We start from the raw sequence: 230,686 nt of genomic DNA, 5'->3' as shown, positions 1-230,686 counted from the left end.
CTATACATCGTTTAAATTCCATATTACCTTATCATCGAAAGTAGTAGTTGTTTATATATTCCCCTACCGTAGTCGGTGGTGTTTGCTACCGCACTTCATTTCGTTCGCTGAACCCTTTCCGTAAGGTAAAGCCTGTTCATCTCTTCGTACTGGTTTAGATGCCAAGGTCTCGAATTGAGATTGGTTGCATCGATGACAAACGATTATAGCTTGTAAAAACTATACCATCTGTATATAGCTTATCGACTTCGTATTCAGCTGTACGGTGCAATCCTCATACCCAACACCGTTCCCTTTCGGGTGATTCATTATATAAAACCGCATATCGCTGCTTACGAGTAACTGATTAACCCCAGTCGTACAACCATGTCTTACTTCGCCCCCACTCTTTGCCATTAATTTCTTGGTTATCATCGTTATTAGATTTTACGTACCATAGGCTTTCTTTAATGCAAGGTTTATTAATTTATTCATTTTAGAAGATACTAAATGCTAATAGTTAATATTGCGTAAGATTTCATAATATATTGTTGCGTAGTATTAACTTCTTTCCCGTCTTATACAGTAATAAATACAATATTTTTCGTTAGTTTGTCACATTAATTGATAACAAATTAAAAATTATCTCCCTTGAATAATTACAACTAAACTGCCGTAGCCCATTTACCAACGATAAAAAAACAATGGAAAACCGCTTTTTATTTAAATGTTTTACGCCTCGTATTTCTCAGCTACTTCGTAAACCTTTTTAATATTGTCGTTTAGTAGTTTCATAACCGTATCTTTTGAAACACCCGTATCAATAGAGTTAACCAGTAACTCCGAACTAGAAAGTACATAGAAAATGGAGTCTTCGTATTCTCTAGGTAGTTTTAAGGTTTTTACACGGTAAAATTCTTCCTTCACTTTTGATAAAGATGCTTCCATTATCTGTTGCAATGTCCATTTTATTTATTTATTTAATTGTTCGAAGCGGCTTAACACTAATTCTTTTTGCTTATTTAACCTTTCTACTCGGTCCAAATACGCTTCTTTTAATACTTCTCCTACATTCATACAAACATATATAAAACGTTCTAAATCCTTACCGTCAACGCTTTGCAATATCGCATGAAATAACTCCTCATTTAATGTATCTATTAAAAACCCCCTAACTTCAACACCTTCTCCTTCTCCCAAAACACTCATGTATCCATATGTATAAACTGGAAATAATAAATAATCTTCCTCATTCATAAAAATGAAATCAACATACTTTTCAACTTGTTCCTTCGCCTTTATTAATTCTTGTGCCGTTGAAATAGCGTCAGTAGTTCTATTACATCCCGACGTAAAATATTGTATTGCAACTTCCCCTAGTAATCGAATTTGTCTCTCTATCTGAGATAGCGTTTTCAATTCCTCAATAGCGTCTTTAGTTGTTTGACTCATTTCTACTAAATCTCCTTAAAAGTCTATTTAAAAAACCTCTGTATAGCTATTTTAAGCATTTAAAATGGTAACGGATTATATTGAACATCTACCGCCATAATATAAGCTATTTTGACCGCTTTTCCCTTTTCTAAGTTGACAAACTTCTCCTTATTTTCCTCTTTCTCAAAATAAGTAATTAATTTTTCAAGTAACACACTCTCATCTATTTTGTTCTTAAACTCAATTGTATAAGTATATTCTTCTGTACCATTGGTTCTCATAGTAATTGGATATCTATACTCATGTTCTCCTTGTGGAATCTCTAAGATTTCGTTAAGTGTAACCATTTGTCTCCTACTCTCTTTTATATAAATTGGATAAATTTTCTTTATTCTACTCTCATTTTACCATATTCCTTTATGACTTCGTCCCCCTATTGATTTTTTCTTTATCATCAATCACCTTTATTCGAAGTCGCAACAAAAACGTATTGACATCGCTGGTCTGTTTTTCATCATGGGATGAGGGTAACAGGACAACGGCTAGGGTAAAGAATAACTACCTTATATCGCAAAAACGAAAAGGTTAATGCGACATAAAGCAGACATTCTGTTTCCATGGTCTATCGGGTTAAGGAATCCGTATAGTAACACCTCGTTTGAACACTAGATTTTCACCTACAACGAACTTTTAACATGTCATGCTTGTCCAACATGCTGAAAAATTTAGGAAAGGAATTGTACTGCTGACATATCCTTAATTACTCGTAACCTAATGTTACCTTTCTTATTCGTCGCTACCTGTACCGCAGTACACCAAGCAACCACCAAACTGATTATGTGCGTTCTCCACATAGACTAGACACAAGCAAACGAGGAAAGCTTCTAACGTGCCTACGAACCCCATTTTCTGACGTTGGCTGGTTCTCACCTGTTCAAGTGTTTATCGTGGTGTTAGGTCATTCCCACGTTCGGAAATCCCTGTACTTTCCCTTGTAAAAAGGCAATAACTAACTAAGCCCCTTGCTATCCATTTTTCAAAAATGGTATAATACAAGTGCTAAATGTACGGAATATCCGGTATTTAATTTTAAAACACGACTTTTAACTTTGGGTCACCTATTGCAGTAGGTGGCTTTTTTCTTTGACTTAAAATTTCATACTTGCTAATGGCGAATGACGTTGATATTTATTTTTAATCTCATCATCAGTAAAGTCTAAATACGCCCTTTGAGTTACTTCTACCGATGAATGACCTAATACCCTAGACAAGCTAAACCAATCACCACCATTAAGAACATAATACTTTGCAAAGTTATTTCTTAACTGGTGAGGTGTGAAATGTACACCTACCTTTTTACCAATACTTCTAATACTCGCCTCAAAATTATTGACGTTCAACATTGTCCCTCTTATCGTAGGAAACAAATACTCTGCATCACTAAATCTATCCCTATATTTCAACCAACGCTTTAAATCGTTAGCCATGATATTAGAAAAATACACATATCGTTGTTTTCTATTTTTCGGATTCGTAATTAGGATACTTTTATTTTTTATATCCAGGTCTTCGGCTTGCATACTACAACATTCTCCTGCACGTATACCTGTATCTAAAATAAGTTTAATCATGACGTAACTTCTAAACCCATGGAATGTACTTATATCAATTGAGTACAAAACTTTCTTTATTTCATCTACCGATAACAATACCTTTTGTTTCCGTTGCGGCTTAATGGATTCAATATTGGATATTGGATTCTTAGCAATATCCTCTTCAGCTTCTAAAAAGTTGAAAAACACCTTAATATTGCGAAGATAATTAGCAATTGTTGTTTCACTAATGGTCTTTCCATAATCAGTTCTACGTGTTGGATAATTAATTTGTTCACTAGCTGTATTAGATGTAAATGTGTATTTACCACGTTCCCTTAAATATTTAATATACGTCCGAATATGAAGAGGTTTTACCTTATCAACATCTGTAATTTTTAATTCTCTTTCTAAATATGAAGCAAATAACTTCAACGTTTGGTCATATGACCGAATTGTTTTCCTACTTAAATGCTTTGCATCGCAATGAAGCAAAAAGTTTTCGACATTCATCTGAAAGTTATTCATACAACAAAAAAACCCCCTAACTATTGGAATTAAAATTTCAATCCAATAAATAGAAGGTTTTTAAATTAACCGCCAATTACGTATGTACTTTATTGCCTACATACGTAATTCGTTGGTTATTAAATTTTGTTATGAAATACGCTTAACACCTTGATAATACAGCGTTTATGAAGCCTTATGTTCAAGTCTCAGCTTATCCGCAACCATTGCGATGAATTCGGAATTCGTCGGCTTTGCTTTTGACATGGATACAGTATAACCAAATAAGGACGAGATTGAATCAATATTTCCGCGGCTCCACGCAACTTCAATTGCATGGCGGATTGCACGTTCTACACGACTTGCTGTCGTATTATATTTTTTCGCAATATCTGGATATAAAACTTTTGTAATAGATCCAAGAAGCTCGATATCGTTATATACCATAGAAATTGCCTCTCGTAAATACATGTATCCTTTAATATGAGCTGGTACACCAATTTCGTGAATGATGCTTGTAATACTTGCATCTAAATTCTTCGGTTTCCCATCTACTGTTGTTGCCGATCGGAAAGATGGTAGTGGACGTTTAATGGTCGCATTCGTCTTACCGCTTACTTGACGAATATGGCTCGTTAAATTTTCCATATCAAATGGTTTTAAAATGAAATAAGAAGCACCTAAGTCGACTGCTTTTTTCGTTACATCTTCTTGCCCAAACGCTGTTAACATAATAACATTCGGCTGCTTCAGTCGTTCAATATGTCGCATTTTTTCTAATACCGCTAGACCATCTAAATGCGGCATAATAATATCTAAAACGAGTACATCTGGTTGTTTCTCTTTCAATAAATTTAAACATTCCTGACCATTATATGCAATCCCAATTACTTCCATATCATCTTGGGCAGCAACATAACTTTCTAACATGGATACAAGCTCTTTATTATCATCCACAAGACATACTTTAATTTTCTCCACAGCTTTTCCTCCCTTACCGAATCGATTCTCCCGACATGTGTAAGCTTCTAGGCTACATAAATTGTTCGACAATTGTGTGAAATTTCCCTTTTAAAGTTTCTTAATTTCCGATAAAATCACAAAAAAACATGTTTATCGTTCATTTATTGTCTTTCTTTACACATTCCATCATAGGTTTACAATGAAACATTCACTCTTTGCTTTTATTTTACAACAAAAAGCAGCTCTTGCGGAGATTTTACAAAATTTCAATGAATTTCACAAAAAAACAAGCTGATGTTAGTCAGCTTGCTTTTTTCTCTTGCTCATAAATATTAATTCCCGCTTCATGTAGCATCCACTCAATGTGAACACCATACCCTGAAGTTGGATCGTTAACAAATACGTGTGTAACAGCACCAATCATTCTTCCATTTTGAACAATTGGACTACCGCTCATCCCTTGAACAATACCTCCTGTTTTCGCTAGCAAACGCTTGTCTGTAACTTTTACAACCATCCCTTTCGTAGCTGGGAATTTTTGCGGTACTGTACTTACAATTTCGATATCAAATGCTTCAACTTTATCTTGATCGATAACGGTTAATATTTTCGCTGGTCCTTCTTTTACTTGATGAGATAAAGCGATCGGCAGTGCCTCATCCATTACGCCATTTTTCACACCTGTATTTAATTTACCAAAAATACCAAATGGACTATTTGTCGTAATGTTACCAATTATTTCACGGTCTGGTGAAAATCTTGCTAATTTTTCTCCTGGATTTCCATGACTACCTCGCTCGATAGAAGTAACTGTTGAGCGAACAATTTGCCCATCCTCTACTTGAATTGGTTTTTTTGTATCATTATCAGATATAACATGACCAAGCGCCCCGTATTTCATGGAATTCGGATGAACAAACGTCATTGTTCCAATACCAGCCGCTGAATCGCGAATGTATAAACCAATTCGATACGATGACTCGCTATTATCTTTCTCTGGTATTAGTTTTGTACGGATATGCTTACCATCTCGTAATAAGACAAGATTCAGCGCTTCCCCCGTTCGTCCACTATCATGGATAAACGGGGCCACATCACTCATTCTCTCAATTACTTTTCCATTAATTTCAGTAATCATATCTCCAACTTGTACACCAGCCGCTTCTCCAGGTGATACCTTACCTTTCTCTGTTTGAATTAAATGATAGCCAACAACAAGCACACCTTTTGTATTCAGTTTCACGCCAATCGATTGCCCACCTGGAATCACTTTAAAATCTTTTAGTACTTTAACATTTACTTTTTTCACTGGAAAACCAGCGAGTTGAAAAACCATATCTGCTTCACCAATTTGGTGCGAATTTACTACAAGTCCCGATTTTTGTTCTGTATTTGAACTTACTGTAAAGACACTGTGATTTGTCGATGAAGCCTGGAAAACTGGAAATGATGCTATTTCTGATTGTTGTCCCTCAAAAATAACGAGTTGCTTTGGGGATGAAATAAACGTACGCAGCGGTTTAAAACATCCGATAAAAATTAATGAAACAAGGAGACAAAGACCTATTATTTTTCGGAATTGCTCTAATTTCAATTCGTTCACTCTCCTCGCTCCTACCCCACATTCAGCCTCACGACTTCATCTTTTAATTTCTCCTTGCAACGCTTTGTTTATAACCGGAAGAATTAAGAAATCATCATTTGAGCAAAAAAGCTATCCATTATTGGATAGCCTCTGCTGTCTGTTTAAAACGATGTGCTTGTGTAAGTAACTCTTTAGCATGTTCCGTCGTTAAATCAGTAATTTCCACACCAGAAATCATTCGAGCGATTTCCGTTACCTTATCTTCTATACTTAATACCGTCACTGATGTAATCGTCCGATCATTTGCAACTTGTTTACGGATAAATAAATGCGAGTCCGCCATCGATGCTACTTGAGGTAAGTGCGTAATACAAAGTACTTGCGAGTTTACAGATACACGATAAATTTTTTCCGCAATCGCTTGTGCTACCCGACCACTCACTCCCGTATCTACTTCATCAAAAATGACAGATGCAACACCTTGATGCTTAGAAAAAATACTTTTCAGAGCTAAAATAATACGGGATAATTCCCCACCAGAAGCTACTTTCGAAAGTGCTTTTAATGGTTCACCTGGATTCGTTGAAATATAAAATTCCACATGATCATATCCATCAGCCGTTAGTTTCACTGGAGTCCCTTCTATAAGCGGGTCATCAATGATTCCTTCTCTTTTTACAATCCTCACTTCAAATTTTGTTTTTTCCATATACAGTTCTTTTAATTCTTGGTGGATTGCATTTGTAAGATGGTTTGCAAGCTCATGACGCATATTACTCAATATCATTGCTTCCTTCAAAATTACACTTTCTAATTCTTTTAGTTTCTTTTTCGTCGTTTCAATATGTACATCTTTATTTTCAATTGTAAAAATTTCTTGCTCTATTTTATCAGCATACGCTAAAATCTCTTCTACAGTATTTCCATACTTTCTCTTTAGCATACGAATTTCGTTTAAACGTGTTTCAATTTCATCTAAACGATTTGGATCATATTCCATCATATCTAATTTTTCCCGAAGCTGATAGGCAACTTCTTCTAATAAATAGTAACTATTAGCAATCGAATCATGATTCTCTTGATATGCTTCGTCTAAGTGTGTGATACTCTCCATTTGTCCCATCGCATTTCGTACATGATCAAGCCCACTGCCATCTGCACTTAACAAACGGTATGCATCACCAAGCGCCTTGTAAATTTTTTCGAAGTTAGAAATTTTTAATCTCTCTTCCGTCAATTCATTTTCTTCATCGGCCTTCAAATCCGCTTTACGAATTTCCTCATGCTGAAATTGAATTAAATCTAACCGATGCGCCATCTGTTGTTCATTCTCTGTTAAAGATTTAAGTTGCTTTTTTAATTGTTCATACTCACCGTATACACCTTGATATATATCCAATTGGTTTACGATACGATTTCCATCAAAATGATCGAGCATAAACAAATGACGCTCCTCATTCATCAAATCTTGCGTCTCATGCTGACCGTGAATATCGACAAGTGTTTTCCCAATTTCTTTTAATATACTGAGTGTGACAAGTTTACCATTTACCCGACATACACTTTTCCCGTTTGCAGCGATGTCACGTTTTAAGATAATCATCCCATCTTCAATTTCAATATCCAACTCTCCAGCTTTCGCAATACATGGATGCTTATCATCCTCTATATAAAATAAGCCTTCGATTTCAGCTTTCTCTGTTCCATATCTAACAAACTCTGCTGAACCGCGCCCACCAACAAGTAAGCTAATTGCATCAATAATAATGGATTTTCCAGCACCTGTTTCACCACTCAAAACAGTTAAACCTTTTTGAAAAGAAATATTTAATGACTCAATAATAGCAAAGTTTCTAATCGATAATTCCGATAACAATGCCCCATTCACCTCGTTATAAACTAATCCTCTATTAAGAGCTCCCGCCGAATGCGTTTTACTCAAGTAGTTATTACTTATATCATTTCTTCTAGCCCGCTCCATTGTACCAAACATTTGTTTTACGGGTCAATCCATCGATTTTTTAACTTTACTCTAAAAAACACTATTTTGCCTATAATAAAAATATCTTGTTTACTTTCTGCTTTAAGCAAAAAAGTAAACAAGATTTTTTTACAGCATATTTAAGAAACGATCTGATACAACACCTGTATCATCAGGTGTACGACAAATAATTAAGCAAGTATCATCACCACAAATGGTTCCAATAATCTCATCCCATTCTAAATGATCAATAAGTGCTCCGAGTGCATGTGCATTACCCGGTAATGTCTTTAGCACAAGCATATGTCCTGCTGTGTCTAACTTTACAAACGAATCAACAAGATTTCGTTTTAATTTTTGTAACGGATTAAACCTTTGATCTGCCGGTAAGCTATATTTATAGCGACCATCATGTAATGGCACTTTTACTAAGTGCAACTCTTTAATGTCACGTGATACAGTTGCTTGCGTTACATTAAAACCTTCATTACGTAAAATATCAACTAGTTCATCTTGTGTTTCGATTTCTTTATTCGCAATAATTTCTCTGATTTTAATATGGCGCTGACCTTTATTCATACATTTGCACCTCACACTATCTCTTACCATAGTTTAAACATTGGTATATTTCACTTATTTATGTTAACTTATAATCGTTTACTTGTACATAATTGTTTTTACAATCATTATACAATTCCAACAAAAAGAGGAACAACAACTGTTATTCCCCTTTCCCTTTTTGTTTTAAGGCCTCATGGGCTTCTGTTACAACTTGTTCTACAGCCGGAGAATGATTTTCACCAATTTCACGCTCACCATGCCACTTTAAATGAATTAAAAACTCAATATTTCCATCTCCACCTGTTATAGGAGAGAATGTTAAGTTTTCAACATCATATCCTTCTTTTATAGCAAAATCAACAATCATTTCTACGACAGCTTCATGAACTTTACGATCCCGAACAATACCTTTCTTGCCGACCTGCTCTCTTCCAGCTTCAAATTGCGGCTTAATCAAAGCTGCTACATCACCATTTGGAGTAAGGATTGTTTTTAATACCGGCAAAATAAGCTTTAACGATATAAATGAAACATCAATACTCGCAAACTGCGGTAAACCGCGCTCTAAATCAGCCGGTGTTACATAACGGAAATTCGTTCGTTCCATAACGACAACACGCTCATCTTGACGAAGCTTCCAAGCGAGTTGATTGTATCCTACATCCAAAGCGTAAGATAATTTCGCACCATTTTGCAGCGCACAATCGGTAAAGCCACCAGTTGATGAACCAATATCCAACATGATTTTATCTTGTAAATCAAGATTGAAGGCTTGTAATGCCTTTTCCAATTTGTAACCGCCACGGCTTACATATGGCATAACTTGTCCTTTTACCGTAATCGGTGTATCTTGCGGTATTTTTTCTCCTGGCTTATCGAGTCTCATTTCATTTGCATAGACAAGTCCCGCCATAACAGCACGTTTTGCCTTTTCACGCGTTTCTATAAGCCCTCGTTCTACTAATAGTACATCTACTCTTTCTTTTTTTACACTCATTTGTTACGCCCTTTTTTGTTTTGATGGAATCATTGTATGAATACGGTCCACAACAGCATCTGTCGTTAAACCAATTTCTTCTAATAGCTTTGTAACACTACCGTGTTCAATGAAATGATCCGGGATGCCCATACGTTCAATTAAAGCACTATGATATCCGTGCTCAGTCGCGAATTCTACTACACCCGTACCAAATCCACCGATCAAACAAGCTTCTTCAATTGTTAAAATAGGCATGTTCTTTCCTAGTAGTTCATGTAAATATGTTTCATCCATCGGCTTAATAAAGCGAGCATTTACGACTTTTACTGAAACGCCAGCTTTTTCAAGACGCTCCGCCGCTTCCATCGCCATCGGAATTGTTGTACCAAATGTTAAAATCGCTACTTGCGTACCTTCTTTTAATGTTTCCCATGTACCAATTGGAATCGCTTTGAATTCCTCATCCATTTGAACACCAAGTCCATTTCCACGAGGATAACGCAGCGCAATTGGCCCATCTTCATATTGCATCGCCGTATACACTAAGTGCTGACCTTCATTTTCATCTTTCGGCATCATAAGTACTATATTCGGTAAATGGCGTAAAAACGCAATATCAAACACACCTTGATGCGTTTCGCCATCTGCTCCAACTAAGCCTGCACGATCAATTCCAATGAAAACATTTAAGTTTTGACGGCATATATCATGAACAACTTGATCATATGAACGCTGCAAGAAAGTTGAATAAATTGCTAAAAATGGCTTCATTCCTTGCGTTGCCATTCCAGCGGCCATAGTCGTTGCATGTTGCTCAGCAATTCCTACATCAATCATACGATTCGGAAACTCTTTATGAAAATTCTCAAGTTTAGAACCCACTGGCATCGCCGGTGTAATCGCAACGATACGCTCATCCGTTCTGGCAAGCTTACGAACTGTTTCACTCACAACAGAACTCCATGCTGGTGCAACTTCTTTCGGTTTCACAAAGTCTCCCGATTCAATTTTATATTGTCCTGTTCCATGCCAAGTTCCAATAACATCACTTTCAGCAGGTTTATAACCTTTTCCTTTTTTCGTAATGACATGAACAAGTACTGGTCCTTTTGTTTTCTTTGCATATTGAAGCGTTTCAAATAAGTTTTCATAACTATGCCCGTCAACAGGACCTAAATATGTAAACCCTAGCTCTTCGAAAAAGACGCCTGATACGAGTAAATATTTCAAACTATCTTTTACTTTTTCTGCCGTTGCTGCAACCTTCCCACCAACTGCCGGAATTTTCTTAAGCAAATACTCTAATTCATCTTTCACCCACTGGTATTTCCCAGCTGTACGTAAACGGCCCAGTACATTATGAAGAGCACCAACATTCGGGGCAATCGACATTTCATTATCGTTAAGAATAACAATCATATCTGTTTTTTCATGTCCAATATGATTTAATGCTTCTAAAGCCATTCCGCCTGTTAAAGCACCATCGCCTATAATCGGTATAACATATTCTTTCTTTTTCTTTAAATCACGTGCCAGAGCCATTCCCATCGCAGCAGATAATGAAGTCGAACTATGACCTGTTTCCCATACATCATGCTCACTCTCGCAACGTTTTGGGAACCCACATAGACCTTTATATTGTCTTAATGTGCCAAACTCTTTTGCACGCCCTGTTAAAATTTTATGCACATAGGATTGATGTCCTACATCCCATAAAAATTTATCTTTTGGACTATCAAATAGTTTATGCAGAGCAATTGTGAGTTCTACTACACCTAGGTTAGGAGCAATATGTCCACCTGTTTGAGAAAGCTCTTCAATTAAAAACTTCCGAATATCCTCACTCAGTGCCTCTAGTTCGCTGATAGACATATCTTTCAAAAAACTAGGGTTTTGAATTTGCGTTAGATCCACATGGATCACTCACTTTCATTTCATAATCTGTCAACATGTCAAATATTATAAAAAATATTTGCACAACACAAGAAATTCTTTATTATTTTTCCTATTACTCTATTCTACCCTATTTTGGCAAACAATTTTCTATTCTTCTCTATGTTCTAAGAAAGTAAATCATCTCTTTTTATTAAGAAGCCACTCGGTTCCAAGATGTATTCATACTACCTAATGAAAAAAAGAGCCGCTAACACAATGTGATAACGGCAACGTAATCTAGATATATTTTTGCCAATAACAAAAAAGAAAAACCTTTTTCTACATTTATACCACAAAATGATGAATGACTCAACAAATGAAAACGCTTCTATATTAGTTATTACGCTTTGCTATTAAATCACAAATAGATAGTAAATATTCATCTTGCAATTGTAAAGGTGCGATCGCATCTTTCGCTTTAGCAATCGTTTCATCTAAGATACACTTCGCTTCATCTATAGTAAATAATGTAGTATATGTACTTTTTTCATTGGAAGCATCACTACCAATTGGCTTTCCAATCTCTTCTTCTGTTCCTTCTACATCTAAAATATCATCTCGAATTTGGAAAGCTAGCCCAATATATTTTGCAAATGCAAGTAGTCTTTCTTCTTGCTCTATTGTTGCTCCTGCAAGTAGCGATCCTGCTAGTACGGCATACTCTAACAACCGACCTGTTTTATGCTTATGAATATATTCTAACTCATTAAGTGTGAGTTGCTTTCCTTCTGCCTCCATATCCGCTACCTGTCCGGCAACCATTCCCTCTGGTCCAGCTGCTTTTGCAAGTTCCAGTGCAAGCCTTAATTTTGTTTCAGCAGAAACATCTTGATGATTATGTTCTGTCACCACTTGGAAAGCATATGTTAATAAGCCATCGCCCGCTAAAACAGCCATCGCTTCACCAAATACTTTATGATTTGTCGGTTTTCCTCGTCTTAGATCATCGTCATCCATACTTGGTAAATCATCATGAATTAACGAATACGTATGAATCATTTCAAGAGCACAAGCTGCTCCTATGCCCAGTTCTCTTCCTTTTCCAAATGCTTGCAACGTTGCAAATAAAAGTAACGGGCGGAGACGTTTCCCCCCCGCTTCCAATGAGTATATCATCGCTTCACGAAGTACATTTGGACACTGTAATTGATTTGCATAGTATACAAGCTGCTCTTCTACGAAAGTTTTACTGTCTTTCACAAAAGCATCAAAGGCTACATATGTCACTATGCTTCATCTCCTACAGCAGTAAATGGACTGAGTTCTCCATCTTCTCCAAGGATAACTGCCATTTGTTCTTGTACATCTTTCAACTTCTCATCACATAGCTTAGACAACTCCATACCTTCTTTAAAGTATGAGATTGCTTCTTCTAAAGGAACATCGCCTTGTTCGAGCTTAGAAACGAGATGTTCAAGCTGAGAAATCGCTTCTTCAAAGCTTAATTTATTTTCCATTGTTCAATTCACGCTCCTCTATGCCCGATACGTTACAATCTAAAACTCCATCTTGTAATTGGACTGAAACAACATCACCAAGAACCACATCGTTCACGCTTTTTAACACTTGCTTTTTCTCACTATATACAAGCCCATAGCCTCTCATCATTACTTTAAGCGGACTTAATGCTTCTAGTTTTTGAGCCGCTGTCATAAACGCAAATTCTTTCGTTTGTAGTAATGTTTGCATTTCACGCTGTAATTGTTTCTGCAGTGTTTGCATCCTTGTCTTTGTTTGTAAAATCTGCTGAGAAGGATGATGCTTTTCCAAATAAAATGAGAGCTGTTTTAACTGATTTACCTTTTTTTCTATATAGCGTTCTTTTGCTAAAATAAGCTGCTCAAGAGTGCGATCTAACTGCTCTTCTTTTTGTTCATATACTTGTCTTGGATAACGAAACGCATACGATTTTTGAAGTGTTTGCAGTTGTTCTTGCTTTTTATGTATTATCTCTCGCATGGCTCTTTGCAGACGAAGCGTTCGTTGCAACACTTTCTCTTGTACTTCAAGTATATTGGGTGCTGCAAGTTCTGCTGCCGCTGTTGGCGTTGGCGCACGTAAATCTGCTACAAAATCTGCAATTGTAAAGTCAGTTTCATGTCCAACCGCTGAAATGATTGGAATTTCGCTTGTAAAAATCGCCCTTGCAACCATTTCTTCATTAAAGGCCCATAACTCTTCAATAGAGCCGCCCCCGCGACCAACAATTAATACATCTATGTCTTTCATCTCATTTGCTGTTTGAATCGCTTGTACAATTGAGGGAGCCGCAGACTCCCCTTGTACAAGTACCGGAAACACAATTACATTTCCAATTGGATAACGGCGTTTAATCGTTGTTATAATATCACGAATCGCTGCCCCAGTTGGTGAGGTAATAACTCCAATCGTTTTTGCATATGCCGGAATTGTTTGTTTGTATACTTGAGAAAACAACCCTTCTTCCTCTAGCCTCACCTTTAATTGTTCATAGGCTAAGTGAAGATTACCAATCCCATCAGGCTGCATGTCATGAACATAAATTTGATAGGAACCACTCGCTTCATAGACAGAGATTTTCCCTTTCACAAGTACCTTCATTCCATCTTCTGGCCTAAATTTTATATTACGATTATGCCCTGCAAACATAACCGCTGCTATCCTTGCATTTTCATCCTTTAATGTAAAATACATATGGCCACGGCTATGATATTTAAAGTTTGAAATTTCTCCTTTTAACCAAACAGACTGCAAATGCGGGTCATACTCTATTTTTGTTTTTATATAGCGTGTTAATGCTGTAACGGTTAAATATTGCTTTTCCATCTCTCTCTCCTCATAGCCGCTTTAAATTATTTACAAACAACCAAAGCGCGTTTTGCAGATTCAACTGTATTATGAAGGAGCATTGTAATTGTCATTGGACCGACTCCTTTTGGTACTGGTGTAATATAGCCTGCGATATCCAGTACATTATCAAAGTCAACATCACCGCATAGTTTCCCTGTTTCTAAACGATTAACACCAACATCAATCACAACTGCGCCTTCTTTAATGTAGTCAGCGGTTACCATTTTTGGTCTTCCAACAGCTACAATTAAGATATCGGCTAGCTTGGATAATTCTTTTATATTATTCGTTTTAGAGTGACAGTATGTTACAGTTGCATTTTCATTTAAAAATAATTGTCCCACTGGCTTTCCAACAATATTACTTCTTCCAATTACAACAACATGTTTTCCGGAAATATCCAGATTTGTTTCTTTTACTAATTCAACAATACCATGTGGCGTACATGGAAGGAACGTATCTTGCCCTGTCATCATACGACCAACGCTGATTGGGTGGAATCCATCCACGTCCTTTTCAGGCGAAATTCTTTCAATGATAGCTTTCTCTTCAATATGTTTTGGTAAAGGTAATTGTACTAATATACCATTAATACGGTCATCTTCATTTAAGCGATCGATTTCAGCTAACAAACGCTCTTCTGTAAGAGTATCTGGAAATTCAATTAGCTCTGAATAAATTCCAACTTGTTCACAGCCTTTTTCTTTTCCTTTTACATAGGAACGAGAAGCTGGATCTTCCCCAACTAAAATAACAGCTAATCCTGGTACAATCCCTTGTTCTTTCAACTTCACAACTTCTTCTTTTAATTGTGTTCGTTTTTTCTCCGCAACTTCATTTCCTTTGATGATTACTGCTACCATTTTAAGATTCCCCCTTAAAGAAATTACAGTGTATCTTTTATATTAGATAAAACGCCGTTTATAAAACGACGAGATTCCTCATCCCCAAATGTTTTAGCAATTTCAATCGCTTCGTTAATCGTTACATTGTGTGGAATTTCTTCCATGTACTTCATTTCATACACAGCTAAACGTAAAATACTGCGATCCACAATACTAATACGTTCTAATTTCCACTTCTTTAAATTTTGACGAATTACTTCATCAATTTCTTCTTTATGTTCTACAAAACCAACAACAAGTGATTCTAAAAATTCGTTTGTTTCTTCGCCTTCTTCTAGCGTATTTTCCACCGCTACTTTCGGCTCTAACTCACCAGTAATGTCCATTTGATATAATGCTTGCATGGCTCTTTCTCTAGCCGTCCTACGTTTCATTGTAACTCTCCTTTATACTTCAAGTCTTTCCTTATGTTTTGTTATATTATTATAATTTATAAGCCGTCAATTTACTTACTCTTACAGTTTTCATTGATTTTTCAACTTTATAATACAATGATAATACCACAATTTATCGTTTCATACACGAGTTATAAGGCTGAAAAATAATAAAAAGATTAACTTCAAGTTCCATATCATATCACAATGTACGTTTTTTGAAAAAAAGCGTATTTCCCTTTCTATATTTCTTATTTTTTTAAATAGTATAATAATTACAGGAGGGGATTTATGAAGAAATGAAACGTGAAAAAAGGTGCCATTTTGCGAGGCACCTTTCCATTTTTACACTGGTTCGATTTCTGTTTTTTGTGTTTCAAAAGTTACGCCAACGATGTGAACATTCACTTCTTTTGGCTCAAGACCTGTCATTGTAAAGAGCGCTTGACGAACATTATCTTGAATTTTTTGTGCAACAACTGGAATTGCTACACCAAAATACATAACAACATAAACGTCAACAATAATATCTTCGTTTACTAGTTCAACCTTTACACCTTTACCATGATTTTTCTTGCCTAACTTCTCAACAACATCTGTAGCAAAGTTGCCACGCATTGTAGCTACACCATCTACTTCAGCAGTTGCAATACCTGCAATTACCTCAATTACTTCCGGTGCAATTTCTACTTTTCCAAGGGTTGTATCTTGACCCATATCTAGCATATGTTCAGCCATGAAAAAAACCTCCTTTAAATGTATCACTGCGTCACAAGTTCATGCTCTTCCAAAAATTTCGTATTAAATTCCCCTTTTATAAAATCAGGATGATCTAGCAACTGTAAATGGAACGGAATTGTCGTATGTACGCCTTCGATGACAAATTCACTAAGCGCTCGTTTCATTTTTGCAATTGCTTCTTCACGTGTTTTCCCATGAACAATTAATTTTGCAATCATCGAATCATAAAAAGGTGGAATGGAATACCCAGGATAAACAGCTGAATCGACGCGAATGCCAAATCCTCCTGGTGGTAAGTACATGTCTACTTTCCCTGGAGATGGCATAAAGTTTTTGGCAGGGTTTTCCGCATTAATTCGACATTCAATTGCCCAGCCACTAAATTGTACTTCTTCTTGCTGTAACGATAACTTTTCTCCTGAAGCAACACGAATTTGCTCTTTAATTAAGTCTATCCCTGTCACCATCTCTGTAACCGGATGTTCCACTTGAATTCGCGTATTCATTTCCATGAAATAAAAGCTTTTCGTTTTATATTCATAAATAAACTCAACAGTACCAGCACCTGTGTAATTAACTGCTACTGCAGCTTTTACAGCAGCTTCTCCCATTTGCTCACGAATATTTGCATCTAGAGCAGGAGAAGGACTTTCTTCTAATAGTTTTTGCAAACGGCGCTGAATTGTACAATCACGCTCTCCTAAATGAATCGCATTGCCATGTGCATCTGCCATTATTTGAATCTCAACATGACGGAAATCTTCAACGTACTTTTCTAAGTATACACCAGGGTTCCCAAAAGCGGTACTAGCTTCTTGCTGTGTAATTTGAATCCCCTTTATAAGCTCCTCTTCATGACGTGCAACACGAATACCTTTTCCACCGCCACCTGCAGTTGCCTTAATAATAACGGGATATCCAATTTTACTTGCAAGCTCAAGCGCTTCTTCTGTATTCTTTATAATCCCTTGTGAACCCGGTACAATCGGAACCCCTGCTTCTTTCATTGTATCACGCGCAACATCTTTTGTACCCATTTTTGAAATCGCTTCTGGACTAGGTCCAATAAAAATCAAGTTACATTCACGGCATAATTCTGCAAAATCAGCATTTTCGGCTAAAAACCCATAACCTGGGTGAATTGCGTCACAACCTGTTAATTTTGCTACGCTTATAATATTTGTTAAATTTAAATAGCTTTCTTTTGACATCGTCGGCCCAACACAATACGCTTCATCTGCAATTTGTACATGAAGTGATTCTTTATCCGCCTCTGAATAAATAGCTACTGTTTCAATATTCATCTCTTTACAAGCACGAATAATTCGTACAGCAATTTCCCCACGATTCGCTATCAATACTTTTTTTATCATCACAAAGACTCCCTTATTACGCTTTTACAAGAAATAGCGGTTGTCCATACTCAACAAGTTGTCCGTTGTTCACAAGAATTTCAACAATTTCTCCTTCTACATCCGCATCAATCTCATTAAACAACTTCATCGCTTCAACGATACATACAATAGAATCTTTCGACACTCGATCTCCAACACTTACATATGGAGGTGTATCAGGAGAAGAAGAAGAATAGAATGTTCCTACCATCGGCGATACGATTTTATGTAGCTGCTCATCTTGAACGACTTTCTTCTCTTCCTGCTTCGGTACTTCTACTTGGGCCGCTGCTACCGCAGTTTCAATTTCCACAGCTTGCTTCGTTACTGGGGCCGCTTGTACAGAAACCACTTCATTACCGCGCTTTTTCATTTTAATTGTCGCGCCATCTTTTTTGTATTCAAATTCATCAATGTTAGAGCTATCAATTAATTTAATTAGTTCACGAACTTCTTGAATTTTAAACATGTAAAATCCACTCCCATACACTTGTTTGTCCCGTTTTTACAAATACCAACATGTATACAACTGTTTTGATTGTAAAAATACGCTGATTCTACTAGCCAGATTATTTCTATTTTACGATAAATATTTTTAACATTCCAATTTTATATTTCTTTACAATAAATTGAAACTCCTGTAAAAATATTATTCCACCAAAAAATTATTACCTAGTAATAATACCAAGTTTCACTCAAAATTGGCAAGACCACTTCAGAAAAAACATGTTTTTCTTTGATTAAAACTATGAAAAATAACAGAAATTTTCTCTCTTCATTTTAAACTTGTCATGGAGCCAAAAAAGGCTCTGACCGCTTCTATGCATGGACGGATCCCCGCTCCCACTTAACAAAGGTTTCTTTTTATGTACCCCTGCATTTATTAATTTAGCAAAACATATTTTTTACCAAATATTATTTTTTTATTTACAAGCCGTTCATCCTTCCTTCACATACGAATAGTATGTTCAAGGTAAAGTAAAAAATCTTGTAGTGAGGTGCAGAAATATGATCTGGCTCATCTTATTCCTTCCAGCTGTATTAGTCTGGTTTATTGTCGTCTTCACTCATGTAAAATGCGGAAAAAGTAACCACCATTACCACGAACCTTTAATTTTTTATTCGCAGCGTATTTCTCCTTTCCCTCTAGAAAATACGGAAACAACACGAAAAGATGAACTAGAAAAAAGCTATCGAAAACGATAGCCTTTTTCTAGTATTCTTAGTATTACTACATACTATATTTTATTTAACAGGGTCAAACTTGACACCTATATCTTTTGATCCAGCCTCACTTCGAACAAGTTGGATAATCTTATTTGCTTCTTTTTGAGAATGCTTTGCAGCTTTTACTGTTACTTTAATATCGTTTCCATCTGCTCTTACAAGCGCATCATTATAGCCACCTTGTGATTTGATAACAGTTTCCAGCAATCCTTCTTTTACTTGCATCTTATCAATGGCATTTAATTCATCTTTTGCTTTACTTATTTCTTCAGCAGAAGATTTTGTTGATTTCATAACATCTTGCAATTTTTCTTTCTCTACACTACGCTGATCCTCCAATTGCATACGTAAAGCTGTAAAGTTCTCATCACTTGATTGTACTGTTACATTGCTTTCTTTTTTACTTGTCTCTTTTTTACTACCATCTTTTTTCTCTGTTTCTTTATTGGATGTTTCTTTTGTTCCCTCGCTTTGACTCGTTTCTTTATTCGTTGTTTCTTTCGTAACTTCTTTTTCAACACTTTGCTTTTCTTGTCCAATCTTTTCACCTGCTGTTGGTGTTGCAGTGTTCATCTTATCCGGCGTTGTTACATAATAAACAGATAACACAACAACTAAACTGAGCATTGTTAACAACCAAACCGTTTGTTTTTTTAACACTTTATTTCCTCCCTAACCCTTTTTTGGTAGTACTGCAACGCGATGTGATGGCACATCAAGCATACGTGTCACTGCTTCCTTTACCATCGCTTTTATTTGTATATTATCCACTCCCTTTGCTACGACAAGGACACCTCGTACTTTCGGTTTCTCTGTTCGCAGTACAATCGGAGTTTCTTTATCACCTTCGCGGATAATTACGGTTTTTTCATCCGTTGATTCATCTTCAACTTGCCTTTTGCCTCCTGTTTTATCTGTTTCATCTGTTGTTTGCGATCGCTTTACAATATTTTTTTCAAGTATTTTTTGTTCAGATGAATCTAGATTGACCTCAATAGAGACATCCTTTACACCCGTTATATCTTCTAACGCCGTTTTTAATTCTTGTTCATACGCTTTTTCATATTTTTCTACAGCTGACATATTCTCGTTATTTTTTTGACCAAAGGTCGGCACATCTTTTTCTGCACCTTGACTTGTCTTTTCTTTAAACACAGGTACTTCTTCTTTTTTCGGCCCAAAGAAACTACTAGAAAACATAAGCAACATTCCAAGTATGAGTAGGACAAGCAAAAACTTCGGTGTTACCTTTTTCCCCTTCTCCTTGTCATCTTTTGCGTCCCCTTTCAATAAGTTGCGAAAAAATGAGAATTTCGAATTTTTATCTTTATTGTCCATTTATGCTACCTGTCCCCCCTTCCATTTGAACTTGGATTTGTTTCCCCTCTAGCTGCCACTGGTTTGAAAAGAACTCTTTCATTTCTACAGTTGTTTCTTCCGAAGTTTTTCGTGGTTCTGTCGTATCAATTTCAATTGGATTTACCGTTTCAATTGCATCATTTTTTTTCGATTCCGTTTCTTTTAATGTCACAATAACCGATTGAATATCCTTCGCTGTTTTTACTTCTTCCTTAGCTTCGGCTGCGACTACTTTTATTTCAGACACTGTCAATCCATACTTTTTTTCAAATTCTTTTCCGACTTCTTTTTTCATTTTGACAGCCATCTCTTCTAAACTATATGCACGTGTTAGAGCTTGTATTTCTTTTTTCTTTTCATCAATTGAATTTTTTATTGATCCGTTCGCTACATATTTTTCTTGGTTAAAATTCGCTATCACTTCATTTACATCTGTTTGTAACAACTTAAATAGCGGCGTCAAGATTAAAACGACTAACAATAAGCTCACGACAAATTTGACATACTTTTGCAAATTAGAACTAGGAAGGATAAGGTGAAGCATTGTTGCTAGAAGCAAAAAAACAATAATATTTCGAATCCATTCTGTAATATATTGCATAGCTCTCGCCCCCTATCGCATCATAAGCGTAATATTCCCCGCTGCAATAATGATCGTAATGCTTAAAAAGAACATAAAAGATACGATAGCTAAACAAGCAAAGACATAAATAATGCTCCGTCCGATAATATCTAAACACTGAATAATCGCTCCTCCGCCAACTGGCTGCAATACTGCCGCTGCAAATTTATAAATAAAAGCAATGCAGAAAATTTGAATGGCTGGAAAAGCCGCTATTAAACATAAAATAATAAGCCCGATAATCCCTACCGTATTTTTTAACAATCCAGAAGCACTAATGACAGTATCTGCTGCCTCTGTAAACATCCGTCCTACCACAGGAATAAAGTTCCCCGTTACAAACTTTGCGGTTTTAACAGCAATTCCATCAGCAACTGCTGTTGCTGTGCCTTGTACAGATAATACACCTAGAAAAACAGTTAAAAAGATCCCGATGATCCCAACACTTACATTTTGCAAGAGCTTGGACAATTTCGTAACTTTATATTGATCGCTCATTGTACTTACAATGCTTAAAATTGTCGCAAGTAATAAGAGTGGAAGTACAATATAGTTCATCAGCAGCCCGCTTGTATTCATTAAAAAAATAATGATTGGATGGAAGAATGATACCGATACAACTCCGCCCCCTGTCGCTATGAGCGCTAAAAGAATAGGTAGTAGAGCTAATATGAAATCTACCATCGTTTGAATCGTCTCTCGCGCATATGTCATTACCACATAAAAACTATTTAAAGCAAAAATAATGAGCACCATGTATACAACTGCATCTGCAATTTTACTCACACTACTCTTTGAAAAAGCGGATTGTAAAGACTGTAATAACGCACTAAAAATAGTGAGCATAATGAGCGTTCCAAGCAGCTTTCCATTTGCAATAAGTTCATGAAATAAATATTTTAATAACCCGATCATCCATTCTTTTATTGAAAATTCCTTTTCTCCCTTTACAAATTCCATAAAGCTTCCCTTTTGACTTTCTGGTAAATAGCCTCCATATTTCGTAACAAGTCCATCCCAATACTGCTTCACATCTTCGATTCCGAGTTTATCCAACTGCTGATCTACAACGTTTTTATCTACAGGAGAAGCTTGTACAACAATTGGTAAAGAAAAGAAAAGGAAGCAAGCAAACAGCAGCTTCATTCCAACCCTCCGCAACATTCACTCCTCCTTATCCTGTAGGTAAAAAACCAAGAATCGTTTCAATGACAACCGTTAATATAGGAATTGCCATAACAAGAATCAAAATTTTCCCCGCTAACTCAATTTTCGAAGCAATCGCCCCTTGACCAGCATCCTTTGTAATTTGCGCTCCAAACTCAGCAATATAGGCAATCCCAATGATTTTCAGCAAAGTTTCTACGTATACATTACTAACTTTCGCTTCACTTGCAACTCGCTCAATCATTCTTAAAATAGAATGGATTTGATCAATTAATAGTAAAAACATTACACTTGCAATAAACACAATAAACAAAGTAGTAATACTCGATTTATGTTGATTTAGTACAGCTGCTAAAAACGTTGCGACGAGGCCCAATCCGACAATTTGTAAAATCTCGATTCGAATCGCCTCCTTTACTGGAAAAGAAATACACTTTTAATCTTGTCAAATAAAGTATTAATCAAAAATGCAACATGAAATAAAATAACGACAAAACCGACAAGAATCACCCAGTTTGCAATATCCTCCCGCTTTAACTCTTTTAATACTGTATGAATGAAAGCTAGCACAATGCCGATTCCGGCGATTTGAAATATTAATCCAACATCGATGGACATCGCCTTTCTCCCCCCTATAGCAATAAAATTACGATAAGTAGCCCCGCTAATACTCCTAAACTTTTTATCATCTTTTCATATTGAAGTTGTAGCGCTTTCGCTTCCCCCTCTTCTCTTTCTAAATGTGTAATACATAAACGAATGTGCTTTTGCTGCGATTCACGATCATGCTGTCCTAACGTTTCACCAAATTGCTGTAAAATTTCATATTCGGTTTGCTTAAATGCAGTTAGCTTCCAATTTTCTTGTAAACTTTCAAACCAAGCATCCCTAACGGTTTTCTCGCCACTTTCTAGTTGCTTTGAAAAACTTTGGAATATCCAATTTAATGGCTTTGGCATTTGTTTTACTAAACGTTCCGCCGCTTCTGATAAAGGTGTATGCCCATACATGATTTCAGCTTCTAGCGATTGCAGCGCTGCCTTTAAAAGCCTAAGTTGACGCGGGCGTTCACTATATCTTTTCGCGTACGAAAAACCAAAGAAAGTAGTAACTGCTACAATTAACACCGCACCAAAAATTTTTATCATACACTTTGAACCTTCCCTCGTTTTTGAACCGGTTTCCCCTCTCTATCCTTTACTTGAACCACCGTGCCCGGCCCCCTTGCTTTCGATAATTCAATAAAGCGATCAAATACCCCAAGCTCCATCACAGCCTTTAAAGACGGTCTCCTCATTACATCATCGAAAGAAAATCCATGAGCACTTATAAAAAGCTGAACACCTGCATGAACTGCCTCCATAATCGCTTCACTATCTTCCATACGCCCAATTTCATCCACTATTAATACATCCGGGCTCATGGAACGAATCATCATCATCATTCCTTCTGTCTTCGGGCATGCATCAAGTACATCAACACGTGGACCAAATTCATATTGCGGAATCCCTTTTACACATCCCGCAATTTCTGAACGCTCATCAACAATCCCCACTTTACAAGAAGGAATTTCATAAGAACGAACCCCTTGGCTCATGCAACGTGCAACATCCCTTAGAAGTGTCGTTTTCCCTGTTTGCGGTGGTCCAATGACCATCGTATTCAGCCAATGTGTATCATACAAATAAGGCAAGAGCGGCTCAGCAATTCCAATTTTTTGACGGGCAATCCGAATATTAAATGATGACACATCCCGAATCATTTTTACTGCACTTTTCTCTGTAATCACTTTTCCAGCTAAGCCAATTCGATGACCACCGCGTAAAGTAACATATCCGCGCTTCAACTCTTCTTCTATCGTATAGATGGAATATTGACTCAGCTTATTCAATAAATAGATAGCATCCTCTCCTGTGACGATATAGTCATAAAAATACACTTCTCCATGTGCAATACATTCAAGTGGTCTTCCGATCCGAACTCGAATTTCTTCTAACGCGCTATATCGCTCACAGCCTTCAATGAACTGTTTCATCGTTTTTGGTAAAACCTCTAATACTTCTTTCATCGGCTTCTCCCCACCATACTTGACTTACTATTTCAACACAGCAATAAAAATACAGCCAATTCCAAGAGTTAGAAAAAAAAGCTTTAAAAAAGAAATTTCACTCGCAACGCTCGCAATTCCAATTGACATCGTTACAATTAATACAGTCGGTCCAACAAATGCCAACATACCATTTATAAACAATGCTTTTTTTGCATCATTCACATAGAGCATCAGCAAAGCGGCGAAGATTTCCGCACTACCTGAAAACAACCGAAGCAACCCCATGACAAGCACGGATGTTTCCATTGCCGCTAGCCACTGTTTCATTCTCCCACCTTCTCTCCTAACAATCCCTTTTCAAACGGCTTCTCAAACTTATTGAAAAGGCTGTATCCTAAAAAAGAATATATTTGTACAACCATATGCTGTGGTTGTCTATTTCAGAAGTAAAAACAAATTTTTTCACATTACCAACCGTCAAAATTCTGAATATTTACATTATTTTATGTTATATTTATTGAAAAGGGGGTTTTTTATGAAGCGTGTCACCTTATTACCACTCCATTTACAATATGCAGAGATCATTTTTACTTTATCAAGTAACTCACACGTGCAAGACGCCCTAGGAATACAAGTAGAAACAGTAGAAGATACAAAATCATTTATTCGTTTTGCAATGGAAGAAGAACAACATAATCGCGCTCTATCAAAAATGATTATGAATGAGAAAAAAGAGGCGATCGGCATCACAACACTCAAACGTATAAATCACGAAAAAAAGCATGCTCATATCGGGAGTTGGCTCGGTTATCCTTATTGGGGACAGGGGTACAATGAAGCCGCTAAAAAAGCGATTTTTAAAATTGCATTTGAAGAATTAGATCTTACATACGTATTTGCTGGTGCAAAAACTACCAATATTCGCTCTCAAAAAGCGCAGGAAAAATTGCCTTATATTTCATTGCATGTAGAAAAGCAATTTCCAGATGAGCATGCTGCTTTAGAAAAAGAAACTAAATCCTCTTGTGTATTGCACGTTATAACTCGCGAAGATTTTTTTTATTGGTGGAAATTACAAAATGAGGGGGTATCGGAATGAAGGCAATAAAATTTTTTATTACACTTACATTAGAGGTAATCGCAATTTACTTTTTTTCAAAAACAGTTGGTTGGCCATTTATGGAGACGTTTTTTCTAGGAAGTCTAGCTATACTTGCGATTACATGGTTAACGATAATGAATATATCTCGCAATGCTAATATGGATCATGCTGTATATAAAGGCTTGACAGGTGTGGAAACAGGTGAAATCAAACCATTCGCAATCACTTTAAATCCATACATAATGAGCACGTTATCTCTTGTCGGTATTAGCCTTATTGTAACCATCATTTATTATCTACCTTATTTCACATAAAAAAGCACTCGTGATCATCACGAGTGCTTTTTCTACTACGCACGAGAAACGTATTTACCTTCACCTGTGTTAATGATAAGCATTTCACCTTCATTAATGAAGATTGGTACTTGGACAACAAGGCCCGTTTCTAATGTAGCTGGTTTTGTTACGTTAGAAGCTGTATCACCTTTAATACCTGGTTCTGTTTCTACAACTTTTAACTCAACAGTATTTGGAAGCTCAACACCAAGTACTTCGCCTTGGTATGTCATAATAGATACTTCCATGTTTTCTTTTAAGAATTTTAGCTCGCGCTCGATTTGAACTTCACCAAGTTCAATTTGCTCATAAGTTCCGTTATCCATAAATACGTGAGACTCACCGCTCGCGTATAAGTATTGCATACGACGGTTTTCGATATGTGCTTTTTCTACTTTTTCACCAGCACGGAATGTTTTTTCTTGAACAGAACCTGTGCGAAGGTTACGTAATTTAGAACGAACGAACGCTGCGCCTTTACCTGGCTTTACGTGTTGGAAATCAAGAACTTGCCAAAGGCCGTTATCCACCGCAATTGTTAAACCTGTACGAAAATCATTTACTGAAATCATGCAAAAAATCCTCCTGTGTATTACAAAATAATAAGTTCTTTTGGAGATTTCGTGATTACTTCATTACCTTCACTTGTTACAATAATATCGTCTTCAATACGTACACCGCCAACACCTGGAATATAAATGCCCGGTTCTACTGTTACAACCATTCCTGGCTCAAGTACCGTTTCAGAACGAGACGCTAAGCCCGGCGCTTCATGAATCTCAAGACCCACTCCATGCCCAGTAGAATGTCCGAAATATTCACCGTATCCTTTTTCCGTTATGTAGTCACGTGTTAATGCATCAGCTTCACGACCAGTTAAACCAGCTTTAATGCCGTTTACACCACGAAGTTGTGCTTCTAAAACGACATTATAAATTTCTTTTAATTGATCAGATGGTTCGCCAACTGCAATCGTACGCGTAATATCAGAGCAATATCCTTTATAATAAGCACCGAAGTCTAATGTTACGAAATCTCCCTTTTCTATCACTTTTTCAGATGCCACACCATGCGGCAACGCTGAACGAAGTCCTGAAGCAACGATAATATCAAACGAAGAAGACGTTGCCCCTTGTTTTCTCATGAAAAATTCAAGTTCATTTGACACTTCAATTTCAGATACGCCTGGGCGAATGAATGATAGAATATGTTCAAAGGCAGCATCTGCAATCTGTGCAGCTTCCTTTAATATCTTAATCTCTGAATCCGTCTTAATCAAGCGTAACTTTTCTACAAGCCCAGAAGTCGGAACAAATTCTGCTTCAATCGCTTCCTTATGTGCCACATAAGAGCTATATGTAAGTGTATCTTGCTCAAAGCCAAGCTTTTGAATCCCCAAGTTTTTCACTTGTTTCGCAACTTCATCAAGAATTGGTCCAGTATGCTGTACGATTTCATAACTGGCAGCCTGCTTACCAGCTTGCTCTACATAGCGGAAATCTGTAATAAATAGAGCACGTTCATTCGAAATAAGTACAACACCAGCTGTCCCTGTAAAGTTCGTCATATATCGGCGGCTATATTCATTCGTTAATAAAATACCATCAATACCATTTTCACCAAATGCACTTCTTAACTTCGTGACCTTCTCCATCATCTTACGCCTCCCTAAGTTTCTCCAACAATGCAAATAGCGCTAACTTATAGCCATAAAAACCAAATCCAACAATCTGCCCTGCTACTACTGCTGCCGTCACAGATTCATGACGAAATGATTCCCGCTGATGTATGTTAGAAATATGTACTTCAATAACTGGAATCGAAATGCTTGCAATCGCATCTCGAATCGCATAGCTATAATGCGTAAATGCTCCTGGATTTAGAATGATCCCTTCATATGTGTCATCTGCCTCATGAATGATATCAATAAGAGCACCTTCATGATTCGATTGAAAGCATTCTAACTCCACTCCCAATGTCTCTGCTTCTTGCTTCATCTCTGTTTCAAGTGTCGCTAATGTTCCTTTTCCATATACATTCACCTCTCGAACACCAAGGCGATTTAGATTAGGACCGTTAACGAGGAGTAATCTTTTCATATTTATGAACTCCTTAATATAAAAATGTCTATACAACATTTTAACACAGGATTCACTTATTTGAATAGTTCGTCTACTCCATGCCTTCCCCTTGATTCACATTGTTCGCTTCAAACGAAACAGAATATGTAATAAATACACCATATAAAATAAAAATACATATGGTTGTAACAATTGTTTCTTTCGGTAACTGAAGTGCATTTTTAATAACAGGCGCAATAGAACCGATCCCCAAAAATAAAATCCCCCACCAAAACAGACCATACAATATTCCAGGTAGTACCCCTTCAAATTTTTTAAAAAGAACCCTATAAAGAAATGCCACTAAAATAGAAAGAAGCCCCATACAAACGATACCTAATACATTTCCCCAAACTCCTTCTTTCCACGCTCCAAATGAAAATGGTAAAAGTAAATAGTTTGGACCAGCTTCTGTAAACGAAAAAATATGAAGAAAATACCATATACTTCCCCAAAAAACGCCACCAAATAAACCAATCTGTACAAATTTATTTATTCCTGATTGTTCCTGCTTCACATCGACACCTCCGCCTACTAGTATGCCCGAATTTATTTTCAAGCATGTTTAAATCATGCGAAATTTGTCTATAAAAAGAATAAGAAATGTCCTACTCTCGTAACAATTTTTCTTGTCATGAGCTTGTATTTATCGATAAAATAAAGGGGACTCGGTGATTGTCAAATCTCACAATGACAGAACCAAGAGTGACAATTACCTCTTTTCTACATAAGAGAGAAACAAATACAGGTTGGTGTTAACATGGCAGAGGAGACAAAACAAATATACGGCGGGCAAGCGGTCATAGAAGGAGTTATGTTTGGCGGTAGAGAATATACTGTTACAGCAGTTCGTCGTAAAGATAAATCGATTGAATTTTATCGATTACCACGTGTACGCAATAAAATATTATCTACAATAAAGAAGGTTCCATTTCTACGTGGTATTGCCGCTATCATTGATGCAAGTGCTAACGGAGCGAAACATTTAAACTTCGCTTCGGAACGATTTGACGTTCACCCTGAAGACGATGAACAACTTGCACACAAAAAAGAAGAGCAATCAAAATTAACGATGCTATTAGGAGTAGCAGCAGTCGGAGTCTTATCGTTCATATTTGGCAAAGTTATTTTCACAGCAGTTCCTGCACTGTTAGCAGAATTAACAAGGCCACTTTTCCCATCTCACACTGGGCAAATCGTTGTCGAAAGCATCATTAAGCTCATCCTTTTACTGAGCTATATATATATTGTGTCATTAACTCCGCTCATTAAGCGTGTGTTTCAATATCACGGTGCAGAACATAAGGTTATCAATGCTTACGAAAACAACCTTCCACTAACAGTAGAGAATGTACAAAAACAAACTCGTCTTCATTATCGTTGTGGTAGTAGTTTTATTATATTTACAGTCATTATCGGAATGTTTGTCTACTTTCTTGTTCCAACTGATCCCCTTTGGGTCAGAGTCGTAAATCGAATTTTATTAATTCCAGTTGTTCTAGGTATTTCTTTTGAAGTCTTGCAATTTACAAACCGATTACGAGATATTCCGGTCTTGCGCATATTAGGATATCCAGGATTATGGCTTCAACTATTAACTACAAAAGAACCAGAAGATGATCAAGTTGAAGTTGCAATTGCATCTTTTGAAGAATTATTACGTTTAGAAGGAAAGCAACAATAAATTTTCAAAAATAGTACTCAACTCCTTCCCTTGTCACTAATATACTAATTTTAATATATGTTATTTAGGAGGTGTTCCCTATGAACGGTCGTTCGTTTACGTTCGCTTTGGTCATACTTATTATTGGCTTGGCAATATTTGGTCTCGTATCATCTGCAATTACAAATCCATACGGAATGATTAAAAACATTGTGATCATGTTACTTGTTGTTAGTGTGTTTTATGTATTATATAAAATGTTTACAAGCTCCAGCGGTTCCGCCAATTCGCAAAACTCTTATAAGCGTGCTGCGAAACAATCGAACCGAAAATACGGAAAGCAAAACGTAGCACCCCTAAGCAATTCTTTATTAAAACGAAATGCTTCTGATGAAAAAGGTAAGAAAAGCACTTCAACAGTGTTAAAAAAGAAGCGAAAACAATCTCATTTAACCGTGATTGAAGGTAAAAAAACTAAAAAGAAAGACCGCGCTTCCTTTTAGGAAATGCGGTCTTTTTTGCAAACAAAAAAGGAAACGCATTTCGTTCCCTTTACTTTCCCTGTTCTTCATTTGCTTTTTGAACACCGCGAAGCGTTTCAATTCGAAGTTCATCTTGCTCAAAATACTGTACTAAATCCCCAATGCGATCGATAGCTTCCCAACTTAAATGATGTTCAATTCCTTCTACATCATTATAAATCTTACTTTCGTCTACACCAATGATACGCAGAAATTGTTCTAGTAGCTCATGACGATATACAAGACGCTCCCCGATTTTTTTCCCTTTTGATGTTAATACAAGCCCTCTATATTTTTCATAAATTAGATACTCATCTTTATCTAATTTTTGTACCATTTTCGTTACAGAGGATGGATGTACACTAAGCGCTTCAGCAATATCAGATACGCGGGCATATCCCTTTTCGTCAATCAACAAATAGATTTGTTCAATATAATCTTCCATACTAGGGGTAGGCATCGGTTTCCTCCATCCAATTTCATTTTATTTATTCCGCACTAAGCAATCAATAAAATGATACACCAGAAAGGATATCGTGACAAGGGCGGAAACAAGCCTAAAAACACGAAATAAAAAAGAATCTGCAAATTACTTACAGATTCCTCTATGTGAAATATTGAATTTCGGCATCTGGAAAATATTCGTGAATATACCCTCGTATTGTTTCCTCTAACCTTGCTGCATCATCTTTTTGATATACATACTTTCCAATTCCATATCGTCCCCATTTATATTTTCGTTTCTCCTCATTCATTTCGAGTTTTGTATTAGGATAACGTTGTTGTATTACCTTTTTCGCTGGCTTCGTAAAACGATGTTGAATCAATTCAAACGATAAATCCGGCAATGTTAAATCTTTTAATGCACAAGAAAGTCGTTCAAATAATTCACGATATCCTTCCTCCCAACCCTCATGTATATAGATCGGGGCAACAATAAAGCCAAGTGGATAGTTCGCTCTCGCTACTTTACGAGCTGCCTCAATTCGATCCTCAAATGGCGAGGTACCCGGTTCAAAGTTTTTTATAACATAACGAGAATTCACACTGAAGCGAAAACGCGTTTTCCCATTATGCTTTGCATCTAACAAATGGTCAACATGAGAATATTTTGTCACGAAACGCAGACGACCATATTCACTCATTCCAATGAATTCAATCGTTTCCTTTAAAGCATGTGTTAAGTAATCGATTCCAACGATATCCGACGTACAAGCCGCTTCAAATCGTGTTATTTCAGGCGCTCGTTCATCCATATATCGCTGCGCTCTCTCAAAAATTTCATCTAAATTCACATATACACGAACATATGGCTTGCTACCTAGTGTTGTTTGCAAATAGCAATAATGGCAATGTCCCATACAACCTGTTGCAAGTGGAATTGCATATTCAGCCGATGGTTTAGATGTATCAAACTTAAGCGTCCTTCTTACCCCAATAACAAGTGTTGTTTTTGCATTACGATATTTCTGCAAATCATTTTCTCCAGGTAAATCACGAATTTGATTATGTGATGTTGTTTCTCTAATTTCTAAACCCATCTTGGTAAACTTCTCATACAACTCTTTTCCAAGTGGATACTCGAGTGCCTCTGGTTCAAAATAAACGAGCTTTGGCATAAATGGTTTCATACGATTACCTCCCTCGTTTTAGTATGAGCATTCATCCACTAACAACGCTGTTAAAAGTTTTCCACCTCAGCTACCTTGCACAACAAGTTACCTAAAACTGAAGGTGGTGAAATCATGCACAGTCAAATGTTAAAAGGTGTGCTCGAGGGATGCATTTTATATATCATTTCCCAGGAGGAAGTGTACGGATATGAGCTGGGTACGAAATTAAATAAACACGGCTTTACATTTGTAAGTGAAGGAAGTATCTACCCTCTTTTACTGCGAATGCAAAAAGAAAAACTCATTGCCGGTACATTAAAAGCCTCTAGCCTTGGACCAAAGCGAAAATATTATCACGTAACGGATAAAGGATTCGAACAACTAGAAGAGTTTAAGAAGAGCTGGGGAATGGTTTCGACGACGGTAAATAATTTGTTGCAGGGAGAGTGATTGGGGATGAAGGCGAAAGACATGGTGGAACTTAACAATAAAAAAAAGAAAACTTTTAACACCTGAAAACGAAGCTGCTTATGGGGATATGTTAGTATACCTTCGATTATCTAACGTGCCGGAATATCAATTAGAAGAACTATTACTAGAAATATTAGATCATCTTATTGAAGCACAGGGAGAAGATAAAAACGCTTATGATATTTTCGGACATAATTTACAATCTTATTGTGATGAACTCATATTAGCTTTGCCGAGCCAAACAAATCTAGAAAAAACTTCTATGATTGGATTTGTTATTAGCTTACTTCTTGCTATACAGTTTGGAATGGATGCAATGTCTTCACTTTTCATTCTACTTTTTGAAAAGAATACGGAATTAAAAAAGCCACCTTTTAGTATTCTCGGAACTACTTTTTCCATCTTATTTATTATACTGGGCATGCTCTTCATTTTATATTTATTAAAGCGTTATTCCTTTAATCAAACAATGAATTGGAAAAAAAGAATTTCATTTGGGCTCGCATTTTCTATTCCATTTTGCTCAGCAGTATTTATAAATATTTACTTTAAAAAACAACCTTATTTTTCTTATCATTTAACAATTTGGCAAAATGCCCTAATCGCTATTTTCTTTTATATTTTATATAAACTGCTATATAAAAAAGCAAACTTTTAACAGCCTTGCAAAAGGCTGTTTTTCATCTGTCTAATTTTACAAATCGAAAAATTTCATAAAGAAAAAAAGAAAAATACAAAATAATTAACGTAAATTGTTGACGTGATGCTTTTATTATCGGTATCATAAATCTTCGTGAGCAATTATTTTTCGTTATACGATTTTTTTATTATTACTGAATTTTTGAGAGGAGAAATTTGATGTCACTTAAGAAGAAAACGCAAGTACGCACCGGCAAAATGGTTCGTGAACTAATGTTAGCAGATGAAGATGTAAGTGCTTCGCTAATTATGGTATATAGTGAAAACGGTGTAAACGCAGAAATTAAAATCGAGGGCTTAACGCCGAAATGTAACGAAGAATTATTTTTGAGCGGAAACGTGGATTGGAACAAGAGTGTTATTTATAAAATTGTTGATTTCACTGGGAACGCTGAAGTTGGAAAAGTTACATTAACAGCAATGAACAAAAACAATGTTTCTCTAGAAATTGAACGCGTTATGTGGAGTAAAGAAAATAAAGAAGCTGCTGAGCAAGATGCACCGGTAGAAGCTACTCCGAAAAAAGAAGTAGTGGTAGAAGCGCCAAAAGTAGTTACACCTGCTCCAAAGCCTGTTACACATATGGAAACACCTAAACCTACTCCAGCGCCGAAGCCAGTACGGGTAGAAACTGTTGTAGAACCACTTACTCCAGCGCCTGTAAGAAAAGAAGTACCTACTCAAATGACAAAGCAAGAAACAGTACAGGTTACTCCTGCAAAACCGAAGCAACCTGCTTTGACTGAAACAAATTCAAAACTACAAGAAAATTACGTTAAACTTGTAAAAAAGACAATTGAAGTTTGTCAAGATTACGAGCTTGGCATCGACATAGATGATTCTATTGAAAAATTAAAAGAAGAATTACAAAGTCAAGGTATTAGCGTTACATTCGACAAAGAAATTATGGACGTTGTAAATCGCCTTCGTTCTTTACAAGAAAAAGGAATCAAAGTAGAAAAAGTACTTAATTTATTATAGATTGAAATTTGAATCCGCACTCATATTCTGAACTTTAGTAAATAAAAAAATAAGGGGTGGCAATCGCCACCTCCTTATTTTTTATAATTCCACTCATCACTTTCATACTTTTCTTTTGCTACTGTTTTTACTTCTCTAAGCTGCTCTTCTGTTAGTTCATACGGAACTAGCTCCACGTCTAACCCTTTTTCAAATCCTACTCGGAACGCTTCAATCAACTGTTCAATTGTAAACGTACGATCCGTTAATTCATTGATTGCAACAGCTTTAGAAGAAAACATGCTCTTCATACGCTCTTTCACTCGCTCATTTGGAAATAGGAATAAATCATATAGCTCATCTAAGTCAATTTCTAACGGAATTGATCCATGTTGTAAAATAACACCTTTTTGACGTGTTTGTGCACTTCCAGCAATCTTCCGACCTTCTACAACAATTTCATACCAAGATGGCGCATCAAAGCATACACCTGAACGTGGATTTTTTAAATTCTCACGATCAGTTTCTGTTTTTGGAACCGCATAGTACGCTTCTAAGCCTAGCGCTTTAAAACCTTCAAGTAACCCTTGCGAAATTACGCGATATGCTTCTGTAACTGTTTTCGGCATATTCGGATGATCTTCAGAGACAATCACACTGTACGTTAATTCCTTATCATGTAGTACGCCTCGCCCACCTGTTTGACGGCGAACAAATCCATATTGCTTCTCATTTACTACATCCATATCGATATCTTTTTGTATACGCTGAAAATACCCCACTGTTAATGTCGGCACTTCCCATTCATAAAAACGGATTGTTGGCGGCATTTTTTTTTCACTTTGCCAATTTAACAAACATTCATCTAACGCCATATTAAATGCTGGTGAACATTGACCAGAGTTAATATAACACCATTTTTCTTTTCCCATCCTGCACCTCATATAACAATTATTTTTTCACAATGTCTAGTCTAACAAATTCGACAAAATTTGTGAAAGAATACGAAATTTCTCCTTATCATCACATGAACCTGTTGCATAAATACATATGAGCATTATAATATTGAAAGTAGGATAAGAAAAAAGGGAGCGATAGAATCGTGTCAACAAATGTAATTATTATACTAGCCGTAGTTCTAGCATTCATTGGCTATTCTGTATGGATGTTTTTCTATCAGAAGAGATTAATTAAAACACTTTCAGAAGAGGAATTTCGTGCTGGCTACCGTAAAGCACAGCTTATCGATATTCGTGAAGCAGATGAATTTAACGCTGGTCATATTTTAGGTGCTCGTAATATCCCATTATCACAAATCCGCATGCGTTACAAAGAGCTACGTAAAGACCAACCTGTTTATTTATACTGCCAAAGCGGATTCCGTACAGGACGTGCAGCTCAATATTTAAAAAAGCAAGGTTACAAAGAGTTTTACCAACTACAAGGCGGCTTTAAAACTTGGACAGGTAAAATTAAAAAGAAATAATATTTAAAAGAACTAGCATGAATGATCAGCTAGTTCTTTTCTTCCATATTGTTCGCAATATACAATAAGTTTTGTTTTATTGCTTCTTCATTTCTTACTTCTACATTGCGGTATAACAGTTGATATTCTAATCCTCTCTCTTTCCATATAAGCGTCGCAAATTCCTCCCCTTGTTCACCTTCATCTCTATTTTTAAAATAAGCAGGTGAACCGTTATCCAATCTCATTTGTTCATGAAATCGATTTTGTTCTACAATATAAGGAAAACTGTAGGAAAAATTAGCAACTGTTAATTCTATATACTCTTTCCTTCCTTCTTCTTTTGGTTTATATTTAATCATCAAGACCGCGTTCTTTTTCCCAATTGTTCTTATTTCTCCCGTTACATCACTCATAACATCATACGGCAGGTACGTCGGAACTTTAATTGTTTCCGGAAAATATTTTTTTACACCCTTTAATGAAACAGAACCAGCTATATGGTCTACAACTCCATCCGCATTTCCAACGAATTGTTTTTCTTCTTTCATTGTCTGTTGGAATGAACATGAGCTAAGCAACATGCTAGAAAACACGAAACAAATGATCTTTTTTTTCAATTTGTTTCCGCCCTTTCATACCGCTCCTTTTATGAACAAAGCGTTACTATGTTGTTCATATTCGCCTTACTTGTCCATTGCCCCTTTGAAAACTTTCCTCGTTTATCTCACACATTTTGACAGGCGTTATCTTTTTAGACAAAAAAAGACTTTTCGTTATCCTTACGCCCTAACAGGTCACGCGAATAACGGAAAGCCTTATTTATAAAATAGATTGTGAAAAGCTTTTCAGGTCAAGCATTTTTCAGTATTTTTCCATTCGTACTCATTTGCCTTTATAATGAATGAAGAGGTGATACATATGGCGAATATAAAACAAATTGCGAAAACCGCTAACGTATCTATAACGACGGTTTCGCGCGTGCTAAATGACCATCCCTACGTAAGCGATGAAAAGCGACAGCGTGTTTTAGATGCGGTTGAAGAACTAAATTATGCAAAAAATATAAATGCAGTTCATTTAATAAAAGGAAAAACATTTACAATTGGCGTCATGCTTCCTTTTTTTAATTTGCCATACTTCAGTAACATTATTGAAGGAATCGGAAATGAAGCATTAGCCGCCGGTTATCACATTAATCTTTGCCAAACAAACTATGATAGCAAAGAAGAACTTCGCGTTCTAGAGATGATGAAAATGAAACAATTTGATGGCATGATTATTTGCTCAAGAGCAAGCTCATGGGAGCAAATTGAACCTTTTGCCAAATTTGCTCCTATCATTTCATGTGAAAAAATGACGCACCCCCTTATTTCATCGGTCTATGTTGATCATTATGAAGGGTTTCGCATCGGTACAGAATATTTATTGCAAAAAGGGCATGATTCCATCGGTGTTTGCCTAGCTCGTGAACACAGTGCCAATACAAAACAACGAAAACAAGCATTCTTTCATACACTCCATTCATCTGGAAAAACAGTTCATCAAGACTGGATGTTTTATCAATGCTACACGATGAAAGACGGTTGCAAAGTCATGCAAAACATCTTAAAAATGAACAAACGCCCCACTGCTATCTTTGCTGCAAATGATCAAGTTGCAGCTGGTTTATTAACAGAAGCAAAAAAACAAGGTCTATGCGTTCCAGGCGATATAGCCATTCTAGGATTCGATAACCACGAAATTTCCGAAGCGCTAGAGATTACAACAATTGAGCATCCAGGCTTAAGCATGGGATCTCATGCATTCTCCATGTTTTATAAACATATGCAAAATGAACAAATACAAAATAATTCAAAAGAGCTCTCTTTCCAATTAATTGAGCGTCAAACTGTGTAAAGAGTATCGAATAAGATACTCTTTTTTAGAAATTCTTCTTATTGACTTTATTTTTTCTTTCTTTTATACTTAAACTAACGAACGGTAGGTAGGGGATGAAAATGACAGCAAATCGTATTAAAGCTGTAGCACTTTCTCATTTCGCACGCTATGGCTATGAAGGAACTTCATTAGCAAATATTGCACAAGAAGTCGGGATTAAAAAACCATCGATTTACGCACACTTTAAGGGAAAAGAAGAACTATACTTCATCTGCTTAGAAGCAGCCTTACAAAAAGACTTACAAAGCTTTACAGATGATATCGATAATTTCCCGAAATCATCCACCGAAGCTTTACTCATAAATCTTTTAAAAGGTTATGCGAAACGGTTTAGTGAAAGTGAAGAGTCAATGTTCTGGTTACGTACTTCGTATTTTCCACCTGATGCATTTCGCGAACAAATTATTGAAAAGGCAAATGCTCACATTGAAAACATCCGAACAATTTTGTTTCCTGTATTCAAACAAGCAAATGAACAAGGGGAACTGCATAGCATTGAAATACAAGACGCTTTAGAGGCTTATTTATGCTTACTTGACGGTCTTATGGTTGAACTATTATACGCTGGTTTAAATCGCTTTGAAACCCGTTTAAATGCCTCTTGGAAAGTATTTTGGCGTGGACTTTCACAATGACGGATTGCATATAGCAATGCGTCGTTTTTCAGCCCTTTACCTAACGACTGGTAGGAAGGAGAGATAATATATGGCATGGATTTATGTAATTGTAGCTGGGATTATTGAAATTTTTTGGGTAATTGGACTAAAACATGCAACAACCCCAATTGAATGGATCGGCGTTGCTCTTATAATCGCAATTAGTTTCGTCCTATTATTTAAAGCTTATAAAGATCTACCTGTTGGAACTGTATATGCTGTGTTTACAGGAATTGGAGCTGGTGGAATCGTTCTTACAGAAATCTTCATTTTCGGAGAACCATTTTCAATTGTAAAAATCTTATTTATCGGTTTAATCTTCTTTGGAGTAATCGGATTAAAACGCGTAACAAGTGAACAAGAAGAGAAGGAGGCTGCATAAAATGGCGTGGGTATTTTTAATTATCGCTGGTATTTGTGAGATTGTTGGTGTACTGTTTATGAAAGTAGCTACTGAAAAGAAAGGCTGGACACCAAAACTTATTTTGATCGCCAACTTTGGCGTCAGTTTCTTCTTCTTATCTCTTGCAATGAACTCATTACCGATGGGAACAGCTTACGCAATTTGGACTGGAATAGGAACTGCTGGAAGTGCACTTTTAGGTATTCTAATCTTCCGTGAATCAGCTGATTGGCGTCGCCTTGCTTTCTTAAGCTGCATTCTATGCGGTGCAGTTGGCTTAAAATTATTGAGTTAACCTTGAGGTGAATGTCATGTGGAAAGAAAAAGGAAAACAAATTATAACTGGTATTATAATTGGAATTGCGCTCCTACTACAAATGAGCTTTCATTTTATCGACTGGTTATTCCATAAAGGAATTTCTATTCTTACATTCCTTCCTAACATGGCACTTGAAGCTGTATCCATCATTTGGTCGATTGTTGCCTCCATTCTAATCATTATTATTTGGAATATCGCTAAACTTTGGAATAAAATAACTAGAAAAGACAGTCCTTCTGAAAAGAAGTAACTGTCTTTTTTTACTTAATCATTCTTATTTCTTGGTAATTTAAAGAAATTGGATGCAATAAGACATAGTACACCAAGAATAAAGACATCTGTTCCAACCTCTTTATTATTAAATTCAAATAAATTAATATCTTGATAAAATCCAAGTAGCATAAGACCTAAATTAAACAAAACGAGTCCAGTTCCAATTAGTATCCTTCCCACTAATGTCCGTTGTCTCATCATTCCATCCCCTCTCCTCATCTCTTTAAAATCCGGACATATTTCCAATCAAATCGGACATACTACACAAAAAAGGAGCTGGTTGTATGCAAAATTCCATACATAAACATATTCTATTGTTGTTCTTCCTTTTTCTTTTCTTTGTTATATGTTTCAGCCTTATATTACATGCACCAAAAGATATGCCGAGCACTGTTTCTATTTATAAGTTACTTCTGTGTTATTTCTCTTATTGAAAAAGGTGTCTTGTGATGAGACACCTTTTATAATTTGTATTTCTTTTTCTAAAAAACTGTTCCGAACAGCAATTTTCATCATCGTCTCTTGCTGTCTATATTTCTCTTCGCTCATATAATTTCATACAAACTAACATTGATAAACCCAACATACAAGTTGCACCAATGTATAAAAAAACGCTATGTAAGTTCACCTGCTCTATATTTATTTTAAAGAAAACCTCTAAAATCAATATTGGTGCAATTAACATAAAGCAGGCTGTGATCAGCGCTTTTTGATATCCTAACATAAAATATATTGGAAAAATTAAGCTAAGAGAAAGAACACTAAGGCTTATACTTGGCATAACTATTATTTTGATAAATTCTGTTATCTCGGCCTTTAGCTGGGTTCCTACTGTAAAGTAAGCAATGATGACGCTCACCATTAAAATAGCGATTGCAAATATATACTTTGCCAGTACAATTTGTTTTCTAGAGAGCGGTAGACTATTAAATATCTTGTCACTTTTATTTTTTTCATCACTATAAAATGTTCTCAGTATCACTAGAATCGGAATAACAACTACCATAAGTGTGAATGTACTCTGCTGATCTCGAGTTGCCATGTAGAATAAAAAAGGATATATAATATACCAAATTAATATCTTCCATTGCACGATAAAATCTTTTATAATCAGTTGCTTCATACAAATCCTCCCTTCTTCTTTTATAAATCACGCTCTTTATATAAACCAATCGATAAAAGCATAGATGCCATATAAATAAGACAAATTCCAGTTAAAAGAATTACATTTACGAATAGACTTGAACTCCACCCATTTTCTACATTTCCCCATAAATTTTTCACAATCATGCCGCTCGAAAAAGCAAATATTGTTCCTCCAAAAGGAGCAATATACTTTGAACTCATGTGCCCCATTCCAAAGCCGATAGGTAAAGCAATACTTGCATAAAGAGTTGCCCCAACAATCCCTCCAAGCATCGCTCCCCACATCATAGCGCCATTCATATCCAATGTTCCAAGTTGATGCTGAATCAATCCAATCATATATGATAGAATAATTCCTATTGCAATCAATATACTCGAAAATATGTACTTTGCTATCACAACTTCTTTGCGCCGAATCGGTAAACTACTTAATATAATTTCACTATTATTTTTCTCTTCAGAGCCTTCAGATACAATTATTCCAATAATTAGTATAGACAGGCAACATATTGTTAAGAGACTGTCATTATTCAAATTGATTACTAAAAGTAAGAACGGGTATCCCAGATAAAAAATCCCGATTCTCCGTTGCAATATTAAATCTTTCATGATTAGTTGCTGCATAATCCCCCCCTCCTAGCGCACAAACAACCGCTCTTATAACTCTTTTTCTCGAAACATTTGGATTGAAAAAACTATAGATACCATATATATCACTAACACCCCGATACCAATTGTCCCCATAACTACTATACAATTCTCAGAATGAAACACTTTTAGCATAATCGCTTTATCACCGAGAACATTACACATAAAACCAATCATTCCGACAAGCGGAAATATGATAACAATATTCAATATACTAACAGCCGAATAACCACCCATATATGTGATAGGAAGTGCCACTAGACTATAAATAATCGCCGCTATCCCAGCTGAAAACATTACATATCCTGGGATATTCACATTCTCATTCAAAAGACTATTTACTAATATCGCTACCATATATGTTATAGATAGCCCTAGTATAATAAAGAATACGCTTGATATGTATTTGGCTATAACGATGTCCTTTCTCGTTACCGGTAAACTCGCTAACATTTTTTCTACTTTGCTTTTATCTTCAAAATATAAAGAAGTGAATATAATTATACCGCATGTAAAAAAACAACCTATTGCGATTCCAAGTGGTTCAGCAGAATTCCTCAACAAAGAAAAAATAGGAATCAAACTATAGAATGGCCATATCTTTCTCTGTAAGAAAAATTCTTTCCAAATTAACTGCTTCATATAGATTCTCCTTTTTACAGATCCCGTTTTTCATAAAGTTTAATGGTAATACACATTTTGTAAAAAACAGTAAATCTTTATATACGAGCTGATACATAAGCACCCCTGCCCTTCGCGGTATAAACAACAATATCATCCAAAGTTGGTTTTTCCAGTACAACTTCGTTCCCAAACCAATCTTCAATTGCTTGCTTATCTTTCGCCAACCCTTCAAAGCCAAATTTATTTTTACGTAATCCGATAAAGAGTTCTTTTCCTTCAGAATCTAATAAGTCATTACTTCCTTTTACAACCACATATTTTTCTAATATTTCGTCTTTTTCTCCCGTAAAGACAATTTCGCCTTCGTGAATAAATGTAATATAATCAGCAATGCGCTCTAAGTCTGTTGTAATATGTGTCGAAAATAATACTGACACTTCTTCTTCCATCACCAGTTCTCGCAATATATCAAGTAGCTCACTACGGACAACCGGGTCTAAGCCTGATGTTGGTTCATCCATAATAATGAGCTCTGCATGATGTGATAAAGCCATCGCAATCGCAAATTTCATTTTCATCCCTTTTGATAACTGCTTAATCTTTTTATTTTTTGGTACTTGTAATCGATCCATATACCATTGATATTTTTCTTCATCCCATTTTTTATATAACGGTGCGATAATTCGTTTCATTTGTTCACACGTTAACTCTTCATAGTAATGATTTTCATCATATACAAATCCAATATTTTGTTTAATTTCTTTTTCAGCTTTTTTATTATCCTTGCCAAAAATGGTAATATCACCGCTATTTTGTCTTACTAAGTTCATAATCATTTTTATGGTTGTACTTTTCCCAGCGCCATTTGGTCCGACAAATCCCATAATATATCCACGTGGCAGTGTAAAACTTACATTTTTCACAGAAAAATCTTTATAGTTTTTACAAACATCTTTTAGCTCCAGCATAATACTTATTCCCCCTTATATAGCAACGCAATCATCTGTTGTAGTTCTTCAAGCGAAAGCTGTAAAAGTTTACTTTCATTCACAACCTCTTCCGCTTTATTTTCTAACAACCGCAATCGTTGTTCTCGCAAGAGCTCATTATTTTGCATGGAAACATATGTCCCTTTCCCAGCCACTGTTTCAATATATCCTTCTTTTTCAAGCTCTTCATAGGCGCGTTTCGTTGTAATGACACTAATTTGCAGTTCTTTCGCTAGACTGCGGATAGACGGCAATTGATCTCCCCCCTTTAGACCACCATTTAAGATAAGTTGCCGTAATTGCTTACTAATTTGCTCATAAATAGGATCTGGGGAAGAATTTGAAATAATAATATCCATGTTTTCCTCCATCGTGTATATACTGTACATACCTCTTATATACAGTATATACACGACATCCTATTTTTGGCAAGAAAAAAAGACCAACAATTTCCTGTTGGTCTTCCATATATGTATCACTTTTCAAAGCGATCTAACATTTCATCTCTCATCCCAAAGCTAACAACCGCAATTCCTACGTACATAAAAATAAGAAATGCCGGATGCACTGCGTTGTACCAGCTACTATCAACAATTAAATAAATCGTTAATGCTACAACAAGTACAAATGCTAAAAGAAACATATAAAAGTGTCTTGTACTACCCATAATAAACTCCTCTCTTCTCACTTCACCATTCAACAGTATATTTTATCGAATAATTCGATATGACTCAAGGCTAACTTTCTTTTATATAATCAAGTTCTACCTTTACAATGTCATGACAAGCTATTGAAATAATGGTTCCCTGCTTATCAATCGCCGTCACTTCTTCGTTATCCATGACACGATGTGCTACACGCTCTAACATTTTCCCATGATCTCGATAACAAAATTCTTTTATATCTTTAATTGTTTTACCGTTTTCTAAATGATATACCATCCTGTAACACTTATAGCCCATTCTCTCACCCCAATTTGTTCGTTTTTTCACATATACGAAAAAATGAGTTAGTTTTCCTCATTACCCCTTCTTAATTTCAATAAAATTCTAACAAAAATACACAATTTTATCAAACCGACTTTTTCAACAAAAAAGCTTAAAAACCAACTTTCTTCCACATTGTTTCATAAAAGATAAAATCTTTTACATTATTTTCATAAATTCTGCACAAATTCTCCACAAAAAAAGAACCCGCATATAGCGAGTTCTTTTTCACCTGTACTTAAACTTGTACAGGAGCTGGCTTTTGATAACGTAGCACTGGTTTACGAGCAGCCATTGTTTCATCAAGACGCTTAATTACTGTTGTATGCGGTGCTTCTTGAACAACTTCTGGATTTTCTTCTGCTTCTTTAGCAATTTGAATCATCTTATCAATGAAACCATCTAATGTTTCTTTTGATTCTGTTTCTGTCGGTTCAATCATAATACATTCTTCCACATTTAATGGGAAGTAAATTGTTGGTGGATGGTAACCGAAATCAAGCAAACGTTTTGCGATATCTAGCGTACGCACACCAAGTTTCTTTTGACGACGACCAGATAATACAAACTCATGCTTACAATGTCTATCAAATGGAAGATCATAAAATGGTGCTAATCTTCTCATCATATAGTTTGCATTTAATACAGCATATTCAGTTACTGCACGAAGGCCATCTGGACCCATAGAACGAATATACGTATACGCACGAACGTTAATTCCGAAATTACCATAGAATGGTTTCACGCGTCCAATTGCTTGTGGACGATCGTAGTTAAAGTGATAGCCATTTTCCGTTTTCTCTAAAATCGGTTTTGGTAAGAATGGAATTAAATCAGCTTTCACACCTACTGGACCAGAACCTGGACCACCGCCGCCATGCGGACCTGTAAATGTTTTATGAAGGTTTAAATGTACAACGTCAAATCCCATATCTCCTGGGCGTGCTTGACTTAATACCGCATTTAAGTTTGCACCATCATAGTATAATTTACCGCCTGCATTATGGACGATTTCTGCCATTTCTAAAATATTTTCTTCAAATAGACCAAGTGTATTTGGGTTTGTTAACATAAGTGCTGCTGTTTCTTCATTCACAACACGCTTTAAATCTTCTAAGTCAACAAGACCATTTTCATTTGATTTTACTGTAATTGTTTCAAAACCTGCTACTGTTGCAGATGCCGGGTTTGTTCCATGTGCAGAGTCAGGAACAATGACTTTCGTACGGTTAAAGTCACCTTTCGCTTCATGATATGCACGGATTAACATTAATCCTGTCCATTCTCCGTGTGCACCAGCTGCTGGTTGTAATGTAACAGTATCCATACCTGTAATTTCAATTAAATGCTCTTGTAAGTCGTACATTAATTCCATCGCACCTTGCACGGTTCTTTCATCTTGAAGTGGATGAATATTTGCAAAGCCTGGGAAACGAGCTACATTTTCATTAATTTTCGGATTGTATTTCATCGTACAAGATCCCAAAGGATAGAATCCAGAATCAACGCCATGATTACGATTTGAAAGTGCTGTATAATGGCGCATAATATCAAGCTCAGATACTTCTGGAAGCTCTGCATCTTCTACGCGAATATAATCGCTCTCAAACACATCTTCTAATTTCACTTCTTCTACATCTAATTGGGGTAAGCTATATCCTACGCGTCCTTCTCTACTCACTTCAAAAATAAGTGCTTGGTCTTGGTTCTTCATTGGATAGCCCCCATTTCGTTTACAAGTGTGTCAATTTCTTCTTTTGTACGAAGTTCTGTTACCGCTAAAAGCATATGATTTGTTAACTCTTTATAATCACGGCCTAGGTCGTAACCACCGATAATATTCTTTTGTACTAATACATCATTTACTTCTTGCACTGGACGTTTACAATCTACAACAAACTCATTGAAGAATGGTCTAGCAAATGTTACAGTAAATCCTTTTGCTTCAAATTGACGTTTTGCATATTGTGCTTTAGAAATATTTTGACGTGCCATTTCTTTCACACCTTGTTTTCCTAGGGCCGTCATTGCGACAGATGCTGCTAATGCATTTAGTGCTTGGTTTGAACAAATGTTAGATGTCGCTTTATCACGACGGATATGTTGTTCACGAGCTTGCAGTGTTAATACGAAGCCACGTTTGCCATCTGAATCCACAGTTTGTCCGACAAGACGTCCTGGAATTTTACGCATAAATGCTTTCGTTGTTGCAAAATAACCGCAGTGTGGTCCACCAAATTGCGTTGGAATACCAAATGGTTGCGCATCACCAATTACAATATCAGCTCCAAACTTACCTGGTGGTGTTAAAGCACCTAATGATAACGGGTTTGAAGAAACAATAAATAATGATTTTTGCTGATGAACGATTTTTTCAATATCAGCTAATTTTTCCACTTGTCCAAAGAAGTTTGGATATTGAACGATTACGCAAGCGACTGTATCATCTACTTCACTTTGTAATACATCTAAATCGGTTACACCGTCTTTATAATCAATTTCAACAACTTCAAGATGTTGACCTTTTGCATATGTTTCAAGTACCGCTCTTGATTCTGGATGAACTGCTTTAGAAACAAGAATTTTCTTTTTACGAGTATGACCTGCCGCTAGCATTGCCGCCTCCGCTAACGCTGTACCTCCATCATACATAGAGGAGTTTGCTACATCCATCCCTGTTAATTCACAAATCATTGTTTGGAATTCAAAAATCGCTTGTAATTCCCCTTGTGAAATTTCCGGTTGGTATGGCGTATAAGCTGTATAAAATTCCGAACGAGAAATAACATGATCAACAATGACTGGAGCATAATGATCGTATACACCTGCTCCTAAGAAAGAAGCATATTCTTTTAAGTTAGCGTTTTTACTAGCCATTTGAGATAACTCTTTTAAAAGTTCTGGCTCTGATTTTGCTTCTTTAATTTTTAAATCCCCTTTAAAACGAACACTCTCTGGAATATCAGAGAATAACTCATCAATCGTTTGAACACCGATCGTTTGTAACATTTCTTTTTTGTCTTCTTCTGTCATTGGAAGATAACGATGCAACATGAAATCTACCCCTCTCCCCGTTACTTTGAACGTTTGTAAAATGGTGTTGGAACAACTACTGCTTTAACACGTTTATTACGAATCTCAATTTCTACTTCTGTATCAACTGCTGCGTATTTTACATCAACTAATGCTAAACCAATACTTTTCTTTAACGTTGGAGATTGTGTACCACTTGTAACTTCCCCGATTTTTTCTTCGCCTACATATACAGGATAATGTGTGCGAGGAATACCGCGGTCGATTACTTCAATGCCGACTAATTTACGAGGTGCACCGTTTTCTTTGTATTCCTTTAATGTTTCTTTTCCAAAGAAATCTACCTCTTTGTTTGTTTTTACTGCAAAGCCAATTCCAGCTTCAATTGGTGTAATATCTTTTGACAGTTCTTGCCCATAAAGTGGAAGTGTTGCTTCAAAGCGAAGTGTATCACGCGCTCCTAAACCACATGGCTTTAAGCCGTCTGCTACTCCAACTTCAAGAAGTTTCTCCCAAATTTTCGCAGCATCTTCGCTCTTGCAGTAAATTTCAAATCCATCTTCACCTGTATACCCAGTGCGAGATACAAGTGCTGGAGTTCCATCTACAAGCACTTCATTTTTAAATTTAAAGAACTTAATTTCTTTCAAATCTTCTGACACAACTTTTTGTAAAATGCCCTCTGCTTTTGGTCCTTGAATTGCAAGCTGTGCAATTTCACTAGAAACATTGACTACTTTCGTATCGCCAATAACATGACTTGCTAACCATTCGTAATCTTTCTCGATATTCGATGCATTGATTACTAATAAATAGTCTTCTTCATCACGCTTGTAGATTAATAAATCATCTACAGTACCACCATTTTCATAACACATTGCTGTATATTGTGCCCCTCCTACTTTTAAAGTAGAAACGTCATTTGTCACAACACGTTGTAAAAATGCTAAACTATCTGCACCTGTGACCTCAACTTCTCCCATGTGAGACACATCAAACAGGCCCGCTGCTGTACGAACAGCCTCGTGCTCTTCTTTAATACTTGAAAATTGAACTGGTAATTCCCAACCACCAAAGTCGATTGTTTTCCCACCATACTTTGCGTAAATATCAAATAGCGGTGTACGTTGTAATGTAATCATGTTCTTTCCCCCTTATGCTGTCTATGACAAATCGATAAAGTGAAACTTTAATCAGTGGAGGGGCTTCAGCCACCCACTGATTATTAGCCCTCACCAATCGGGCTTTTACGGGCAGTTGAGCCTCCGCCACAGTCTTGGCTTTCACTGAGTTTTAAGGTAAAGGTCTTACTGCCCGTTAAAGCGGGATAAAAGTTGGCTTCCCGTATCTAAACATTTTTTATTCAGAAAAGATGGGATATACGGAATCTCGAGGCATTTTTTTATGAAAGCGTAAATAAAAAAGTACTTTCTTGGATAAAATACGAAAGATTCCATACATTTCACACCATTATCCTAACATTTTTCGATCTATTTCATCAATATTCTAGCATAAAAAATAATTTGGAATTTTTCATTCTTATACTTGCAAAAAACGACTTCACCTAAAATGCTAGAAATGAAAGTTTTGGTGAAGGGCATACTAATAACTGTTTTAGTTTACAAAAGGTGGGAGAGTTTCAATGAATGTCGATATTTCCGTAGATCGGACATGGCAAAATAATTTTTTAAAACGAATTGATGAAGACGGTCCTTGGACAAATTGGGAACTATATGATTTAGCTTATAAAACAGAAAAATCATTACTTATCCCTACATTTGATGGTTTGCAAGCACCGAAACATTTATCTCATTTCACACCACTTCCTCATCAATTAGAAGTGGCACAAACTGTTATTGAACAAATGAATGGAAAAGCAATTCTAGCCGATGAAGTTGGACTCGGGAAAACCATTGAAGCAGGTCTTATTTTAAAAGAATATATGGTGCGGGGTCTTGTAAAAAAAGTACTGATACTTGTTCCAGCCTCCCTTGTTTCACAGTGGGCATATGAACTGAACACAAAATTTTTTATTCCAGCTGTTGCTCAAAGGAAAAGCTACTCATGGGAACAAGCAGACGTCATCGTTTCATCCATCGATACAGCGAAGCGTTCACCACATCGTGATATCGTTTTAAACCTAGAATATGATCTCATCATTATTGATGAGGCACATAAACTCAAAAATAATAAAACAAAAAACTATGAATTTGCCCAGCACCTAAAAAAGAAATTTTGTTTATTATTAACTGCAACACCTGTCCAAAACAAAATCGATGAAATCTTTAATCTTGTTTCTTTATTAAAACCAGGACATTTGGGCAACCAATCTAACTTCGAAGAATATTATGCTTCTAAAAATCGCTCAGCAGAGTCTGATGAAGATTTGAAAGCACTCATCAATAAAGTGATGGTAAGAAATCGACGGAATGGTACCGGGATTGAATGGCCAAAAAGGCACGTTCGAACAATATTTGTTGATTTTAATGAGGAAGAACAAGCTTTATACAAAGCAATTGAACATTGGAAAGGACAAGATGCCTTTACCTCTGCGTTTTCATCATTAACTTTAAAACGAGAAGTATGTAGCAGCCGTGAAGCTGTTTATTATTCACTCAAAAAACATGTAGAAAAAAGGAAAAAAGAAAACGAAAATTATATTCCAGACCCCTATATCAATGTTTTAATGGAAAAAATCAATCATATTCCTTTCAATTCAAAAGCCAATCAAGCACTAGAGCTTATAAAAGAAATCGATGATAAAGTCGTTATTTTTACAGAATATAGAGCTTCGCAAATGTATTTACAATGGTTTTTAAAACAACACGGCATTTCATCTGTACCATTTCGCGGTGGATTTAAGCGCGGAAAAAAAGATTGGATGAAAGAGCTGTTTCAAAATCACGCACAAGTACTCATTGCAACGGAAGCTGGTGGTGAAGGGATTAACTTACAATTTTGTAGTCATATGATTAACTACGACTTACCATGGAATCCGATGCGACTTGAACAGCGAATTGGACGTATTCACAGGCTTGGACAAAAAAACGATGTCCATATTTATAACTTAGCAACAAAACATACAGTGGAAGAACACATTTTGAAACTTCTATATGAGAAAATCAATTTATTTGAAAGAGTCATCGGTGAATTAGATGAAATTTTAACACGGATTAATATGAAAAATATTGATGCACACATTCAAGAAATTTTCACGCAATCAAAAAGCGAAGGAGAAATTCGAATTAAAATGGAAAATTTAACATCCATTATCGACTTTGCAAAAAGAAATGAAGCTGAGGTGCAAGGCTATGCAGCAACATGAAATTCATAATTATTTATGGAACTTTTTTGAAGCAAACAACTGTGAAATTTCAAAGCGTTTCCCCCATCTATTAGATGTACAATTAACAATTGAAATGGATAAACTATTGATGAACCGCCCTTTTTATTGGCATTATCTTGAGAAAACAGGCGGTATACCGAATCCAATGCGACTCACTCTCATTACCGATCCAAAGAATGATGAAGACGAAGGTGAGCTTATTCACTACGGCTCTCCTCGCCTACATCAAATTTTCCAAACAACAAAAGAGCTCGGCTCCTACATACGTTTATTTGAAGCAGTGAATTCTAGTGGTGTAACTCATACACCACTTCATCCATGGCTTGGGGTTAATGTCAAAGTATGCTATCAATGCGATCGAAAGAAAGACATGCTTCATTCCATCGGGATTCATCTTATTTCTGGAACAATGATTACCAATTTCCATGAAACATTGACGAACATTCAGCTCACGCCCAAAATACCAGATTTCAGTTTTACACTCACTCCCATTATTAAACCGCAAAGCGGCTTGCAGCGAATAGAAGATGCATTAAAAAATATCATTACGGCAGATGATCATACATGGGCTGATGAAGCCAATGTACGCTGGAATCATGATTTAGCACTTCTGAATCGCTTTTACGAAGAAAGTGAAGAACTACCAGAAAGCTATGAAATTGAAAAACAAGCATTACAGGAACAATACGAACCACGTATTACAATGCAAATCATAAATGGTGGGCTCTTTTATGTAACCACTAATCATTTTTTTTCATAAGAAAAGCCCCTTCATATGTGAAGGAGCTTTTCTTATATTTTCCCATTATACTTTCGGCCATCATTATGTTCCTGTTGCTGTTTTTCTGTCATTCGCTTTTGATATGCTCTATCTTTTGCACTCACATGGTTTGCATCTGTTGGAAGATTCTTCTTGGAACGCCCTATGCCATTACTCATCACTTTCACCCCTTATCCTTTTCAACTGCACTCTTATTGTCAGCTAAAGGAGCAATCCTTATACAAAAATAAGAGGAGCTTTTCACTCCTCTTATTCCTTCACATATTTCTGAAACATATCATGTAAGCCTTGATTTACGAGATGAGAGATCTGTTCGTCAGATTTATGCGGATAACGATCGCGCAACCTGATAGATGCTTTCACCATTAAATTTTCTAATACAGAACGGCCACCTTCACCATAAATAATTTCAGCATATTCTACAAGTCTTCCATCTTCGATTGTTGCTGGATTATGATTAAAGAAAAATTTACTCATTGTCTCCACCTCTCTTTTTTGATAACGTTTACATTTATATAAATTATTTATGTTATTTATTTCACAATATTGTATGCACGTATAGATGATTAGTTTCATTATAAAACAACATGAAGATAGGAATAACGTAAGTTTTCGTCAATTTTGTGAACAAACCGCCAGAAATGAAAGCGTTTTAATTATTATATACTAAAAAAGATTACCACGCTAGGGGCAATCTTTTTATTTCTATTAAACTATTATAACTTACGCTTCGTTTGCTTCGTTTAATACACGTTCAAGACGTTTGCGAAGCATCGGCATTCCGCTGCCACCTGCTTGGAAATGACGAAGCTTTCCTTCTTTATCAAATACATAGTAAGCAGGAACATATTTATTTTCAAATGCATCTGTAATCGCATGTTTGCTATCAACTAAAATTGTTTGAATGATGTCGTGGCTTTCTGCCATTTTTTCAATTACCGCTAAGTCTAAATCTTCTTCTGAACGAGGCATATGCACAGCTACAACATTTAAGCGATCATCGTACTCATCGCGTAATTCATTTACTTCTGGCATAGCTTCTTTACATAAGTAACAGCTTACAGACCAAAAGTGAATTAATGTTGGCTTATCTCCAATTAAATCTTCACGCGTTACTGCGTCATTTAAAATTTCTGTTGCACCTTCTAATGATGGCATTTGTTCACGTAATTTCATTTTATATTCCTCCTATAACTTATAAAGTTTCTTGACCTGGTTTCCAGTTCGCTGGGCAAAGTCCACCTGTTTGCAGAGCTTGCAGAACGCGTAATACTTCATCTACTTCACGTCCGATATTATTATGGTGTACAACTTGATACATTAATTCACCTTCTGGGCTAATGATAAATAATCCGCGTAATGCGATTCCTTCATCTTCTAATAACACGCCGTATTCGCTTGAGACAACATGGTTTGTATCAGCTGCCAATGGGTAACGTAAGTCGCCTAAACCATTTTTCGTACGCTCTGTATTAATCCACGCTAAGTGTGTGTGTACTGTATCTGTAGAAACACCGATTACTTCCGCATCTAAATCTTCAAACTCATCGTAGCGATCAGATAGTGCAATAATTTCTGTTGGACAAACAAAAGTGAAGTCCATTGGATAGAAATATAATACTGTCCATTTATCATTTTTCATATTTTCTTCTAAACTAACATTTTTAAATTCCTTATTTGGCATTACTGCATTCATCTCGAAACGTGGTGCTTGTTTCCCTACTAAACGTTTTGTCATATTTATATTCATCCTCCTGAAGCTAATTGAGATTAATTTCTAATTTATAATGATTACAATTTGTATTATATACAAGTTATTAAATTAAAGTCAACACTAAATTAAAATTACTTTAATTTAATTCCTATTATCAATTAGTCTTATACAATATTCAGAAACTATGTTGTAAAATATAGAATAAGGAGGATTACAATGAATCAAAATAAAAAAGCTATATTTGATATTATCTTTTACCTCGTCTTTCCTTTTCTCATCTGGAAATTCGCAAAACCACATATTGATCCTTATTATGCAATGCTTATTTCTTCGGTACCAGGAATTCTTTATACACTGTACTGCTTTAAGAAAGAAAAGCAGTTCAACGTCACAGGGTTCTTTATTTTGATTACCCTCATTGCTAACACGACAGTAGATCTATTATCCGGTTCTGCTGAGAGAATGCTTTGGAATGATGCATATTACCATATCGTACTCGGATGCATTGTCATCTTTACAATCTTTATTAAAAAGCCGCTCATGTTATATTTCGCAGCTGATATTGCAGCTTTGCAAGGACATGACCGAGATAAAAGTCGCGCTCTTTACCGTGACAAACGCATATATCCGGCCTTACAATACTTAACATTATTTTTCGGTCTCCAATTCATTTTAAAAAGCTTTTTAAAAATCTATTTCATTTCTGTTTTTGGTGTAGAAGGATATGGGGAAATGAGAGCAATCATGACCGCTGTTGGTTGGGGAATTTCTATATGTATCGGAATCGGATTTGTATGGGTTAATAATAAAATACACGCAGTAACGGAACAAAAAGAATCCACACAATAAAGTGAAACTTTAATCAGCCCTCACGAATCGGGCTTTTACGGACAATCAATCTCCCACCTAACTTCCTTGCATTCACTGAATTTCGAGGTGGGAGTCTTACTGCCCGCAAATTAAAAACTATCCTAAAAGACCGTAAAAAAATCCCCAGCTATTACGCTAGGGATTTTTTATAAGTTTCTCTGCCAAAAGTATATACTAACCTTTAGAATGTTACTATACCGCCTAATCTCATTACTATTTGACAAATCATCCTGACTTTTATTAACTTGATTTTTCTCTTTTCTTCTTTACATTTTGATACAACAAAGCAGCACTAAGGGGCATCATACCAAACCATCTGTTTAAAAATGGCGCTTTTTCAGCCCGGCGCTTTTCTTTCTTCTGCTTTCTATCCTCTTTTGGAGCATCCATATACGATACAAATTGTTGTGTCACAAACCGCACATAATCATTTGTAGACATATAATTATCACCTCTACTTGATTAGTATGCCCACTTTTTTATTCACTAATCTTTTTCTCTAGTTCTGTCATAATCTCTTCCACACTTTTATTCGTTGTATCGATATATATATCTGCTTCCTCATAATATGCCCGGCGTTTTTCAAATTTCTCTACAAACGCCTCTATGTTCTCTTTTTGAAACAATGGACGCGCCGTGTCTTCACGAAGACGTTCCGCGATAACATACGGATCGCAATATAAATACACAACCGTGCCATTCTCTTTCATCCACTGGCGATTTTCCGCTCGCTCAACAATTCCTCCACCAGTTGTAATAATTACATGACTCGTTGGCAAAGAACGTAGCATTTCGCTTTCATATTCCCGAAATGCATTTTCCCCTTCTTCTGAAAAAATATCCCGAATTATCTTTTCTTGCTTCTCTTCAATTTTTTGATCGGTATCTATAACTGAAAGATGCAGTTGCTCACTTAATCTTCTCCCAATTGTTGTTTTTCCGGCTCCCATATAGCCTATTATATATATGCTCTTCATTTCGTTACCTCTTTTCTATCAAGTCGGGCATTGCTTCACTATTTGTATTATAGCGAAAGATGAGCTGATATGGTTTATTATATATATGATTTGCACAAATGAAGAAAACTCCTACTTCATCAATCTTCCGTCCAATTCATCATTCTTTTATTTATTTTATCGTATTGAAAATTCACATGATAAGAATGGTTCTGTTTCGTCATACACCGTAATGTAACAAAGACAATTTCGTTTTCAAATACGTAGTTTCCATTTGCTTCACCATTTTCATATTGGAATAAAAAGACGTCATTTTGTTCTTTTTGTTCTAAATCTTCTTTTATAGAAAAAACTGCTTGATCTGTAATCTCCTCTAATAAAAACTTTTGCTGCGTTCCCTTATAAAACCTTTGATCAGATTGCAACATATTTATTTCATACATAAAAAATGCAAATAGTACGAAGAGGAGAATTAATGTACTCGGCAACGCAAAGCCAGCTTGATTTCTCATATCTCCATCTCCGGAGCTGTATATCGCGTTACTACCCCGTGATGCACTTTACCGCTTATATCTTGCACGTGGATAGATAACATATACGGTGTTACATTATAAGAAACTGAACTTACCTTTTGTAATATAATTTCCCTTCCTAGTGTGTTTACTTTTCTTACAACATTACTTCCTAACATTTCATATGTCACATGATCACCATTATTCATTTGAAAAAGTATAATACTCCCTTTCTCTCCTAACCGGACGGCTTCCCTCATTTGAAGTTCTCGAAACTCTAATTGTACTTGTTCCACGAACACATCCCATTCCCAACTGTTTATTTGTCCGGAATATGGTTTCTCAATAAATAAACTGTGAAAACGCGGTACAAGCAAAAAGAAAACAGATACAAATAATAAACATAACATCATTTCTAATAACGTAAAACCAGCTTCTATTTTTTGACATGGCGACATTGTTCCATTCTTCTTTGTTTCGTATCTTTCCAACTTGTACAAACCTCTTCTCCTTGCCAATAAGTCAGGTACATAAAACCATCTATCGTCTCCTCTTTTTGCTGCTTCAACTGATTTTGATACATATATAGTCCTACTTCTCTCTTCAATAGTACATATGCTTTATATCGAAGTTGAATATTTTTTCTTTCTTGCATAATAAGAAGTGTTTGCGGAAGTAATAGCGACACAGTCATCATTAATAAACTTAACGATACGAGCATCTCGATCATAACTGACCCTTTTTGGCACTTCACGATACGTAAATCTCCCTCTCCCAAGTTGAAATACAATTTCATATGTGCGTGCACGATACGAAAGTAAAATTGTACCACCTTGGTTTATATTCCCCTTGGCATTATAGGTCATTGGATTCGGAAAAGTATTTAAATGAATATGAATATCACGTTCATATTCACGAATCATAAGAGAACGTGCGTCCCCCGATTCCCAAATACTGTACATATGTTTCGCGGGAACCCACCGTAACATATGTACATTTCGTCGGGTGATAGATAACTGCTGCATATACAAAATATCTTGTGAAAATTGTTTCAAAAAATGTTCGACCTTTTGCTTCTCATATAGTGGAGCTACATTAAAATAAGTAACAATGCTTACTATAGAAATGATAGATAAGACGAGAAGCATTTCTATAAATGTAAAGCCATCTTGTTTCACGCTTTACCAACCGATACCGTACCGTCCTCACTTGAAATACTGATTGGTTCCCCTTTTGGACATGTTGTAGAAGTAATATACTTGTCTTTCACTAATTCGTCGATTGTTGGTATCTTATTATGTTGTAATTGATAAGCCTGTACTTGTGCTTCGACAGATTTCACGTACGCATCACAACCTTTTCCTTGTACAGAAGAACGTTGCGAGATGACGTTTGGAATGATTAATAACAGCAATACAGATATTACAAGCATGACTAATAGCATCTCTAAAAGAGTGAATCCTTTTTCATTCTTCACACAAACGACCCCCTAAATGGAATTCATCATTTGAAACATCGGCATAATCATTGCTAAATACATAAGGACAACTATTATGCCAATACATGTAAATAAAAGCGGTTGAATAATGACTAAAATACGCTGAATCTTCCCTTCCATTTTTTCAATTGTTAATTCACTATAATCACCTAGTTCTGCTGCCAAGTTTCCGTTTGCTTGTCCATGCGCAATCACGTAAGACAGTTCATGCTCATAATAACTACTCTTCATAATAATAGAATCCAGTTGTTCTCCTGCACTTAACAACTCTTCAATCCGAGTGGCTTCACATTGAAAAAATGGGTGATGTTTTTGTTCAATCATTAACATTAGCGCCTCAAGTACCGATAACCCTCCTTGTAATAAACCGCTTAATTGAGCAGAAATATAATGAGAATTTGCTAGTATAAGAAATGTTTTTATAAAAGGAATACGAATCATAATATTCATTCTTTGAACGGGATGAAGTTTTTGTATATAAAATACATAAATACACATTCCTAACATGACGCAGAGAAAAAATCCCCCAACCATGTATGGAAGTATTTGAATAAACAGCATAATATGATCGGTAAATGAAGCTGAGGAAGCACGTAAAGAACTATATAACGTTTCAAATTGTGGAAGTAAAACGAAGTTGAATACAGCAAGTATCCCTAATAGAAAAAGAGATAGAAACACCGGATAGCGAAGCACTTTCATCATATCCTTTTGATGTTTATCTTTTCTATACAGTAATATACTTCCTTGTTGCAACGCGAAAGAAATATCACCATGTCGTTGTGCATAAAATAAATAACTTAGTATATCTGGATGGAACATAAGTTGTTGAAAAGCATCATGAATACTTTTACCATTTTTCAACTCTTCTGTGATATGTTGCAATTGAATTTTCTTTTGAGCAGATAATTGAAACTGTAAGAACTCTAATGCTTGCAAAAGCGAATAACCCTTTTCTAACAAGTCCCCAAGCCTTTTTAATAATAAGACTTGTTCATGTAATCGCCATCCTTTTCTTTCAAACATAGACATCCTCTTCTAAAAATCCTAAAGCATATCCTTTTCTTACACATGATTGTAATGTTTCATACTGATACGTTACACGCTCTCCATTCGCTTCGCGAATCGCCTGTTTCAATTCATGACCATATAACAACTCATAAATACTTGCTTGCCGCACTTTTCTCATTGCTTTACAGAGCGGCGAGCATTTCCCTTTGCAAAATGGACATTTCAATTCAACAAGGCGCTGTGCTGCCACAGCAAGTAACGATTGTTCAATTTCTTGGCGCGTAATCCCATAATCCATCAAACGTAATACCGTTCCTTTTGCGTCGTTTGTATGCAGCGTTGTCATTACTAAATGGCCTGTTAAACTCGCACGTACAGCTACTTTTGCTGTTTCTTCATCACGAATTTCACCGACTAAAATAATATCAGGATCATGGCGCAAAATCGCTTTTAAACCCGATGTATACGTGATGCCTGCTTTTTCATTAATTTGGATTTGTAATAAACCATCCTTTCGCTTTTCGATTGGATCCTCAAGTGTAACAATACGACGTGTTTGCCCCTTTTTCGCTACCTCTAACAAAGCATACATTGTTGTTGTTTTTCCTGATCCAGTCGGTCCAGTAAATACGAGTAATCCATGAGAATGATGTAAAAAAGAGAGAAGTGTTTTTGCCGAACTCGGGAATAAAGAAAGATGAGAAAGTGGTTGAACCGATGCTTGTAAATGCAAACGAATGACTAGACTTTCTAAATACACCGTTGGCAGTGTAGAAAGACGCAAATGTACTTCTTGCCCATCGATTTGTAAATACAATGATCCATTTTGTGGCTTACGCCGTTCCCCTATATCCATAGATGCTAAAAATTTAAAATGCGAAACAAGTCTTTCTCCAAATTCTTTTCCGATACAATGTTTCGTTACTAAGTCTTTCCCAATACGTAGTTGTATGGCTGCATCTTCTTGCCGCGGCACGATATGTAAATCCGATGCCTGTAGTGCACATGCTTCTTTCATAATTGTATTGGCGAAATATTCAACACCATTCATAATCCATCCCCTCCTCACTATGTATATATCACGAAAAAATAGATAAGAAAAATCAGAACTTTACTGTTTTCCACACTATAAAAAGGAAAAATATGTTTGTGAATTTATGAACAATTTCTGAATTATTAACTCAAATTACCTATAGGTAACTTTATCTGTATTATAATGTTAATATCTTGGATAAAGTGATAAAGGTGGAGATCCTCATGGAACAAGCTTTAAAAATTACAGGTGTACTATCTGATCCAACTCGTTATTATATTTATAAATATATTTCTCAAAAACATAGTTACGTAACTGTACAAGAAATTGCAGATGAATTTAATATCCATCCAAACGTAGCACGTCTACATTTATCAAAATTAGAAGATGTTAATATGTTGAAATCTGAAACGAAGAAAACGGGAAAAGGTGGAAGACCAAGCCGATTGTATGTATTGTCTGAGGACTTAATTCAATTGCAATTTCCATTTCGCGATTATCAATTATTAGCGAAAATCGCTTTCAATTCATTACTAAACCTCGGCGCGGCCGCTGAACAAGCACTATATGAAACAGGCAAACAGTTTGGTAAAGAATTAATGGAACAACATATGCAACGTTTAAACGTTGATGAAGATTCATTAACATTAGAACATAAAGTTCAAATTGCAAAAGAAGCGTTATCAACTGCTGGTCTATCCCCTACTTTTGAGTTAAGCACAGACGGTACACAAATTTTCTATGATGTTTACAATTGTCCATTTAAGGAAGTTGCTGTTCATCATCCAGAACAAATTTGTAACATGCACAGCGATATGATGGAAGGAATTTTCGAAATCATATTCCCTAACACGGAATTAACACGAAACGACAATTTATTAGATGGATGTAAATCTTGTAACTATACCGTTCAACTATAACTACTTTCATATGTAAAATGTGGCAAAAAGAAGTCAATTTACTTTGGCTTCTTTTCTTTTTTCGCAAATATTTACAATAGTAAGAAAAATGAACTATAATGAAGAGAGGTTTACTTTTTTTAGAAAAGGAGGGAGATTGCATGGAGCGCATGTTTCGCGTTCTCGGCTTTTGGACTGGAATTTTCTCGGTTATGTTTTACTTAGGGGATATGCACGCAACTGCACTATTATTTTTAGGACAAACGGGATTCTTCGTACTTTTAAGTTATTTAAAATTAACAGAGCGTATGTATATATACGTATTCGGGGCATATTTAACGGTTTTCTTCATTGGATTTACATACTATACAACATTCTTACTTGTTCCTGGTACTGGGCATTAAAAAGGTGGCAAATTGCCATCTTTTTTTTATTTTTCTAAATAACCTAGTTGACTTATAGGTTTTATTGAAATATATTTTATATAACAGATTGGAATTAGGGGGAATCATCATGAATACACTGCTAGTCGGAATTAACATAGCGGTCATGCTCATTTTAGTTAGCGTATTGTATTATATGCAGCGTAAGCATGTATCTTTTAATAAACGCGTATTTACTGCTTTAGGAGTCGGAATTACATTCGGTATTATTTTACAATTCATCTATGAACCTACTTCTAAAGTCATTATTGAATCTAATAACTGGTTTAACTTAATTGGTAGCGGCTACGTGAAATTGCTACAAATGATTGTTATGCCACTTATTTTAGTTTCCATTATTTCAGCATTTACAAAGTTAAAATTAACTAAAAATCTCGGTAAAATTAGCGGACTTATTATTGGAATTTTAATCCTGACAACTGGGATCGCTGCCGCTGTTGGTATCGCTGCAAGTGCTGGGTTTGACGTTCAAGCAACTGGCTTACAACAAGGTGATGCAGAAACAGCTCGCTTAAAATTAGTGGAAGAAAAATTTAGTTCAATTGAACAAACACCAATTCCACAAAAATTATTGGAACTATTACCTACAAATCCGTTTCTTGATTTAACTGGTGCACGTCCAACGTCAACAATTTCTGTTGTAATTTTTGCTGCTTTCATTGGAATCGCCTTTATCGGTGTAAAAAGAAAATATCCAGAACAAGCAGAATTATTTACGAAAATGCTTGATGCTGCCTATGCAATTGTAATGCGTATGGTAACGTTAATTTTACGCCTTACTCCATACGGCGTATTAGCTCTTATGACAAAAACAGTCGCTGGTAGTGATATAAGTGCCATTTTAAAACTTGGTAACTTTGTTCTAGCATCTTATGTAGCACTTATCGTTATGTTTGTCATTCACTTATTGTTAATTGCTCTATCTGGTTTAAATCCAATTCAATATGTAAAGAAAGTGTTCCCAGTATTAACATTTGCCTTCACTTCTCGCTCTAGCGCGGGTGCAATGCCATTAAATATTGAAGCACAAAAAGAAAAACTTGGTGTTTCTGAAGGAATTGCGAACTTTGCTGCTTCCTTCGGAGTATCTATTGGTCAAAACGGTTGCGCAGGTATTTATCCAGCTATGCTTGCGATGATGGTCGCTCCAACAGTAGGAATTGATCCATTACAACCACAATTCATTTTAACTTTAATCGCTGTTGTTGCAATTAGCTCCTTTGGCGTTGCTGGCGTAGGCGGTGGAGCAACATTCGCTGCATTAATCGTCCTTTCAACAATGAACTTACCAATCGGTATTGTCGCTCTTGTTATCTCTGTTGAGCCATTAATCGATATGGGGCGTACAGCGCTAAACGTAAGTGGTTCAATGACAGCAGGTCTTATTTCTAGTAAATGGCTTGGTGAGTTAGACCATGAGACGTATAATCAAGAAGATATAACAAGCAAAGAAGTTGCTTCGTAAAAAAGAGGAATTCTCAAAAAAGGAATGCTATATCTAAAATGTACCCTATAGAATAGACACTTTGAAAAAAGTCTGTTCTATAGGGTATTTCTTGTATAATAAGAGAAAAATCGGGATCGGAGAAAGTTCAAAATGACAAAAAAGATATTTACAGAAAAAGAAATTCAAATTCTATCAAGTAACCCATACGTAAAATCTGTAAGCGTGAAAGGTATCACTTATACAGATGAATTTAAGCTTATTTTTATTGAGGAAAATAAAAAAGGAAAGCTGCCTCGAAATATTTTTGAAGAATGTGGATTTGATATAGATGTGATTGGGATGAAACGTGTTACGTCGTCAAGAGATAGATGATGTGCCTCTTATAAGGAAAATGGCGTATTAGGATTACGTGATACACGTAAAGAAAAACCAGGGAAGTCTTTAGAGAGAGAACTTACTTTAGAGGAAAAGTATGCACGTTTAGAAGCTGAACGAAACTTACTCAAAGCTGAAAATGAACTGTTAAAAAAGATAAAACTTATGGAAAGGAGGATGAACAGGAATTAACGTTACGACCTAGTAAAAAATATATCTTGATTCGTTCTGTCATCGTAAAATATAGCCTAAGAAATATGGTGAGTTACTTATGTAAGATAGCTGGCGTTTCACGTTCTAGATATTATAACTATTTCTCTTTGAAAACTAGCGAACAACGAAAACAAAAGAATGATCGAGATGAAGTGGTAAAAGAAATCATTTTAAAGGCATTACGATTTAGAAAGCGGAATAAAGGGGCTCGTCAAATTAAAATGACATTGGCGGGTCAATTTCAAGTTGTCTACAATTTAAAGCGTATACGTAGAATTATGAAAAAATACGGGATTGTCTGTCCAATTCGCAAAGCAAATCCTTATAAAAGAATGATGAAAGCGACGAAAGAACATCGAGTTGTACCAAATCTATTAAATCGAGAATTCAAACAAAATATTCCCGGAAAGGCGCTTCTAACAGATATTACTTATTTAGTTTACGATAAGAATAAGAGGGCTTATTTGTCTACAATTCAGGACGGATCCACGAATGAAATCTCTGGTTCTTCAAAAGCAATTAATAATGGCCTTACATATTCTTTCTTTTTACGTTTAAGATTATTTTCTCTCATACTTCGATATCTTAACATAGCAAAAATTGAAGATCTGATAACACCAGCACCTTGATTATCTACACTAGTATTAACGTTACTTCCTAATTGAATATCAAATTTAGGTGTTATAACTTCATCTGGATTCGAAAGATTTGCTTGAGCAAGAAAAATTGTTTCAGGAAATACATCTCCAACCACTTTATTTAAACCAGATAACAATTGAGCACATTCACTTTCTTCATCCTTAGGATCTAACTCTTTAGCTAACTGTTCTAAATAATATTACGATTTTTCGAAGTTTTCAGAATAATACCTTACATCTTCAAATAAACTATTTAAAGTTGTTATTAAAGCACCTTTATTTCCTGAAAGTTCCTCAGTCTTAGCTTGATCTGGTATTAATAAGAATTTAGGTAATTTAGTTATTACATTTGCAGAAATTCCACCAGGATTTTCAAACCATATCTTTTCACTTTTATTACTATCAAATAACTCATCAGGAGCAAGATCTTCCAATTCTTTCAACATTTTATCTGTAACTTTTTGATTTCCACTTTTTCCATTAAAAAACTTCGTAGCATCTTCTTCACTCAAACCAGCATCTATGTAATCTTGAACTTTAACACAATCCATAAATTGAGATTTTAATTTAAGCTCAAACTGTTGCATCTCTATAACAGGAGACTGAGCATCTAACTTATACGTTTTACGGTATAATATACTTAATCCTGTTTCATTAAAATTTTCAAGAATATCATATTTAAATAAACGCTGTTTATTAAAACCTTTCCACTCTACAGATTCAAAAGGTACATTTCTAAATTCAGCAGTAAGAACAATTTTATCTGTTAACCGTTGATTTTCTTTATTTTCATTCAAAATACAAAAATAATTATGTTCTGAAATTTTCTTTTTATCTGTTAACAAATATTCTAAAGCTTTTAAGATAGAACTTTTTCCAACATTATTAGAACCTATCAAAAAAGTAGTATCTGAAAATAAAATTTCAGTCTTAGTATGCCTACGAAAACCTTCAATACAAATAGAATGTAACTTCATTATATTTCAAATCCCCTTTATCATTAGATAATTACACTTTATAAATTATACAGGAAAAATAAGGATTTCAAATATTGATAATCAATATTTTCAAAACATAAACTAATATTTAACAAATAACCAATGTAAACTTTTGAATATTAGTTTACTTTCAAATCCCCTTAATCATTTACTTCACACCGAATCCTCTGATATCCTCAAAATATATAACGAAAGTATACATTCAAAACACTATACATAAAGAGGTCGGAAATCTATATTTCGTATTCATGTAATCAAAAGGATGAAACTAGAACGATTTCAATGTCATTTATATGGTCAACTCTTGCGTTTATGTCTAGTCGCAAGCACAATCTATCAGATGCGAAGGCTTTTATGGAAGCAGCAAAGGAAAGAAATGAGCGAGTTTAAATGCGCTTATATGGTGCAAATCTATCTAAAAAAATACACACCACACTTTTTTGTACTTTCCAACATCCTGTTTCAGTGCTTTGCAGGCTCTTTCAAGATATCAGTAAGAATGGGAAAAAAGCGCGGCGGTACCGAAAAACAACGCCGTTTGAGATCCTAGGCTTAATAGAGATATCAACGGACCAGCTTCCAGCGGCTTCATAAAAATATGCACCAAGGGAAGTTCTATTTGAGTATGCCCAAAATACAGGATTTTATTCAAAGATTGTAAAAGTAATCTCTCTAATATCTTCAGAGGTTTGTTTAAAAATCTTAAATAATAACTTATTTGAAGAAAATTCCTCAATTAACTCTTTCATTTTTTTATTTCTTCTTTATCCCGACGATTAGCAATCATTATTGGGGACTTACTTTTAATACTAGATTTAATTTCAGTTAGCGGTAAATTTTTATATTTTTTTATTTTCATCAACAAACTACCTTTAACATCAGATTCAAGTACTACAGAATATGTAGCCAAACTTCATCCCTCCAAAATATTATTAAATTATCTTAAAACTCTTCAGGGTATGATGGTTTCTAAGGTTTGCCTGGTAAACTTCTTCTATAGGAACCTCCATGCCAACGCTTAAAATGTTCATTAGGGGTTGCTGGATATATAATTTCTCCTTTATTCGCCAAATGTGGGAACTTAAAGACAGAATAAGAATGATGCCCTGCAATAATCTTATCATTAAGTTTAGGGACTTTATCATTTAATATATCTTCTATTTGCTCCTTTGACCAATCACGTGTTGTAGGTTCACCATTCTCAATTCTAGATCTTTCCCGATCCCCCAAAATGATGTTTTCCACTTGAAAAAATATGTAATTTTACATATTTTTTATCTAATTGGTAAAATATTTTAATTGTGATATAATAATGTATAAATATAAAAATTAAAAAGAGGATGAAAGAAAATGAAAAAACTAGGAAAAACAATCTTATCAGGAATTATTTTATCAAGTGGACTTCTATTTGGCACATCTGATGCTTTTGCTATGGGGTCCAAAGGTCAGATTAACTTTAGAACAGATGCTAATGTCTACTCTAAAAGTGCTACAAGTATCGATGTAACTGGTTATGTACCTTATCCAAATAGTGTTGTTGAATTATATGGTAAAGATAATGGTGAATATGAACGTATTGAACTTTACCGTGCTGGTAATTTTAGCGTACATTTCAATACAAGAGGGCTTAAATCAGGTTTATATGATGTAAAGGTTGCATCAGATACTGGTGGTGTTCACCTAACAGGTGAATTAACAAATTACCTAAGAGTGAATATGAAGTAACAACTTACCTAAGTATGATAAATACTTGTATAATATAGTTTAATATATTGTGTAAGTACAAAAAAAGCAGAATTACTTGTAATGATTCTGCTTTTTTTGTGATCTAAAACATCGAGAAAATTATACGATTAGATTTATCGAAAATCAATTTGCAACATAATATATACAACGTTTTTATTGGATCTATTTTACTCTTAGCATACAGAGTATCGACTTAAATGTGTCTAAATTGTGTCATAACGTACAATTTTCTTTTTTTAACAAGGTGACTCCTATATATACTCTATACATATTAAGTCAGCATAACGTAACATTTTCATTATTAAATTCTAATTTATTTACCAAATAGACGACTCCAAATTGTTTTTTTCTGTTCTGAATCTGCTACTAGGCGCTTGCTATCTTGTATTTCTCTTAAGACTTGCATTAATTGAATATCCCTTTGGTCTTCTCTTACTATTCTTTGAGCATCAGTTTCCTGTAAAAGCTTACTTTGTTGATCCAATCTTTGAATTAACTCTAAATTAAGTTGTTCTAATCGTTCTATACGTTCTATTAATGCTTGTATGTGTTCTTTACCTGCTACGCTATCTGTAGCAACAGTTGCTATCTTATTTTCTGTAACACTTATCATTGCTAGATTTATATCCTGTTCTAGTGTTATGTTCTTCTTGTTCACAGCCGTTACTAGCCGTTCTATAGTTGCTACATCTTTATGATAAAAAATTCTAGAATTATTATTGCCGCGCTCGAAAGGATACCCGGCTTCCTCCAGGGCAAGGCAATATTTACGCAAAGTACTTGAGCCAATTTCTAAGTTCTTGGCTACCTCAGATCCCCAATAAGTTTGAGCCATATTTTTGTCCTCCCTCTGTTCTAAGCTGTTCTTCAGTTGCTATAAGGTGTTTTCCTTCTTTAAAAAGGTAACACCTTCTTTTTCAAATTTAAAGAAAATTTTTCAAAGTAAAACACTATAGCTCAACTACTTTTTATACGAAATTTTATACATTTTTTTGTACTAATACAGAACATTCATAAACCTGAAAAGCCCTAATATCCCCGGAATGTATAAAATACTGTATATCAATTTTGCATAGATAAAAACAAGAAAGCTAGAAAAGACAAAGATTACCGTAAAAATTTGCTGCCGATAATGTTGTTTTATGTGAACTAACATGTACAGAATACATATTACCTATATATGGTGAAGTTGTTTTATAAGGAGGATGTATATGGAAAAAGATACAGAATTAATTAAAGAGTTACGGGAATTAAATCAAAAAGTTTCTCATCTTGAAAAAATACTTGAAGAAACAAAATATTGAGACAATAAGAACAGCAAAAAGGATAGGACCTGTTCGTACCTTTACAGAGGCTGTAATATCTTTGCTATTTGGTCTGCTTATCGTTGGACCAGTTATAGTATTAGTTATAACAGCTGTTATGTATGCCTTTGCATGGATAGGACAAAAAATATAAAGCCTTCTTAAAAGATAAATTTTTTCTAGATTATTCAACTTTCGAGAACAAATTTTACGTCAACTAGCCCCTCTTCTGAGGGGCTAGTTTTTTTACAGTAGAAAAGATTTCACTTTTGGAAACTGTCTTAGCGTACAGCAAACACCTTAAAATATGTCCAAATTGCGTCTAAACGTACAATTTTCTTTTTTGATATGGTGACCCCATACCCATCAAGCTAATATTTTGAGCCCCCCATAACGAAAAGTTTACCTTTTCACAGTTATTTATGAAATTTCGGCTCATTTTTTTCGTTTTGGAGAACAATTAATTTCTTAAGTTGATGGATGTATAGCGATACCCCTATATGTAATTCAATATAACGAAGACTTTCTCAAAACGCTTACTTACACCAAATCTATTTTTTTACATATTATTTATTGAGGGAATCTATTTAACTAGAAAGGAAGTGATTCTATGCCCTTAAAAGAGCATTGTAACCATTGCAACGTTATACTTGTAACATTTAATCAAACAACTGGTGAAGTAATAGCGATTAGCCCTTCAATAGGTACCACTCCACCACCATGTGCGACAATTGGTATTTTCATTGAAAACATTATAGCGTGCTTACTAAGAAATGGTTATAAAATTGACGCTTTCTATCAGTCCAATTTCACCACAACTGGTGTTCCTACTGAAGAAACCTTTGTCTCTTCCAAATGTTAATGATGGAGAAAAACAAAAGAAAGAACTGTAACATATGAAGATGTTACAGTTCTTTCTTTTTACGGGTTCAATGCTTATCAAATATCCTTCTCATCATTATCTTATAGTACAACCGTTTTAACACCTAATAAGAATAAAAATTCCGTTCCATAGCCCGTCCCTTTTACAAATAGCCATTTTTCTCGCACCACTCATGAAATTGCCGCACATCCACCCCTACTAAAACAATATCTTTTAGTTCCACAACAACAATGTGATCATCAATAACAATGATGAAATTTGTTCCTTCCTGCTTTTCCTTTTGCTGTACAATTCCAATACGATTCCGATACGGTCCGTCTTTTATATATGCTTTCTGCCCTGTAATATCAAAATTCAATATCCTCACCTCTTTTACTGCGCTCAACTTTGAAATACTACCTTCTTTTCGGAAAGTTTCCTTTCATTGCACTATTTCTGTATATATATGATAAAAAAGTAAAAGAGTCCTTCCTTCATTACAATTATTTTTTCTTTGTTTCATTTTAATAAATTATATGTAAAAATTATGCAAATAAGGGGTTGGAAGCGCTTTCTAATTCTGTTTTCATGTTATAATATAAAAGTAAAACTTCGTAAAGAGGGAGAAAAATGGATATAACAATTATTACAAAAGTAATCAAAACATTAACATCATATGGATTCCAAAATGTAACATATTGCGAAAAAACAAAACAATTCTTATTTCATAACCAAACTGATATCATGAACGGCTATGCAGAAATAACATATAGCAACCAATTTGAAAAGTTTAATGTACAAATTCATCCGATTGAAACACACCATCAAGCAGAATTACAAGAAATTGAAAAACACATTCAATCTTGTATACGAAAAGTTAAGTATTTGAATGCATTTCTTGCAGGACAAAAGAAATTAACTGACAAAGCTATTATAACGTAAAAAAGAACGTGAGCATCTACACGTTCTTTTTTACATTATTGTATATTCATCTTCTCTTTTAATGACAAACTCGTCACAGACTCTAATGCATCCATTGCTTCTCCAATGGTCATATCAAAAACTGTCTTATCTTCTACATATGGGAACTGTCTAAAACGTTTTTCAAGCATTTTTACTGCATCCGATGTGAATACTGCACTCTCTATATCAAACTCTGTTTCCAGAAGAACAATCCAATCTAAAATGTGAAATCCTAACCCATTTACAAATGAAATGAGCTTTTCTTCAGGCTGTGAAGATAGAAATACATAGTGCTCCATTTCACTAAAAAGTTCTTCTCCTAAAATTCCTGCTAATTCCTCATCGTGTTCACGCTCTACAATTTCTTCATAACCGTAATCATCAACAAGTTCTTCTACTTCTTCCCCGTCCAAACAAAGTAACTGACTACGCAGTGCACCTTTTTTAAATTCACTTTTCTGTACAACTTCTAAAAAACTCGTTTCCCATCCTTGTTCTAATTTCATATTTATAACTCCTTTATGCCTTATTTATTTTCAAATATATATTTTGATTAAATGCCTTCCTCGCTTTTTGATTACACAACTTAACATGTTCAGATAAACTAGACGCCTTATATATTTTACCATTCCTATAGACAGGCGGATCAATTAAACGTTCTTTCCCACCTGAGTATGAAATATCGTACTCTTGATCATTTTCTTCTACTAATACATTTGGATGCAAAGTAGCCAATCGCCTCGTTATTTCTTCATCTTGGCTACTTTTTAATTTTCGTAGCAGTGTCTCATCATCGGTCAAAAAATCTGAAACATCTATCAATTTTCTTTCTAATGCTACTTGCAACACATTCGTTAATACATGATAACTATACGAGCCTAACGGATGTAAAAAGAAATCCAATGTTTCTTTATAATATACTTCTGTAAACCATTCTGCTGCCTCTATCGTACGAAGACAGATTTGTTTTTTATGAACAATTAATTGCTTTAAAAATATAAGAACTTCTTGTTTTGAAATCATTCCATAAGTATATAAATCACGAAGTGTATAATCTATACGATCCGCACACAAGGCCGGTAATGGTTGTTCCAACAACATCCATTGTTCCCAGTTTTGCAGTATTTTAGAATCATGTCCATACTTTTGTAAAATAAGAGGAATATCCGAGTTTTCAATAACTGTATCAAAAATATATTCATGATAGTCTTCATCTTTTTTATGTAATACACGATCTACAACGTGCGAAAAAGCAGTATGTGATACATCGTGAAGTAATGCTGCAATTTGCTCCGCTTCACTCCCGCCAAGCATTTTTACCAGCAGCATAACTCCAATTGAATGTTCATAACGTGTTACATTCCACTCTGGTTTTACAAGAAAGCTCGCTCCAACTTGGTGAACCTTCTTCAACCTTTGCATAGCTTCTGTTTGTAATAACTCTTCTAATACACCATCTATTTCAAAATCCCCGTATATCGAATCATAAATCTGCATGTTCTACGCCTCTCCTTTATTCGTGACGTATGAAATAAACCGATCCACATCTCCTTGAAAAATACCCACTTCTGGTAAATGATAAAACGTTGTTTGCAGCGGATTATTTTCATGATACAGATGGATTTCCTTTTCTAAAGCAATTGCCATACCAAGCTCTATATGACTACCATTTCCGCCATCTAGTAAAAGTAAGAAAACATCCGCTAATTGAATTGCCTGTCTTTCTGCTTGACCAATCTTCTGCAGCTGTTCTCTATTTGTCGCTCTTTCATTTTGAGTCCAATCATATGTATGATGCCATCCCATTTCTTTCAGTTTACTCGCTACAAATTGAACAAGATTTTTATTTTGAAAACTTGATGCGATATAAAAATTCATCTTAATTAACTCCTTATTTATATACATCTAAAGAGAAACTCCTTTTTAGCGTTACTACTAATGATAGAGAAGCATTTCGCCAAAAGAAATCCCCACCTTCAAAACTTATTTTGCGTTTACGTGGTGGGGGATCTCATGATTTTCTCTTATTTTTTGTTTTTTATCACTTTCATCGACTAACATTTCTAATTCAGCTGTTATTTCCGATTTTTCTAAGTTTCGTTCTTGTGCAAATTTTCTTGAAATGTAAACAATAACACTACCAACATACAAGACAAAACATATAATTAGAGCAGTATTTTCATAGATACTTAGCTCCAAAACAGTCACTCCTAATCCATTCATATTTTCACGCTCAAAGAACTGGAATTTCTCTATTAAATCTCTGTTATTGTACCATAAATACAGTAATTCTTCGAACCTTTCCTTCTACTACAAAAGGCATGATTTTTTAATCATGCTTCCATAATATATTTTACAATAGTCTGCACGGCTTCTTTCCCACTATATTTTTTAAATCCTTTTTTATACTCCGCACAATTACGATCGAGCTCTTCTACACACTCTATAAGGGATGGTGCTGTGATATTTTCTTCATATAAAACCGATGCATATCCTTGTCTTTCAAACGATTGTGCATTTAAGATTTGATCTCCACGGCTTGAAGCTTTCGGTAATGGAATTAAAATCATGGGCTTTTGCAATGTTAAAAATTCAAAAATCGCATTTGATCCAGCACGTGAGATGACAAAATCCGTTGCTCCTAATACATCTGGTAATTCGCCCTGTACATATTCAAACTGCCTATATCCTTCCAGACCTTGTAATTTCCCATCTAGATTCCCTTTCCCGCATAGGTGAACAACTTGATACTTTTTAAGGAGCTGTGGCAATGCTTCTCGTACTGTTTCATTAATCTTCTTTGCACCTAAACTTCCTCCCATAACCGTGATAACTGGTTTTCTAGTATGGAACTTAAGAAATTGCAGTCCTTTCTCACGTTTTCCACGTAACACTTCTTCCCTTACAGGTGAACCTGTATAAACCACCTTCTCTTTTGGCAGATGCTGTGCCGCTTCTTCAAACGTGATAAATATTTTGGAAGCAAAGCGAAGTGCAATTTTATTTGCTAGCCCTGGCGTCATATCAGACTCATGTAAAAAAACCGGAACACGATTCAGCCAGCCAGCAATTACTACTGGGACAGATACAAAGCCACCCTTTGAAAAAATAACATCTGGTTTTAATTTTCGTATTCGCGTATAAGCATCCAGCACACCTTTCATAACAAGGAAAGGATCTTTTATATTTTTCAAATCAAAATAACGACGCAACTTTCCGCTCGCTATACTATAGTACGGAATTCCTTCATTCTCTATAATCGTTTTTTCAATCCCTTGATGAGAACCAATATAAGAAATATCCCATCCCTTTTCTTGCAGATGTGGAATAATTGCTAAGTTAGGTGTTACATGACCTGCGGACCCGCCGCCTGTAAAGACTATTCTTTTCATATGTCTCCCCCTTCTACACTATAGTACACTAAAATATCGTGCTTCGGGGTGAGCAAATACCATTGCCGTTACGATGCTTCTGGCTCCATCATAAAGTGAAACTTTAATCAGTGGGGTGGCTTCATCCCCCACTGATTATTAGCCCTCACCAATCGGGATTTTACGGGCATCCTGACTCCCACCTAACTTCTTTACTGTCGCTGAATTAAGCGAAATAGCATTTCATGTTGCACTCTCATTTTTATCGCTTTCATCATTTAATTCCCTCTTTTACTTCTTGCTTTACTCTTACATACTTAACAAGATTTTCTGTAATTTCATAGTTCAAAAATGGTGTAATGAGATAGATGCCATTAAAATATTTCATCGCCGCATCAATTAACTCTTGTGAAATACGAATACCTTCTGTAATTGCAGCCTCCTTGGTTTCATGACCATCCATTCGATTTCTTACTTCCTCTGGCAATGTAATACCTGGCACCTCAAAATGAAGAAAATCAGCATTACGTTTACTTACTAAAGGCATAATCCCAATAAAAATTGGTTGTTCCAAATGCTTTGTTGCTTCATAAACTTCTTCAATTAAGGCTACATCGTAAATGGGTTGTGTTAAAAAATACTCTGCACCAGCTGCAATTTTTCTTTCCATCCTTTTCACTGCTGCTTTTAAATGTCTCACGTGCGGATTAAAAGCGCCCCCAACAGAAAACCTTGTCGCCGGGCCAATTGTTTTCCCTAAAATAGAACGACCATCATTCATTTCTTTAATCATTTTAATTAGTTCAATAGAAGACAAATCATATACAGACGTCGCTCCAGGAAAATCCCCTACTCTTGCCGGGTCACCTGTTAAAGCTAACACTTCCTCCATCCCTAAAGCTGATAAACCAAGTAAATGAGATTGCAATCCAATAACATTATGGTCACGACATGTTAAGTGCGTCAGCACTGGAATATCATGTTTTGTTAATAACGCTCCCATTGCCATATTAGAAATGCGCGGAGATGCTAATGAGTTATCTGCTAACGTAATGGCATCTGCACCTGCTCGTTTTAGTACTCTAGCTCCTTCAAAAAAACGTTGTGTATCCAATGTTTTTGGGGGATCTAATTCAACAACAACTGTTGTCCGCTTCTTCGCTTTCTCTGCAAGAGTAACAGGTGTACTCTTACGTTTTGCTTGTGTGTGGATCACTTCTTTTCTTTGAACAATTTGTTTTTCTGTAACAGGTGTTACATTCTCAATCGCACGCTTCATCCCTTCAATATGTGCCGGCGTTGTACCACAACAACCCCCTAATAAACGAATACCTTGTTCAATAAATTTTGGTGTCATCGCTTCAAAATAAGCAGGGCTACCTTCATATACATACCGCCCTTCTACATAATTCGGAAGACCTGCATTTGGATAAGCTGATAAATAACCATTTTTAGGAATAGATATCATTTTGAAAGCTTCCGTCATATGAAGCGGTCCTAATTGACAATTTAGTCCAACTACATTAGCACCGTAATCTAAAATTTGTGTTACGATTTCATTTACATCATTGCCATTTTGCGTTGTTCCTGCTTCATGAAGTGCTAACTGTGCAACAATTGGAATATCTGTTTGTTTTCGCAATACTTTCACCGCATGTAACAATTCGAATTCATCATAAAATGTTTCTAACAATAATCCATCAACTTTTTCTTCTAATAATGCCTCTGCCTGCTCAAGTAGCATAAATTCTCGTTCCATATCAGTCGTTGTAACAGCTCCGATGTGCTTCATCCCACCAATCGTCCCTAAAATAGCGTTTCGCTCTGTAACAGCCGCTTTTGCAAGCTTAACCGCAGCTTTATTAATTTGGACCACCTGATTTTCTAAACCATACATGCGCAATTTCGCTTCATTGGCACCATACGTATTTGTTTGAATAACATCTGCTCCAGCAGCTACATATTGTTTATGAATCGATATAATAAGATCTGGATCGGATACGTTTAATTCTTCAAAACTACTTTGCAAACCATGAGAATGTAATAATGTTCCGATTGCACCATCACCGATAACAATTCCTTTTGATAATAAGTCTAGTAATTTCACCCTTCTCCCTCTTTTCTATCAATATAAAAACCCCTCTTCACCTGAAGAGGGGGACATGAGTAATCCTCCTCTTATCATGCAAAACAAATTGTTTTGCAGGTATTAGCACCGTTTCAAACATTTCGTTTGAAGGTTGCCGGGTTTCACAGGGCCTTTCCCTCCACCGCTCTTAATAAGAGTTTATCTTTATTAGTAATCTATGTTTTAAAAGGAAATACGTGTACTTTTTAACAATCTTTGTTAATTTTCTCATAAAGTTAGCATGAGAAAAAATAAAAGTCAATGGAATCAGGATAAAAATAAAAAATATTTAAAATAAAGTTGCAATTCAGTTATCTTTTGTTGTAAAGTTAAACTCATAATAAAATTTCATACAAACTATTCTTATCTAGAGAGGTAGAGGGACTGGCCCTGTGACACCTCAGCAACCATTAACACGTTCGTTAATAAGGTGCTAATTCCAGCAAATTGTGAACAAATTTGACAGATAAGAAGAAGACTATATTCGCATGAAAGCCTTCTTCTTAGAAGGCTTTTTTATTTTTATCAAGGAGGAATCTCACATGTCAACAATTGAAACAAAACTAGCTCAAATCGGAAACCGAAGCGAAACTACAACAGGAACTGTTAACCCCCCTGTTTATTTTTCAACGGCTTATCGGCATGAAGGAATTGGAAAATCAACAGGTTTTGATTATTCACGAACAGGTAACCCAACACGTGGTCTGTTAGAACATGCAATTGCTGATTTAGAAGAAGGGGAACAAGGTTATGCCTGTAGTTCTGGAATGGCAGCTGTTCTTCTTGTTCTTTCTTTATTCCGCTCTGGAGATGAACTTATCGTATCAGAAGACTTATACGGGGGAACCTATCGCTTATTTTCAGAACATGAGGAAAAATGGAATATTCGATGTAGATACGTAGATACACAATCTATTAAACAAATAGAACAAGCCATCACTTCTCAAACAAAGGCTATTTTCATAGAAACACCGACCAATCCATTAATGCAAGTAACAGATCTTGCAGCTGTCTCGGCCGTTGCAAAACGACATGGAGTCCTACTTATTGTAGATAATACTTTCTACACTCCTTATATACAACAACCATTGACAGAAGGGGCAGATATTGTCCTTCATAGCGCCACAAAATATTTAGGCGGTCATAATGATGTATTAAGCGGCCTTGTCGTTGCAAAAGGTCAAACACTTTGTGAAAAACTTGCCCACTATCATAATGCTTCTGGCGTTGTATTAAGTCCCTTCGATTCTTGGTTATTAATTCGCGGTATGAAAACATTGGCGCTCCGTATGAAACAACATGAAGAAAACGCAAAGAAAATCGTGTCTTATTTAAGGGAAGAAGACGGTGTAACCGATGTTTTTTATCCAGGACGAGGCGGCATGATTTCATTTCGTCTCCGCGATGAAAAATGGATAAATCCTTTCTTACAATCTTTATCATTAATTACATTTGCCGAAAGTCTTGGCGGGGTTGAGAGTTTAATGACCTATCCAGCAACACAAACACATGCAGATATTCCAGAAGCTGTGCGTACAGCGCGCGGGGTATGTAATCGCCTACTCCGTTTCTCCGTTGGCATTGAAGATGGTGATGATTTAATTCAAGACTTAAAGCAAGCTATTAAACATGTAAAAGAAGGTGTAAGAATATGAGTTATTCAATAGATACACTCTTACTTCATAACCAATATAAACATGATTCACAAACAGGAGCTGTTAACGTTCCTATTTATAATACATCAACATTCCATCAATTTGATGTAGATACCTTTGGAAAATACGACTACAGTCGCTCTGGGAATCCAACACGTGAAGCACTTGAAAACATAATTGCTTTATTAGAAGAGGGAACAAAAGGATTTGCCTTTTCATCTGGAATCGCAGCGATTTCTACTGCATTTCTCCTTCTTTCACAAGGCGATCATGTTCTCATTTCAGAAGATGTATACGGTGGAACGTATCGGATTGTGACAGAAGTCCTCTCTCGTTACGGTGTTTCACATACATTCGTCGATATGACGAATGTAGAGAAAGTAAAACAAAACATTAGACCGAATACAAAAGTATTTTACATTGAAACACCATCCAATCCATTATTAAAAGTAACCGACATTCGTGCTGTTTGTGCATTAGCAAAATCTGCTGGGGCTCTCACTTTTGTTGATAACACATTTTTAACACCATTGTTCCAAAAACCACTTGAACTCGGAGCCGATGTTGTACTTCATAGCGCAACAAAATTTATTGCTGGTCACAGTGATGTTACAGCTGGATTGGCAGTTGTAAAAAATGAGGAACTCGCTCAAAAACTAGGTTTCTTACAAAATGCCTTTGGCGCTATATTAGGGCCACAAGATTGTTCTCTCGTTCTTCGCGGCCTGAAAACATTGCATGTACGTCTTGAACACTCAGCAAGAAATGCAAACACAATTGCTCACTTTTTACAAAAACATTCAAAAATTCAAAATGTGTATTATCCTGGATTACAGTCACATCTCGGCTATGACATACAACAAGTACAATCCAAATCCGCTGGTGCTGTACTATCTTTCGAGCTACAATCCGAAGAAGCTTTACGACAATTTTTATCTCAAGTTAAACTCCCCGTATTTGCAGTAAGTTTAGGAGCTGTAGAATCTATCCTTTCTTATCCTGCAAAAATGTCACATGCAGCATTATCACAAGATGCACGTGATGAAAGAGGTATTTCTAATTCATTGCTCCGTTTATCAGTTGGCCTTGAAAATGTAGATGATTTAATTGCCGATTTTGAAAATGCTCTTTCTTATGTCGAAGAACCTGTGAATGCATAAGGAATTTTTATTCAACATTGAAATAAAAAAAGGATAGACCAAGCAAATCACATCTACTTGGTCTATCCTTTTTTATTTACTATTATGATACTGATTACAAATTAAGGTGATTTCTTTTCTAATATCAATAACTAACTCAGCATCAGATTCTTTGGCCAATCGTATCACATCATCACCACTGATCGTTTTTAAGTAAATAGCTAGGAAAATGAAAATGTTGTATAAAGTTATGTTATCCCTTCCGTCCAAAATTTGCATTCGATATAAGAGTATAAAATCCTTTTTCTTATTATTTCAAAAATTTTGTATATTCATTTGAAAGAACAAAAAATTCATGATAAAATCGTGTTATAAATGTATCTGTATCTTCAAACATCGTGTTACAAAACGTACAAATTAAACGATTTTATTTACATCACGTTCTCTTTTCTTACAATTTCTTTACTTTAGAACATTTTTTCTGCAACAACTATTTTCTTTTCTTTAGATTTTTGGTATGTATAGTATGGGTATAACAGCTCGCATGGAGGTGGAAAGAACATGTTAGAAACCTTTCAAAAGGAATTGGAACTATACGAGAATAATGCAGAATTATTGAAAGTTCTTGCTCACCCTGTTCGTTTATGTATTGTAAAAGGCTTAATCGAACGCGGTCCAAGCAATGTTTCAACAATGTACACAGGATTAAATATGCCACAATCCACAATTTCACAGCATTTAGCAAAATTAAAAAGTGCTAAAATTGTTTCTAGTGAAAGAAAAGGTTTGGAAATTTATTACAAAGTAGAAAATGAAACAATTATTCAACTTGTTCGTGTATTACTAGGTTAGGGATAGCCAAGAAAAAAGGGCGTATTCTATATTTCCCATCTCATATCTTTAATATAAATATATATCATGAGAGAAAATATACAATACTACATATCCTAAAGTCGTATAAAAAAACAAGACGCAGAATGATTCTGTGTCTTGTTTTTTCTATATATGAAAGTAACGCTTTACATCCAAATGTGACATTCCTTTTTTTTGTATAACAACATCAAATGCGTCACTCATCCCTCCATGTAAAACCATAGAGCGGATTGCCCTGTTTTGTTTCTGTTTCTCAGAAAAAGGATTGGAATCGTGATGACTAGTAAGTTGTTCTAATATACCCGCTGCAAGTAAAAACTCCCTTTGTTTTGTATGCCACACTGTATGAAGACCACCGTCTTCGCCTACTTTCTTCAATGCATCCCAATGAATATGTGTTGTTATATCCATTTCTCCTGGATACGCTAGCGGATTTCGAATGAGCCTATGGTTATAATACCCTCTTAAACTTCCTTCATGATGCGCAGGATGCATAAACGTAGCCATTGTATACCCATAATCAACTGTAATAAATAACCCTTCCTCGAGCCATCCTGCAACTTCTTGTACATATGTTTCCATTCGTATTGGCACTTCAAATCGCTGCCCCTCAGAAAGCTGAATATGATACTTTCGGAGGTAGCTATTTACCCGTTCTCCTATCGGCCTTACTATTTCGGCAAGCTTTCCTTCAGCGTTATACGTAATCCGTACTTCGTACAACATACCATCTCGGTTCTCCACTACTTCAACGGGAAATGCATCAAACAATTCATTTGCAAAAACAATTCCTGTAAAAGACTCTCCTAACTGCTCATAAGATGAATACTGTGAAACATTCGAAAATGAACCAAGTTGTTGCTTTTGTACTTTTCGATGGAACGGACTCACTTCAATGATAGAATACCGTAATGCCGTAAAAGTTTTTGGAGAAAGCTGTTTCCACTCTTGTAAAACAGCATAAGCAAATTTCCCTGTTCCCCCGCCAATTTCACAAATGTGTGGGGAAATTTCTCCATTTTCAATCAAACGAATAAAAAAGTGAGCAAACGTCCTTGCAAATACAGAGGCAACATTACTACTCGTGAAAAAATCACCTTTTCTTCCGATTTTCTCATGTTCTTTCATATAATAGCCGCAATCTTCATCATACAGTGCAAGGTTCATATATGTACTATATGAAATCGAATAATCCTTTTCTTTCTCCATCCATTTTCTTAAAACGAACTCCATCCCCATATAACCCCTTATTGTAAAAATGGATTATTTTCTTTTTCGAAGCCGATATTTGTTTCTGGACCGTGTCCACATAATACCGCTGTGTCATCTGGCAGTACAAATAATTTTTCTTCAATGCTCCCAATTAATTCTGCAAAACTTCCGCCTGGTAAATCCGTTCGACCAATACTCATTTGGAATAATACATCTCCTGAAAATACCGCATTTGCCTCTTTACAATAATATGAAATACTACCTGGAGAGTGCCCTGGTGTTTCAAACATTTCAAATGTGAAAGAGCCAATTATTAAATTCCCTTCTCCTTCAATCATTTGATCGGCAGGTTTTGCTGTAATGCTACGATTCATCATAAAAATTTGTGAACCATTTACAGTCGCATCTCCTAACCAATCTGCTTCCTCTTTATGTACATACACTGGGATATGAAAAGCCTCCCTCACTTCATCGACTGCACCAATATGATCAAAATGAGCATGTGTTAATAAAACTGCAAGCGGCTTTAATTGTTCCGCTTGTAAATATGCTACAAGTTTCTCTCCTTCACTACCTGGGTCAAAAATAATACATTCTTTTTGATTGTTACTTAAAATATATGCATTTGTTTGTAATGGCCCTAACGGCATTTGTATCCATTTCATCTTTTAATCTCCTCCAAGTTATTGAACTTACTTTTATGATACAACATTTCCTTCCCTTAGGAAAAGAAGCGATGCTCTCTCGACAATCATTTCTAAAACATGTACAATATAAAAGAGGAAATATTGCAAAAACTCAAACGAAAGAATGAGAGAGCAGAGGGGGATCATAATATGGGTCTTGTTATTATTTTTACGCTAGTCACCCTGTTAGCTGTATTCGCAACCCTTAGAACGTTACGTGAAAAAAATCTACTTGCAGGCGGTTTCGCTGTTGCAACTGTACTTGTTTTCGGATGGTTTACATTCATGACTGTCCTAAATAGCGGGTATCCACCAACTCATTAATTCACTTATAGTTCTATTCTCCATCAAGATTTTGCATAAAAAGAGGAGGGGAATTTTCCCTTCCTCTTCTCATTATCATACAAATATCAGTTGTCTCACCTTAATTTCGATTCGTCCTCACTGATTCTATCTTTTCATTTCATAACTTCATACTTATGCTTCTTCACAAGCCAAGCTCCGCCAATTACCCCTGCATCGTTACCAAGCGTTGCAATCGCAAGCTTCGTGCTCTTAACAGCACGTGAAAATGCATACTGTTCAAAATAGCGCTGAATTGGTTGTAACAGTGCATCACCAGCTTTAGATACACCACCGCCAATTACAATTTTCTCTGGATTTAACGTACTAGCAAGATTTGCCACAGCTAACCCTAAATAAGAAGCAACTTTTTCTACAACTTGTTCCGCTAAAGCATCACCTTGTTCAAGTGCTGCAAATACATCTTTCGATGTAATACGCCCTTCTTCCTCTAACATAGAACGAAGTACACTTGGCTCATCTGTATTTTGTAATTTTTGCATAGCAACACGTACGATACCTGTTGCTGAAGCTACTGTTTCTAAACATCCAGACTTCCCACAGTTACAAGGAAATGCATTTTCTGTTACAACTGTAATATGTCCGATTTCACCAGCAGCGCCGCTTACACCGTGTACGATTTCGCCGTTCGTAATGACACCGCCGCCAACGCCTGTTCCAAGTGTCATACAAACAAGATCTTTCGCTCCCTCACCAGCACCTTTCCACATTTCACCTAGTGCTGCTAAATTTGCATCATTATCAATCACAACAGGCAATCCTGTTTCTACTTCTAATAAGTCTTTTAGCGGATATTTTTCCCATCCTAAGTTAACTGCTTCATAAATCATTCCAGAAGCTACATGTACAGGACCTGGAGCACCCATACCAATACCAATTAACTTACTTTTTAATTCTCCTAGTTCTTCTAACTTTTTATCAATTGCTTTCGCTACATCTAATGTAATATGTTTGCCCTGCTCACTTGTATTCGTTGGGATTTCCCACTTATGTAAAATTTCACCGTACACATTAATAAATGCTAATTTAATCGTCGTCCCACCAAGGTCAACGCCAACTAACCACTTTTCTTCCATTTTTGCTAACCTACCTTCGTCTAATTCTTACTCATCTCTTTTTGAATCTCTTGCTTTAATAGAAATAACGCTGTTTGATAGTCTTTTGGCTCAATCAGCTGTGATTGATTTAATTCACGCAATTCATCTTGCATTAACTGCAAATCAGCGATTCGATCACCTGTGTAAATAATTGTTCCAAATTTTTTTAGCAATTGTTGAATATCATAAATTGATATCATTTTATCACCCTCTATGTCCACTTATTATGGAAATATAATAAGAAAACGTTCACATATTTCATTATAATCAACAAGAAAAAGTCCCGTCAATTTTTATTTGTCTATACAAGATCATTTTAAACAATTATTTCTTTTTCTGTAATAATTGTTTGTACATTTTGATCAAACGGTTCTGTCGGAATATAATCTATAATTTGAAAATCAAAAGCTAATGATAGCGTTTTCTTTTTATATTCTAGAAGATAACGATCATAATAACCGCCGCCGTATCCAATCCGTTCTCCTCGTCTTGTATATGCAACTCCAGGTACAAAAAGAAGATCCATTTCGTTTGTCTCTACTTCTTTTGTTAACGCCGGAATGGGTTCACGCAAACTCATGTATACTGTTTCTAACTGTTCAAAATTTGTAATTTCACGAAAAGTCATTGTTCTTGTCTCTCGATTACATTTTGGTACAGTAACTTTCTTTCCTTCTCGCCATGCTTGTTCGATGATTGCATATGTATTGACTTCATGTTCCATCGAAAGAGTAATCCCGATTGTTTCCGCTTCTCTCCACTCTTGTTGTTTATATAAAGAAAACACGATTTGTTCTGATAAAGTTTTGTGCTGCTCTTTTGATAAAGAATTCATTTTTTCTACTATTTTCTTACGTAAACGTACTTTCTCCTCTTTCACACGCTTCCCCCCATAAAATTGATCTTTAATCATAAAAATGAATTACGTTCTTATGAACAGTTTATCATTTTTTTCATATGTCATCACTTTTAAATAGGGTTACAAAAAAAGAAACAGTAGGAAATATTCCTACTGCTTACTTTGTTTCACGGTGTAACGTAGACTTCTTGTCACGCTTGCAATACTTTTTAAGCTCAAGGCGCTCCGTGTTGTTACGTTTGTTTTTCTTTGAGATATAGTTACGATCTCCGCATTCTGTACATGCTAGAGTAATATTCACACGCATTCTTATTTCCCTCCAGTCACTAATAACTTAAATCAGACTATACTATAATACCACTTTTAAAATAAAAATTCTACACCTTTTGATATTGTCTAATTTTTTCTATAAGATTTTTCATATTTTCCTTTGCTATTACTGGATTTCTCGCATGTGAATATACAAGGAATTTTGGTTTTTTTGCATCAGAAACAATATAAGACCACTCTTTTTCTGTATGTTTAAATTGAATTCCCTCTAAGATTTCAACCTCTCTTTTCTCCATATCTTTCAATAACATTCCCATTACTTTCCCTTTCTCTTTCCAAGAGCAAACAACTTCATTACATAATAAATAAAGAGGAGCTGATTCTTCTAACATTAGCGATAAAGTATTTCCTTTTCGAGCAATTAGTTCAAATAATTTTCCAATTCGATATAAACTATCTTGCTTCCATCTCATCTGAAACCGATTTTGTTCACCGTACATATAAAAAAGAAGATAGCACTCACCTAATTTTAGCGCTAATGGATGTACACTTTCGGATGTCTCAAGTAATAAATTAGGTACATCGAGTTCTTCACAATTTACACTCCGGTAAATCCCACCATGATTATCATATAATTCAAACTCACTTCCTTGTTCATAAAACATAAAAGCCATATGAGCTCTACTTGATTTCATTAACCATTTAACATGTTCTTTTTGCTCACCAGCATAAATCCATGTAATTGTACAACCTAATTTTTGCAAGAAGGGGATGAGCAGGGACTGAAACATTTCATCCCTTTTATTAATAAGGAGATGAAATGTTTGCTTTTGTATCGCTTCGATATCCAAAAATGCTAAGATAGATTCAACATATTTTTCTAAACAAACATGTACGATTTCATTTCGTCCTATTTCTTTATCATATACATAATGAAATGCTTCTGACGTATACAAGTGTTCGAGTTCTTTTTGTTGTTTATATGATAATTGTATCCCTTCTTTACCATAGAGCCGCATGACAATTCCTTCTTTTGGTTCAAAGTGGATGAAAACACCTCCGGCACATCCGAGTTCATTCATTGCATACCGAAAAGCCGAATCGTTCATTTCTTGACACTCCATCGTATACAAGCCCACCCCATGAATAGCATGTAAAAATAACTTTTTAAAAATATTAACTTCTATACCTTCATACCCTCCGAACAATATGCGCTCTCCTTTCGAAAACAGAGAACCATATGCCATTGCTACTTTTACAACAAATTGAGGCGTCATTTCTATATTAGCTCTACCTACTACCCTACTTTTTTGTAACCAACCTGCACTTTTTTCATTTTCCGTAATTCCTGAAGAAGCAACAATCGAATGACTATCAACAACTTTACCCGACCAAAGTTTTCCATTTTGCTGTATCACTGTATTATTTCCAATCTGACAATGATCTGCTACCACGCTTTTCTCAAATAAAGTAACATCATCTTGAATCATTGTATTTTCCCCAACAGTAGCTTCTAATAACTCACAGCGTTTTCCGACATACGTATGGGCAAGAAGAATACTTTTTTGAAAATGCGTATAATCCGATACAGTACAATGTTTACCGATAATTGAATAGGGCTCAATTGTTACTCCCGATCCAATCGTTGCTCCTTCTCCGATGAAAGATGGTCCATGCATTTTCGTTCCCTTTTCGATCGTTACTCCGTCTCCCATCCAAACCATCGGTAGTACTTCCGTATAAGAAATCGGTATCTGTACTTTCTTTGTAAGTAAATCAAACTGAGCCTGTCGATATTGTTCTAATGTGCCAATATCTAACCAGTAACCTTCTGCTTCATATCCAAAGAGCATTTTTTTATTTTCTAACTGAGGAAATACATGCTGACTCAAGTCAAAAAATTGCGCTGAGGAAATATAAGAAAAAATTTCGGGGTCCATCATATAAATCCCTGTATTTACAAGATTTGAAACCACTTCATTCCAACTCGGTTTCTCCATGTAACGTATAATTTCCTGCTCTTTATTCAGAACGACTGAACCAAATGACAGGGGATTTTCCACTTCCTTCACAAACATCGTGACTAGCCTATCCCTACACTTATGAAATTCCATTCCTTTTGATAAATTAAAATCCGTCAATGCATCCCCACTGATTACAACAAATGGCTCATCTAAAAACGATTCCGCTTGCTTAATGCTCCCTGCCGTACCAAGTGGTGGTGAATCTTCGAAGTAGTGTAACTTTACTCCCCATTTGCTCCCATCACCAAAATACTGCCTAATAGTATCACTCATATATTGAACTGTAATCGCAATCTCGTGAATACCATACTTCCTTAGTAACTCAATATTGTATTCCATAACTGGTTTTTCAAGTAACGGTAACATTGGCTTTGGAAGATTACATGTTAACGGTCTAAGACGTCTGCCTTTCCCTCCAGCTAAAATAACCCCCTTCATATACATTCAGCCTCCACTTTTATAATGTTGAACGACTTTGTATACCATATGTATGTCACTTATGTAAAATTAATCTTTTCGCTCTGTTCAAATCGTAAGCGCTTACTTTATAATTTAATAAGAGAAAAACGAATCCATATCCTCATTCATCTTCAACAATCTAACTTTTCTAAACGTTTCTCGACCTAATTTTGAGGTAAGTGGGTTACCAGCAGCCAAAAACAAAAGCTACCTAATATTATTCCATTTCCTCCTATCACATTATGATACATCTTATCATCATAGATCCAACAAGACAACGAGCTTTTTTTGTCATGTTTTGACTAAAAAAGCAAGTGATGTTTTATCACTTGCTAACATTTTCTTCCTACTCATTTAATAAATAATGTTTCCCTTTCACCAAATAGAAAACATTCTCAGCAACATTCGTAATATGATCTGCCACACGCTCAATGTAACGTGCAATAAAAGATAACTGTGTAATTTGCGTAATCGCTTCAGGATGTTCAGGGATAGAGGAAATAAATTCCCGAATCGCTCTCCCGTATATTTCATCAACGGAATCATCCATTTCTGCAATGTGTTTTGCAAACGTTAAATTTTCTTCCCGGTATGCTTCTAACGATAAATGTAGCATGTCTGTTGCGATCGTAAACATTTGTTCTAGATTGTGCAAACTAACAGATATCTCTTTTTCTCCAAGCCGAATTGTTGATTTAGCAATATTCACAGCATGATCGGCAATACGTTCTAAATCTGTTGCTGTTTTAATCGAAACAAAAATTCTTCGTAAATCACTTGCAACAGGTTGCTGCTTTGTAATGAGCATAAGGGCAAGGTCATTAATTTCTTCCTCTAAATGATCCATGCGATAATCCCCATCGATAACTTCTAGCGCTTTTTCTAAATCTCTCTTTTGAAGCCCTTCCATAGAAAGAAAAAGAGCTGCCCTGGCTAATTCGCCTAGTTCAATTACCTTTTGCTGCAATGTTTGTAAATCATAATGAAATTGATCTCTTACCATGTTTCTTCCCCCTTTATTCCTAAAAATGATAAACGCCCCTTTTAAGAGGGGCATTTATTCTTACTGCTAGATGATATTAACCAAATCGGCCTGTAATATAATCTTCTGTTCGTTTGTCTGTAGGCGTCGTAAATAGTTTATTTGTATCTGTATACTCAACCACTTCACCACTTAAGAAGAAAGCCGTCTTGTCAGAGATACGTGCCGCTTGTTGCATATTATGCGTTACAATAACAATACTAAAATCTTTCTTTAACTCTTGAATAAGCTCTTCAACTTTTAATGTAGAAATCGGGTCCAATGCTGATGTTGGTTCATCCATTAAGATGACATCTGGCTCAATTGCTAAACAACGTGCAATACATAAACGCTGCTGTTGTCCACCAGATAAACCATATGCATTATCGTGTAATCGGTCTTTTAATTCATCCCAAATCGCCGCACCACGTAAACTTTTTTCAACAATTTCATCCAGTGTCTTCTTATCACGAATACCATGAATCTTTGGACCATAAGCAACATTTTCATAAATAGACTTTGGAAATGGATTCGGCTTTTGAAATACCATTCCAACATGTGTACGTAATTCTTCAACAGGATATGACTTATCAAAAATATTTCGATCTCGATATTCAATTACTCCTGTTGTGCGGACGATAGGTACTAGTTCTACCATGCGATTTAACGTTTTTAAATATGTTGATTTTCCGCAACCACTCGGCCCAATAATAGCTGTTACTTCATTCTCATGAATACTTAAATTCACATCTTTTAACGCATGATCTTCTCCATACCATAAGTTTAAGTTTTTCGAATCGAAGACAACCTTCTTCGTTACTGACTCAACTTTCGCTTCATTTTTCACCTGTACATTTACTACTGTTGCTACCATTTTGAATTCCCCTTTCATCCACTACTTACGATTTCGCAACCATAAGACAACTCCATTCATAATAAGCAACAATCCTAATAAAACGATCATACCGGCTGCTGCTACATGCTGAAATTCCTCTTGTGGTCTACTCATCCAATTAAAAATTTGAATCGGTAAAACTGTAAATCTATCAAACATATTGAGTGGGATATAGTTAGCAAAGGCAAGTGCACCAATGACTAATAGTGGCGCCGCTTCTCCAATGGCTCTTGATAGCGCTAAAACACACCCCGTTAAAATTCCTGGCAAAGCAGTTGGTAATACAACCTTATACATTGTCTGCCATTTTGTAGCACCAACGCCGTACGAAGCTTCTAATAGTGAGCTCGGTACCATACGAATCGCTTCTTGGCTTGACACGACGACAGTTGGCAGTACAAGAAGACTCATTGTCAACGCTGCTGTTACTATGCTCTCACCTAACTGAAGACCATATACAAAAATGGTTAAACCAAGTAATCCAAACACAACTGACGGTACACCCGCTAATGTTTGAATATTTAATTCTACAATTCTTGTGAACATAGATTGTCTCGCATAATGTTCTAAATAAAGAGCTGTACCTACCCCAAATATAAAGGAAACTGGTACTACTATACTCATAAATAAAATTGTTCCTGATAATGCAGCGGCAATACCAGCATGCTTTGGGTTACGTGAAGCAAAGTTCATAAAAAAGTCTATCGAAAGGTAACTTACACCTTTTTCAAAGATTTGATACAGTAATAAAATGAGTATGCAAATCGAAAATAGCATTGTCATATACGAGATTAACTTATATATTCGATCCTTCCAAAAACGTGATGCCATATTTTCTTTTATTCGCTCATGATTCAACATTCGCATGTTATATCACCTTTCTAAAACGGCGCATAATCTGCTGCGAAATGATGTTCATCATGAAAGTAAACATAAGTAACGTCGCGCCCACAGCGTACATGCTGTAGTATGCGGTCGTTCCATGCGGAGCATCACCTAAGCTTACCTGTACAATATAAGCCGTTAACGTTTGGATAGAATGCGTCGGGTCTATCGATACATTTGGGGTTGAACCTCCAGCAATGACAACAATCATTGTTTCACCAATCGCACGTGAAGCTGCTAATAAAATTGCAGCCGTAATGCCGGTAAACGATGCCGGGAACACAACCTTGCGTATAGTTTCAAAACGCGTTGCTCCTAACCCAAGTGAAGCCTCTTTTATTCCTTTAGATACAGCCCTCATCGCATCTTCAGAAAGGGAGGCGATTGTCGGCACCATCATAATCCCTATTACAATCCCAGGACTAACTGCATTAAAAAACTGTAAATTTGGAATGACACGTTGCAAAACCGGTGTGACAATCGTTAACGCAAAAAATCCATATACGATTGTAGGAACACCTGCTAATAGTTCTAACATAGGCTTTAGCATTCTTCTAACAATGTGCGAAGCATAGTCATTTAAAAATACAGCACAACCTAGTCCAATTGGAACGGCTACGATCATCGCAATTGTTGTTACAAGTACGGTCCCGCATATAAGAGGAAGTATTCCAAACTTAGGTTCTTCAAAAAATGGTAACCATTCTTTTTCAGTAAAAAAAGAATACATTGATATTTCACGAAAAAACATAATTGTTTCGTTTGCTAGTGTAACGATTATGCCGATTGTCGTTATAATCGACACGCTAGCAATTGCCTTTAATAGTAACGGAACCATTTGATTGATTCGCTGCGTCTTTTTTCTTTTGATTGTATTTCCTTCAATCAAATGTCGCACAGAAAATGTAATTTGACTTTTGTCATTTCGGGCCAAAGATGAAAACCCCTTTCCATCCTGACATTATCTTTTTATTTCTGTTAACCTTCGCAGCTGTTCACTATAATTCTTTTGTGGTAATTTAACATATCCTACTTCTTCAGCAAGCTCGCCAGCGTGTTGCATCATAAATGCCACATACTCTGCCACACTGCTTTTATTTCGAATCGAAGCATGATTCACATAAGCAAATAGTGGCCTAGACAACGGTTTATATACACCTGATTGAATCGTTTCCTTCGTTGGTAAAACTCCATTTACTTTTATCGCTTTTACCTTATCTCGATTCGCCATATAATATGCGTATCCCACAAATGCAATTGCATTTTTATCATTCATTACTCCTTGCATAATGACTTGATCGTCTTCAGATAAAGAAGTTGTTTTTGCAAGACGATTGTTTTGCAAAACAACACTTTGAAAATAATCATACGTACCAGAATCAACACCTGGCGCATAAAATTGCACCGTTTCATGCGGCCATCCTGGATGAATATGTGACCATCGTTTCGTTTTCCCATCTTCGCTCCATAATCGGCGTAATTCGTCTATTGTCATATTATCAGCCCATGTATTTTGACGATTCACAATGATTGTGAGACCATCGTAAGCAATTTCAAATGGTGTAAACTCGATGGAATTTTCCTTTATAAAGTTTTCTTCTACTTGTTTCACCTTGCGCGATGCATTATTAATATCCACTTCACCTTTTCCGAAACGATGAAACCCTCCTCCTGTCCCAGATATACTAATAGAAATTTTCACACGTGGTTCCGTTTTTGTGTACTCTTCTGCTATCGCCTCCATAATAGGAAAAACAGTTGAGGATCCATCAATCTTCACTTCCCTCACATCATAAGCAGCAGATGGAGTAGACACATATGAAAACATGAAACATGTTGCTATCACTAAAATCTTAATAGATTTTTTGGCCCACTTCACGTGTAGTTCCTCCTAGAAGTATCCTGAAATAACAGGATTACAAATATAAGAATAATGCCGAACTATTAATTCGGTTTTAATAATTTGTAAAAGTTTTGTAAAGTTCCACGTAATGTAGAGGAATATGCTCCTCCTTTCTCATTTCCGTTTCTGTTCTCCAAACGTAACGATATAACCGATTAGACGATGAACACCCTATTTTATATATCGGATATGCTCGTCCACCATTACTACACTCTATGCATAAAATACAAAAAAAGCACACTATCTTTTGAGATAGTGTGCCAAATTTACATATTTTTATTCTTCATTTCCTTTTTTGCCTTTTTCCTCTGTCGGTGCTACTCCTGTTACTTCTTGTTTCTTCAAATCAAAGTAAGCGTCCATAATTTCACGACCAATGTATCCATTAATACCAGTTTTATCATCATTTACCCACGGAACAACAACAGAGAATGCCACTTCTGGATTATCATACGGCGCGTAACCCACTAACGTTAAGTTATAAATGATTTTGCGCTGACCATTTGCTTCTCTTCCGCCCGGTTTATCACCACCATAAGGTATTTGAGCGGTTCCTGTTTTTCCAGCCGCTTTATATGATGCACCAGTAAAGTATTTCGTTCCAGTACCACCCTGCTCATTGAACACTTGTCTAAATCCTTCTTGCACACGTTTAATTTGTTCTTCAGGCATATCAATTCGATTTAACACTTTCGGTTCCATTGATTGGATTACTGATCCAACTTCGTCTGGTTTCGATGTTGGCTGACGAATTTCTTTTACAACTTGTGGCTGCATACGATAACCACCATTTGCAATTGTAGATACATATTGTGCAAGCTGAAGTGGTGTATAGTTATCATACTGCCCAATCGCTAAGTCTAATAAGAGACCAGGTGTGTATTCCGGCCCTCTATACCCCTCTGTTTCATTCGGTAAGTCAATACCTGTTTTCACTCCAAGGCCAAATTGACTGAAATAATAACGCATCTCGTCAAATGACTTTTTCTTAATATCTAATGTACCATTTCGAACATATGGTACTTTTGCAAGATTCATCGCTGTTTTAAACATGTATACGTTAGATGACATTTTTAAAGCAGTAAGATCATCAATGGCCCCCATTGTTTTCCAAGAAGATTTTAATTTTGTACTTTTTAACTTAATCGGTTCATCTAGTAATACTGTTCCAGGCTGAATCGCTCCTGTTTGATATCCAGTCAGTACTGTTGCCCCTTTTACAGTGGAACCCATCGGATAAGAACTTGTCATTGTTCCTAATGCATAGTCTTTTACTTCTGTTTTTCCATCTTCTTCTACAAGCTGCTTTCCAGCCATAGATAAAACTTCACCATTTTTCGGGTTCATCATTACAACAAATGCACGATCTAAAAGCGGTTCGGAACCTTGATATTTCAGTAAGTTCTTTTCAAGAATTTCTTCTACACGTTTTTGTAGTTCCATATCAATTGTTAAATTCAGATCATTACCTCGTTGTCCTTTCGAAACATTTATTGTTTCTAAAATGTTCCCGTCTTTATCGGTAATATTTCGTAATTCTTCTTTTGTACCGTGAAGTGTATCCTCATATTGTTGTTCAATATAACTTTTACCAACGCGGTCATTACGATTATAATCTCGTACAAGGAAGTAATCTAATCGTTCTCTTGGCAAGCCTTCATCTGAGCTTGTTACACCCCCGAGTACACTGCGGAACATATCATCATACGTATATTTGCGGTCCCAATCAACCGTCGTATCTACACCCGGTAACAATGCTAAATTTTCACTAATAATCGCATATTCTTCTGGTGTTACGTCTTTTTTGATAATTTGCGGCGTCATTGCATAGCCGCTATCCATTTTACTCTTAATTGCAAGTACTTCTAAATCTTCTGGTGTTAATTGATTTATTTCTTCTTCTGTCACGCGATTTCGCTGACGTTCTGCCATTTCTTTATCATCAATTTTCTTAGCTTTAAATTCCGCTTGGTCTTTCTTTGTCATTTTTTTCTCGGCTTCTTCTTTATTTAAAGAAATCCAATAATCTTTTTTATCACGTTCTGTCAATTTATCTGGTGATACTTCGATTAGCTTCGCCAGTTTTTTCGCTGTTTCTATACGCTCTTCCGAAGTTGATCCCTTCATCCTTGTAAACGTAATGGTGCGAACAGGATTATTATCTACAACTGCACGATCATATCTGTCAAAGATTTTCCCTCGTGGAACGGGATTACTTACTGTTGAGTTTTCCTTTTTTTCAACCTCATTTTTGTAATCTTCACCATGGACAATTTGTACCATACCAAGCTTCACAATAATCGCTGAAAACAGTAAAAACACACAGAAAAACAACACGTTAAGCCGAAACGGAACGTGGGTTTTCTTTTTTTTCTTCTTCTTACTCATACGAACCCCCTCTACCAACAGCTATGTAATAGGAAAGGGACACCTTACTACAGGTGTCCTCACTGCTGTTTTACATGTCTTTTTATTCTAGCATAAAACCCGGAAGAAGTTAACCTTCTCGTTCCGTATGATTTTGCGTTGTTTCAGGCGCTGGAATCCCTGTCTTGTTTGGGTTTCCTTCTCCGTATGTGACATTTTTAACGGCAAAATAAATAAGTAAATGTCCAGCTCCAAGTATACATAATAAAACAGGTAAGCTTTTCTCTGGTGCAAAAAATGAGACTGCACATAAGAAACTTAAAATCGAACATATTCTCCCGCCGTTCAGCCATAGCTCTCGTACAACAATATACTCAACACGCCACTCTCTCGCCTGCTTTGCTCTTCCAATTACATCATATGTCATAGAACCATATGGAACGAGCAAAATTGGATAAGCAATGGCAATACATGCTGCATAAATGAGTAATTTTACATATGTAACATGAAAAATAACTAAAAATACAACTGTATATAAAATAATGCCCCCAAGTAAGATTGCCTTTTTTCTCCATTCTTTTTTTAATATACGAGTTACCAAATAATAACATATGAAAGATACAGCTGAATTGACGAGACTATACTTTCCTAATCCAAATTCACTTCCTGATGCTAAATAAACGTATACAGAAATAACAAAAATAAATGTTCCTTCTCTTAATCCTTGAAAAAAATGCGCACGTGTAATCCTTCCCCAGTTTTTATCCATCTTACGTTCTTTCAAAACTTGAACAATTTCATAACGTCCTTCACATTCTCTTTTCGATAAAAAGAAACTTATGACAACAGCAATTGCAAATAAAGTTAATGAAAGAAAGAAGATAACCGTATAGCCGCTCCACTTTTCCATACGCGAAATTGTATATCCTGCTGCTATCGGCCCAATCATTCCGGAGAAGGACGTTAAAAGACCGAGAAAACCGTTAAAAAAATCACGCGTTTCAGGTTCCGTAATCTCAAACGTTAATAAATTAAATGCAAGCCAATAAAAACCATATCCAATTCCAAGAAGACTACCAAGTAATAAAATGTAATGTGAAGCATGCGTTCCTGCGAGTAAAACAACAATAAAAAAAGTCGCTAACGTTCCAACTCCCACTCGCAATAAAATCGCACGATCTATCCGCTTTGCCAATTTTCCTGCCAAAAGAAATGTTAATGGCTGCAATACAACACTTGCTAAATTATACAAACCGAGGTTCACATAGTTTTGCGTTTGTTTCCATAAATAAATGTTAACAAACGTGTTAGATAAAGAAATCGCAAGCGTATATAATCCCCCCATAACAAGCAACAATATTAAATCACGATTCACCTCGACATCGCCAATTACATGTTTCCACTTCATACATAACTCTCCTTTACTTCATGTTCTAGTCTTCCAAAGACAAACACAATTATGTAAAAGAAAGCATACAAAAAAAGCTAGGAGAATTATCCCCCTAGCTTCTTCTATATCGATTCACCTAAAACGGTTCAAGCGATATTATTTAGCTTCTTGGTAACGTTTTTCAGCTGCGTTCCAATCTACAACATTCCAGAATGCACCGATGTAGTCAGGACGACGATTTTGGTAATGTAAATAATAAGCATGCTCCCATACATCTAAACCAATAACTGGAGTTTTACCTTCTGTTAAAGGTGAATCTTGGTTTGGAGTGCTTGTTACTTCTAGCTCACCATTGTTTACTACTAACCAAGCCCAACCAGAACCGAAGCGAGTTGCACCAGCTTTTGCGAATTCTTCTTTGAATGCATCAAAGCTACCGAATTTCGCTTCAATCGCAGTTGCAAGTTCACCTACTGGTTGTCCACCACCGTTTGGAGATAAAATTGTCCAGAAGAAAGTGTGGTTCGCATGTCCGCCACCGTTGTTACGTACTGCAGTACGAATTGCCTCTGGTACTTCATTTAAGTTTGCAACTAATTCTTCAACGCTTTTATCAGCTAGTTCTGCATGACCTTCTAGTGCAGCGTTTAAGTTTGTAATATACGTGTTGTGATGTTTTGTATGATGGATGTTCATTGTTTCTTTATCGAAGTGAGGTTCTAAAGCATCATACGCATAAGGTAAATTTGGTAATTCATGTTTTGCCATTGTTACATTCCTCCCATTTTATGTATTGCCAAAATAGCTTGGCATACAACTTCATTCTACCCTAATTGCCATAGGGTGAAAACAAATTAAATCACATTGTCTTGCTATTATTAACGTAGCAAAATCCCCATTTCTTTTCAAACAAAATGCTCACATATTTCGTAAAAAAAGCTTCCTTCTGCAAGGAAGCTTCTTTTCTACATGATAAACATGCGAAATGGATATGGACCCTGTAGGACTCGAACCTACGACCGGACGGTTATGAGCCGTCTGCTCTAACCAGCTGAGCTAAGGGTCCAGAATTATGTATACAAATTAAATTGCACCACCAAACCTCCAGAGAACATTTAGAGGCAACTATAAATCATAAGATATATCAATTCAAAAATATAAGATAAATTTACCATACAAAAAAGAAAAGTGTCAATTGTATTTTTCTGTTCATATCCCGATTTCCACCTAACTTCTTTACATGAGCTGAACTTTGAGGCGGGAGTCTTACTGTCCGCAAATAGCGGGATAAAACTCTTCCTCTACATATAACGTAATACGCGATAGAACTTGTGATTCTCTAGATGCGTAAGTTACAATGATTTTATACATAAATCTACATATACCCCAAAGGAAGTGAGTCTATGTCCATATTTACTCAGCTAATAAAAAGTTTATACTCACCAAAAGACATGGCGCTTTTCCGTTTTCAAAAAATCGAAAAAACGATTCTGTATATTATGTTGCTCTGCCTCATTACCACTATTCCAAGAACGTTATGGTACGGAAGTGCATTTCAAGATGGTACTCGGATGGTAAATCAAGCACTTGAACAAGAAATTCCAGAATTTAAAATTGAAAACGGAGAGTTAAAAGCAAATATTGATAAGCCGATTGAAAAAGAAGATGGAAAGTCTATGTTTGTATTTGATCCAACTGCAACAAGCGCAGAAAAATATAATACAAAAACAGGTTTATTCATTCTCAAAGACAAAGTTATTTCTAAGGCAAACGGTCAAACACAAACATATTCCTATAACGACCTATTAGGTGCTTCTCTCGAGAAAAAGGATCTAAAAAGCTTCGTTTCCTTCTTCGATAGCATATCCCCAATATTAATGCTTGTTATCGGAACTTTCGTTTACTTATTCCAATTATTCATTACATTTTTAGGCGTTACACTACTTGCATTCATTGGCTCGGCCATGAGTGGTCAACGTAAATTATCTTACAAACAAGTATGGACGCTAACTGCTTATAGTTATACAATCCCAACTATCTTCTTTATGGTTATGAACTTACTCGAAGTACATGTTCCTGAATCTACACTTCTTTACATTGCAGTTACTTTAATCATTCTATACTTAGCAATTAAAGAAATACCAAAACCGAAAGAAAAACAAGAACTATAAAAAATGCCATTTTGGCATTTTTTTTTTGGACAAGCATATATTTCCTACAAAGGAGTGAGGAATATGAAGAGACTTGGTGCGCTCTTACTCGTGCTTGTTCTCGGTTACGTATTTTATTACGATATAAAAATTGGTACTTTACCAATGTTAAGTTCATACAAAAAAGCCACAGCTACTCAAACTGAAAAAAAAGAAAAAACCAGCACGAAAGAACAAAAAAAAGCTGACGCATCCTATAAAGTCATTGAAGTCAAAACAGGAGATACTGTTTTATCCATTACAGAGGCAATTAATAAGAACAAAATTCCTTCTATTGAAAAAGTCATCGATGATTTTAAACAGTTAAATAAAAATACAGCTGCAACAAAAATACAGATTGGAAATCCTTATAAATTCCCCTTATATCAATGAACCATCACTTAATCCTTGTCAATTACATGAAGGCGCTGATACAATAGTAAAAGTGAAACCGAGCATATAGGTTTCTATTGCTTCATATCACATATACTATATGTGATATGAAGGGAAAAATAAGAAACTTCTTTTATAAGGAGAGCGATCTATTCGTGAATGAAATGACTCATCGTACAAAAACACGTCCTGTTAAAGTCGGTAATTTAACAATTGGCGGTAATAATGAATTAATTATACAAAGTATGACAACAACAAAAACGCATGATGTAGAAGCAACTGTTGCTGAAATCAAACGTTTAGAAGAAGCGGGTTGTCAAATTGTCCGCGTTGCTGTCCCAGACGAACGTGCGGCAAACGCAATTGCTGATATAAAAAAACAAATCAATATTCCACTTGTTGCGGATATTCACTTTGATTATCGCCTTGCATTAAAAGCAATTGAAGGTGGCATTGATAAAGTACGTATCAATCCAGGAAACATCGGTCGCCGCCATAAAGTAGAAGCTGTTGTAAATGCAGCAAAAGAACGAGGTATTCCAATTCGTATTGGTGTAAATGCCGGTTCATTAGAACGTCATATTTTAGAAAAATATGGATACCCTACTGCAGATGGTATGGTTGAAAGTGCACTGCATCATATTAAAATTTTAGAGGACTTAGATTTCCACGATATTATCGTATCGATGAAAGCCTCTGATGTTAACTTAGCAATTGAGGCATATGAAAAAGCTGCTCGTGCTTTTGATTACCCGTTGCATCTAGGTATTACAGAATCTGGAACGCTATTTGCTGGAACAGTAAAAAGCGCTGCAGGTCTTGGAGCGATCTTAAGTAAAGGCATTGGTAATACACTTCGTATTTCATTAAGTGCTGATCCAGTTGAAGAAATAAAAGTTGCTCGTGAACTGTTAAAATCATTTGGGCTTGCATCAAATGCTGCAACGCTTATTTCTTGCCCAACATGCGGTCGTATTGAAATTGACTTGATCAGTATTGCAAATGAAGTAGAGGAATACATCTCTACACTGAAAGTACCAATTAAAGTTGCTGTACTTGGCTGTGCTGTAAACGGTCCTGGTGAAGCCCGTGAAGCAGATATCGGTATTGCTGGTGCGCGCGGAGAAGGTTTATTATTCCGCAAAGGAAAAGTCGTTCGCAAAGTACCTGAAGAAACAATGGTAGAAGAACTGAAAAAAGAAATTGATGTAATTGCTGCTGAAATGGCTGCAAATCAAGAAAAAGAAAAACAAGAACAGTAATAAAAAAGGCTGCTTATATTTTACAAGCAGCCTTTTCTTTATAGAAAAAGACTCGTCAGTTTCATAACTGGCGAGTCTTTTACTTCGCACATTTCGGACAACGTCCATATATTTCAAACTTATGACCTGTTACCTCATATCCTGTAAAATCTTTATTCATAACATCCATTGGACAGGATGTTATTTCTTTTGTACCGCCACAATCTAAACAAATGAAATGATGATGATGTTCCATAATAGAACATGTAAACCGGAAATGTTTTTCTCCATTTAGTTCTGTTTGCTCTAAAACACCAATTTCAGCAAATACTGTTAAATTACGATAAATTGTATCAAAACTTAATCCAGGGTAATCGTCTTTCATATGCTCTAAAACGTCTTTTGCAGTTAAATAACGATTATGAGCTGCAAATAATCGTAACATTTCTTCTCTTTTTCCAGTGTGTTTATAGCCTTTTTCCTTCATAAGGCGTAAAGCTTCTGTCAGATTCATAACTATCCCCACTTTATGCAGTTTTTTTCTTCTTCCATAAGATTGCACCGATTAAAATAAGAACTGCTAGCATAACAATTGTACCGCCTGGAGCTAAATCAAGCTGATAAGAAGCGAATAGCCCGCCTACCACGGAGATTTCACCAAATAAAATGGAAAAGAAGATTGTTTGTTTAAATCCTCTTGCAATGCGGATACTTGCAGCAACTGGTAACGTCATTAAAGATGAGACGAGAAGAACCCCAACAACTCGCATCGATATCGCAATAACGAGCGCAACTAAAATAATGAAAATAAAGTGAATCCATTTTGCACCAAGTCCTGTTGATACAGCATATTCCTCGTCAAATGATAATAAAAATAACTCTTTATATAATAAAATAATCGTTGCAATAACTACGATTGCTACAATCCCGATAAGAAGTAAATCTGTACTTGTTACAGCGCTCACACTACCAAATAAATAACTAAATAAATCTGTATTAAATCCATTAGCAAGCGAAATGAAGATAACTCCAATCCCCATCCCAGCTGAAAGAATAATCGGAATTGCCAGTTCTTGATAATGTTTATATACAGTACGTAACTTTTCAATTAATAGCGCTCCACCTATTGAAAAAATCATCCCCATATATAACGGATTTAAAAATCCACCTGTAAAAATCGTTTTTTCCAGTAACAAACTTGCAGCAATCCCTGATAAAGTCACATGACTTAAAGCGTCCGCAATGAGTGATAATCGGCGAATAACAACAAATACACCAATTAAAGGGGCAACAAGTCCTATTAAAATACCAGCGTATAAAGAATTACGTAAAAAATCATATTGTAAAAAATCCTGTATCATCGTATCCTCCCGTGATGCTCGTGATCATGCTCTAAACGATGAACATGATGCCCATATAAAACGGACATTTCGGCATCTTCTAACTCTCGGAATTTCTCAACATTTCCGTGGAAATGTAAATGTTGATTTAAACATGCAACATGCGTTACCTTCTCTGTTACAGCTCCCATATCATGTGTAACTAGAATTAGTGTAATCCCTAATTTTTTATTTAAATCTTCTAGTATCTCATAAAAACTCTCTACATTCTTTACGTCAATTCCCACTGTAGGTTCGTCCAAAATCAGTAATTCTGGGCTACTTACAAGCGCACGCGCGATAAATACACGTTGCTGTTGTCCACCGGAAAGTTCCCCAATGTTACGATTTTGAAATTCACTCATTCCTACATCTGCAATTGCCTTAACTACTTTCGCTTTATCTTCTTTTGTTAAAAAGCGAAATAATCCTCTTTTAGAGACAAGCCCCATTGAAACAACTTCAAACACAGTTGCTGGAAAACCAGAATTAAAGCTGTTTGCCTTTTGTGATACATAACCAATCTTGTTCCAATCTTTAAACTTTTTACTATCAACATCAAATAACCGAATGCTTCCCTTCTTCGGCTTTAAAACACCTAATATACATTTTAGCAAGGTGGATTTACCAGATCCATTTGGCCCAACCAAACCTAAAAAAGCTCCCTGCGGAACTTGCAAATGAATATCTTCTAACACATTGCGCTCTTCGTACCAAAATGTCAATCCTTCAATTTCTAATATATTATTCATAGCATCTCACCTATTTTAATTCAGAATGATTCCGATTTACTTCTATTTGAATTATAGTATAGCTTACTATCGTTGTAAACCAATCTGCCTTAAAATAAAGAATATATTTTAGGGCGACCTCATCATTATAACAAAAAGCAAAGAAATTCTCTCTGCTTTTTGTTATACAGCTATCCAAAACAAAAGATAGCTGCCACATTTTTTCACACTTCAAAACGGACCGACAACATACACTTTTAATGAATAGCTGATTTAAACTTACCACCGTTTGTCTCTTGCGTACTCATAATTGTAACAAAGGCATTTTCATCAATTTCATGAACAATTGATTTTAATTTTGTTACTTCAAGACGTGTAACGACCGCATAGATTACTTCTTTTTCTTTATCTGTATAGCCGCCTTTAGCAACAAGTTTCGTTGTCCCACGACCAAGACGATGTAAGATGGCATTTGATACTTCTTCATACTGATCTGATACGATTAATACTGCTTTCGTCTCATCCAAACCTTGAATAACCGTATCAATTGTTTTAAATGCGATATAGTATGTCATAACAGAATACATCGCCTGTTCCACACCAAATACAAACGCTGCCCAAGCAAAAATAAATAAGTTCACAAACATAACAAATTCACCGACAGAAAATGGTAATTTTTTCGTTAATAAAATCCCCATAATCTCTGTTCCATCTAATGAACCACCGTGCCTGATAACAAGTCCTACGCCAATCCCTAAAATAAGACCTCCAAAAACAGTTGCTAAAATCGGTTCCGTCGTAAATGGCTGAACACCATGTAATGTTGTTTCAATGAATGCTAAAGCTACAATTCCAAAAGCAGAGGATAACATAAAAGTTTTCCCGATTTGTTTATACCCTGAATACATAAACGGTAAATTGAGGATGACAACTAAAGTAGAGAAACTTAACCACCAAATATTTGGAGTAAGATAATCTAGTATGAGGGAAACACCAATAATTCCACCATCAATAATTTTATTTGGTATTAAAAATAATTCGATGGCTACCGCAGCGCATGCCGCTCCAAAGACAATCATAACAAGACGATAAAATAGATGAATAATACTTTCTTTTCGATGTTGTTTTTTTTCCATAAGCCCTCCTTATAGGTTATTCGTGTCATTTCATTCTTTTATTATAGCATATTCTTCTTTTACTCATAGAAAAAGCACCTACTATACGAATATAGACAAGCGCCTCATACATATATTTCGATATAAAAACAACTAAAGGAGGACTACACCATGAATCTCATCAAACATATTGTAAACAAAAAATTAAATCATATGACAACAAAAGAATTATTGAAATATAGTAAAGAATATGAAGTTTCTATCACAACTGAACAGGCTGAGCAAATTGTTCCTTTAATACAAGGAAAAAACATTAATATTTATGATACGGGAGAAAGACTGGAACTTTTGAAAAAGATTGCTACCGTAACTTCTCCATCTACCGCTCAACAAATCAATACGTTATTCCAACAACTATTAAAATAAGGAGGGAAAATCCCCCTCCTTATTGCTCTTTAATCTTCTCAAGAATATTTTCATCAAATGAACCACTCTTTAACATTTCAATTTCAAACTTATATGGTGGCTTTTTATCTTTCTTATCTTCCCCTACATATGGTGTTTCAAGAATTTTCGGTACATGCTTCAGTTGCGGATGGTGTACAATGTGATGCAACGCTTTATACCCAATATGGCCGAATCCAATATTTTCATGGCGGTCTTTTCCAGCTCCGCGCACATTTTTACTATCGTTAATATGCAACACTTGCAAACGGTCAATCCCAACAATTTTATCAAATTCATTGAGGACACCATCAAAATCGTTAACAATATCATAACCTGCATCATGTGTATGACACGTATCGAAACATACAGATAGTTTTTCGTTATATGTGACACCTTCGATAATTTTTGCAAGTTCTTCAAAACTACGTCCACATTCTGTACCTTTTCCAGCCATTGTTTCTAATGCAATATTTACCGTCTGTTCCGGTGTTAACACTTCATTTAAACCTTTAATAATCTGAGCAATACCAGCATCAGCTCCCGCACCAACATGAGCTCCTGGATGAAGTACAATTTGCTTTGCTACACCTAACGCTTCCGTTCTTTCAATTTCCATACGAAGGAAATCTACACCTAATTGGAACGTCTCGGGTTTTGTTGTGTTACCAACATTAATAATATATGGTGCATGGACAATAATTTCATCAATGCCATTAAGCTCCATATGTTTACGTCCTGCTTCTATATTTAAGTCTTCAATTGGTTTTCTTCTCGTATTTTGCGGTGCACCTGTATAAATCATAAACGTTGTCGCGCCATATGAAACAGCCTCTTCACTTGCTGCTAATAACATCTTTTTACCACTCATAGAAACATGAGATCCAATCTTTAACATATAATCACCTCTTCAATATACAATAGCTATAATGATAGCATAATTTGTAGAAATATGTAGTGAATTGTTTATTCAAAAAAGAAACCACTACAAAAAAATAAAGTAAACTTTTTAAAGACACTTTTCCTACTCACAAATAGCTAAAAAAAAGATAAGGAATCCCCTTATCTTTTTTTATTGCTATACTTTTTCTTCACTTTCTCACGTTCAGTAGCAAGCTTTTTCTTATAACCTGGCTTAACCTTTTTCGGTTTTTTAACAACTTTTGTTGCCATAACATCCAATTCATCATTTGGTTTTTTACGACTTTTACGACGACGACGCTCACCTAAGTCTGCCCATTCGTCCCCACGTAAATCTACATGTTTAAATGTGATATTACGTTGTTTTTCTAAGCTATCTAATGCTTCTTCGTTTGCTGGGTCATAAATTGTCACTGCGATACCAGAATAACCAGCACGCGCTGTTCTTCCAACGCGATGAACGAAGAAATCTAAATCAGAAGGTAGTTCATAATTAATTACATGGCTTATTCCTTCAATATCAATACCACGTGCCGCTAAATCAGTAGCTACAATATATTGGTATTCTAAATCGCGAATTTGCTTCATCATTTTTTTACGATCGCGCGGAGATAAATCACCGTGGATTCGTCCAACTTTTAATCCACGCTCTGTTAATCCGTTCGCAACTTCATCTGCCATTTTTTTCGTATTTGTAAAGACGATTGCTAAATATGGCTTAAATTGAAGTAACATATTTTTCACTAATTCAATCTTATTACGATGTCTAGAAGGTACTAAATAGTGCTCAATATTCCCTGCCGCAACTTGTTTCGGATTAATATGAATGTGCTCTGGATTATCCATGTACTTCTTCATAAACGGCTTTAATTTTTGAGGAATCGTTGCAGAGAAAACAAGCATCTGCAAGTTTTTAGGCATACGCGCTGCAATTTTATCTACGTCTTGAATGAATCCCATATCAAGCATTAAATCCGCCTCATCGACAATAATAGTCGATGCTTTATGAACAAATAGTGCTTGTTCTTCTACTAAATCTTTAATACGTCCTGGTGTTCCAACAACGACATGAGGTTGCTTTTTCAGCTTTTCAATGGAGCGTTGTTTGTCCGTTCCACCAATTAAACAGCGTGCTGTAATCACTTGATCTTCCGAACAAAATTTTGTTAACTTCTCAATTTCTTGATAAATTTGTTGTGCTAACTCACGAGTAGGTGCTGTAATAACAAGTTGTACTGCTTCGCGTTTTGCATCAATTCTGTTTAAAGTTGGAAGTAAGTATGCATGTGTTTTCCCAGAACCCGTTTGGGACTGTCCAATTACACTCACACCTTTTTTCACAACAGGAAAAATTTTCTGTTGAATTTCTGTCGGCTCCGAAAAGCGTAGTTCACGAACTGCATCTATTAAAAATGGTTGAAAATTATATTGTGTAAATGTTTGTAGTGTCATAAGTTACACCTTCTTTCTGAAATTTCTACTGCGCGCACAAATCGGTCAAGTTTACATTATATCGAAATCTAATAGTAAAATCCATCTTTAGTTTAAGTTTTTACCTTAAAAACTAACCTTCTCTCTTTTCATTGCATATTGTATGTGTATATACCTAATTGAAGAAAGGAGGGTTTCTCTTATGTATCCGAAACCCCCTGGAAGGCAAATATATGCAGAGCGTTTGCAACCATACACTCCATATCCCACCCGTAACGTACCGCCTATGGTTCAAAAAAAGAAAGGTTTTCTCGCTAAATTATTCAAAAAGCATGATCCAACTCATCCTTTTATGCGAATGGTTCCGCCCTATCGACAAATGGAAGTTCCGCCGGTAATGTACCAACATTATCAACCCTTAATGCCGTACCCAGAGCAAATGATCCCCCCACAAATAAGTGAGCCAAATGAAATGCGCGGGTTAGCACCTATTGCACCTAGTGGCGGTATCAGCAACTTCTTTACCAACTTACTCTCCAATCCTACCGACATGTTAAATAATATCGAAAAGGTGGCTCAAGTCGCTAAATCTGTCGGACCTGTCTTCGAACAATACGGACCTATTGTTCGTAGTATACCAAGCATCGTAAAAATTCTTACTTCAGGAAAAGGTGTTGCAGAAGAGGGGGAAGTAATCGTTACACCTCCACCATCTTCAAAAAAGAAGAAAATAATGTTGGAACCCATTATTAAAAGCGGGTCCTCGAAAGAAGGTATCCCGTATACGAAACCAAAACCGAGACTATATGTCTAACAATCCTTTGTTTTCTGTCCGCTCCTCCTTTATAATGGAAAAGACTATGTACAAAAAGGATTCCTTGTTTAGAAGGAGAGGATTATTCTCATGAAAATTGTAAAAATTTCCCCTCGCGGTTATTGCTACGGTGTTGTTGATGCAATGGTCATTGCACGCAACGCTGCACTAGATAAAACTTTACCGAGACCAATTTATATTTTAGGTATGATTGTTCACAACAAACATGTCACAGATGCTTTCGAAGAAGATGGCATTATTACATTAGATGGTCCAAGTCGATTGGAGATTTTAGATAAAATCGATTCTGGTACTGTTATTTTCACAGCACATGGTGTTTCTCCAGAAGTTAAACAGCGTGCGAAAGAAAAAGGATTAACAACAATCGATGCAACATGCCCAGACGTTACAAAAACACATGACCTCATTGAAGCCAAAAAAGCGGAAGGTTATCATGTGATTTATATCGGTAAAAAAGGACATCCAGAACCAGAAGGAGCTGTTGGTATTGCACCTGATATCGTTCATCTCATTGAAAAAGCGGACGATTTAAAAACACTCCAAATCCCAACAGAGAAAATTTTGGTTACAAATCAAACAACAATGAGCCAATGGGACGTTCTGCATCTTATGGAGGACATCCAGAAAAAATTCCCAACGGCTGAATTTCATAAAGAAATTTGTTTAGCAACACAAGTCCGTCAAGAAGCAGTCGCTAAACAAGCGGATGTTGCTGATTTAACCATTGTTGTTGGTGATCCAAAAAGTAATAACTCAAATCGTTTAGCTCAAGTATCTGAAGAAATCGCCGGTACAAAGGCATATCGCGTTGCCGACGTAAGCGAAATTCAACTAGAGTGGCTGCAAGGTGTTGAAAATGTCGCTGTTACCGCGGGTGCTTCTACACCAACGCCCATTACAAAAGAAGTAATTGCCTTTTTAGAACAGTACGATCCAATGAATCCAGCAACTTGGGAACGCAAACGAAATGTACCACTTCAAAAAATCTTGCCGCGTGTAAAGGTAAAAAAACAACAATAAAAAAATCCGTTGCTAACTCACTAGCAACGGATTTTTTTATTATAATACTTATACAAAAGTAAACGGATCCGTATGTAACCTTGAAGCATGAATTTGCACAGCAAATTTTTTCTCATCTACTTTTTGTTGCAATTGTTTTTGCACACCTTGTTTCATTACTTTTTCCACATTATGTCCTGGGTCCACAATATTTAACCCGAGCATCATCGCATCGTGTGCAACATGATAATACATATCACCGGTCACATACACATCTGCCCCTTTAAATTTCGCCTGATTTATATACTTATTCCCGTCACCGCCAAGCACCGCTACTTTTCGTACTTTATCAGTTAAGTTTCCAACAACTCGCGCCCCATTTACATCTAATGCTGATTTCACATGTTCAGCAAACTGCCCTAATGTCATTTCTTCTTGCAAATATCCAACTTTTCCAAGCCCTAATGGCTCTCCCTTATTATCAAGCGGATACACATCATAAGCGACTTCTTCATACGGATGAACTGTTAACATTGCTTTTACAACCTTCCGTTCTAGTGAAGCTGGAATAATCGTTTCAATCTTTACCTCTTCTACACGTTCTAACTGCCCAGTTTCACCTATATGAGGGTTCGTCCCCTCCCCAGGCATAAATACCCCTATTCCTTCACTATTAAACGTACAATGGCTATAGTTACCGATAGAGCCTGCTCCAGCATCCCCGAGAGTTTTCCGAACTTCTTCAGCATGCGTTACAGGCACAAATACAACAATCTTTTTCATTTCTTCCGAGTATGTCGGAACGAGAACTTCTGTATTTTGTAATCCTAATGCCTCAGCGAGTAAATCATTCACTCCACCTTTTGCAACATCGACATTTGTATGTGCCGCATACACTGCGATATCATTTTTGATACAAGTTTCAATAATTCGCCCGTATGCTTTATCTGTATGAATTGCTTTTAGCGGATTAAAAATAAGAGGATGATGCGCAATAATCACATTCGCTCCGATTTGAATCGCCTCTTCCACAACTGCTTCTGTAACATCTAATGCGATTAATACGTGCTGAACTGGCTTATTTAATGCCCCAATCTGCAAACCAATCTTGTCACCTTCCATTGCTAGATGTTTCGGATACATACCTTCAAATAAAGAAATCACTTCATGTCCATTTGGAATTTTACTCATGATAAAACCTCCTCTATCATTTTCATTTTCTCTGCTACTTCATTTCGTTTCGCTTTTGTATCTTCCGAATTTGTTGCACGTTCTAGCTGCTTCAAGATATTTTGAAAATTTTTCAGTTCATTTTCCCACTTCTCAATAAACGCAGCACTTTTTTCCTTCATCAAAAATGGTCCGATAAATAACTCAGCTTGTTTGTCGTCATGATAAGGAGTTAACGGATCACCTTTTTCTCCAACTAAAATTTCATATATTTTCCCATCTTCTTTTATAATTTTCTCATGAATAAGCTCCCAGCCATTTTTAATAAACCATTCACGAATATGATGGGCAGCAATATTCGGTTGTAAAATTAAGCGAGTTACGCCGTTTAGCTTTTCTTTTCCATCCTCTAAAATATCGCGAATTAACGCTCCACCCATGCCAGCAATTGTAATAACATCGACTTCCCCAGGTGTAATAACAGCTAAACCATTCCCTTTACGAACATCTACCTTTTCTTGCAAGCCACTCTCAGCTACTGTAGCTTGTGCAGAACGGAACGGTCCATCTACCACTTCTCCCGCTACCGCCTTTGTAGCAATCCCATTTATAATTGTATAGCACGGTAAATACGCATGATCAGAACCGATATCCGCAACTGTAGATCCTACCGGAATCTCCCGTACTACTTCTTCTAGTCTTTTTGAAAGCTTCACTTCATTCATTTATTTCCATTACTCCTTCTCTTGTCAGTCTGTCTCCATGATAATGAATTTACAGTGGTTGTTGCAAGTAAAGAAACAAAACAATTCATTTATTTCATCTTATTTTAGAAAAAAACAAACAAGTCCCTCGCTATAAGCAAGGGACTTGTTTTACAGATTTTATTCCACTAGTTACGAGCGATAAAATTCCACGAATTAAAACCTTATTTTTTCTTCGCTAACCAATCTGCGACTTTCGAAGCTTGATCTGCTGGAATTAAATTTGGCGGCATATTTCCTTTCCCTTTTGAAATAACTCCTTGAATTTCATCTTTAGAAAGTTTCCCGCCAATTTTTTGTAAGTTAGGTCCTACAGCACCTTGCAACTGATCACCATGACAACTCGTACAGCTTTGCTTCACAATATCCTCTGGTTTAGATGCTGCTTGTGTTGTTTTCCCCCCATTTTTTTTCGCGTCAGCTAGTTCTTTTGATTTATACAATCCCTCAAATGAAAATACAAACATAATAACAATCCCTATTACAGCAATGAGTGCAAACGGAATCAAAGGATTACGTTTCATAGCTCTTCTCCCCCCTCTAATAGTTAGATGATTCAGTTATTTCTATTGTACTTGAAAATAACCTGTCAGAAAAGACGAAACTATCAGTTGTTAAAAATATTCCATAAATTCAGTTTGTTGATTATCATTCTTTTATCGCATATTATTTTGATAAATATCAACGCTTCTCATCATATTTTTTGTTTTTCCACGTATATTCTTGTATAAAACAAACGAAATTAATCGAAAAATCGAAAAATGACCATTTGCAAATCAAAAGACAATTCTGTAAAATAAATTACAAGAATTGTAATCGCTACTGATAGCTAAATTTTAACAAAAATTAACAAAATAAAAAAGTTTACTTCACAAATGTGAAGTAAACTTAAAAGAAAGCCTATTCTAAGAAATCCTTTAGACGTTTGCTGCGGCTCGGATGTCTTAATTTACGAAGTGCTTTTGCTTCAATTTGACGAATACGCTCTCTCGTTACGCCAAATACTTTCCCTACTTCTTCAAGCGTACGAGTTCGTCCATCGTCTAAACCAAAACGAAGACGTAGAACATTTTCTTCACGATCTGTTAGTGTGTCTAACACATCTTCTAATTGTTCTTTTAGCAATTCATACGCTGCATGATCCGCAGGTGATGTCGCTTCTTGGTCTTCGATAAAATCGCCTAAATGAGAGTCATCTTCTTCACCAATTGGTGTTTCAAGAGAAACTGGCTCCTGAGCAATTTTTAAAATTTCGCGTACTTTTTCTGGAGCAAGATCCATTTCCTCACCAATCTCTTCTGGAGATGGTTCGCGTCCTAAATCTTGCAACAACTGACGTTGTACACGAATTAATTTATTAATTGTTTCGACCATATGAACTGGAATCCGAATTGTTCTCGCTTGGTCTGCAATTGCACGTGTAATCGCTTGGCGAATCCACCAAGTTGCATACGTACTAAATTTAAAACCTTTACGATAATCAAACTTTTCAACCGCTTTAATTAGACCCATATTCCCTTCTTGAATCAAGTCTAAGAAGAGCATACCACGGCCTACATATCTTTTTGCAATACTTACTACAAGACGTAAGTTCGCTTCTGCAAGACGGCGCTTCGCTTCTTCATCGCCCTCTTCAATACGTGTTGCTAAACGAATTTCTTCTTCAGCAGATAGTAAGTCAACGCGGCCGATTTCTTTTAAATACATGCGAACAGGGTCGTTGATTTTCACACCTGGTGGCACACTTAAATCATTTAAATCAAATTCTTCTTCAGTCTTTGTAATTTGATGATTATTTGGACCTTCATCGTTATCGCCAACTAGGTCAATCCCTTGTTCACCTAAATATTCATAATATTCATCCATTTGATCGGATTCAATTTCAAATCCATTCATGCGTTCTGCAATCTCTTCATATGTAAGAACGCCACGTTTTTTTCCGAGCTCAGTGAGTTGTTCTTTCACTTGCTCAAGAGTCATTTCAGTTTCAATTTGTTTAGAACGAGCTGGTTTATCAGCCATCTGTTCCCCTCCTTACGCGAGATACAAACATTCATTATACTAAATTTTTATCGAAAAAGCTATTTTCTCGCTTTTTGATTTTGTAAATACGCTACATAATATTTAGCAGCTTCTACAGGATCCGTTTTTTCCATTTGCTTTAATGTAAAGATGATTTCCATCTTTTGTACCTTTTCTTTATGGCGTTTTAAAGCATCTAAATGTCCTTGTAAAACTTCTTCTGTGTATTCTGGATTAATAAGTTCATCCGTCGAAATGTCAGTGATAATATTTTTCAACTTTTCATCAGAGAGCCAACTTAAGAAATTCCCGACTGAAGGTTCATTTCCCTTTTCATAATATGCGTATAGTTCATATAAAATCCCTTTATGTTCTTCTGTATGAAAATCTTCTATATGAGGCTCAATACGTACTGCAACTTCTGCATTTTGCAACATATGGTAAATGAGTTCTCTTTCTGCCCTTTCAAAACCTGTTAACTTCGGTTTAGCTTGAACAATTTGAGATGGCTTAGAAATTTGTTTTGTTTGTTTTTGCTGTATCTTTTGTTCTTTGCGATATTGGTGCAATTGACTTAAAAGTGTTTCCATTGAATATGCAAATTCTTGCGATAATGACTTTAAATATGATTCTGCCTGCATCGCATCTTGTAACAATGACAACTCTTTTAAAACACTTTTCACATATTCTTCTTTACCAGACTCATCTTGCAAATTTTTCCCTAAACGTAAATAATTTATTTTAAAACCAACAAAACTTATACTTGATTTCACAAGATTTTCAAAAGCGTTCGTTCCATATTGTTGCACATATTCATCAGGATCAAGCTTATCTGGCAATGAAGTAACCTTCACTTGGCAACCTACTTGCAATAATAATTGCCCTGCTTTCATCGTCGCCTCTCGTCCAGCTTTATCACCATCATAGCAAAGAACAACAGTTTCAACATTACGTCGCAGAAGTTTTGCTTGTTCTTCAGTTAAAGCTGTCCCCATCGTTGCAACCGCTTCTTCAACGCCACTTTTGACAGCGGCTAGTACATCCGCATAACCTTCAAAAAGGACAACCTGTCCTCGCTTTCGAATAAACGGCCTTGCTTGATGGAAATTATACAGCAGCTTACTTTTATGAAAAACTGGCGTTTCAGGGCTATTTAAATATTTCGGAGTATCATCTCCCAGTGCCCTTCCACTAAACGCTATAACCTTTCCTTGTAAAGTGTGAATCGGAAACATAACCCTTCCACGAAAGCGGTCATAATGACTACCATCTTTTTCACTTCTTACAAGCAGACCTGCCTGTTCCATAGTCGATAGCGAAAAACCTCTTTTTTGTAATATTTTTGCTGCAGCATCCCAAACTGGTGATGCATAACCAATTTCAAATTTCTCAATCATCTCTCTTGTAATACCACGTTTTAATAAATAAGAAAGAGCTTCACTTCCCTCTTCTGTATTTACTAAAAGATGGTGATAATACTTTTTCAAAAGTTCATGAGCTTGTAACATGATGATATTGTCATCAGATATATTTTCTTGTTGTCCTTGTCCTGATGTATACTCTGCAACTACAATGTCATTTCTTTCTCCAAGCTTTTGGACTGCTTCTGTGAAAGAAAGTCCTTCCAATTTCATAAGAAATGAAAAAACATTTCCACCTTCTCCACAGCCAAAACAATGGAAAATTTGCTTGTCTGATGAAACAGAAAATGAGGGAGAATTCTCACCATGAAATGGACAAAGACCAAAATAATTGCGCCCTTGCTTTCTAAGCTGAACATACTCACCAATCACTTCAACAATATCGGATGATGTCCGAATCTGTTCAACAACTTCTTCGGGAATTCTGTTCCCCATAACTCCATCTCCGTGTCGTAGTTTTGTATTCGATATAAATCAAAAAATTCCTTTATAATTCGACAATATTTTTTCTAAATTTGTTAAAAAACACTGTCGATCATGTTTGGAAAATGATTTTGGACCTTTCGTATATGTCCCTTGCCTGCGTAACTTTGCAGATACATATCTACTATATAAAATTGTATCCATGTGCTCGTCTGTTACAAATGTACCTCTTGGAGATAATACATATACTTCTTTTTTCACAAGAAGACCAGCAAGTCCCATATCCTGTGTGATCACAAGATCTGTAGCTTTCGCATGTTTATAAATATAAAAATCCACTTCATCTTGCTCAGAATCTACATAGACCCAATTTCCTTGCTGTTTGCTTGAACGATGGGCGTAAGATGCGACAAACAAAATTTCGACATGAAATTTTGTTCCCATGCGCACAATCTCATCCTTCACGGGACATGCATCTGCATCAACTAGTATCTTACTGATGTTTTGCATATTTCTGTATTCTACATCCCTTCTGTGAATCCTTCCATAATGTGCGTTTTCTTGTCTAAATTTTGTCGATTTCACGTAGATGAATATCTTTTTCGTAAATCCTATCCCTAGTTTATTCTGAAAAATTAAAGTCTAAACGTAAAATATAGGTTTTTATCACAATTTTTTATTATAATATATTTTCTCTAACTTCGCTATATATCCTTTAAAATTTTATCGCTTTCTTAAAGAACGATAATTTTTCCAGCTCAACATGGATAGTCCTCTCGTAAAATGCTAAATACTAAGAAAAGATGCACCTTATCTTGAGTGAAAAAAGCACATTCACCTTTGGTAAATGTGCTAAAACATTTTTTGGTTTTGCACTGCATTGACAATAATATTGGCTGTTTCCTCAATCGCCTTATTGGATACATCAATCACTTGACAGTTTATTTTGCTTACCACTTTCTCAAAGTGATCGATTTCTTCTTTAATACGATTGATGTTCGCGTATGTTGCTCCATCACTTAAACCAAGTGATTTTAATCGCTCTTTTCGAATATGATTTAACTTATCCGGTGTAATTTTCAAACCGAAACATTTCTCTTTTGCAACTTTATATAATTCTTCAGGTGGATCTACTTCTGGTACAAGCGGTACGTTCGCCACCTTCAAGCGTTTATTATGCGCTAAATATTGTGAAAGGGGTGTTTTTGATGTACGAGACACCCCAATTAATACGATATCGGCCTTTAAAATCCCACGTGTATCTCTACCATCATCATATTTAACCGCAAACTCAATTGCCTCAATCTTTTTAAAATATTCTTCGTCTAATCTGCGAACAACACCAGGTTCATATCTCGGGATTTGCCCTGTAATGTCTTCAATTTGATCGATAAGAGGACCAATAATATCATAGGCCTCTACGCCCTCTTTTGCCGCTTCTGTTAACATATATTGACGCATTTCAGGTTTCACTAATGTAAAACAAATAAGCGCTTTGTTACTCTTTGCAATTGAAATTACTTCTTTTAATGTCCCCACGTCTTCCACATAAGGGACACGTCTAATATCAGGAGCGAATGGAAACTGTCCCATTGCAGCTCGAACAACTAAATCAGCTGTCTCTCCAACAGAGTCAGATACGACATATACGATTTTATTATCCATTACATTACCTCACTTTAAACAAATTACACCTATTCATTATTTACTAAATTTACAAACGCCCGCGTAATATTTGTTTTTGTAATTCGACCAACTACTTCTAATCCTTGTTTCGTGTCTTTTACGACCGGCATTGCATCAATCTGCCTTTCTATTAATTCCATCGCAACATCATATAGAGAATCTTCTCTACGGCACATTGTAATATTTGGCATTCTTGTCATGATAATATTAACCGGAAGTGACGTTAAATCCTGCTTTCCTAAGCTCGCACGTAATAAATCTTTACGAGAAACTACCCCAACTAGAAGAGTCGCTTGATCCACAACAAATAAAGTACCCACATCTTCTAAAAACATGGTACAAATTGCATCGTATACAGAAATATTTTTATCGATTACGACCGGTCTAGATTGATAATCTTGCACTTTAATTTTCTTAACAGCTTCTGATAATAACTGTCCCCCAGTTTTCCCTGTATAAAAATAACCGACACGTGGCCGTGCTTCTAAATAACCCGCCATCGTTAAAATTGCTAAATCAGGTCTTAACGTTGCACGTGTTAAATTTAATTGTGCCGCAATTGATTCCCCTGTAATAGGACCGTGATCTTTTACAATCTGAATGATATGTTCTTGCCGTTTATTCAGTTCTATGATAATCACCACCTTCAATACAAAACGAAAAAAGTTATACTATCTCTTAAATATTATATACTAAATATGCTTTTTGAAAAAGAAAGGATGTAAAAAGGACCTTTATATGGTCCTTTTTATATTTGAAACTTATCAAGTTGTTCAAGGAAACGTCTTGATTTCAAATAGATGCCACAATATTCATCATAATATGTATTTAATACTGTACGCATTTGCCGCTTCGTTCCATCCTTAACAGATACATTACCAAGGCGTGTTAAATCAAAGTGATAAAATAGACGTAACAATTTATGAACAGCCTCTCCTACCGGAATGCGGTACGGATCTTGCTGTGCATGACGCGAGCACAGAAAACCGCCTTCTCGGACAGAGAAGGCGACAAAATCTGTTTCTTGGTGACAAATGGCACATGTATCAAAATATGGATGCATCCCGAGCACCGGGAGCATTTTCGTTTGATAAATTAACGATAATACTTCAGAATCAACACCCTCGCACATATAGTGCAACGTTTGATATAACATTTCAAATAAGTACGGATTATGTTTTTTATCTTCTGTTGCTTTATCAGTCAATTCAACGATAAATGATGCATATGCAGTTAAAAATATATCTTCACGAATTTCTTTCATAGATGAAATGATTTCACCTTGTTGCAAAGTCCCAAGTCCAGACCCCATTTGAATCAGAAAGTGACCATGCGTCATAAGTTGCGAAATAGATGCTAACCTACTTTTCGGTTTTTTCGCCCCTCTTGCCATTGCACTTACCTTTCCAAGCTCACGAGAGAATATCGTTACAATTTTATTCGTTTCTCCGTAATCTGTTGTCCGGATGACAATCCCCTCAACTTTTTGAAACATGTTCGTCACCATCCAAGGTTTGAACAAAACGGGTCAAGAAATTGGAGAATCTAGATGCGCTAGCTCTTCTTCATGTTGATCCATCTCATCGTTTACGTCTTTTTCCATTTCCTTCAAAAGCAAATACGTTTCAATGCTTCCTGTCTTGGAGAAAAACTTCCAGGTAAAATCTAGCATAAGAATCCACCTTTCTCAGTAAGCGTAGCATATAAACCAATTTCTTTTGTTATTATTAAAATGACCCATTTTGTTCATTTTCATGTGAGAAAAATTTTCCTAATTTCTATTAATACTCGTCTTCACGGAAACCAAGATCGCGAAGTTGCGACATTTTATTACGCCAATCTTTTTGTACTTTTACCCACACTTCTAAAAATACTTTCGAGCCGAGAAGCGCCTCAATATCAAAACGAGCGCGTTTTCCAACTTCCTTCAGCATCTTCCCTTGTTTTCCAATAATAATCCCTTTTTGTGATGGGCGTTCTACAATAATTGTCGCATTCACATAGACAGCTCCGCCCTCACGCTTTTGAATTGCATCAATAACAACAGCTACCGAATGAGGTACTTCCTCACGCGTTAAGTGAAGTACCTTTTCGCGAATCAATTCTGCAATAATAAATCTTTCTGGATGATCTGTTACTTGATTGTCTGGATAATACTGTGGGCCTTCTGGTAAATATTTTTTGATGGCTCCAATTAACGATTCCACATTATTACCATCTAAAGCAGAAATAGGTACAATTTCTGCAAAATCATGCAGCTTGCGATATTGATCAATTAACTCTAACAATTGTTCAGGATGAACTTGGTCAATTTTATTAATTACTAGAAATACCGGTTGCTTCGTTTCTTTTAATTTCTCAATAATAAACTCTTCACCACGACCAAATCCTTCAACTGCATTAACCATAAATAACACAATATCAACTTCTTTTAATGTCGTTTGTGCCATTTTTACCATAAAGTCGCCTAGCTTATGCTTTGGCTTATGTATTCCTGGGGTATCAATAAAGATGACTTGTGAATCATTTTCTGTGTATACACCTTGAATTTTATTACGAGTTGTTTGTGGTTTGTCACTCATAATGGCAATTTTTTGACCGATAATACGATTTAAAAATGTAGACTTCCCAACATTCGGTCTACCAATTATAGAGACAAAACCTGATTTATAACCTTTTCTATTCATGTAAATCCTCCGCTAAAAATGCTCCTGGTAACAATGCTCCGACTGTCGTCTCTTCTATGTCACCATGTAAATTTGATAAGTATACTTTCGTATCCTGTTTACATAATTCTATCATAACTTGACGGCATGCTCCACAAGGAGGTACTGGTCGCTTTGTATCTGCCACTACCGCAATCGCTACAAATGCTTTATCCCCTTCAGAAACCGCTTTAAATAAAGCTGTTCTTTCCGCACAATTACATAATCCATATGATGCATTTTCAACATTACATCCTCGGTATACTTTCCCGCCTTCCGTTAATAATGCGGCACCTACTTGAAACCTAGAATATGGTACATACGCCTGTTTACGCGCTTCAATTGCTTCTTGGATTAATTCTTTGCTGTTCATGCTCTCGCATCCTTTCCGCCTTCAATTGTGAAAAGATTGAATGAAACTTCCATTAATTGCGTTCCGAACGCTACCAAAGCGTAACAAAAGCTTTGGAATGCAACTATACCATATAAGGTAAAAAGATAATAGCACCAATTATAACAGCTATAACGGTAAACAATAGTACTGCACCAGCAGCAACATCCTTTGCGATTTTCGCAAAGGGTTTAAAATCTGTCGTGACTAAATCAACTGTTTTTTCGACCGCCGTATTGACCATTTCCAAACTCATTACAATTCCAATTACAATAAGTAATATGCACCATTGGGCCGTCGTTACATGGAAATAAAAGCCGCAGCATATAACAATAACTGCGGCTAAAAAATGAATTTTCATATTTCGTTCCTGACGAAGACAAAAGTATATACCAGCTATAGCATATCCAAAACTATTTATAAGTTTTCCTTTTTTCATCGACCTAATCCAAATACATCTAAAATTTCCTTTTGTTTTCCAAACATTTCTTTTTCGTCTTCCTCTGTCATATGGTCATAACCAAGTAAATGCAGGAATCCATGTAACGCTAAAAAGCCTAACTCACGATCAAAAGAATGCCCATATTCTTCAGCCTGCTCTTTTGCTCTTGGAATAGAAATAATAAGATCCCCTAACATACGCGGCATTTCTGCGCCAACGATCTCCATCTCGCCTTCTCCCATATCTTCCATTGCAAAAGAGATAACGTCTGTCGGCTGATCTTTATCACGATAATCACGATTAATCTCCTGAATACGTTCATTATCAACAAATGTAACCGAAAGCTCTGTCCCGTCTTCTACGTTCTCCACGCTCGCAGCCTGCTCTAACAAATCACGGATCATATTTACATACTCTTCTTTCACTTCTTCTGTTTCATCAAAAAAATCTATTAATAAACTCATTCTGTCACCTTTTCTTCCGGCGGTTCCGGATATTTAATACGGGAATGGAAAATACCATTTAATGTTTCACATAAAGTTTTCCCAACAATTTGTAATTCCTTAAATGTCAAATTACATTCACTAAATTGTCCATCCTGCAAACGATCTTTTATAATACTTTGTACTAAATTATTAATTTGTTCTGGTGTTGGGTGGTTCATAGAACGTACTGCCGCTTCAACACTATCAGCAATCCCAACAATCGCAGACTCTTTTGACGTCGCTTTTGATCCTGGATAACGAAACATTTCTTCTGTATATTTTTCTTTATCTTCTTTAATTGCTTTGTAGTAAAAATATTTAAGTAATGTTGTTCCATGATGTTGTCCCGCAATATCAATAATTTCTTGCGGAATATGATGTTCTTCCAACATTTTCACTCCATTTGTCACATGAGCAATAATAATATCTCTGCTCGTTTCAGGATCTAATGTATCATGGGGATTTTCAATTCCCATTTGGTTTTCTATAAAGAAATGAGGTTGAAGCGTTTTCCCAATATCATGATAATACGCACCAACACGCGCCAATACTCCATTTGCCCCAACCGCCTCACAAGCTGCCTCAGAAAGATTAGCAACCATAACGCTATGATGATACGTTCCTGGTGCTTCCAATAAAATCTTACGAAGAAGCGGATGATTTGGACTGGAAAGCTCCATAAGTTTCATACTTGATACAATGCCAAGACCGCTCTCTAAATACGGTAAAATTCCCATAGCTAAAATAGATGAGATGATACCAGAAGCTGCAGCCATTAATAATTGCGAACCAATTTCAAGTGGAGAAAAGTTTCCATTCCGCAAAAGTAATAGCGCCGCCAATACAACTACATTTAAAACAGAAACAAGTATACCTGCCTGCAAAATCATCGTACGTCTATTTTTTTCTCTCAAAAAGATACTAACAGATAATGAACTTAGTAAAACATAAATACCGACACTATAATTCAGCGTACTTGTTACTCCTTCATTAAATAGAATACTTCCGCATACAGAAAAAATTATACTCGTTATAAAAACAAAACGATCGCCAATCATTAATTTCACCAGTATAGTTCCCATTGCGACTGGAACAACATATGCAATACCTGCGTATTCCAATTTTTGAAACAAACTAATGATTTTCATCAAAACAACTGTAATTGCTGCAATTGTTGTATACGCTAAAACATATGGTTTTTCTTCCCTTTTCAATTTCAAAAATGATTCGAATTGTTTATGCATAAAGAATAAGAGCACACCAATAATCATTGCTAATCCTACAAATGGTTGGAATGTATTTCCTTGTTCGAGAAGCCCGACTAATTTCAACTGATCATATACTTCCCTTGTAATCGTGTCGCCTTCCTTAACAAGAATTTGCCCTTGTAAAATATACACCGGCGCTATCGCATCCATCGCCATTTGCTTTCGTTCTTTTGTAGCAACCGAATCATAGAAATAATTCGCTTCAATCGCATATTTCCCAAGCGTGTTAAGCGCTTCTTTTAAATCGCTATTTACATTAACATTGCGTATTTCATTAACAAATCGCTCTCTCGCATCATTTTCTTCATTCATTTTAATGTGCGTACTCATAATATTATTAATCGCTGTTAGCACAGCATCTCTCGCCAATGACAATTGATCTGGTTCAGCATTTACAAACTGTAACAATACAGAATCAGATAAGCTTTTTGTCAAATCAGCAGGAAGTTTCTTTTTAAGTTTCTCTAATCGCTCTGCGGCCGAGACTTTTTTCTGTTCATCAGGACCGGAAGACTTCGTCTCAGCTTCCACTTCTTTTATCGCATCAAAGACAGAGTTTACAATATCCACTTTATTTTGCTTATATTCACTTCGATATGTATATTGATCTTCAACCTTTTGAGCAGCTTCCCTCTTCTTTCTATCTGTCGTGACTTTATCTTCAATTTTGATAGGAGAGTGGATTGTTTGTTTAGAAATAGATAACATTTTAACATCTAGTTGTTCTGGTTTCACATTGTTCATAAGGGCGAAAAATAGTACCGCTCCCAATAAAACATAAGAAATCCAGCTTAATTTTTTCGAATGTTGTATGTTACGAAACCACCTAGAAATTTCTTGAGCTCTTGACATGATTTCAATACCTTCTCCTCTCCAGACATAGTGAAACTTTAATCAATCAGGAATTCTCTTCATCACCATTCATAATTAACCCCCACCAGTCAGGTTTTTTACAAGCAGGCATCTAAATTGCACTGCACATTCACAAGCAAACAAAACTTGCCCATCCTTTAATGATAGTAAAAAATAGGCTATTCGCCAACCCTTTCCTTTATCTCTATCATACAAAAAGAAATGATCCTTACAAGTAGGATCATTCCATTTTATCATATGCCTCGATAATCCGCTGTACAAGAGGATGTCTTACAACGTCGGATTGTTCCAATGTAACAAATGAAAGCCCCGATACACCTGATAAAACATGTGCAGCAATTGAAAGTCCTGATTTTACCCCTTTCGGCAAGTCAACCTGCGATGGATCGCCTGTTACAACCATTTTCGAACTAAAACCTAGGCGAGTTAAAAACATTTTAATTTGAGCACCTGTTGTATTTTGTGCTTCATCTAAAATAACGAAAGAATCATCAAGCGTACGTCCCCGCATATATGCAAGAGGTGCAATTTCAATCGTACCTCTCTCCATCATACGTTGCGTATACTCTTGTCCAAGAATATCATGAAGCGCATCATACAAAGGGCGTAAATAAGGGTCTACTTTTTCTTTTAAATCCCCTGGTAAAAAACCTAAACTTTCCCCCGCTTCTACTGCGGGCCTTGTTAAAATAATTTTCTTTACATATCCTTGTTTTAACGCTCTTACAGCCATTACTACAGCTAAATATGTCTTTCCTGTTCCAGCAGGACCTATACCAAATACAATATCATTCTTTTTCATCGCATGAATATATTGCCTCTGTCCCATCGTCTTTACACGAATCGATTTTCCTTTTGCTGTTTTAAAAATTTCCTCTTCATATAACTCTTCAAAATGAGCGATCTTCCCTTGCCGCCCCAGTTGAACAGCATATGCAACATCACGTTCAGAAATTGATACACCTTTACGAATAACAGCAAGTAATTGCTGCAATATTTTTTCAACAAGTGCCACCGCTTCATCTGTCCCTGATACACGAACAGATTCTCCTCGGGTTACAATAGATACAGCAAGTTCTCGTTCCATTACTTTTAAATTTACATCGTTCACTCCAAATAGAGCTATTGCTTCATTATTATTTTCTACTTGTTGGTTCACTTCTACTAATTGTTCTGCCATTACTCAGTCTCCTTGAATATCGGATTCAGATATCGGTTGTGGCTCTGCAATATTTTCAATCACTGTATAATGTAAAGTTACTTTTAGTTGATCTACCTCAACCTCTTTATGCAAAATCTTATCACTTACAATCATAGCATGTTCATCCAATTTTTTCTTTAGTTCTTTTTCAGCCATTTCTCTTGCGACATTCATCGCTTGTTTTTCGGTATACTCACGATTTGCTTCTTCTTCTTCACGTACAATCTCTTTCTCATAAGAAATCGGTAATGTAAAACCAAATAATTTTACATCATGTTTTACACTCTCCATACGTGACCGTTTATACTTATCATGCTGAAATCCCCATATTTTTATTTTAACACTCCCAAAACGAAGATAATGCTCACTATATGAATTTCCTGTATACACTTGAAATGTTGTTTTTAAAGGTACATTCACCTCAGATTCGTACCACGTTTCCCCATATACAATTCCTTTAGCAGAAACAATCGTTGGATTCTCCTCTTTTCCAAACATCCCTGATACAAGAAGTTGTCCTTTTTGCACATAATCATTTTTCATTACAACCGGCTTTCCCGTTTCCACAAATGTCTTTGTAATTATCGCCTCTTTTTTAGCAACTAAATTTTGTGGTTTTTTCTCTTCTTCTTTCTCCGGCTCATTTTTTTCAACAATTTTAAAATGATATGTTGTCCCTTTTATCTCTAGACCAGCCCACGTAATTGCATTAATATTATCTGTTAAATGCCGCTGAACATCCTCTACATTCGGCATTTGAAATTGCAATCTTCCTTTTTTAATGCCCATTTTGTCCAATTCTTTCATAAGAATATATTCCGTTTCCGGTTTTGCCCCTGTAATTTCAATTTTCCAGACCATATTTGATAAAGCAATCATACCGAAAAAAAAGATAAAAAAACCAATTAAAAAACCACTATTCTTAAGCAAACGCTTATTCCAAAACGGAAAACCGAAACGTCCAATAAAATATAACTTACATTCATTTTTTCGATAAATCGATCTTAGCCGCTTCACATCACGAAGTAACATATAAAATACTAACGTATCTTCTGCGATCTTCTTTACATCCCATACAACTAAATTTCTGCGCACACATTCATTAATAAAACGTTCTACTCCCCTACCTTCAATTCGAACCTTCACATATCCAACCCATCGTGTAAACCATTGATTCTTCATCGTTAGCTTTCACTACCTTTCTCACTACACCACTATTTTCATCATGCATTCTTTTAGTTTTCAACATTCAAATAGCTCGTACGGAACAAGATAAGAAGAAAAACTTCACGAATAGAAGTTTCATTATGGTTTATCTTTCTTCTCATTTTCTAAAAATGTCACTTGCTCAATATTTCCTTCTAACAAAAGTTCTTCTGGAAGAATCGTTTTAATAACAAACGATTGACCTTTTATTAATAATTGACCATGTTTTAATAACAATCGCACTTCTTTATCTGTAAACACTAATAATCCCCGATGATTTTCTATATAAATATGCACTTGCCCGACAAGCGTAATACGAGGTAGATCCATTAATACATCCACTGGTAGGTCTATTTGCTTCGTTAGCCAATTTTTCATTTGCTCGAATTTCTTCATCTCCAAGACCCCCTCTCATCCCATATGTATGAAAAAGGAGCTTGTAATATCACGTCCGAATAGAAAAAAAGCATAAAAAAACGTCTCATTTCTCATGAGACGCTTTTTTACGCTAATAGCTGTGCAACCAGCTTATTCACTTGTGATCCGTCTGCTTTACCTTTTATTTTCGGCATAACAGCAGTCATCACTTTACCCATATCCGCTTTAGAAGCAGCACCAACTTCAGAAATCACTTGCTTAATTACATTCAGCAGCTCTTCGTCTGTTAGTTGTTCAGGTAAATACGCATTTAAAATCTGAATTTCACGTTGCAGTTTATCAACAAGGTCATCACGACCCGCTTTTTTAAATTCAAGGAGGGAGTCCTTATGCTGTTTTACTTCACGAGTTAAAACTGTTAATTCCTCTTCTTCAGTAAGAGTATGTTGCAGTTTAATTCCTTCATTTTGTAAAGCAGCCTTAACCATACGAATAACGGTTAATTTTTCTTTTTGTTTATTCTTCATCGCTTGTTTCATATCATCGTTTAAACGACCGAGAAGACTCATAACTTACACCCTCTCTTAGAATTTACGCTTTCTTGCCGCTTCAGATTTCTTCTTACGTTTTACACTTGGTTTTTCATAAAACTCGCGCTTTCTTGCTTCAGCAAGTGTACCAGTTTTAGAAACCGATCTTTTAAAACGGCGAAGTGCATCCTCCAAAGACTCGTTTTTACGAACGACTGTTTTTGACATTCTCTTTCCCTCCCTCCGAAACATCACACTTACATACTAACTTCAGCATGCAAAAAGAAACACTTCTTCAGCATGTCTTTTACGATTATAATACATTTTATCACTTCAGGTCAACTATTTGACAGAATAAAAGAAGCATAGAGGCTTTTCCTTTTTCAAAATCTATGTCGGTTATACTTATTAACTAGTGTCTATTTTTTTTAATACAATTATTTTTACTGCAAATAATCTTTCATACAGAGAAGTACTTTATCAACTGAAACGGAGTAGCTCAATAGAATTCATGCAATGACCGGTTCATCAATTAATAATCCGTTGTTGCTGTCTTCCCACTAACTAGCGCAACACCAGAACTTGTACCGATTCTTGTTGCTCCAGCTTCCACCACTTTCTCCATATCTTCTTCACTACGTACACCACCCGAAGCCTTTACACCAATGTCTGGTCCAACGGTTTTTCTCATTAAGGCTACATCTTCTACTGTTGCCCCGCCTGTTGAGAAGCCTGTTGATGTTTTTACAAAATCGACACCCGCTTTTACAGACAATTCACAAGCACGAACCTTTTCTTCCTCCGTTAGTAAACATGTTTCAATAATAATTTTTACAAGCGCTTTTCCTTTTGCAGCTTCTACAACCGCCTGAACGTCACGCTCTACTAATTCATTATTTTTATCTTTTAATGCACCAATGTTAATTACCATATCAACTTCCGTTGCACCTTTTGCAATTGCATCTTTTGTTTCAAACGCTTTTGTTTCTGGTGTATTTGCTCCAAGCGGGAAACCGATCACTGTGCAAACTTTTACATCTGTCCCCTTTAATAATTCAGCTGCCGTTTCAATCCAAGTAGGATTTACACATACAGATGCGAAGTCATGTCTTTTCGCTTCTTCACACAATGTAACAATCGCTTCTTTTTTTGTATCTGGCTTCAATAATGTGTGGTCAATTAATTTTGCATAACTCATTTTTCATATGCCCCTTTCTTCACTACACGGTTGTCTGACAACCATAACGGTTAGCATTATAGCATGAAATATTACAACTTCATATCTTAACTTCTCCAGCAAAGACAAAAGCATGCAAACCTTTTCGTTTGCATGCTTCTTACTTACGCACTTGCTGATTCTTTTTTCACATCATCTTTAAGAACACGAACAAATTGTGCTTCATTATATGGATAACCAGCTTTTGTAATTTTCACTTTAACTAGTTTACCAATTAATTCTTCAGACCCTTCAAATACAACCTTTAAGTAGTTATCTGTATAACCTACATATAAACCTTCACGATCGCCATCTTTAAACGGCTCTTCTGGAATGATTTCAAGAACTTCCCCTTCAAACTGAGAAGCATATTCTTTCGCCAATTGATTTGATAACTCAATTAAACGATGCACACGATCATTTTTTACTTCTTCAGGAATTTGGTCCTCCATGCGAGCTGCAGGCGTTCCTGTGCGCTTTGAATAAGGGAAAACATGTAATTCAGAGAAACGGTTTTCTTTAATAAAATTATATGTTTCCATAAACTCCTCTTCCGTTTCACCAGGGAAACCAACAATTACATCTGATGTAATCGCAAGACCCGGTAACGCTTCTTTTAAACGATCTAAGCGCTCTTGGAAAAACTCCATCGTATATTTACGGCGCATACGTTTCAATACAGTGTTAGAACCCGATTGCAGTGGAATATGCAAATGACGCACCACTACTTCGGATTTATCTAGCACATCAATTACTTCATCTGAAATTTGACTCGCTTCAATTGAAGAAATACGAAGACGTTTTAAACCACTTACCTCTGCTTCCATATCACGAAGCAATCCAGCTAAGTTGTAATCTTTCATATCTTCACCATATCCACCTGTATGAATACCTGTTAATACGATTTCTTTATAGCCTGCATCCACTAATTGTTGTGCTTGTTTAATAACTTCTTCTCCATTACGAGAACGCATTAAACCGCGTGCCCAAGGAATAATGCAAAATGTACAAAAGTTATTGCAACCTTCTTGTATTTTTAAAGATGCACGTGTGCGATCCGTAAAGTACGGTACATCAAGTTCCTCATATACACGTGTCTTCATAATGTTGCGGACAGCATTAATTGGTTGGCGTTCTTTACGGAACTCTTCAATATACCCTAACATTTTTTCACGATCTTGTGTACCGACCACAATATCTACGCCTGGGATCGCCATAATTTCTGCTGGAGATGTTTGGGCGTAGCATCCTGTTACACAAATAACAGCGTCCGGATTTTGACGTACAGCACGCCTGATAACTTGACGACTTTTTTTGTCCCCAGTATTTGTTACTGTACATGTATTAATGACATACACATCAGCTTTCTTTTCATATTCAGTTCTTTCATAGCCACCTTGTTTAAACAATTGCCAAATCGCTTCTGTTTCATAGTGGTTTACTTTACAACCTAACGTGTGAAACGCAACAGTTGCCATTGATCATCACCCCATCAATTCAAAATGATAAGAAGCGGCACTTAACGCGTAAAGCGGCGCCGTTTCTGTTCGTAAAATCCTTGGTCCTAAACTACATGGTATAAATTTATGTTCACGAAGCGCAGTAATTTCTTCCTCAGACAAACCACCTTCTGGGCCAAATACAATCAACAGTTTTTGACCACGTTCGATTGCCGTTAAAGCCCTCGCAAAATTGGCTTTCTCACCTTGTTTTGCTTCTTCTTCATACGCAACAAGACAAACATCATAATCACCGCTCATCGTAAGCAATTGTTTAAATGATGCCGGAGTATGCACACTTGGAATTTCACTTCTATGCGATTGTTCCGCCGCTTCTTTCACAATCTTTTTCAAACGCTCAACTTTTTTATCTGCTTTTTTTGCATCCCATTTTACGATAGAACGAGATGCTTGAAATGGTAAAAATGCAGCTGCTCCAAGCTCAGTTCCTTTTTGAAAAATTAACTCTAGCTTGTCTCCTTTTGGCAGTCCACTTGCGATCGTCACGAACACTGGCAATTCGCTTGATGCCTCTATCCATTCTACAATGGTACTATCCACAAATTCACTGGTAATTTCAGCAATTGTACACATCGCTGTTTTACCGTTCACACAGCAATAAATGTGATCACCAGCTGACATACGCATCACTCTTGCGATATGATGTACATCATCACCTACAATACGAATACTTGTCTCATTCACATCTTTCTCTTCTACAAAATAACGTTGCATCTCATCACCTTAGCAAAGTTTCGTTCCTTTCGTAAGTCCATACTTACGAAAAGAACGAAACGTTATCATTTTCATATAACAAACGGCAAGTCCCTCGCTTTATACAGCGAGAGACTCCCACGTTCCTTATAAATATAAAGTGAAACTTTAATCAGCGGGGGGTTCTCCATCCCCCACTGATTATCAGCCCTCACCAATCAAGCTTTTACGAGCAGCCCGACCCCCACCTATCTTCCTTGCTTCTCTGAATCTTGAGGTGAGGGGCCTACTGCCCGAAAATAGCGGGATAAATTATATATTACGCATTTCGTGCAATGATTGCTACCCAATCTTCCATTCTCAGCACTTCTTCAATTGTAAATCCTGCTTTTTCTAACGCTTCAGAAATTACTTTTTCTTTTGCTGCAATAATACCAGACGTAATAAATAATCCGCCTTGTTTCACAACTCTCGCTGCATCTTCAGGGAATAGAAGAATAATTTCCGCAAGTAAATTTGCTACAATCAAATCTACCGGTCCTTCAATACCTTCTAACAAACTATTTTGTCCAACAGATACGACGCCGTCCGTTTTATTTAGACGCACGTTCATTTCTGCACTTTCAACTGCAACCGGATCTAAATCATACGCCTTAACAGATGATGCACCTAATTTCGCTGCTGCAATACTAAGTACCCCAGAACCGGTTCCTACATCAATTACCGTATCACCCGGCTGAACTGTTTTTTCTAGTGCCTGAATACACATCGTTGTTGTTGGATGTGTCCCTGTACCAAACGCCATACCTGGATCTAATTCAATAATTTTTTCATTTGGAGAAGTAGGTGTGTACTCTTCCCACGTCGGTACGATTGTGAATGTATCAGAAATTTGAACTGGATGATAATATTTTTTCCAAGCAGTAGCCCAGTCTTCCTCATCGACTTCATTAATTGTAATGTTTCCTGTACCAATTTCGATGTCGAAAGATGGCAGTACATCAATAGATGATTTTACACTCGCAACAGTTTCATGTAAAGAATCCGTTTGAGGAAAATATGCTTTTACTAATACTCCATCTGCTGGATATTCAGCTGGGTTCAGTGCATAAATTTCACCATATTGTTGTTCACGTTCTTTCGTTAACTCCGCTGGGTCCTCAATTGCAACCCCGCTAGCACCTGCTTCGTGCAAAATATGCGAGACAGCTTCTACAGCTTCTTCTGTTGTATGAATACTAATTTCTGACCATTTCACAATTTACCAACTCCATTTTTTATTTCCATTATTCCCCTTTGAAAGCTCGTTTAAGCTTTCCGAATAAGCTATCATCTTGATCTTCTTGCCCTGCGAATTCACGTAATAATTCTTTTTGATGTGAAGTTAATTTTGTTGGTACAACAACACGAACGATTACGTATTGATCACCTTGACCATATCCACGTACATTCGGAGCTCCTTTTCCTTTTAAGCGGAATTCTGTTCCAGTTTGTGTTCCTGCTGGAATTTTTAATTTCACTTTTCCATGAACAGTTGGAACTTCTACTTCAGCACCAAGCGCTACTTGCGTAAATGTTAATGGCATTTCACAAATAATATGATCCCCATCACGCTCAAAGAATTCATGATTCCTCACATGAACAACAACATATAAATCACCTGCTGGGCCACCATTTACACCGGCTTCCCCTTTACCAGATACGCGAATTTGTTGACCATTGTCGATACCTGCTGGAATTTTAACATTAATTTTTTTACGCTTACGCACTTTTCCAGAACCATGACATGTTGCACATTTCTCTTTAATCATTTGACCTGTTCCCGAGCAATGTTTACATGCTTGACGATTTACAATGCGTCCAAACGGTGTATTTTGTTCTACACTCACTTGACCTGTTCCTGAACAATGTTTACAAGTTTCTTTTGAAGTTCCTGGTTTCGCCCCATTGCCGTGACAAGTATCACAAGGATCTTCCACCGGAATCTCAACATTTAATTCCTTACCAAAAATAGCTTCTTCAAAATCTAAAGTAACTTGATATTGCAAGTCAGCACCTTGACGTGGCGCATTCGGATCACGGCGTCTACCACCACCGCCGCCGAAGAATGAACTAAAGATGTCTTCAAATCCGAAGCCACCGCCAAAGTCTCCACCGCCGAAGCCGCCAAAACCTTGATTTGGATCAGCATGACCGAACTGATCGTATTGTGCACGTTTTTGATCATCACTTAACACTTCATACGCTTCTTGTACTTCTTTAAACTTTTCAATTGCATTTTCTTCTTTACTTACGTCTGGATGATACTTTTTAGCCAAACGACGGTATGCTTTTTTGATTTCATCTTTTGAAGCACCTTTACTAAGACCAAGTACCTCATAATAATCTCTTTTATTCATAAATTTGTAACCCCCGAATCTTTCACATAAACGTAATTTTAACACCGAAAGAAAGTGCTTTGCAACAAAGTTTCCTCACTTACAGTATGCAAAAAGAAAAACATAAGACCTTCTCACGAAATACTTCATTCATACTAAGCCCTTTTCTTATTCGTGAAAAAAGCCAAAGCCAAGGCACGCTTGACTTTGACTTTTTGTCATCTTACTTATGTTGTTATACTTTAATTATTTGTCTTCTTTTACTTCTTCAAACTCAGCGTCAACTACATTATCTTTTTTTGCACCAGCGTTATCTTGTGCACCTTCTGCTTGCTGAGCGCCAGCAGCTGCTTGAGCTTGTTCATATAACTTTACAGTTAATTGTTGTACGATTTCTTGAAGTGCATCTTTTTTCGCACGGATTTCATCAAGATCATTTTTCTCGATTGCCGCTTGTAATGCCTCTTTCGCTTCTGTCGCTTTCGCTACTTCAGCAGCATCTACTTTACCTTCTAAATCTTTTACAACTTTATCTGTTTGGAAGACAAGTTGGTCGGCTTCGTTACGAAGTTCAACTTCTTCCTTACGTTTTTGGTCAGCATCAGCATTTGCTTCAGCTTCTTGAACCATACGATCTACTTCTTCATCAGAAAGACCTGAAGAAGATTGGATTGTAATTGTTTGTTCTTTGCTTGTTCCTAAGTCTTTCGCACGTACGTTTACGATACCGTTCGCATCAATATCGAATGTTACTTCGATTTGTGGAATACCACGTGGTGCTGGTGGGATATCTGTTAATTGGAAACGACCTAGTGTTTTGTTATCAGCTGACATTGGACGCTCACCTTGTAATACGTGAATGTCTACTGCAGGCTGGTTATCAGCAGCAGTTGAGAACACTTGTGACTTACTTGTTGGAATTGTTGTGTTACGCTCGATTAATTTTGTGAATACCCCGCCCATAGTTTCAATACCTAAAGAAAGTGGAGTTACATCTAATAATAGAACGCCTTTTACATCACCAGTAAGTACTCCACCCTGTACTGCAGCACCTAATGCTACAACTTCATCAGGGTTAACGCCTTTATATGGCTCTTTACCAGTTTCACGTTTAATTGCTTCTTGTACCGCTGGAATACGAGTAGAACCACCAACAAGAATAACTTTATCTAATTCACTTGGAGAAAGACCAGCATCTTTTAATGCACGACGAGTTGGTTCTAATGTTCTTTCAACAAGGTTAGCTGAAAGTTCTTCAAATTTCGCTCTTGTTAAGTTTAATTCTAAGTGTAATGGACCAGCAGCTCCAGCACTAATGAATGGTAATGAAATTTGTGTTTGTGTTACACCTGAAAGATCTTTTTTCGCTTTTTCAGCTGCATCTTTCAAACGTTGAAGTGCCATTTTATCTTGGCTTAAATCAATGTTATTTTCTTTTTTGAATTCAGCTACTAAATGATCAATGATAACTTGGTCAAAGTCGTCACCACCAAGACGATTGTCACCAGCAGTTGAAATAACTTCAAACGTTCCATCTGCTAATTCAAGGATAGACACGTCAAACGTACCGCCACCTAAGTCATATACAAGAACTTTTTGTTCTTCGTCTTGTTTTTCTAAACCGTAAGCAAGCGCTGCTGCTGTCGGTTCGTTAATAATACGTTCTACTTCTAAACCAGCAATGCGGCCAGCATCTTTTGTTGCTTGGCGTTCTGCATCGTTGAAGTATGCTGGTACTGTAATAACAGCTTTCGTTACTGTTTCACCTAAGTATGCTTCAGCAGAAGCTTTTAAGTTTTGTAAAATGATTGCAGAAATTTCTTGAGGTGTATAGTTTTTACCTTCAACTTCTACTTTGTAGTCTGTACCCATATGACGTTTAACAGACATGATTGTATTTGGGTTTGTAATCGCTTGACGCTTCGCTACTTCCCCCACTTGACGCTCTTCATTTTTGAAAGCTACAACAGAAGGTGTTGTACGGTTCCCTTCTGGATTTGGAATAACCTTTGGTTCTCCACCTTCCATAACAGCTACACAAGAGTTTGTTGTACCTAAGTCAATACCGATAATTTTACTCATAGCGAGACCTCCTACATTTATGTAAGTTATTGATTTACTTTTACCATTGATGGGCGAATCACACGGTCTTTCAGTTTGTAACCTTTTTGGAATTCTTCCACAACCGCGTTTGATTCAAACTCACTGTCTTCTACTTGCATAACAGCTTGATGTTCATGCGGATCAAACTGTTTACCAACAGCTTCAATCGCTTCAACACCTTCTTTAGTTAGCGCTTCTAGCAATTGACGATATACCATTTCCATCCCTTGTAATAAGGACTTCATCTGCTCATCGCTTGCTTCCACTTGCATCGCTCTTTCAAAGTTATCAAGAGCTGGTAAAATATCTGACACAAGACTTTGTGATCTATATTTTTCAGCCGCTTGCTTATCCAGTTGAACGCGGCGCTTATAGTTTTCAAAATCAGCTTGTAGACGCAATGTGCGACCTTCCGTTTCCGTTAATTTCGCTTGCAATCCGTCTACTTTTTCTTGTAAAAGAGCCGCTTCACTTTTTTCTTCTACTACATCTTCAATATTTTCTTCTGTAATAGTTTCATCAGTTTGCGTTTCTTTCGCTTCTTCAACTACTTGTTCGTTACGCTCTTCCACAACTTTCACCTCCTTAAAAGGCACCGGAGCTCATGCTTTGCACTAGCATCCAATTATAATTTTTATGTTACACACCAGCAATGAGTATGTTCACTGCTCGAGCGAATTTATTATTTCGATTTATACAATCCATTTAAGCCGTCTGTAAATTGTCTTGTAAACAATTGTAACAGACTAATCACACGAGAATATTGCATTCTCGTTGGCCCTAAAATTGCAATTGTTCCAAGCTGTTCTTCCCCAATGGAATACGTTGCAGAAATTAAACTACAATCCTCCATAGCAGTCGAAGAATTTTCCCGACCGATTTTCACCTGAATACCGACTTGCTTATGACGTAAAATATCATAAAATGCAGCTTCATTATCAATCATTGTCAGCAAGGAGCGTACCTTTTGGATATCATGAAACTCCGGCTGCGAAAGCATATTTGCCTTACCGCCAAAGTATATCTTTTCCGATAAAGGCACTTGAAATGTACCATCCAATATTTTTATTGCACTATCATAGTTATGAACATAGCCACGCAGAACCGTCACAATTTCTTTAAAAATTTTATTGTGTAATTCTGCCATCGATACACCCGATAGCTTTTCATTTAAAACATTAACCATTTTTTCTAAATCTGATAAATCAACAGATTCCGGAACGGTAATCGTTTTGCTTTGTACATGCCCTGTATCCGTTACAATAATTGCGACTGCTGTTTGTTGATCAAGCGGAACAATTTGCACATTTTTAAGCTTATTTGTACTCACTTTCGGTCCAAGAACAATCGCCGTATAATTTGTGAGTTCTGATAAAATTTGAGCTGATTGCTGTGCAACCTTTTCTGCTTCAAAAATTCTTTCAGCAAATAAATCTTTAATTTGTACAATCTCCTCGTTTGGTAAGTTTTGTGGTGCTAAAAGATGATCTACATAAAATCGATATCCCTTTTCTGAAGGAACTCTTCCAGAAGAACTGTGCGTTTTTTCAATAAAACCTAGTTCCTCTAAATCAGCCATCTCATTTCGAATAGTAGCTGAACTAAATGTAATTTCATCTTTTTTAGCCAACGTTCTTGACCCAACAGGCTGCGCTGATCCAATAAAGTCATCAATAATTGTTTGTAAAATTAAGAGCTGACGTTCCGTAAGCATCTCATCATCACCTCTGTTAGCACTCTTTATCTTCGAGTGCTAAATCTATTAATAACTTACCAAAATTGACATTGAATTGTCAACGGAAACGTCACGAAATCGAGAAACTTTTTCATACATACCGAATATTGAATTAATCAATTAAAAATGATTGAAATACCTCATTCCCTAATAATTTACCTTGTCTTGTCAAACAAACATAGTCTTCTTTGTTCTGAAGCAATCCATGCTCTTGATGGTGTAATAACTGCTTCGCAAAGATTTCATCCATCTCTACGCTAAATTTCTTTTGGAATGCCAGCTTAGAGACACCCTTTGTTTTCCGAAGCCCTAAAAATAGTTCTTCTTCCATTCTTTCTTTTTTCGTTACTTCGTGAACGTCTAAATAAGGGAAACCCGTCTCAATAATTTTAGAGAAATATTGTTTTAACGGACCCACATTTTGAATTCGTTCTCCGTTTACATAACTGTGGGCACCAGCTCCAAAACCATAATACTGTTCATTATTCCAGTATGTGAGATTATGTCTACTTTCATAGCCCTCTTTTGAAAAATTACTAATTTCATACTGATGGTAACCATGCTTTTCCATCTCATCCATTACAATTTCATACATCTGCGCTTCATGATCTTCCCCAGGAAGTCTTAATTTCCCTTTATTCATCAAATTATAAAAAACCGTTTTTGGTTCAACAATTAAAGAATATGCTGAAAAGTGCTGAACACCAAGCGTAAAAGCAATATCCAATGTTTCTCTCACATCTTCTATCGTCTGCCCTGGCAATGCATAAATTAAATCCACATTAATATTTGTAAAACCCATCTCTTGCGCTTCTCGGATCGCTACAAACGCGTCTTCTCTCGTATGCTTACGTCCAATTTTCTGAAGTAATTCATCACGAAACGTTTGCACACCAAAACTAATCCGATTCACACCACCATCTAATAAAAGTTTCAACTTTTCTTTCGGCAAATCCCCAGGATTTGCTTCAAACGTCAATTCACAGTTCGGAGCGAACGGACGTAAACGGCGATTAATAATATTTAACAACTTTTTAGTCTGCTCCATATTTAATGCCGTCGGTGTCCCGCCCCCAACAAAAATCGTTTTCATATTTTCAAACGGCACCTTTTGCACCGTATTTATAATTTCTTTCTCTAAATACTCCAAATATTGATCAACAGGCTGACGTTCAATAAATACTTTATTAAAATCACAATAGTGACAAATATGCTGACAAAATGGAATATGGATATATGCAGCTTGTATCAAACTATACTCCTACCTTTCTAAAAAGAAAACCTCCGCATTTCGGAGGCTCCTTTACTTCTTTAACCCATTACGAATTTGTGTCATTCGCATTTTTCCCCAATCATACATCATTTCGACAATTGGTAAAAGCGACATGCCTAAATCCGTCATAAAATATTCTACGCGCGGAGGCACTTCCGGATATACTGTTCGGCCGACAATTCCATCTTCCATTAATTCTTTTAATTGATTTGATAAAACTTTATGAGAAATGTTCGGAAATAGTCGTTGTAACTCACTAAAACGATGCGATCCTTCTACACCTAGATGCCACAAAATTACAACCTTCCATTTTCCGCTAATAATAGAGAGGGTTAATTCTTTTTCACAATTAAAATCGCCATTTTGTATTTTTTCTTGAATATCTTTCCGAATATTTTCAGACATCACTCGTCTCCTAACTCTATAGCAATCATTACTTTCTTCCTTACACAAAAGATACACAAAAAGAAGCCGCACAAACGGCTTCCTTTCTTAATTAGTTATCATCCATTTTCAGTACAGCCATGAACGCTTCTTGCGGCACTTCTACAGAACCAACAGACTTCATACGCTTCTTACCTTCTTTTTGTTTATCAAGAAGTTTACGTTTACGAGAAATGTCACCACCGTAACATTTTGCAAGTACGTTTTTACGCATCGCTTTAATTGTAGAACGCGCTACAACTTTATTTCCAATAGTCGCCTGAATTGGCACTTCAAATTGTTGTCTCGGAATTAATTCTTTTAATTTCTCTACAATGACTTTACCACGTTCATACGCTGCATCACGGTGTACAATAAATGATAAAGCATCGACTTGTTCATTATTTAATAAAATATCCATCTTCACAAGTTTAGATGGTTTATAGCCGATTAACTCGTAATCAAATGATGCATAGCCTTTCGTATTAGACTTCAATTGATCAAAGAAGTCGTATACAATTTCAGAAAGTGGAATCTCATACGTTAACGTAACACGTGTTTCATCTAAGTATTGCATATCAAGGAATGTACCACGTTTACCTTGGCAAATTTCCATTACAGCTCCAACATAATCATTTGGAACCATAATTGTCGCTTTTACAAATGGTTCTTCCACACGATCGATCGTTTGAGGATCTGGCATATTAGATGGGTTATCTACAATCATATCTTCGCCATTCGTTAAATACACTTTGTAAATAACACTTGGTGCTGTTGTAATTAGGTCGATCTTGAATTCACGTTCAATACGTTCTTGAATAATTTCCATGTGAAGTAAACCTAGGAATCCACAACGGAAACCGAAGCCTAATGCTTGTGATGTTTCAGGTTCAAATTCAAGAGCCGAATCATTTAATTCCAGTTTTTCTAACGCATCACGCAAATCGTTATAACGTGCGGAATCGATTGGATATAAACCACAGAATACCATTGGGTTTAATTTACGATAACCTGGTAATGGTTCTGCCGCTGGACGTTTCGCATGTGTGATTGTATCACCAACACGTGTGTCTCCTACATTTTTAATAGATGCTGCTAAAAATCCTACATCACCTACTGTTAATTCTTCACATTGCGTTGTTTTCGGTGTAAATACACCTACTTCTGTTACTTCAAACTCTTTACCAGTTGCCATCATACGTACTTTATCGCCAACTTTTACTGTACCATTTACAACACGGATATACGCAATTACACCGCGGTACGGATCATATAAAGAGTCAAAAATCATACATTGAAGCGGCTCTTCTGGGTCACCTTCTGGAGCTGGTACTTTTTCAACGATTTGTTCTAAAATGTCTTCAATACCAATCCCGGCTTTTGCAGAAGCCAATACAGCCTCTGATGCATCTAAACCGATTACATCTTCTACTTCTTGACGAACACGTTCTGGATCAGCACTCGGTAAATCGATTTTATTAATAACCGGTAAAATTTCTAAATTATTATCAAGCGCTAAGTATACGTTTGCTAATGTTTGCGCTTCAATACCTTGCGCTGCATCAACAACAAGAATCGCACCTTCACAAGCCGCTAAACTACGAGATACTTCGTACGTAAAGTCGACATGTCCTGGTGTATCGATTAAGTGAAGCGTATATTCTTCGCCATTTTTCGCTGTGTACTTTAATTGAACTGCATTTAATTTAATTGTTATACCGCGCTCACGCTCTAAATCCATAGAGTCAAGTAATTGAGCTTTCATTTCACGTTGTGTTAAAGCGTTTGTTTTCTCCAAAATACGGTCTGCTAACGTTGACTTTCCGTGGTCAATGTGAGCAATGATGGAGAAGTTACGAATGTTAGACTGCCTTTTTGCTCTTTCTTCTTTATTCATCTATGTTCTCAACTCCTAATAGTCTCGCCAATATACACTAGCACTGATTATATCAATAGAGCAGCAAAGATTCAATGAAAACTCGTGCTGCTTAGACAAATCTTCTTCTCTTTATCTTATGCGAGCCAAGTAAACAAGACAAACCTTTTTATAACAAAAAAACGGCTGTCTTATAAAATGATAAGACAACCTCTTTTCATTCGCTCAATTGGTTAAAAATATCTTTTATTTTCCCAATTACGATATCTGTACTAAACTTAGCGATACTTCGCGTACATTCCGCAATTCCCATTCCGAGCCTTTCTACAATATTAAAACTTCTGAGATTTTCTAGCTGCTTTTGTTTTTCACATGCCGAAAATATACCTCCTAAAATTTCCGAATTAACATTACTACCCTCGGTTCCCGTCATTTGCGCCACTTGCTCATATGTTGGCTGGCGGTAACCTTTCATACTTTTCAAACCATGATTAGCGATTCCAATTCCAATTAACATCAAAAAAAGGAACAGCATAACACAACTCATACACTGAAGCGTAAATCGACTCAATTTCAGCCGCCCCTTCTCATTAATGCGTATATGCACCTGTGTTATCTTGATCAATTTGATGATGCAGCGCGGCGTTTAAACCACTCGCTATTACATTTGCCATATCTTCAATAAATGCATCTACTTCTTTTGGGGTCACCATTAAATTATGTCCAAGAGGTGCTAATACCTCGTAAATTAATTTCCGCTTTTCTTCTTCTTCTAGCGTGCCCACTGCCCCTAAAAACATATTACGACCTTTTTCATCCGGCATGTCTTCCTCTGTTAATTTCTTCTTTTCACCAAACGTAAAACCAGCGGGTAATAAAGATCGAGATGGTTTACCTCCTTCTCTCATTTCACGTCCAAAATGTTTTAGAATAAAATCAATTGTATCGCTCGTAATGGAAACCGCATCTACAACGGTCGGAACACCAATGGCAATTACAGGGATTCCAAGCGTCTCTTTACTCAATTCTTTTCGTTTATTTCCTACACCAGACCCAGGATGAATTCCTGTATCCGAAATCTGTATCGTACTATTTACTCGTTCAATAGACCTAGCAGCAAGCGCATCAATCGCAATTACAAAGTCCGGCTTTGTTTTCTCAATGATACCGTAAATGACATCGCTCGTTTCAATCCCTGTAATTCCCATTACACCTGGACGAATTGCGCTAACAGGGCGATACCCCTCCTCGACACTTTCAGGCTGTAATGTAAAAAGATGTCGCGTCACAAGCACATTTTCTACAACGATGGGTCCCAGTGCATCTGGTGTTACATTCCAATTCCCTAATCCAACGATTAAACAACTCGCCTCTTTAATGATTCCGATTTCTTCCAATAAGTAAGAGAATTCTTTTGCAAAAATACGCTCCACCTTTTGTTGTAATTCTGTATCTTGTTGACGAATCCCCTGAACTTCAAGCGTTAAATAATTTCCAGGCTTTTTACCCATCGCTTCAGAAGCACTTTCATCGATACTGACTTTTGTAATCGTAATCCCTTCTTCTTCACGCTCTTTTACAATAACACCTTGAATCCCCGTTTGTTGTTGCTGACGTTCTTGCAACATTTGATGAGCTTCTACTGCAAGGTCTGTTCTCACACTATATTTACTTAAATCTAACGGTTCTTTCATCATATCTCCTCCACAATTCATAGTAAATATAGTTAGATTCCCCAAAATTATATAAGGTCATTCTTTCCTTTACATGAAATTTCATTGATCTCGCTATTGCAATTCTCTTCTCCGTTTGATAGAATATCACTTGTTCTATGTAAGTATCGAGTCACTCGATCGCACCAGGGAGGTGAAAAGTATGGCAAACATTAAATCTGCTATCAAACGCGCTAAACTTAGCGAAGAGCGTCGTGCACATAACGCTTCTATCAAATCTGACATGCGTTCAGCTGTTAAAACTGTAGAAGCTTTAGTTACTAATAACGATCTTGAAAATGCTAAAGAAGCTTTCAAAACTGCTTCTAAAAAACTTGACAAAGCAGCTCGTAAAGGTCTTATCCACCAAAACGCTGCAGCTCGTCAAAAATCTCGCTTAGCGAAAAAAGTAAACGCGTAAGGCGTTTAAAAAACGATCCATTTGGGTCGTTTTTTTATATACGAAAAAAGTTCACGCGGTAAATAGCATGAACTTTTTTTATTTTATTTACATATAGCCGCTAGAATATCTAGCCATTTCATAACCCAAAACGCTTCTCGACCAGATACTCGAGCGGCCTGTGATTCCGAGCAAGCTGCTTCCGCTTTTATTCTATCCAGCTATGGCAGCTAGAATCTCCAGCCATTTCACACTCTCGGTCGAAGCAAAAAGCGCTTCTCGGTCGAGCGCTCCAATGGCCTACGATTCTGAGCGAACTGCCTCCGCTTTTATTTTATCCAATATGATTTAAACGCATTAAGAAAAATTCTAAGACAAGCTTCTTATCCATTTTCCCCGTTTTCATACTATAATCAGCTTCAGCTAACTCTAAAATCACTTTTTTTAATTCTTCAAACGAGAAAAATTTCGTTTGATTCATCGCCAACTTCACTCGGTATGGATGAACACCAATATGTGAAGCGATTTGATTTTGTCCATATCCACGCTGCTGTAGTTCTTTTACTTGGTATAGCAAACGAAACTGACTTACTAATAACGCCAATAATTTAATCGGTTCCTCTTGCTGCGTAAATAATCCATCTAAAATTTGCATAGCCCCGGCAATATCTTTTTTCACTACTTTTTCTGTTAATGCAAATACATTTTGTTCAACCGATTTTGGTACAAGTTCTCCCACAAGCTCTGTTGTAATTTCTCCTCCCATTCCAACATAAAGGGTCAACTTGTCCATTTCCTTCGCTAACATCGTTACATTGCTTCCTACAAGCTCTAACAGCAAGCTAACAGCTGGTTCCTCAATATGTACATGCACTTCATCCGCACGAGCCACAATCCATTTACGAACGTCCTGCACTTGCATCGCATTAGCTTCTATTACATCTGCAGTTTTCTTTAATAATTTTGTGATTTTTTTCCGTTCATCTAGTTTTTCATAAGGGGCCACAAATACAACAATTGAAAATGGAGATGGTTCTGCAATATACTCTTCTAAAATCTTGATATTTTGTTCTATCTTTGCTTTTTGTGATGTTAAAAATAATGGAGATTTAATTAGTAATATTTTACGTTCTCCAAAAAAAGGAAGCGTACGCGCATCTTCTACTACATCTTCTAAATACGCTTCTTCTAAGTCATACGTTACAACATTAAACTCGCGATCTTCTTCAGCTAACGCTTCAGTTGTTATAAGCTTTATTGTTTCATTTATAAAATAAGCTTCCGTTCCATATATTAAATAAAGCGAGGCAAACTGTTTCTTTTTAATCTTCTTATGTATATCACTCATACTTTTTTCCTACTCCCTAACTTGGCAATATATCTCTATACTAATGCCGGATCTTTTGTTTTACAAGTACAAAGGAACAGGCTGAAACAACCCGTTCCTTTATCTATATAAAACGCCACGCAATAAGCCCCGGGATTCTTATTGGTGTGCGGTAACCACGTTACCGTTATTATTCACAGCTGCCGGATAAGTATAATTGTTAACTGTTAACATGCATGGAAATCAAATTTCCACCTTTTATTTGCATAAGATTTAGCAAAAGAAAAACAGCCACCTACTAACGAAAGCACATTTTCTCTTCATATGGAAATTGTAGATTTTTTTCTGACAATATTTTATACTAAAATGGAATGTTGGGGAGGGATTCTAAATGAATGAATTTGAGCAAAACGTTCAAAGCAAACGCAATGACGCAATCGATTCAGGGGTAGGTTTTATCGTCTCATTTGGTTTTTTCGCAACACTTTTCATTATCGCAACAATTATTAAATTTATTGGTTCTTAAAGGCTGTCTTGCAGCCTTCTTTTTTATTTTACCTTTTCTATCATTCATCATATGTCAGTTTACTTTTAAACGTTCCCTTTTCACCTTTAAAAACATAAGAAATAGCTCCTTGCTTGTCCGTTCGCCATATTTCAATGCCGAGTTCTAACAAACGTTCTAACACTTGCCGATGAGGATGGCCATATCGATTATGTTCCCCGGCAGAAATAATTGCTTTTTGAGCCTGAATAAGCTGTAAAAAAGAAGATATAGATGATGTTTTACTACCATGGTGCCCAACCTTTAAAATATCAGCTCGCAACTCTGGATACTGCTCTACAATTCGGCGCTCACCTTTCTCTTCTAAGTCTCCAGTAAATAACCATGTATACCCACCTATCTTTGCCCATAAAACAATTGAAGAATCGTTATCGCCATTTTCTCGCCCCTCTGGCGATAGCACAACAAATTTCGCGTCATCTATTTTCCATTTATCCCCTTCTTCTACAATATTCATTCGTACATTCTTTTGCTTCGCCATGTACTGTAATTCTTTTTCTAACGGTGTATTCTCTAGCTTCCTTCCAAATATGATTTCGTCTACAGGAATAGACGATACTATTTCTTTCGCCGCCCCCATATGATCTGTATCACCGTGCGTCACAATTAGCTTATCAATTTTTCGAATCCCTTCTTTTTGTAAAAATGGAATAAGAATATCGTGCCCCACAGAAAATTCATGCTTTTTCTTCTGCCATGCTTCTTTTTTTATAGAAATCGTTCCCCCTGTATCAATAAGATAAACTCCCTTATCATATGGCAAACGAATCAAGATTGCATCCCCTTGTCCAACATCAACAAAAGTCACACTTCCACTCGCTCGAAAATAGGGTGAAGCATAATGACCAATACATATAAAAAGGAAACATCCCGTAATTAAGAACAAATAACGTTTTTTAGCCGCTTTTTCCCACATAACAAATATACTAATAATACTAAAACAATATAAAACCACAAGAAACAGAGGAGTCTGTCCAAAAGTAAACCGAAGAAGCGGAAAGTTTTCACAATACTGAAGAATCTCATTGGAAAATATTAAACATACTGATAATCCTTGTGCAATCCATGTCGATACAACAGGCACAAATAACATACAAAGAAAAATAATGATGCTACATGGTAACACAATACAAGATAGAAAAGGGACATATATAAGATTGAGGAAAATACTATATGGGGAAAAATAACCAAAATGATATAACAAAATAGGGATACTAGCAAGTTGCGAAATCAATGACAGATAGATTGTATTTCGGATGAGGCCATTATCCTCTTTTAATAGACGATTTGCCGAAAGTAATAACGCAAAACTCCCAACAAACGAAAATTGAAATCCAATATCAAAAACCATATAAGGGTCATATAAAAGCATCAGTATAGCTGTCATACTAAGCAAATCTAAGCTCAACACGCGCACAGAGTGCATGAGGGCTAACAACAACATAACACCCGTTACAGAAGCTCTCATGACAGATGGAGACGCTCCAGCCAAAAACATATAAAGCGGAATACAAACAACGAGACATATCGTTGTCATTTCCCTAGTCACTCCAATCCTGAGCAGAACAAAGTAACCAATCGTCATTAACAGTACAATATGAGATCCAGAAATCGCCAGTAAGTGAATCAGACCAAACTGTTGATATTGTTCTTCCACTTCAAATGTCATCTGTTGCCGTTCCCCAAACAACAATGCATTCATAAATGCTCCAGATTGCCCAGGAAACATTTCTGTGACCATTGATACTGCGTTTTGACGTAATAAAAAGATCCAATGTATAAATGTTAAAGAATTTTGCTTACAACCCGAAATCTCTTTCACTTCAAATAAAAAATGAATGTTTTGCTTATGTAAATAGTCACGATAGTCAAATCCATGAAAATTCCTTGCCTCTGGCGGTACTTTCAATTCTCCTTGAAACATACAACTCATACCCGCATGTAATTTTCGCAACTGTTCTTTTTGTTCAGCCGATTGAATTGTGTATGCCAATTGCAACCTCTCGCTATCATTGACTTCTACTTGGAAAGAAAGTCGATCACCATTTATGCGAGGTGTCGTTTGAATCAAGCCTGCCGTCATTTCAAAATTCAATTCTTTTGAAGGGCGATTCTCCCCTTCAACATATGAAGTATAGAAGAAACTACCGAAACATGCCAATATACAAAACAAGAGAAGTTGACGCGAAATACGGTATATACAAAAGAGAACATAACAACAAAATAACCCAATATACAACCATTTAAACGAGGAACAGGCAATTGCAATCCCCATAACAAACGAGATTGCAACATACCCCCATTGTCCACGCAATTCATACTCACCCCTTATAATGAATGTTCAAAAAGGCGATCAAGATAACTATTATATGTCTGCGGTTATATTATCAGTCTCATATTCGTAATTGTTCTATCTAAGCTCAGTTCTATTTATCTTCCTTTTGAACACACACCTATAACATCTCTTTTACTTTAACAAATAATTGTTGTAATTCATTCATTGTTAAATCATCTTTTTCTAAGGATGAAAATAATTTCTCTAGTTGTAAATTACGCTCTTGTTTCTCTATCGATGTAATATCATATTCAAGGGGAACGTGCTTTATTTTCACATTCGCTTGCTCGAATAGCTCTACAGCATACGGGTGATTTTTATAATCTTGCGCATAATAAACAGCTGTAATACCACTTTGAATAATAGCTTTACAACATTGTAAACAAGGAAAGTGCGTAACATAAATCTCTGCACCCTCTGTTTTCGCACCAAATTTTGCACATTGCAACAGTGCATTCATTTCAGCATGAATTGTACGAACACAATGATTATCAATCACGTAACATCCGTCATCAATACAATGCACACCACCCTTGATCGAGCCATTATAACCGCCCGCAATAATTCTCTTATCACGAACAATCGTCGCTCCTACTGCCAGCCTTGTGCACGTACTACGCAGCGATAACAAATGACTTTGCGTCATAAAATATTGATCCCAAGAAATTCGTTCCATATGTTCACCTACTTTTTCATCTACTTGTAGTGTAGCGAAAGAAGAAAAAGTTCGTCAATCCTTACGGAATAATTATTTTATCTTTTATCTTTTCAAGCGACTTTTCTCCAATACCATCTACCTCCAATAAATCTTCTATTTTTTGAAACGGACCATGTTCCTCCCGGTATTTCATAATACTTTCTGCTTTTCGGGGTCCAATTCCGGTTATTTTTTCAAGTTGCTCTTTTGATGCAACATTAATGTGAATTTTTTCCTCTTGCCCTGAAGGTACATTTGCTCCCTGCACCTGCTCTCCTTTTTTCGGGACATAGATTAGCATTTGATCTTGCATACGCTGCGCTAAGTTTACTTTTGTACGATCCGCTTCAGGTAAAAAACCACCTGCTTTTTCAATCCCATCTTTTACACGTGCATCCCTCTCTACCTCATATACCCCCTCGCGATGCACCGCTCCTTTTATATCAATCATAATTATTTTGTTTTGTTCTTTTGAATCTGCCACTTTCAATTTACCTTTTTGCTCTTCATTTTTTATATTCGTATCAATTTCCACAGGCGATTGCATAGTTTGCTGCTTCGTCTGCCATATAAAAAGGATACATATAACACCAACGGCTCCTAATAAAGCGATCCACTTCTTTTGAAAGTTCTGCATAATTTTAATACCTCCAATTCATAAATTCACAACATGATTCATATTGTTTAGGAGAAAGATGTTACGAAGGAGGGATGAAACATTGAATATAGGAATTATAGGGACAGGAAACATGGGGAATATACTGATTGATGCCTTTTTAGAAACCCGTGCTGTCAAACCTTCGTGCCTTACTATCATTAATCGTACGCCTGCCAAAGCATATCATATAAAAGAGAAGTATCCTTCTGTTCATATAGCAAAGACCGTACAAGAGGTGATTGGACGCTCTCAGCTTATTTTTATTTGTGTTAAACCTTTAGATATTTATCCAATTTTAAAAAAGCATATTGACCACTTTACGGATGAAAAATGTTTAGTTTCTATTACGAGCCCCATATCAGCAGATCAATTAGAAAAGGTTGTAGCTTGTAACGTCGCACGTATTATTCCGAGTATCACAAACCGAGCATCCTCTGGCGCTTCGCTATTTACATTTGGGAAAAACTGTTCGGGGGAATGGAAGCAAAAGCTTCTTCGTTTGTTTAAGAATATTTCTACCCCTATCGTAATCGAAGAAGATATTACACGCGTTTCATCTGACATTGCAAGCTGCGGACCTGCATTTTTCAGCTATTTACTGCAATGTTTCATTGATGCCGCTGTAGATAAAACAAATATTACACAAGAAGAAGCAACTACTTTAGCAAGTGAAATGATTATCGGGATGGGGAAATTACTAGAAAAAGAAATGTTCACATTACCAACCTTACAAGAGAAAGTATGCGTCAAAGGCGGTGTTACAGGAGAAGGCATTCGGATTTTAGAGGATCACGTAGGAGATATGTTCCATAAATTATTTGAGCGAACACATGAAAAATATGATGAAGATTTAGAAGACGCCGAACAACAATTTAATAAGCACACGTAAATAATACGCCACAATGATACAAAAACCTCTAAAAAACTCTTATCTTTTTCTCATTCTATTTTTTATCACACCTTTATTTTTATAATTTCTATACATTACTTTTCTACTTTTCTATAAAGAAATATCCTCTTTTAACTAAAACAAAAGCAACCGAATTGGTTGCTTTTGTTTTTATCCATTCTTTTTTGCCATAAAAAAGATACGTTCCGTTTGTTCGGTTACTTCTAGTCGTTCAAAATCACCCGTTACACGAAGCACTGTGAACCCAGCTTCTTCAAGCCATTTTGTTAACAATTCAACCGAATAAGCACGTTGCATATGAGTTTCATCAAAGCGATGATATACACCGGCCTCTTTATCTTGTACAAAGAATGACAAATCATGTTCTACACTATCTAATTCTTCACTTAGGAAGCAGTTCCAAATGAGAGCTATCTCTTCCCCATTAACTGTGTACGTTTCATTTTGAAACACATGATAAATTTTATACAAAGAGTGTACATCAAATAAAAACAGACCATCTTGACGCAAGTGATGATACACTCGTCTAAATGTCTCTTGTATCCCCTCTTCTTCTAGTACATAATTCAATGAATCACAAAAGATGGTTACGCAATCAAATTCACCAGGAACATCCAGTTCTCTCATATCTTGTTGATAAAAAGGAATAAAATGCCCTTCTCCGCCAAGTTTTTGCTGAGCAACGGTTAGCATTTCTTCTGAAAGATCGACACCGATCACGTCATAGCCTTTGCGGACAAGTGGAAGCGTTACATTCCCCGTCCCACATGCTACATCAAGAATCTTTGCCTCTTTCATACCTGCCTGCTGCAAGCTTTCCTCTGTGAATTCTACCCATTTATCATACGGGACATCATTCATGAGTTCGTCATACAACAACGCAAATTGTTCATATCTCATTAGTTTAACTCTTCTTCAATATCTTCACGTGGAACATCGCCCCATAGGCGCTCTAAATTATAATGATCACGCTCATCTTTATGGAATACATGTGCAACTACATCGCCAAGGTCTACTAAAACCCAACGCGCTTCATCAAAGCCTTCCATACGTTGTACGTCGATTTGGCATTCATGTGCCTTCGCTTTAATTTCACGTGCAATTGCTTGTACTTGTTTATCAGAATTCCCGTGACAAATAATAAAATAATCTGCAATCGGCGAAATACCTTGCATGTTTAGTACAACCATATCTTCTGCTCTCTTATCATCAGCTGCTTTTGCTGCTAATACTAATAACTCTCTATCTTTCATTCAGTAATTTCCTCCTTTAAAACTGCGTTATATGTTTGAAATGTTAATGGATAGATCGTTTGATCCTTTTCCATTAAAAATTGAATCGTACGTTTTAATGCGAATAGTAAAGCTTTATTTATATCTTTCCGTGCTAATTCCCTTGCCTCTTCCACACCTGGAAATTTGCGGCCAGGTTCAATATAATCCGCTACATATATAACTTTATCAAGCATTGTCATCTCTTCATGACCGCTTGTATGATATGTAATAGCTTGCAGAATTTCTGTGTCCGTAATGCCGACTTCTTTCTCTACTAAGTATGCCCCGACTGGTGCATGCCATAACTCTTTGTTGTAGTAAAGTAAATCTTTCGGCAATTTTTCCCGCTTAATAATGTCTTCCATTTCTTGAATCGGTCTACATTTTGCATAATCATGAAATATAGCAGCCATTTCTGCTTTTTTCTCATCTACGCCATATAACTTAGCTAGTTCAATTGCCGTTTCCATTACACCAATTGTATGTATATAACGTTTTTCATGCATTTGTTGCTTTACAATCTCAAGTGCTTTCTCACGATTCATACAGCCCATTCCTCTCGATATATACGTGTACTTGTTCTGGAAGCAAATATTTGCACGTTTTCTTCTCCTTGTATCTCTTTCGTAATAAGGAAGAGGAAACAGCGAATTCCGGAATCTCTACTGTGACGATTTCATAAGACGTATGTAATGTATAGCCCGGCCTTGCAACCCCAACAAATGTTACAAGCTGAAGTAATTTATCGATGTTATACCATTTCGGTAAATACTCCACCATATCTCCACCAATAATAAAATAGAACTGTGCTTCCGGATACTTCTTTGTTAATTGTAACATAGTATCATATGTATAAGACGGGCCCTCTCTTGTTAGCTCTTCTAAACAAATCGAGAAATACTCCTCTTGTCCAATTGCTAGCTCTAACATGTTCAAACGACTTTCCACACTTGCAATATTGCGATCTTGTTTATGAGGTGGAATTTGATTCGGCAAAAACCATACTTCATCGAGCCCAAGTGCATCATACACCTCATTTGCAATCAACAAATGTCCATAATGAGGCGGATCAAACGTGCCACCAATGATTCCGATCTTTTTCAAATGAAACGCCTCCTTTAGTTTACAAGCAGTAACCTTTCCAAAGCAATATGCGGAAAGATTACTACCCGTAAAAACTCAATTGATCTAACCGCTATTAGCAAGAACAACCCCAAAATATAGCTGGCATAGACTAAAAAACGATTTACACCCTAAGCAAAGTAAAGTTGTTCTTATGGAAGTTTGATTTGTTTATTTTCTCTTGATTCTTTATATAAAACAATTGTGCTTCCAATTACTTGAACAATTTCTGCTCTCGCACCTTTAGCCAGTTCTTCTGCAACTTCACGTCGATCGAATTCACAATTTTGTAGCACGCTCACTTTAAATAACTCACGAGCTTCTAATGCATCCGCAATTTGTTTTACCATATTTTCATTTACGCCGCCTTTTCCAACTTGAAAAATCGGTGTTAAGTGATGTGCTTTTGCACGTAAAAATCTTTTTTGTTTTCCTGTTAACATGTTGTTAGCCTCCAAGCTTTCTCATTACTAATTGTTTCATTCTCTCGATATTTGGCATATGTCCCGTCCACATTTCAAATGCAAGCGCACCTTGATAAACAAACATATCAATTCCGTTTTGCACAATTGCCCCTTGGGCTTTCGCCTCTTGCAGAAGCTTTGTCTCAAAAGGGTTATAAATAATATCCGAAACAATCGTTCCTTGTTTCAAATTTTGAATTTGCAAAGGGGTATTTTGGACATGTGGATGCATTCCTATCGTCGTTGTATGAATGATAATATCATAATTCCCTTGTTCTTCCGTTGCTTGCCCTAATGACAGAGCATGCGATGTAATCTTCTCTTGACATCCAGCGATAAGCTCAGTTGCTTTTTCCACTGTTCGATTGGCAATATCTATTTCTTTTACACCTACATTAGCAAGTGAGAAATAAATGGCGCGACAAGCCCCACCCGCACCAAGTAATAAAATACGCTTTTCATCAAGCGGCTCTTTACTAATCGACTGCAAAGAACGAACATAACCAATTCCATCTGTATTATAACCAATTAATTTCCCATCTCTATGAACTACCGTATTTACAGCGCCAATTTGCATCGCTAACGGGTCAATGTCATCTAAGTATTTCATAATGGAAACTTTGTGCGGAGTCGTTACATTAAATCCCGAAACTCCTAATACCTTTAACCCTTTCACCGCTTCTCCCAGCGTCTCTTCTTCCACAAGGAAAGCATGATAATGAGCATCTATACTTAAGTTTTTGAATGCATCATTATGCATAGAAGGCGATAAGGAATGTCCAATTGGATTTCCGATTACACCATATAATTGTTTCATAAATCCCTCTCCATATTAAATTAAAGATTTACGTAATGAAACACTAACTCCTTTTGGTACATGAGCCACAATCTTTGCACCTGGATCATTTACAGTAACCCATCCTAAACCAGAGAATACAACATCTGTTTTTGGTTCCCGAATATTAAATTCATATTTCACAAATTCAGGCATATTTTCTAGTTCTTCTGGAGTTGGTGGATTCAATAATTCCCCCGCATGCTTTTCATACAATTCATCCGCTTTTTCAAGCTTTGTACGATGAATTGTTAAACGATTTGAGAAATGGCAAGTAAACGCTCGACGACCACCACTCACATAATCAAAACGTGCTAATCCACCAAAGAATAACGTTTGTTCTTCATTTAATTGGAATACCATCGGCTTAATCTCTTTCGTAGGTGTAATCAGCTTTAAACTTTGCTTTCCAACATAATGTGCCATTTGGTGGTGATTAATAATACCTGGTGTATCATATAAAGATGATGTTTCATCTAATGGAATATCAATTAAATCAAGCGTTGTTCCTGGAAAATGAGAAGTTGTAATCACATTCTCGGTTTCTTCACTAAATTCCTTAATCATGCGATTAATAAATGTAGATTTACCAACGTTCGTACATCCGACAATATATACATCTTTACCACCACGATACTCTTCAATTGCCTCAGCAAGTTCATGAATACCTTGTCCTTTTGCTGCACTAATTAAAAAGACATCTTCTGGTTTTAAACCAAGCTGCTTTGCACTATGGCGCATCCAATGTCTTAGTTTATCGTGTTTCACTGATTTTGGAATTAAATCTGCTTTATTTCCCACAAGTAATACTTTATTGTTTCCTACAAAACGATGTAAGCCTGGTAACCAACTACCGTTGAAGTCAAAAATATCTACAATTTTGACAACAAGTGCATCTGACTGGCCAATTCCATTTAAAATCCGTAAAAAGTCATCGTCTGTTAAAGAAACATCTTGAATTTCATTATAATTCTTTAAACGAAAACAACGCTGACAAATCACTTGTTCTTTTTCTAAAGACGAAGCTGGTGCATATCCTACTTCATTTTTATTTTCTGTTTGAATTTCTACACCGCAACCAATACATTTAATTGTTTCAGTCAACCTTTATTCCTCCCAGTTAATTAAGCCTTTTTTCTTCATATTTCTCATAATTCTTCGTTCAATCTTTCGATTAAAGCGCGTTACTAATCCATCTGTTTGCGCTACTGGTACAACTAATATCGTATGGAGGCCTACACGGTTTCCACCTAGTACATCCGTTAGCAATTGATCTCCAATTACTACTACCTCATCAGCCATTAAGTTCATTTCTTGTATTGCACGTTTAAAAGCACGAACAAATGGTTTACGTGCACTATGAATAAAAGGGATGCCAAGTGGATCTGCAAAATCCTTTACACGTTGCTCATTATTATTGGAAACAACCGTTACTTGAATGCCTTGCTCTTTCATTTTTAAAAACCACTCTTCAAGCTGAGGAGTTGCACTCGGGCGGTCCCATTCAATTAAAGTATTATCTAAGTCAGTAATAATCCCTTTAATTCCGCGTTTCTTTAAATCTTCTGGTTGAACATGATATACGTTTTTTACGTATTCATTTGGTAAAAACAATTTCAATTTCTTTCACCTCTTTGAGGATTTTTTATAAAATTTTTCGACAACATTTTTCGATAGCGAGCTTGTGGATAACATTGTACACATTTTCCACACTAATCTTTCAGTTAATTAAGAAATTATTAACAATTCATACACACTTTATCCACGGTATCATGTGGATAATCAGCAGTTTGTGACTGTCATATTTTTTTGGTACAGTAGATGCAACAAAGAACCTATCCTTATTACCGGAGGTGACTCACCTTGAAGACGAAACATATGGAACAGTTATCTACTGAGTTACTCACTGAGTCTTATTATAAAGCAAAAGAACTAAAATTAAATCCTGACTTCATTTTACTTATAAAACAAGAAATTATAAGACGGTCATTAGAGGACAAGCTGATTAAATCGTCTTGAGCACATATAGATTACTGCTTCACCTGTAAAAAGAGCCATCCTCAAGATGGCTCTTTTATAAAATGAAACGTCCCTCCATAGGAACCTTTCACCTAGCACATAAGCTCATCTAACTTCTTAGTGCCCTCCTATTTCACTACCCACTTTCATTACGATAAGCGAGTTGCAATTTTGTCACCAAGGAGAAGTTCTTGTCCACTCATTAACGTGGGAACAACTTCAACCATACCCTTTTCAAATAGTAAAACGACTGTTGAACCAAATGTAAAGTATGCCATCTCTTCACCTTTTTGAACAGTATTTCTTTCATGAAGAAGCTCAATACTATTTACGAACATAGCTCCTACTTTTACAAGCGCCATATGTTGTCCTTCACTACTTACTTCTGTGACAGAACGATAATTCTTTGACAATGGCTCTTTTCCATATTTCATTCCCGCTGCATTTACTGGATATGATTTTCTTCCAAGTACAAATCGCTCTGTCACAGTACCTGAGAGAGGACTATGAATACGATGATAATGACTTGGACTTAAATAAATTACCATATATGTCCCGCCGGCATAACGCTTTGCTCGCTCTTCATTACCTAGCATATCCACAATCGAATAGTGCTTTCCTTTAATATCAAAGGTTTTCGTTTCTTCAATAGGGCCATAATCAGCAAATACCCCATCAACAGGGCTAACAATACTTGATGCCGCTGCATCAATTGCTCGTTTTCCTTCTTTCAACTTACGTGTAAATAATTCATGCAATGTCTTGTATTCCTTTAAATCCTTTTCCATCTCATCCTGTTTCAATTGAAACACTTTTGCATACGATGAAATAATAATAGAACTTAAGCGAGACTGTGCAAATTTACGTAATATATAAGAAGTAAAACGCCCGTTTGTAAGTTCTATCATGAGTCGATATAATGTACGTCGCAAACCGCGAAACCTCCTAATAAGTCTTCATGTAACAATTCAGTTTAGCTTTCCCGTCTTTTCTTTCTATATCATACCGTAAAGTTCCTGAAAATGTTTTTATGTTCAAATACGCTAAACGAAGCTGATTCAAAAAAAAGAAAGCCTATGTACGTTTTCATCCTTAAATCCATTAGCACCTTCTAATATTACAGATAGAATCCTTCATTTTCAACAGTGAACGTATATTTCTTCTTAGAGTTTCTTGTTTTATTCTCTTTTCATCAAAAAAAAAACGGCTGCTTTCGCACTGCAGCCGTATCACACATTTTTATCACTTTCCTTTCTTCTCCTTCTCAGCCCGCACAAATTCATGAAACATTTTCATCAGGGCTCGCTTCTCAATTCGTGACACGTAACTTCTTGAAATCCCTAGCGCTTTTGCAATTTCTCGCTGCGTCTTTTCCTTATCAAGACCAAGTCCAAACCGTTTTACAATCACTTCTTTTTCCCGCTCATCTAAAACATCAATATACTCCTTAATCTTTTCTAGTTCCATACTAAGCTGAATCATATCAATTACATCTTCGGATTCAGATTTCAAAATATCAATCAATGATATTTCATTCCCTTCCTTGTCCTGTCCAATCGGGTCATGAAGGGAAACGTCTTTTTTTGTTTTCTTAAGTACTCGCAAATGCATTAAAATTTCATTTTCAATACAACGAGCTGCATATGTCGCCAGCTTCGTCCCTTTCCCTGCTGAATAGCTCTCAATTGCTTTAATGAGCCCAATCGTTCCGATAGAAATTAAATCTTCTGCATCTTCACCTGTGTTTTCAAATTTTTTAACAATGTGAGCCACAAGCCGTAAATTATGTTCAATTAACAAATTCCTCGCATGAGCATCACCTTGCTCCATCAACTCTAAGTACTTTTTTTCATCATCTGATGACAACGGTTGTGGAAATGCATTGTTTTTAACATACGAAACAAATACAAACACTTCGCGAATCATGTATCCAACTGCGGCGAATAGACTCAATCCCTTCACCTCCGCCAAAATAGTGGTCTTTACTATATGTATGTAGGAGGAGGGTTGTTTGTGTCTGTACCTATTTAAGAATGCAAACGTATAAAAAAATTCTTGTAGCATAACTACAAGAACTCCTTAAAACTTGTTTTATTTATTCCAAATCACTTCTCCTGTATGCGCATCAATATAACGAATTTCTTTTCTCATGGAAAAATCAATATGATACGTTTCGCCACTCCCAATTGTTGTTTGTTTATAAATCAGTTCATATCTTGATGGATCTACATCGTGATTTTCATGCCACTGCAATTCAACGCGAAGCGCATTTTTATATGTTTCTAACGCTTGTTCTTTACGTATCTTTGTGGTTGTTTCATAAGTAAGTAATTCTTCTATTACACTCGGCGCTATCCCGTTATACATGAGAACACTTCCCGTCTCCGTATCTATGTTAATCATAATTAATGATCCATCTACTGGAATGCCGTTTATATATACATAAAAACAAAATCTCCCAAGGCTATCTTCTTCATCATAATTATCCCAAAGCCGAAGATGTGCTGCTGCATTTGGAATAATTCCCTCTAAAAATCGGATCGCTTTCCCTAAACATTCTTCTCGTGATAATATTATCCTCTCTTCTCTCTCGGGACCCCATTGAACATAATGTAGCAATGTACCCGTCACTTTATCGATTCCGATCACTACAAAATTTTCATATCGTAACATAGGTAAATGCTTTTTATAAAAATCATCTATTGAATATGTATGTTTTTCTTCTTGTTCACTTTGCAACTCTCCTCTTTGAACAAACTTCATTCTTATTTCATTATTACACTCATCTTCACATATTTTTACAAACCCTCGCTCCTCTAAAGCAAGCAAGCTAAAAACATCTTTTTCTTGTTTATCATTTACCGCACATATTGCTACTGTAGACGGCAATTGATAATGATCAGGTCCATACAAATCCTTCCCTGTACACGCATCAATAAAGGCTACATTTGGCTCCGGTTCATAGACAAGATGGTATCCAGTTGCTTCTTTTCCATTGTCATACTCATATAGCTCAGGAAACAGTTGTATAAATGCGAGTTTCATATCCTGTCTAGCTTTTAATTCTTTCAAGATTCGTTCCTGACTGACAATTACTTCTGGCCATAATGGTTTTTCTTTCAATCCATAATGATTCTGAAATGCTATAACATTCCCTGATAGATGCACCCGTACAACACACCCGGTATTCGGTAATGGATAACCATTTACTTCTTGTACATAATGGACCGCGTACATGCCACACCAATCTTCTACATAACTATATGTATAATCTGCATATTCATTTGGGATATATTTCTTCACAAACAAATGGGCAATTTCTTTCGCTTTTTCTTCATTTATTACTTCACCTTGAATTTGAAAGTAACCCTCATCCTCTATATCTAATTCAATTAATTCACCTGTATGTCTATTTAAAGAAATCCGTATATGTTTCTCTTCGTCGTCTTGATGCTCCCAAAACAAGACATGAAATGGATCAGCTACTGTTTTTTGATCATCTACAACAAGGTGATATTCATTTGGGATTTCAATCATATGTGCGACTTGTTTTTTTCTTTCTTCGTTCTTTTGATTCATCATACCTTCTCCCTATCTTCAAATAGGTTAATTATACTATTTATCCAGAAAAAGGGTTCATCTTTGAAAGATTACAAACAAAATAAAATGATTTTCATTTTAACATTACGATTTATAAACTTGAAATTTTAAAATACAAATAAGTATTTTTTAAAATCATTCTAAAAAGACAAAAAACTGAAACAATTAGTTCATACGAAATTCACATCAATCTATTATGATTAGAACTGTACATAATCAATTTACTAACAATCCAATTTATTGATATATGAAATCGAATTAGAAAGGAGTTAAAAAGATGAAAGCGAAATACCGTTTTATGATCTCATCATTTGCAGCATGTGCTTATATGATTTGGTATTTAGTATAAATAAGCAACCTGATTTGTAAATCTGAAAAGGTGTGTATAGAAATGAAATATAATCAATCAACCGTTAACTATTGGAAAGCATTTGTATTACCTTATACATTCGCTTTAGAAGAGTTAAAAACAAAATTCGAAATTATGAACCGGGAAGCTCAATTTCTTGAGGACTATAACCCGTTTGAACATATAAAAACAAGATTAAAACAGCCTGACAGCATTGTAAAAAAACTCGAACGTAAAAATTTAGCACCTACGATCGAAAACGCGCAAACACATTTACAAGATATTATCGGCATCCGGATTACATGTTGCTTTGTGGAAGATATTTATCACTTAAAACAAGTGATTGAAAATCGTGAAGATATGGAAATTGTAGAAACAAAAGACTACATCGCGAATCCAAAACAAAACGGCTATAAAAGTTTGCATATGATCATTAAATATCCATTAGCGTTAAATTCTGGTACAAAAGAAGTGTTTGCAGAAATTCAATTGCGTACACTCGCAATGGATTTTTGGGCAAGTTTAGAGCATAAACTCTACTATAAATATGAAGGGAATATTCCCGATTATTTAAAAGATGAACTCCATGATGCTGCCATGAAAGCGGAAGAACTAGATAATAAAATGGCAACCATTCGCCAAGATATTGATGATATTGAAGCATGTTCAAATCAAATTTTACTTCCATTATAAGAAAGGTTCTCTGCATATGAGAACCTTTCTTTATTTCTTTCCTATCGTCCGAACTTCTTCAATTTTCCAATGTTCGTCTTCTTTTCCAAGTGCATACTGTACTTTTTTCTGAACAGGTCTTCCACCATCTATTTCTTTCTCCTCTGTTTCAACGACAACATAGTCCCTCTTATAATTTTTCACCTGCACATCATTTAACTCAATCTTCTTATTTTCTCTTTGAAATGTAGCCTCCTTTTGTGTTCGTAAGTCTTCAGCACCAACTATTTTTCCCGAGAACAAAGCCATATGTTGATCGAAGTTTTTTTCATTTGTCGTCTGTACAAATGCCTCGATTACATGATGGATTTCTTTTTTCTCTTCTGGCTTTATATGTACCTTTGCTTCTTTTTTCTCTACATCTGTTTTCTTCATTTCCTGGTTAGATTGGCATCCTATTAGCAATAATCCAGCTATCATAACAAATCCTATTTTCTTACTAACATTTTGCATTCCCTATTCCTCCCAAAAAGAAAAAGCAAGGCGAAATGCCTCGCTTTACTCTATAACTATTGTCTACCTTTATTAGGGTCACCGCCACCAACAACATCGAAAACACGTTTTGCTAAATTTGTATTTTCTTGAACACCAGAGAATAAATATTTACCTGGTCCGAATGCATATACGTTCACATCTTCACCAGTATGCCCACCTGTTGTCCAACCTGTAAATGAACGTTTATTAAAGATCTCTTCAATCGTATTATCAATTTTCGTTACATCTTTGGATGGAGCAATGTCATTCACAGATTTAATTTCTTCTGGTGTTAATTGTAAATCGATGTATTTTTTCAACGTTTCTTCTACATTTGCACCTTTGGCGATTGCATTTGCCATAAAGTCTGGTGTACGCTTCGCCGCTTTAATTGCATTTGCATTAAAGTTATATTCACCGTTCGAACCAAGAGAGAAACCTCCTGTAGCATGGTCAGCTGTCGCGATAACTAATGTATGTTTATCTTTCTTTGCAAATTCAATCGCTGCTTTAAATGATTTCTCGAAATCTTCCATTTCACTCATCGCACCAACAACGTCATTATCGTGTCCAGCCCAATCAATTTGACTACCTTCTACCATTAAGAAGAAACCTTTATCATTTTTGTTTAAACGATTAATTGCAGCATTTGTCATTTCTTCTAATGAAGGTGTTTTTTCATTACGATCAATCATTTTATCTAAACCACCTGGTGCAAATAAGCCAAGAACTTGGTCACTTTTGTCATTCAATAATTGCTCACGATCTGTTACATAGCTATAACCAGACTTCTTAAATTCTTCTGTAAGGTTACGATCTTTTCTTACAAAGTTACTCACACCACCACCGAGAAGAACATCTACCTTATGTTTCCCATTAATTTTTTCATCAAAGTAATCATTGGCGATTGCATCCATATTTTTACGACTAATATCATGTGCTCCAAAAGCCGCTGGTGTTGCATGTGTAATTTCAGAGGTTGCCACTAAACCTGTTGATTTCCCTTGTGCTTTTGCTTGTTCAAGCACTGTTTTTACTTCCGCCTTATCATTATCTACTGCAATTGCTGCATTATATGTTTTCACACCTGCCGACATTGCTGTTGCCGCTGATGCAGAATCTGTAATATTCTGATGTTCATCTTCCGGATATGTTTTTTGTGTCCCTACAAGATGCTTATCAAATTCTGTTGACTCCATTTCAAATGTTTTTGGATTGTCTTTCATATAACGATGAGCAGTCATATACGAAGGCCCCATGCCATCCCCAATTAAAACAATTACATTCTTAATCTTTGGATCTCCTGCTTTTCCATCCGCTTTAATTACATCTGAACGTGTCACGCCCCACGTTACGACTGAAGTAAGTGCTAACGATGTCACAACTGCAAATGGCCATGCTTTCTTCATAAACTTTTTCACTTTTCATATCCCCCTAATAGGTTATTAAGTTCCCAATACCCAATTTAAAGGAAGACTATTAAGGAAAAGTTAGTTATGTGTAAATATTTTGTTAAGTTATGTAAATTTTCGCTATAATTTGTATATATTTGTCTTCCTTGATACATTGATCAAAAGGATATCAGCATGAATTTTTCAGTACTCATATTCTCTCTATTTATTTCGTCGTGATAAAATGTTTCTACTAAATTAAAAATGTGGTGATTCAATATGCAAATCCAAAACCTAAATAAATCTAATATTCCACAGCTCATTTCTCTTTGCGAAGCTGTTGGATGGTTACAACCTACATCATTTATGCAAAAACAATTTGAAATGTATCTATCAATCGGAAGTCTACTTGGCTACACACATAACCAAAAACTGATTGCTACTGGCGGAGTATTCCCTTCCGAATCCGGATTTTCTTCTATCGGTATGCTAGTCGTTCATCCTAATTTTCAAAAACAAGGACTTGGTCGTACTTTACTCGATGTTTGCATGCAGCAAACGCCAGCTTCCCTTCCTATTATGCTCATCGCAACAGACGCTGGTGTACCCTTGTACAAAACATACGGCTTTACAACAATTACAACGATCCATCGCTTTGAAAAACTTGTTACGAATACACCTAGGAACCTCTCTCATCTAAAGCAAATTGAACAACATGACCTTAACTCTCTCATTCGACTTGACGAAATCACAACAGGAGCTTACCGGTCCCATCTTTATTCCTTATTACTAACTAGAGCAACCTTCACACTCAAACTAGAAAGAAATCATAAAATAGAAGCTTTTGCATTATGTGTCGAAAAAAGAGATGTACTATGCATTACTCCCATGATTGCTAAACTAGAAGAAGATGCAATCCAATTATTAGATCTGATCAGTAAATCTTGGAACGGAACAATCCGTATTGACGTTCCACATTCACAGTTTACATTTCGTAACTATCTTCAAAAAGAACATTTTCAGGAAACACTTCTTTCACCACTTATGATAAAAAATGGAAGTCACCTCCCTGGAAATCGCGACCAATTATTTGCTATGATGGATGCAGCGTTATGTTAGAAAGGGGTCAAATGCTTGAAACGAATACAAATTTATATGGTAAGCTGTCTTACTCTTACATTATTAGTGGGGTGCAATGCGGCAGAAAAACCAGTAGAAACCGTAAAACAAGTAAAAAATACAATTGCAACAAAACTAACAACAGATGAAAAAATGATCGAAATAGATGGACAAACCATTTACTTTAAACAAATCGGTGACAAGAAACCACCATTACTTATGCTTCATGGATTTGGCGGATCCTCTAACGGCTTTAGCGATATTTATTCGGACTTAGCAAAAGATCATACGATTATCTCCGTCGATGTTTTAGGATTTGGCCATTCTTCAAAGCCAATGGATTTTCCGTATTCTTTCCCGAACCACGCCAACCTTTACTATAAGTTAATGAAAAAATTAGGTTACGATACATTTGCAATACTTGGTCACTCTATGGGGGGAGAAATTTCTCTTAATTTAACATACTTATATCCAAGTGCAGTTACCCATCTCATTTTGACAGATGCTACAGGAGCCGTATCATTAACAAATAGAAACGCTTCACCGAAGCCACAGCTATCAAATGATTTACAGACTGTTTCTTCTATTACAGATTATGACGAAAGCAAAGTGAAATTTAAACGCGATGATACAGAACATTATAACCAAATGAAAATGTGGCCTAAACGCCTTAAAATTAATGCTAGTGAAATTAAATTACCAACTTTAATTATTTGGGGCAGGAATGATAGTAGTGTGTCGTGGAAAGAGGGCGAATCCTATCATCAGTTCTTGAAAAACAGCACGTTTCATATTATAGAAAAAGGGTATCACGCTCCATTCCGCCAAGAACCGAGAGAATTTATGAGCTATGTAAAAGAATTCTTTGAAAAGAATCCGATCGAAACAACAAAATAATAAAAACGGGTATCTCACCTTTAAGATACCCGTTTCATATATTAAGCAGCTTGCTTCTGTCTTTTTTTCATTTTTGATCCTACTAATTTTGGTACAATCCAGCCATCTATCCCAAGTTTTCCTGCATTCATGCTAGAAACAAGAATAAACATAGACAAAATAACCATTTGCGGATTTACACCTAAAGACCCACTAAACATATAAGAAAAGTTCATTACAAGGCCAAAAAAGACAGCTGTTTTTGTTAAACAACCTACAATTAAACCGATTCCAACTAAAATTTCTCCCCATGTTACAAGCGTATTAAATAGATCCACATTTGGGATTGCAAAATCTTGCAAGAATGATGCCCACCAAGACTGTACTGCCGGTTGTGCTCCTTTTGACTTTTCAATAGCTCCTTGCAAATAGCCTGTCGCGTCAAATCCTTTTCCTTGTAGTTTACCGATTCCGGCCATTAACCACGTGTATCCAAGGTAAACACGGATAACTGCTAACACAAAAGAAACTGCCTTGTTTTCTCTTAAAAATTGAATAATCATCTCTTCCTCCTAAAGGTGTAATTAATTTAGTTACAGGTAATATAATAACATTAGTTACTTATTTTTCAAATATTAATTATGAATAATTTGTGACGATTACATAAAACATCAAAAACTAACATTTGTATAGCTACTTTTATTACCTGTAAAAAAACTTGAAAACATCATATCATAATTGATAATCATTTTCATTATTTTTTTGTGAAAAAAGTGTGTGCTAAATGTGAAACGTGCTTATCCTATATTCAGATAAATACGTTTTATTCTCTATATAATTCAAATGTAAGAGCCTCATCGTCTAATAATTTCGCATCTTGAAATGCATCATCTATTGTTTGTTGATGATTAATAATCCCATAAAATAAGCGAATTGTGAACATAAGTGCCGCATTTCCATCCACATAATCTCTTGAGCCAATGTATGTTTTTACACCGCTATTTAAAAAAGCTTCCGCAAGGTTTTGATCACCTAAAGTACAGCCACTAGTGATAATATATTTATCATGTAATTTTGCATATCGTTTCATTTCCGTTACACCAAAATTCCCTCTTGGTTCATCTTCTTCATACACATCTTCACCTAATTCCGCCATTACAAATTCCCCTTCTTCTCCATGAAAGCAAAAAATAATATGATCTATATCTTCATACAGACTTTTTCCTGATAAAACATTCATGAAATCACGCGGTCGACCAATCCAATATGTTATAACTCTTGCTCCGAAATACTCAAGTGTTGAGCGAAGAGATTGTGCCTCCAAGTCAGAGTTATCACCAACTACTAATGCAATATTCAACTAAAAACCTCCGTTCATACATTCATTTCATATATACCGGTTTCTTCTAAAAAATCCCCTCTAGATATCTCCTGCTTTTGTACATACTGCCTATATGCTGTAATCGTTCCGTCGTGTGAAACGATGTACACCCTTTCAGCATGTAAGGTGTAACACCAGTTGATAAATTCATCGGCCCTCTGTTGAAATTCCGTTACTGAGATTGTGTTGATTCCACTACTCCATAACCTACTATTTATATTTTCTGCTAGCGAAAAACTAGGAAACAATTCTTGAATCATCTGTTGACTTAGTAGCTGATCACATAATAAAGTTCTCGATCCTTCTCGATAAGGAAAGATACGCGGCGCAATATAAGGATGAGTTATTTTACGGCAAACTACTTGTGAACTCCATATTGCCGCAGTTTGTAATGTTCGAAGGGTGGGGCTTGCGATTAATACATCACTTCCTTGTAGTGGTAAGCTGCTTTGCAGTAAAAATGCTTGGCTTTCGCCTTCTTTCGTCAAAGCTGGGTTCTCCAATTGCAAGCTCGTAGGTATATTTTTGGTATGTATTCCTTCACCATGTCTTATGAAAATGAGTTTCATAGTTGGACTCCTTTCCTAAAAAAGAAATATATAAAATCGTACTAACACTTTCTATATACCCTCTAGTCTTCCATAACCTTTTTCTAAATCCCTTCCTTCTTCTCCCAACTCATTATTTCCCTCTTAAATGGTTATAGTAACAAAGATAAAACGAAACTCGAAGGAGGGACTAGCAATGAGTAACTCAAACGATTTTTTAGACACAATCCAAGAGAAACAAGCAAAAGATGAACAAAACAGAAAGCATCAAGGTAAAGGAAATCCTGGAAAAAAGAAGCCAAACAAAACGCACAAATAATTATCGGCACAAAAAGAATCCGCCTAACATGATGTTAAGCGGATTCTTTTTTAGTTCTCTTTTACCGAAATCACATCATCCCAATTCCACATTTCATAATAGCTCCCTCGTACATCTATATTTTCAATCCACTTCTCTGCTTTCGATCCATCACTGTTTGCTAGCCACATATCAGCAGTTTTTCGATTTGAACGAATCCACGTTAGCTTCTCGTTACGTTTCATATACAATGGATGATAATCTCCATATTTTTCAGGAGGCATTGTAATCTTTCGTTGTACATTCGTTTGAATATCAACTTGATATAAAGAAGGCAATGATCTTTTTTCTTCTTCATTTGCCCACTCCATTTCTTTTGCTCTTGAAAGTGTAATAAGTTTGTCATTATGCCATGTAAAATCCCAATCAACATATCCTTTAGGTGTGAACTTTTCTTGCTGAAGAGCAGGTAATTCTTTTATTTTTACATGTTTATTCTCTAACGCAAACCTTCCGCTCCCTTCAATATAAGCTAGTATATTTTTTGATGGAGCCCATTGTATCCACCTGCCATTTAATAACATTTGATCTACTGTTTCAAAATGACTTCCATCTGCTTTCAAAAGACAAAGTGTATTACTATCTGCTGACCACGAAGCGGTTGGAACAGCTAAAAATGCAATCCATTTTTGATCTGGTGACCATTTAAATTTACTGGCTACATAGGCTAAGAAATCATCATGCTGACTTGGTAATGAATATAAATGTTTTATTTTATGCGGATTCATCTTCGCATCACTTTGTACTTCGTATAGCTGCGCCCCCGTCCAACCTGTTGGAAGCAAGTGCGACTCAGATGAGACAAGAAATTTCTTTCCATCTGGATACCATGCATAGTCTCCTACACCTGATGATACATTTTCAAATGTCGCATTCTTTTTTTCGGCATCAAATGTATTTAATGTCTTTGTAAATTCAAATGCAATTATATTTTCTACCGGCGACCACTGATAATTTGTTGCTTCTGTCTGAGATGGAACAACTTTTTTCCCATCTGCAACACGGTACAATTCAAGCTGTTTTTGTTCTTCGCCTTTTGCATATGCAATCCATTTTCCATCGTGCGACCATTTCGGTTTTGTAATATATTCCTCTTTCGTTATTTGCTTTTCTTTTCCATCAATTTTTAGCCACAAATTATGATTGCGAATGAATGCTACGTTTATATCTTTTGTTTCTGCTTGAACAGTAGTTACAGCTTCACATAAGCAGTACATACAAGTAATAAGAACAATAAAGTGCTTCCACATTTTTCTTTGATCCTCCTATCACGTATTCACCTTATCATCCCCTGCATTTTTTCATTTGAACAAAATTATTGTTGACAACTTTTCCAATATAGTTTTATAATACAAAACATAGTTTAGTTGAACGAATTATATACTAGCTTTGAAGGAATCCTAGTAGCGACTTTTATCCCTGTCTCAGAGAACTGATGGTAAGTGCGAATCAGTACATATATAAGCGTGAATTACAATTCTGGAGCTTCTTTCCCGTAGTGCAAGTTGGCATGAAGAGAAAGACGGATCTTTCCGTTATCTTAGAGTGAGTGGTAAACAATTTTTCTGTTTACAAGTAGGGTGGTACCGCGATTTCTATCGTCCCTATCGGATTTTCCGATAGGGGCTTTTTTGCGTCTTCCCCTTTTAAACAATTTTATATATAGAGCGTTGAAAGAATCGCAGTAGTAGCTTATATCCCTGTTTCAGAGAGCTGATGGTTGGTGTGAATCAGTACATATACAAGTGCGAATTACAATTCTGGAGCTTCTTTTTCGTAGTGCTATTGTTGCATGAAGGGAAAGACGGATTTTCCGTTATCAGTAACTGAGATGTAAGTAAATTCTTGCTTACAAATAGGGTGGTACCGCGATTTTTTCGCCCCTATCGGATTTTCCGATAGGGGCTTTTTTCTGTTTCTCACAAAACAAATGTTAAATAATTCCGAATCTTATGATAAAATTTTATAAGCGCTTACAAAAAATGAGAGGGGGTGATATATACAAAAATAACTTAGGCAATTTTTACAGATAAAAAAGGAGGATGTACGAATGACAAACAAAACAGAAATTCCATCACATTTAAAACCATTTGTATCAACACAACATTACGATCAATACACACCAGTTAATCACGCTGTATGGCGTTACATTATGAGACAAAATCATAACTTTTTAAAAGACGTTGCTCATCCAGCCTATGTAAACGGACTACAATCATCTGGTATTAATATAGATGCAATTCCAAAGGTTGAAGAAATGAATGAGTGCTTAGCACCAAGCGGCTGGGGCGCAGTAACGATTGACGGCCTTATTCCTGGTGTTGCATTCTTTGATTTCCAAGGACATGGTTTATTACCAATCGCAACAGACATTCGTAAAGTGGAAAACATTGAATACACGCCAGCACCTGATATCGTTCACGAAGCAGCTGGACATGCACCAATTTTACTTGATCCTACATATGCAAAATATGTAAAGCGATTTGGGCAAATTGGCGCAAAAGCATTCTCAACGAAAGAAGAGCATGATGCTTTTGAAGCTGTGCGTACTTTAACAATTGTGAAAGAAAGTCCAACTTCTACCCCGGAAGAAGTTATGGCTGCTGAAAAAGAAGTAATTGAAAAACAAAAACTTGTTTCTGGCTTATCAGAAGCAGAACAAATTTCTCGCCTTTTCTGGTGGACGGTTGAGTACGGATTAATCGGAAATGTGGACAACCCTAAAATCTACGGAGCTGGCCTACTTTCTTCTGTTGGTGAAAGTAAACATTGTTTAACAGACGCTGTAGAAAAAGTTCCATTCTCCATTGAAGCTTGCATACAAACGACATATGATGTTACGAAAATGCAACCTCAGCTATTTGTGTGCCAATCATTTGAAGAGCTAACAGAAGCGCTTGAAAAGTTTTCTGAAACAATGGCCTTTAAAACAGGTGGCACAGAAGGATTAGCGAGAGCAATTCGTTCAGAAAACAACGCAACTGCTGAGCTAAGTAGCGGATTACAAATTACTGGTACATTCGCTGAGACAATTCAACATGACACCGGTGAAGTGGTTTACATGAAAACAAATACACCAACAGCATTAGCACTAAACAATAAACAACTACCAAATCATTCTACAGCTGTACATCAAGATGGCTTTGGTACACCAGTTGGTTTATTAGAAGGTAATATCTCACTTGAGGATTGTACAGATGCAGATTTACAGTCACTAGGCATTCTCATCGGTAACCATGCAGAGCTCTCCTTTGCAAGCGGTGTTCATGTAAAAGGAACGGTAACGGATATTATAAAAAACGATGAAAAAATTGCCCTTATTTCCTTTACAGATTGCACAGTAGTTTACAAAGATCGTCTATTATTTGATGCTTCATGGGGCGCATTTGACATGGCAGTTGGGTCAACAATCACTTCTGTATTCCCAGGAGCAGCAGATGCTGCAGCATTCTTCCCTGTAGATGAAGAAGTAGAAGAAACACCTGCGCCACTTACATTAACTGAATTGGATCGTATGTATCAAACGGTTCGTGATATTCGAAATGAAGGCGTGTTACACGATTCGCACGTAGAACAATTAGTAGCAATTCAAGAAATACTCAATAAGTTCTATGCAAAAGAATGGCTACTTCGCCTTGAAATTTTAGAATTACTTTTAGAGCATAACAAAGGACACGAAGCATCTCATGCTCTATTACAACAACTCACTACTTTTACAGAAAATGAATCTGTAAAACGTTTGATTCATAATGGTCTTGCTTTACTTCCAATAAAGGATGTGAAAAAGAATGCAACGACTAACAGATGAAGAAGTACAAGAAGAGTTAATGAAGTTGGATAAATGGACAGTGAAAGATGAAAAATGGATTGAACGAAAATATATGTTTTCCGACTACTTAAAAGGTGTCGAATTTGTCTCTGAAGCCGCCAAACTATCAGAAGAACACAATCACCATCCATTTATCCTTATCCAGTATAAAGCAGTCATTATTACTTTGTCATCATGGAATGCAAAAGGTTTAACAAAACTTGATTTTGAGCTTGCAAGACAGTTCAATGAACTTTTTTTGCAAAATGAAAAAGCAGTTATAAGAAAGTAAAAAAGGAGAAGCCTGCATTTAGGCTTCTCCTTTTACAATCAATTGAATACAGTGACCAAACGGATCCTCCACTTGTAGTATTCCATCTTTGTACGTCGCAATTGCACCAATATATTTTAAGCTTTCACATACTTGCTCTTTTTCTTTTTCATCTGCTAATACAATCGTGAAATACTTCAAGCCAACGGAATTTGGCATTTGCGGCGGTACCCCTTCACCTTGCCATGTGTTTAAACCAACATGGTGATGGTAACCACCTGCTGAAACAAATAACGCACCATTTCGAGCTGGAATCGTCACTTCAAATCCAAGCCCATCTACATAAAAACGCTTTGCCTCTTCTAAATCAGCAACATGTAAGTGAATATGTCCCATTACTGTTCCGCCCGGAAATCCATGCCACTCCTTCCCTTGTTGTAATAATCCTTCACCATCTAGAGGGTTACTAACAAACGGAAGCTCTCCCTTTTCATCACGCCATACTTCTCTTTGTCGATCGTGATAAATCTCAATTCCATTTCCATCTGGGTCAGCTAAATAAATCGCTTCACTAAAGTAATGATCTGCTCCGCCGTGTAACGGATACACTTTCTGTACAAGATGACGAAGAACATTTGCTAAATCTTGTCTCGTTGGCAATAAGATTGCCAAGTGATACAAACCAGTACGATTTCTTTGTTTTGGAAGAGCATTTTCTTTCTCCTCTATGATAAGAAACGGTTCATTATCTTCATTACCGAACGTAACAATTGTTTCTTCTTCTTTAATCACTTTCATTCGCAGTACATCTGTATAAAATGCTAGTGACTTCTTTACATTCGATACGTGTAAATGAACAACGCCAAGTGTTGTAGTGGGATGAAGTTGAAAGCTCATATTGTTATACCCCCATTTAAATTAGTCTTTTTTAAATACAGTCGTTTTTAAGAAATTATCTACAAATCCATCCGCTTTTGCAACAAACAAGTAAAGACCCATTGTTAATAATGCAAGTTCTAGCTCAAACCCAGGATTTTTTCCATCTCCTAATAAACCTGCTGACCATTTTACCTTTACAATTGCTCCAACTAAAATAAGTGCAAATAAGAGACCAATATATCTTACACCTAAACCGACAATTAATAATAGACCACCGACTAATTCCATTGTTGCTACACCGTACGCAAGACCACCTGGTAAACCAATACTTGTAAACCATCCTGCAATATTGTCAATTCCTGATTGAAATTTTGTTAAACCGTGCATGAAGAATGTTACCCCTAGCACGATACGAATAATTAAATTACCAATATGTTGATTCATTTCTTTCTCTCCTTTATAGTTTTGTTATATAAAACTTTTATTCACATTACAAAACATACAATAATTTTTTTTATTCGTCAATTCATTTTTCTTGAGAAAAAATATATTTTTTTTGCTATGATACAAATAGTTGTCTACAAAAAGGAGCTTGATTTTATGAATATCGGTTCTGCAATACGTGAAATTCGTCAACGCAGAGGCATCACCATCGCCCAAATTTGTGAAGGAACAGGACTTTCTAAAGGTTTTATGAGCCAAGTTGAAAACAATAAAACCTCACCATCCATTTCAACTTTAGAAACCATTTCCAATTTTTTAAACGTTCCTCTTCCTTATTTATTACTTGAACAAAAAGATCGGATGAAAATTGTTAAAAAAGAAGAACGAAAATATAGTGTGTATGGAAAAGATGAACAAAGGATTGAACATGTCGCTGAACAAGGTGGCCTTCGTTTATCTTTAGTAGAAATCCCACCTGGATTTCCAAAAGAAAATACTCCAAATGCGCATGAAGGCGAAGAATGTCATCTTGTTTTACGCGGAAAATTAGAAGTGCAACACGGAGAAGATATCGCCATTGTAGAAGAAGGAGATTCGTTCTCCTGGAGTGCATGCGTGCCACATATTGTACGTAATACCAGTGAAGAATCCGCATTATTACTCATCTCCAGCCATGCTGAAAACCGAAAACGTGTATACTAAAACAGACAAAAGGCCTACTTTCATTTTGAAAATAGGCCTTCTACATTATTCTCTTATAATTCCTTTACTTGACCCTATCAGCACGTCTTTTCCTTCTTGATTCCGATAAACGGACTGTAGGGCTACTTTTTTATATCCTTCCATTTTCTCAACCCTTGTAAGAGTTACCTCACAAGTAATTGTATCGCCTGTAAAAACAGGTCTGATAAATTCGCTTACTAGTTCTCTTGCGATATAATGTAAATCCCCACCAATTTTTGTTCCTATACTTGCAGTTAATAAACCATGTACCATTAAACGTCCCTGCTCATCATGTTCCATATGATGTCTTCCTTTATCACCTGTAAGATGAGCAAACTTAAGAACTTCTTCTTCTGTAAATGTTCTTTCATACTGAAATGTATCGCCTACTTTCATTTCCATCCTCCTTTTATAATTCTGAATTTTCTTTATAATACTATCATAAAATGAATAGATGTTCATTTTTTATCATCAAGAATAGATGTGGTTATTTTTTACATTTTTATGTTATTATTTACTATATACTCTTAGATTGGGGGATTCAATTATGACACTTGGATTAGTTGGCGGCATACTATTAGCGGTTTCATTACTCTTCTATTCCACTTTAGAGATTTGGCTCGCTCCTAATAATGCCTCCCTCGTTAAAGATTTCAAAAAAAAGTTAATGTTCATGCTTCCCTTGTTTACTCTCTCATTCGCCATTCACTATTTCTTTTTTGTACAGTAAAAAAGGATTGCTATCGCCTAGCGATCCTTTTTACACTCTTTCTATTACACAAATTTTTTATCGTATAAGCTGGTAAACCAGTCGTTCCTTCTCGAATAATGAGTTCGTTATGGTAAATATACATCCTACTCCCTCTTTTATTGTTATATACTATTCTTTAGTAGTTAAATATTACCTTTTGCAAAGGAAAAAAAGATGGAGAAATTTTTATCCCACCCTTTTAATCGCATATACAAGAACATCTATCCCATGAAATGATGCTGTTTTTTCATAGTAAAGTCCTGTTTTTCTAGCAACGAAAATAGATGCAGGATGATCTGGATTAATAAGAGAAACGAGCTTATTTAAGCCTAATGCTTGAAATCCATAGTCTCGGAACGCTGTTGCTGCTTCCTTCGCATATCCTTTTCCCCAATATTCCGGAAGTAGCCAATAACCAATTTCAATTTCTTCTTTCCCCTCAACTTGCTGTCTAACAAGTCCTGCATGCCCAATTGGTATGCCTGTATCCTTTTCAATCATTAGAAATAAACCTAAGCCGTTTTTATAGCCTGGGAGAACCCAGCCTTCTAAACTCTTCTTGCACTGCGTATATGTTTTTAGAGTTCCATTTCCAATATAGCGCAGCACTTTCTCGTTCCCCCATAAAGAAGTGTAGAACTCCAAGTCATCCATTGTATATTTACGAAATTGTAAACGGTCTGTATGGAACATATTTCTACTCCTTTCTTGTGGACTCTCTTTCTATATAAATACAAATTGAAAAACTGACACACCCCTTGCTTTTTAGTTGGAAGAGAGCATCCGGCCAAGTGTAGCAGCGGTCAGTTCCCTTTTTAGCCCCATGCCATGTAAAAACAAAAAGAAGAAATAAGCGGAGCTTTCCTTTTATTTCCATAACCGCAATTTAGATGTTGGAAAATCAAAATGGATTTATATATAGCAATATCTTCAGTTGTAGAAATTTTAAATCTTCCCTTGACCTGTAATGCATTTCAGAATGTACAGTTTATGGTAACTATTATAAACGAGGTGACATGAAATATGGGGAAAATTCAAATTTTAAAGAAGATCATTGATGCAAAAGCTGTTGCTTTTGATAAAGATGGTACATTATTTCAGGCCATTCCCTTTTGGTATGAAATTGATCGGTTGCGAAAAGATAAGTTCTTTCAAATTGCCGGTGGAACATATCAATCACTTTGGGAGAATGCAGTTGGTTTTATTCCACCGGACCAAATTGATTTTAAGGGGCTGTTAGCAGTTGCATCTGAGGAAGAAGAGATTATTGTTGTCGCTAGTCTCTTATATCAAACTACAAAATATCCATGGCATCATTGTAAAGAACTCGCTACTACCATATTTGAAGAAAGTAATGAACAATTATCCATTGAACAAGCTTTTCACCCTATTCAAGGGATAACTGAATGCATCACTTCTTTGCAAAAAGAAGGAATATACACAGGTATTCTTACCTCAGACAATAAAGTGAGAACAAAAAAGTGTATTGATTTACTTAACATAGCACCTCTTCATTTTCTCTTTACTCCCGAAGATGTAGAGAATGGAAAACCTCATCCAGAAATGATTATAAAAGCATGTAGACAACTTAATATTCAACCAAATGAACTCGTAATGATTGGAGATACTATCGTCGATGTAAAAATGGCCAAAGATGCTGGGAGTATTGCTGTCGGTATTGCAAATCATGAACATGCTATAAAAGAACTAACACCTTATGCAGATTTTATTATTACGGATTACAATGATATACAAGTTTTCACGAAAAAAAAGCAGTAGACCAAAATTCGTCTACTGCATCCATATTATAACTAGTATAAAGAAAACTACAACTCTGAGGGGGGTGTAGGATTTCCATGTATATACTAGGTATTTATCCCGTTCTAACGGGCGGTAAACCTCTTATTCAAAAGTAAGAGATTTACCGCCCATAAGAACCTTTTTTTCTTCCTCTATATAAGAGCGGTTACATATTCAAAAACATGATGAGCTGCTTCACCGCCCATTCTAGCATGCTGAATAAGAGGAATACCGTGTGGTCCCGCTGTACGTAAAGCATCTGGCTGCGCTACTAAAATCGCTTGAACGATTTCAAGTTTTCCAAGCATCGCTGCTGCAAAAATATCCATACGCGCTCCTTTTTCTAATAAATAAAGGGCAATATCACTTCGGCCTACATGTGCCGCTGCTCCTAATGCACTTTCCCAGTCTGCTCCGCCCCAGTTATAAGAAGCGTGGAGCAAACTCGGATATTCATCTAACAGCTCCTGTACCCTCTCGAAATCTCCATGAGCTGCCATCACAAACTCTCTTACTAATTCAGTGGTAATACGTGTTTCTGTGTGCATCGCTCTTCTCCTTTTTCACAAATTCGTTTCGGGGTAAAAAATGGCTTGTCACTCCCTTGAAAAATGTCAACTTCAATTCCAAAAACGTGCTGAAACATTTGATGACATAAAACACACTCTGGAACTCCGTCGTATTGGATTTCACCTTGTTTTAAAACGAGTAAACGGTCGCTATACTGAGCGGCTTGGTTAATATCATGAAGAACCATTACAATTGTCATACCAAACTCTGCATTTAATCGTTTGACAAGTTCCATAACTTCTAACTGATGAACGATATCCAAAAAGGTTGTTGGCTCATCTAGTAATAAAACATTCGTACGCTGCGCAAGCGTCATAGCAATCCAAGCACGTTGCCGCTCTCCACCTGATAAAGACTGCAAAAGGCGATATTCATATCCTTCTAACTTCGTAACAGATAACGCCCAAGTAACAATCTCTTCATCCTCTTTACTTAAGCGGCTGTTCCATGACTTATGAGGTCCTCTCCCAAACTCCACTAATTCTTTGACTGTTAAATCTAACTGATGATCCTGCATTTGTGGGAGCATCGCTAACTGCTTCGCAACATCTGCACTTTTCATACGATGGATATTTTCCCCATCTAAAACAATTTCGCCCGTGCCAGGATCAAGTAATCTTGCTATTAAGCGTAGCAGTGTAGATTTCCCTGAACCATTTGGTCCAATTAAACTAACAATCTCACCCGCTTTAATATGTACATTCATCTTTTGAAGTTGAAATCTTTCTGAATGACGATAAGATACTTCTTTAACGGAAAGCACTTTTTTTACCTCCTCTCTGAATTAAGTATAAGAAGAATGGACCGCCTAAAAAGGATAGTAAAATTCCGACAGGTAACTCAATCGGATCAAACCAACTTCTAGCAATAGCATCTGCAAAGACAACTAATACTCCACCGCCTAGGCAAGATAACGGTAATAAATACCGATAATCATTTCCAACTAACAGACGTAACATGTGAGGAACTACTAGCCCAACAAATCCAATCAACCCTGAAACACTTACCGCGATTCCAGCTAGTAATGTACTTACTACAATTAAGAAAAAACGACTTCGCTCTACGTTATGTCCAAGAAGCTTTGCCATTTCATCACCAAGCATAAGCACACGAATATGTTTAATACCAAAGAAAGCTAAATTAATCGCGAAAATCGCATAATAAATAATCATATTAAAATGTGCCCAACTTACACCACCAATTCCGCCTGCAAGCCACGGTAATACAGATTGTACTTTATCACTATGAAGTAGCATTAATGCTGAAGTTGCAGCACCTATTAAGGCATTTATTGAAACGCCAACGAGTACAATACGTGAAGGTGGTGCTCCTTTTTGCCACGATAAAGCGTAAATCACCATTGCCGTAATGAATGCTCCTAAAAATGCTCCTAGCGGAAGAAATGCCATGTGCTGTGGAAATAAAATCATAATTACGATTGCAACGAGCCCTGCGCCTGATGAAACACCTATAATTCCAGGATCAGCAAGAGGGTTTCTCATAACCCCTTGCAATAAAGAGCCTGATGCCGCTAAGCATGTACCTACGATAAATCCAACAAGCACGCGCGGAATTCGAAGATCCCACACAATTCGGTGTACTATCGAATTTTCATCTTGTATACCTTCTGCAATGTCTTGTAACGAAAAAGATAAACTCCCTGCAACGAGTCCATAAAAAAGAGCAAGAACAGTTAATACAATTAAACTAACCGTCAAAATCCATCTTTTCTTTGCGAAAGGATGTACGGTTTCTTTTCCTACTACATCACTCTGCATGCTCATCATTTCCTTACATCTTGTATGCTTTTATACATAAAGTCCATTGCTTCCGTTACTTTCGTCCCAGGATTTGAACCAAATAAATCTGGTGGTAAAATGACAACGCGGTTTTGTTTCACTGCTTCTAAGTTTTTCCAAGCTTCGTTTTTCATCATTTCACCTTCAAATGCTTTCTTCACCCCAGCAGGATCGCCGTGTGTAACTAAGTAAATAACATCTGGATTTGCTTCAATAATCCGTTCTACGCTTAGTTGTGCGTACTGCGGGTACTCTTTCATTTTTGGAAACTCAGCAGCAATGTTCTTCCCGCCTGTTTTTTCTAAAATATCACCTGATAACGAATTTGGTAATGCGGCTAAGTATGTACCTGGAGCTCCGTAAACTAGCAATGCCTTTACATCCGTCTTTTTCTCATATTTTTTCATTTGATTATTTATTTTTTCATTTAATTCCTTTGCTTTATCTTCTTTCTGCATTAATGTTCCGTATATATCAATACTCTTCTGAATGTCTTTCACAGAATTAGCTGAGGATATCATTACTTTTGTTCCTTGTCCCTCAACTGTTGGTATATTTTTTTGGAATCCGTTATTTGCTACAAGAAGATCTGGCTTCAAACTAGCAATTTGCTCAAAGTTTGGTTGATGCGCATTCCCAATTACTTGTGCCTTCTTTAAATCATCTGGAAGTGTTATTTTCGTATCTGGACGACCGATAATCTTACCACCTAATGTATGAATGATGTCCATATCGCCAACACTTAACGTAGCAAACGTTTTTGGCGCTTTATCAAATGTTACTTTTCTGTCTGAGAAGTCTGTAATCCCGATTTGTTTTTTTTCTTTGTCTGTTTTTGTTGCAGACGCTTTTTCGCTTTCTTTTGCACTGCAACCAATTAGCAAGAAAAAAATTGAACAGATCGCTGTAAACAGCACTATATATTTTTTCATTTCCCCACCTCTAATTGATAATGATAATCACTAACTACCATTCTACTTTAATTGATAAGGATTATCATTGTCAACAAAAACGCATACATTTTCTACAAAATTTTACTTTATACTAAAAAAACGCCACAAAAAGATCCTCTCTTTTCGTAGCGTTTCATCTATTAATCTCATTCATATCCGTTCTCCTCTAACCTATCACGCAGTGCTTTCACACGTTTAAAGAAGAAAAAAGAAGTGCCTAAAAACAAAACAATTGCCCCCATTAGAACAAAAGATTGCATTGATTCTTTTGTTTCACTTGGAATCAATAAACCAATCATTAAAAATGTAGCTAACGCGAGAAGAACTTGACCAAAGCGCGTATAATCTGCTATTTTCTGTTGTAATTCTTCCATACTTCTATCACTCCTCCCTCTCACTGTATCATATTCTAATAGTCTCTAAGGCAAGTAAATACAGCCAATGAGGGAGAAGTTTTCCAAAGTAAAAGAGCCGCTAAAAATACGGCTCTTTCTCATTTATTACACCCCTTTGTACGCTTCCATATATACCTCTTTTAGCTCTGAAATAAGCGGTAATTTTGGATTTGCTGTTGTACACTGATCTTCAAAAGCTCTCTCTGCTAATATGCCAACAACTTCTTCAAATACTTCTTGTTCCACACCTTGTCCAGCGATGCTCATGTTCATATTTAATTCTTTTCCGAGAGCAATAATCGCTTGTACGAGTGATTCTATTCCTTCTTCCACTGTACTCGCTGGAAGTCCGAGCATTCTTGCAATATAGGCATAGCGCTCGTCAGCAACAAAATGCTCATATTTTGGGAATAATGCGTGTTTTCTTGGTTTGATTGCATTATAACGAATAACATGTGGCATTAAGATTGCGTTAGCACGTCCGTGCGGAATATGAAACTCTGGACCCATTTTATGGGCCAAGCTATGGTTAATGCCAAGAAATGCATTGGCAAACGCCATGCCAGCAATCGCAGAAGCGTTATGCATTTTCTCACGCGCTTCTTCATCATTCCCATCTTTATATGCTCTTGGTAAATATTTAAATACAAGATCAATCGCTTTTAATGCTAAACCATCTGTATAATCATTTGCCATAATAGACACGTATGCTTCAATTGCATGTGTTAATACATCCATACCAGTGTCTGCAGTTACATGCGGCGGTACCGTCATGACAAATTGCGGATCGACAATTGCTACGTCTGGTGTTAATTCATAATCAGCAAGTGGGTATTTTATATTGTTCTTTTTATCTGTAATAACTGCAAATGGTGTCACTTCTGATCCTGTCCCTGATGTTGTTGGAATCGCAACAAATTGTGCCTTATTTCCAAGCTTCGGATATTTACATGTCCGTTTTCTTATATCTAAAAACTTTTGCTTAATTCCAAAGAATGTTGTTTCTGGGTGTTCATAGAAAAGCCACATTCCTTTTGCTGCATCCATTGCTGATCCGCCGCCAAGCGCAATAATTACATCAGGTTTGAAACTTCTCATCATTTCAGCACCTTTAAAAACGGTTTCATCCGATGGATCTGGCTCTACTTCAAAGAACACTTCCACTTTCACATCATTTGTATGTTTACGTAAATAATGAGTTACTGTATCCACATAACCATGCTCAACCATTCCAGGATCCGTTACAATAAATGCGCGTGAAATATTTGGCATATTTGCTAAATATCCTGTCGCATGTTTTTCAAAATAGATTTTGGGTGGTAACTTGAACCACTGCATATTCTTTTTTCTGCTTGCAAGTCTTTTTATATTCAATAGATGCGTTGCCGTTACGTTTTGAGAAACCGAGTTCTTTCCATAGGAACCGCAGCCAAGTGTAAGCGATGGAACAAATGCATTATATATATCCCCAATTCCACCCTGTGATGATGGTGCGTTTACAATGAGACGGCACGCTTTCATACGTAAACCAAATTGCTTTTGTACTTCCTTATTTGTCGAATGAATAACCGCCGAATGTCCTAAACCCCCTAGCTCTAACATTCCCACGCAATGTTTGAATCCTTCTTCTAATGAATTTGCTTTCACGCAAGCTAATACTGGGCTTAACTTTTCACGAGACAATGGATACTCTGCACCTACTCCTTTAATTTCAGCCACAAGCATCTTTGTATCTTCTGGTACAATAATGCCCACTAATGCCGCAATATAACAAGCTGATTTTCCAACGATATCACTATTTACTGCACATGTATTTTCATTAATGACAAGCTTCTCTAGTTTTTTACATTCATCCTCTGTTACAAAATAACAATTATTGGCCCTCATTTCTTCTTTCACATCATTGTAAATTTCTTTGTCTACAATGATCGCTTGTTCAGAGGCACAAATCATACCATTATCAAATGTTTTTGATAAAATCAAATCATTTACAGCACGCTTTACATGTGCTGATTTTTCTATATAACAAGGTACGTTTCCCGGTCCTACGCCTAGAGCTGGTTTACCAGTAGAATACGCTGATTTCACCATTCCTGCGCCTCCAGTTGCTAAAACGAGTGCAACACCTTCGTGATTCATTAATTGCTTTGTTGCCTCAACAGAAGGTTTTTCGATCCATTGAATACAGCCCTTTGGCGCACCGGCCTTCACTGCTGCATCGCGTAACGTTTTTGCCGCTGCGACCGAACAGTTTTGTGCGGATGGATGAAATGCGAAAATAATCGGATTTCTTGTTTTCATTGCGATTAACGCTTTAAACATCGTTGTCGAAGTCGGATTCGTAACTGGTGTTACCCCAGCAACTACACCGACTGGTTCTGCGATTTCTATGATTTCTTCATGAGGATCCTCATGAATGATTCCTACTGTTTTATCCCGTTTCATACTGTGCCAAATATATTCAGTGGCAAAAATATTCTTGATGCATTTGTCTTCATATACACCGCGCCCAGTTTCCTCAACAGCCATTTTCGCAAGTGGCATATGTTGGTCTACACCTGCAAGTGCCATTTCATGTACAATGTTGTCAATTTGCTCTTGTGTAAAATCCTCTAATGCTTGTAATGCTACCTGACCGTTCTTCACTAACGTATCGATCATTTCTGTTACTTTTTGCATCTCATTTACAACTTTCTCTTTGACTACCATGTGACTTCCTCCTATTCTGCTATACGGTCTATAAACGTCCCTCAGGGTCTTAATAAGTCCCAATTAGCATAAAAAAATAGAATTACTCTTCCTACATGAACCTCTTCATTTGTGAAGTTTTTCACAAATGAACGTATGAAGCATCATTTCATGAATTTACTATACACGAAATATTTTAAATTGTGCGTGTCTATTTTGTGAAACTTTTCACAAAATATTTTTTTAAAAAGCACTGCCTCTTTAAGCAGTGCCCTTTCCTTATGCCAACGCTTGTGCTAAATCTTCAATCAAATCTTCGCCATCTTCAATGCCGACAGAAATACGAATTAATGTATCAGTAATGCCTAACTCTTTACGACGATCTGCCGGAATAGATGCATGTGTCATTTGTGACGGAATAGAAATTAAACTTTCAACTGCTCCTAAACTTTCAGCAAGTGTAAAGTACTGCAATTTTTCAAGCACGTTGTTTAGCGTTTCTTCACTATCTACATCAAATGAAATAATTGCACCGTAACCGTTTGCTTGCTCAGTTGCTAATGCATGATTTGGATGTGATTCAAGACCTGGATAGTATACTTTATTAACTTTTGGATGATTATTTAAAAACTCAGCAATCGCACGTGAATTTGTTTCATGTTCTTCCATACGAATTCCTAATGTTTTTAAACCACGAAGTAATAAGAAGCTATCTTGTGGCCCAAGAATACCACCTGTTGAGTTTTGAACAAAATGAAGGTCTTCTGCTAATTGTGGACTATTTACAACAACTAATCCAGCGACAACATCACTATGTCCGCCTAAATATTTCGTTGCGCTATGAAGAACAATATCTGCTCCTAAAGAAATCGGTGACTGCCAATACGGCGTCATGAATGTGTTATCAATAATTGTGAGTAGTCCTTTTTCTTTTGCAAATGCGGAAATTTGCTTAATATCTGTAATTTTTAATAATGGGTTTGTTGGCGTTTCCACATAGATTGCTTTTGTATTTGAACGAACTGCTTCGGCTACTTTGTTTATATTTGTTGTATCAACAAATGTATGCTCGATCCCAAAACGATTCAATATTTTTGTAATCACGCGATATGTTCCGCCGTATACGTCATCTGTTAAAATGACATGATCTCCTTTTGAGAACAACATAATCGTTGCTGTAATAGCAGCCATCCCTGAACCGAAAGCAAATCCTGCATGGCCGTTTTCAAGTACAGCGATCATTTCTTCTAATGCTGAACGCGTCGGATTTCCTGTACGTGAATATTCATACCCTTGATGCTTACCAACTGCTTCTTGTTTGTACGTACTTGTTTGATAGATTGGTACGTTTACAGATCCAGTTGAAGGTTCTCCTATACGAATACCATGAATTAATTTTGTTTTTGCTCTCATTTTATTCCCATCCTTTGTATATATGTTTACTTAAATAACGCTCACTACTATCTGGAAAAATCGTTACAATATTTGTACCTGGTTTTGCCTTTTCGGCCTCTAATAAGCTCGCATGGAATGCCGCTCCCGAAGAACTACCTACAAGAAGACCTTCTTTCTGGGCTAATTCTTTCACGCGTCTAAATGCATTTCGGTCAGAAATTGTATGAATTCCATCAAAATACGATGGCTTTAAAAATGGTGGAATAAACTCAAGACCAATCCCTTCTGTTTCATGTAAACCAGCTTCACCACCATTTAAAATAGATCCTTCCGGTTCTACAATCACAGTCTTAATTTTATTATTCTTTTCTTTTAAATATGATGCAGTCCCCATAAAGGTTCCTCCAGTACCTGCACCCGCTACAAATATATGAATTTCTCCATCCAACGCGTACCACAGTTCAGGTCCTAACGTTTTAAAATAGGCACGTGGGTTTGCATCATTCGCAAATTGACTTGGAGAATATGAATTTGGAATTTCTTTTACTAATTCTTTTGCTTTTTGAATTGCACCGGTCATCCCTTGTTCAGTTGGTGTATGCACCACTGTTGCACCGAGCGCTTTCATTAGCTCTTGTTTTTCAATGCTAAATTTCTCTGGTACACAAACAATCACACGCAAATCGTGCTGCTGTGCAGCAAGTGCTAGTCCAATGCCAGTATTCCCTGCCGTCGGTTCGATAATCGTTCCCCCTGGCATTACAAGCCCTCTTTCTAGTGCATCTTCAATCAATTCTCTTCCTAAGCGATCTTTCACACTTCCACCTGGATTATAAAATTCAAGTTTTGCAAATAAACGAACGCCCTCTGGAAGTGAAAAACGAGTAATTTCTACAATCGGTGTATGACCGATTAATTCATGAACCCCACGATATACCTTCATCGTGTTCTCCTCCTCATTTGCCAATAAAGAAAAGGCAACTGTATGTACTTTCTTTATATGAGACAGTTGCCTTTTTGTTACATTACTTTAACTCTTCTAATACTTTTATAATAAAGTTTGTAGAATGAAGAGCTGCTTGATCTAAAAATTGGTCGAATGACACATTTGACTCTTTACCAGCAATATCAGAAAGTGCACGAATAATTACAAATGGAACGTTATATTGATGGCAAACTTGTGCAACAGCTGCTGCTTCCATTTCTACTGCGTAAAGATTTTCAAATTTATCACGGATTGCCGCAACACGGTTTGGATCGCTCATAAATGAATCGCCTGTTGCAATCATTCCTTTCACAACTTGAATATTCTCTTCAGCCTTCATACATTTCTCTGCTAGTGCAACTAATGCTTCATCAGCCGTAAATCCTGGTGGCATCCCTGGTACTTGCCCGTATTCATAATCAAATGCAGTTACATCCACGTCATGATGACGAACTTCTGTTGAAATAACAACATCTCCAACATTTAAAGATTGATGGAATCCACCGGCTGAACCAGTATTAATTACTTTTTCAGGTTGATATCTCTCTAGTAAAATTGTCGTTGACATTGCAGCATTTACTTTACCAATACCAGACTTTAACAAGATTACTTCATGCCCTGCCAATAGCCCCTTTGTAAATTCACAACCTGCAACAGTTTCTGTCTCTGCTTGTTCTAATTTGTCACGTAAAATACGTACTTCTTCTTCCATTGCTCCAATTACAGCAATTCTCAATCTAATCCCTCTTCCTATTGCTTAGTTGCTTCCATTACCCAAACGAAATGATTTAATCTCGTAAACGTTACATGGAAGCCATTGTTTTCAAAAATAGATTGCATGATCGGAATACGTGTATAGTACTCTGTTTGCAAATCATTTGCTAACTGATGAAATCCTCTTTGCTTTGCTGTTTCAACAGTTTTATTATATGCTTCTTGATCTGCAAATATCGTATCAGCAAACACTATTTTACCACCTTTGTTTAGCAATTGACTATACTTCGCAATTGCGACATCTTTTTCAGCATCTGTTAAATGATGAAATGCATAGGTGCTCACAATGGTATCAACCGTATTTGGGGCGTTAAATTCCAGAAAATCTCCCTCTGTAATTGAAACTTCTTTTGGCAATTTTTCTTTTGCAATTGCACGCATTTCACGTGACGGCTCTATGCCGTAAACAGTATGGCCAGCAAGTAATAGTTGATTTGTTAAATTGCCAGTACCCACACCAAATTCTAATACATGTCCAAATGATTTGTTTACTACATCCTCTAAAATCTCCTCATAATGAGCGAAGACTTCTTTATATTGTATATCTTCGCCTTGTACGAACGAATCGTACGTATGAGCCCATTCATCAAATAAACCGTTAAATTCTGTACCCATATAAAATTCCCCTTTTTCTTATCGGTTTTATCAGTATGATATGCCCAAATGGCAGAAATGTCAATTGAAATGTACATGGTATTTCCTTCTTTTCTTTGTTACACTTAACTTGATTACAGAGGAGAGGAGCGGTCTTCATGTCATTCACCTTTGAAATGCTGGAAGATAAAGTTGAATTTTTTGAAGCTACAAATTTAGTTTCTTTAGAAAAAAAAATTAACGAGCAAATTGATAATAACAAAGCACTTATGCTGGAAGTTCATCACATTTCTCACCAAATGGCAATGGACACTGAAAGTAAAAGACCATATTACAGCGCTGTTGTTCATTTTAAATTAAAAAAATTACGCTAAATTAAAAAAGAGAGGTTCTAAGAACCTCTCTTTTTTAATTTAGCGTTTGAACAAGTACTGGTTTCCAGCCCTCATTCTCTACCCAATCGATATTTACATAATACCTTTTACCCGTTTGTCTATCTTGAACATCGCCGTAAGCTTTACTCGTACCCGTTCTATCCCTACCAACCTTGTGAAGAACCCATTGCTCTTCTGGGAATTCAACAGCAGTAGAAATCGCTTTTATCATCTCATTCCAATCTGCTGAACCTTTTTGAAATGTCATTGCCGGTGCTGCTCCTTGCGTCGTACCAACTGGCTTCCAAGAAGCTTTTGTATAAGCATCTGTTGCTTTAGATAATGTTTTTTCAGCTGCAACTTTTTCATTTGCTTTCGCTTCTTCCTCAGCCTTTTTCTTCTCTTCTTCCTCTTTTTTCTTCTCTTCATCTAGTTTTGCTTGTTCTTCATTTTCTTTATCTTTATTTTTCTCAGCTTTACTCTCTTTCTTCATCGTTTCCTGAGAAACTTTCGTTTGTTGAGAAGATGCTTTCTCCTGTGTCTCAGGAGCAAACAATTGATACGCCACAATAGCTACCGCTAACAATACGATAGCAATCGCAATATTTAAAACACCGTTGTGACGACGTTTTTGTTGTTTCTGTTGAAATCTAGATCCTCCTGCCATTCTTCAAACCTCCATGCAGTTTTTCCTACTTGCTATTGTAACATTAAATCTAAAAAGGTTGAACAACTACAATAATATTTTAACGAATTGAAAACATTTGATAATAAATTGCAAGATTACCCTCTTCTTTCTAGGTAGGCAATCTCTTCTACAAACTCTTTAAAAATCGTTGTGACAGCATTTTGTTCACTATTTGTCTCTAAGTCAACGACTACTAGTGCATATCTTGGGTTTTCGTACGGGAAATAACCCGCAAACCAGCGATTTACACGATTCCCTTTTCCCGTTTGGGCCGTTCCCGATTTTCCAGCTATAGATAACGGTAATGATTGAAACGCAGTTCCCGTTCCTTTTTCTATCGTTACTACTTTTCTTAATAATGTTTGCACTTGTTTCATCGTGCTATAGGAGAGTTGTTTCCCTTCCAGTTTATGATCTTTAAACTGAAATAATCTTGTTCCGTTTTTATACCGAATTTCTTTTACAGCTTTTACTTCTTTCTTCTCTCCATTTCTTGCAATCGTCGCCATCATATTTGCAACCGCTAAAGGAGATATTTTTACATCCTTTTGTCCAATTGCCGTTTGGGCGATAGCTCTTTGACTCCGCTTATTTTCTTCGCCATTCCAAACGGTTGCTTTTCCCTCTTCTATGAGCTGTTTAAATAAAGACGTATGAAACGCTTGCCCTTTCCATCCTACCACTCTACTGGCTCCTAGCGCTTCTAAATACGTTTCCATTACACGCTTATCCTTTTGCATCAATTCAGCACCCAGCACAGCAAATGTTCTATTACAACTCCTAGCAAAACTCTCTGTAAAGCTTAATTTTCCCATCATAACTTGCGGGAGATTTTCACCATATAGATCTGTATCACAATTAAACATACGCTGAGACTGAATCATATCATTGTCAATTGCCGCAGCTGCTATTACTGTTTTAAAAACAGATCCTGGAAAATGAGGTGTTAACATTTGATTTTCCATCGTTGTTTCATATGTACGCTTATCATTCATCTGTAAAGATGGTTTACTTACCATTGCAACAATTTCACTCTTTTTCACGTCAAGTAATACTAATCCACCTTTTTTGATTCCATTCATGTCTACAATTTCTTCTGCCTTTTGTTGCAAAGATTTTTCTATCGTTGTTTGAATCGTAATTGGATAAAAGGGGTTGCCTGGAGATGTATATTTTGCACGTTTCCCAAAAATCGGTTCTCCCTGCCTGTCTACTTGATATAGCACTTTCGTTTCACCATCAGTCATTAAAAATTCATCAAACGATCGCTGTAAACCGGAAATACCAATCTTTGTTTGGTTAGATTGATTTTTTAGTTCCTCATATCGTTTTTTTAATTCCTTCTCGTTTTCTCCGACTACGCCAATCAGATGCTCCGCTTCCGATAGTTGTTTCATCCTTACTTCAGTGGCTACCATACCTAACATATCAATACGATTCACACGTTCCATTTGTTCTTTTGTTAATCGAAACGGACGATCCCCCCGTTGAAATATAAATGGCTTCCTCTTCCCTTTCATCTGCATCCCTATTTCCTGTCCCGACACACCAATCATATGCGCTACTTTCTCTAACATGTCATTTTTTATTTGTAAAAATGGAAAAACAACTAAAACTGGATATGTATCTTCACCAAGGCTTTTTCCATTCCGATCTACAAAACGTCCTCTTCCATCGTCCACTGTAACTGCTTGTGTACGCTGAGTAACACTCTTTTCAATTAAATTAATATTCCTATCTGTAAATGACTCGGTAGCGATAATCTGTATTTGCATTAATCTAACAAGCAATAATAACATAATACATGTAAAACATAATAAAACGATCATAATTCTCTTCTTCATTCTCATAAAAAACACCCCATCTTTTCAGTTTAGACGAGGCGTTACTTCTTTTATACAAATCATTCTGTTCCTAAATAAAAAAGGTTCACTCACACGAGTGAACCTTTCTATTATTTTACAGAGATAATCTCTACTTGCATTTCTCCGCCTGGTGTTTGGATTGCTACTTTTTCACCAATTTGCTTGCCGAGTAAGCTTTTTGCGATTGGAGAATCGTTAGAAATTCTTCCTTCAAATGGATCAGCTTCTGCACTACCAACGATTGTGTAAGCTTCTTCATCTCCACCTGGTAATTCTTTAAATGTTACCGTTTTACCTAACGTTACAACTGTAGACTCTTCACCATTATCTTCAATGATAACTGCGTTACGAATCATGTTTTCTAGTTGTGTAATACGTCCCTCTACGAATGCTTGCTCATCTTTCGCTGCATCGTACTCTGAGTTCTCAGAAAGATCACCGAAGCTACGTGCGATTTTAATACGTTCTACAACTTCTTTACGTTTTACTGTTTTTAATTGCTCAAGTTCATTTTCTAACTTTTGTTTACCCTCTAATGTCATAGGGTATGTTTTTTCTGTTGCCATGTTTTCCACTCCTTTTATATACCAATCCCCCGAAAAAAAGAGGAGTTCAATATGAAAACTCCTCCGCTTTATCTTTATAGCGGAGGTTTCTAGTACATATGCACTAGTGGAGTTGTCACATACAACCCCGTATTTTCCAATTCTTCCTCATATAAAGAAGATATGTATGGAAAGTTCATATAAATATGTCCTCACCTATATATAGATGAGGTTGGCATGTTTCATTGTATTCGATAGGAAGGGAGAAAATCCCTTCCCCTTCCTATCGTATATCTTTTACTATGCTATTACAAATTCACTTTTTCTTCAAGAATTGTTGCAATTTTTGTAACCATAATATCAATTGCAACATGATTTTGTCCACCTTCTGGAATAATAATATCCGCAAACTTCTTAGAAGGCTCAATAAATTGGTTGTGCATTGGACGTACAACATTTACATATTGATCAATAACAGAATCCATTGTACGACCACGTTCTTTAATGTCACGTTGCATACGACGTAAAATGCGAAGGTCTGCATCTGTGTCAACAAACACTTTAATATCCATTAACTCACAAAGACGTGGGTCTTCTAAAATTAGAATCCCTTCTAAAATAATTACATCTTTCGGTTCTACTGGAATAATGTCTTCTGAACGTGTATGCAATGTGTAATCATACACAGGTTTCTCAACCGGCTTATACGCAAGCAGCTGATGTAAATGCTCAATTAGTAAGTCATTATCAAATGCTAATGGATGGTCGTAATTTGTTTTTAAACGCTCTTCCATCGGCAAATAGCTTTGATCTTTGTAATAATAATCTTGCTCCAAAATTAAAATGGAATGACCTTGAAATTGATCAAAAATTGCTTTTGTTACACTCGTTTTACCTGATCCTGAACCACCAGCAATTCCAATTACAACCGGTTTATTCGTCCCCATTCAACTACCACTCTTTCTTATTGATGTATGCTTTTGCGCATCATATTATTCACATACACTGGTTGATCCACTTTGAATTTCACGATTTGCAACGGATGTCTCGCTGCATCTAATTCGTTTCCATCCTCATCCCAAATTTTCTCCACCGTTTGTGTAAAGTTTTCTATTTCTGGTCCAAAGAACTCCACTTCATGACCTGGTTTAAAATAATTCCGTTGCTCTAACGTCACAATGCCTGTTTCTTCATTATAATCTAACACTAAACCAGCAAAATCATACGTTGTTTTCTTGCTATGATTTCCGAACATTTGCTCTTGATATCCTGGAACTCCTTCAAAGAATGCCGGAGCTGTATCACGGTTTGCACATTTATCAAGTTCGTCTAACCACTCTTGCTTAAACTCAAAGTTATCTGGATCCGCACAATACGCATCAATTACTTTGCGGTATACAGTTGCTACAGTCGCTACGTAATGGATAGATTTCATGCGTCCTTCAACCTTCAAGCTGTCAATTCCGATTTCGATCATTTTCGGAATCGAAAGAATTAAGTTTAAGTCTTTTGGACTCATTGCAAAGTGAGCATCCTCCTCTTGGAATAAAGGAAGTTCTTCTGCCTCTTTATGTTGTGATACAGTTTGAACTAAGTCGTAATCCCAACGACAAGACTGGCAACAACCACCGCGGTTAGAGTCACGTGCTGTCATATGGTTACTTAATGTACATCTTCCAGAGTATGCAATACACATTGCCCCGTGGACGAACGCTTCAATTTCAATATCAACGTTTTCTTTAATTTCCTTCATTTCTTCATAGCCGACTTCACGAGCTAATACGAGACGATGCAAGCCTTCTTCTTTCCAATACTGCGCTGCTTTCCAGTTAGATAGAGACTGCTGTGTACTTAAATGTACTTCTACAGAAGGTGCTACACGTTTACACGTCTCAATAATAAGAGGGTCTGCAACGATAATACCAGTTACACCAGCTTTTTCAATCCCTCTTAAATAATCCTCTAATCCATCCATGTTTTCATTATGTGCAAAGATATTTGTTGTTACATATATTTTCGCACCATATTTCTTTGCAAATGCTACGCCTTCTGCCATTTCTTCTAGCGTAAAGTTCCCTGCATTCGAACGAAGACCGAATTCTTGTCCACCTAAATATACAGCATCTGCACCGTAATGAATAGCTACTTTTAATTTTTCTAAATTACCTGCAGGGATTAACAGTTCAGGCTTTTTCACAATAACGCGTTTTCCATCGATTACTCGTGAAATTTCTTGTACAGTCATATCCTACACCCTCCTCATTTAGTAAACCGTTTCTTTAAAGAAGAACCCTGTATCTAATGGACGGTTTACTGGTTGAATTTCCTCTATCTCTTTATATAAATCGTCTTTTACGTCATCATACGCATTGCGCTCTTCTACACATAAATCAATCGCTTTACGGTATTTCTTTGTCACTTCGATAATGTATTCAGAGCTTTTTAACACACCGTCAATTTTTAAGCTATCAATTTCAGCATCGATTAATTCATCTAACTCATCGATGAAACAAATATCATTTGGACTCATAATGTGAGTACCGTTTGCATCTTCATAAATTGGATATTTGTTATTACGCTCTGGATCGTGTAAAAACATATTCTCTTCATACTTTTTCTTTTCAATCTCCAAATTACGATCTTGATACTCAAAGTAGTTTCCTACTAAAGAACGTTTCGATTGGAACATACATGTCATACCGTGAATTTGTACTTCCACTTCTACTTCTGCATTTTCTTTTAATTCAACAATTTCGTCTAAGCTTAACTCACGTGCAAGCACAGCACGTTTTGCACCTTTTCGTCCCCAATAATTGCATGTGAACCAGTTTGTTGCTGTCGTTTCTGTATTCCAGTGCATTTGCATATTTGGTGCTACTTCACGTACAGTCATTACTACTGCTGGATCTCCAAAAACAATCGCATCTACCTGTACTTCTTGCAAGAATGCAACGTAGTCTTTTAATTCTTCTACTTTGTCGTTATGGAACATAGCGTTCATCGCGACATATACTTTCATACCATTTTCATGTGCAATGCTAACAGCTTGTTTCACATCATCACGCGTAAACTCCCCAGCTAAACGTAAGCCAAACTTTTGTTCACCGATGATGACCGCACTTGCTCCTGCTTTTGCAAGAGGTTCAATATCAGCCACCGCTCTTGGCGTTACTAACAATTCAGGTTTTTTCATACCTTGTCACCCTTTCTTTTTACTCACTGCTACCCCATCACCAATCGGGAAAATCGTTGTATCATAACCTTCATGGTTCATTAGCCATTCATTGTACGTCTTAATTCGACGAATCAAACCACGCGTACGTCTATTTTCAATTTTGTCTTTTGTCGTTACAAGTCCATGATACATAACATTATCCGAAATGATGACACCACCTGGATTTAATAACGGTTCATATAAATCAAAAAAGCGACGATATTGTCCTTTTGCGGCATCAATAAAAATAACATCAAATGTCCCATGTTCTCTCACTTGTTCACCTGTTTCTAACGCATCCCCATAAATAACGGAAATATGTTCTTTCACAGGAGAACGCTCTATATATTCAAGTGCTTTTTCATATCGATCACTATTTCGTTCTACTGTCACAATACGAGAATTTGGGATAGCTTGCATCATACGAATACTGGAATAACCAATTGCCGTTCCAAGCTCTAGTATGCTTTTTGGTCCAATTAAACGTAAAAATTGTAACATAAACTCCATTCCAAGACGATCCATAATCGGCACATGATATTCACTTGCATACTGTTCCATTTCAAGAATCAGTTCATCTTTTGGATCAATAAATGATAATAGGTACTCGTTAACTGCATCCTCCATAAATGGTCCTCCTTATTTACATGGAGAAGTGCCTCTATGACGTGTCAATTTCTATCTTTTCACACATAGAATGCAATAAAAATACAAGCCAGCTTCACCCTTAGCTTGTACGTCCCGTTTTGATATTAAAAACGATTCTTCTGCCAGTTTTTAACCCGATATATTTTATCATAAAAAAGAGGGATATGCGACCCTTTTCGCTCTCCCTCCTATTTTCATTTCTTTTGTGTAATATATTTTTGTTTTAACTTATTGTGTTCTTCTAACGTTTTTGCATAATACACTTCGCCACTTGGTGCAGCTAAGAAATAGTAATAATCTGTTTTTTCAGGCTCTAGTGCTGCCTGCACGGAATGTTTACTAGAATTTGCAATCGGTCCAACTGGAAGCCCTTTTACAACATACGTATTGTAAGGGGAATTTACTTTTAAATCCTCATATAACACGCGCTCTTTATGCTTTCCAAGCGCATATAATACCGTTGGATCTGTTTGCAACGGCATTCCCTTCTCTAAACGATTGTAAAAGACACTAGAAATTTTTTGACGATCTGTAAACCCAGTCGCCTCTTCTTCAATTAAAGAAGATAATGTTAAAAGTTGGTGAACGTCCAACTGTTTTCCCTTCATTTCCGCCTCATTTTGCACAATTAATGCATTGGTTTTCTCAAGCATCTGCACTACAATTTCTTCCAACGTTGTCTCTTTTTTATAAAAAGAATACGTCGCTGGATATAAATAGCCTTCTAACGGATATTTAATATTCGTATCGAAAATTTTATTGGTTAATAGTACCGGATACTTTTGCTGCATTTTTTGGAGAAAGGCTTTATCGTTTAATTGGCGCACAACATCATCTTTATTCCATTTCAGTTCCTTCGCAATGATATCTGCAATTTCAACAACTTGCGCCCCTTCTTTAATCGCTAATTTATAAGCAACTGGGCGATGGACATTACCCGTTCCCATCTGCTCCATTACATCATCTACAGTCATTGACGAATTTAACAAATAAGTACCTGCCTGCAAATTTTTAGATTTAGCTTTTGCATAAAAACTAAATACTGTACTATTTTTAATCGCACCTTTTTCTTCTAAAATTTCTCCGATTTTACTTGTAGAGGAACCTTTTGGAATCTCTACTTCAATGTCTTTTTTATTCCCGCTATCAACTGGTTTTAATGCCGATGAAATATACGCATAGACTGACACACAGACCACAAGTAGTGCCACAGCCACTATAAAAAGGGCGCGTCTACGCTTCTTGTTCACTTGATTCTCTATCAAAGTTCTTCCTCCTTATTTCATTGTAGACCGTATATACATTCTCTATACAGCACCCTACAAAAACAAAACAAAAGCTATCATTTAGATAGCTTTTGTTATTTTATACAATTCGTCTTATTATACTATAAATAATGACATGGTTTCGACAAAAAATCTGTCATTTTGTATAAGAATACAAAAAAGATGGACTGTATGTACAGCCCATCTTTTTACCTAAATTATTCTTCGCCCTCTTCTTCTTCAGCAAGCGTGTTAAACATTTCTTGTACCATTTCCCACTCTTCTTCAGATTCGATTGGAAGTAGTGTTCCACCTGATTCTTCTTCATTTTGCTCAAAAGCCATTGCATCAAAAATTTGTTCGCCATCTTCGTCAACTTCACCGATTGGTGAGAAGACTACATAAGATTTCTTCCCAAATTTTTCAGCATCAAAAGTGAAAATAATTTCACATAAATGCTCGTTACCTTTTTCGTCTACAATTGTAATTTGATTTTCTTCCATTTTGGTCACCTCTTATTTACTATCTAAATATCCTTGCAAAATCACGACTGCAGCCATCTTATCGATCACTTGCTTTCGCTTCTTTCGACTTACATCCGCCGAAATAAGCAGACGTTCCGCTGCCATCGTTGACAAACGCTCGTCCCACATCATGACTTCTAATTGTAACAGTTCATGTAAGGATTGTGCAAATTGCTGGCAAGCCTCACCACGTGGTCCAATTGTACCATTCATATTCTTTGGCAATCCCACTATTATCTTGTCCACATTATACTGTTTTACTAACTCAGAAATACGATCAAAACCAAATTGACCTCGTTCTTCGTTAATTTTAATCGTTTCTAATCCTTGTGCTGTCCAGCCCATTTCGTCACTAATCGCAACACCGACTGTTTTTGTACCAACATCTAAACCTAATATCCGCATAAACTACTCCTCACGATGTTGTTTCAAATAAGACTTCACAAGTTCTTCAATTAATTCATCACGTTCTAACTTGCGAATAACGCTTCGTGCATCTTTATGACGAGGTATGTATGCTGGGTCTCCACTTAATAAATAACCGACAATTTGATTAATCGGATTATAGCCTTTTTCTTGAAGTGCATCATACACAGTTAAAAGTACATCATTTACATGGACACTCTGCTTTTCATCTTGAAAGTTAAACTTCATTGTTTTATCAAAACCGTCCATTTTAAGCACCTCACTTCTAAAGTAGTAAGTATGAAGAGAAGAATCTCTCCTCTCCATACTATTGTACACTACTCTCTCTTTATTTTGAAACAGATTTAACGTACTCTTCTACAAATGCAAGCGCGCCATCTACTTGCGCCGGATTTTTACCACCTGCTTGCGCCATGTCAGGACGGCCACCACCGCCACCACCGCAGCGAGAAGCAACTTCTTTCACAAGTTTACCTGCATGATATCCTTGACTAATTAAATCTTTTGTTACGCCCGCTAAAATATTTACTTTATCATCATTTACAGCTGCCAATACAACAACTGCAGACTCTAATTTATTTTTAAGGTCATCCATCATTGTACGTAAGTTATTCATATCTGCAACATTTACTTTTGCCGCTAATACGTTAACGCCATCTACTGTCATTACTGAATCAGTTAAATTTCCAGCTTCGATATTGCTTAATTTTGCAGCGAGAGACTCATTTTCTTTTTGAAGTTGTTTTACTTCAGTAAATAAACCATCTACTCTTGTTAAAATATCTTTCGGGTTTGTTTTCATTTTGCCTGCAGCTTCTTTTAATAAACCTACTTGATCGTTCATTAATTCATATGCAGATTTACCAGTTACCGCTTCAATACGACGCGTGCCTGCTCCGATACCAGACTCAGCGACAATTTTGAAAATACCGATAGAAGCTGTGTTATCAACATGACAACCACCACAAAGCTCTAAGCTATAGTCGCCCACTTGGACAACACGTACAACATCTCCGTATTTTTCACCGAACAATGCCATTGCGCCCATTTCTTTTGCTTCTTCAATTGCTTTTTGAGAAATCTCAACATCAATACTTTCCCAAATTTTTTCGTTTACAATACGCTCAATTTTTTCTAATTCGTCAGCTTGTACTTGACCGAAGTGAGAGAAGTCAAAGCGTAAACGTTCTGATGTTACAAGAGAACCAGCTTGGTTAACATGTGTTCCTAGTACATCTTTTAATGCTTGGTGTAAAATATGCGTCGCCGTATGATTTTTCACAACACTGCCGCGGTTTTTCGTATCAATAACAGCTTTTACTGCAGCATCTTTCGTTAATGTACCTTCTTCCACAACTACTTTGTGTAAGTTTTGGCCATTTGGTGCTTTTTGTACATCTGTTACAAGAACTTTTACACTGTCAGCAAGAAGGTAACCACGGTCTGCAATTTGTCCACCGCTCTCAGCATAAAATGGTGTTACATCAAGCATCAATTGTCCTTCTTCACCTACTTGTAAGCTATCTGTGTATTCACCGTTTTTCACAAGTGCAACAACGTTACTTTCTGTCGCAACTGTACCATATCCTACGAATTCACTCGCTACTTTAATTTCTCCAAGTACGCCGCCTTGAACTTGCATAGAATCAACGTCTTGACGAGCAGCACGTGCACGCTCACGTTGTTTCTCCATCTCAGCTTCAAAACCTGCATGATCAACTGTCATACTAGCTTCTTCTGCATATTCTTCTGTTAATTCAATTGGGAAACCGTATGTGTCATAGAGACGGAACGCATCTACTCCAGAAATAACAGTTGTTTTTTCTTCTTTTGCTTTTGCAATAACTTCAGCTAAAATTGCTTCCCCATCATGAAGTGTTTCGTGGAAACGCTCTTCTTCGTTTTTCACAACTTTTGCAATGAAGTCTTTCTTTTCAAGAACTTCTGGATAGAAGTCTTTCATTACTTCTCCAACAACCGGTACTAATTCATACATAAATGGACGATTAATGTTTAATTTCTTCGCGTAACGAACAGCGCGGCGTAATAAACGACGTAATACATAGCCACGTCCTTCGTTAGAAGGAAGAGCTCCGTCGCCAACCGCAAATGTTACGGTACGAATATGGTCAGCAATCACTTTAAATGCCATATCTTTCTCTAAATCGCCACCGCGGTATTTTTCACCAGAGATTGTTTCTGTTGCACCAATCATTGGCATGAATAAGTCTGTATCAAAGTTTGTTGGTACATCTTGAACGATAGATGTCATACGTTCTAGACCCATCCCTGTATCGATGTTTTTCTTAGGAAGTGGTGTATATGACCCATCTGGATTATGGTTGAATTGAGAGAATACAAGGTTCCATACCTCTAAGTAACGCTCATTTTCTCCACCTGGATATAATTCTGGATCAGTAAAATCATTACCGTAAGCTTCACCACGGTCATAGAAGATTTCTGTGTTTGGTCCACTTGGTCCCTCACCGATATCCCAGAAGTTTTCTTCTAAACGGATAATACGCTCTTTCGGAACACCCATTTTTTCATTCCAAATTGTAAATGCTTCTTCATCTTCCGGATGAATTGTAACAGATAGTAATTCTTTATCAAATCCAATCCATTTGTCGCTTGTTAAAAACTCCCAAGCCCATGTGATTGCTTCTTCTTTAAAGTAATCACCAATTGAGAAGTTTCCTAACATTTCAAAGAACGTATGGTGACGAGCTGTTTTCCCTACGTTTTCAATATCGTTTGTACGAATTGATTTTTGAGCATTTGTAATACGTGGGTTTTGCGGGATCACACGACCATCAAAGTATTTCTTTAATGTCGCTACACCACTATTAATCCAAAGAAGAGATGGATCTTCATGTGGAACTAATGATGCACTTGGTTCAATTGCATGTCCTTTTCCCTCAAAAAAGTCTAAAAACATTTGACGAATTTGTGCGCCTGTTAATTGTTTCATCTATATTTCCTCCTTTAAGAAATTCCATAAAAACAAAAAACTCCCGTCCCTATAAAAGGGACGAGAGTTAACTCGCGATACCACCCTAATTATGAACCGATCTATACATTCTCGGTTCATCACCTCATGGTGCCGTAACGTGGCAAGACGGCAGGGATTAGCTGCTCTCAGGATTAGCGTTCTGTCACCCTTCATTTAAAACTTCTTTCAGCCGATGGAAGCTTCTCTCTAAAAATGGACTGCGACATACTCGTTCCGTCATCAATTTAAAATCATATACTATATGCCAAAATTGTAGCGAATCCGTTTCCATTTGTCAATGTTTCCAGAGCGGCTTTATATGAACAACTACTGTTCGAATCACAGCTAAAATGGGAACCGATATTAAAAGACCTACAATTCCACCTACTTCTCCTCCAACAAGTAAAGCAAGCATAATAATAACCGGGTGCATACGTAATGATTTCCCAACGATGTACGGAGATAAAATGTTACTTTCAACAAATTGTAAAATGGCAAGTGCGATACCCGCTTTAATAAACAGATTTGTTGATATCGTTGCGGCAATCATCAATGTCGGAATCGCTCCGAAAATAGGACCAAAGTACGGGATTATATCCGTAACTCCAACAACGATGCCTAGTAATAATGGATACTTCATACCAATAAACCAAAATGAAAGAGCAGATACTCCTCCTAAAACTAAACAAACAAATAATTGTCCTCGAATATAACTTCCAAGCGACTTATCTATTTCCTTCGCTAACACTTGGCCTGTACCACGCCATTTACCCGGAACCAGCTTCCAAAAGATATGATAAAATTCCCCATAATCTTTTAATATGTAAAATACAATGAATGGAATTAAAAAGATGATAAGCAATGAATCTAACACACCACGTGCTGTACTCATCACTTTATTTAATAATGCTTGAATCTTCATTTCAATCCCAATAAAAACTTGCGTTACTTTTTCATGAATAAATGCTGGGAAGTTATCGGTTTGTTCTGTCACACCATCCATCCAAGAATCATACATTTTCATAAACTGAGGAAATTGTTTATTAACTTCTTGCAACTGACTAATTACAACCGGTGTCCCTTTATAAATCCCATAACCTAGACCACCGAAAAAGAGAATATAAATAAGCAAAATCGCAAGTGTACGTGGCATTCCCTCTTTATGTAATTTTTCAATTAAAGGATGCAGTAAATACGCGATAAAACAAGCAATCAAAAATGGTGTAATCGCTACTTTAAACACGAATATAATCGGTGCCCATAATGGTTTAATTTTCAAAAAGACGAGCAAACATAAAAACACTAATAACAATAACCCTAATCGATAAATCCAAATAATTTTAAGATTCTTCAAGCGAAAAACCTCCTCCATCCTTATTGTGAAAAGAAACAGAGAAGGTTATGTGTAAAACTTAAAAAATAATCAGACTAAAATATTTCCATACAGACCATAATATTTTTGAAAAACTTACATATATTTAACATAGCACGGACAAGCACGTAAGTAGGCTCACAAATAGGTAAGGAGGAATCAAATGGTTTGGGTCATGTTAATTCTGTCAGCACTTTTCATGATACTAGAATGGATATGTATTGGTTTTGGGATTTGGCAGGGATTCTTCATACGCTCAACGCGCAAAGAACGTGCGAAAAAGCTTTGGTATTACGGCATTCTCGGTACTGGATGTTACGGACTTTCTTATCTTTTTTCTGAAATTGGACTTTTTTATTTATATACGAATACATAAAAAACTCCCTAACAATTAAGGGAGTTTTTCACTTTATAGAAATGATTATAGATAAGACTTAATCATTTTTCGTGCTTTTTTCATATTGCGTTTTGAGAACATATCTTGTTTACGTGCATATTGATATGCTGCCGCCCCAATACCTAGTGCGATTAATGAATTGCGTACGTTCAAAGTAAATCCCCCTTTTGTTTATCCGATGGTTCGTTCATTCTCATCAAATAAATCATCAAGAGAACTAAGCGATCCATCTTCTTCTACTTGATGTGTATGGATTTTCCCCTTTGAAACCGATAATTCAATATAACAGTTCCAGCAATAAAATTGGTTGACACCTATTTTACCAATGTCTTTCCCTTTGCAATTTGGACAACTGAACATATGGCTTTCATCTCCTTACAGTCTCCCAGATTCTATTCGCCATTATGTCCAAACTGCATTCCTTTATACACACTAGAGTTACGTTACACTTTCAATAAACATTCTGTCTATTGAAAGTTTCACTATATAATGTCACCTTGCTACATAAAATCATACGGTGAAATGTTTTCCACGTCCATTTCCTGGCCATCAATTGTAACCATTTGCACTTCACCTTTTGATTCCTGCAAGCGACCAGCTAATGTTGTTTGCCTCATTGCATCATCAAGACGATTCACACCAGATTGAAAGGCTGATTCTTCTCCGCAAATAATTAAAAACTTTTTACTTCTCGTAATACCTGTATATATTAAATTACGACGTAACATGCGATAATAACTCTTTACAATCGGCATTATTACAATTGGGAATTCACTTCCTTGTGACTTATGAATCGAACAACAATATGCATGTGTAATTTGATTCAAATCCGGCTTTATATATGTCACTTCAATCCCATCGAATGAAACAACAACCATATCTTGTTTCTCGACGTTCTCCTTCGCATAAAAGACAGACACAATCTCCCCAATATCACCATTAAACACTTGGCTTTCTGGTTGATTTACAAGCTGTAAGACTTTATCACCAACACGGTATACAACATCACCGTAAGCAATTTCTCTACTCTTTTCTTTTTTCGGATTAAATACTTCTTGGAGTGCCTCATTTAACACATTAATCCCTGCCGGTCCCCGGTACATAGGTGCTAACACTTGTACATCTCTTGCACTAAATCCTTTCGTTTTTGCATTCTCACATACTTGCTTTACAACCTCAACAATTTGAGCACCTGAGCAACCGATAAACGAACGATCTTTTTTATTTTGCGCTAAATCTGGTGGTAACGTCCCGTTTTTTATCGCATGGGCAAGCTGAATCACAGAGGAGCCTTCTGCTTGACGATAAATCTCCGTTAACTTCACTGTCGGAATTGCACAAGCATCTAATAAATCTTTCAATACTTGTCCAGGTCCTACAGACGGTAATTGATCTTCATCCCCCACAATAATGACTTGAATATTTGTTGGTAATGATTTAAACAATTGATTTGCAAGCCAAATATCAACCATAGAAAACTCATCAATAATGAGTAATTTCCCTTGCACAGGATCCGTTTCATTACGCTGGAAAGAACCTTCTGGCGTCCAGCCAAGTAAGCGATGAATCGTACAAGCAGGAAGCCCTGTCGACTCACTCATTCGCTTTGCAGCACGGCCTGTCGGAGCTGTTAACAAAATCGGAAACGGATTATCATCACTGTAATCTTTCGGGTTTAATGATAAGCCATGCAAAGAAGCATACATTTCAACAATCCCTTTAATTACAGTTGTTTTCCCTGTACCAGGTCCACCAGTTAATAGCATCATCGGTTTATGAAGCGCAGTTTGAATCGCCTCTTGTTGAAGCGGGGCATACTGTACTTTTAACTGCTCTTCAATTTTCCCTAGCGTTAGTAATACTTCTGCTTCTGGAAAAGAAGGCGTCTCTTCTTGATTCATTAGACGGTGGATTGATTTGACAACACCCTTTTCAGAATAGAATAACGAAGCTAAATAAATACGATCTTCTTCGATAATAACTTTCCCTTCACCTTGCATCATCTCAACGCATTGCACTACGTCTTCTTCTGTCACGGTGCCCTCTTGCTTATTTAAAAGCGACATCGTCTCTCGAACAAGTTGACCTTTTTCCATAAACACATGCCCATCTTGCAGCGAAACATTTTCTAGTGTATAGAAACATCCGGCGCGTACACGGTCATTATGATTCCCTAATATACCAAGCGCCCGTCCTATATCATCCGCTCTTCCAAAGCCGATTCCATCTACTTCCTCGATGAGCTGATATGGATTATTTCGGATTACCTCAAGCGTCATTTCTTTATACTGCTGATAAATCTTAATCGAGAGCTTCGTCCCAAAACCATAACCATTTAAAAAGCTCATGACCTTTTCAAGCCCTTGGTGTTCAATAATCGTGTCATAAATTTCTTGTGCTTTTTGCTTGTTGACAACACCTTCTAATGCGGCCGGGTCGTCCATAATTTTAGAAATTGCATGTTCACCAAGATGCTCAACAATCTTCTCTGCTGTTCGTTTCCCAATTCCTTTAAATAAATCACTCGCTAAATATTGCACCATACCTGTTTTGGTTTGGGGCAATTCTTTTTTAAATGTTTCAACTAAATATTGCTTTCCGTACTTTGGGTGGTCTTTAAAATGCCCTGTTAATGTAAATACTTCATCTTCATGCATACGTGGAAAGTGACCGTTGATCATCACTTTTTTTTCGTCATATGTTTCATTTGTTTCAATGATTTTCATACTGACAACGGAATAGAGGTTTTCTTCGTTGTGGAAAATGGTATGAAGAACTTGTGCTTTTATAAACTTTTGCTCTTCCTCAAACAAATCCATCGCATGTTGATTTCCCATACTTCCTCTCCTTTCCGGGTTTTCTCACTCTAACGAGCAGTAAAACCCTCACCTCATTCTTAAAAATGAGATGAAGGGTAACTGCCTATTAAGGTTTTATTCGCCTTCTTGTTCTAATAAACGAATCCCATTCCCTGCTAAAAAGTGATCTGGTTGGATCTCCGTCGCCTTCTTAAATAGAGCAAGTGCTTTCTCATTATTTTCCTCAAACACATACGCAACACCTAAATTGTAATACGCATCTGCGTGTTCTTCATCCATTTGTAATACCTTTTCGAAATAAGGTTTTGCATATTGAATATGTTCTAATCGCGCAAAGCATAGTCCGCATTGGAATAGCGCTTCTACGTCTGTCTCATCAAGCTCAGCTGCTCTTTGTAAAAACGGTAGTGCAAGACGATCATTTCCAAGCTGTACATGTGTAATACCAATCATAAATGTTACGTCCGCTGATTGTAATCCAGCTTGCATCGCTTGCTCAAAAGCAACTTTTGCTTCTGAAAATTGTTCTTGTCCATAATATATGTTTCCAAGCCCATAATAGGCGGCAGCTGATTTTCCATCTAATTCTAATGCACGTTTATAAAATAAAATCGCACGCTCACTATCGCCTAACACATCTAATAAATTCGCGAAATTGATGTATCCAAGTGCATCTTTCGGATTTTCTTCAATTGCCTCTGTAAAGTTTTTAGCTGCTTCTTCCCAGTTTCCTTCTTGCATATATTGAATGCCTGCTTCAAGCTTATTTGACATGTTCTTCACCTCTACAACAAATTATAACAAAGAATCTATTTTCCAAGCGAACAAAAATTCGCGTTTATGAAAAAGAAACCTCTGACCGCTAATCGGCAGAGGCTCTTATTTTTATCCTAAATAATCTAATTTCTTACCACTACGATACACTTCATCAATTGTAGCGCCGCCTAAGCATTCATCTCCATCATAGAAAACAACCGCTTGTCCTGGCGTAATTGCACGAATTGGTTCATCACAAAGAATACGAATCGTATTCTCATCAACGATTTGAACCGTTACCTTATTATCCTCTTGGCGATAACGGAATTTCGCTGTACACTTAAATTCTTTTTCTTTCACTCGATCGCTTACCCAACCTATATTAGTAGCAATTACCTCATCACCATATAGAAGCTCATTATGGAATCCTTGATCAACATATAAAATGTTTTCTTTCAAGTTTTTTCCAACAGCAAACCAAGGATCACCATTACCACCAATACCAAGGCCATGGCGTTGTCCAATTGTATAATACATTAAACCGTCATGTTTCCCTTTCACTTCACCAGATAATGTTTGCATCACACCCGGCTGTGCTGGTAAGTAATTACTTAAGAAATCTTTAAAGTTACGCTCACCAATAAAGCAAATACCTGTACTATCTTTTTTCGTCGCTGTCGCTAAACCTGCTTCTTTTGCCATTTCACGAATTTGCGGTTTCTTTAATTCACCTAACGGGAACATTGTTTTTGATAATTGCTCCTGGCTTAGTTGATTTAAAAAGTATGTTTGATCCTTATTATCATCCACGCCGCGAAGCATTTTATATTCGCCGTCGATATATGCAACACGCGCATAATGACCTGTCGCTACATAATCAGCACCAAGCGCAATTGCATGCTCTAAAAAGGCTTTAAATTTAATTTCTTTATTACACATTACATCTGGGTTAGGCGTGCGACCAGCACGGTACTCGTCTAAAAAGTACGTAAATACTTTATCCCAGTATTGCTTTTCAAAGTTTACTGCATAATATGGGATACCGATTTGATTGCACACTTCGATTACATCATTGTAATCTTCTGTTGCAGTACAGACACCATTCTCATCTGTATCATCCCAGTTTTTCATAAAAATTCCGATTACATCATAACCTTGCTCTTTTAATAAAAGAGCCGCTACAGATGAATCAACGCCACCGGACATCCCGATGACAACGCGTGTTTCGTGAGGTAGTTTGTTCATCTTGTCACCTCCCATACTAGTTTTGTGTTAATCGCTTCACGATTTTCACTGTTTCGTACGCTGCTTTTTCAACCTGTTCCTGTGTATTCCCAAGACCAAAGCTAAAACGTACGGATGAACGTATTTGATCGGAGTCTTTTCCGAACATCGCTACTAGTACATGTGATGGATCAATAGAACCAGCTGTACATGCAGAACCACTTGATACTGCAATACCCGCTAAGTCTAGGTTTACAAGGAATGGCTCAATATCCACTCCTGTAAAACTTACATTAAACACATGTGGTAAGCGATATTCTAAGTTTCCGTTTACCTCGAAAGTAATGTCTTCTTTTTGAAAGACAGATACCATTATATCTTTAAATTCTTCATATTGGGCAATTTTTTGCTCACGAGTTTTTTCTGCTAAAAGAACAGCATGCTGAAGTCCAGCGATGCTAGGCACATTTTCCGTACCTGCACGACGCTTCCGCTCTTGTTCTCCGCCCATTAATAACGGTTCAAATTTCACCCCTGTGCTAGCATATAAAAAACCTACACCTTTTGGACCATTAATTTTATGAGCTGAAATTGATAATAAATCAATGCCGGCGTTTTTCACATCAATTGCTGATAAACCATAAGCTTGTACAGCATCCGTATGAAAATATGCTTGATGGTCTTTTAACAACTCTCCAATTTCTACAATCGGTTGTACAGTACCCACTTCATTATTCCCAAACATAACAGATACGAGAATCGTTTCTTCTGTTAATGCCTCTTTCACATCAGAAACTTGAACACGTCCCGTTTCATCGACAGGTAAATATGTCACCTCGAAACCTTCTCGCTCTAGCACTTCACATGTATGCAAAATAGCGTGATGTTCAATTTGCGTCGTAATAATGTGATTTCCTTTATTACGATTTGCACGTGCCACACCTAAAAGTGCTAAATTATCAGCTTCCGTACCACCGCTTGTAAAAATAATTTCATTTGGATTTGCATTGATGCTGCGTGCACAGGTGCGTCTTGCTTCATCTACTACATGACGCGTTTGGCGTCCATAAAAATGAATACTTGACGGGTTACCAAATGTTTCCGTCATATATGGAATCATCTTTTCGACTACTTCTGGGTGAGCCGGAGATGTCGCAGCATGATCTAAGTAAATGCGTTCCATCAGATCTCCTTCTTTCCAAATCGTTTCACAAGGAATTAAATGTAAAACATATAACCCCCATGGTTTTCTTCCTCATAGCGTACTAAATCTTCTAAAGTTGTACTATCTAATACTTCTTGTACTGCATCACGAACACGCATCCATAATTGGCGCTGTGCTGGTTCTTCCTCTTCTATCATTTCAACAACGCTAATCGGACCTTCTAGCACGCGGATAACATCCCCTGCTGTAATGTTGGCCGGTTGATCAGATAATACATAACCACCATATGCACCGCGTGTACTTTTTACAAGACGAGCGTTACGAAGCGGAGAGATTAGTTGCTCTAAGTAATGTTCAGATAGGTCATGTGCCTGCGCAATTGATTTTAAAGAAATCGGACCCTCACCAAACTTTTTCGCAAGATCAATCATAATTGTTAAGCCGTAACGGCCTTTCGTTGAAATTTTCATCTATTTCGCACCTCTTTTCAAAATTTCACTTCTATTAGTTAAACCTTTATTCGCAAGAAGAACACAATGTAAAAATCAAAATCCTATGAAATTATAGCATAATATAGTATTATAAGAAATTTCAACTTGTGTATTCAAAATCATAACATAAAATCACATTGAAAAACTCGGAAATTGTTATAATAAATAGAAAACTCGAAACAACCTTTGTAATTATGAAACCACAGCATACTTCAATTTTATATGAAAAAGATGATACCATAGAATGAGACTACACATTAAGGGAGACGGTCATGATGAAACAACCACTCGCACATCGAATGCGTCCGGTAAACATTACAGAAATAATCGGACAGCAGCATTTAGTTGGTGAAGGGAAAATTTTATGGCGAATGGTACAGGCAAACCATTTCCAATCGATGATCTTATACGGTCCACCAGGTACAGGAAAAACATCTATTGCGAGCGCAATTGCCGGTAGTACAGGGACGCCATTTCGCCTACTAAACGCTGTTACGCATAACAAAAAAGATATGGAAGTGGTCGTGCAAGAAGCAAAAATGCACCGCCACCTTGTTTTAATTTTAGATGAAGTCCATCGCTTAGATAAAGCGAAACAAGACTTTCTTTTACCACATTTAGAAAGTGGGCTTCTTACATTGATTGGTGCAACAACAAGCAATCCATTCCATGCAATTAACTCCGCTATTCGTAGCCGTTGCCAAATTTTCGAACTCCATACACTAACAGAAAATGATATTTTAATTGGTTTAAAACGAGCTCTTGAAGATAAAGAAAAGGGCTTAGGCGAATATGATGTAACTGTTACAGATGATGCTTTACGCCACTTTGCAAATGCCTCTGGTGGCGATATGCGTTCGGCCTATAATGCACTTGAACTCGCAGTCTTATCTAGTTTCACAACAGATAATCAAGCGGTAGAAATCACACTGGAGATTGCAGAAGAATGTTTACAGAAAAAAAGCTTTGTTCATGATAAAGGCGGAGATGCTCATTATGACGTTCTATCTGCTTTTCAAAAATCAGTGCGCGGAAGTGATGTGAATGCTGCACTTCATTATTTAGCGCGTCTTATTGAAGCTGGAGACTTACAAAGTATTGGGAGACGTCTTCTCATTATGGCATATGAAGATATCGGACTCGCTAGCCCGCAAGCTGGACCGCGTACACTCGCTGCCATTGAATCGGCAGAACGCGTCGGATTCCCGGAAGCTCGAATTCCGCTCGCCAATGCAGTAATCGAACTTTGCCTTTCTCCAAAATCAAACTCAGCATACAAAGCACTTGATGCCGCTCTTCACGACTTACGAAATGGACAAACAGGCGATGTGCCAAGTCATTTGAAAGATAGTCACTATAAAGGTGCTGAATCGTTAGGTAGAGGCATCGGATACTTATATCCTCACGACTATCCAAATGGATGGGTACAACAACAATACTTACCCGACAAAATAAAAAATAAGCAATATTATAAACCGAAAACAACCGGTAAATTCGAGCAGGCACTTTCAGGCGTGTATGAAAGATTACAAAGTTCGCATAAAAGCAAACCAAAAGGGTAATCTAAGCGAAAACGAGATGATAATGGAGGTTTCGCTTATGAAAACACGCCAAGATGCATGGACAGGAGAAGATGATCTCCTTTTAGCAGAAACCGTTTTACAACATATTCGCACAGGAAGCACACAACTAAAAGCATTTGATGAAGTCGGCGATAAATTAAACCGCACTTCGGCCGCTTGTGGCTTTCGCTGGAACGCTGAAGTCAGACAAAATCATGAGGACGCTGTACAGCTCGCTAAAAAGCAAAGAAAAAAATTAAAACGTTCTGAAGCAAATACAGAAAGAGAGCAACTATTACAACCGAAAAAGAAAATTGTAATTGATACTGAATTTTCCGAAGAACTTGTTTCTAGTAAACCTTCTCTTACAATACGAGATGTAATTTCATTCTTGCAAAACTTAGAAAACAATAATCCTCACTTAGAAAAGTTACAAATTGAAAATGAAGGCTTGTATATAAAGCTTGCCTCCTTACAAAAAGCAAATGACGAACTAGAAACCAAATTAGCAGCATTAACAAAAAAACAACAAGCCATTGAGGAAGATTACGCAATGCTTGTCAGAATTATGGATCGCGCTCGAAAGCTTGTTTCAGTAGAAGAACAGGAAGATCAAATTGCCCCTATTTTTAAAACTGATCCAAATGGAAATTTAGATATTATATATTCGGCAGAAAATTGAAGAACGCCCCACCATAACGTTAGGTGGGGCGTTTTCGCATATAAGCAAAATGAAATATATACCTTTTATAAAAATGAAAATGCGTATCCTCCCAATAGAACATACGCACTTCTTTACTTATTCTTGCCCTACACGCTTCACTTCTACGTTTTTAATACGTTCACGTACAACGTGGCTCGCCATAATTAAACCTGCAACAGATGGTACGAATGCGTTTGAAGAAGGTGGTAATTTCGCTTTACGAATTTTTGCATTTTCGTCTGGAACAATCTCTTTACGTACTTCTTCACGAATTACGATTGGATTTTCATCAGAGAATACAACTTTTACACCTTTTTTAATACCTTCTTTGCGAAGCTTTGTACGAATTACTTTCGCAATTGGATCTGTATGTGTTTTCGAAATATCCGCAATACGGAAACGAGTCGGGTCCATTTTGTTTGCTGCACCCATACTTGAGATCATTTTAATTTTACGACGTAAACATTGTTTAATTAAATGAATTTTGAACGTAATTGTATCAGATGCATCTACTACGAAATCTAAACCATGTTTAAAGAACTCTTCATATGTTTCATCTGTATAAAACATTTCAAGTCCAATAACTTCGCAGTCTGGGTTAATATCAGCAATACGCTCTTTCATTAATTCTACTTTTGAACGTCCTACAGTAGAAACTAATGCGTGAATTTGACGGTTAACGTTTGTAATATCAACAACGTCTTTATCAACTAATACAAGGCGTCCTACACCAGAACGTGCTAACGCTTCTGCTGCAAATGAGCCTACGCCGCCAATCCCTAAAACACCAACTGTACTATTTTTTAATATTTCAAGACCTTCTTTTCCGAAGGCTAATTCATTACGTGAAAATTGATGTAACATGCGATTATACACTCCTATTACAAAAATGGTCTACCATGTATTCTAGCGTTTTTCCGACTATTTGTATAGAAAAAGTTACACAATCTCTAAAAATATATCTCCATAAGAAGAATACAGGAAAAATATACATTGCATCCATAAAAAAACTAGATGAGGTTAGTATACCCCATCTAGTTTCCATTCTTACTTCTCTTCTTTTACATGTAACTGTAAGTTCAGCTCTTCCAGCTGCGCCCCTGCAACCGGGCTTGGAGCTTCTGTTAATAAGCAGCTTGCGCTTGCTGTTTTTGGGAATGCAATTGTATCACGAAGGTTCGTACGACCTGCAAGCAACATTACAAGACGGTCTAAACCTAACGCAATTCCGCCGTGCGGTGGTGTACCATATTCGAATGCTTCTAGTAAGAATCCAAATTGTTCTTGTGCTTCTTCTTGTGAGAATCCAAGCGCTTTGAACATTTTCTCTTGTACGTCACGCTCGTAAATACGAAGTGATCCACCACCCAGCTCATAACCGTTTAATACAAGGTCATACGCTTGTGCACGTGCTTTTTCTGGTGCTGTTTCTAATAGCTCAACATCTTCACGGAATGGCATTGTGAATGGATGGTGTGCTGCGAAGTAACGATCTGCATCTTCATCGTACTCAAGAAGTGGCCAATCTGTTACCCATAGGAAATTAAATTTACTTTCGTCAATTAACTCAAGTTCTTTACCTAAACGTAAACGAAGTGCACCTAAGCTATCTGCAACAACACTCTTCTTATCTGCTACGAATAGTAATAAGTCGCCAGCATTCGCTTCCAATGTACTCATTAACACGTTTGCATCTTCTTCACCGAAGAATTTCGCAATCGGTCCTTTTAAGCCGTCTTCTTCAACTTTAAGCCAAGCTAGACCTTTTGCACCGTATACTTTTACGAATTCAGTTAATGCATCGATGTCTTTACGAGAGTATTTACCCGCTGCACCTTTTGCGTTAATTGCTTTTACTTGTCCGCCGCCCTCTACAGCACTTGTAAATACTTTAAAACCACAGCCTGCTGCAAATTCAGATAGGTCTGTTAGTTCCATTTCAAAGCGTGTATCTGGCTTATCAGATCCATAACGAGCCATTGCATCAGCGTATGTCATACGAGGGAATGGTGCATCAATTTCTACACCTTTCGCATCCTTCATCACTTTCGTCATCATACGTTCCATCATTTCTAAAATTTCTTCTTGTGTTAAGAATGATGCCTCGATGTCGATTTGTGTGAATTCTGGTTGACGGTCCGCACGTAAATCTTCATCGCGGAAACAACGTGCTACTTGATAGTAACGCTCAAACCCACCAACCATAAGAAGCTGTTTAAATAGCTGCGGAGATTGAGGTAATGCATAAAATTCACCATCATGCACACGGCTTGGTACTAAATAGTCACGTGCTCCTTCTGGTGTACTTTTTGTTAAGATTGGTGTTTCAACTTCTAAAAACTCTTCTGAATCTAAGAAGTTACGAATTGTTTTTGTTACGTCGTGACGCATTTTGAATGTATTATACATAACTGGGCGACGTAAATCTAAATAACGATATTTTAAACGAACATCTTCTGATGCATCTGTATCGTCAGTAATAATAATTGGCGTCGTTTTTGCTGCATTTAGTACATTTACTTTCGCCCCGTGTACTTCAATGCGTCCTGTTGCCATATTTTCATTGATTGCACCAGCGCCGCGCTCAACAACTGTTCCTTCTACGTGTAATACGTATTCACTACGAATTGTTTCCGCTATTTCTAATGCCTCTTTAGATGTTTCTGGGTTAAATACAACTTGTACAATACCTGTACGGTCACGTAAGTCGATGAAAATTAATCCACCTAAGTCACGGCGCTTTTGTACCCAACCTTTTAATTGAACTGTCTGTCCAACTGCTTCTACCGTTACTTTTCCACATGCATGTGTTCTTTCAGCCACTATGAGTTCCCCCTATATTAATTTTTCTGCTACATATGAAGCAAATACGTCTAATGCTACTTCTTCTTGCTCACCTGTTGCCATATCTTTCAAGTTGATGATGCCTCTCTCTAGCTCATCTTCACCTAATACAGCTACATATTTTGCGTTTAGACGATCTGCTGATTTAAATTGCGCTTTCATTTTGCGATCTAAATAATCTTTTTCAACTGATAATCCAGCCTTGCGAAGATCGAATGCGATTTTTGCAGCATGATCTTTCGCTTTATCTCCAAGTGCTACAACATAGCAATCAATATTATGTTCAATTGGAAGCTCAATATTTTCAGCTTTTAGCGCCATAATTAAACGCTCGATACTCATCGCAAAACCGATACCAGGCATTTCTGGACCACCGATTTCTTGTACAAGACCGTTATAGCGACCACCACCACTTAATGTCGTGATTGCACCGAAACCATCTGCTTCACTCATAATTTCAAATACAGTGTGTTGATAGTAATCTAAACCACGTACTAGATTTGGATCTTTTTCAAACGGAACACCCATCATTGTTAATAACTCTTGTACTTTTTCGTAGTAAGCTGTTGATTCTTCGTTTAAGTATTCTGTAATAGACGGCGCTGTGGCCATTAATTCATGATCACGATCCTTCTTACAGTCTAAAATACGAAGTGGATTCTTCTCTAAACGAGATTGACAATCAGAACAGAACTCGCCAATACGAGGTTCAAAGTGAGCAATTAACGCCTCGCGGTGCGCTTGACGGCTCGCTGCATCACCTAAACTATTTAAAACAACTTTAATATTTTTCAAGCCCATACCGCGATAGAATTCTACAGCAAGAGCAATTACTTCTGCGTCAATTGCTGGATCATTACTACCAATTGCTTCGATACCAAATTGTACGAATTGACGATAGCGACCTGCTTGTGGTCTTTCATAACGGAACATTTGACCAATGTAATATAATTTCGTTGGCTGCGTTGCATCGCCATACATTTTATTTTCAACGTAAGAACGTACAACAGGTGCTGTTCCTTCTGGGCGAAGTGTTAAGTTACGCTCTCCACGATCTTGGAATGAGTACATTTCTTTTTGAACGATATCTGTTGTATCACCTACACCGCGTAAAAATAACTCTGTGTGTTCAAAAATTGGTGTGCGAATTTCTTTATAGTTGTAACGACGGCAAATTTCGCGTGCTTGCCCTTCGATATACTGCCATAACTCAACGCTTCCTGGAAGAATATCTTGCGTTCCGCGTGGGATTTGAATAGACATATTCAGTTCCTCCTCAAATTATTTTAATCTTATTAAAAATAAAAAAACTCCCGCCTCTACTGATTATTCAGTAGGGACGAGAGTATTATACCCGTGGTGCCACCCTAATTGAAGCACGTATGCTTCCACTTTTTTAATAACGCTTAAACTTGCGTCCAACCTCTACTAAGCCTATTAGCCGTTCAAGTTGAAACCTACAGAGTGTCATTCGATCAGTCATCATGTAGAAATGTTTTCAGCCTAGGACATTTCTTCTCTTTTCATGTGTATCTCATCTACTCTTCTCTATCATCGGTTCTCTTCATATGTAAATATAAAATTACTATACGTTTGTTGGGAGCGATTGTCAAGTGCTCTAGGAGCGTTCAATCTGCTTCTTTAAGCGTTTCACATCTTGTAATGAAATACCGAACTCTGAAGCAAGCTCCATAGAAGTATTATTTTGTTCTTTTGCAATAAATTCATGAAAATTCACGTTAAATAATTGGTTTGCACCATTTGTAACAGAGTGCCCTTTTTCGTTCATACGCATACGTATATCCCTCGCAATCAATATGGATGTTTTTACTTTTATTGTTCCATATTGATGAGTTGCTTATACAAAATTTCAACGTTTTACTGCCCCCATATATACATAAGAATACTATTCATAATAATGATTACAGCGAATATAGTTGCTAAAGTAACATATTTCAAATGATAAAGCACCGCAATACCTAATCCAAAAATGATAATCTCTAACATCAAGTGTGATATGCCCTGTAACTTCCATATGGCTGCTGGCGCTCCAAATAAGCCCCATATAATAGCTACAATAAGAGGAAATATAACAGCCAGCACTATTTTCACAGCAAATCCTTTCCCAGTATGAAATCCCCAATATCCTATAATTCCAAGAACACATACTTCTAATACAAAACGTACAGCTATATTCATTTCTTGAAGCATTATGCACCAGCTCCCTACTTCAGATTCCCCTTCTTCCGCGGTGAGCCAAACACCTTATATTTATTGGTTTACATTCGCACATTGATTGAATATACGAACTAACGCTTCTGGATTTGTTTGCATAACCCAATGCCCACCTGTTTCAATTGCAAAAACGCCCCATCCCCGTTCTTTTGCTATTACAGCAGACTTTTGAAAAATAGGAGTCATCGGCCAGCTTTTGGGATGATCTAAAATCTCTACATATGTATGAGGTATCTTATCTACTTGAGGATTTTTCATTTCAACTGCTTGTGTAAAGGCTAATAAAGGCATTGCTGATTTTCTCGGATCTGCTTCATTCCTCGGAAGAACCCGCCAGCCCTCGCCGTGCAATTTTACTTCTTCTATAAAATGAGCAGCCATACCGGGTCCCGAAATATCCATAACCGAATTACCGTCGTTTGGAAGCATCGCATCTACATACACGAGATTTTTAATCAATTTAGGAATTATTTCAGCCACGCCTGTTATTACCATGCCAGAATAACTATGTCCTACTAAAATGACATCCTCCAGTTGCTCATATTGAATAACATTCACAATATCTTGAATATACGTTTTCAGACCTATACTAGGTTTTGCAAGATGTGTTCTTTCTCCAAGTCCTGTTAAGGTAGGAGTATAGACTTCATGCCCCTCTTTTCGTAAACGTGTAGCGATTTCTTTCCAAATATATCCTCCATCCCACGCTCCATGAACGAATACAAATGTTTCCATAATATGTTCCTCCCTATAAATTCCCCTATGTTTTTTGTTATTTTCAAAATAATTATATTACAAATTAACAAAATATACCTTTATAAGAACTAAAAAAAAGAGAGGATCCCCTCCCCTCTCTTCTGTTACCATTATTTACTTTCCAAGATTAAGGTCACCGGACCATCATTAATTAAAGAAACATCCATCATCGCTCCGAACCTTCCCGTTTCTACGTGCAGTCCTTGTTTACGAATTTCTTCATTGAAGAAATGATACAAGTGCTCTGCGTAGTCTGGTTTCGCAGCATCCATAAAGTTCGGACGTCTTCCTTTACGGCAATCCCCGTACAATGTAAATTGCGAAATTGAAAGGACTTGTCCCTCCATATCAAGTACAGAATGGTTCATCTTCCCGTTCTCATCTTCGAAAATACGTAAATTTGCAACCTTCTCGGCAATATATGTTGCATCTTTTTCTGTATCTTCATGCGTAATGCCCACTAACAATGTTAAACCGAACGGAATTTGTCCTACAATCTCACCATCTACTGTAACAGACGCTTCCTTCGATCGTTGCAAGACAACTCTCATCTTTTATACACTCCCTATTAATGCATCATGCGGCGTACTGCATAAATTTCTGGAACTCGTTTAATACGCTCTACTACCTTTTTCAAATGGTGTAAATTACGAATAGAAATAGACATATTAATCGTCGCCATTTTATTACGGTCGCTTCTACCTGAAACAGCTGAAATATATGTTTTCGTTTCTGTTACAGCTTGCAAAACTTCATTTAATAAACCACGGCGATCATATCCGGAAATTTCGATATCAACGTTATATTCAATCTCTTTTTCCGGACTACCTTCCCACTCTACTTCTAATAAACGTTCCATCGCTTCCTCTGTATGCACATTGACACAATCACGACGATGTATAGAAACGCCGCGGCCTTTCGTAATATATCCAATGATATCGTCACCTGGAACTGGGTTACAACATTTCGATAAGCGAATTAATAAATTATCAGCTCCACTTACTTTTACACCTGAATCCCATTTTCTGATTTTCATCGGTTTACGAACTTCTTTCACTTCCACAACGTCTTGTTCTTCTTCACGTTGTTTACGGAACTTGTCCGTTAAACGAGTGACGATTTGCGAAGCTGTAATCCCGTTATATCCAACTGCAGCAAACATATCTTCTTCGTTTGCAAAGTTGAATTTCTCAGCTACACGCTTTAGATTGTCAGGTGCTAACACTTCTTTCATCTCATACTCTAAGCCTCGCACCTCTTTTTCAACAAGTTCGCGACCTTTTTCGATATTCTCATCTCGGCGCTGCTTTTTGAAAAATTGGCGAATCTTATTTTTCGCATGAGACGTTTGAGCAAGTTTTACCCAGTCCTGACTTGGTCCATATGAATGCTTAGACGTTAAAATTTCAATGATATCACCTGTTTTTAATTTATAATCAAGTGTTACCATTTTCCCATTTACTTTTGCGCCAATTGTTTTATTCCCGATTTCTGAATGGACACGGTACGCGAAGTCAATCGGAACCGAACCTAGTGGCAATTCCATGACATCACCTTTTGGTGTAAAGACAAATACCATATCAGAGAATAAATCAATTTTTAACGACTCCATAAATTCTTCTGCATTAGAAGCTTCATTTTGCCACTCTAGTATTTGACGGAACCATGTTAATTTTTTCTCTAGTGTACCTGTCGTTTCTGCTGTTTTTCCCTCTTTATAAGCCCAGTGCGCTGCAATCCCGTACTCTGCAATTTCATGCATCTCTTTCGTACGAATTTGCACTTCAAGCGGGTCACCTTTCGGTCCAATCACAGTTGTATGGAGCGATTGATATAAATTTGCTTTTGGCATTGCGATATAGTCTTTAAAACGCCCTGGCATCGGTTTCCAGCACGTATGAATAATACCTAACACTGCATAGCAATCTTTAATGCTATTTACAACAACACGCACAGCTAATAAATCATAAATTTCATTAAATTGTTTATTTTGAAGCGCCATTTTACGATAAATACTATAAATATGCTTTGGACGCCCTGAAATATCAGGTTGAATGGCTACTTCTTTTAGTTTGTCACGAATACCGGTCATAACTTCATCTAAATATTCTTCACGCTCTGCACGCTTTCGCTTCATTAAATTCACAATACGGTAATATTGTTGCGGATTTAAATAGCGAAGCGATGTATCCTCTAGCTCCCATTTAATTGTATTAATTCCAAGTCTATGAGCTAACGGAGCAAAAATTTCTAACGTTTCATTCGCAATACGACGCTGCTTTTCTTGGGGTAAATGCTTCAGCGTACGCATGTTATGAAGACGATCAGCTAATTTAATTAAAATAACACGAATATCTTGGGCCATTGCAATAAACATTTTGCGGTGGTTCTCTGCTTGCTGCTCCTCATGGGATTTATACTTGATTTTCCCAAGTTTTGTAACCCCATCAACAAGCATAGCGATTTCTTTATTAAATTCACGTTCAATATCTTCTAATGTAATCTCGGTATCTTCTACTACATCATGCAAAAAACCTGCCGACACTGTAGATGGATCCATGTGTAAATCAACTAAAATACCTGCAACTTGAATCGGGTGAATAATATATGGTTCGCCCGATTTTCTATACTGTTCGCTATGTGCATCACGTGCATATTCATAGGCACGTGCCACCAGCTCAATATCATCATCCACTAAATATTGACTTGCTTTCTCGAGTACCTGCTCAGCTGTTAGTACTTGCTCATTTGCCATCGAATCACCTTTTATTGAAAATTGACTTTTTTCCCTTACTCATTACAATAAATTTTATTCTATCATTATAACCTAATGATTGTGAATTGTGAAAAGGAAAAGATTCTACTGATATTTCACCATACTTTTTTGTACGAATGATACAAAAGTACCCGCTCCTCTCCAAGAGATTCACGGGTACTTTTTTCTATCGCCGTAGTTTACCTATATAATAATTAGTATTTTTCTAACACTAATACATCATAACCGTCTAACATTTTGCGGCCATCTAAGTAAGTAAGTTCTACTAAGAATGCAATTCCTGCTACAACTCCGCCAAGCTCTTCAACTAGCTTAATTGTCGCTTCAATTGTTCCACCTGTAGCTAATAAGTCATCTGTAATTAATACACGTTGCCCTGGTTTAATTGCATCTTTATGGATTGTTAAAACATCTTTTCCATATTCTTTACCGTAGTCAACTGTAATGACTTCACGAGGTAATTTTCCTAATTTACGAACTGGCGCAAATCCTACTTCTAATGCATAAGAAACGGGACAACCAATAATGAAACCACGTGCTTCTGGTCCTACTACAAGGTCAATGTCTCTTTGTTTTGCATAAGCAACGATTTCATCTGTTGCTGCTTTGTATGCTTTTCCATCGTTCATTAAAGGTGTAATATCTTTAAAAACAATACCTTCTTTCGGATAATCCGGTACAATTGCGATATGTTGCTTAAAATCCATATTTCTGAATCCTCCTCAGATATAAAGTGAAACTTTAATCAGTGGGGGTTTTCTTCATCCCCCACTGATTATTAGCCCTCACGAATCGGGTCTTTACCCTAACTGTTCTACTTCTTTATGATTACGAATCGTTTCAAACCATGTGTATAGTTGTTGATAAGTACTATAAACCAACTCTTTTTCTAATTGAAGGTGGTTCATTTTCTCACGATATGTGTTCGATTCAATTAAATCACGCTTCTTCGTCTCTTCTGCCATAAAAATGACACCGTCTTTTATTGTAACAAATTCTAACTCAAAAAACACCTGTGTCATGAAATTTACTGTATCTTTTGACCAACCTTTATGACGACATAGCTGTTCGCCATATTGTCTTAAAGAAAATGGTGCTTTTTGATGTAAAAAGGAATAATACCATTTGAAATGTTCTCTCGTTGGAACTGTACTAAATAAATGCTGATTTTCTTGGTAAAACAGCGTATAAATTCGTGCTGGGAATCCCGCTTGAAATAAACTACGTAACTCGTCTGTTGACTGTGGTAAATCTAATAAAACAATATACTCATCTAAACTAGTTACTTGTGATGCATGCGTAAGTTCTTCCTTATACTCTCCTAAAGAGAATTTATTCAGTACTTCCTCAGAAAAATACACCATTGTTACTTTTTCTTTCGGAATTTCTGCTAAGTTCGATTCCACATTACGCATGCTCCGCCAATCAAATAATTGCCATGCATCTACCGCAATATCTTGAATCATGAGCTGTGGTTTTTTGAAATTATTCCATTCATTAATGGATACTTCACCGACAACAGAAACTGTAGCAACCGGGGAAATCTCTTTTGCATAACTACCAAAACCAAATCCAATTGTATCCAGCGTTGCCTGTCCCTCGCGAAGCGCCATCTTCAAATGAGAACCATCAGATCCAATTGCACGAATACTTTCTAACTCTGCATTCTTCACTGCGATACGTGGTTTCGGATTCCCAACGCCAAACGGCGCAAGTTTTTGCATTTCTTCAATTGCCGAAAGCGTTACATCCTCTACATTACAAATTGCATCGATTGTTGTAATCGGCGTAAAATCTTCAGACGTTAAGATTGCCTCTGCTTGTTCATTTAAACGACGACGCAGTTCCTCCACATCATTCATATGGAGCGTCATCCCTGCCGCCATTGGATGTCCACCAAAGTGCGGTAACAAATCTCTACAATCAGATAAGTTTGCAAACAAATCAAATCCTGCAATACTACGAGCAGATCCTTTTGCTGTTTGCTTCTCTGGATCAATACATAACACAATTGTCGGACGGTAAAAACGCTCTACTAATTTAGAGGCAACAATCCCAATTACCCCTGGATTCCATCCTTCTTTCGCAAGAACTAACACTTTATTATCCTCTGGCGGATAATTGTTTTCGACTTCAGCAATCGCTTCTTCTGTAATTTGTTTGACAATATCTTTTCGAAGCTTATTCATTTCATCAATTTCTTCAGCGAGCTCCTTCGCTTCTTCTGGGTCGTCTGATAAAAGGAGGTGAACCGCCGGAGCTGCATCTTCTAAACGACCAATTGCATTAATACGTGGCGCAATGGCAAAGCCGATACTTTCTTCCGTAATCTCACTTTGTGAAACATTCGCTACTTTAAATAATGCTTTCAAACCAATATTTTTTGTCATTCGCATTTGCTTCAGCCCACGCTGTACAAGCAATCTATTTTCACCATGCAGTGAAACTAAATCCGCCACTGTACCTATAACGGCAAATTCTAATAAATGTTCTGGTACACGCCCAAGTAATGCATGCGCTACTTTAAATGCTACACCAACGCCCGCTAAATAATGAAACGGGTAAGCACCGCCCTCTAGCTTCGGATGAATAATTGCAAGTGCTTCTGGTAATTCTGGCGGTGGCTCATGATGATCTGTAATAATAAGATCCACTCCAAGCTCCTTCGCTACCTTAGCTTCATGTACCGCTGCGATACCTGTATCAACAGTAATGATAAGTGAAAATCCCGCACTGTGCGCCCAACGAAATGCCTCTTCATTTGGTCCGTATCCTTCAGTGAAACGATTTGGAATATAAAATTCTACATCTGCACCTAGTTCTTGAAGAGCTAAGAATAACACAGTCGTACTACTTACACCGTCCGCATCATAATCGCCAAATATTAAAATTTGCTCTCCATTTTGAATCGCTTTCCCTATCCGCTCTACTGTACGATCCATTCCTTCAAGTAAAAATGGATCATGAAATTCTTGTTTTTCTGTATTTAAAAAATCCACAATCTGTTCTTCTGTATCTAAACCTCTACCGAGGAATAACGAAGTCATAAGCGGTGATAATTGCAATTTACTTGCTAACTCACCCACTAGTTCCTCATTATATGACTTTTCTTTCCAACGCGTCTTCGGTTGTAACACGAAATCACCCCTTAACCTGTCTATTATACAAGACAGATTAAAGGGTGACAATATCATACAACCTATGATTAAACATCTCTATAATTAAATAAACCTCTACTTCTTTATAGAAGTAAAATCAATTTAATCCGGTGAATATGGATTTATGTGTACAAAAACATTTTGTACGTTATCTTGCTGCATCAATACCTCTTTTACATGCTTCCCAATACGATGGCCCTCTTCGACTGTGATATATGGATCAACAGACACTTTAATATCAACAATGACATAATGACCATGTTCTCTCGCATATAAGGAACCTATTTTTTTTACACCCTCTACTTGAAGAACGGATTCCCTTAGCAGAACGACATCTTCTTCATGAAGGACATGATCAAGTGTTGCATGAATGGATTCCCCACCAATGCTCCATGCCATCTTCACAACAAGAAGTGAAACAAACAAGCCCGCAACCGGATCAGCATACACAAGCCAATCTACACCTATTTTATTTCCGATAATAGCCGCACAAATCCCGATTAAAGCTGCGATTGAAGAGAAGACATCCGAGCGGTGCTCATATGCATTCGCAATAATTGCATCACTGTTTACCCGCTTCCCTAATCGATACTTATACCGAAACATACCTTCCTTTACCACAATAGAAAGAATAACCGCATAAATTGTAATTCCTTTTGGCGGTTCAAGCTCCTGCGTAAAAGCCTTTATAGAAGAAATTGCAATTTCAACCCCAACAATAAACAGTAATACTGCAACAATAATCGCTGAAATCGATTCCGCTTTCCCGTGCCCATAAGGGTGATCTTCATCGGGTGGTTGCTTCGCTGCACGTAAACCGAAAAACACAGCCAACGAGCCAACTACATCTGACGCCGAATGAACTGCATCCGCTAATAACGCCTTACTATTCCCAACATAACCGATTATCGCTTTTACGGTTGCCAATATAATATTCCCAACGATTCCAACAATAGCGCCAAACTCCGCCTGTTTAAAGCGTTCCTCTTTTTCCATAAATGAAATCCCTTCTTTTCTCAAACTATCTTTTTATTGTAACAAAAATAACGGAAGACGTGTCACTCCCCTCCAGTTTCCCACAATTCGTTCTACTACCCCTTTAGCAAAAATCACTACAGGAAGTGTTACTTTAGTTTATCCGTAAACGAAAAAAGAGATGCCTTTTAAAAGGCATCATCTTTTTGTATGTTCTGTTTTAAATTTTACACTTGTGGTTCAGATACTTCAGTTTCCACTTTCTTCTTCCCTTTGCCTTTTTTCAATCGGCGACTTTCAAGCATTAGCCAAATTTGAGAAGCAACAAAGATAGAAGAGTACGTACCTACAACTAGCCCAACCGTTAATGCAATTGAGAAGTTGCGCAGTGATTCACTACCGAAGATAAGCAGTGCAATAACTGGGAACAATACCGTTAAAACTGTATTAATTGAACGGCCAATTGTTTGACGAATACTGGAATTCACAATTTCTTCTAAGTCTTTTACATCACGAATTCGTTTTTTCTGTTTATATAGCTCACGGTTTCTATCAAATGTAACAATCGAGTCATTGATGGAATAACCAATGATTGTTAATACCGCTGCGATAAACGTTAAATCTACTTCCAATCGGAAAATACTAAACACCACAATCATAACGAACGCATCATGCAATAATGCAATTACAGCAGATAACGCATATGTGAAACGGAAACGAATACTTACATATAAAACGATAACCGCTGAGGCAATCATAACTGCGATAAATGCATTTCGTGCAATCTCTTTCCCGATAGTTGGAGAAACTGTACTTACATTTGGATCTGTCCCGTATTTATCGTGGAAGAATGTTTTTGTTTTCGCAATTTCATCTTTTGATAAAACACCTAACGTACGAACAGCAAATCCTTTATTACCTTCTCCAGTTGGTACAATATCTTCTTCTTTTACATCAATTTTTAGTTCTTGTAAATCTTTGTGCACTTGTGAAACGCTAACTTCTTGTTTAGATTGCAAGTCAATACGTGTACCACTTTCAAAATCAATACCAAGATTCAGTTTGAAAATCGGTAATATAATTGCTCCAGCGATTACAACTACAATTGAGAATAAGAAGAATTTATGACCAATATTTACAAAGTTAATACGATCAAATCTCGTTGGCGCATGTTCTACACCTTTTGACAACGGAAGGATTTCTTTCTGTTTCACACCAAAGTAAGATAGTTTCTTATCGAAGTAACGGCTTTTTACAAGTAATCCAAGTAAGAAACGAGTACCGAATACGTTCGTAATGAAACCAACTAAAATACTTACAATTAAACTTGTCGCAAACCCTTTTACAGAGCTATTACCATAAACAAATAGCACACCAGCTGCTGCAATTGTCGTAATGTTCGCATCTAAAATCGTCGATAACGAACGATGGTTACCCGCGCGGTACGCCGACATCATTGACTTACCAATTCGTAATTCTTCCTTCAGCCGCTCGTACGTAATGATATTCGCGTCAACCGCAATACCAACCCCGAGCACCAGTGCTGCAATACCTGGGAGCGTAAGGACAGCGTGCATCCAATTAAAGACAAGCAATGTTACGAAAATATATAAACCTAACATGATAACCGCTACAAGCCCTGGCAAGCGGTAGAATACAAGCATAAATAAGAAGATGATAGCAATCCCGATCACACTAGCCAAAATCGTTTGCTCTAATGCTTGTTGACCAAATTTTGCTCCAACAGATGTTGAATACATTTCTTTTAAATCAACAGGAAGAGCACCCGCGTTTAATAAATCTGCAAGTTGCTTTGCACTTTCAACTGTAAAGTTCCCACCTGTGATAGATACTTCTGCCTGGTTAAACACTTGATTTACAGTTGCTGCTGATAAAAATTTCGGATTTGGTTTTGCTGCCTCTGCTTTATAAGAATCTTTTCCTTCTTCAAAATCAAGCCAGATTACCATTAAGTTATCAGGCTTCATACTTAATACTTTTTCTGTTACAGAGCGGAACTTATCAGCACTTTTTAGTGTAAGTCCAACGCTTGGTCGACCTTGATCATCAAACGTTTGCTTCGCTCCTCCGCCTTTTAAATCTGCTCCATCCATGAGAAGGTTATCATTCACATCACGAAATGTTAATTTCGCTTGTGTAGATAAAATTTCACGTGCTTTTTGCTGATCTTGTACGCCAGCAAGCTGTACACGAATTCGATCTTCCCCTTCAATTTGAATGTTCGGCTCACTAACACCGAGGACATTGACACGATTTTCAAGAGCACCTACTGTACTTACAAGTACGTCTCGATCAATTTTGTCACCCTTTTTCGCTGGCTTTACTTCATACAAAATCTCAAAGCCACCACGAAGGTCTAGTCCGAGACTAATTCCTTTTGTTATGTTTTTCCCTGTCGCACCAATAATTCCACCGATTAATAAAACGATGAGAAAAAAGGCGACGATTCTAGTACTTCGCTTTGCCATATGTACCTTCTTTCTGCTACTAAAACCATAAACAAATCCTATCATTCATTTATGCTAGACAAATCCCTGTAATAATTCTTTGTATCCACAGGCATTCCTATGCACTTATGTGTTTGTCTAGTTAGTAGGCTTCCTTTCTTTGAATTTTAACTCGCATGCTACTAGCCATATAGGTAAAACCACTGTTCTACATTTTAAAAACTGGGTCAACCGACACATGACTACAAATGATTATGACTTCTGCTCCCTACCTCCTTTACTTAAAATCTCTGACATATACATTCCTCTTTATCAATACCTATCATTATACTGCAAAAGGAAGCACAAACCAATTACAGCCGGTTATTTATTTTCATATTCTTCAAATGACCAAAGTGGTTCTTGATACGCTTCTACCGTTAAATACGTCATATACTCATTTCCTGTTAACGTGAGCACATCATTCACTAGCTCATATAATTTAACTTCACTATCTATTTTTTTCCATTTTTTACTTTTTAAGCATTTCCAAATATCATCTGTCGTCACTCGGTCATAACCAATCAGTTGAAATTCTTCTACTTTACTTTCTAAAACGACTTGCAACTGTCCGCGGTAAACTTCTACCAAGTCTTCTTTCTCAGTCATACCATCACATCTCCTTTTTATTTCAGCACGAAAAGTCGTTTTTTATCCCGCTCTAATGGACAGCAATAACTGCCTTTAAAAGTTTCACTCTATAAGTGCCTCTTCTTAAATGCTTGTCATTCTTGTCTCATACGTGCATATAAATTATTGTAAATCATTCCATTGATTTTGAGAAGGTAGGAGAAGGCCATGACGAGACAAAGCTTTTTACGAGGTGCGTTTATTTTAATGATAGCTGGTTTTATTACAAAAATTCTCGGGTTCATAAACCGGATTGTAATGGCGCGTATTTTAGGAGAGGAGGGCGTCGGTCTTTATATGATGGCTGTCCCCACCTTTATTTTAGCAATTACATTAACGCAAATTGGACTTCCTGTTGCCATTGCAAAATTCGTTGCAGAAGCGGAAGCAGTACATGACAACCAAAAAGTAAAGAGGATATTAACAGTATCATTAGTCGTGACATCTTTCATTAGTATCATCTTAACAATTGCAATCATGCTTCTAACTCCTATTTTAGCTGAAACTTTATTAACAGATAGAAGAACCTACTATCCATTGATGGCCATTTTACCTGTCGTTCCTGTCATTGCAATTTCATCCGTGTTACGCGGTTATTTCCAAGGCAGACAAAATATGAAACCGAGCGCATATGCACAAGTTTTAGAGCAAGTTGTTCGCATTACTATTATCGCTGTATGTATTCGGCTGTTTTTACCTTACGGCGTTGAATACGCTGCAGCAGGCGCAATGCTATCAGCTGTTCTTGGTGAAGTAGCCTCTTTATTATTTTTACTTACTTTATTTCAGCGCGAAAAGCAGATTTCCATACGTTCTAGCTTTATTAGTACAGTCAAACAAAGTAAACATACATTTCATTCACTTATGGACATTGCGCTTCCAACTACAGGAAGTCGCTTAATCGGATCCATTTCTTATTTTTTTGAACCCATTGTCGTTATGCAAAGTCTGGCTATTGCTGGTGTAGCAGCTTCTGTTGCCACAAAGCAATACGGTATATTAAATGGCTATGCATTTCCACTCTTATCACTACCGGCTTTTATTACATATGCTCTTTCTACAGCACTCGTACCCTCCATTAGTGAAGCAATGGCAAAAAAACAGCATCGATTAGTTGAACATCGTCTCCAACAAGCACTCCGTATTTCTTTAATTACCGGAGGCTGGTCAGTCGTTATTCTTTATGTATTCGCTTCACCTGTCTTAACTCTCATGTACGGGTCGGATAGCGCAACTGCATTCATTCAATTACTTGCACCTTGTTTTTTATTTCACTATTTTCAAAGTCCGCTTACATCTGTCTTACAAGCTTTAAATTTAGCACGTGCTGCGATGATGAATACGTTTATTGGAGCCATTGTAAAATTACTCGTCATTTTCTTACTCGCTTCACGTCCAGAATTTCAAATGATGGGCGTCGCACTTGCGATCGCTGCTAATATTGTAACCGTAACCTTCCTTCACTACGCAACAGTCTTGAAAAAAATCACCTTCACGATTTACATAAAAGATTATATATATGGAATAATCACAATAATGATTGCAGGTGCTTTTGGGTTCTATCTCCATAAATATATTATTTTTTCACATGCACTTAGTATACAAACATTGTTAGAGATTACATTGACCACTATACTTTATATACTACTTCTCCTCATTTTTAAACTCATTCGTAAAGAGGAACTACAGCGTCTTCCTTTACTCCGAAGATTATTACTTTTGAAATAACCATACAGATAAAAAGCTTGCCATGTTAAGAACGGCAAGCTTTTTACGTATCTTTTAAATCTACAAAAAACTTCCCATTTTGAAAGCTACAATATGAAATTTCTGTTATATCGTTATACCCTATCTTTTTTAATTTTTTCACAAGCCATTCTTCCGACTGTTCAATCATATGTAAATGTGATTGTTGCATCTCCCCATCAATAATGAGCGGAAATGAAAAAACAGGTGTATCATTCTTATTTTTTTCACTCTTTTGTTTAGGAAATACAGATAATTTTCCTGAAGCTTCTAAAATAGCATATTCAACATCACGAATGTCACCAATCCCCTCTTCTCGTAACTGCATTAATAAATCATCCATATTATAACGTTGCTTTCTCATTTGTTTTTCATCAATGTTCCCTCTCCGAACAATAATAGCTGGTTCGCCATCAATTAAATGTCGTATTTTCCCGCTTTTAAGTGAAACGTACGCTAGTACAACTTGAATGATCACAATAACTGCCATAGGGACAATCTGATCCCAGACAGACCGCTCAGCATCAATAATGCCTAATACAGCAAGTTCACCTAACATAATAAAAACAACTAAATCTAAAATACTTAATTCACCAATTTCGCGCTTTCCCATAACACGAAAAATAAGTAACATAATGAAATATAATAGAACTGTTCGACAGGCGATTCCCCATAGTTCCATCTTTAATCCCCTTTCTGCACTTTTCTTCTAGACGTAGTTTAACCAGCAAAAAAGAAACTAGTCTAACTTCTCCAAAATGAAAATATGTTTGTATTAAAAAGGAGGAATTTATAATGGACGGAACAAAAAAGTTATCGCTAGCAATTGGATTTGGTATGATCGCTTTATTCATGCTCGCCTCTTTTACAAGTATGGTAATTGCTCTTTTATTAAAGTTTACAAATATCAATGAGGGAACATTAGCTATAACCATTTTCATACTCGCTCTTCTTTCCATGCTTATCTCTGGTTTTATTGCTGGTAAAAAAGCGCAAGGGAAAGGCTGGTTCGTCGGACTCACAACTGGACTTACCTTTTCAATTCTTGTTTTTCTTATTAACTACTTAGGTTTCTCTCACGCTTTATCCAATTCACAGCTTCTCTATCAACTTGGATTAATGGCAGCAAGTACACTTGGAGGCATATTTGGTGTGAATATGACAAAGCGTACAAACTAAAAAGCCCCGCTATATAGCAGGGCTTTTTTCATTACTTCTTCACAACTTCACGAATCGCATTGCGATCGAATGTTAAATGTGAACCACCAGATTTAATTACAATCGTAGTGTCATCAACTGATTCGATTGTACCATGTAAGCCACCGATTGTTACGATAGCATCACCTTTTTGAATTTCGCTTTGCATTTGAGCTACTGCCTTTTGGCGCTTTTGTTGCGGACGAATTAATAAGAAATAGAAAATCGCAAACATCGCAACGATCATGACAATATTCATCATACCTGGATTCATTTGTTGTTCCTCCTTTAATAATTATGTATTAAAAGTTTTTAGCATTCGGTTTATTAAAGCCATACTGTTCAAAGAACTCTTCACGGAAGTCGCCAAGACGATCTTCACGAATGGCTTGTCTCACCTGCTCCATTAAGTTTAACAGAAAATGAAGATTGTGATAAGACGTTAAACGAATTCCGAAAGTTTCATCACATTTCATTAAGTGACGAATGTAAGCACGAGAGTAGTTTTTACATGTGTAACAATCACAGTTTGGATCAAGCGGACCAAAGTCTCTTGCAAACTTCGCGTTTTTCACAACTAAGCGTCCCTCACTTGTCATACATGTACCGTTTCGAGCAATACGAGTTGGCAGTACGCAGTCAAACATATCAACACCGCGAATTGCACCATCAATTAACGAATCCGGAGAACCTACTCCCATTAAGTAACGTGGCTTATTGTCCGGAAGCAGTGGTGTTGTAAATTCAAGTACACGATTCATAATATCCTTCGGTTCACCAACTGATAATCCACCGATTGCATAACCAGGGAAATCCATTGACACAAGATCTTTTGCACTTTGGCGACGAAGCTCTTCAAACTCTCCGCCTTGCACAATACCGAATAGACCTTGATCTTGTGGACGCTCGTGCGCTTTTAAACAACGCTCTGCCCAGCGGCTCGTACGTTCTACAGATTTTTTCATATATTCAAAAGTAGCTGGGAAAGGTGGGCACTCATCAAATGCCATCATAATATCTGACCCTAGTGCATTTTGAATTTCCATCGCTTTTTCTGGTGACAAGAATAACTTGTCTCCATTTAAGTGATTACGAAAATGTACACCCTCTTCTTCAATGCGGCGGAAGTCACTTAAACTAAATACTTGGAAACCACCTGAATCTGTTAATATTGCGCGGTCCCAGTTCATAAATTTATGCAAACCACCTGCTTCACGTACAATTTCGTGCCCTGGGCGAAGCCATAAATGATACGTGTTACTTAAAATAATGCCAGAATCCATCGCCTTTAGCTCTTCTGGTGACATCGTTTTCACCGTCGCAAGTGTACCAACTGGCATAAATGTTGGTGTATCAAATGAGCCATGCGGCGTATGAACGCGCCCTAAACGCGCGCCTGTTTGTTTACATGTTTTTATAAATTCGTAACGAATTGCTGTCATAGATTTACTCCTTTTTATTTGTTTCCTACTTTAGCATGAGATGCAACGAACATCGCATCACCGAAGCTAAAGAAACGATATTTCTCTTTTACTGCTTCATTGTAAGCATGAAGGACATTTTCTCTATTTGAAAATGCACTCACAAGCATAATTAATGTTGACTTTGGCAAGTGGAAGTTTGTAATTAAGCCATCAATTGCTTTAAATTCATAACCTGGATACATAAAGATATCCGTCCATCCAGATGCCGCGCAAAGTTTACCATCGTGATCGGTCGCAATCGTTTCTAATGTACGTGTTGACGTTGTACCAACTGTAATAATGCGACCACCCTTCTCTTTCACACGATTTAATAAATCTGCCGTTTCTTCTGACATATGATAATACTCCGCATGCATATGGTGTTCTTCAATCGTATCAGCTGAAACTGGTCTAAATGTACCAAGTCCAACATGAAGTGTAATGAATGCTAAATGAACACCTTTTTGCTTCAATTTTTCTAATAACTCTTCTGTAAAATGCAGCCCAGCTGTTGGCGCTGCTGCAGAGCCAATTTCCTTCGCATATACCGTTTGATAACGATCACGATCTTCGAGTGTTTCTTTAATATACGGAGGAAGCGGCATTTCTCCAAGTTCATCTAAAATTTCATAAAAAATACCATCATATGAAAATTCAAGCTGACGGCCACCTTGATCAGCTGTTCCCGTGCAAGTCGCTTTTAGCTTTCCTTCGCCAAAAGAAATGACAGTTCCTTCTTTTACGCGTTTCGCTGGCTTTACAAGCGTTTCCCACTTATCTCCGTCTTCTTGTTTTAAAAGAAGCACCTCAATATGTGCTCCTGTATCTTCTTTTACACCATGCAAACGCGCAGGCATTACTTTCGTTTCATTTAAAACTAAACAATCTCCCTCATGTAAGTAAGAAAGAATATTTGTAAAATGTTTGTGCTGGATCTCACCTGTTTCACGGTCTAACACCATTAATCTTGATGTTTCACGCTCTTCAAGTGGCGTTTGTGCGATGAGTTCTTCTGGTAAATGAAAATCAAACAGACTAATATCCATAACTATATCCACCTATTTCTTATTTAAATCGATTTATTATATACATAATAAAAGATAATACAATACTTAACACAATACATGTAATGATAGGAAAATAAAAGGTAACGTTTCCTTTTTTCACAAAAATATCGCCTGGAAGTTTTCCGACAAACTTCCAAGCTAACCCAACAACAACGAGCACCATACCAGCTGTAATAAGCAACTTCGGCATATCCGTCATACTTCTGGCATATCCATTCCGAAATGTTCATACGCAAGTGGTGTTACAATTCGGCCTCTTGGCGTTCGTTGTAAAAATCCAATTTGTAATAAATATGGTTCATACACATCTTCAATCGTATGAGATTCCTCACCAATCGTTGCTGAAACCGTTTCTAATCCAACTGGACCACCACGGAATTTTTGAATAATACCAAGCAGTAATTTATGGTCAATATGATCAAGACCTAATTTATCTACTTGTAATAATTCTAACGCCATTTGCGTAATTTCCATCGCAATCGTTCCATCACCTCGAACTTGCGCAAAATCACGTACGCGTCTTAATAAACGGTTTGCAATACGCGGCGTACCACGTGCACGTCTTGCAATTTCTAACGCAGCTAATGAGTCTATTTCAACTTCAAACACCTCTGCTGTACGTTCTACAATTGCTGACAATTGATCTACTGTATAATACTCTAATCGTGATAACACACCAAAACGATCACGAAGCGGTGCTGATAGTGCACCTGCACGCGTTGTTGCACCAACTAGCGTAAAGGGAGGTAAATCGAGCCGCACAGAGCGTGCACTCGGACCCTTACCGATAACAATATCAAGGCAAAAATCTTCCATCGCTGGGTATAATACTTCTTCAATTGATCGGTGCAGACGATGAATTTCATCAATAAATAATACATCACCAGGTTGAAGTGCCGTTAACACTGCCGCTAAATCCCCCGGTCGCTCAATTGCTGGACCTGACGTTGTCCGAATATTAACGCCCATTTCATTCGCAATAATATTTGCAAGCGTCGTTTTCCCGAGTCCTGGCGGTCCATATAATAATACGTGATCCAATGTTTCCTCACGCATTTTCGCCGCTTCGATAAAGACTTCTAAATTATGTTTCGCTTTATCTTGGCCAATATACTGACGGAGCGTCTGTGGCCGCAACGAATATTCTAAGTCTGCATCTTCATATGCAGATTCTCCAGAAAGGAGACGTTCGTCCATTCTACTCACCTCTTACCATTTAGTAACAGACTAAGCGCCTTTTTAATATATTGATCCGTCGTCAGTGATTCTTTTAATAATTCTGGTACAACACGATTTACTTCTCGTTCTGCATAACCGAGTGCACGTAATGCTTCAAGCGCCTCATCAAGCTCAACAGACGAACCTTTTTTCTCATCAAAACGTTCTACATCTGAGAATAAATCAACAAATGCATCTGGTACCACATCTGCTAATTTCCCTTTTAAGTCTAAGATCATTTGGCGAGCTGTTTTCTTTCCAACTCCTGGGAATTTCACTAAGAATTTTTCATCCTCATTTTCAATTGCCTGTACAACCTGCCCTGTTTGACCAGAAGCTAAAATGGCCAGTGCACCTTTTGGACCGATTCCTGATACACCTAATAGTTTTGTAAATAATAAACGCTCTTCACGTGTCTTAAATCCGTAAAGCGCCATAATATCTTCTCTCACATAATGATATGTATAGACACGAATTTCTTGCTTACTTCTTTGGAATACATACGGATTTGGCGTAAAAATTTGATAACCAAGTCCATTATGATCAAGAACAATATATTCGGGCCCCACATATTCCACATAGCCTGTAACATATTCAAACAAAATACGATCTCTCCCTCTCAAATCATGTATTCCATTTTAACATATCTAATGATAGAAAAGCGAGACTACCCCAACAAATGTTCTCTATTTCGTTTTTCCATTTTTTATATATTGACAGAACAATATAAAGAAAATTAATATTACAATGTCGATAATGATTATCAATACTAATTAAAGGGGTTCCATTATGATGAAACGCAATTTATCTATTCTATTTACTCTCATTCTTGTTGTTTTTGCCATCGTTGGCTGCTCTTCTAAAAAAGAAGAATCGCAGGCAAAAGAACAACCAAAAACAAAAGTTATAAAACATGCGAAAGGAGAAGTTACAATTCCAACAAATCCAAAAAGAATTGTAGACTTATCTGGATCATCAGAAGAACTATTACTTCTTGGTCATAAGCCTGTCGGTACAGCAAACACATATAAAGATAAAATCCAAAATCATTTGCAAGAAAAATTAAAAGATGTAAAAGCAGTTGGTTGGTACTGGGCACCGAAGGTTGATTTAGAAGCGGTAACTGCTTTAAAGCCAGACTTAATTATTTTAAACAACCGTCAATTGAAAGTGTATGACCAACTTTCAAAAGTTGCACCAACAGTTGTTCTAGAAACAAACTTAGAAAATTGGCGCGGTAAATTTAAAGAGGTCAGCAAGCTATTTAACGAAGAGAAGAAGGCAGATAAATGGATTACAGACTATGATAAAAAAGCAGCTTCCTTATCTAAAAAAATTAAAGAGAGAACAAAAGATGAAAACTTTATGTTCCTTGCTGTAACACCGCAAAACTTCCGTGTATATGGGAACTTTGGGTACGGAGATATTCTCTTTAACGACTTAAAACTTCCTGCTACAAAAGGTACGGACTTAAAACAAACGATGGCACAAGTATCATTAGAAGGTCTTGTTGCATTCCAGCCTGATCAAATGTTTATCGTCAACTTTGGCGGTGAAGCAGATAAAGTTTATAACGACTACAAAAACAGTGCTGTTTGGAAAGATAACAAAGCTGTAAAAAATGATCACGTTTACGAAGTAAGTAATGAAGTCTTTAACACAAAAGCATTCAATCCAATCGGGAAAGACATGCTAATTGATGAAATTGCAAAACAAATTTTAGATAAAAATAAGTAAGAAAAAAGCTATAAAATTATAAAAAGACACATGGTGTAACGAGGTTTGTTCGTATAAAGTGAAACTTTAATCAGTGGAGAGCTTCATCCCACACTGATTATTAGTTGAACCAATTGGGCATTTATGGGCAGTTGATCCCCACCTATCTTCCTTGCTTCTCTCTGAATCTTGAGATGGGAGTCTTACTGCCCGTTAATGCGGGATAAAGTAGTGAATGAAATTTTATCAGCGATTTTTCAAATATATCAACCATTTCTCACAATATATCGACGCAAATTTGAATATATCAGCGATTCGACAAGGGATATCGACTAACCAACAAAAAACGACAAAAAACAGAAGCCCCTAGCTTCTGTTTCCTAACAAACTGGAAAAAAGCAGCTTATCCCGAGCTGCTTTTTTTCTTACTTTGCACTGCGTATTGCTTCATTTTCTCAATCGTCTTCACAAAACATTCTTTCGACTTAATGCGAATACCACGTTTTAGCTCTGTCCGATCATAACTTTTTAGCTTTTCCATATCAATTTGAAAAAAGGAGTGAATCGCATTATTACTTTTTGGTAAACCATTGAAAATTTGCAATATCCCTTCATTGGAAACACCAAAATATCCACTCGTTTTAAGTAAGGGTGAAATGTCATCTATCTTTTTTTGCAATACAATTTGTGTATCATCACGATCAACAAGTTGCCACTCTTTGTACTGCTGAAGAACCTGTTCTACGTTTGCTATCTTTTCAGTAAAAACTTCCTCACTTACTTCTCCATCCAAATACATGCGCTCTAATAGAATCGTAACTTGAGGTTCTTTTTGTGTACCCTCTTCTAGAGGCGCCGCAGCTATCACACTTGATTCGTGATATAAACAAAACAGAACGATTACGACTTGAGCCATAGCCATCATGAACTTCATTTCCGCTCACCCCTTTTAAAAAATAAAGTGAAACTTTCATTTGTAGTTTTTCCGAAAATAGAAGTTTTATCCATAGAAGAAGTAGTCATTATCGAGAACTATAAAACATATAAACTCTTGAACAAATAGAGATTTTTTATATTAAATAGTAGCGGAACGCATCTCTTTAATCATGAAGAGACCTATTCTTATTTTTATCTGTTTGAACCGTCGCAATATAAACTCCTGCTAATACAATAATCATTCCAAGTAGCTGTTGCCATGTAATTGTTGCTTTGTATAAAACAACAGCGAGTACTGTTGCTACAATAGGTGTTAAATTTAAATACATACTTGCTTTACTTGCCCCGATTTCTTCTACACCTTTATTAAAAATAATATATCCAACTAATGTTCCACATACGACCATATATAACATTTCAATCCACCCTTGCATGGATAGTTCCTGTACTTTCTCCCATCCTCCATCAAAAACCGTCATACCCGCTAGGAAAAAAGCTCCTAAAACGGTCATACTCATCGTCGTAAATAATGGTGAAACATCTTTCATTACTAGTTTTCCAGTTAAACTATACAGCACCCCACAAGCTAAGGCAGCTATAAACAATAGATCTCCTTGATTAAATGACATCGCTAATAATATATGTAACGATCCTTTCGTGATGACAACGATGACGCCTATTAACGATAAAATTAAACTAATTGCGATTTTTATACTCCATGGTTCTTTAAAAAACAAAACCGCTCCAATCGTCACAAACACTGGCATTGTGGCAATAATTAATGAGCCATTCATCGTAGAAGTATAATGAAGCCCCATAAAGAAAAATGCATTATATCCAAAAATACCAGTTAAGGATACAAATAATAAACCTTTCCAGTTTCTACTTAACACGCTCATATTCCACTCATCTTTAATTAGAACAATCGCTACTAAAATAGCTCCAGCTAACGCAAAACGAATTGTCGCTGCAACGAGCGGCGGAATTTCAGTAATAACATGCTCTGCCGTTGCAAAAGAGCCTCCCCAAAACAAAGGAACGAGTAACATTAACAAATACATATGATTCTTACTGTTCACTTTTATTGCTCCTTTCCCTTTCTTATAAGTTTAAATGTTTAAACTCATAAACCTATTAAATAAAAAAAATTAATAATTAGATTCTATTGCTATAACTAAATCTTTTATTTGCTTTAAAAACTCACCCGCGCTTATGGCATAAAATATTTCTTTTCCGTTTCGATCAGCCGTAATTAATTCTGCCTGTTTTAAAATTTTCAAGTGATGAGAAACAGCTGGTCTTGAAATCTCCATTCCATCTGTTATTTGAGTTACATTCAAACTTTCATTTTCAAGTAACATCATAATAATTTGTTGACGATTTATATCTCCCAAAGCCTGAAATATAGGTGTTGTTAATTTAAATTTCTCTAAAACAACCTCTGTATTTTTACAATCAAAATGTTCCATATTCTCTTCATCCTTACCATTTCATATAGTCACTATATCGTGTAATATATTACCATTTACATTTTAATCTTCTTAAGGGTATTTGTAAATAAATTAACCTAATGTTCTGATATTAAATTCAAAAAAGTTAGGTACGGTAAAAATTCTCTCATGCCTAACTTCACTTTTATATAATAAGAAAGACGCCTGCATAGCAGGCGTCTTGATGCGTTTACGGCGAGAGACCAGGCGACCACATTCGCGTGTTTAGCACTTAAGCATATCTCTCGTCTTACGTAAATTAGCTCATCGCTTTGCTAATATAACATTAATATAAAAAGAAAGCAACATAATTATTAATTTTTCTCCTATTTTTTTATATCACACCTTATCTCTAAAAAAACTGAAATAAAGTGAAACTTCCATCAATGGAAGTGCATTCCCTCCCATTGATACGCTATACAAAATATTCATGTAATCAATACTAAATCATTTTGTCCATTTTATATAATATGTACAAAAATGGCTCTTTTATATTAACACTTGTCCTCACACGACCAATATAGTAACAAAAACAACTTATCAAGATTGCGTTTGTTGTGATCATAGTGATATATTCGATGACACATCCGATCACACTACAATAGAAAAAACGTCTGAAAGCTAAGGAACACCTCATTTACACTGTTCATAAACACAATTAACATTTTTTCCATTTAGGATTTTTAATCATACTCGAGTCGACCAATTCCTAAATTGAATCATGATAAATACAACTAAAAATACTAATATAATTTGTACGTAAAAAGAGGAAGGGCTACCCCTTCCTCTTTTTAGCTATCGGACTGTACCAGTAAGACCAGCACGAATATCTCGGAATAAATCTGTTATGTCACGATTGAAATCATTTGTTATTGTTCCATTACGCAGACGTGTATTCATCGTGTCAACACGATCAAACATGTCGTTTTTAACAGTTACATAGACATTACGGTTTCTTACATCTTGTGCAACAGCTTGTCGAATCTCATTTGCCATTACAGTTTCATTTGTTACTGCATTTCGTGGTTTTACCGCAATTACTACATCATTTCCGTATACAACAGTAGACACACGCTCTACATTATTCATACGCTTAACACGATTGGTGATTTTTTCTGCAGTTTTACCATCGTTGTTAATATATGAATTGTTCATTGTAATGTTACGAGTTGGATAAGGATTTGCAATTTGACCGTGGTAATTTACATCACGGTAATAATTATATCCAACATCATTACGTCGATCATATACATTATCAGTAACTCTATTTCCATTTCGATATGTTACATAATCTGTATAGCGATCTGTACGTGTCACATTATTTCGATATGGCTGTGTATTACCATATGATGTACGTTCATAATTGTAGTTTGCATTACGATCCATCGCATTTTTATTATTAGGTGTACCACATGCAGCTAATGCACTGGTAACTAACAAAGAAGCGGCAATCAATTTAATTTTTTTACTCAAATAAAAAACCCCCCTTGTTAGACCTGAACTTCTCTCTCGAAAAGCTCCTTCTTATAATGAGTCATAAAGAGGGGGTTTACACTTGTTAATATTTAACTAGAAATTTTCTAACACTGCCTATTTATTGTTCGCAACGCTCTTGCTATTCCTCATCTTCTGTAAGTGGTTCTCCAAAAAACTCTGGCGGATCTTGCTGATAGTTCATCGTACCTGGCTGCGGTGCATATGCACTTTGAGCTGTTGGATAATATTGAGAACCTGGATAATACGGCACACCTGGTTGTGGACTATATAGACTTCTTTCTCCGCTACATCCACAACCTTCTTCTACCGGCATCATTTGTGGTTGATATGGCATTTGATATTGTTGCTGCGGCATTTGTGATTGATATAGCATGGGCATCTGCTGCGGCATCATTTGCGGTTGATATGGCATCGACATTTGTTGCGGCATCATTTGTGGTTGATATGGCATTTGATATTGCTGTGGCATCATTTGTGGTTGATACGGCATCATTTGCGGCATTTGATTACTTTCCATCATTGGCATTATATTTGGCATTTGATTATTTTCCATCATTGGCATTACATTCGGCATTTGATTATTTTCCATCATTGGCATTATATTTGGCATTTGATTGTTTCCCATCATTGGCATTTGCTGCGACATTTGATTGTTTTCCATCATTGGCATTACATTCGGCATTTGATTGTTTTCCATCATCGGCATTATATTCGGCATTTGATTGTTTTCCATCATTGGCATTTGCTGCGGCATTTGATTGTTTTCCATCATTGGCATTATATTTGGCATTTGATTATTTTCCATCATTGGCATTACATTCGGCATTTGATTATTTTCCATCATTGGCATTATATTTGGCATTTGATTGTTTTCCATCATTGGCATTTGCTGCGGCATTTGATTGTTTTCCATCATTGGCATTTGTTGCGGCATTTGATTACTTTCCATCATTGGCATTATATTTGGCATTTGATTATTTTCCATCATCGGCATTTGTTGCGGCATTTGATTGTTTTCCATCATTGGCATTTGCTGCGACATTTGATTGTTTTCCATCATTGGCATTTGCTGCGACATTTGATTGTTTTCCATCATTGGCATTATATTTGGCATTTGATTATTTTCCATCATTGGCATTTGTTGCGGCATTTGATTACTTTCCATCATTGGCATTATATTTGGCATTTGATTATTTTCCATCATCGGCATTTGTTGCGGCATTTGATTGTTTTCCATCATTGGCATTTGCTGC

The 230,686-nt window shown here is 36.5% G+C and carries 254 protein-coding genes, 1 tRNA gene, 5 pseudogenes, 2 riboswitches and 4 other annotated features; of the genes and pseudogenes, 55 read left to right on the top strand and 205 right to left on the bottom strand.

The genetic code is table 11. From position 1 onward, the window contains the following. Positions 1-951: 951 nt before the first annotated feature. The 17 genes from ACX5JI_RS02530 to accB form a co-directional block, all read right to left on the bottom strand. Positions 952-1,431 carry a hypothetical protein gene (locus ACX5JI_RS02530; protein ID WP_459499523.1) on the bottom strand — a complete coding sequence of 160 codons (480 nt, stop codon included), beginning with the start codon at positions 1,429-1,431 and terminating at the stop codon, positions 952-954. A gap of 59 nt (positions 1,432-1,490) precedes the next feature. Beyond that, the gene (locus ACX5JI_RS02525) at positions 1,491-1,760 is read right to left on the bottom strand and encodes a hypothetical protein (protein ID WP_448160911.1); all 270 of its coding nucleotides are present in this window, start codon (positions 1,758-1,760) and stop codon (positions 1,491-1,493) included. A gap of 801 nt (positions 1,761-2,561) precedes the next feature. Beyond that, positions 2,562-3,533 (bottom strand): tyrosine-type recombinase/integrase, encoded by a 972-nt coding sequence (locus ACX5JI_RS02520; protein ID WP_265996325.1) that lies wholly within the window; start codon positions 3,531-3,533, stop codon positions 2,562-2,564. A gap of 165 nt (positions 3,534-3,698) precedes the next feature. Beyond that, positions 3,699-4,493, bottom strand: a complete 795-nt coding sequence (spo0A, locus tag ACX5JI_RS02515; protein WP_459499522.1) for a sporulation transcription factor Spo0A — start codon at positions 4,491-4,493, stop codon at positions 3,699-3,701. A 283-nt stretch (positions 4,494-4,776) separates the two neighbouring features. Beyond that, positions 4,777-6,078: a SpoIVB peptidase gene (spoIVB, locus tag ACX5JI_RS02510; RefSeq protein WP_459499521.1), complete on the bottom strand. Its 1,302-nt coding sequence runs from the start codon at positions 6,076-6,078 to the stop codon at positions 4,777-4,779. A gap of 118 nt (positions 6,079-6,196) precedes the next feature. Continuing rightward, entirely contained in the window at positions 6,197-7,936 is a 1,740-nt protein-coding gene (gene recN / locus ACX5JI_RS02505) for a DNA repair protein RecN (RefSeq protein WP_459500262.1), read from the bottom strand. Positions 7,937-8,170: 234 nt separating this feature from the next. Continuing rightward, positions 8,171-8,620, bottom strand: a complete 450-nt coding sequence (argR, locus tag ACX5JI_RS02500) for an arginine repressor ArgR (RefSeq protein ID WP_459499520.1) — start codon at positions 8,618-8,620, stop codon at positions 8,171-8,173. 142 nt (positions 8,621-8,762) lie between these two features. Further along, positions 8,763-9,599, bottom strand: a complete 837-nt coding sequence (locus ACX5JI_RS02495; RefSeq protein WP_459499519.1) for a TlyA family RNA methyltransferase — start codon at positions 9,597-9,599, stop codon at positions 8,763-8,765. Between the two features lie 3 nt (positions 9,600-9,602). Further along, a complete protein-coding gene (gene dxs, locus ACX5JI_RS02490) occupies positions 9,603-11,495 on the bottom strand; it encodes a 1-deoxy-D-xylulose-5-phosphate synthase (RefSeq protein WP_459499518.1) in 1,893 nt (630 codons plus the stop codon). Positions 11,496-11,849: 354 nt separating this feature from the next. After that, positions 11,850-12,743, bottom strand: a complete 894-nt coding sequence (locus tag ACX5JI_RS02485; protein ID WP_459499517.1) for a polyprenyl synthetase family protein — start codon at positions 12,741-12,743, stop codon at positions 11,850-11,852. Further along, positions 12,743-12,973: an exodeoxyribonuclease VII small subunit gene (gene xseB, locus ACX5JI_RS02480; RefSeq protein WP_026589991.1), complete on the bottom strand. Its 231-nt coding sequence runs from the start codon at positions 12,971-12,973 to the stop codon at positions 12,743-12,745. Before xseB ends, ACX5JI_RS02485 begins: the two co-directional genes overlap by 1 nt. Continuing rightward, positions 12,963-14,321 carry an exodeoxyribonuclease VII large subunit gene (xseA, locus tag ACX5JI_RS02475; protein ID WP_459499516.1) on the bottom strand — a complete coding sequence of 453 codons (1,359 nt, stop codon included), beginning with the start codon at positions 14,319-14,321 and terminating at the stop codon, positions 12,963-12,965. The genes xseB and xseA overlap by 11 nt, the downstream gene beginning before the upstream one ends. A 26-nt stretch (positions 14,322-14,347) precedes the next feature. After that, on the bottom strand, positions 14,348-15,208 hold the full coding sequence (gene folD, locus ACX5JI_RS02470; RefSeq protein WP_459499515.1) for a bifunctional methylenetetrahydrofolate dehydrogenase/methenyltetrahydrofolate cyclohydrolase FolD: 861 nt from the start codon (positions 15,206-15,208) through the stop codon (positions 14,348-14,350). Between the two features lie 23 nt (positions 15,209-15,231). Further along, positions 15,232-15,624 carry a N utilization substance protein NusB gene (gene nusB / locus ACX5JI_RS02465; RefSeq protein ID WP_459499514.1) on the bottom strand — a complete coding sequence of 131 codons (393 nt, stop codon included), beginning with the start codon at positions 15,622-15,624 and terminating at the stop codon, positions 15,232-15,234. A gap of 345 nt (positions 15,625-15,969) precedes the next feature. Continuing rightward, on the bottom strand, positions 15,970-16,362 hold the full coding sequence (locus tag ACX5JI_RS02460) for an Asp23/Gls24 family envelope stress response protein (RefSeq protein ID WP_459499513.1): 393 nt from the start codon (positions 16,360-16,362) through the stop codon (positions 15,970-15,972). A 23-nt stretch (positions 16,363-16,385) separates the two neighbouring features. Next, positions 16,386-17,738, bottom strand: coding sequence for an acetyl-CoA carboxylase biotin carboxylase subunit (gene accC, locus ACX5JI_RS02455; protein WP_459499512.1), 1,353 nt, complete (start codon positions 17,736-17,738; stop codon positions 16,386-16,388). Positions 17,739-17,754: 16 nt separating this feature from the next. Further along, a complete protein-coding gene (accB, locus tag ACX5JI_RS02450) occupies positions 17,755-18,228 on the bottom strand; it encodes an acetyl-CoA carboxylase biotin carboxyl carrier protein (protein ID WP_459499511.1) in 474 nt (157 codons plus the stop codon). A gap of 539 nt (positions 18,229-18,767) precedes the next feature. On the opposite strand from accB, the gene ACX5JI_RS02445 reads away from it, so the two are divergent. After that, the gene (locus ACX5JI_RS02445; RefSeq protein ID WP_459499510.1) at positions 18,768-18,965 is read left to right on the top strand and encodes a DNA recombination protein RecO; all 198 of its coding nucleotides are present in this window, start codon (positions 18,768-18,770) and stop codon (positions 18,963-18,965) included. Between the two features lie 39 nt (positions 18,966-19,004). Here the strand turns inward: ACX5JI_RS02445 and ACX5JI_RS02440 are convergent, their stop codons facing one another. Genes ACX5JI_RS02440 through ACX5JI_RS02400 form a run of 9 tightly spaced genes read right to left on the bottom strand, consistent with a single transcriptional unit; the run spans position 19,005 to position 24,511 of the window. Further along, on the bottom strand, positions 19,005-19,646 hold the full coding sequence (locus ACX5JI_RS02440; RefSeq protein ID WP_459499509.1) for a SpoIIIAH-like family protein: 642 nt from the start codon (positions 19,644-19,646) through the stop codon (positions 19,005-19,007). 12 nt (positions 19,647-19,658) lie between these two features. Further along, positions 19,659-20,324 carry a stage III sporulation protein AG gene (gene spoIIIAG / locus ACX5JI_RS02435; protein WP_459499508.1) on the bottom strand — a complete coding sequence of 222 codons (666 nt, stop codon included), beginning with the start codon at positions 20,322-20,324 and terminating at the stop codon, positions 19,659-19,661. Next, on the bottom strand, positions 20,314-20,946 hold the full coding sequence (gene spoIIIAF / locus ACX5JI_RS02430) for a stage III sporulation protein AF (protein ID WP_459499507.1): 633 nt from the start codon (positions 20,944-20,946) through the stop codon (positions 20,314-20,316). Before spoIIIAF ends, spoIIIAG begins: the two co-directional genes overlap by 11 nt. Before the next feature lie 12 nt (positions 20,947-20,958). Next, a complete protein-coding gene (gene spoIIIAE, locus ACX5JI_RS02425; protein ID WP_459499506.1) occupies positions 20,959-22,131 on the bottom strand; it encodes a stage III sporulation protein AE in 1,173 nt (390 codons plus the stop codon). Between the two features lie 10 nt (positions 22,132-22,141). Beyond that, on the bottom strand, positions 22,142-22,528 hold the full coding sequence (gene spoIIIAD / locus ACX5JI_RS02420) for a stage III sporulation protein AD (RefSeq protein WP_459500261.1): 387 nt from the start codon (positions 22,526-22,528) through the stop codon (positions 22,142-22,144). 20 nt (positions 22,529-22,548) lie between these two features. Further along, positions 22,549-22,752, bottom strand: a complete 204-nt coding sequence (gene spoIIIAC / locus ACX5JI_RS02415) for a stage III sporulation protein AC (RefSeq protein ID WP_000020914.1) — start codon at positions 22,750-22,752, stop codon at positions 22,549-22,551. Between the two features lie 14 nt (positions 22,753-22,766). Then, a complete protein-coding gene (gene spoIIIAB, locus ACX5JI_RS02410) occupies positions 22,767-23,282 on the bottom strand; it encodes a stage III sporulation protein SpoIIIAB (protein ID WP_459499505.1) in 516 nt (171 codons plus the stop codon). Then, on the bottom strand, positions 23,279-24,202 hold the full coding sequence (spoIIIAA, locus tag ACX5JI_RS02405) for a stage III sporulation protein AA (RefSeq protein ID WP_459499504.1): 924 nt from the start codon (positions 24,200-24,202) through the stop codon (positions 23,279-23,281). Before spoIIIAA ends, spoIIIAB begins: the two co-directional genes overlap by 4 nt. Before the next feature lie 27 nt (positions 24,203-24,229). Continuing rightward, positions 24,230-24,511 carry a YqhV family protein gene (locus ACX5JI_RS02400; protein WP_459499503.1) on the bottom strand — a complete coding sequence of 94 codons (282 nt, stop codon included), beginning with the start codon at positions 24,509-24,511 and terminating at the stop codon, positions 24,230-24,232. A gap of 208 nt (positions 24,512-24,719) precedes the next feature. Between ACX5JI_RS02400 and ACX5JI_RS02395 the strand changes: the two genes are divergently transcribed. Both ACX5JI_RS02395 and ACX5JI_RS02390 read left to right on the top strand, forming a co-directional pair. Continuing rightward, entirely contained in the window at positions 24,720-25,283 is a 564-nt protein-coding gene (locus tag ACX5JI_RS02395; protein WP_459499502.1) for a GNAT family N-acetyltransferase, read from the top strand. Beyond that, a complete protein-coding gene (locus tag ACX5JI_RS02390) occupies positions 25,280-25,600 on the top strand; it encodes a hypothetical protein (RefSeq protein ID WP_459499501.1) in 321 nt (106 codons plus the stop codon). The genes ACX5JI_RS02395 and ACX5JI_RS02390 overlap by 4 nt, the downstream gene beginning before the upstream one ends. Positions 25,601-25,635: 35 nt before the next feature. On the opposite strand, the gene efp is transcribed toward ACX5JI_RS02390, so the two are convergent. The 4 genes from efp to ACX5JI_RS02370 all read right to left on the bottom strand — a co-directional run bounded on the left by efp (position 25,636) and on the right by ACX5JI_RS02370 (position 28,258). Continuing rightward, positions 25,636-26,193 (bottom strand): elongation factor P, encoded by a 558-nt coding sequence (efp, locus tag ACX5JI_RS02385; protein WP_459499500.1) that lies wholly within the window; start codon positions 26,191-26,193, stop codon positions 25,636-25,638. Positions 26,194-26,213: 20 nt separating this feature from the next. Next, a complete protein-coding gene (gene pepQ, locus ACX5JI_RS02380; RefSeq protein WP_459500260.1) occupies positions 26,214-27,275 on the bottom strand; it encodes a Xaa-Pro dipeptidase in 1,062 nt (353 codons plus the stop codon). Between the two features lie 4 nt (positions 27,276-27,279). Then, the gene (gene aroQ / locus ACX5JI_RS02375; RefSeq protein WP_459499499.1) at positions 27,280-27,720 is read right to left on the bottom strand and encodes a type II 3-dehydroquinate dehydratase; all 441 of its coding nucleotides are present in this window, start codon (positions 27,718-27,720) and stop codon (positions 27,280-27,282) included. A gap of 73 nt (positions 27,721-27,793) precedes the next feature. Beyond that, positions 27,794-28,258 carry a YqhR family membrane protein gene (locus ACX5JI_RS02370; protein ID WP_459499498.1) on the bottom strand — a complete coding sequence of 155 codons (465 nt, stop codon included), beginning with the start codon at positions 28,256-28,258 and terminating at the stop codon, positions 27,794-27,796. A gap of 243 nt (positions 28,259-28,501) precedes the next feature. Here ACX5JI_RS02370 and ACX5JI_RS02365 point away from each other — a divergent pair, with 243 nt between their 5' ends. Continuing rightward, complete coding sequence (locus tag ACX5JI_RS02365; protein ID WP_459499497.1) at positions 28,502-29,425, top strand: DUF1385 domain-containing protein; 924 nt, start codon at positions 28,502-28,504, stop codon at positions 29,423-29,425. Positions 29,426-29,505: 80 nt separating this feature from the next. Then, positions 29,506-29,907, top strand: a complete 402-nt coding sequence (locus ACX5JI_RS02360; protein ID WP_459499496.1) for an SA1362 family protein — start codon at positions 29,506-29,508, stop codon at positions 29,905-29,907. A gap of 49 nt (positions 29,908-29,956) precedes the next feature. Here the strand turns inward: ACX5JI_RS02360 and mntR are convergent, their stop codons facing one another. Together mntR and splB are read right to left on the bottom strand one after the other, a co-directional pair. Then, positions 29,957-30,385: a transcriptional regulator MntR gene (mntR, locus tag ACX5JI_RS02355; RefSeq protein ID WP_459499495.1), complete on the bottom strand. Its 429-nt coding sequence runs from the start codon at positions 30,383-30,385 to the stop codon at positions 29,957-29,959. A gap of 145 nt (positions 30,386-30,530) precedes the next feature. Further along, positions 30,531-31,556 carry a spore photoproduct lyase gene (gene splB / locus ACX5JI_RS02350; RefSeq protein WP_459499494.1) on the bottom strand — a complete coding sequence of 342 codons (1,026 nt, stop codon included), beginning with the start codon at positions 31,554-31,556 and terminating at the stop codon, positions 30,531-30,533. Between the two features lie 114 nt (positions 31,557-31,670). On the opposite strand from splB, the gene ACX5JI_RS02345 reads away from it, so the two are divergent. From ACX5JI_RS02345 to ACX5JI_RS02335, 3 genes and pseudogenes are all read left to right on the top strand, one after another. Continuing rightward, entirely contained in the window at positions 31,671-31,988 is a 318-nt protein-coding gene (locus ACX5JI_RS02345; RefSeq protein WP_459499493.1) for a PadR family transcriptional regulator, read from the top strand. Positions 31,989-31,994: 6 nt separating this feature from the next. Continuing rightward, positions 31,995-32,667 (top strand): annotated as a pseudogene (locus tag ACX5JI_RS02340) (DUF1129 domain-containing protein). A 200-nt stretch (positions 32,668-32,867) separates the two neighbouring features. Further along, positions 32,868-33,689: a hypothetical protein gene (locus ACX5JI_RS02335; RefSeq protein WP_459499492.1), complete on the top strand. Its 822-nt coding sequence runs from the start codon at positions 32,868-32,870 to the stop codon at positions 33,687-33,689. A 74-nt stretch (positions 33,690-33,763) separates the two neighbouring features. Here ACX5JI_RS02335 and lipM read toward each other — a convergent pair whose 3' ends face one another. Further along, positions 33,764-34,600 (bottom strand): octanoyltransferase LipM, encoded by an 837-nt coding sequence (gene lipM, locus ACX5JI_RS02330; protein ID WP_459499491.1) that lies wholly within the window; start codon positions 34,598-34,600, stop codon positions 33,764-33,766. Between the two features lie 170 nt (positions 34,601-34,770). On the opposite strand from lipM, the gene ACX5JI_RS02325 reads away from it, so the two are divergent. Further along, positions 34,771-35,154, top strand: a complete 384-nt coding sequence (locus ACX5JI_RS02325) for a rhodanese-like domain-containing protein (protein ID WP_459499490.1) — start codon at positions 34,771-34,773, stop codon at positions 35,152-35,154. 29 nt (positions 35,155-35,183) lie between these two features. Here ACX5JI_RS02325 and ACX5JI_RS02320 read toward each other — a convergent pair whose 3' ends face one another. Then, positions 35,184-35,729, bottom strand: coding sequence for a DNA polymerase III subunit delta (locus tag ACX5JI_RS02320; protein ID WP_459500259.1), 546 nt, complete (start codon positions 35,727-35,729; stop codon positions 35,184-35,186). A 325-nt stretch (positions 35,730-36,054) separates the two neighbouring features. Between ACX5JI_RS02320 and ACX5JI_RS02315 the strand changes: the two genes are divergently transcribed. The 5 genes from ACX5JI_RS02315 to ACX5JI_RS02295 all read left to right on the top strand — a co-directional run bounded on the left by ACX5JI_RS02315 (position 36,055) and on the right by ACX5JI_RS02295 (position 38,702). After that, complete coding sequence (locus tag ACX5JI_RS02315; RefSeq protein WP_459499489.1) at positions 36,055-37,032, top strand: LacI family DNA-binding transcriptional regulator; 978 nt, start codon at positions 36,055-36,057, stop codon at positions 37,030-37,032. Between the two features lie 95 nt (positions 37,033-37,127). Further along, positions 37,128-37,709 (top strand): TetR/AcrR family transcriptional regulator, encoded by a 582-nt coding sequence (locus ACX5JI_RS02310; RefSeq protein WP_459499488.1) that lies wholly within the window; start codon positions 37,128-37,130, stop codon positions 37,707-37,709. Positions 37,710-37,779: 70 nt separating this feature from the next. Next, on the top strand, positions 37,780-38,112 hold the full coding sequence (locus tag ACX5JI_RS02305) for a DMT family transporter (protein WP_459499487.1): 333 nt from the start codon (positions 37,780-37,782) through the stop codon (positions 38,110-38,112). 1 nt (position 38,113) lies between these two features. Beyond that, complete coding sequence (locus ACX5JI_RS02300; RefSeq protein ID WP_459499486.1) at positions 38,114-38,428, top strand: DMT family transporter; 315 nt, start codon at positions 38,114-38,116, stop codon at positions 38,426-38,428. Positions 38,429-38,444: 16 nt separating this feature from the next. Then, the gene (locus ACX5JI_RS02295) at positions 38,445-38,702 is read left to right on the top strand and encodes a DUF3975 family protein (protein ID WP_459499485.1); all 258 of its coding nucleotides are present in this window, start codon (positions 38,445-38,447) and stop codon (positions 38,700-38,702) included. A gap of 14 nt (positions 38,703-38,716) precedes the next feature. Here the strand turns inward: ACX5JI_RS02295 and ACX5JI_RS02290 are convergent, their stop codons facing one another. The 11 genes from ACX5JI_RS02290 to gcvT all read right to left on the bottom strand — a co-directional run bounded on the left by ACX5JI_RS02290 (position 38,717) and on the right by gcvT (position 47,293). Next, a complete protein-coding gene (locus tag ACX5JI_RS02290) occupies positions 38,717-38,923 on the bottom strand; it encodes a hypothetical protein (protein WP_459499484.1) in 207 nt (68 codons plus the stop codon). 331 nt (positions 38,924-39,254) lie between these two features. Further along, positions 39,255-39,848, bottom strand: coding sequence for an ABC-2 transporter permease (locus ACX5JI_RS02285; RefSeq protein ID WP_459499483.1), 594 nt, complete (start codon positions 39,846-39,848; stop codon positions 39,255-39,257). A gap of 20 nt (positions 39,849-39,868) precedes the next feature. Next, on the bottom strand, positions 39,869-40,495 hold the full coding sequence (locus tag ACX5JI_RS02280) for an ABC-2 transporter permease (protein WP_459499482.1): 627 nt from the start codon (positions 40,493-40,495) through the stop codon (positions 39,869-39,871). Positions 40,496-40,528: 33 nt separating this feature from the next. Beyond that, complete coding sequence (locus ACX5JI_RS02275; protein ID WP_459499481.1) at positions 40,529-41,161, bottom strand: ABC-2 transporter permease; 633 nt, start codon at positions 41,159-41,161, stop codon at positions 40,529-40,531. A 77-nt stretch (positions 41,162-41,238) separates the two neighbouring features. Next, positions 41,239-42,111 carry an ABC transporter ATP-binding protein gene (locus ACX5JI_RS02270; protein WP_459499480.1) on the bottom strand — a complete coding sequence of 291 codons (873 nt, stop codon included), beginning with the start codon at positions 42,109-42,111 and terminating at the stop codon, positions 41,239-41,241. A gap of 5 nt (positions 42,112-42,116) precedes the next feature. After that, the gene (locus ACX5JI_RS02265; RefSeq protein ID WP_459499479.1) at positions 42,117-42,491 is read right to left on the bottom strand and encodes a GntR family transcriptional regulator; all 375 of its coding nucleotides are present in this window, start codon (positions 42,489-42,491) and stop codon (positions 42,117-42,119) included. 116 nt (positions 42,492-42,607) lie between these two features. Further along, positions 42,608-42,799: a hypothetical protein gene (locus tag ACX5JI_RS02260; protein WP_459499478.1), complete on the bottom strand. Its 192-nt coding sequence runs from the start codon at positions 42,797-42,799 to the stop codon at positions 42,608-42,610. 70 nt (positions 42,800-42,869) lie between these two features. Next, positions 42,870-43,094 carry a DUF3929 family protein gene (locus ACX5JI_RS02255; RefSeq protein WP_459499477.1) on the bottom strand — a complete coding sequence of 75 codons (225 nt, stop codon included), beginning with the start codon at positions 43,092-43,094 and terminating at the stop codon, positions 42,870-42,872. Between the two features lie 262 nt (positions 43,095-43,356). After that, entirely contained in the window at positions 43,357-44,832 is a 1,476-nt protein-coding gene (gene gcvPB / locus ACX5JI_RS02250; protein ID WP_459499475.1) for an aminomethyl-transferring glycine dehydrogenase subunit 2, read from the bottom strand. Next, positions 44,829-46,172 carry an aminomethyl-transferring glycine dehydrogenase subunit 1 gene (gcvPA, locus tag ACX5JI_RS02245; protein WP_459499474.1) on the bottom strand — a complete coding sequence of 448 codons (1,344 nt, stop codon included), beginning with the start codon at positions 46,170-46,172 and terminating at the stop codon, positions 44,829-44,831. The genes gcvPB and gcvPA overlap by 4 nt, the downstream gene beginning before the upstream one ends. A 20-nt stretch (positions 46,173-46,192) precedes the next feature. Beyond that, on the bottom strand, positions 46,193-47,293 hold the full coding sequence (gene gcvT, locus ACX5JI_RS02240) for a glycine cleavage system aminomethyltransferase GcvT (protein WP_459499472.1): 1,101 nt from the start codon (positions 47,291-47,293) through the stop codon (positions 46,193-46,195). 500 nt (positions 47,294-47,793) lie between these two features. Between gcvT and ACX5JI_RS02235 the strand changes: the two genes are divergently transcribed. Both ACX5JI_RS02235 and ACX5JI_RS02230 read left to right on the top strand, forming a co-directional pair. Beyond that, positions 47,794-49,476 (top strand): DEAD/DEAH box helicase, encoded by a 1,683-nt coding sequence (locus tag ACX5JI_RS02235; protein WP_459499471.1) that lies wholly within the window; start codon positions 47,794-47,796, stop codon positions 49,474-49,476. Continuing rightward, positions 49,463-50,257 (top strand): YqhG family protein, encoded by a 795-nt coding sequence (locus tag ACX5JI_RS02230; RefSeq protein WP_459499470.1) that lies wholly within the window; start codon positions 49,463-49,465, stop codon positions 50,255-50,257. Before ACX5JI_RS02235 ends, ACX5JI_RS02230 begins: the two co-directional genes overlap by 14 nt. A gap of 32 nt (positions 50,258-50,289) precedes the next feature. Here ACX5JI_RS02230 and ACX5JI_RS02225 read toward each other — a convergent pair whose 3' ends face one another. Further along, positions 50,290-50,436: a hypothetical protein gene (locus ACX5JI_RS02225; RefSeq protein ID WP_459499469.1), complete on the bottom strand. Its 147-nt coding sequence runs from the start codon at positions 50,434-50,436 to the stop codon at positions 50,290-50,292. A 91-nt stretch (positions 50,437-50,527) separates the two neighbouring features. After that, a complete protein-coding gene (locus ACX5JI_RS02220; protein ID WP_017150839.1) occupies positions 50,528-50,755 on the bottom strand; it encodes a hypothetical protein in 228 nt (75 codons plus the stop codon). A gap of 85 nt (positions 50,756-50,840) precedes the next feature. On the opposite strand from ACX5JI_RS02220, the gene ACX5JI_RS02215 reads away from it, so the two are divergent. Continuing rightward, positions 50,841-50,948: a GTP pyrophosphokinase gene (locus ACX5JI_RS02215; RefSeq protein ID WP_459499468.1), complete on the top strand. Its 108-nt coding sequence runs from the start codon at positions 50,841-50,843 to the stop codon at positions 50,946-50,948. A gap of 53 nt (positions 50,949-51,001) precedes the next feature. Here the strand turns inward: ACX5JI_RS02215 and ACX5JI_RS02210 are convergent, their stop codons facing one another. Both ACX5JI_RS02210 and ACX5JI_RS02205 read right to left on the bottom strand, forming a co-directional pair. Beyond that, positions 51,002-51,454, bottom strand: coding sequence for a TlpA disulfide reductase family protein (locus ACX5JI_RS02210; RefSeq protein ID WP_459499466.1), 453 nt, complete (start codon positions 51,452-51,454; stop codon positions 51,002-51,004). A 19-nt stretch (positions 51,455-51,473) separates the two neighbouring features. Further along, the gene (locus tag ACX5JI_RS02205) at positions 51,474-52,016 is read right to left on the bottom strand and encodes a peroxiredoxin (RefSeq protein ID WP_459499465.1); all 543 of its coding nucleotides are present in this window, start codon (positions 52,014-52,016) and stop codon (positions 51,474-51,476) included. A gap of 192 nt (positions 52,017-52,208) precedes the next feature. Between ACX5JI_RS02205 and ACX5JI_RS02200 the strand changes: the two genes are divergently transcribed. After that, positions 52,209-52,841 (top strand): VC0807 family protein, encoded by a 633-nt coding sequence (locus tag ACX5JI_RS02200; RefSeq protein ID WP_459499463.1) that lies wholly within the window; start codon positions 52,209-52,211, stop codon positions 52,839-52,841. Between the two features lie 261 nt (positions 52,842-53,102). Here the strand turns inward: ACX5JI_RS02200 and ACX5JI_RS02195 are convergent, their stop codons facing one another. The 9 genes and pseudogenes from ACX5JI_RS02195 to comGA form a co-directional block, all read right to left on the bottom strand. Next, positions 53,103-53,303 (bottom strand): YqzE family protein, encoded by a 201-nt coding sequence (locus ACX5JI_RS02195; protein ID WP_459499462.1) that lies wholly within the window; start codon positions 53,301-53,303, stop codon positions 53,103-53,105. 38 nt (positions 53,304-53,341) lie between these two features. Beyond that, complete coding sequence (locus ACX5JI_RS02190) at positions 53,342-53,839, bottom strand: shikimate kinase (protein ID WP_459499461.1); 498 nt, start codon at positions 53,837-53,839, stop codon at positions 53,342-53,344. A gap of 119 nt (positions 53,840-53,958) precedes the next feature. Beyond that, on the bottom strand, positions 53,959-54,330 hold the full coding sequence (gene comGG, locus ACX5JI_RS02185; RefSeq protein WP_459499460.1) for a competence type IV pilus minor pilin ComGG: 372 nt from the start codon (positions 54,328-54,330) through the stop codon (positions 53,959-53,961). Continuing rightward, positions 54,327-54,788, bottom strand: a complete 462-nt coding sequence (gene comGF, locus ACX5JI_RS02180) for a competence type IV pilus minor pilin ComGF (RefSeq protein ID WP_459500257.1) — start codon at positions 54,786-54,788, stop codon at positions 54,327-54,329. The genes comGG and comGF overlap by 4 nt, the downstream gene beginning before the upstream one ends. Further along, positions 54,767-55,126 carry a competence type IV pilus minor pilin ComGE gene (comGE, locus tag ACX5JI_RS02175; RefSeq protein WP_505307668.1) on the bottom strand — a complete coding sequence of 120 codons (360 nt, stop codon included), beginning with the start codon at positions 55,124-55,126 and terminating at the stop codon, positions 54,767-54,769. The genes comGF and comGE overlap by 22 nt, the downstream gene beginning before the upstream one ends. Continuing rightward, positions 55,062-55,508, bottom strand: a pseudogene (gene comGD, locus ACX5JI_RS02170) (competence type IV pilus minor pilin ComGD); the annotation flags it as partial. The pseudogene comGD and the gene comGE, both read right to left, overlap by 65 nt. Then, the gene (comGC, locus tag ACX5JI_RS02165) at positions 55,505-55,807 is read right to left on the bottom strand and encodes a competence type IV pilus major pilin ComGC (RefSeq protein ID WP_459499458.1); all 303 of its coding nucleotides are present in this window, start codon (positions 55,805-55,807) and stop codon (positions 55,505-55,507) included. The gene comGC and the pseudogene comGD, both read right to left, overlap by 4 nt. 12 nt (positions 55,808-55,819) lie before the next feature. Continuing rightward, entirely contained in the window at positions 55,820-56,860 is a 1,041-nt protein-coding gene (comGB, locus tag ACX5JI_RS02160) for a competence type IV pilus assembly protein ComGB (protein ID WP_459499457.1), read from the bottom strand. Next, a complete protein-coding gene (gene comGA / locus ACX5JI_RS02155; protein ID WP_459499456.1) occupies positions 56,847-57,890 on the bottom strand; it encodes a competence type IV pilus ATPase ComGA in 1,044 nt (347 codons plus the stop codon). Before comGA ends, comGB begins: the two co-directional genes overlap by 14 nt. A gap of 206 nt (positions 57,891-58,096) precedes the next feature. Between comGA and ACX5JI_RS02150 the strand changes: the two genes are divergently transcribed. The 4 genes and pseudogenes from ACX5JI_RS02150 to ACX5JI_RS02135 all read left to right on the top strand — a co-directional run. After that, positions 58,097-58,792, top strand: coding sequence for a helix-turn-helix transcriptional regulator (locus ACX5JI_RS02150; RefSeq protein WP_459499455.1), 696 nt, complete (start codon positions 58,097-58,099; stop codon positions 58,790-58,792). A gap of 140 nt (positions 58,793-58,932) precedes the next feature. After that, positions 58,933-59,175: a DUF2626 domain-containing protein gene (locus ACX5JI_RS02145; protein WP_459499454.1), complete on the top strand. Its 243-nt coding sequence runs from the start codon at positions 58,933-58,935 to the stop codon at positions 59,173-59,175. Positions 59,176-59,263: 88 nt separating this feature from the next. Beyond that, positions 59,264-60,679 (top strand): L-cystine transporter, encoded by a 1,416-nt coding sequence (locus tag ACX5JI_RS02140; protein WP_459500256.1) that lies wholly within the window; start codon positions 59,264-59,266, stop codon positions 60,677-60,679. Positions 60,680-60,811: 132 nt separating this feature from the next. After that, positions 60,812-61,749: pseudogene (locus ACX5JI_RS02135) on the top strand (HTH domain-containing protein); the annotation flags it as partial. 338 nt (positions 61,750-62,087) lie between these two features. On the opposite strand, the gene ACX5JI_RS02130 reads toward ACX5JI_RS02135, so the two are convergent. The 3 genes from ACX5JI_RS02130 to ACX5JI_RS02120 form a co-directional block, all read right to left on the bottom strand. Next, positions 62,088-62,864 (bottom strand): AAA family ATPase, encoded by a 777-nt coding sequence (locus ACX5JI_RS02130; RefSeq protein WP_459499453.1) that lies wholly within the window; start codon positions 62,862-62,864, stop codon positions 62,088-62,090. Between the two features lie 766 nt (positions 62,865-63,630). Beyond that, the gene (locus ACX5JI_RS02125; protein WP_459499452.1) at positions 63,631-63,795 is read right to left on the bottom strand and encodes a hypothetical protein; all 165 of its coding nucleotides are present in this window, start codon (positions 63,793-63,795) and stop codon (positions 63,631-63,633) included. A 59-nt stretch (positions 63,796-63,854) separates the two neighbouring features. Next, positions 63,855-64,115, bottom strand: coding sequence for a hypothetical protein (locus ACX5JI_RS02120; protein ID WP_459499450.1), 261 nt, complete (start codon positions 64,113-64,115; stop codon positions 63,855-63,857). 120 nt (positions 64,116-64,235) lie between these two features. Between ACX5JI_RS02120 and ACX5JI_RS02115 the strand changes: the two genes are divergently transcribed. Further along, on the top strand, positions 64,236-64,610 hold the full coding sequence (locus tag ACX5JI_RS02115; protein WP_459499449.1) for a hypothetical protein: 375 nt from the start codon (positions 64,236-64,238) through the stop codon (positions 64,608-64,610). Positions 64,611-64,944: 334 nt separating this feature from the next. Here the strand turns inward: ACX5JI_RS02115 and ACX5JI_RS02110 are convergent, their stop codons facing one another. Then, on the bottom strand, positions 64,945-65,466 hold the full coding sequence (locus tag ACX5JI_RS02110; RefSeq protein ID WP_459499447.1) for a DUF3967 domain-containing protein: 522 nt from the start codon (positions 65,464-65,466) through the stop codon (positions 64,945-64,947). Between the two features lie 1,079 nt (positions 65,467-66,545). Here ACX5JI_RS02110 and ACX5JI_RS02105 point away from each other — a divergent pair. Further along, entirely contained in the window at positions 66,546-66,797 is a 252-nt protein-coding gene (locus tag ACX5JI_RS02105; protein ID WP_459499446.1) for a hypothetical protein, read from the top strand. Between the two features lie 163 nt (positions 66,798-66,960). Here ACX5JI_RS02105 and ACX5JI_RS02100 read toward each other — a convergent pair whose 3' ends face one another. Then, a complete protein-coding gene (locus ACX5JI_RS02100) occupies positions 66,961-67,176 on the bottom strand; it encodes a DUF3912 family protein (protein WP_459499445.1) in 216 nt (71 codons plus the stop codon). Positions 67,177-67,427: 251 nt separating this feature from the next. On the opposite strand from ACX5JI_RS02100, the gene ACX5JI_RS02095 reads away from it, so the two are divergent. Beyond that, positions 67,428-67,739 carry a hypothetical protein gene (locus tag ACX5JI_RS02095; RefSeq protein ID WP_459499444.1) on the top strand — a complete coding sequence of 104 codons (312 nt, stop codon included), beginning with the start codon at positions 67,428-67,430 and terminating at the stop codon, positions 67,737-67,739. A 35-nt stretch (positions 67,740-67,774) separates the two neighbouring features. Here ACX5JI_RS02095 and ACX5JI_RS02090 read toward each other — a convergent pair whose 3' ends face one another. The 6 genes from ACX5JI_RS02090 to ACX5JI_RS02060 all read right to left on the bottom strand — a co-directional run bounded on the left by ACX5JI_RS02090 (position 67,775) and on the right by ACX5JI_RS02060 (position 73,238). Continuing rightward, complete coding sequence (locus ACX5JI_RS02090; RefSeq protein ID WP_459499443.1) at positions 67,775-68,266, bottom strand: hypothetical protein; 492 nt, start codon at positions 68,264-68,266, stop codon at positions 67,775-67,777. Positions 68,267-68,279: 13 nt separating this feature from the next. Beyond that, on the bottom strand, positions 68,280-69,257 hold the full coding sequence (locus ACX5JI_RS02085; RefSeq protein WP_459499442.1) for an HD domain-containing protein: 978 nt from the start codon (positions 69,255-69,257) through the stop codon (positions 68,280-68,282). A 3-nt stretch (positions 69,258-69,260) separates the two neighbouring features. Continuing rightward, positions 69,261-69,638 carry a nucleoside 2-deoxyribosyltransferase gene (locus ACX5JI_RS02080; RefSeq protein ID WP_459499441.1) on the bottom strand — a complete coding sequence of 126 codons (378 nt, stop codon included), beginning with the start codon at positions 69,636-69,638 and terminating at the stop codon, positions 69,261-69,263. A gap of 105 nt (positions 69,639-69,743) precedes the next feature. Continuing rightward, positions 69,744-69,983 carry a DUF3966 domain-containing protein gene (locus ACX5JI_RS02075; protein ID WP_459499440.1) on the bottom strand — a complete coding sequence of 80 codons (240 nt, stop codon included), beginning with the start codon at positions 69,981-69,983 and terminating at the stop codon, positions 69,744-69,746. A 110-nt stretch (positions 69,984-70,093) separates the two neighbouring features. Further along, positions 70,094-71,152, bottom strand: a complete 1,059-nt coding sequence (gene murG, locus ACX5JI_RS02070; RefSeq protein ID WP_459499439.1) for an undecaprenyldiphospho-muramoylpentapeptide beta-N-acetylglucosaminyltransferase — start codon at positions 71,150-71,152, stop codon at positions 70,094-70,096. Positions 71,153-71,405: 253 nt separating this feature from the next. Further along, positions 71,406-73,238 carry a bifunctional homocysteine S-methyltransferase/methylenetetrahydrofolate reductase gene (locus tag ACX5JI_RS02060; protein WP_459499438.1) on the bottom strand — a complete coding sequence of 611 codons (1,833 nt, stop codon included), beginning with the start codon at positions 73,236-73,238 and terminating at the stop codon, positions 71,406-71,408. 68 nt (positions 73,239-73,306) lie between these two features. Beyond that, positions 73,307-73,417: riboswitch (SAM riboswitch) on the bottom strand. A 202-nt stretch (positions 73,418-73,619) separates the two neighbouring features. Further along, positions 73,620-73,732: riboswitch (SAM riboswitch) on the top strand. Positions 73,733-73,801: 69 nt separating this feature from the next. On the opposite strand from ACX5JI_RS02060, the gene ACX5JI_RS02055 reads away from it, so the two are divergent. The 3 genes from ACX5JI_RS02055 to ACX5JI_RS02045 all read left to right on the top strand — a co-directional run bounded on the left by ACX5JI_RS02055 (position 73,802) and on the right by ACX5JI_RS02045 (position 76,905). Continuing rightward, positions 73,802-74,914, top strand: a complete 1,113-nt coding sequence (locus ACX5JI_RS02055) for a methionine biosynthesis PLP-dependent protein (protein WP_459499436.1) — start codon at positions 73,802-73,804, stop codon at positions 74,912-74,914. Beyond that, positions 74,911-76,074, top strand: a complete 1,164-nt coding sequence (gene metC, locus ACX5JI_RS02050) for a cystathionine beta-lyase (RefSeq protein WP_459499435.1) — start codon at positions 74,911-74,913, stop codon at positions 76,072-76,074. Before ACX5JI_RS02055 ends, metC begins: the two co-directional genes overlap by 4 nt. Positions 76,075-76,614: 540 nt before the next feature. Further along, positions 76,615-76,905, top strand: coding sequence for an ArsR/SmtB family transcription factor (locus ACX5JI_RS02045; RefSeq protein WP_000894376.1), 291 nt, complete (start codon positions 76,615-76,617; stop codon positions 76,903-76,905). Between the two features lie 147 nt (positions 76,906-77,052). On the opposite strand, the gene ACX5JI_RS02040 is transcribed toward ACX5JI_RS02045, so the two are convergent. Next, positions 77,053-78,165, bottom strand: a complete 1,113-nt coding sequence (locus tag ACX5JI_RS02040) for a class I SAM-dependent methyltransferase (RefSeq protein ID WP_459499434.1) — start codon at positions 78,163-78,165, stop codon at positions 77,053-77,055. Between the two features lie 8 nt (positions 78,166-78,173). Continuing rightward, positions 78,174-78,803 carry an MBL fold metallo-hydrolase gene (locus ACX5JI_RS02035; protein WP_459499433.1) on the bottom strand — a complete coding sequence of 210 codons (630 nt, stop codon included), beginning with the start codon at positions 78,801-78,803 and terminating at the stop codon, positions 78,174-78,176. A 171-nt stretch (positions 78,804-78,974) separates the two neighbouring features. Between ACX5JI_RS02035 and ACX5JI_RS02030 the strand changes: the two genes are divergently transcribed. After that, positions 78,975-79,148 (top strand): DUF2759 domain-containing protein, encoded by a 174-nt coding sequence (locus tag ACX5JI_RS02030; RefSeq protein WP_459499432.1) that lies wholly within the window; start codon positions 78,975-78,977, stop codon positions 79,146-79,148. A gap of 134 nt (positions 79,149-79,282) precedes the next feature. Here ACX5JI_RS02030 and glcK read toward each other — a convergent pair whose 3' ends face one another. The 14 genes from glcK to ACX5JI_RS01960 all read right to left on the bottom strand — a co-directional run bounded on the left by glcK (position 79,283) and on the right by ACX5JI_RS01960 (position 93,423). After that, complete coding sequence (gene glcK, locus ACX5JI_RS02025) at positions 79,283-80,263, bottom strand: glucokinase (RefSeq protein ID WP_459499430.1); 981 nt, start codon at positions 80,261-80,263, stop codon at positions 79,283-79,285. Between the two features lie 20 nt (positions 80,264-80,283). Continuing rightward, entirely contained in the window at positions 80,284-80,484 is a 201-nt protein-coding gene (locus ACX5JI_RS02020) for a YqgQ family protein (protein ID WP_016116335.1), read from the bottom strand. A gap of 116 nt (positions 80,485-80,600) precedes the next feature. Beyond that, positions 80,601-81,164, bottom strand: coding sequence for a 5-formyltetrahydrofolate cyclo-ligase (locus ACX5JI_RS02015; protein ID WP_459499429.1), 564 nt, complete (start codon positions 81,162-81,164; stop codon positions 80,601-80,603). A 136-nt stretch (positions 81,165-81,300) separates the two neighbouring features. After that, positions 81,301-81,450 carry a 50S ribosomal protein L33 gene (gene rpmG, locus ACX5JI_RS02010; protein ID WP_001265618.1) on the bottom strand — a complete coding sequence of 50 codons (150 nt, stop codon included), beginning with the start codon at positions 81,448-81,450 and terminating at the stop codon, positions 81,301-81,303. 70 nt (positions 81,451-81,520) lie between these two features. Continuing rightward, on the bottom strand, positions 81,521-83,875 hold the full coding sequence (locus tag ACX5JI_RS02005) for a sugar phosphate nucleotidyltransferase (RefSeq protein WP_459499428.1): 2,355 nt from the start codon (positions 83,873-83,875) through the stop codon (positions 81,521-81,523). Between the two features lie 367 nt (positions 83,876-84,242). Next, positions 84,243-84,899, bottom strand: coding sequence for a phosphate signaling complex protein PhoU (gene phoU, locus ACX5JI_RS02000; protein ID WP_459499427.1), 657 nt, complete (start codon positions 84,897-84,899; stop codon positions 84,243-84,245). Between the two features lie 76 nt (positions 84,900-84,975). After that, positions 84,976-85,791 carry a phosphate ABC transporter ATP-binding protein gene (gene pstB / locus ACX5JI_RS01995; RefSeq protein WP_459499426.1) on the bottom strand — a complete coding sequence of 272 codons (816 nt, stop codon included), beginning with the start codon at positions 85,789-85,791 and terminating at the stop codon, positions 84,976-84,978. A 21-nt stretch (positions 85,792-85,812) separates the two neighbouring features. Continuing rightward, complete coding sequence (gene pstA / locus ACX5JI_RS01990; RefSeq protein ID WP_459499425.1) at positions 85,813-86,679, bottom strand: phosphate ABC transporter permease PstA; 867 nt, start codon at positions 86,677-86,679, stop codon at positions 85,813-85,815. 1 nt (position 86,680) lies between these two features. Then, a complete protein-coding gene (gene pstC, locus ACX5JI_RS01985) occupies positions 86,681-87,631 on the bottom strand; it encodes a phosphate ABC transporter permease subunit PstC (protein ID WP_459499424.1) in 951 nt (316 codons plus the stop codon). A gap of 27 nt (positions 87,632-87,658) precedes the next feature. Further along, positions 87,659-88,576 (bottom strand): PstS family phosphate ABC transporter substrate-binding protein, encoded by a 918-nt coding sequence (locus tag ACX5JI_RS01980; protein ID WP_459499423.1) that lies wholly within the window; start codon positions 88,574-88,576, stop codon positions 87,659-87,661. Between the two features lie 300 nt (positions 88,577-88,876). Continuing rightward, positions 88,877-90,988: a peptidoglycan D,D-transpeptidase FtsI family protein gene (locus ACX5JI_RS01975; RefSeq protein ID WP_459499422.1), complete on the bottom strand. Its 2,112-nt coding sequence runs from the start codon at positions 90,986-90,988 to the stop codon at positions 88,877-88,879. 109 nt (positions 90,989-91,097) lie between these two features. Continuing rightward, positions 91,098-92,375, bottom strand: coding sequence for an MFS transporter (locus ACX5JI_RS01970; RefSeq protein WP_459499421.1), 1,278 nt, complete (start codon positions 92,373-92,375; stop codon positions 91,098-91,100). 138 nt (positions 92,376-92,513) lie between these two features. Next, positions 92,514-93,125, bottom strand: coding sequence for a superoxide dismutase [Mn] (gene sodA / locus ACX5JI_RS01965; protein WP_193410361.1), 612 nt, complete (start codon positions 93,123-93,125; stop codon positions 92,514-92,516). A 224-nt stretch (positions 93,126-93,349) separates the two neighbouring features. Beyond that, positions 93,350-93,423: transfer RNA gene (locus ACX5JI_RS01960), tRNA-Ile, on the bottom strand. Between the two features lie 337 nt (positions 93,424-93,760). On the opposite strand from ACX5JI_RS01960, the gene ACX5JI_RS01955 reads away from it, so the two are divergent. The 3 genes from ACX5JI_RS01955 (at position 93,761) to ispG (ending at position 96,201) form a co-directional block, all read left to right on the top strand. After that, positions 93,761-94,528, top strand: coding sequence for a DUF1189 domain-containing protein (locus ACX5JI_RS01955; protein WP_459499420.1), 768 nt, complete (start codon positions 93,761-93,763; stop codon positions 94,526-94,528). A gap of 63 nt (positions 94,529-94,591) precedes the next feature. Beyond that, positions 94,592-94,939, top strand: coding sequence for a protein YqfZ (gene yqfZ, locus ACX5JI_RS01950; protein ID WP_459499419.1), 348 nt, complete (start codon positions 94,592-94,594; stop codon positions 94,937-94,939). A gap of 164 nt (positions 94,940-95,103) precedes the next feature. Further along, positions 95,104-96,201, top strand: a complete 1,098-nt coding sequence (gene ispG / locus ACX5JI_RS01945; RefSeq protein ID WP_459500255.1) for a flavodoxin-dependent (E)-4-hydroxy-3-methylbut-2-enyl-diphosphate synthase — start codon at positions 95,104-95,106, stop codon at positions 96,199-96,201. A 79-nt stretch (positions 96,202-96,280) separates the two neighbouring features. Here ispG and ACX5JI_RS01940 read toward each other — a convergent pair whose 3' ends face one another. The 4 genes from ACX5JI_RS01940 to ACX5JI_RS01925 all read right to left on the bottom strand — a co-directional run bounded on the left by ACX5JI_RS01940 (position 96,281) and on the right by ACX5JI_RS01925 (position 99,426). Further along, positions 96,281-96,694 carry a Fur family transcriptional regulator gene (locus tag ACX5JI_RS01940; RefSeq protein WP_459499418.1) on the bottom strand — a complete coding sequence of 138 codons (414 nt, stop codon included), beginning with the start codon at positions 96,692-96,694 and terminating at the stop codon, positions 96,281-96,283. A gap of 13 nt (positions 96,695-96,707) precedes the next feature. Then, entirely contained in the window at positions 96,708-97,541 is an 834-nt protein-coding gene (locus ACX5JI_RS01935) for a metal ABC transporter permease (RefSeq protein ID WP_459499417.1), read from the bottom strand. After that, positions 97,538-98,311 (bottom strand): metal ABC transporter ATP-binding protein, encoded by a 774-nt coding sequence (locus ACX5JI_RS01930; RefSeq protein WP_459499416.1) that lies wholly within the window; start codon positions 98,309-98,311, stop codon positions 97,538-97,540. The genes ACX5JI_RS01935 and ACX5JI_RS01930 overlap by 4 nt, the downstream gene beginning before the upstream one ends. Before the next feature lie 236 nt (positions 98,312-98,547). Further along, the gene (locus ACX5JI_RS01925; protein WP_459499415.1) at positions 98,548-99,426 is read right to left on the bottom strand and encodes a YitT family protein; all 879 of its coding nucleotides are present in this window, start codon (positions 99,424-99,426) and stop codon (positions 98,548-98,550) included. A 150-nt stretch (positions 99,427-99,576) separates the two neighbouring features. Between ACX5JI_RS01925 and ACX5JI_RS01920 the strand changes: the two genes are divergently transcribed. Further along, positions 99,577-99,831 carry a DUF2624 domain-containing protein gene (locus ACX5JI_RS01920; protein ID WP_459499414.1) on the top strand — a complete coding sequence of 85 codons (255 nt, stop codon included), beginning with the start codon at positions 99,577-99,579 and terminating at the stop codon, positions 99,829-99,831. A gap of 19 nt (positions 99,832-99,850) precedes the next feature. Here the strand turns inward: ACX5JI_RS01920 and ACX5JI_RS01915 are convergent, their stop codons facing one another. Further along, the gene (locus ACX5JI_RS01915; protein WP_459499413.1) at positions 99,851-100,747 is read right to left on the bottom strand and encodes a deoxyribonuclease IV; all 897 of its coding nucleotides are present in this window, start codon (positions 100,745-100,747) and stop codon (positions 99,851-99,853) included. A 164-nt stretch (positions 100,748-100,911) separates the two neighbouring features. After that, positions 100,912-102,222, bottom strand: a complete 1,311-nt coding sequence (locus ACX5JI_RS01910) for a DEAD/DEAH box helicase (protein ID WP_459499412.1) — start codon at positions 102,220-102,222, stop codon at positions 100,912-100,914. A gap of 181 nt (positions 102,223-102,403) precedes the next feature. Between ACX5JI_RS01910 and vrrA the strand changes: the two genes are divergently transcribed. Beyond that, on the top strand, positions 102,404-103,015 hold the full coding sequence (vrrA, locus tag ACX5JI_RS01905; protein ID WP_459499411.1) for a VrrA/YqfQ family protein: 612 nt from the start codon (positions 102,404-102,406) through the stop codon (positions 103,013-103,015). Positions 103,016-103,105: 90 nt separating this feature from the next. Beyond that, complete coding sequence (locus tag ACX5JI_RS01900) at positions 103,106-104,056, top strand: 4-hydroxy-3-methylbut-2-enyl diphosphate reductase (RefSeq protein WP_459499410.1); 951 nt, start codon at positions 103,106-103,108, stop codon at positions 104,054-104,056. Positions 104,057-104,104: 48 nt separating this feature from the next. Here ACX5JI_RS01900 and ACX5JI_RS01895 read toward each other — a convergent pair whose 3' ends face one another. From ACX5JI_RS01895 to gpr, 33 genes are all read right to left on the bottom strand, one after another. Beyond that, on the bottom strand, positions 104,105-105,226 hold the full coding sequence (locus ACX5JI_RS01895; protein ID WP_459499409.1) for a Nif3-like dinuclear metal center hexameric protein: 1,122 nt from the start codon (positions 105,224-105,226) through the stop codon (positions 104,105-104,107). Then, positions 105,223-105,930 carry a tRNA (adenine(22)-N(1))-methyltransferase gene (locus ACX5JI_RS01890; protein ID WP_459499408.1) on the bottom strand — a complete coding sequence of 236 codons (708 nt, stop codon included), beginning with the start codon at positions 105,928-105,930 and terminating at the stop codon, positions 105,223-105,225. Before ACX5JI_RS01890 ends, ACX5JI_RS01895 begins: the two co-directional genes overlap by 4 nt. Before the next feature lie 203 nt (positions 105,931-106,133). Continuing rightward, positions 106,134-106,493, bottom strand: a complete 360-nt coding sequence (gene cccA, locus ACX5JI_RS01885) for a cytochrome c550 (protein WP_459499407.1) — start codon at positions 106,491-106,493, stop codon at positions 106,134-106,136. 376 nt (positions 106,494-106,869) lie between these two features. Then, a complete protein-coding gene (gene rpoD, locus ACX5JI_RS01880; protein WP_000764058.1) occupies positions 106,870-107,991 on the bottom strand; it encodes an RNA polymerase sigma factor RpoD in 1,122 nt (373 codons plus the stop codon). A 59-nt stretch (positions 107,992-108,050) separates the two neighbouring features. Then, on the bottom strand, positions 108,051-109,847 hold the full coding sequence (gene dnaG, locus ACX5JI_RS01875; protein WP_459499406.1) for a DNA primase: 1,797 nt from the start codon (positions 109,845-109,847) through the stop codon (positions 108,051-108,053). A 39-nt stretch (positions 109,848-109,886) separates the two neighbouring features. Further along, the gene (locus tag ACX5JI_RS01870; RefSeq protein ID WP_459499405.1) at positions 109,887-110,345 is read right to left on the bottom strand and encodes a YaiI/YqxD family protein; all 459 of its coding nucleotides are present in this window, start codon (positions 110,343-110,345) and stop codon (positions 109,887-109,889) included. A gap of 342 nt (positions 110,346-110,687) precedes the next feature. Continuing rightward, complete coding sequence (locus tag ACX5JI_RS01865; RefSeq protein WP_459499403.1) at positions 110,688-111,500, bottom strand: pyruvate, water dikinase regulatory protein; 813 nt, start codon at positions 111,498-111,500, stop codon at positions 110,688-110,690. A gap of 29 nt (positions 111,501-111,529) precedes the next feature. After that, the gene (gene ccpN, locus ACX5JI_RS01860; protein WP_459499402.1) at positions 111,530-112,162 is read right to left on the bottom strand and encodes a transcriptional regulator CcpN; all 633 of its coding nucleotides are present in this window, start codon (positions 112,160-112,162) and stop codon (positions 111,530-111,532) included. Positions 112,163-112,269: 107 nt separating this feature from the next. Further along, complete coding sequence (recO, locus tag ACX5JI_RS01855; protein WP_459499401.1) at positions 112,270-113,016, bottom strand: DNA repair protein RecO; 747 nt, start codon at positions 113,014-113,016, stop codon at positions 112,270-112,272. Positions 113,017-113,049: 33 nt separating this feature from the next. Then, on the bottom strand, positions 113,050-113,193 hold the full coding sequence (locus ACX5JI_RS01850; protein WP_000883924.1) for a YqzL family protein: 144 nt from the start codon (positions 113,191-113,193) through the stop codon (positions 113,050-113,052). Between the two features lie 109 nt (positions 113,194-113,302). Beyond that, a complete protein-coding gene (era, locus tag ACX5JI_RS01845) occupies positions 113,303-114,208 on the bottom strand; it encodes a GTPase Era (protein ID WP_459499400.1) in 906 nt (301 codons plus the stop codon). After that, positions 114,201-114,599 carry a cytidine deaminase gene (locus tag ACX5JI_RS01840; RefSeq protein WP_459499399.1) on the bottom strand — a complete coding sequence of 133 codons (399 nt, stop codon included), beginning with the start codon at positions 114,597-114,599 and terminating at the stop codon, positions 114,201-114,203. Before ACX5JI_RS01840 ends, era begins: the two co-directional genes overlap by 8 nt. Before the next feature lie 103 nt (positions 114,600-114,702). Beyond that, complete coding sequence (locus tag ACX5JI_RS01835) at positions 114,703-115,056, bottom strand: diacylglycerol kinase family protein (protein WP_459499398.1); 354 nt, start codon at positions 115,054-115,056, stop codon at positions 114,703-114,705. Further along, positions 115,053-115,523 carry an rRNA maturation RNase YbeY gene (ybeY, locus tag ACX5JI_RS01830; protein ID WP_459499397.1) on the bottom strand — a complete coding sequence of 157 codons (471 nt, stop codon included), beginning with the start codon at positions 115,521-115,523 and terminating at the stop codon, positions 115,053-115,055. Before ybeY ends, ACX5JI_RS01835 begins: the two co-directional genes overlap by 4 nt. Next, a complete protein-coding gene (locus ACX5JI_RS01825; RefSeq protein ID WP_459499396.1) occupies positions 115,520-117,664 on the bottom strand; it encodes an HD family phosphohydrolase in 2,145 nt (714 codons plus the stop codon). Before ACX5JI_RS01825 ends, ybeY begins: the two co-directional genes overlap by 4 nt. 241 nt (positions 117,665-117,905) lie before the next feature. Further along, positions 117,906-118,865 carry a PhoH family protein gene (locus ACX5JI_RS01820; protein WP_459499395.1) on the bottom strand — a complete coding sequence of 320 codons (960 nt, stop codon included), beginning with the start codon at positions 118,863-118,865 and terminating at the stop codon, positions 117,906-117,908. Between the two features lie 3 nt (positions 118,866-118,868). Further along, entirely contained in the window at positions 118,869-120,068 is a 1,200-nt protein-coding gene (yqfD, locus tag ACX5JI_RS01815; protein WP_459499394.1) for a sporulation protein YqfD, read from the bottom strand. A 123-nt stretch (positions 120,069-120,191) separates the two neighbouring features. Then, positions 120,192-120,488 (bottom strand): sporulation protein YqfC, encoded by a 297-nt coding sequence (gene yqfC / locus ACX5JI_RS01810; RefSeq protein WP_459499393.1) that lies wholly within the window; start codon positions 120,486-120,488, stop codon positions 120,192-120,194. 107 nt (positions 120,489-120,595) lie between these two features. Continuing rightward, positions 120,596-121,039 (bottom strand): GatB/YqeY domain-containing protein, encoded by a 444-nt coding sequence (locus ACX5JI_RS01805; RefSeq protein WP_459499392.1) that lies wholly within the window; start codon positions 121,037-121,039, stop codon positions 120,596-120,598. Between the two features lie 15 nt (positions 121,040-121,054). Then, positions 121,055-121,228: a 30S ribosomal protein S21 gene (gene rpsU, locus ACX5JI_RS01800; RefSeq protein ID WP_000048061.1), complete on the bottom strand. Its 174-nt coding sequence runs from the start codon at positions 121,226-121,228 to the stop codon at positions 121,055-121,057. 304 nt (positions 121,229-121,532) lie between these two features. Then, on the bottom strand, positions 121,533-122,198 hold the full coding sequence (gene deoC, locus ACX5JI_RS01795) for a deoxyribose-phosphate aldolase (RefSeq protein WP_459499391.1): 666 nt from the start codon (positions 122,196-122,198) through the stop codon (positions 121,533-121,535). Between the two features lie 143 nt (positions 122,199-122,341). After that, positions 122,342-123,694, bottom strand: coding sequence for a tRNA (N(6)-L-threonylcarbamoyladenosine(37)-C(2))-methylthiotransferase MtaB (gene mtaB / locus ACX5JI_RS01790; protein ID WP_459499390.1), 1,353 nt, complete (start codon positions 123,692-123,694; stop codon positions 122,342-122,344). Positions 123,695-123,700: 6 nt separating this feature from the next. Beyond that, the gene (locus ACX5JI_RS01785) at positions 123,701-124,450 is read right to left on the bottom strand and encodes a 16S rRNA (uracil(1498)-N(3))-methyltransferase (protein ID WP_459499389.1); all 750 of its coding nucleotides are present in this window, start codon (positions 124,448-124,450) and stop codon (positions 123,701-123,703) included. Between the two features lie 298 nt (positions 124,451-124,748). Beyond that, the gene (prmA, locus tag ACX5JI_RS01780) at positions 124,749-125,687 is read right to left on the bottom strand and encodes a 50S ribosomal protein L11 methyltransferase (RefSeq protein ID WP_459499388.1); all 939 of its coding nucleotides are present in this window, start codon (positions 125,685-125,687) and stop codon (positions 124,749-124,751) included. 28 nt (positions 125,688-125,715) lie between these two features. Beyond that, a complete protein-coding gene (gene dnaJ / locus ACX5JI_RS01775) occupies positions 125,716-126,828 on the bottom strand; it encodes a molecular chaperone DnaJ (protein WP_459499387.1) in 1,113 nt (370 codons plus the stop codon). A 225-nt stretch (positions 126,829-127,053) separates the two neighbouring features. After that, positions 127,054-128,889 carry a chaperone protein DnaK gene (gene dnaK, locus ACX5JI_RS01770; RefSeq protein ID WP_459499386.1) on the bottom strand — a complete coding sequence of 612 codons (1,836 nt, stop codon included), beginning with the start codon at positions 128,887-128,889 and terminating at the stop codon, positions 127,054-127,056. Between the two features lie 26 nt (positions 128,890-128,915). Next, the gene (gene grpE / locus ACX5JI_RS01765) at positions 128,916-129,482 is read right to left on the bottom strand and encodes a nucleotide exchange factor GrpE (protein WP_459499385.1); all 567 of its coding nucleotides are present in this window, start codon (positions 129,480-129,482) and stop codon (positions 128,916-128,918) included. 110 nt (positions 129,483-129,592) lie between these two features. Then, positions 129,593-130,624, bottom strand: coding sequence for a heat-inducible transcriptional repressor HrcA (gene hrcA, locus ACX5JI_RS01760; RefSeq protein WP_459499384.1), 1,032 nt, complete (start codon positions 130,622-130,624; stop codon positions 129,593-129,595). 133 nt (positions 130,625-130,757) lie between these two features. Beyond that, entirely contained in the window at positions 130,758-131,897 is a 1,140-nt protein-coding gene (gene hemW, locus ACX5JI_RS01755; RefSeq protein WP_459499383.1) for a radical SAM family heme chaperone HemW, read from the bottom strand. A gap of 51 nt (positions 131,898-131,948) precedes the next feature. Then, positions 131,949-132,323, bottom strand: coding sequence for a winged helix-turn-helix transcriptional regulator (locus ACX5JI_RS01750; RefSeq protein ID WP_459499382.1), 375 nt, complete (start codon positions 132,321-132,323; stop codon positions 131,949-131,951). A 91-nt stretch (positions 132,324-132,414) separates the two neighbouring features. Next, entirely contained in the window at positions 132,415-134,238 is a 1,824-nt protein-coding gene (gene lepA / locus ACX5JI_RS01745; protein ID WP_459499381.1) for an elongation factor 4, read from the bottom strand. Positions 134,239-134,434: 196 nt separating this feature from the next. After that, entirely contained in the window at positions 134,435-134,788 is a 354-nt protein-coding gene (locus ACX5JI_RS01740; RefSeq protein ID WP_505307667.1) for a DUF3679 domain-containing protein, read from the bottom strand. A gap of 19 nt (positions 134,789-134,807) precedes the next feature. Then, positions 134,808-135,911: a GPR endopeptidase gene (gene gpr / locus ACX5JI_RS01735; RefSeq protein ID WP_459499380.1), complete on the bottom strand. Its 1,104-nt coding sequence runs from the start codon at positions 135,909-135,911 to the stop codon at positions 134,808-134,810. 181 nt (positions 135,912-136,092) lie between these two features. Here gpr and rpsT point away from each other — a divergent pair, with 181 nt between their 5' ends. After that, positions 136,093-136,350: a 30S ribosomal protein S20 gene (gene rpsT, locus ACX5JI_RS01730; protein ID WP_017150760.1), complete on the top strand. Its 258-nt coding sequence runs from the start codon at positions 136,093-136,095 to the stop codon at positions 136,348-136,350. Between the two features lie 313 nt (positions 136,351-136,663). Here the strand turns inward: rpsT and holA are convergent, their stop codons facing one another. After that, positions 136,664-137,677 carry a DNA polymerase III subunit delta gene (gene holA / locus ACX5JI_RS01725; protein ID WP_459499379.1) on the bottom strand — a complete coding sequence of 338 codons (1,014 nt, stop codon included), beginning with the start codon at positions 137,675-137,677 and terminating at the stop codon, positions 136,664-136,666. A 370-nt stretch (positions 137,678-138,047) separates the two neighbouring features. Here holA and ACX5JI_RS01720 point away from each other — a divergent pair, with 370 nt between their 5' ends. Further along, the gene (locus tag ACX5JI_RS01720) at positions 138,048-138,182 is read left to right on the top strand and encodes a YqzM family protein (protein WP_001001652.1); all 135 of its coding nucleotides are present in this window, start codon (positions 138,048-138,050) and stop codon (positions 138,180-138,182) included. Positions 138,183-138,222: 40 nt separating this feature from the next. Here ACX5JI_RS01720 and ACX5JI_RS01715 read toward each other — a convergent pair whose 3' ends face one another. The 3 genes from ACX5JI_RS01715 to ACX5JI_RS01705 all read right to left on the bottom strand — a co-directional run bounded on the left by ACX5JI_RS01715 (position 138,223) and on the right by ACX5JI_RS01705 (position 141,893). After that, positions 138,223-140,535, bottom strand: coding sequence for a DNA internalization-related competence protein ComEC/Rec2 (locus tag ACX5JI_RS01715; protein WP_459499378.1), 2,313 nt, complete (start codon positions 140,533-140,535; stop codon positions 138,223-138,225). Between the two features lie 139 nt (positions 140,536-140,674). Then, positions 140,675-141,232, bottom strand: a complete 558-nt coding sequence (locus tag ACX5JI_RS01710) for a ComE operon protein 2 (protein WP_459499377.1) — start codon at positions 141,230-141,232, stop codon at positions 140,675-140,677. 61 nt (positions 141,233-141,293) lie between these two features. Then, the gene (locus ACX5JI_RS01705; RefSeq protein WP_459500253.1) at positions 141,294-141,893 is read right to left on the bottom strand and encodes a helix-hairpin-helix domain-containing protein; all 600 of its coding nucleotides are present in this window, start codon (positions 141,891-141,893) and stop codon (positions 141,294-141,296) included. Between the two features lie 79 nt (positions 141,894-141,972). On the opposite strand from ACX5JI_RS01705, the gene comER reads away from it, so the two are divergent. Beyond that, entirely contained in the window at positions 141,973-142,800 is an 828-nt protein-coding gene (comER, locus tag ACX5JI_RS01700) for a late competence protein ComER (protein ID WP_459499376.1), read from the top strand. 171 nt (positions 142,801-142,971) lie between these two features. On the opposite strand, the gene ACX5JI_RS01695 is transcribed toward comER, so the two are convergent. From ACX5JI_RS01695 to ACX5JI_RS01660, 8 genes are all read right to left on the bottom strand, one after another. Continuing rightward, a complete protein-coding gene (locus tag ACX5JI_RS01695; RefSeq protein ID WP_459499375.1) occupies positions 142,972-143,721 on the bottom strand; it encodes a class I SAM-dependent DNA methyltransferase in 750 nt (249 codons plus the stop codon). Further along, positions 143,721-144,074, bottom strand: coding sequence for a ribosome silencing factor (gene rsfS / locus ACX5JI_RS01690; RefSeq protein ID WP_459499374.1), 354 nt, complete (start codon positions 144,072-144,074; stop codon positions 143,721-143,723). The genes ACX5JI_RS01695 and rsfS overlap by 1 nt, the downstream gene beginning before the upstream one ends. Next, positions 144,071-144,640: a bis(5'-nucleosyl)-tetraphosphatase (symmetrical) YqeK gene (yqeK, locus tag ACX5JI_RS01685; RefSeq protein WP_459499373.1), complete on the bottom strand. Its 570-nt coding sequence runs from the start codon at positions 144,638-144,640 to the stop codon at positions 144,071-144,073. The genes rsfS and yqeK overlap by 4 nt, the downstream gene beginning before the upstream one ends. Then, positions 144,630-145,199, bottom strand: a complete 570-nt coding sequence (locus tag ACX5JI_RS01680) for a nicotinate-nucleotide adenylyltransferase (protein ID WP_459499372.1) — start codon at positions 145,197-145,199, stop codon at positions 144,630-144,632. The genes yqeK and ACX5JI_RS01680 overlap by 11 nt, the downstream gene beginning before the upstream one ends. A gap of 170 nt (positions 145,200-145,369) precedes the next feature. After that, positions 145,370-145,660 carry a ribosome assembly RNA-binding protein YhbY gene (gene yhbY / locus ACX5JI_RS01675; protein WP_017150751.1) on the bottom strand — a complete coding sequence of 97 codons (291 nt, stop codon included), beginning with the start codon at positions 145,658-145,660 and terminating at the stop codon, positions 145,370-145,372. Positions 145,661-145,664: 4 nt separating this feature from the next. Further along, positions 145,665-146,498 carry a shikimate dehydrogenase gene (gene aroE / locus ACX5JI_RS01670; RefSeq protein ID WP_459499371.1) on the bottom strand — a complete coding sequence of 278 codons (834 nt, stop codon included), beginning with the start codon at positions 146,496-146,498 and terminating at the stop codon, positions 145,665-145,667. 15 nt (positions 146,499-146,513) lie between these two features. Next, positions 146,514-147,620 (bottom strand): ribosome biogenesis GTPase YqeH, encoded by a 1,107-nt coding sequence (yqeH, locus tag ACX5JI_RS01665; RefSeq protein WP_459499370.1) that lies wholly within the window; start codon positions 147,618-147,620, stop codon positions 146,514-146,516. Positions 147,621-147,623: 3 nt separating this feature from the next. Then, a complete protein-coding gene (locus tag ACX5JI_RS01660; protein WP_459499369.1) occupies positions 147,624-148,136 on the bottom strand; it encodes a YqeG family HAD IIIA-type phosphatase in 513 nt (170 codons plus the stop codon). A gap of 243 nt (positions 148,137-148,379) precedes the next feature. Between ACX5JI_RS01660 and ACX5JI_RS01655 the strand changes: the two genes are divergently transcribed. Continuing rightward, positions 148,380-148,535, top strand: a complete 156-nt coding sequence (locus ACX5JI_RS01655) for a sporulation histidine kinase inhibitor Sda (protein WP_459499368.1) — start codon at positions 148,380-148,382, stop codon at positions 148,533-148,535. 149 nt (positions 148,536-148,684) lie between these two features. Here the strand turns inward: ACX5JI_RS01655 and ACX5JI_RS01650 are convergent, their stop codons facing one another. From ACX5JI_RS01650 to ACX5JI_RS01640, 3 genes are all read right to left on the bottom strand, one after another. Continuing rightward, positions 148,685-149,467 carry a phosphatidylserine decarboxylase gene (locus ACX5JI_RS01650; RefSeq protein ID WP_459499367.1) on the bottom strand — a complete coding sequence of 261 codons (783 nt, stop codon included), beginning with the start codon at positions 149,465-149,467 and terminating at the stop codon, positions 148,685-148,687. Between the two features lie 310 nt (positions 149,468-149,777). Next, positions 149,778-150,488: an RNA polymerase sporulation sigma factor SigK gene (gene sigK, locus ACX5JI_RS01645; protein WP_459499366.1), complete on the bottom strand. Its 711-nt coding sequence runs from the start codon at positions 150,486-150,488 to the stop codon at positions 149,778-149,780. Positions 150,489-150,626: 138 nt separating this feature from the next. Continuing rightward, complete coding sequence (locus ACX5JI_RS01640) at positions 150,627-152,117, bottom strand: YcdB/YcdC domain-containing protein (RefSeq protein WP_459499365.1); 1,491 nt, start codon at positions 152,115-152,117, stop codon at positions 150,627-150,629. Positions 152,118-152,526: 409 nt separating this feature from the next. Here ACX5JI_RS01640 and ACX5JI_RS01635 point away from each other — a divergent pair, with 409 nt between their 5' ends. Beyond that, entirely contained in the window at positions 152,527-153,177 is a 651-nt protein-coding gene (locus ACX5JI_RS01635; protein WP_459499364.1) for a GTP pyrophosphokinase, read from the top strand. 30 nt (positions 153,178-153,207) lie between these two features. Here the strand turns inward: ACX5JI_RS01635 and ACX5JI_RS01630 are convergent, their stop codons facing one another. Together ACX5JI_RS01630 and ACX5JI_RS01625 are read right to left on the bottom strand one after the other, a co-directional pair. After that, positions 153,208-153,669 carry a Cif family virulence factor gene (locus ACX5JI_RS01630; RefSeq protein WP_459499363.1) on the bottom strand — a complete coding sequence of 154 codons (462 nt, stop codon included), beginning with the start codon at positions 153,667-153,669 and terminating at the stop codon, positions 153,208-153,210. 56 nt (positions 153,670-153,725) lie between these two features. Continuing rightward, entirely contained in the window at positions 153,726-155,111 is a 1,386-nt protein-coding gene (locus ACX5JI_RS01625) for an alkaline phosphatase (protein WP_459499362.1), read from the bottom strand. 249 nt (positions 155,112-155,360) lie between these two features. On the opposite strand from ACX5JI_RS01625, the gene ACX5JI_RS01620 reads away from it, so the two are divergent. Together ACX5JI_RS01620 and ACX5JI_RS01615 are read left to right on the top strand one after the other, a co-directional pair. Beyond that, positions 155,361-156,200, top strand: coding sequence for a GNAT family N-acetyltransferase (locus tag ACX5JI_RS01620; protein WP_459499361.1), 840 nt, complete (start codon positions 155,361-155,363; stop codon positions 156,198-156,200). A gap of 36 nt (positions 156,201-156,236) precedes the next feature. Continuing rightward, entirely contained in the window at positions 156,237-157,097 is an 861-nt protein-coding gene (locus ACX5JI_RS01615) for an alpha/beta fold hydrolase (protein ID WP_459500252.1), read from the top strand. 41 nt (positions 157,098-157,138) lie between these two features. Here ACX5JI_RS01615 and ACX5JI_RS01610 read toward each other — a convergent pair whose 3' ends face one another. The 3 genes from ACX5JI_RS01610 to ACX5JI_RS01600 all read right to left on the bottom strand — a co-directional run bounded on the left by ACX5JI_RS01610 (position 157,139) and on the right by ACX5JI_RS01600 (position 159,026). Next, complete coding sequence (locus tag ACX5JI_RS01610; protein ID WP_459499360.1) at positions 157,139-157,639, bottom strand: DoxX family protein; 501 nt, start codon at positions 157,637-157,639, stop codon at positions 157,139-157,141. A gap of 260 nt (positions 157,640-157,899) precedes the next feature. Further along, positions 157,900-158,436 (bottom strand): delta-aminolevulinic acid dehydratase, encoded by a 537-nt coding sequence (locus ACX5JI_RS01605; RefSeq protein ID WP_459499359.1) that lies wholly within the window; start codon positions 158,434-158,436, stop codon positions 157,900-157,902. A 14-nt stretch (positions 158,437-158,450) separates the two neighbouring features. Then, on the bottom strand, positions 158,451-159,026 hold the full coding sequence (locus tag ACX5JI_RS01600; protein ID WP_459499358.1) for a histidine phosphatase family protein: 576 nt from the start codon (positions 159,024-159,026) through the stop codon (positions 158,451-158,453). A 175-nt stretch (positions 159,027-159,201) separates the two neighbouring features. On the opposite strand from ACX5JI_RS01600, the gene ACX5JI_RS01595 reads away from it, so the two are divergent. Next, the gene (locus tag ACX5JI_RS01595; RefSeq protein WP_097896987.1) at positions 159,202-159,324 is read left to right on the top strand and encodes a DUF4023 domain-containing protein; all 123 of its coding nucleotides are present in this window, start codon (positions 159,202-159,204) and stop codon (positions 159,322-159,324) included. A 50-nt stretch (positions 159,325-159,374) separates the two neighbouring features. Here the strand turns inward: ACX5JI_RS01595 and ACX5JI_RS01590 are convergent, their stop codons facing one another. After that, a complete protein-coding gene (locus ACX5JI_RS01590; protein ID WP_459499357.1) occupies positions 159,375-160,613 on the bottom strand; it encodes a TolB family protein in 1,239 nt (412 codons plus the stop codon). Between the two features lie 130 nt (positions 160,614-160,743). Continuing rightward, positions 160,744-160,972 (top strand) — a binding site (T-box leader). A 52-nt stretch (positions 160,973-161,024) separates the two neighbouring features. Further along, positions 161,025-161,251: a binding site (T-box leader), on the top strand. 162 nt (positions 161,252-161,413) lie between these two features. Here ACX5JI_RS01590 and ACX5JI_RS01585 point away from each other — a divergent pair. Together ACX5JI_RS01585 and ACX5JI_RS01580 are read left to right on the top strand one after the other, a co-directional pair. Next, positions 161,414-163,171, top strand: coding sequence for an aromatic amino acid hydroxylase (locus ACX5JI_RS01585; protein ID WP_459499356.1), 1,758 nt, complete (start codon positions 161,414-161,416; stop codon positions 163,169-163,171). Beyond that, positions 163,152-163,463 carry a 4a-hydroxytetrahydrobiopterin dehydratase gene (locus ACX5JI_RS01580; protein WP_063177230.1) on the top strand — a complete coding sequence of 104 codons (312 nt, stop codon included), beginning with the start codon at positions 163,152-163,154 and terminating at the stop codon, positions 163,461-163,463. The genes ACX5JI_RS01585 and ACX5JI_RS01580 overlap by 20 nt, the downstream gene beginning before the upstream one ends. An 18-nt stretch (positions 163,464-163,481) precedes the next feature. On the opposite strand, the gene ACX5JI_RS01575 is transcribed toward ACX5JI_RS01580, so the two are convergent. Next, positions 163,482-164,339: a VOC family protein gene (locus ACX5JI_RS01575; RefSeq protein ID WP_459499355.1), complete on the bottom strand. Its 858-nt coding sequence runs from the start codon at positions 164,337-164,339 to the stop codon at positions 163,482-163,484. 21 nt (positions 164,340-164,360) lie between these two features. Next, a complete protein-coding gene (locus tag ACX5JI_RS01570) occupies positions 164,361-164,765 on the bottom strand; it encodes a DoxX family protein (RefSeq protein ID WP_459499354.1) in 405 nt (134 codons plus the stop codon). 156 nt (positions 164,766-164,921) lie between these two features. On the opposite strand from ACX5JI_RS01570, the gene ACX5JI_RS01565 reads away from it, so the two are divergent. Further along, positions 164,922-165,467 carry a helix-turn-helix domain-containing protein gene (locus tag ACX5JI_RS01565; protein ID WP_459499353.1) on the top strand — a complete coding sequence of 182 codons (546 nt, stop codon included), beginning with the start codon at positions 164,922-164,924 and terminating at the stop codon, positions 165,465-165,467. 45 nt (positions 165,468-165,512) lie between these two features. Here ACX5JI_RS01565 and ACX5JI_RS01560 read toward each other — a convergent pair whose 3' ends face one another. Beyond that, positions 165,513-165,890 carry a MaoC family dehydratase gene (locus ACX5JI_RS01560; RefSeq protein ID WP_459499352.1) on the bottom strand — a complete coding sequence of 126 codons (378 nt, stop codon included), beginning with the start codon at positions 165,888-165,890 and terminating at the stop codon, positions 165,513-165,515. 145 nt (positions 165,891-166,035) lie between these two features. Between ACX5JI_RS01560 and ACX5JI_RS01555 the strand changes: the two genes are divergently transcribed. After that, the gene (locus ACX5JI_RS01555) at positions 166,036-166,218 is read left to right on the top strand and encodes a hypothetical protein (RefSeq protein ID WP_459499351.1); all 183 of its coding nucleotides are present in this window, start codon (positions 166,036-166,038) and stop codon (positions 166,216-166,218) included. Between the two features lie 49 nt (positions 166,219-166,267). Here ACX5JI_RS01555 and ACX5JI_RS01550 read toward each other — a convergent pair. Next, positions 166,268-166,342: pseudogene (locus tag ACX5JI_RS01550) on the bottom strand (GNAT family N-acetyltransferase); the annotation flags it as partial. A gap of 83 nt (positions 166,343-166,425) precedes the next feature. After that, positions 166,426-166,932, bottom strand: a complete 507-nt coding sequence (locus ACX5JI_RS01545) for a GNAT family N-acetyltransferase (RefSeq protein WP_459499350.1) — start codon at positions 166,930-166,932, stop codon at positions 166,426-166,428. A 330-nt stretch (positions 166,933-167,262) separates the two neighbouring features. On the opposite strand from ACX5JI_RS01545, the gene ACX5JI_RS01540 reads away from it, so the two are divergent. Further along, complete coding sequence (locus ACX5JI_RS01540; protein WP_459499349.1) at positions 167,263-168,018, top strand: HAD family hydrolase; 756 nt, start codon at positions 167,263-167,265, stop codon at positions 168,016-168,018. Positions 168,019-168,191: 173 nt separating this feature from the next. Here ACX5JI_RS01540 and ACX5JI_RS01535 read toward each other — a convergent pair whose 3' ends face one another. The 10 genes from ACX5JI_RS01535 to ACX5JI_RS01490 all read right to left on the bottom strand — a co-directional run bounded on the left by ACX5JI_RS01535 (position 168,192) and on the right by ACX5JI_RS01490 (position 178,213). Further along, the gene (locus ACX5JI_RS01535) at positions 168,192-168,587 is read right to left on the bottom strand and encodes an ankyrin repeat domain-containing protein (protein WP_459499348.1); all 396 of its coding nucleotides are present in this window, start codon (positions 168,585-168,587) and stop codon (positions 168,192-168,194) included. Continuing rightward, complete coding sequence (gene fpuC / locus ACX5JI_RS01530) at positions 168,554-169,372, bottom strand: petrobactin ABC transporter ATP-binding protein FpuC (RefSeq protein ID WP_459499347.1); 819 nt, start codon at positions 169,370-169,372, stop codon at positions 168,554-168,556. Before fpuC ends, ACX5JI_RS01535 begins: the two co-directional genes overlap by 34 nt. Continuing rightward, positions 169,359-170,387 (bottom strand): FecCD family ABC transporter permease, encoded by a 1,029-nt coding sequence (locus ACX5JI_RS01525; protein WP_459500251.1) that lies wholly within the window; start codon positions 170,385-170,387, stop codon positions 169,359-169,361. Before ACX5JI_RS01525 ends, fpuC begins: the two co-directional genes overlap by 14 nt. Positions 170,388-170,392: 5 nt before the next feature. Further along, positions 170,393-171,340, bottom strand: coding sequence for a helical backbone metal receptor (locus tag ACX5JI_RS01520; protein WP_459499346.1), 948 nt, complete (start codon positions 171,338-171,340; stop codon positions 170,393-170,395). Positions 171,341-171,507: 167 nt separating this feature from the next. Then, positions 171,508-171,735: a YrhC family protein gene (locus ACX5JI_RS01515; protein ID WP_459499345.1), complete on the bottom strand. Its 228-nt coding sequence runs from the start codon at positions 171,733-171,735 to the stop codon at positions 171,508-171,510. A 126-nt stretch (positions 171,736-171,861) separates the two neighbouring features. Continuing rightward, a complete protein-coding gene (gene adhE, locus ACX5JI_RS01510; RefSeq protein WP_459499344.1) occupies positions 171,862-174,465 on the bottom strand; it encodes a bifunctional acetaldehyde-CoA/alcohol dehydrogenase in 2,604 nt (867 codons plus the stop codon). Positions 174,466-174,723: 258 nt separating this feature from the next. Continuing rightward, complete coding sequence (locus ACX5JI_RS01505; RefSeq protein ID WP_459499343.1) at positions 174,724-175,857, bottom strand: bifunctional cystathionine gamma-lyase/homocysteine desulfhydrase; 1,134 nt, start codon at positions 175,855-175,857, stop codon at positions 174,724-174,726. Position 175,858: 1 nt separating this feature from the next. Beyond that, complete coding sequence (locus tag ACX5JI_RS01500; RefSeq protein ID WP_459499342.1) at positions 175,859-176,782, bottom strand: O-acetylserine dependent cystathionine beta-synthase; 924 nt, start codon at positions 176,780-176,782, stop codon at positions 175,859-175,861. Positions 176,783-176,864: 82 nt separating this feature from the next. Beyond that, on the bottom strand, positions 176,865-177,560 hold the full coding sequence (gene mtnN, locus ACX5JI_RS01495) for a 5'-methylthioadenosine/S-adenosylhomocysteine nucleosidase (protein WP_459499341.1): 696 nt from the start codon (positions 177,558-177,560) through the stop codon (positions 176,865-176,867). Positions 177,561-177,574: 14 nt separating this feature from the next. Next, positions 177,575-178,213: a class I SAM-dependent DNA methyltransferase gene (locus tag ACX5JI_RS01490; protein ID WP_459499340.1), complete on the bottom strand. Its 639-nt coding sequence runs from the start codon at positions 178,211-178,213 to the stop codon at positions 177,575-177,577. Positions 178,214-178,350: 137 nt separating this feature from the next. Between ACX5JI_RS01490 and ACX5JI_RS01485 the strand changes: the two genes are divergently transcribed. Continuing rightward, positions 178,351-178,566: a YrzA family protein gene (locus ACX5JI_RS01485; RefSeq protein ID WP_459499339.1), complete on the top strand. Its 216-nt coding sequence runs from the start codon at positions 178,351-178,353 to the stop codon at positions 178,564-178,566. Between the two features lie 34 nt (positions 178,567-178,600). Here the strand turns inward: ACX5JI_RS01485 and ACX5JI_RS01480 are convergent, their stop codons facing one another. The 13 genes from ACX5JI_RS01480 to ACX5JI_RS01420 form a co-directional block, all read right to left on the bottom strand. Then, complete coding sequence (locus ACX5JI_RS01480) at positions 178,601-179,233, bottom strand: YrrS family protein (RefSeq protein ID WP_459499338.1); 633 nt, start codon at positions 179,231-179,233, stop codon at positions 178,601-178,603. 116 nt (positions 179,234-179,349) lie between these two features. Next, positions 179,350-181,104 carry a peptidoglycan D,D-transpeptidase FtsI family protein gene (locus ACX5JI_RS01475; protein WP_459499336.1) on the bottom strand — a complete coding sequence of 585 codons (1,755 nt, stop codon included), beginning with the start codon at positions 181,102-181,104 and terminating at the stop codon, positions 179,350-179,352. A gap of 104 nt (positions 181,105-181,208) precedes the next feature. Then, on the bottom strand, positions 181,209-181,685 hold the full coding sequence (gene greA, locus ACX5JI_RS01470) for a transcription elongation factor GreA (RefSeq protein WP_459499335.1): 477 nt from the start codon (positions 181,683-181,685) through the stop codon (positions 181,209-181,211). 287 nt (positions 181,686-181,972) lie between these two features. After that, complete coding sequence (gene udk, locus ACX5JI_RS01465) at positions 181,973-182,611, bottom strand: uridine kinase (protein WP_459499334.1); 639 nt, start codon at positions 182,609-182,611, stop codon at positions 181,973-181,975. Positions 182,612-182,628: 17 nt separating this feature from the next. Beyond that, entirely contained in the window at positions 182,629-183,909 is a 1,281-nt protein-coding gene (locus tag ACX5JI_RS01460; RefSeq protein WP_459499333.1) for a peptidase U32 family protein, read from the bottom strand. An 18-nt stretch (positions 183,910-183,927) separates the two neighbouring features. Next, the gene (locus tag ACX5JI_RS01455; protein ID WP_459499332.1) at positions 183,928-184,857 is read right to left on the bottom strand and encodes a peptidase U32 family protein; all 930 of its coding nucleotides are present in this window, start codon (positions 184,855-184,857) and stop codon (positions 183,928-183,930) included. 6 nt (positions 184,858-184,863) lie between these two features. Then, complete coding sequence (locus tag ACX5JI_RS01450; protein WP_459499331.1) at positions 184,864-185,505, bottom strand: O-methyltransferase; 642 nt, start codon at positions 185,503-185,505, stop codon at positions 184,864-184,866. A 215-nt stretch (positions 185,506-185,720) separates the two neighbouring features. Further along, positions 185,721-186,791 carry an endolytic transglycosylase MltG gene (gene mltG / locus ACX5JI_RS01445; RefSeq protein WP_459499330.1) on the bottom strand — a complete coding sequence of 357 codons (1,071 nt, stop codon included), beginning with the start codon at positions 186,789-186,791 and terminating at the stop codon, positions 185,721-185,723. Between the two features lie 218 nt (positions 186,792-187,009). Further along, positions 187,010-187,294: a DUF1292 domain-containing protein gene (locus tag ACX5JI_RS01440; protein ID WP_459499329.1), complete on the bottom strand. Its 285-nt coding sequence runs from the start codon at positions 187,292-187,294 to the stop codon at positions 187,010-187,012. A gap of 12 nt (positions 187,295-187,306) precedes the next feature. Then, on the bottom strand, positions 187,307-187,720 hold the full coding sequence (gene ruvX, locus ACX5JI_RS01435; protein WP_459499328.1) for a Holliday junction resolvase RuvX: 414 nt from the start codon (positions 187,718-187,720) through the stop codon (positions 187,307-187,309). A gap of 3 nt (positions 187,721-187,723) precedes the next feature. After that, positions 187,724-187,990 carry an IreB family regulatory phosphoprotein gene (locus ACX5JI_RS01430; RefSeq protein WP_459499327.1) on the bottom strand — a complete coding sequence of 89 codons (267 nt, stop codon included), beginning with the start codon at positions 187,988-187,990 and terminating at the stop codon, positions 187,724-187,726. 79 nt (positions 187,991-188,069) lie between these two features. Then, a complete protein-coding gene (alaS, locus tag ACX5JI_RS01425; RefSeq protein WP_459499326.1) occupies positions 188,070-190,712 on the bottom strand; it encodes an alanine--tRNA ligase in 2,643 nt (880 codons plus the stop codon). A gap of 53 nt (positions 190,713-190,765) precedes the next feature. Continuing rightward, positions 190,766-190,983: a binding site (T-box leader), on the bottom strand. A gap of 45 nt (positions 190,984-191,028) precedes the next feature. Beyond that, the gene (locus ACX5JI_RS01420; RefSeq protein ID WP_459499325.1) at positions 191,029-192,087 is read right to left on the bottom strand and encodes an AI-2E family transporter; all 1,059 of its coding nucleotides are present in this window, start codon (positions 192,085-192,087) and stop codon (positions 191,029-191,031) included. 181 nt (positions 192,088-192,268) lie between these two features. On the opposite strand from ACX5JI_RS01420, the gene ACX5JI_RS01415 reads away from it, so the two are divergent. After that, positions 192,269-192,481, top strand: coding sequence for a hypothetical protein (locus tag ACX5JI_RS01415; RefSeq protein WP_459499324.1), 213 nt, complete (start codon positions 192,269-192,271; stop codon positions 192,479-192,481). Between the two features lie 45 nt (positions 192,482-192,526). On the opposite strand, the gene ACX5JI_RS01410 is transcribed toward ACX5JI_RS01415, so the two are convergent. The 7 genes from ACX5JI_RS01410 to cymR all read right to left on the bottom strand — a co-directional run bounded on the left by ACX5JI_RS01410 (position 192,527) and on the right by cymR (position 198,936). Further along, entirely contained in the window at positions 192,527-192,655 is a 129-nt protein-coding gene (locus ACX5JI_RS01410) for a YrzQ family protein (RefSeq protein WP_459499323.1), read from the bottom strand. Positions 192,656-192,673: 18 nt separating this feature from the next. Further along, positions 192,674-192,862: a YrzR-like zinc ribbon domain gene (locus ACX5JI_RS01405; protein WP_000490499.1), complete on the bottom strand. Its 189-nt coding sequence runs from the start codon at positions 192,860-192,862 to the stop codon at positions 192,674-192,676. A gap of 140 nt (positions 192,863-193,002) precedes the next feature. Then, positions 193,003-195,339 (bottom strand): SF1B family DNA helicase RecD2, encoded by a 2,337-nt coding sequence (gene recD2 / locus ACX5JI_RS01400; RefSeq protein ID WP_459499322.1) that lies wholly within the window; start codon positions 195,337-195,339, stop codon positions 193,003-193,005. A 96-nt stretch (positions 195,340-195,435) separates the two neighbouring features. Continuing rightward, a complete protein-coding gene (locus ACX5JI_RS01395) occupies positions 195,436-196,095 on the bottom strand; it encodes a tetratricopeptide repeat protein (protein ID WP_459499321.1) in 660 nt (219 codons plus the stop codon). 111 nt (positions 196,096-196,206) lie between these two features. Next, positions 196,207-197,322, bottom strand: a complete 1,116-nt coding sequence (mnmA, locus tag ACX5JI_RS01390) for a tRNA 2-thiouridine(34) synthase MnmA (RefSeq protein ID WP_459499320.1) — start codon at positions 197,320-197,322, stop codon at positions 196,207-196,209. A gap of 16 nt (positions 197,323-197,338) precedes the next feature. After that, a complete protein-coding gene (locus tag ACX5JI_RS01385) occupies positions 197,339-198,484 on the bottom strand; it encodes a cysteine desulfurase family protein (RefSeq protein WP_459499319.1) in 1,146 nt (381 codons plus the stop codon). 35 nt (positions 198,485-198,519) lie between these two features. Then, positions 198,520-198,936: a cysteine metabolism transcriptional regulator CymR gene (gene cymR / locus ACX5JI_RS01380; protein ID WP_000704116.1), complete on the bottom strand. Its 417-nt coding sequence runs from the start codon at positions 198,934-198,936 to the stop codon at positions 198,520-198,522. A 296-nt stretch (positions 198,937-199,232) separates the two neighbouring features. Between cymR and ACX5JI_RS01375 the strand changes: the two genes are divergently transcribed. Beyond that, positions 199,233-200,519 (top strand): replication-associated recombination protein A, encoded by a 1,287-nt coding sequence (locus ACX5JI_RS01375; protein WP_459499318.1) that lies wholly within the window; start codon positions 199,233-199,235, stop codon positions 200,517-200,519. 37 nt (positions 200,520-200,556) lie between these two features. Beyond that, on the top strand, positions 200,557-201,201 hold the full coding sequence (locus ACX5JI_RS01370) for an RsfA family transcriptional regulator (RefSeq protein WP_459499317.1): 645 nt from the start codon (positions 200,557-200,559) through the stop codon (positions 201,199-201,201). 117 nt (positions 201,202-201,318) lie between these two features. Here the strand turns inward: ACX5JI_RS01370 and ACX5JI_RS01365 are convergent, their stop codons facing one another. The 13 genes from ACX5JI_RS01365 to ACX5JI_RS01305 form a co-directional block, all read right to left on the bottom strand. Continuing rightward, a complete protein-coding gene (locus ACX5JI_RS01365; protein WP_459499316.1) occupies positions 201,319-202,086 on the bottom strand; it encodes a tRNA threonylcarbamoyladenosine dehydratase in 768 nt (255 codons plus the stop codon). A gap of 183 nt (positions 202,087-202,269) precedes the next feature. Then, entirely contained in the window at positions 202,270-204,045 is a 1,776-nt protein-coding gene (gene aspS, locus ACX5JI_RS01360; protein WP_459499315.1) for an aspartate--tRNA ligase, read from the bottom strand. A gap of 12 nt (positions 204,046-204,057) precedes the next feature. Then, positions 204,058-205,329: a histidine--tRNA ligase gene (gene hisS, locus ACX5JI_RS01355; protein WP_459499314.1), complete on the bottom strand. Its 1,272-nt coding sequence runs from the start codon at positions 205,327-205,329 to the stop codon at positions 204,058-204,060. A 69-nt stretch (positions 205,330-205,398) separates the two neighbouring features. Continuing rightward, positions 205,399-205,630 (bottom strand) — a binding site (T-box leader). Positions 205,631-205,684: 54 nt separating this feature from the next. After that, positions 205,685-205,861: a hypothetical protein gene (locus tag ACX5JI_RS01350; RefSeq protein ID WP_459499313.1), complete on the bottom strand. Its 177-nt coding sequence runs from the start codon at positions 205,859-205,861 to the stop codon at positions 205,685-205,687. A gap of 83 nt (positions 205,862-205,944) precedes the next feature. Then, entirely contained in the window at positions 205,945-206,277 is a 333-nt protein-coding gene (locus ACX5JI_RS01345; RefSeq protein WP_459499312.1) for a YrdB family protein, read from the bottom strand. 60 nt (positions 206,278-206,337) lie between these two features. After that, the gene (locus tag ACX5JI_RS01340) at positions 206,338-207,036 is read right to left on the bottom strand and encodes an alpha/beta fold hydrolase (protein WP_459499311.1); all 699 of its coding nucleotides are present in this window, start codon (positions 207,034-207,036) and stop codon (positions 206,338-206,340) included. Between the two features lie 131 nt (positions 207,037-207,167). Further along, positions 207,168-207,608 (bottom strand): D-tyrosyl-tRNA(Tyr) deacylase, encoded by a 441-nt coding sequence (locus ACX5JI_RS01335; RefSeq protein ID WP_459499310.1) that lies wholly within the window; start codon positions 207,606-207,608, stop codon positions 207,168-207,170. Positions 207,609-207,625: 17 nt separating this feature from the next. Further along, a complete protein-coding gene (relA, locus tag ACX5JI_RS01330; RefSeq protein ID WP_459499309.1) occupies positions 207,626-209,812 on the bottom strand; it encodes a GTP diphosphokinase in 2,187 nt (728 codons plus the stop codon). A 215-nt stretch (positions 209,813-210,027) separates the two neighbouring features. After that, positions 210,028-210,540, bottom strand: a complete 513-nt coding sequence (locus ACX5JI_RS01325; RefSeq protein WP_459499308.1) for an adenine phosphoribosyltransferase — start codon at positions 210,538-210,540, stop codon at positions 210,028-210,030. Positions 210,541-210,633: 93 nt separating this feature from the next. Then, on the bottom strand, positions 210,634-212,970 hold the full coding sequence (gene recJ, locus ACX5JI_RS01320; RefSeq protein WP_459499307.1) for a single-stranded-DNA-specific exonuclease RecJ: 2,337 nt from the start codon (positions 212,968-212,970) through the stop codon (positions 210,634-210,636). A 123-nt stretch (positions 212,971-213,093) separates the two neighbouring features. Beyond that, on the bottom strand, positions 213,094-213,987 hold the full coding sequence (locus ACX5JI_RS01315) for a cation diffusion facilitator family transporter (RefSeq protein ID WP_459499306.1): 894 nt from the start codon (positions 213,985-213,987) through the stop codon (positions 213,094-213,096). A 206-nt stretch (positions 213,988-214,193) separates the two neighbouring features. Beyond that, a complete protein-coding gene (secDF, locus tag ACX5JI_RS01310; protein ID WP_459499305.1) occupies positions 214,194-216,455 on the bottom strand; it encodes a protein translocase subunit SecDF in 2,262 nt (753 codons plus the stop codon). Positions 216,456-216,797: 342 nt separating this feature from the next. Next, positions 216,798-217,082 carry a post-transcriptional regulator gene (locus ACX5JI_RS01305; protein WP_459499304.1) on the bottom strand — a complete coding sequence of 95 codons (285 nt, stop codon included), beginning with the start codon at positions 217,080-217,082 and terminating at the stop codon, positions 216,798-216,800. Between the two features lie 189 nt (positions 217,083-217,271). Between ACX5JI_RS01305 and spoVB the strand changes: the two genes are divergently transcribed. Next, entirely contained in the window at positions 217,272-218,831 is a 1,560-nt protein-coding gene (spoVB, locus tag ACX5JI_RS01300; protein WP_459499303.1) for a stage V sporulation protein B, read from the top strand. A 43-nt stretch (positions 218,832-218,874) separates the two neighbouring features. Here the strand turns inward: spoVB and ACX5JI_RS01295 are convergent, their stop codons facing one another. Continuing rightward, entirely contained in the window at positions 218,875-219,531 is a 657-nt protein-coding gene (locus ACX5JI_RS01295; RefSeq protein ID WP_459499302.1) for a DUF421 domain-containing protein, read from the bottom strand. Positions 219,532-219,644: 113 nt separating this feature from the next. On the opposite strand from ACX5JI_RS01295, the gene ACX5JI_RS01290 reads away from it, so the two are divergent. Further along, complete coding sequence (locus ACX5JI_RS01290) at positions 219,645-220,028, top strand: TIGR04086 family membrane protein (RefSeq protein ID WP_459499301.1); 384 nt, start codon at positions 219,645-219,647, stop codon at positions 220,026-220,028. Positions 220,029-220,059: 31 nt separating this feature from the next. Here ACX5JI_RS01290 and yajC read toward each other — a convergent pair whose 3' ends face one another. The 6 genes from yajC to ruvA are packed head-to-tail and all read right to left on the bottom strand — an operon-like array spanning position 220,060 to position 224,396. After that, a complete protein-coding gene (yajC, locus tag ACX5JI_RS01285; protein WP_006096029.1) occupies positions 220,060-220,320 on the bottom strand; it encodes a preprotein translocase subunit YajC in 261 nt (86 codons plus the stop codon). Positions 220,321-220,348: 28 nt separating this feature from the next. Further along, positions 220,349-221,488: a tRNA guanosine(34) transglycosylase Tgt gene (tgt, locus tag ACX5JI_RS01280; protein WP_000125371.1), complete on the bottom strand. Its 1,140-nt coding sequence runs from the start codon at positions 221,486-221,488 to the stop codon at positions 220,349-220,351. A 14-nt stretch (positions 221,489-221,502) separates the two neighbouring features. Further along, positions 221,503-222,555: a tRNA preQ1(34) S-adenosylmethionine ribosyltransferase-isomerase QueA gene (gene queA, locus ACX5JI_RS01275; protein ID WP_459499300.1), complete on the bottom strand. Its 1,053-nt coding sequence runs from the start codon at positions 222,553-222,555 to the stop codon at positions 221,503-221,505. Between the two features lie 19 nt (positions 222,556-222,574). Next, on the bottom strand, positions 222,575-222,775 hold the full coding sequence (locus tag ACX5JI_RS01270; RefSeq protein WP_459499299.1) for a DUF2905 domain-containing protein: 201 nt from the start codon (positions 222,773-222,775) through the stop codon (positions 222,575-222,577). After that, positions 222,772-223,773: a Holliday junction branch migration DNA helicase RuvB gene (ruvB, locus tag ACX5JI_RS01265; RefSeq protein ID WP_459499298.1), complete on the bottom strand. Its 1,002-nt coding sequence runs from the start codon at positions 223,771-223,773 to the stop codon at positions 222,772-222,774. Before ruvB ends, ACX5JI_RS01270 begins: the two co-directional genes overlap by 4 nt. 5 nt (positions 223,774-223,778) lie before the next feature. Beyond that, positions 223,779-224,396 carry a Holliday junction DNA helicase RuvA gene (ruvA, locus tag ACX5JI_RS01260; RefSeq protein WP_459499297.1) on the bottom strand — a complete coding sequence of 206 codons (618 nt, stop codon included), beginning with the start codon at positions 224,394-224,396 and terminating at the stop codon, positions 223,779-223,781. Positions 224,397-224,586: 190 nt separating this feature from the next. Here ruvA and ACX5JI_RS01255 point away from each other — a divergent pair, with 190 nt between their 5' ends. Beyond that, positions 224,587-225,531, top strand: coding sequence for an iron-hydroxamate ABC transporter substrate-binding protein (locus ACX5JI_RS01255; protein ID WP_459500250.1), 945 nt, complete (start codon positions 224,587-224,589; stop codon positions 225,529-225,531). A 382-nt stretch (positions 225,532-225,913) separates the two neighbouring features. Here the strand turns inward: ACX5JI_RS01255 and ACX5JI_RS01250 are convergent, their stop codons facing one another. The 5 genes and pseudogenes from ACX5JI_RS01250 to ACX5JI_RS01230 form a co-directional block, all read right to left on the bottom strand. Beyond that, positions 225,914-226,444: a BofC C-terminal domain-containing protein gene (locus ACX5JI_RS01250; RefSeq protein WP_459499296.1), complete on the bottom strand. Its 531-nt coding sequence runs from the start codon at positions 226,442-226,444 to the stop codon at positions 225,914-225,916. A 166-nt stretch (positions 226,445-226,610) separates the two neighbouring features. Further along, positions 226,611-227,525: a DMT family transporter gene (locus ACX5JI_RS01245; RefSeq protein ID WP_459499295.1), complete on the bottom strand. Its 915-nt coding sequence runs from the start codon at positions 227,523-227,525 to the stop codon at positions 226,611-226,613. A 69-nt stretch (positions 227,526-227,594) separates the two neighbouring features. Next, on the bottom strand, positions 227,595-227,915 hold the full coding sequence (locus tag ACX5JI_RS01240) for an ArsR/SmtB family transcription factor (RefSeq protein ID WP_459499294.1): 321 nt from the start codon (positions 227,913-227,915) through the stop codon (positions 227,595-227,597). 816 nt (positions 227,916-228,731) lie between these two features. Next, on the bottom strand, positions 228,732-229,409 hold the full coding sequence (locus ACX5JI_RS01235; protein ID WP_459499293.1) for a YhcN/YlaJ family sporulation lipoprotein: 678 nt from the start codon (positions 229,407-229,409) through the stop codon (positions 228,732-228,734). A 142-nt stretch (positions 229,410-229,551) separates the two neighbouring features. Further along, positions 229,552-230,686 (bottom strand): annotated as a pseudogene (locus tag ACX5JI_RS01230) (SafA/ExsA family spore coat assembly protein); the annotation flags it as partial.

The sequence above is a fragment of the Bacillus sp. C1 genome (assembly GCF_054570475.1).
Note: the sequence above shows the minus strand (reverse complement) of the source record. Positions and strands in the feature narration are given on the sequence as shown.

Bases quoted from the DNA above. Each gene is read 5' to 3' on its own strand.
- gpr (WP_459499380.1), bottom strand. From the start codon at position 135,911: ATGAAAGAACCGTTAGATTTAAGTAAATATAGTGTGAGAACAGACCTT.
- ACX5JI_RS01595 (WP_097896987.1), top strand. From the start codon at position 159,202: ATGAGTAACTCAAACGATTTTTTAGACACAATCCAAGAGAAACAAGCA.
- ACX5JI_RS01900 (WP_459499410.1), top strand. From the start codon at position 103,106: ATGAAAATTGTAAAAATTTCCCCTCGCGGTTATTGCTACGGTGTTGTT.
- vrrA (WP_459499411.1), top strand. From the start codon at position 102,404: ATGTATCCGAAACCCCCTGGAAGGCAAATATATGCAGAGCGTTTGCAA.
- spoIIIAF (WP_459499507.1), bottom strand. From the start codon at position 20,946: ATGCAATATATTACAGAATGGATTCGAAATATTATTGTTTTTTTGCTT.
- ACX5JI_RS02260 (WP_459499478.1), bottom strand. From the start codon at position 42,799: ATGGGTAGTACAAGACACTTTTATATGTTTCTTTTAGCATTTGTACTT.
- ACX5JI_RS01295 (WP_459499302.1), bottom strand. From the start codon at position 219,531: ATGGAACTATGGGGAATCGCCTGTCGAACAGTTCTATTATATTTCATT.
- era (WP_459499400.1), bottom strand. From the start codon at position 114,208: ATGAATAGAAAAGGTTATAAATCAGGTTTTGTCTCTATAATTGGTAGA.
- ACX5JI_RS02220 (WP_017150839.1), bottom strand. From the start codon at position 50,755: ATGAGTAAATTTTTCTTTAATCATAATCCAGCAACAATCGAAGATGGA.
- mntR (WP_459499495.1), bottom strand. From the start codon at position 30,385: ATGCCTACCCCTAGTATGGAAGATTATATTGAACAAATCTATTTGTTG.
- ACX5JI_RS02445 (WP_459499510.1), top strand. From the start codon at position 18,768: ATGATCTGGCTCATCTTATTCCTTCCAGCTGTATTAGTCTGGTTTATT.
- ACX5JI_RS01615 (WP_459500252.1), top strand. From the start codon at position 156,237: ATGGTAAGCTGTCTTACTCTTACATTATTAGTGGGGTGCAATGCGGCA.
- ACX5JI_RS01565 (WP_459499353.1), top strand. From the start codon at position 164,922: ATGAATATCGGTTCTGCAATACGTGAAATTCGTCAACGCAGAGGCATC.
- accB (WP_459499511.1), bottom strand. From the start codon at position 18,228: ATGTTTAAAATTCAAGAAGTTCGTGAACTAATTAAATTAATTGATAGC.
- adhE (WP_459499344.1), bottom strand. From the start codon at position 174,465: ATGGTAGTCAAAGAGAAAGTTGTAAATGAGATGCAAAAAGTAACAGAA.
- ACX5JI_RS02090 (WP_459499443.1), bottom strand. From the start codon at position 68,266: ATGAAATTAGAACAAGGATGGGAAACGAGTTTTTTAGAAGTTGTACAG.
- ACX5JI_RS02270 (WP_459499480.1), bottom strand. From the start codon at position 42,111: ATGCTGGAGCTAAAAGATGTTTGTAAAAACTATAAAGATTTTTCTGTG.
- ACX5JI_RS02395 (WP_459499502.1), top strand. From the start codon at position 24,720: ATGAAGCGTGTCACCTTATTACCACTCCATTTACAATATGCAGAGATC.
- ACX5JI_RS01585 (WP_459499356.1), top strand. From the start codon at position 161,414: ATGACAAACAAAACAGAAATTCCATCACATTTAAAACCATTTGTATCA.
- ACX5JI_RS01925 (WP_459499415.1), bottom strand. From the start codon at position 99,426: ATGGAAAAAAAACAACATCGAAAAGAAAGTATTATTCATCTATTTTAT.
- ACX5JI_RS02310 (WP_459499488.1), top strand. From the start codon at position 37,128: ATGAAAATGACAGCAAATCGTATTAAAGCTGTAGCACTTTCTCATTTC.
- dnaK (WP_459499386.1), bottom strand. From the start codon at position 128,889: ATGAGTAAAATTATCGGTATTGACTTAGGTACAACAAACTCTTGTGTA.
- ACX5JI_RS01640 (WP_459499365.1), bottom strand. From the start codon at position 152,117: ATGATGAATCAAAAGAACGAAGAAAGAAAAAAACAAGTCGCACATATG.
- ACX5JI_RS02130 (WP_459499453.1), bottom strand. From the start codon at position 62,864: ATGAAGTTACATTCTATTTGTATTGAAGGTTTTCGTAGGCATACTAAG.
- yqeK (WP_459499373.1), bottom strand. From the start codon at position 144,640: ATGAATCGTGAGAAAGCACTTGAGATTGTAAAGCAACAAATGCATGAA.
- ACX5JI_RS01910 (WP_459499412.1), bottom strand. From the start codon at position 102,222: ATGACACTACAAACATTTACACAATATAATTTTCAACCATTTTTAATA.
- ACX5JI_RS02095 (WP_459499444.1), top strand. From the start codon at position 67,428: ATGGATATAACAATTATTACAAAAGTAATCAAAACATTAACATCATAT.
- recO (WP_459499401.1), bottom strand. From the start codon at position 113,016: ATGTTTCAAAAAGTTGAGGGGATTGTCATCCGGACAACAGATTACGGA.
- ACX5JI_RS01370 (WP_459499317.1), top strand. From the start codon at position 200,557: ATGAAAACACGCCAAGATGCATGGACAGGAGAAGATGATCTCCTTTTA.
- deoC (WP_459499391.1), bottom strand. From the start codon at position 122,198: ATGAGTTATGCAAAATTAATTGACCACACATTATTGAAGCCAGATACA.
- ACX5JI_RS01255 (WP_459500250.1), top strand. From the start codon at position 224,587: ATGAAACGCAATTTATCTATTCTATTTACTCTCATTCTTGTTGTTTTT.
- mnmA (WP_459499320.1), bottom strand. From the start codon at position 197,322: ATGAACAAACTACCTCACGAAACACGCGTTGTCATCGGGATGTCCGGT.
- ACX5JI_RS01405 (WP_000490499.1), bottom strand. From the start codon at position 192,862: ATGTTCAGTTGTCCAAATTGCAAAGGGAAAGACATTGGTAAAATAGGT.
- ACX5JI_RS02295 (WP_459499485.1), top strand. From the start codon at position 38,445: ATGTGGAAAGAAAAAGGAAAACAAATTATAACTGGTATTATAATTGGA.
- ACX5JI_RS02035 (WP_459499433.1), bottom strand. From the start codon at position 78,803: ATGAAATGGATACAAATGCCGTTAGGGCCATTACAAACAAATGCATAT.
- ACX5JI_RS02400 (WP_459499503.1), bottom strand. From the start codon at position 24,511: ATGAAACAGTGGCTAGCGGCAATGGAAACATCCGTGCTTGTCATGGGG.
- ACX5JI_RS01600 (WP_459499358.1), bottom strand. From the start codon at position 159,026: ATGAAACTCATTTTCATAAGACATGGTGAAGGAATACATACCAAAAAT.
- comGF (WP_459500257.1), bottom strand. From the start codon at position 54,788: ATGTCGCCATGTCAAAAAATAGAAGCTGGTTTTACGTTATTAGAAATG.
- ACX5JI_RS01785 (WP_459499389.1), bottom strand. From the start codon at position 124,450: ATGCAACGTTATTTTGTAGAAGAGAAAGATGTGAATGAGACAAGTATT.
- ACX5JI_RS02005 (WP_459499428.1), bottom strand. From the start codon at position 83,875: ATGAAGGGGGTTATTTTAGCTGGAGGGAAAGGCAGACGTCTTAGACCG.
- ACX5JI_RS01915 (WP_459499413.1), bottom strand. From the start codon at position 100,747: ATGTTAAAGATTGGATCTCATGTTTCTATGAGTGGTAAAAAGATGTTA.
- lipM (WP_459499491.1), bottom strand. From the start codon at position 34,600: ATGGGAAAAGAAAAATGGTGTTATATTAACTCTGGTCAATGTTCACCA.
- ACX5JI_RS02520 (WP_265996325.1), bottom strand. From the start codon at position 3,533: ATGAATAACTTTCAGATGAATGTCGAAAACTTTTTGCTTCATTGCGAT.
- ACX5JI_RS02150 (WP_459499455.1), top strand. From the start codon at position 58,097: ATGGAACAAGCTTTAAAAATTACAGGTGTACTATCTGATCCAACTCGT.
- ACX5JI_RS01590 (WP_459499357.1), bottom strand. From the start codon at position 160,613: ATGTGGAAGCACTTTATTGTTCTTATTACTTGTATGTACTGCTTATGT.
- ACX5JI_RS02145 (WP_459499454.1), top strand. From the start codon at position 58,933: ATGGAGCGCATGTTTCGCGTTCTCGGCTTTTGGACTGGAATTTTCTCG.
- alaS (WP_459499326.1), bottom strand. From the start codon at position 190,712: ATGAAACAATTAACAGGCGCACAAATTCGTCAAATGTTTTTAGACTTT.
- ACX5JI_RS01460 (WP_459499333.1), bottom strand. From the start codon at position 183,909: ATGACTGTACAAGAAATTTCACGAGTAATCGATGGAAAACGCGTTATT.
- relA (WP_459499309.1), bottom strand. From the start codon at position 209,812: ATGGCAAATGAGCAAGTACTAACAGCTGAGCAGGTACTCGAGAAAGCA.
- efp (WP_459499500.1), bottom strand. From the start codon at position 26,193: ATGATTTCAGTAAATGATTTTCGTACAGGTTTAACAATTGCGGTGGAT.
- queA (WP_459499300.1), bottom strand. From the start codon at position 222,555: ATGGATATTAGTCTGTTTGATTTTCATTTACCAGAAGAACTCATCGCA.
- ACX5JI_RS01385 (WP_459499319.1), bottom strand. From the start codon at position 198,484: ATGGAACGCATTTACTTAGATCATGCTGCGACATCTCCGGCTCACCCA.
- holA (WP_459499379.1), bottom strand. From the start codon at position 137,677: ATGAGTGATATACATAAGAAGATTAAAAAGAAACAGTTTGCCTCGCTT.
- ACX5JI_RS02200 (WP_459499463.1), top strand. From the start codon at position 52,209: ATGAATCAAAATAAAAAAGCTATATTTGATATTATCTTTTACCTCGTC.
- ACX5JI_RS01975 (WP_459499422.1), bottom strand. From the start codon at position 90,988: ATGAGTAAGAAGAAGAAAAAAAAGAAAACCCACGTTCCGTTTCGGCTT.
- ACX5JI_RS02300 (WP_459499486.1), top strand. From the start codon at position 38,114: ATGGCGTGGGTATTTTTAATTATCGCTGGTATTTGTGAGATTGTTGGT.
- glcK (WP_459499430.1), bottom strand. From the start codon at position 80,263: ATGGAAGAAAAGTGGTTAGTTGGCGTTGACCTTGGTGGGACGACGATT.
- ACX5JI_RS02235 (WP_459499471.1), top strand. From the start codon at position 47,794: ATGAATGTCGATATTTCCGTAGATCGGACATGGCAAAATAATTTTTTA.
- ACX5JI_RS02360 (WP_459499496.1), top strand. From the start codon at position 29,506: ATGAACGGTCGTTCGTTTACGTTCGCTTTGGTCATACTTATTATTGGC.
- ACX5JI_RS02205 (WP_459499465.1), bottom strand. From the start codon at position 52,016: ATGACAAAACGTTTAGTAGGGAAACAAGCACCACGTTTCGAGATGAAT.
- ACX5JI_RS01920 (WP_459499414.1), top strand. From the start codon at position 99,577: ATGAATCTCATCAAACATATTGTAAACAAAAAATTAAATCATATGACA.
- ACX5JI_RS01325 (WP_459499308.1), bottom strand. From the start codon at position 210,540: ATGGATTTTAAGCAACATATCGCAATTGTACCGGATTATCCGAAAGAA.
- ACX5JI_RS01870 (WP_459499405.1), bottom strand. From the start codon at position 110,345: ATGCAAAACATCAGTAAGATACTAGTTGATGCAGATGCATGTCCCGTG.
- yqfD (WP_459499394.1), bottom strand. From the start codon at position 120,068: ATGAAGAATCAATGGTTTACACGATGGGTTGGATATGTGAAGGTTCGA.
- rsfS (WP_459499374.1), bottom strand. From the start codon at position 144,074: ATGAAAGATAGAGAGTTATTAGTATTAGCAGCAAAAGCAGCTGATGAT.
- dnaG (WP_459499406.1), bottom strand. From the start codon at position 109,847: ATGGGGAACAGAATTCCCGAAGAAGTTGTTGAACAGATTCGGACATCA.
- splB (WP_459499494.1), bottom strand. From the start codon at position 31,556: ATGAAACCATTTATGCCAAAGCTCGTTTATTTTGAACCAGAGGCACTC.
- recD2 (WP_459499322.1), bottom strand. From the start codon at position 195,339: ATGGGAAATCAACATGCGATGGATTTGTTTGAGGAAGAGCAAAAGTTT.
- ACX5JI_RS01630 (WP_459499363.1), bottom strand. From the start codon at position 153,669: ATGCAAAATGTTAGTAAGAAAATAGGATTTGTTATGATAGCTGGATTA.
- rpsT (WP_017150760.1), top strand. From the start codon at position 136,093: ATGGCAAACATTAAATCTGCTATCAAACGCGCTAAACTTAGCGAAGAG.
- ACX5JI_RS01610 (WP_459499360.1), bottom strand. From the start codon at position 157,639: ATGATTATTCAATTTTTAAGAGAAAACAAGGCAGTTTCTTTTGTGTTA.
- ACX5JI_RS01365 (WP_459499316.1), bottom strand. From the start codon at position 202,086: ATGTTACATCAATTTTCACGTAATGAATTAGCCTTCGGAAAAGAAGGT.
- ACX5JI_RS02495 (WP_459499519.1), bottom strand. From the start codon at position 9,599: ATGAGTGTAAAAAAAGAAAGAGTAGATGTACTATTAGTAGAACGAGGG.
- hrcA (WP_459499384.1), bottom strand. From the start codon at position 130,624: ATGCTTACGGAACGTCAGCTCTTAATTTTACAAACAATTATTGATGAC.
- ACX5JI_RS01695 (WP_459499375.1), bottom strand. From the start codon at position 143,721: ATGAGATATGAACAATTTGCGTTGTTGTATGACGAACTCATGAATGAT.
- ACX5JI_RS01710 (WP_459499377.1), bottom strand. From the start codon at position 141,232: ATGGAACGAATTTCTTGGGATCAATATTTTATGACGCAAAGTCATTTG.
- gcvT (WP_459499472.1), bottom strand. From the start codon at position 47,293: ATGATTACATTACAACGTACACCGCTATTTGATATTTACGCAAAGTAT.
- ACX5JI_RS01865 (WP_459499403.1), bottom strand. From the start codon at position 111,500: ATGGATAATAAAATCGTATATGTCGTATCTGACTCTGTTGGAGAGACA.
- yhbY (WP_017150751.1), bottom strand. From the start codon at position 145,660: ATGTTAACAGGAAAACAAAAAAGATTTTTACGTGCAAAAGCACATCAC.
- ACX5JI_RS01825 (WP_459499396.1), bottom strand. From the start codon at position 117,664: ATGTCAAGAGCTCAAGAAATTTCTAGGTGGTTTCGTAACATACAACAT.
- ACX5JI_RS01475 (WP_459499336.1), bottom strand. From the start codon at position 181,104: ATGAGAATGAAGAAGAGAATTATGATCGTTTTATTATGTTTTACATGT.
- rpoD (WP_000764058.1), bottom strand. From the start codon at position 107,991: ATGGCTGATAAACCAGCTCGTTCTAAACAAATTGAAACTGAAATGACT.
- spoVB (WP_459499303.1), top strand. From the start codon at position 217,272: ATGACGAGACAAAGCTTTTTACGAGGTGCGTTTATTTTAATGATAGCT.
- ACX5JI_RS01335 (WP_459499310.1), bottom strand. From the start codon at position 207,608: ATGAGAGTTGTCTTGCAACGATCGAAGGAAGCGTCTGTTACAGTAGAT.
- ACX5JI_RS01560 (WP_459499352.1), bottom strand. From the start codon at position 165,890: ATGGAAATGAAAGTAGGCGATACATTTCAGTATGAAAGAACATTTACA.
- ACX5JI_RS02390 (WP_459499501.1), top strand. From the start codon at position 25,280: ATGAAGGCAATAAAATTTTTTATTACACTTACATTAGAGGTAATCGCA.
- spoIIIAA (WP_459499504.1), bottom strand. From the start codon at position 24,202: ATGAAAGAAGTATTAGAGGTTTTACCAAAAACGATGAAACAGTTCATT.
- ACX5JI_RS01490 (WP_459499340.1), bottom strand. From the start codon at position 178,213: ATGGGTACAGAATTTAACGGTTTATTTGATGAATGGGCTCATACGTAC.
- ACX5JI_RS02230 (WP_459499470.1), top strand. From the start codon at position 49,463: ATGCAGCAACATGAAATTCATAATTATTTATGGAACTTTTTTGAAGCA.
- ACX5JI_RS01430 (WP_459499327.1), bottom strand. From the start codon at position 187,990: ATGGACGGTTTTGATAAAACAATGAAGTTTAACTTTCAAGATGAAAAG.
- ACX5JI_RS02210 (WP_459499466.1), bottom strand. From the start codon at position 51,454: ATGAAATTACGTGAACAAATGCCATCATTAGAAGGTGCAACAGAAATT.
- aroQ (WP_459499499.1), bottom strand. From the start codon at position 27,720: ATGAAAAGATTACTCCTCGTTAACGGTCCTAATCTAAATCGCCTTGGT.
- argR (WP_459499520.1), bottom strand. From the start codon at position 8,620: ATGAATAAAGGTCAGCGCCATATTAAAATCAGAGAAATTATTGCGAAT.
- ACX5JI_RS02530 (WP_459499523.1), bottom strand. From the start codon at position 1,431: ATGAGTCAAACAACTAAAGACGCTATTGAGGAATTGAAAACGCTATCT.
- comGB (WP_459499457.1), bottom strand. From the start codon at position 56,860: ATGTCTATGTTTGAAAGAAAAGGATGGCGATTACATGAACAAGTCTTA.
- yqfZ (WP_459499419.1), top strand. From the start codon at position 94,592: ATGAAGAGACTTGGTGCGCTCTTACTCGTGCTTGTTCTCGGTTACGTA.
- ACX5JI_RS01750 (WP_459499382.1), bottom strand. From the start codon at position 132,323: ATGTCTGAAAATATTCGGAAAGATATTCAAGAAAAAATACAAAATGGC.
- ACX5JI_RS01535 (WP_459499348.1), bottom strand. From the start codon at position 168,587: ATGCACACAGAAACACGTATTACCACTGAATTAGTAAGAGAGTTTGTG.
- ACX5JI_RS01930 (WP_459499416.1), bottom strand. From the start codon at position 98,311: ATGAATAATATATTAGAAATTGAAGGATTGACATTTTGGTACGAAGAG.
- ACX5JI_RS01450 (WP_459499331.1), bottom strand. From the start codon at position 185,505: ATGGAGGATGCAGTTAACGAGTACCTATTATCATTTATTGATCCAAAA.
- ACX5JI_RS01805 (WP_459499392.1), bottom strand. From the start codon at position 121,039: ATGAGTCTTCTCGGTCGTTTAAACGATGATATGAAACAAGCGATGAAG.
- ACX5JI_RS02215 (WP_459499468.1), top strand. From the start codon at position 50,841: ATGATTAGTTTCATTATAAAACAACATGAAGATAGGAATAACGTAAGT.
- ACX5JI_RS01525 (WP_459500251.1), bottom strand. From the start codon at position 170,387: ATGCAGAGTGATGTAGTAGGAAAAGAAACCGTACATCCTTTCGCAAAG.
- ruvB (WP_459499298.1), bottom strand. From the start codon at position 223,773: ATGGACGAACGTCTCCTTTCTGGAGAATCTGCATATGAAGATGCAGAC.
- ACX5JI_RS01515 (WP_459499345.1), bottom strand. From the start codon at position 171,735: ATGGAAGAATTACAACAGAAAATAGCAGATTATACGCGCTTTGGTCAA.
- ACX5JI_RS01540 (WP_459499349.1), top strand. From the start codon at position 167,263: ATGGGGAAAATTCAAATTTTAAAGAAGATCATTGATGCAAAAGCTGTT.
- ACX5JI_RS01340 (WP_459499311.1), bottom strand. From the start codon at position 207,036: ATGGAAACATTTGTATTCGTTCATGGAGCGTGGGATGGAGGATATATT.
- ACX5JI_RS02225 (WP_459499469.1), bottom strand. From the start codon at position 50,436: ATGAGTAATGGCATAGGGCGTTCCAAGAAGAATCTTCCAACAGATGCA.
- ACX5JI_RS01345 (WP_459499312.1), bottom strand. From the start codon at position 206,277: ATGCTTCAAGAAATGAATATAGCTGTACGTTTTGTATTAGAAGTATGT.
- ACX5JI_RS02285 (WP_459499483.1), bottom strand. From the start codon at position 39,848: ATGAAGCAACTGATTATAAAAGATTTTATCGTGCAATGGAAGATATTA.
- yajC (WP_006096029.1), bottom strand. From the start codon at position 220,320: ATGAATCCAGGTATGATGAATATTGTCATGATCGTTGCGATGTTTGCG.
- phoU (WP_459499427.1), bottom strand. From the start codon at position 84,899: ATGGTAAGAGATCAATTTCATTATGATTTACAAACATTGCAGCAAAAG.
- comGE (WP_505307668.1), bottom strand. From the start codon at position 55,126: ATGAAATTGTATTTCAACTTGGGAGAGGGAGATTTACGTATCGTGAAG.
- cymR (WP_000704116.1), bottom strand. From the start codon at position 198,936: ATGAAAATTTCAACGAAAGGCCGTTACGGCTTAACAATTATGATTGAT.
- ACX5JI_RS01375 (WP_459499318.1), top strand. From the start codon at position 199,233: ATGAAACAACCACTCGCACATCGAATGCGTCCGGTAAACATTACAGAA.
- ispG (WP_459500255.1), top strand. From the start codon at position 95,104: ATGACTCATCGTACAAAAACACGTCCTGTTAAAGTCGGTAATTTAACA.
- udk (WP_459499334.1), bottom strand. From the start codon at position 182,611: ATGGGGACGAATAAACCGGTTGTAATTGGAATTGCTGGTGGTTCAGGA.
- ACX5JI_RS01500 (WP_459499342.1), bottom strand. From the start codon at position 176,782: ATGAAGGTATATCGTGGGGTTCATGAATTAATCGGTCATACACCGATT.
- pstA (WP_459499425.1), bottom strand. From the start codon at position 86,679: ATGCGAATGTTGAATCATGAGCGAATAAAAGAAAATATGGCATCACGT.
- ACX5JI_RS02460 (WP_459499513.1), bottom strand. From the start codon at position 16,362: ATGGCTGAACATATGCTAGATATGGGTCAAGATACAACCCTTGGAAAA.
- ACX5JI_RS01580 (WP_063177230.1), top strand. From the start codon at position 163,152: ATGCAACGACTAACAGATGAAGAAGTACAAGAAGAGTTAATGAAGTTG.
- nusB (WP_459499514.1), bottom strand. From the start codon at position 15,624: ATGAAACGTAGGACGGCTAGAGAAAGAGCCATGCAAGCATTATATCAA.
- ACX5JI_RS01720 (WP_001001652.1), top strand. From the start codon at position 138,048: ATGAATGAATTTGAGCAAAACGTTCAAAGCAAACGCAATGACGCAATC.
- ACX5JI_RS01505 (WP_459499343.1), bottom strand. From the start codon at position 175,857: ATGAGAGCAAAAACAAAATTAATTCATGGTATTCGTATAGGAGAACCT.
- ACX5JI_RS02265 (WP_459499479.1), bottom strand. From the start codon at position 42,491: ATGGATATTATTATTTCAAATTCTTCCCCAGATCCTATTTATGAGCAA.
- sodA (WP_193410361.1), bottom strand. From the start codon at position 93,125: ATGGCAAAACATGAATTACCAAATTTACCTTATGCGTATGATGCTTTA.
- xseA (WP_459499516.1), bottom strand. From the start codon at position 14,321: ATGGAAAAGCAATATTTAACCGTTACAGCATTAACACGCTATATAAAA.
- ACX5JI_RS01305 (WP_459499304.1), bottom strand. From the start codon at position 217,082: ATGACTGAGAAAGAAGACTTGGTAGAAGTTTACCGCGGACAGTTGCAA.
- greA (WP_459499335.1), bottom strand. From the start codon at position 181,685: ATGGCAACAGAAAAAACATACCCTATGACATTAGAGGGTAAACAAAAG.
- ACX5JI_RS01620 (WP_459499361.1), top strand. From the start codon at position 155,361: ATGCAAATCCAAAACCTAAATAAATCTAATATTCCACAGCTCATTTCT.
- ACX5JI_RS01570 (WP_459499354.1), bottom strand. From the start codon at position 164,765: ATGAATCAACATATTGGTAATTTAATTATTCGTATCGTGCTAGGGGTA.
- dnaJ (WP_459499387.1), bottom strand. From the start codon at position 126,828: ATGAATAAAAGAGATTATTATGAGGTACTTGGTCTTAGTAAAGGTGCT.
- xseB (WP_026589991.1), bottom strand. From the start codon at position 12,973: ATGGAAAATAAATTAAGCTTTGAAGAAGCGATTTCTCAGCTTGAACAT.
- ACX5JI_RS01955 (WP_459499420.1), top strand. From the start codon at position 93,761: ATGTCCATATTTACTCAGCTAATAAAAAGTTTATACTCACCAAAAGAC.
- ACX5JI_RS02365 (WP_459499497.1), top strand. From the start codon at position 28,502: ATGGCAGAGGAGACAAAACAAATATACGGCGGGCAAGCGGTCATAGAA.
- ACX5JI_RS02045 (WP_000894376.1), top strand. From the start codon at position 76,615: ATGTTAGAAACCTTTCAAAAGGAATTGGAACTATACGAGAATAATGCA.
- ACX5JI_RS02085 (WP_459499442.1), bottom strand. From the start codon at position 69,257: ATGCAGATTTATGATTCGATATACGGGGATTTTGAAATAGATGGTGTA.
- ACX5JI_RS01890 (WP_459499408.1), bottom strand. From the start codon at position 105,930: ATGAATGAAGTGAAGCTTTCAAAAAGACTAGAAGAAGTAGTACGGGAG.
- comGA (WP_459499456.1), bottom strand. From the start codon at position 57,890: ATGAATGGTGTTGAATATTTCGCCAATACAATTATGAAAGAAGCATGT.
- ACX5JI_RS01290 (WP_459499301.1), top strand. From the start codon at position 219,645: ATGGACGGAACAAAAAAGTTATCGCTAGCAATTGGATTTGGTATGATC.
- yqfC (WP_459499393.1), bottom strand. From the start codon at position 120,488: ATGAAGAAATTCGAGCAAATGAAAAATTGGCTAACGAAGCAAATAGAC.
- ACX5JI_RS01480 (WP_459499338.1), bottom strand. From the start codon at position 179,233: ATGGCAGGAGGATCTAGATTTCAACAGAAACAACAAAAACGTCGTCAC.
- ACX5JI_RS02525 (WP_448160911.1), bottom strand. From the start codon at position 1,760: ATGGTTACACTTAACGAAATCTTAGAGATTCCACAAGGAGAACATGAG.
- ACX5JI_RS02345 (WP_459499493.1), top strand. From the start codon at position 31,671: ATGCACAGTCAAATGTTAAAAGGTGTGCTCGAGGGATGCATTTTATAT.
- ACX5JI_RS01440 (WP_459499329.1), bottom strand. From the start codon at position 187,294: ATGGAAGAAAATCAAATTACAATTGTAGACGAAAAAGGTAACGAGCAT.
- lepA (WP_459499381.1), bottom strand. From the start codon at position 134,238: ATGAATAAAGAAGAAAGAGCAAAAAGGCAGTCTAACATTCGTAACTTC.
- ACX5JI_RS01635 (WP_459499364.1), top strand. From the start codon at position 152,527: ATGAAATATAATCAATCAACCGTTAACTATTGGAAAGCATTTGTATTA.
- ACX5JI_RS02030 (WP_459499432.1), top strand. From the start codon at position 78,975: ATGGGTCTTGTTATTATTTTTACGCTAGTCACCCTGTTAGCTGTATTC.
- ACX5JI_RS02080 (WP_459499441.1), bottom strand. From the start codon at position 69,638: ATGAATTTTTATATCGCATCAAGTTTTCAAAATAAAAATCTTGTTCAA.
- ACX5JI_RS01555 (WP_459499351.1), top strand. From the start codon at position 166,036: ATGACACTTGGATTAGTTGGCGGCATACTATTAGCGGTTTCATTACTC.
- ACX5JI_RS02020 (WP_016116335.1), bottom strand. From the start codon at position 80,484: ATGATATCAATTTATGATATTCAACAATTGCTAAAAAAATTTGGAACA.
- ACX5JI_RS02190 (WP_459499461.1), bottom strand. From the start codon at position 53,839: ATGAAGAGCATATATATAATAGGCTATATGGGAGCCGGAAAAACAACA.
- ruvX (WP_459499328.1), bottom strand. From the start codon at position 187,720: ATGCGGATATTAGGTTTAGATGTTGGTACAAAAACAGTCGGTGTTGCG.
- ACX5JI_RS01840 (WP_459499399.1), bottom strand. From the start codon at position 114,599: ATGAACAGCAAAGAATTAATCCAAGAAGCAATTGAAGCGCGTAAACAG.
- ACX5JI_RS01575 (WP_459499355.1), bottom strand. From the start codon at position 164,339: ATGAGCTTTCAACTTCATCCCACTACAACACTTGGCGTTGTTCATTTA.
- ACX5JI_RS02040 (WP_459499434.1), bottom strand. From the start codon at position 78,165: ATGGGGATGGAGTTCGTTTTAAGAAAATGGATGGAGAAAGAAAAGGAT.
- metC (WP_459499435.1), top strand. From the start codon at position 74,911: ATGAGTTATTCAATAGATACACTCTTACTTCATAACCAATATAAACAT.
- ACX5JI_RS02315 (WP_459499489.1), top strand. From the start codon at position 36,055: ATGGCGAATATAAAACAAATTGCGAAAACCGCTAACGTATCTATAACG.
- ACX5JI_RS01395 (WP_459499321.1), bottom strand. From the start codon at position 196,095: ATGTCAAATAAGCTTGAAGCAGGCATTCAATATATGCAAGAAGGAAAC.
- mtaB (WP_459499390.1), bottom strand. From the start codon at position 123,694: ATGGCAACTGTTGCGTTTCACACGTTAGGTTGTAAAGTAAACCACTAT.
- spoIIIAE (WP_459499506.1), bottom strand. From the start codon at position 22,131: ATGTTGCGGAGGGTTGGAATGAAGCTGCTGTTTGCTTGCTTCCTTTTC.
- secDF (WP_459499305.1), bottom strand. From the start codon at position 216,455: ATGGCAAAGCGAAGTACTAGAATCGTCGCCTTTTTTCTCATCGTTTTA.
- ACX5JI_RS02055 (WP_459499436.1), top strand. From the start codon at position 73,802: ATGTCAACAATTGAAACAAAACTAGCTCAAATCGGAAACCGAAGCGAA.
- ACX5JI_RS02105 (WP_459499446.1), top strand. From the start codon at position 66,546: ATGCCCTTAAAAGAGCATTGTAACCATTGCAACGTTATACTTGTAACA.
- pepQ (WP_459500260.1), bottom strand. From the start codon at position 27,275: ATGGAGAAGGTCACGAAGTTAAGAAGTGCATTTGGTGAAAATGGTATT.
- ACX5JI_RS01350 (WP_459499313.1), bottom strand. From the start codon at position 205,861: ATGCGTATGAACGAAAAAGGGCACTCTGTTACAAATGGTGCAAACCAA.
- ACX5JI_RS01545 (WP_459499350.1), bottom strand. From the start codon at position 166,932: ATGTTCCATACAGACCGTTTACAATTTCGTAAATATACAATGGATGAC.
- ACX5JI_RS02195 (WP_459499462.1), bottom strand. From the start codon at position 53,303: ATGTCTACAAATGATTATGTGCGGTTTGTGACACAACAATTTGTATCG.
- aroE (WP_459499371.1), bottom strand. From the start codon at position 146,498: ATGAAACAATTATATGGTGTAATCGGAAATCCAATTGGACATTCCTTA.
- ACX5JI_RS01415 (WP_459499324.1), top strand. From the start codon at position 192,269: ATGGTTTGGGTCATGTTAATTCTGTCAGCACTTTTCATGATACTAGAA.
- ACX5JI_RS02110 (WP_459499447.1), bottom strand. From the start codon at position 65,466: ATGGCTCAAACTTATTGGGGATCTGAGGTAGCCAAGAACTTAGAAATT.
- ACX5JI_RS01485 (WP_459499339.1), top strand. From the start codon at position 178,351: ATGTCATTCACCTTTGAAATGCTGGAAGATAAAGTTGAATTTTTTGAA.
- rpsU (WP_000048061.1), bottom strand. From the start codon at position 121,228: ATGTCAAAAACAGTCGTTCGTAAAAACGAGTCTTTGGAGGATGCACTT.
- ACX5JI_RS01270 (WP_459499299.1), bottom strand. From the start codon at position 222,775: ATGACGGATATGCCGAAGTTGCTTATTACAGCTGGTATGGTGCTCGTT.
- ACX5JI_RS01835 (WP_459499398.1), bottom strand. From the start codon at position 115,056: ATGAAAAAAGGAAAACTTATAAATAGTTTTGGATATGCTATAGCTGGT.
- ACX5JI_RS02280 (WP_459499482.1), bottom strand. From the start codon at position 40,495: ATGCAGCAACTAATCATGAAAGATTTAATATTGCAACGGAGAATCGGG.
- ACX5JI_RS01455 (WP_459499332.1), bottom strand. From the start codon at position 184,857: ATGAAAAAACCTGAATTGTTAGTAACGCCAAGAGCGGTGGCTGATATT.
- ACX5JI_RS02335 (WP_459499492.1), top strand. From the start codon at position 32,868: ATGTCACTTAAGAAGAAAACGCAAGTACGCACCGGCAAAATGGTTCGT.
- hisS (WP_459499314.1), bottom strand. From the start codon at position 205,329: ATGTCTATTCAAATCCCACGCGGAACGCAAGATATTCTTCCAGGAAGC.
- ACX5JI_RS02115 (WP_459499449.1), top strand. From the start codon at position 64,236: ATGAAAAAACTAGGAAAAACAATCTTATCAGGAATTATTTTATCAAGT.
- ybeY (WP_459499397.1), bottom strand. From the start codon at position 115,523: ATGAGTTTATTAATAGATTTTTTTGATGAAACAGAAGAAGTGAAAGAA.
- spoIIIAC (WP_000020914.1), bottom strand. From the start codon at position 22,752: ATGTCCATCGATGTTGGATTAATATTTCAAATCGCCGGAATCGGCATT.
- accC (WP_459499512.1), bottom strand. From the start codon at position 17,738: ATGATAAAAAAAGTATTGATAGCGAATCGTGGGGAAATTGCTGTACGA.
- ACX5JI_RS02305 (WP_459499487.1), top strand. From the start codon at position 37,780: ATGGCATGGATTTATGTAATTGTAGCTGGGATTATTGAAATTTTTTGG.
- ACX5JI_RS02290 (WP_459499484.1), bottom strand. From the start codon at position 38,923: ATGAGACAACGGACATTAGTGGGAAGGATACTAATTGGAACTGGACTC.
- tgt (WP_000125371.1), bottom strand. From the start codon at position 221,488: ATGACAGCAATTCGTTACGAATTTATAAAAACATGTAAACAAACAGGC.
- rpmG (WP_001265618.1), bottom strand. From the start codon at position 81,450: ATGCGTGTGAATATTACTCTAGCATGTACAGAATGCGGAGATCGTAAC.
- ACX5JI_RS01820 (WP_459499395.1), bottom strand. From the start codon at position 118,865: ATGGCAGAACAATTAGTAGAAGTGAACCAACAAGTAGAAAATAATAAT.
- spoIIIAG (WP_459499508.1), bottom strand. From the start codon at position 20,324: ATGGACAATAAAGATAAAAATTCGAAATTCTCATTTTTTCGCAACTTA.
- pstB (WP_459499426.1), bottom strand. From the start codon at position 85,791: ATGGTAGCAACAGTAGTAAATGTACAGGTGAAAAATGAAGCGAAAGTT.
- spoIIIAB (WP_459499505.1), bottom strand. From the start codon at position 23,282: ATGATAAAAATTTTTGGTGCGGTGTTAATTGTAGCAGTTACTACTTTC.
- ACX5JI_RS01935 (WP_459499417.1), bottom strand. From the start codon at position 97,541: ATGATACAGGATTTTTTACAATATGATTTTTTACGTAATTCTTTATAC.
- ACX5JI_RS01895 (WP_459499409.1), bottom strand. From the start codon at position 105,226: ATGAGTAAAATTCCAAATGGACATGAAGTGATTTCTTTATTTGAAGGT.
- ACX5JI_RS01520 (WP_459499346.1), bottom strand. From the start codon at position 171,340: ATGAAAAAATATATAGTGCTGTTTACAGCGATCTGTTCAATTTTTTTC.
- ACX5JI_RS01240 (WP_459499294.1), bottom strand. From the start codon at position 227,915: ATGGAACATTTTGATTGTAAAAATACAGAGGTTGTTTTAGAGAAATTT.
- ACX5JI_RS01940 (WP_459499418.1), bottom strand. From the start codon at position 96,694: ATGAATCTGACAGAAGCTTTACGCCTTATGAAGGAAAAAGGCTATAAA.
- ACX5JI_RS01315 (WP_459499306.1), bottom strand. From the start codon at position 213,987: ATGGAAAAAGAGGAACGCTTTAAACAGGCGGAGTTTGGCGCTATTGTT.
- comGG (WP_459499460.1), bottom strand. From the start codon at position 54,330: ATGAGAAATCAAGCTGGCTTTGCGTTGCCGAGTACATTAATTCTCCTC.
- gcvPA (WP_459499474.1), bottom strand. From the start codon at position 46,172: ATGTTGCATCGTTATCTTCCAATGACAGAAGAAGACAAAAAAGAAATG.
- ACX5JI_RS02255 (WP_459499477.1), bottom strand. From the start codon at position 43,094: ATGGGCTATAAGTGTTACAGGATGGTATATCATTTAGAAAACGGTAAA.
- ACX5JI_RS01970 (WP_459499421.1), bottom strand. From the start codon at position 92,375: ATGAAGTGGAAACATGTAATTGGCGATGTCGAGGTGAATCGTGATTTA.
- ACX5JI_RS01850 (WP_000883924.1), bottom strand. From the start codon at position 113,193: ATGCTAGATTTTACCTGGAAGTTTTTCTCCAAGACAGGAAGCATTGAA.
- ACX5JI_RS02075 (WP_459499440.1), bottom strand. From the start codon at position 69,983: ATGAATGGATTAGGAGTGACTGTTTTGGAGCTAAGTATCTATGAAAAT.
- gcvPB (WP_459499475.1), bottom strand. From the start codon at position 44,832: ATGAAGAACCAAGACCAAGCACTTATTTTTGAAGTGAGTAGAGAAGGA.
- folD (WP_459499515.1), bottom strand. From the start codon at position 15,208: ATGGTAGCAGTAATCATCAAAGGAAATGAAGTTGCGGAGAAAAAACGA.
- ACX5JI_RS01250 (WP_459499296.1), bottom strand. From the start codon at position 226,444: ATGAAGTTCATGATGGCTATGGCTCAAGTCGTAATCGTTCTGTTTTGT.
- murG (WP_459499439.1), bottom strand. From the start codon at position 71,152: ATGAAAAGAATAGTCTTTACAGGCGGCGGGTCCGCAGGTCATGTAACA.
- cccA (WP_459499407.1), bottom strand. From the start codon at position 106,493: ATGAAACGTAATCCTTTGATTCCGTTTGCACTCATTGCTGTAATAGGG.
- ACX5JI_RS02275 (WP_459499481.1), bottom strand. From the start codon at position 41,161: ATGAAGCAGTTAATTTGGAAAGAATTTTTCTTACAGAGAAAGATATGG.